Raw genomic sequence first — 228,285 nt, forward strand, 5'->3', positions numbered from 1 at the left:
GATAACGGTAAAAATGGTGGTTCCCACATCGGGCAATTTGGATCGTGTCTGCACCGGCGTTTTCAAAGTCATCCTCTGTCCCTTCTCGTGGTGAATGCATAACTATTCAAACAACAACTTCATTGTCGGGACAATCGAATTGTTGTCATAATAGCCATGACAAAAATGCATAGCTAAGGTGAGATATGTCGCGCCGTTCATTTCCGCTTAATGCCGTAGAGACGTTCATTGTGACCGCGCGTCACCTGAATCTGACCCACGCCGCCAGAGAGCTTTGTCTGACGCAGGGGGCGGTAAGCCGTAAAATCGCCTCGCTGGAAAGCTGGTTCGGCTTCCCGCTGTTCGAACGCCATGCGCGCGGCCTGCGTCTCTCTTCGCAGGGAAGCGCCCTGCTGCCGGAGCTGCAATCTGCGTTTGAACACCTGCTGAACGTCGCTGAACAGGCACGGTCGCACCAGACCGTGATTCGTCTGAAAGCGCCTACCTGCGCAATGCGCTGGCTGGTGCCGCGTCTGTTACAGGTGGAACGTGAACAGCCGGAACTCCAGATTGCGCTGACCACCACCACCGATCACAACGTCAATTTCAAAACCGAATCCTATGACGCGGCGATTGTGTTTGGGACGCACATGAGCGCCGGGGATCTGCTGTTCGAAGAGGCCTTAACGCCGGTGATGAGTCCGCTGCGGGCCGGTTCTGCGCTGGAAACGCTCACCTTCCTGCACCCCACGCGGGACAAGACGGACTGGACGCTATGGCTGGCGAAACAGCCGCACCCGACGCCAGCTATGCTCAAAAATCAACACTTCGAAACCATGGATCTGGCAATTACCGCCGCCATTCAGGGGCTGGGCATCGCCATCGCGGATGAAACGCTGGTGGAGGAGGACGTGCGCGCCGGACGGCTGATGCGGCCTTTTGACACAAGCATCAAGACGGGGGCGAGCTACCGGCTGGTATTACGCGACGCACCCGGCCCGGAAAACGGGCTGGATGCGTTTCGCGCCTGTCTGCTCAGTCGAGGCTGACGTGGTGTTTCATCACCCGTTTGAAGAGGCTCATGCGGGCACGCATGAAACGGTTTTCAAGCCGAAAACCTGCATGTTTATTCACACCGATACGTAAGAGTACGTCCCGCCCTTTCCGGCAGGCGGGCCAGCGCGTCGGCCCTGCCAGACTGTCACGTGCCCCCGCATCCCGGGCAAAACTCACCCAGTAGTCCGCCACCTGAGCGGCGAAGACCAGATCGCGTTCGTTGACATACTGCCGCGAAGGTTCCACCAGGCCAAGGGTATCGAACACGTAGGGCACTTCGTTACCGTGCCAGGCGCCGTTAATGTAGGTCGCGTGCTCCGCTTCGGCCACATAATCAAACCAGTATCGCCAGCACAAACCGCCCGCCCGCTGCTGCGCCTGCATCACCACGTATCCCATGGTGGTAAAGGCCATGTCGCGGCATACCTGCCTGCCGAGTTCCTCATCGCCCTTCACGCCCGGATAGAGCAGCTTGATCAGCCCCAGGCCGAAGCGCCGCTCGCGGCGAAGCTTCTGGATCTGCCCGGCAAGATCGACCCCGAATACCGACATCACGCTGGCTTCGTCGCTGTTCGACCCTATCATCACCGGTACAGGATGCTGACGGGCCGCGAAAAAGACGTCGAGCATGGCTTCAGGCAGAACGCAGTCACCCACGATGGGCGCAGGAGCGATATTCAGCGGCGAGGTCAGCGGCCAGAACGCCTCAGGCGGGATCGCGCGAAGCTGTTCCGCGGTGGCATTTTCCAGACCGAAATGGGCGGCAATGGCTTCGCCTTTATGCATGGCCTGTTCGCGCGGCGTGTCCGGCAGTGTGTACCCGCTTTGCACAATGGCTTTATGGAACAGCCCTCCCGCAAGCGGGGAAGCCATCAGCGACAGCACGCTGCGCGCCCCGGCCGACTCGCCAAAAACGGTAATGTTCTCAGGATCGCCGCCGAACGCGGCAATGTTATCGCGCACCCATTCCAGGGCCTGGATCTGATCGAGCAGCGCAAAATTATGCACCACGCGCTCTTCCTCCCCCTCCAGCGCCGGATGGGCAAAAAAGCCGAGGTGCCCGAGACGGTAATTAATTGTCACCACCACCGCGCCGCGCTTCGCCAGCGCCCTGCCGTTATACGGAGGCAGCCCGCCAGCGCCGAGGGTAAAGCCTCCGCCGTGCAGCCAGACCATCACCGGAAGCGGCGTGGCGCGTGCGATCGGCGACCAGACGTTAAGGTAGAGGCAGTCTTCAGAGAACTGGCCGGGATCGCCGCCGCCCAGCTCCTGACAGCTTTCGCTGCTCTGCCAGCTGGAGGCGGAGAACGCCGTCGCCGGGCGCACGCCATCCCAGCGCTCGGGGGGACGCGGGGAGCGCCAGCGCCACGGGCCTACGGGCGGTGCCGCATAGGGAATGCCGCACCACACGTGGGTATTGTCTTCAGTAAAACCAATCAGTGCGCCCTGGCGCGTTTCAACCACAGGGGCGGAGGGATTTTCCATACCAACCTTCTTTTTCCATCACACCCTTGCAGAGTAACGGTTTCAGAGCAAACCGCAACGCTGTTTGCTGCGCACCTCCGCCTCCTCGTACAGCGAAAACTCATCGTGTACCGCACAGCCGAGTGCGGCTTCGAAGGCCTGGCGGCTGGCATTGCCGTGGCTGCGCGCCTGCGTTTCATTGCCGAGATTCGACTGGAAGATCCCCGCCGCGCTGACGGGCAGAAAATCCTCGTAGGTGATCGGCTGGGCCACAACCCAGCCGCGTTCGATCAGCGGCTGCGGATCGTCGCCGGGACGAAACGCGTGCCGATGCGCCTCCCCTGTCGGGGTCAGACGGTAGCGGAAATAGGCCAGCCCCTGACGGCGCAGGAACATTTCACTGTCCGGGAAAGCGCTGAAGATCTCGCGCAGGTGAAGCTGGTGGGTCAGGTTATCTTTGCCGGTCCCGGCCTGATTTAACAGGCTGTCGTACAGCTCGCGTCCTTTCGGCGTAAGGGCCACGCCGCGCTGCTCAATCTCACCGAAACGCGCGGTATGGGTGCCCTTGTGTTCTCCCGCGAAAAGCACCGGCTCTTCCAGCGCCTTAAAGCTGGTCTGGCGCAGGAGGATCGGCACCTCGCGGCGCGGCGGGCCTTCAATCAGAATTTTCGGTTCAATACCGTACTTCGGCATCAGCTCCTGCACCCGGTCGATATCCAGCGTGCGCGGCGTGAGATGGTTGATATGGCACCCCGGGAAACAGACCACGTCGGCAATCAGGCGATGTTCGTTGCTCAGCGCCAGATAGGTTTCCTGATCCACCGTCGCATGACGATGCCAGCGGAAGGTTTCTAACGCCTCCTGCACAAATTCACGCGCCTGCGCCCCGGTAAAGTGTCCCTGCGCATCATGCAGGTCAATCAGTTCCAGACAGCGCGGCGTAAAGATGTTGCGTCGGGAGAGGATCTCCGCCGCCCTTTCGCGCAGCGCAACGTTTTCAATCAGCTCCAGGCGCAGCAGCGAAGTAAAAATGCGAAACGGATTACGGCACAGCGCCGCATCGTCAGTCGGACGAAACGCCGTCGAGTGGACGGGCACACCCGCCTGGGAGAGATCGTAATAGCTGACCGGGTACATGCCCATAATGGCGAAGATCCGGCGCAGGGTGGAAAGCTCCTGCGCGGTGCCGACGCGGATCGCACCGTGACGCTCTACGTTCAGGCGCGCCAGTTCGTCTGCGTTTGCCAGTTGTTCATGTAAAAGGGGGTTATTTTCCAGAACCGCCAGGTTAACGTCCGCCACCAGTTCCAGCAAGGTGCCGTACTGCGGAACTTCCTGCTGGTACATCGCCGACATAGCCTGCGAAAAGTGTTCCCGAATATCATCAGCCGTGATGGTGTTCGCCATGATGTCATGCCTCCAGTGAATACTACCTGGAGTGTAGAGAAGCCCATTCCTTTCGTTGGGAAGAATTTACGAATTGTGATCCAGGCAGACGAGTGGTCAAAGCGTGGGCGTTTTCGAAAAACGGTTGTAACTCAAATAGATCAGATGTTAAAAATATTTTGCTATCAGGTTATCAAATTCAAACATCTTAACTTGTCACCCGCGTCGCTCTGTTTTTAACATCGCCTATGGAAAAAAATGGTCTGTTCAGTCAGCGCATACGCTTGCGCCATTTACATACTTTTGTGGCCGTCGCTCAACAGGGAACGCTGGGGCGAGCGGCTGAAACCCTTAACCTCAGTCAGCCTGCACTCTCCAAAACGCTAAACGAACTGGAACAGCTTACCGGAACCCGCCTGTTCGATCGCGGTCGTCTGGGCGCTCAGCTTACGCTCGTGGGCGAACAGTTCCTGACGCATGCCGTCAAAGTTCTCGATGCACTCAACACCGCCGGTCAGGCGCTCAACCGTAAAGAGGAGCCGGCCAGCGACATCGTGCGCGTGGGCGCGCTGCCGACGGCGGCGTTGGGCATATTGCCTGCGGCGATCGGCCAGTTCCACCGCCAGCAAAAGCACGCCACGCTTCAGGTCGCGACCATGAATAATACAATGCTGCTGGCGGGCCTGAAGTCAGGCGAGCTGGATCTGGGCATTGGTCGGATGTCCGATCCGGAACTGATGAGCGGCCTGAATTACGAGCTTTTGTTCCTGGAATCCCTGAAGCTGGTGGTGCGTCCGAATCATCCCCTGTTGCAGGATACCGTGACCCTGAGCCGCGTGATGGAGTGGCCGGTTGTCGTTTCACCGAAAGGAACCGTGCCGCGTCAGAATGCGGAAGCTTTACTGCAAATGCAGGGCTGCACGCTGCCGTCAGGGTGTATTGAAACGCTTTCGGCGTCGCTTTCTCGCCAGCTTACCGTGGATTATGACTACGTGTGGTTTGTGCCGTCCGGCGCGGTGAAGGACGATCTGCGACGCGGCGTGCTTACGGCGCTGCCGGTAACATCGCCCGGGGCGGGAGAACCCATTGGGATCCTGACGCGCGTAGATGCCTCACTTTCGGAAGGCGCCCAGACGTTGTTAAGCGCCATTCGTAAATCAATGCCTCTCTGAAGATAAACGTACAACCCGCCGCGAGGGCGGGTCTGTCTTACTCAGAACGTTTCCCAGTTATCACCTGACACGGCCGTTGCCGGGGTTAAAGGCGCGGGCTTCGCGGCGGGTGCAGCGGTGGCCGCCCTTCCTGTGCGTGCTCCGTTGAGACGAAACGCGCCAACGGCTTCCGTCAGACGTGCGCCCTGCTCTTCCAGCGAGGCCGCCGCCGCAGAAGCTTCTTCCACCAGCGAGGCGTTCTGCTGCGTCACCTTATCCATCTCGGAGATCGCCTGGCTCACCTGAACAATGCCGCGGCTTTGCTCATCGGACGCTGCCGCAATCTCCAGCATGATATCAGTGACGCGTTTAACCGCCTCGACGATCTCATTCATGGTATTACCCGCGGCAACCACTTCCCCGGATCCCTGATCGATAAGCGACACCGATTCATTAATCAGGCTTTCAATCTCTTTTGCCGCGTTCGCGCTGCGGCTTGCCAGCGTGCGGACTTCGCTCGCCACGACCGCAAAGCCGCGTCCTTGTTCCCCCGCTCGTGCCGCCTCGACCGCCGCGTTAAGCGCCAGAATATTGGTCTGGAACGCGATGCTGTTAATTACGGCAGTAATTTCAGAGATCTTCTTCGAACTGGTGGAAATATTACCCATGGTTTTCACCACGCCAGAGACCATCTGCCCCCCGCGGCTGGCCTTACCGGAGGCATCTTCAGCGAGTTTACTCGCATGATGCGCGTTATCGGCGTTCTGCTTCACCGTGGCGGTGAGCTGTTCCATGCTGGCCGCCGTCTGTTCGATAGCCGCCGCCTGCTGCTCGGTACGGGAAGAGAGATCGGTGTTACCCGCGGAGATTTCGCTGGTGCCACGGTAGATCTCCTCCGCCCCCTGACGCACGGTGCCCACGGTTGTCACCAGCGCGTGCTGCATGGTTTGCAGGTCGCGCGTCAGGCGGCCAATTTCACTGCGCCCGGTCGGTTCGTCCGGCATGGTCAGATCGCCTTTTGCGATATTTTCGATACGCGTCGCGGCGCGCTGGAGCGGGTTAATCACCGTGCGGCGAAGAACCACAAAGGTGATCACCGCCAGCGCCAGGGCGAGACCAAACGCGCCGAACATAAACATCAGCCCCAGCCGGGTACGGGTATGCGCCTGCGCCGTTAGCGCATTGGCGCGTTCGGTACGGATTTTTATCGCCTTCAGCAGCACCGCGTTATAGGCATCGTCCAGCGGACGCGCGGTCTCATTTTCGTGGTTGATAATGGCTTCAAACATGCCGTTTTTGGCATATTTCAGCATCGGCTGCATACCGGCGATGTAGGCGTCATAGCGGGCTTTCAGATCGCCATCCAGCGCTTCATCAGCCGGGGTGCGAACGGTGCGCTTCATATAGGAAGCAAACCCATCCTGCGACTGTTTGAGGCGGGTTTCGGCCTCAGCGATGTTTTGCTTCATCGCCTCCATCTCGGCAATACGGCTCGCCGCCCCCGCGTGGATCATGTTGATACGGGCAGTGCGCAAATGGTTGGAACTGTTTGACAGACCGGTGCGCACCTGAATTTCTGCCGTGACATCCTGCTGATCGATATCGGCCTGGAGCAGGAAATAGCCTGCCAGACCCGAGCTCAATGCAAACAGGAGGATAATGCCACCGAGAATGGAGGAAAACAGCGGAACCAGCCGGATGTGATGCAAGAAGCTCAGCTTATGCTGCGCCTGCATCGATGTTGTGTTGTCCATGACCGTCGACTCTCTTATAGGTAAGATGCGTAAAAACACGCCTGTAAAAGAGTCATCGGCACGGCGGGGAATTTGATTACGCCTAAAAGCGTCAGACAGGTCACACTTTAGAGAAGATCAGGGAAGAAATGCCAGCGGTAAAAACCGCTGGCAGAATAATCAGTTGTCGCCGAAATGGATAACGGTACGAATGGATTTTCCTTCGTGCATCAGATCGAAGGCTTCGTTGATCTGATCCAGCGGCAGGCGGTGGGTGATGAACGGGTCGAGCTGAATTTTACCAACCATCGCATCTTCAACCATACCCGGCAGTTGGGTACGGCCTTTCACGCCGCCAAATGCCGACCCGCGCCATACGCGGCCTGTCACCAGCTGGAAGGGACGGGTTTTGATCTCCTGACCCGCGCCAGCCACGCCGATAATGATGCTCTCGCCCCAGCCCTTATGGCAGCACTCCAGCGCTGAACGCATCACGTTGACGTTGCCGATACATTCGAAGCTGAAGTCTACGCCGCCGTCGGTCAGTTCAACGATCACGTCCTGAACCGGTTTGTCGTAGTCTTTCGGGTTGATGAAATCGGTCGCGCCCATCTCACCTGCGAGCTTAAATTTCTCCGGGTTGGTATCCACAGCGATGATACGGCCAGCTTTCGCCTGTACCGCACCCTGGATGACCGCCAGACCGATCCCGCCCAGGCCGAACACCGCCACGGTGTCACCCTCTTTCACTTTTGCCGTGTTATGCACCGCGCCGATACCGGTGGTGACACCGCAGCCGAGCAGACAGACTTTATCCAGCGGGGCCTGCGGATTCACTTTCGCCAGCGAGATCTCGGCACACACCGTGTATTCGCTGAAGGTGCTGGTCCCCATGTAGTGATAAATAGGCTCGCCGTTATAGGAGAAACGGGTGGTGCCGTCCGGCATAAGTCCTTTGCCCTGCGTGGCGCGCACGGCCTGACAGAGGTTGGTTTTGCCGGATTTGCAGAACTTACACTCGCCGCACTCTGCGGTGTACAGCGGGATCACATGGTCGCCGGGCTTCAGGCTGGTGACGCCTTCACCCACTTCCACCACCACACCGCCCCCTTCGTGGCCAAGCACCGCCGGGAATACGCCTTCCGGATCGTCACCGGACAGGGTAAACGCATCGGTATGGCAAACGCCGGTGTGGGTAATTTTGATCAGCACTTCGCCTTTCTTCGGCGGAGCAACATCAATTTCAACGATTTTCAGCGGCTGGCCTGGGCCGAACGCGACAGCTGCGCGAGATTTCATGATGTCTTTCCCTTGTTGTGAGGTGTGTGGGTTTATTTTAGATAAGAGCGCAGCAAATGGCCGACTTCTGCCATCCGCACAGCCCGCTGAGCCGGGGTCGTCTCCCCCGTCACCAGCTCATCTTTGAGGTGAATTTCAACCATTTCCCCCATCAGGCCATTGGCAGCGCCGCGCACGGCGGCAATTTGCTGCAAAATGGCGAGACAGGGATCGCCCGACTCCAGGGCGCGTTCAAGGGCATCAACCTGGCCCCGAATGCGGCGGACGCGGGTCAGAATACGTTTTTTATCTTCGGGTGAATGCGGCATACGCCCTCCTGATACTATAGGGGGGTATTGTATATTGTATGGAAAGTTAATGTAAACATTATCAATTATTGAAAAAATCAATATCCAGAAAAACATCAATAAGAACTTGAAATATATGTGTTTTATATAACATTTTTTGCCTAATGGACTTGTTGATTAAGGGTTTATTACGTTACGCGCCACTTAAATCATTAATGAAAAAGGAGGTTGAAATGGCTATACCGGCATATCTCTGGCTAAAAGATGACGGCGGCGCCGACATAAAAGGCTCAGTTGACGTTCAGCATCGCGAGGGCAGTATTGAGGTGTTGGGATTCGGCCACGGCCTACACCTGCCAACTGATAACATGACGGGGAAGATCACAGGCACGCGCGTACATAGCGCTCTTGTATTTGAAAAAGAGTTCGACAGCTCCAGTCCGTACTTATACAAAGCAGTAGCTACGGGCCAGACACTAAAGAGTGCCGAGTTCAAGTGGTACAATATCAATGACGCTGGCCAGGAGGTCGAGTACTTCAACATGCTGCTGGAGAATGTCAAAGTTGTCTCGATATGCCCGATGATGCATGACGTTAAAAACCCGGCGACAGAGAAGCATAACCACCTTGAAAGTATTGCGCTTCGCTATGAAAAGATCACCTGGAAGCACTGTGACGGGAACATCATCTTTTCTGACGAGTGGAAAGACAGATGATCCGCTGCACGTTTCATCTCAACAATAGCCAACTGTCAACATTTAGCTGCCCGGGAGTCGGTTTTTTCCCCGCGTATTCTGGTAATGCTGGCGTAAACCGGAATAATCCTGACAAGACAGCGGTGTCCGGAAAAGGCCCGCTGCCGCCAGGTAAATACTATATTGTTATGAGACCAGGAAGCGGCGCTGCTCATTTTGCCAAGAGCCTGACGTATTCAGTTCTTTCCGGGTCTAATCACTTCCACTGGTTCGCTCTGTATCGTGAGGATTCAGATATAGACGATTATACGTTTATTAGTGAAGTTGAAAGGGGTAATTTCAGGCTCCATCCCGCCGGATACAAGGGGATTAGTAACGGCTGCATAACTTTCCTTAACACGAGTCATTTCAACATAATGAGGGCCGCGCTTCTGAGACAACCTACTTTTAAAATTGGCGGGACACAGGTCGACGCGCTCGGTACTGTACAGGTATATTAATGAGCAGACGAAAGTTTTTAATATTGTGGCATATTTATGCGTTTATATATCTGTGCATATTTATTGCTTTTTTTGCCGTCGTGCCGGAAGTAACGCTGTTCGATTATCTGTCAATTAAATATGGGTTTATTGATATCGAACGGTGGGATATCTATTACTCTATTTTTGCGATATCAACGACAGTAATAATAAACTTCCTGTTTATTTTATTAACTTTCCGTTTTATTTCTAAGACCAAAAAAGGATAACTGTAAAGAGTGGGACCGCGGTCCCACTTACATCATTTTTAATACAAAAGCCGCTGCTACCCTTAGACACCGGCACGAGTTGATGCACAAATCTTTCTTCAGCAGGCAGTAACCCTGGCTGATAATTTCCACAGCGGTGCTACGCCCGGTTATGCCTGCCTGTCAGCGAAGGAGATCTCTACCGCAACAGCAGGCTAAATACCTGCGTATTGAAATCCCGCCTTGTATTCTTACCAATAAAGCTCGAAATGTTAAAAATCCGCACTTATATGGCACGATGTGAACAGAAATAACATTCTCGTCACCTAACATACTCGCTACAAACAAAATGGTGGTGTTAATGATTGTACTAAAGAGCTTTTTATTCTTCGTTGGCGCGGCGGCCGCTTGCGCACTTATTATACTTTGTCTTTGGGTTGATATGCGGTTTGTCGGCCATGACATTCCGGAATTATCACTGACCGAAATTATGCAGGAAACGGTATTAGCGACTATCGTCTTTCTCCATTTTCGTCTGGCGAAAATAGACGAATCTATGCGTTACTGCAATATTCTGGTGGGCGGCTTTTTCCTGACGATGTTAATTCGGGAACTGGATGCGCTTTTTGATCTCATTTCTCATGGAAGTTGGGTATGGTTCGCGCTGATAACCGCGCTGCTGGCGTTAATTCGCCCCGTTATGCATTTTCGCGCTACCCTGGAACAGCTGGCAAAATATACGCAATCTCCCTGGTACGGCATACTGTTGAGCGGCCTGCTGGCTGTGCTGGTCTTCTCCCGCCTCTTTGGCATGCAGGTACTGTGGCACGCCATCCTTGAGCATGGCTATATTCGTGTCGTGAAAAACGCCGTTGAGGAAGGTTCGGAATCGTTCGGCTATATGCTGTGCCTGGCCGCATCCCTCGGCTATTACGTTACCTTTCCCGCTCACGCACGACAGAAATATTCTCTTCGCGCTGCGTAGAGAGAGACGGCGCGGGAAATATTTATCAACAACATCCTCAGGACGTCAGGATGGTCACATAACAAAGACATATCCTAAAAAAGGGCAATCAGGCGTCGATTTCAGCGAATTCTCTCTCACGCCTGCCATCAGCGTCTATCCTTAGACTATCAACAAAAGGAGGCTGGAATGTCTGATTTCGACACTGATAAAAATGCACAATACGCTGGCGATAAAGCCAAAAACAAACTTGATGAATTATCCGGCTCTGCACAGCAGCAGTTTGGCGAATTCGTTGATTCCCCTAAACACCAGGTAAAAGGTGCGGCAAAAAAATATGCTGCCCAGGCCAGTGATGCCGTCTCGGATGTCACTGAAGCCGTCAGAAATAACCCGTTAACGGGCTTAATCGCAGCCGGTGCGGTAGGTATCGTTCTGGGACTTCTGCTGGGACGTAAATAATTTCAGGCCCTTCGGGGCCTTTTCTTTCCCCCCATTTCCCTCCTCTCTCCCCCCTAATTTTGATAGTTCTTCTGGCAAAAGGCCGATCCGCACGAAAAACTTGTACAATTTAGATGTACAGATTTGACCGGATAGTATAAATTCGATGCCAGTGATGTTACAAAATTGTTTGTTAACGGTGGAAAATTATGCGTCGCAACCATGCTCCCTCTACAGCAGAAAGCGCTATCACCTTGTATTTCAACAAGGATAACGTTCCAACACAGCAGGAAACCCTGGGTGCCATTGTCAGTGAGATCATCAAAGAAAATGTACAACTGAGCAGAATGACAATTTGTACAAAGCTGCTGCGCAGAATTGAAGAATCAACGTCTGACGCAGAGAAAGCGCACTACAACGGCCTGATAGCCCTCTTCTTCGAGCGTTAACCTGAACACTGTTTTTTTACTTACTAAGTTAGTCATGCTGAGTGAGAATAGAACTCCTGAATGCGATGACTAACCCCATGCTACAGCCTGCTGCGTGTAGCAGAGTGAGATTTAAGCTATGCATAGAACTAAATTTGAACGACTTAAGGATGACCTTATCGGTGAGGCCGTATTATCCATACTGAAAGAGAACGGACCTATTACCTTTGCGTCTCTTGCCAATCGCCTGCGGGCGATGGCTAACGTTGAATCAAATGATGAACGTAAAAATGCATTGATTGCCGCAGAAGATGAAGTACGCCAACGTGTTACCGGCGTATCGCAAGATCGTGGAAGCGTCATGGGCGATTATGATATTGGTCGCATGCGCGCACTCTTCACGAAAAAAACGGTTCTGGCCCCAGACAAGAAACACTAATTTTAATCTAAACGGTGACCACCATGAGTAAAGCGATTATGCAGCAGACCTATAATTTTGAAGCACTGCACGATAAAGGACTGGCGGAACATTTTCTTAATGCCGGCAAGCATCTCACTGGTGAGGTTGAAGTGTTAGGCTCGGCTATACGCTGTATAATGCTGGCAGGGGATAATCTCTCAAATAAAGAGATTATTCTGCAACTGATTCATGCCCTTGAAATTACCGAGGAGCCTGAAGCCTGCGATGTCATTCGTAACACGCTTGAAATTGTGGTCGGCTTTACGCGCGATGATATCTGAGAAAACATTATTTCAACGGTGAGTCACTGCTTTTCGCTGGTGGTCGTTTAGTTTACGCTAACGTATCACCAGCACAGTGAGGCCATTAACTGAATAACCTTACCATCCGATCCAGTTCTTCCTCTTTAACCGCCCGGGAAAGATAATATCCCTGGAAGCGTTTAACCCCTAACGCGACAAGATTTTCAAATTTTTCTTTGCTATCGACGCCTTCCGCAACGCATTCCCTTCCCGTCATGTCGCTGTATATCTGTATCGCTTTAATAATGCTATAGTCATTGTCGTTAGCAACAAAGTGCTCAACAATATCGCGGTCAAGTTTCAGTCCATCAACGTTAATCTGTCGGATAGGTAACATAGCGTGATCTCTGGAAAAGCAATCATCCAGAAAAAGCCGACACCCTTCGGCGCGTAAACGCTGAAGAGTGACAGGAATATTTGGGTCCTTTGTTACGTCAATCGTTTCAGCTAATTCAAAGACAAGTTTCCCGGCCCACTGCGGCTTCAGTAACATCTCAACGGCTTTTTTCACCATTCCCGGCAGCGCGTTCCCGGTAGCCAGTGGAGGCGGAATATTAACCGAGAAATAATATATCCCGTTATATCTGTTGATACCTGATACGGCCGCGTGGATGACTAACGCCGTCAGCTTGAGCCAGATTTCGCCATTTTTAACCCCGTTCAGAAATTGGGCTGCCTTCAGAACCTGACCGTTTTTATGCCAGCGAAGCAGAATTTCAAAGCCTACTCCTTTTTTATCGCCATCGGTAATAATTTGGTAAGCCGCAAATATTTCCCGCTTATGTAACGCCTGCAAAATATCTATTTCCGCATCCGAAAACCCCTGCGGATTATTTTTTACCGCACAGACTTCATCCCTGAAAACACGTGCATCACTAAACCACACTCTGATAAGATATAATTTACCCAACCCCACTTTTCGATGGGTATAAATGGTTTTATCTGACAACCCTAACCTCGCAGACTGCTCTTTTATCGACATACCCCGATAAAAATTCAGCAATACGGTTAATACGCGCATTGTTAAACCATGCAGACTTTCTTTACTTTCTTTATCAGATCCATCACGCAATAAACGTGACGAATCGGCATGTACGTCATAAATGTTGTCTGCACAGTCCATTACGTCTGAAATATTCGCTATCCTGATCATCGATACCGATTTGGTATTATTAACGAGACTTCTCAACGTGGCATAAAGCCATCTCTCTGGTATTGCGCCATACAGCGTCACGCTACAAATAACCGGCAGTGCATTCAGCACCGATACCAACCGCTTCAGGCTTTCAAGAAAGGCAGCAACGTCGCGACCAAGAAAAACAGAAATCTCAGGTGGTTGATTTTGCATCATTTTTTGAACATCACCTGAGCAAACTTCATCCTCTTCAAAATGGAGCCGCGTGGCGTTTACGCCACGAGACTTCAGAAGCAGGCTATACCCCTCGAAGGTGAAACCGCAGGCTGAAATAACAAACCGTTGCTTGTAGCACGTATCTTGTATAAAAGGTAAATTTTGAGACATAACCTGCTCCTGAGAATGCAAATAGTATTCCCATCTGTAATTAAAGCCAATATTCCCTGTCGCATTTAATAATTTTATCGCACCCTGCTTGGTTAATAAACCGTTATCAATGTTATGCACAAGAACATTTTTGCGTTAATCAACCGACTCATCCATATACAGCATAAATATTACTTTCTTTTCATATAACGACAGTAAATACGCACTTCTCAAGGTATAATGAAAATTCCGAAAAAGAAGACCGGATACTTCATCTCATCGGTTCAGACAAAAAAGAGAAAACGCTATGGATAATCACATCTCATCCAGAGCTTTGCTACATCGAAGGGATGTCATTAAAAACAACCCTCGATTTGGTGAAGCTATAACAGAGCACTACAAAATTAATGATGCCATTTATAAAAAGCAACCTTTGTTCTACAAAACGATGCTTCAGGAATCACGCTTCAACATAATACTGTCAATGTGTTGTTTTGTTTTTGGCAATCAGGCTGAGTCAGTTTCAGAGATTAAGGCGCTATGCACCCGTTATAATATCGCCAGCCCTAACAGTGTTATCGCGATCATCACCATACTTAAAACTACCGGGCGAATTAAGACCTGGCGCTGTACTGAAGATCGCCGAAAAACAAAAATCGCGCCAACGGAAAAAGGACTTGATGAGCTTAAACGCTATATGTCCGGGGCGTTTACGCCTGTCAGCATTCTTTATCCGGCATTCAACATTAATGTTAATCTTCTGGACAATGACATCCAGCGGCACAACTTTTTCCGGCGCGCCGCAGAGTATCTGTTTCGCGGATTAACATTCAGGAAAGTGCTTCCGGAAGTGGGTTTATTTATTGATAAGGATGGTGGCCGAATGATTATGCTCTATCTCTATTTGCAGGCCATTAAAAACAAAACAGCACACGGTGCCATAATAACGTATTCAGCCAGCACACTGGCAAAAGAATTTTTCGTCTCGCGCATTCACGTCAACCGCATTATCAAATCGGCGCAGGAGGCAGGTTACCTTAAAGATCGCGGCGATGGCCGGATGTCAATTTACCCGGCCTTTATCGAGCTTGTCGAAAATTATGCCGGATTATATTTTGCGTACGTCACACATTACATCAACGTGGTACCAAAAGAACGACGCCATGCTGTCAACATGACGTCAACACTCTGATCTGACGGGCGTTCGGTTTGCTGAACGCCTTTTTTATCGCTCGCGCAGCGCCTCTTTTGCCTTATTCAACGGTTTCAGCAGATAATCAATGACGGATTTACTGCCGGTTTTGATATCGACCGTAGCTATCATGCCCGGGAACACCGGAAATTCCTTGCCCTGCCTGTTGGTCAGATGGTTACTGTCTGTACGGATATAAACGCGATAATAATAAACATCCCGTTTCACCTCGTCCTGAAGGGTATCCGGGGAAATCATCGTCACCTCCCCTTCCAGCCCGCCGTAGATCGAATAGTCATAAGCGGTGATTTTCACCAGCGCTTTTTGCCCGGGATGGATAAACGCGACATCGCGCGGCGAGATTTTCGCTTCTATCACCATCTGGTCATCAAGCGGTACCAGGCTCATCAGTTTGCCGTTCGGCGGGATCACACCGCCCACCGTCGTCACGTCAATGTCCTTCACGATGCCACGCACCGGCGCATTAAACGTTAAGCGGGTGAGTGAATCTTCGCGTCCTTTCATGACCGAACGCTGCGCTTCCATTTCTGCGTTCGCTTTCGCCAGTTCTTCGCGGGCGCGAACGTAGTACTGGTTTTTCATCTCGGTGATTTTGCTCTCCAGTTCATTTTTTTGACGTTCAAGGCGTAAGACTTCGACCTTACTGGCCGCCCCCTGCGTCACCAGCGGGCGCGTTAATGACAGTTCACGCTGCACAAGATCCGCTCCCTGGCGTAAACCCGCCAGCCCTTTTTCAAGGCTTTCGCGACGAGACTGATAAAGCGCCGTTTCCTGTTTGACCAGCTCAACGTCGTCATCCAGCTCTGCCGGGAATGTCAGCACCGTGTTGTTCACCTCTGCATTCAGACGCGCGGCCGTCGCCATCGCAGCGTTTAATCGAGATTCGCTCTCCAGTACGCTGGACTCGGTTTTCGTCCGGTCCAGTTGGGCAAGCTGTTGCCCACGCTCGACAATATCGCCTTCGCGCACCATCAGACTGTGGATAATCCCCCCTTCCAGGGACTGTATCACCTGCTCGTGGGAGGACGGGATCACCTTGCCGCTGCCCGTCGTGACCTCATCCAGCTGGAACAGGCTGGCCCAGGTAATAAACACCACCAGCAGGGCAAACAGCGACCATGCCACCAGCGACGATCGCGGCAGGCGGGGCTCCTTCAGCCGACTGTTAAAGCGGGAGAAATCATTCATGCCACGCCCTCCGTTTTCAGTTTGACCGTGCGCTGAGGCGCCTGCTGCGGGGCCATTCCGTGCTGGCGTAAAATGGCATCACGAGGGCCATCCATCACCACGTTGCCGTTTTCCAGGACGATGATGCGGTCAACCAGGTCCAGAATTGGCAGGCGATGCGTCGCCACCACCAACGTCCGGCGCTTACCGAGCCACGGGTGCAGATGCTGGATAAACTGCTTCTCGCTGACCTCATCCAGCCAGGCGGTGGGTTCATCCAGCAGCAGAATATTCGGCGAGGTGAGCAGCGCGCGGGCCAGCAGCAGCGCCTGACGCTGCCCACCGGAAAGCCCCGTTCCGCCCTCGTTGATGATGGTGTTCAGCCCCATTTTCTGCTTGCGCACAAACTCCAGCGCGCCGCTGTTGACCAGCGCCTGATGAATTTCCTCGTCTGTCGCCAGCGGATTGCCCATCAGAATATTGTCACGCACGGAGCCGAAGAATAGCCGCGCCTGCTGACTGAGCAGTTGCATGTCGCGGCGCACGTCGGCCGGGTCAAGATGATTGAGAGCAATATCGTCCAGCAAAATGCTGCCCTGCTGAGGCTCCTGCATTCCCGCCAGCAGATGCAGCAAGGTACTTTTCCCCGAACCATTCCGCCCGAGTACTGCCACACGTTCACCGGCGCGAATGCGCAGTTTGCTGATATTCAGCACGGTGAGCTTCTCTTCTTCGTCGTAATAAAACCCGACGTCGTCCAGCCGGTAATCACCGCGAAGGTGGGCTTTATGCACTTTTTTGCCGTGCCGGGGATCGTCAATCGGGCGCTGCATCAGGTCATCCAGTCCCTTGCGGGCCACCTTTGCCGACTGCCAGCGGGAGAGCACGCCAGAAATCTGCGAAAGAGGCGCAATGGTGCGGGACGCCAGAATCGAGGTGCCCACCAGCGCACCGGTGGTCATGTCGCCGCTGATGACCAGGTAACAGCCCACCAGCAGCACCACGGCGTAGACGATAGACTGCACCTCCTGGGTCCAGGTCAGCAGCAGCCCCGTCAGCCAGCGCTGCTTCATGCCGACGCTGGCGGCAACGTCATTGGTGTTATTCCACTGGTTCTGGAAGCGCTGCTCGGCGCGCATTAGCTTGATGTCCTCAATCCCCTGCACCGCCTCCACCAGCGTGGCATTGCGAATTGCCGATTCACGCATCCCTTCGCTGGAGAGTTTTCCCAGCGGGCGCTGCACCAGCAGGCCGGGAATGAGCAGCAGCGGCACGGCCAGCAGCACCACCAGCACCAGCGGGCCGCCAATCATCCACAGAATGAAAACAAACAGCAGGAAGAACGGCAGATCGGATATAGCGGCAATGGTGGTGGAAGTGATCAGCTCCCGCACTGACTCCAGCTCGCGGATCTGGGCGATAAACGACCCGGTCGATTTCGATCGCGCACCGTTTTTAATCCGCAGGGCGTGGGCAAACACGCGCTCGGAAATACGCAGGTCGGCGCGTTTTCCTACCACGTCCGAAATATGCACCCTCAGCATGCGCATGATGAATTCAAACACGATGGCGATCATCACGCCGCCAAACAGCACCCACAGCGTGGCCTCCGACTGGGACGGCACCACCCTGTCATACACCTGCATGGAAAAGACCATGCCGGAGAGCGCCAGCACGTTGGCGACCAGCGCCACCAGCATAATGTCGCTGTAGCGACGCCAGTCTTTCAGCGCCAGTTGCCAGAACCAGTTTTTCTCATAGGGTTTGCTGTAATCATCCACGCGCGCATCCGGCGTGGACTCAAGCGGGCGCAGTACCATCAGTCCCTTTAACCGTGAACCAAGCTCGTCGCGCGTCAGCGTTGTCTCCAGCCCCCCGTCGCCGCTAAACTGCACGCTGACGTTCCCGTCGTTGTCCATACGGTTGATGACCGCAATTTGCCCGCCGGTAAACTCCGCCAGCAGCGGTAAACGCCAGGGATCGAGCGATACGGCTTCCGCCGCCACCCAACGCATCCCCATCCCAAGCTGGCGCGCCATCTCCTCCAGCACTAGCTGGCGTGGCGACTGGCTTTCATGGTTAATCGTGACCCGAACATGCTGCGCCGAAAAATCCAGCCGATAATATTTCGCGATGATGAGCATGCCCTGCAACCAGGGTTCGTACTGTGGATGTGTCTTCATAATCTCCGGGTTAACGCAATTCGTTAAAGAAACGCCAAAAGGCCGCGAGGATCCCTCCCCGCGGCGGTGTTTTACGCAATTAACAATTGATGATTCGCCAGCAGCGTCGCCAGATCCGTCTGCACCCCGTTCAGCGTCACCAGCGTGGTGGGCGAGAACTGACCGCCAGTGCCGTCCAGGTCAACCTGGATCTCAGTGTTGCTGCCGTTTTGCACCACGCGGATGTAGTCGGCGATGTTGCCTGCGCTGCTGTCCAGCGTCGCCACGCCGTTGACGTAGCTCGCCGAGCCGGTGCCGGTATAGCCGCTGTCGGAAAGCAGGTCGCGCAGATCGATACGGTCCGTATCTGCCGTCCCTTCCCAGGTGCCGACGGTAAAGCCGTTCACCACATCGCTGCCGTTGCCGCCCGTCGCGTCAGACGCGTTGATCAGCTTATAGAGCAACGTGTCCTGGCCGCCGCTGCCGATGTTGAAGGTGTCGTTACCGCCGCGGCCTTCGAACTGGTTATCACCGCTGTTGCCGGTAATCACGTCGTCATAGTCAGAGCCGTTAATCCCTTCAATATTCAACAACCGCGTGGTACCGAATCCGGTGTCCTGCGCCGTTGAGAGGCGCAAATCAACGGTTATCCCAGAGGTGGCATTACGGTAATCCACCACGTCCATGCCGCCGGTATTGCTCCAGGTGTCGTAGTCTGAATGGGTATTCCAGCCGCCGGATCCGTTATAGGTATAGGCCCCATCCTCTGCGATAAAGGTGTCGTTATACCCGGTACCGGTAATGGTTCCGCTGTGGCCGCCGGTGGCCGCTTCGGCGGTGAGAACATAACCCTCTTTGCCGTTGCCCGCGTCCAGGCCGGTCCAGGTGACGTTATCCGACACGCCGTTGGTGATCTTCACGATCTCCGCCGAGTAGCTTTCGTTCGGATCCAGCCCGTAGAAACTCACCAGCGCAGAGGTATCGTTCGAGCCAATGCCGGACTGGGCGTTGATGATCTGCGAGGCCACCAGCACGCCCGCAGCGTTATACAGATTGACCGTGTTGCCGTAGTAGGCGTTGATGCCCTCGCTGTCGACAATGTGCAGGTGCATCGCGGTACCGTCAGCAATTTTGGCGCTGTTTTGCACCAGCACCACCTTGCCGTTCTGCTGCGAGACAAGCAGATCCTTCGCGCCGTCCCAGTTGTAGTCTACTGCCGCCACGCCAGTGGCGTAGGCAATGCCGGACGCCAGCTGGCTGGCGGTCCAGGCGGAACCGTAGCCGTTGTTAGTGAAGAGCGTCGCCGTCTGTGAACCGCCGTAGGTGCTGAGCTTGATGATGTCCATCTGCCCGTCCCCGTTCCAGTCCACCGCCACCGAGAGATACCCCGCAGCCGCGTTAGAAGCTTCCACCGCGCTCTTGGTGGTCGAGAGCTTCCCGGTACCGTCGTTGTAGTAGATCACCCCGCCGTTGTTGTTGTAGCTGCTGCCCAGGTACAGATCCATGTAGCCATCGCCGTTGAAATCCGCCCACGTCATGGACGCCGCCGTGGTGCTATTCGCGGTGTTTACCACAAACACGTTGGTCAGGTTCTGGCCGATAGAGAGCGTGCCGTTGCCGTTGTTGTTGATCACGGTTAACGAGTACGCGCCGCTGCGGTTGGTGTGCTGAACGATATCCACCGTACCGTCGTTGTTCAGGTCAATGCCGGAGATTTCACGCCCGGAGTCGAACTGGCCGTAGAAGCCGCCTTCCCCACCGGTGCCGTCCGGCGAGAGGACGCCGTTGTTATTCACCAGATAGGTCAGGGAGTCCATACCGGCATCGCCGTACGCCAGATCAAGATAGCCATCGCCGGTTTTGTCGTAGGCAATTACGCCGCCGTACCAGATGGTGGTCCCCATCGCCAGCTGGCTAGCGGTGTAGCTGCTGCCATCGTAGGTCCACATCACCTGCGTAGAACCCGCGTAGGTGTTCTCCGTCGCAAAGATATCCTGCGTGCCGTTACGGTCAACGTCGGCGGCGGTCTGGCTCACCACGTAATAGCCACGGGTGTTGCTCAGCGTATTGCCGGCATAGGTCGAGCTATCGCTGCTGGAGTAAGACTGACCGTTAGCAATGATATTCCACAGGCCGCTGCTGTTCGTGCCGACGGTCATGGTCGAGTTATTCAGGTTACCCGCAGTGGTCGCCCAGTCGGTATTCACCGAGGTGGTATCGATCACCAGGCTACCGGTTGCCGTACCGGTGGTGTTACCGTTGCCTGCGCTACTCTTCACCTGCGCGGTTACGTCGTAACTCGCCACACTCAGGGCATCGCTGTCCGGGATCTGTAGATACCAGGTATTGTGATCCGGGTCGACGACCACCGCACCGCCGGTCTGGGAGGTGTAGGTTTTCCCGTTCACCGTCACCACCAGATATTCACCGTTCACCAGGTCTGCGGAGACCGTACCGCTGACAATCGGCGTGGTATCCGAGGTGGTCTGGGCAGTAATCGCCGCCGTGGTGGTTGGGATGCTGGTATCGACGTTCAGCACAAAGCCATCCGATTCCGTGTAGTTACCGGCTTTGTCGGTGACGCGCAGAATGTAAGTGTGATTCCCGTCGAGCAGGCCGTTGTCCTGATAGGACCAGCTTGCGCTGCCATTCATCGTGACCTGACCCAGCAAGATCCCGTCCCGGTAAAGCTGCACGATTTCGCCGTCTTCCGGTGCCCGGTTAAGCGTACCGTTGATCAGCGGCGAGGTATCGTCCGTCGCGACTGATGCGCCGTACGTGCCCGTACGTTCACCTTCCCCGTCGGTATAGCTGACTACCGTTCCCACAGTGGCTGGCGGCGTGGTATCAACCGTTACCACCTGCGAAGAGGTTGAGCCGACGTTGCCCGCCTGGTCGATGATCCGCACCTGGTAGGTGTAATCCCCGTCCGCCAGATCGCGGGTATCCGTATAGCTCCAGCGCTGGTTAGTGACGGTGGTGTCAATCCAGGTATTACCGCCGTCCAGGCTGATCTGTACGCGCTCGTCGCTGGCCAGCGTGCTGCCCAACGAGCCGTTGATCGTCAGCGAGGTGTCCATGGTGATGAAATCACTCCCGGACTGCCCGGTATCTTCGCTGATGCTGTCAATGGTGATGCCGTACTGCGGCGCCTGGGTATCCACCGTCACGTCCTGCGTGGTGGTGGCCCCGACGTTGCCCGCCTGATCGACAACCCGCACCTGATAGCGGTAGTCGCCGTCGGCCAGGGTGCGGGTGTCGTTATAACTCCACCGGGTGCCGCTTACCGTGGCGTAACCCCAGGTGGTGCCGCCATCCATGCTCACCTGCACATACTCACCCGCCCCGAGTTCGGCCCCGAGCGTCCCGTTGAGCGTGTACGAGGTCGAACTGGTCAGGAAGTCGTTATTGTCGAAGCCGGTATCGACGGTGATGTTATCCACGGTCACCGTAATCGCCGCATCCGGCGCGACCGTATCGACCGTCACCTGCTGATGAGCGCTTGCACCCACGTTGCCTGCCGCATCCACTACGCGAACGTAGTAGTCATAGGCCTGGTTACCCAGCGTGCGGCCGTCCACGTAGTACCAACTATTGCCGGTGACGATCACGTTCTGCCAGGTGATCCCGCCGTCGATGCTGATCTGGGCATATTCGCCGTCGGCCAGCGTTGCGCCGAGCGAGCCGTGCAGCGTCAGGGAGGTATCATTGGTGATAAAGTCGCTGCTGCTCAGGCCGGTATCGTCGCTGATGCTGTCGATAGCGATCGTTTTGCTGGCGTCCGGCGCGACGGTATCAATGGTCACCACCTGGCTGGTGGTGGCACTGATATTCCCCGCGTCGTCAATCACCCGCAGCTGATAGTTGTAGTCTCCGTCGGCCAGCGTGCGGCCATCAACATACGTCCAGCTCAGGCCGCTGACGCTCACGTCAGTCCAGGTCGCGCCACCGTCCAGGCTGATCTGGGCGTGGTCACCGCTGCCCAGGGCCGCGCCGAGCGTCCCTTTCAGGCTGATCTGGTTGTCGCTGGTAATGAAGTCGCTGTCGGACAGGCCGGTATCCTGCGAGACGGAATCCACGGTAATGGCCGCCGCCGCAGGCTTCGTCAGATCGATTACCACGTCCTGGCTGTCCGTCGCCCCAACGTTGCCCGCAATGTCGATCACGCGCACCTGATACGGGTACGTACCGTCGGTCAGGGTGCGGCCATCGGTATAGCGCCAGGTGGTGCCGGTGACGGTCAGGTCAATCCAGGTGGTACCGCCGTCGAGGCTGATCTGCGCTTTCTCGTTATTGCCGAGCTGCGCGGTCAGGGAACCGTTCACCACCACCTGGCTGTGGTTGGTGATGAAGTCATTCGCACTGAGGCCGGTATCGTTTTGCAGGGAATCAATGCTGATCCCCATCGACGGCGCGGTGAGATCCACGGTGACGGTGTGGTTATCGCTGGCGCTGTTGCCGATGGCGTTGCTCACCTGCGCGTTAATCACGTACGAACCGCCGTCTGCCAGCGCGGTCACGTCTGCGCTGCCAACCGTATAGCTCCAGCGGCCGTCCGCCTGCACGATGGCCGTGTAGGTTTTGCCGTTAAGCGTGATGGTCACCGTCTGGCCCGTTGGCGCATCGGTGGTGCCGCTGATAACCAGCGGCGTGCCGTGCTCGGCGGCATTGACGATATCGTCCTGCGCAAAGGTGTTAATGGCGATGTTCGGCACGTCGCCGTTCAGCGTCACGTTATGCGTTGTGCTGCCCGGGTTACCCGCTTTATCGCTCACCGTCGCGGTAAGGGTGTAATTCCCGTCGGTCAGGCCGAGGAAATCACGCCCCGGCACGAAGACGGACCAGGAGCCGTTCGCCGCCACGGTCGCCTGATAGCTGTGGCCGTTGAAGGAGACGGTCACCGTCTGGCCCTGCTCCGCGGTGGTGGTCCCGCTGATGGTCTGTCCCGCCAGCTGTTCGGTGTTGTTGACGATATCATCATCGGCCACGGTGCTGATAGTGACGGCTGGCGCGACGGTATCGACCGTCAAGGTATGCGTCGTCTGGCCGCTGTTACCGGCTTTATCGTTGACCGAGGCGGTCAACGTCAGCGCACCCTGGCTCAGTGCAGCCAGATCGACCGCCGGAACATCCAGCGTCCAGGTCCCGTTGTTTGCCACAAGCGCAGTGTAGGTTTTGCCACCCAGCGTGACGGTCACCGTCTGGCCTGCTTCCGCACTGGAAGAGCCGTGTACGGTGAGCGGCTGCTGGGCTTCCGCCGCATTCAGCACATCGTCGCCCGACAACGTGTTCACGCTAATCACCGGCGCGGTGGTATCCACGCTGAGCGTATGTGTTGCCGAGGCGCTGTTACCGGCGCTGTCCTGCGCCGAAACAGTAACCTGATAACGTGCGCCATCCGCCAGGGCGCCCACGTCGGCGGCCGGTACGGTGGTCTGCCAGGCGCCGTCGCTCTGGATGGTAGCCGTATAGCTCTTGCCGTTCAGGGTGACGGTGACCTGCGTGCCGTTAGCAAACTGCGCGCTGGAGCCATTGATGACCAGCGATGCGCCCGCTTCTGCCGCATTGATCACGTCATCGCCGCTGAGGGTATTGACGGTCAGCGCGACCGATGCGGTATTAACTACCACGTCGTGGGTCTGCGTGCTGCTGTTGCCTGCGCTGTCGGTGATCGTCGCGCTGAGGGTCACGGTGCCGTCGGTCAGGGCAGAGATGTCGCTGGCAGGAACGCCCACGCTCCATTTGCCGCTGGCGTCAACGGTGGTGGTGTACTGGTTCGAACCTATGGTGACGATCAGCTTATCGCCAACGCTGGCGCCGGTTGCGGTGCCGCTGACGATTTGCGCCTGCCCGTGCTCCACGCTGTTGATGACGTCATCGCCCGCCACAACGTTAAAGCTGACGGTCGGCGGGGTGGTATCAAGCGTAATCGCTTTCCCCGCGCTGCCCGGGTTACCTGCGGCGTCACTCACGCTCACCTGCACGGTGTAGCCGTTATCCGCCAGCGCGGACAGGTCGGTGCCCGGTACGTTCACGCTCCAGAGGCCGCCCTGCTGCACCTGCGCGGTATAGCTCTTACCGCCCAGCGTCACGGTGACGGTCTGACCAACTTCCGCCGTGGTGGTGCCGGAAATGGCCACGCCCGCAGCCGCTTCGCTGCCGTTGATCACGTTATCGCCTGCGACCGTTTCAATCGTCACGGTTGGCGCCGTGGCATCCACACTGTACTCACGGCCCGCAGACGCGCTGTTGCCGTTCACATTGGTAACGCTCACCTCCACGCTGGCGTCGCCGTCTTTCAGACCCGCCAGATCCGAGGATGGCACGGTCGCCGTCCAGTTACCGTCGGCATCGACTTTGGCGGTGTAAGACTTGCCGCCAAAGCTGATGGTCACGGTCTGGTTCTCTTCTACGTTGGAGGTGCTGCCGGAAAGCACCAGATCCGCGCCTTTCTCCGCCGCGTTAATCACGTCGTCGGTGGCGATGGCATCGATGCTGATCGCCACGGCTGCCAGATCGACGGTCACGTCGTGGCTGATGGTGACCGGGTTGCCCGCCGCGCTCTGGCCCGCTACGGTGACGGTCACCGAGCCTGCGGCCAGAGCGCCCACGTCTGCCGCCGGGATCGCCGCGCTCCAGGAGCCGTCTGCCAGTACCGACGCGGCATAGGTCTTGCCATTCACGGTGACGGTGAGCGTTGTACCCGCCGCCAGCCCGTCGCTTGAGCCAGTGACGATTAGATTCTGACCATGCTCAATGCTGTTGATCACGTCGTCGCCCGCCACGGTATCCACGCGCAGCCCCGGCAGGCTGGCGTCGATAGTGATATCGCGCTCGCCCGTTCCCGTATTGCCATGGTCATTAGTGACGGTCGCTGACACCGTTAAATCGCCGTTGCCCAGCGCCGTCAGGACGGAATCCGGCACGTTGACGGACCAGCTGAGATCGCTCTGTACCGTCGCGGTATAGATGTTGCCGCCGATGTTCACCGTCACGGTGTTGCCGATGTCCGCGTTCGCCACCTTACCGGTAATGGACTGGCCTGCGGCCACTTCCGCCGCGTTGATGACGTTATCCCCCGCCACGGTATTGATGGTCACGGTTGGCAGCGCGGTATCGACAAGCAGGTTCGCAGAACTGCTCACGCTGTTGCCCACGCCGTTGGTGGCTGTCGCATTCAGGGTGTAGCTGGCTTCACCGAGGCCTGACAGATCCGCAGCCGAAACCGTCAGGCTCCAGGTGCCGTCTGAGCCAGTCGTCGCCTTGTAGTTTTTACCGTTCAGGATCACGGTCACCACGGTGCCTTCCGCCAGGTTGGCGCTGGTGCCGCTGACGGTCAGATCCTGCCCTTTTTCTACCGCGTTCAGGACGTTATCGCCGCTGATGGCGTTGAAGCTGACCGACGGCAGACCGGTATCGACGATCACGTTATGCGTGCCGCTGCCGGTGTTGCCCGCCGCGTCGGTGACTGACGCAGTGACGATCACGCTGCCGTCGCTGAGGCCTGAAATCACATTTGCCGGAACGCCCACGCTCCAGTTACCCGCCGCGTCCAGTACGGTGGTATAAGTCTGGCCGCCGATCGTGACGGTGACCTTATCGCCCGCCGCCGCGCCGGTGGCGGAGCCGCTGATGATCTGCGCCTGATTGTGCTCGGCCACGTTAATCACGTCGTCGCCTGCCACGGTGTGGATGGTCACTGCCGGAACGGTGACGTCCACCATCAGGGTGTGGTCCACCGACGCCGGGTTGCCCGCCTTATCGCTGACGGAGGCGGTGACCGTCACGCTGCCGTCGGTTAATCCTGCCAGATCCGCCGCCGGAACGTTCAGCGTCCAGCTGCCGTTCGCGCTGACGGTTGTGGTGTAATCTTTGCCGTTCAGCGACACGGTCACCGTCTGGCCCGCTTCGGCGGTGCTGGTGCCGGAGATTGCCAGGTCAGACTGCGCTTCTGAGGCGTTCAGGATATCGTCGGTGGCAATCGTGTTGATGGTCACGGACGGCGCGGTAGCATCCACGCTGTACTCGCGGCCCGCCGAGGCACTGTTGCCGTTCACGTTGGTGACGCTGACCTGCACGCTGGCGTCGCCATCCTTGAGGCCAGCCAGATCCGCTGACGGCACGGTGTAAGTCCAGTTGCCGCTGTCGTCCACGGTGGTGGTGTAGATCCTGCCGTTCAGACTGATGGTCACGGTCTGCCCGGCTTCCACGTTGGTGGTCGCACCCGACAGCACCAGATCCGCGCCCTTCTCCGCCGCGTTAATCACGTCGTCGGTGGCAAGCGCATTGATGCTGATGGCAACGGTAGCCAGATCCACGGTCACATCGTGGCTGATGGTGATCGGATTACCCGCCGCGCTGTCACCGGTTACACTGATTTTCACGGTGCCTTCCGGCCACGCGCTCACGTCGGTGGACGGTATCGCCGCGCGCCAGGTGCCGTCTGCCAGCACCGTTGCCGCGTAATCTTTACCGTTGACGGTAACCGTCAGCGCCGTGCCCGGCGCCAGCCCGTCGCTGGAGCCTGAAACAATCAGGTTCTGCGCGTGCTCAATGGTGTTGACCACATCGTCACCCGCCACGGTATCCACACGCAGCCCCGGCAGGTTAGCGTCGATAGCGATCTCGCGTTCGCCGGTGCCGGTGTTGCCGTGCCCGTTGGTGACGGTCGCCGTCACGCTCAGGCTGCCGTTGCCGAGTGCGGTCAGCACGTCAGACGGCACATTCACGGACCAGGACAGATTGTTCTGCACCGTTGCGGTGTAGCTGTGGCCGCCGATAGTCACGGTCACGGTGTTGCCCGCTTCGGCATTCGTCACGGTGCCGCTCAGGGTCTGACCTGCCGCCACTTCCGCCGCGTTGATGACGTTGTCGCCCGCCACGGTGTTGATGGTGACGCCAGGCAGCGCGGTGTCGACAAGCAGGTTCGCAGAACTGCTCACGCTGTTGCCCACGCCGTTGGTGGCTGTCGCATTCAGGGTGTAACTGGCCTGACCGAGACCGGCCAGATCCGCAGCCGGAACCGTCAGGCTCCAGGTGCCGTCCGCCGCAGTTGTCGCCGTGTAGTTTTTGCCGTTCAGGGTCACGGTGACCACGGTGCCTTCCGCCAGGTTGGCGCTGGTGCCGCTGACGCTCAGATCCTGGCCTTTTTCTACCGCGTTCAGGACGTTATCGCCGCTGATGGCGTTGAAGCTGACCGATGGCAGACCGGTGTCAACGGTCACATTATGCGTGCCGCTGCCGGTGTTGCCCGCCGCGTCGGTGACTGATGCAGTGATAGTCACCGTACCGTCGCTGAGGCCGGAAATGACGCTGGCCGGGACGCCCACGCTCCAGTTACCCGCCGCGTCCAGTACGGTGGTATAAGTCTGGCCGCCGATCGTGACGGTGACGGTATCGCCCGCCGCCGCGCCGGTGGCGGAGCCGCTGATAATCTGCGCCTGATTGTGTTCAGCCACGTTAATCACGTCGTCGCCTGCCACGGTGTGGATGGTCACAGTCGGAACGGTGACGTCCACCGTCAGGTTGTGGTCCACCGATGCCGGGTTGCCCGCCTTGTCGCTGACGGAGGCAGTGACCGTCACGCTGCCGTCGGTTAAACCTGCCAGGTCCGCTGCCGGAACGTTCAGCGTCCAGCTGCCGTTCGCGCTGACGGTTGTGGTGTAATCTTTGCCGTTCAGCGACACGGTCACCGTCTGGCCTGCTTCAGCGGTGCTGGTGCCGGAGATTGCCAGGTCAGACTGCGCTTCTGAGGCGTTCAGGATATCGTCTGTGGCAATCGTGTTGATGGTCACGGACGGCGAGGTAGCATCCACGCTGTACTCGCGGCCCGCCGAGGCGCTGTTGCCGTTCACGTTGGTGACGCTGACCTGCACGCTGGCATCACCGTCTTTCAGACCGGTCAGGTCCGCAGACGGCACCGTGGCGGCCCATTTCCCCTCAGCGTCCACCGTGGCGGTGTAGTTCTTGCCGCCGAAGGTGATGGTGACGGTTTGATTTTCCTCCACGTTCGCAGTGGTGCCGGAGAACACCAGATCCGCGCCCTTCTCCGCCGCGTTAATCACATCATCGGTGGCGATGGCGTCAATGCTGATGGCGACGTTTGCCAGATCCACCTTCACATCATGGTTGATAGTCACCGGATTGCCCGCGCTGCTCTGGCCTTCAACGTTCACGGTGACCGTGCCTGCGGCAAGGGCACTTACGTCCGCTGAAGGGATCGCCGCGCGCCAGGTGCCGTCTGCCAGCACGGTGGCCGGATAGGTTTTACCGTTTACGGTGACGGTCAGCGCTGTGCCCGCCGTCAGGCCGTCGCTTGAACCCGTGATAATCAGATTTTGCCCGTGTTCGATGCTGTTAATCACGTCATCGCCCGCTACGGTGTCCACGCGCAGGCCCGGCAGATTCGCGTCGATAGTGATATCGCGCTCGCCGCTGCCGCTGTTGCCCACGCCGTTCGTGACGCTGGCGGTCACGGTCAGATCGCCATTGCCCAGCGCGGTGAGCACAGTTCCCGGTACGTCGACGGACCAGGTGAGATTGTCCTGTACCGTTGCGGTGTAGCTGTGGCCGCCCACAGACACAGTCACGGTGTTGCCCGCTTCGGCATTCACCACGGTGCCGCTAATGGTCTGGCCGGTTGCCAGCTCTGCCGCGTTGATCACGTCGTCACCCGCCACGGTGTTGATGATGACGCCCGGCAGAACGGATTCAACGTTCACGGTGTGCGAGGTGCTGGTGCTGTTGCCGACGCTGTCTGTTGCGGAGGCCGACGCTGTCTGTTGCGGAGGCCGACACGGTGTAAAGCGCTTCACCCAGTTGCCCCACCTCGCTCGCCGGAACGGTTGTGGTCCATTGGCCATGGGTATCCACCGTGGCGCTGTACGCTTTGCCGTTGAGCATCACGGTGACCACCGCGCCCGCTGCCAGCCCGGAAGCCGTACCTGTGATGGCCAGATCCTGCGTTTTCTCGCTGCTGTTGATCACATCGTCACCGGACACGGTGTCGATGTTCAGCACCGGCGCGGTAAGGGTGACTTCAACCTCGTGCGTCGTGCTGTTGCTGTTTCCGGCTTTGTCGGTCAGCGCCGCGGTGATGGTGTGATCCCCGGCGGTCAGGGCACTCACGTCCGCCGCAGGCACGCCCACGCTCCACTTGCCGGAAGCATTCAGGGTCGCGCTGTAATCTTTGTTATTGATGGTAACGGTCACCACATCGCCCGCCGCCGCCCCGGTCACGGAACCGGTGACAATCAGGGCCTGCGCGTGCTCGGCGCTGTTTATCACGTCGTCGTCAGAAACGGTGTTGATGGTCAGTTGGGGCACCGTGGTATCCACCAGCACATCGCGATCCGCCGAGGCCGGGTTGCCCGCTTTATCGGATACGGCTGCCGTGATGGTGTAGTTGCCGTCGGTAATCCCGCTTATATCCGCAGAAGGAACGGTCACGTTCCAGCCACCGCCAGACTGCACGGTAGTGGTGTAGTCCTTGCCGTTCAGCGTGACGGTCACGGTCTGTCCGGCTTCAGCATTAGTGACGCCGTTGATGACCAGATCCTGCTGCGCTTCGGCGGCATTGATGATGTTGTCGTCGCTGACGATTTCAATGGAAACCGTCGGCGCGGTGGCGTCCACGCTGTATTCACGGCCCGCCGAGGCGCTGTTGCCGTTCACGTTGGTCACGCTCACCTGCACGCTGGCGTCGCCGTCTTTCAGTCCGCCCAAATCGGCAGACGGTACGGTCGCCGTCCAGTTGCCGCTGGCATCCACCGTCGCGGTGTACGACTTGCCGCCGAAGGTGATGGTAACGGTCTGGTTTTCTTCCACGTTGGTGGTCGAGCCAGAAAGCACCAGGTCCGCGCCTTTCTCAGCCGCGTTGATTACGTCGTCCGAGGCAATCGGGTTAATGCTGATGGCGACGGCCGCCAGCTCTACTTTCACGTCGTGGCTGATGGAAACCGGGTTACCCGCCGCGCTCTGGCCTTCCACGGTCACGGTGATCGTGCCTGCGCTCAGCGCGCCGACGTCCGCCGCCGGAATAGCCGCCGTCCAGGTGCCGTCCGCCAGCACGGTTGCCGCGTAGGTTTTGCCGTTGACGGTGACCGTCAGCGCCGATCCGCTCGCCAGCCCGTCGCTGGAGCCGGTGATAATCAGGTTTTGACCATGCTCGATGCTGTTGATCACATCGTCGCCTGCCACGGTATCCACGCGCAGGCCCGGCAGGCTGGCATCAATCGTGATGTCGCGTTCGCCGGTGCCGGTGTTGCCGTGGCCGTTGGTCACGCTCGCTGTTACGGTGAGATCGCCGTTACCGATAGCGGTTAAGACGTCAGACGCCACGTTAACCGACCAGCTCAGGTCATCCTGAACCGTCGCCGTATAGGTGTTGCCCCCGATACCGATCGTGACAGTGTCACTGCTCGCCGCGCCGCTCACTTTCCCGCTCAGGGTTTGTCCGGAAGCCACTTCCGCCGCGTTAATCACGTCGTCGGTGGCAACCGCATTAATGGTGACCTGCGGCAGCGCGCTGTCGACCAGCACGCTATGGCTGGTGTTCGCGCTATTACCCGCGGTATCGGTCACGCTGGCCGTCACGCTATAGCTCGCTTCGCCCAGTGCCGAGAGGTTTGCCGCCCGAACGGTGACGCTCCAGTTACCGCTGGCATCGGTGGTGGCGGCGTAACTGATACCGTTCAGGGTTACGGTGATGTGGGTCCCGTCCGGCTGGTTGCTGGTGCCGGAGATCAGCAGATCCTGGCCTTTTTCGGTCGCGTTGATCACGTCGTCAACCGCCAGGGTGTTGATGGCAATCACCGGCGCGGTCAGGGAGACGTCAATCGCGTGCGTGGCGCTGGTGCTGTTGCCCGCTTTATCGGTGAGCGTGGCGGAGATCGTCTGATCGCCGTTAGCCAGCGCGCCCACGTCCTGCGCCGGAACGCCCACGCTCCAGTTACCGGCACCGTCCAGCATTGCGGTGTAGTCTTTGCCGTTCAGGGTCAGGGTAATCACATCCCCCGCCTGCGCGCCCGTCACCTTGCCGGAGACAATCAGCGCCTGGCCGTGCTCGGCAATATTAACAATGTCGTCGCCCGCCACAATGTTGAAGGTAATCTGCGGCACGGTCGTGTCGACCAGCACGGACGCTCCCGTGCTGGCCGGGTTGCCCGCTTTATCGGACACGGTCGCCGTGACCGCCGCGCTGCCGTCGGCGATCCCCGCCAGATCCGCCGCCGGTACGTCCAGCGTCCAGCTGCCGTTCGCCTGCACCTGGGCGGTGTACTGATTGCCGTTGAAGGTCACGGTGACCGTCTGGCCTGCTTCGGCAGTAGACGTCCCGCTCAGGGTCAGATCCTGCGCCACCTCTGCCGCATTCAGCATGTTGTCACCGCTGATGGTGTTGATCGTGACCGCTGGCGCGGCGGTATCGATGCTGAATGCCTGAGAGGAAGAGGCCGCGTTGCCGCTCACGTTGGTCACGCTGACCTGCACGCTGGCGTCGCCGTCCTTCAGGCCGCCCAGATCGGCAGCCGGTACGGTGCAGGTCCAGTCGCCGCTGGCATCGACCGTCGTGGTCCAGGTTTTACCCGCAAAGATAATGGTAACGGTCTGGCCCGCTTCAACGTTCGAGGAGGAGCCGGACAGCACCAGATCCTGGCCTTTTTCTGCCGCATTCAGCACGTTGTCGTCCGTCACGCTGTTGATGCTTATCGCCACCGGGGCGAGATCGACATCCACAACGGTACCGATGTTCACCGGGTTGCCGGAGGTATCCTGCGCGCTGGCGCTGATGGTGAGCGACCCGTCCGCCCACCGGGAGACGTCGGCGGCCGGAACCGCAGCCTGCCAGGTGCCATCCGCCAGTACCGAGGCGGAATAACTCTTGCCGTTGATGGTCACGGTGACGGTGCTACCCGCCGCCAGGTCGGTACTGGTGCCGGAGATAACCAGATTCTGCGCGTGTTCAATAACGTTAATGACGTCGTCACCGGCGACGGTATCAATGCGCAGGCCGGGCAGCTGGGCGTCAATGGTGACATCGAGGGAAGACGATCCGGTATTGCCGTGCGCGTTCGTCACGCTGGCCGATACGGTCAGGTCGCCGTTGCCGAGCGCGGTTAACTGACTCTGGGTTAACGGCAGACTCCAGGTGAGATCGTCCTGTACGGTAGCCGTGTATGTCTGCCCGCCGAGGATAATCGTGACGGTATCGCCCGATGCCGCGTTAGAAACCTTTCCGGTCAGGGTTTGCCCTGCGGCCACTTCCGCCGCGTTGACGATATTGTCGCCCGCGAAGTTGTTGAAGGTAACAACCGGCAGCGAGCTGTCCACCAGCACATCGTGCATGACAGCGGCGCTGTTGCCCACATTATCGGTGACGCTCGCCGTTACGGTGTAATTCGCTTCACCCAGCGCGCTCACCGCAGAGGCGGGTACGGTAACACTCCAGTTGCCGCTGGCGTCGGTGGTGGCGGTGTAGTTGATACCGTTCAGAGCAACGGTGATGGTGGTTCCTTCCGGCTGATTGCTGGTACCGGAAAGCAGCAGATCTTCGCCCTTCTCTGCCGCATTGATCACGTCATCCGCTGCCAGCGTGTTAATACCGATAACGGGCGTCACCGTATTGACCACTACATCCACTGAACTGCTGCCGGTGTTGCCGGACCGATCGGTCACGGAAACGTTAATGGTCCAGGTGCCGTCCGTCAGCCCCTGAACGACGGACGCAGGCAGGCCGAGGCTCCAGTTGCCTGCCGCATCCACCACGGTGGTGTAGTCCACGTTATTGATGGTGATGATGACCAAATCACCCGCCGCCGCGCCGGTGACGGAGCCGCTCAGGATCTGCGCCTGAGCATGGGCCAGCTGGTTAACGGTGTTGGTGTCGGTGACGAAATCGTTGATGATCACCTGCGGCACAGTGGCATCCACCAGCCCAACGCGGTCCGCGCTGCTGCTGTTGCCCGCCACGTCGCTGACGGTGGCCGTCACGGTGACATTGCCATCGGTCAGCGCGCCGACATCGGCGGCAGGCACGTTCAGCAGCCAGCGACCGTCCGCCTGGACCGTGGTCTGGTAAGATTTACCGTTCAGCGTCACGGTGACCGTCTGACCCGTTTCAACGGTTGTGCTGCCGCTGAGCACCAGATCCTGCTGCGCTTCTGCCGCATTAATGATGTTGTCGTCGGTCAGGTTATCAAGCGTAATGGCTGGCGGCTGCGTATCGACGATCACCACGCGTGAGGCGTCCGCGCTGTTGCCGTTGCCGTTAGTCACGCTGACGTTCACCTGCGCACGCCCGTCGATCAGCGTTTCCATCGCACTCGCCGGAACGGTCAGGTGCCAGGAGCCGTCCTGCTGCACCTGTGCGGTAAAGGTTTGATCCGCGAATTTCACCACCACGGTCTGCCCTGCCTCCACGCCCTGCGTCTGACCAGAAAGCGTGACATCCGCGCCTTTTTCCGCCGCGTTCAGCATGTCGTCAGTGGTTACGGTATCGATGGTGACGGCCACCGCGTTCAGGTCAAGCTCGATCGGGTGTTCAGCCGCTACGGTGTTGCCCCAGGCATCTTCCGCGCTGACGCTGACGGTCATGCCCCCCGCCGTCCATGCCTGAAGGTCTGCCGCGGGCACGCCAATCTGCCATTTGCCGCTGGCGTTAACCGTGGTGACGTATTCGACATTATTGATGGTGACGGTAATCCGTGTACCTTCGGCCAGATGCGTGCTGGCGTCGGTGACGGCCAGATCCTGCTGCTGCTCGATGGCGTTAATCACGTCATCGCCAGAGATTGTGTTCACGCGCAGGCCCGGCAGTTCGGCGTTGATATTGATATCACGCTCGCCGGTGCCCGTATTGCCGTGCGCATTGGTGACAGAGGCGCTGAAGGTTAAATCCCCGTCGCCAAACGCCTGGAGGTCGGCTGAGGGGATCGTCACGCTCCATTTCAGGTCGCCGCCAACCGTCGCGGTGTAGCTCTTGCCGCCCACGGTGACAGAGACGGTATCGCCCGCCGCCGCGCCGGTGACGCGTCCGCTGAGGGTTTGGTCAACCGCCGCTTCAGCGTTATTGACCAGGTTATCACCGGCAAAGGTGTTGACGATCACCTGCGGCAGCGCGGTATCGACCAGCAGATTCGCCTCGGCGGAGCCGCTGTTACCCACGCTGTCGGTGCCGCTGACGCTGACGGTGTAGAGGGTATTCGCCAGATCCAGCACGTCGGAAACCGGCACCTGAACGGACCAGCTACCGTTCTCAACGGTGGTCTGATAGTTAACGTTGTTCAGCGTCACGGTGACGGCGCTGCCGTTCGGCAGATTACTGGTCCCGCTCAGGCTCAGGGGCTGCATGGCCTCCTGCGCATTCAGGACGTTATCCTGGCTGATGGGGTCAAGGGTAAATTCCGGCGGGTTGCCGCTGAGCGTAATGCCGTGCGTCGCGCTGCCGGTGTTGCCCGCCGCATCGGTCACGGAGACCGAAATGCTGTGGCTACCTTCCCCCAGCGCGCCAGTGACGGAGGCAGGCACGCCAACGCTCCAGCTGCCATCCGCCTGGACGACACCGGTAAAGGTCTTGCCGCCAACGGTCACGGTGACAACGTCGCCCGCCGCCGCGCCGTTCGCCTGGCCGGAAATAATCTGCGCCTGCCCCTGCTCGCTGGTGTTCAGAATGTCGTCGCCCGCGACGGTGTTGATGGTGACCACCGGCGCTGCGGTATCGACGGTGAAAACAGCCGTAGCGGATGAACCGTTCCCCGCTTTATCACTGACGTTTACCGTCAGGGTGTGCTCGCCGTTAGCCAGCGCCTGTACTTCACTGGCCGGAAGCGTAACGGACCAGGTGCCGTCGCTGCCCACAGTCGCCGTGTGATTTTTGCCGTTCAGCGTGACCGTCACAATCTGGCCCGCTTCTGCATCAGTTTTACCCGTCAGCGTCAGGGGCTGACCATGTTCAGCCGCATTGATGATGTTGTCCTGGGCGATCGTGTCGACAGAAATCGCTGGTGCAGCGGTATCGACGCCAATCGTCTGGCTGCCGGACACGATGTTGCCCGCCGTGTCTTTTCCGCTGACGTTGACCGTCCAGGTACCATCGCCCAGCGCCTGTGCGTCGGCAGCAGGGACCTTCACGCTCCATGCGCCGTTTGCCCCCACTTCTGCGGTATAGGTTTTACCGTTGAGCGTGACGGTAAGCGCCGTTCCCTGCGCCAGGTTTTTGCTGGTGCCGGACAGCGTAAAGCCAGCGGACTGCTCGCTGGCGTTGATCACGTTATCGCCCGCCGTGGTGGCGAGCGTCACGCTGGCATCCGCTGTAGAAACGGTTACGGTGATACTGCCCGCAGAGGTCGTTTTACTGCCGTCGATCTGCACGACGGACCAGGTATGTTCCCCGTCGGCCTGGGTCGGGAGTGTTACCGTCCAGGTGCCGTCCTTCGCGACCATGGTGCTGGCGATGGTGCTGCCGCTGCCGTCTTTAACCTGTATGGTCGCGCCCGGCTGCCCGGTACCGCTGAAGGTGGGGGTGTTATCATCCGTGACCGCTTTTGCACTCAGCACGCCCTGCTTGTCACCCGCGTTGTCCGTCAGCAAAAATGTCGGCGTGGCGCTTTCGACTTCTTTTGTATTATCAATAACCCTGGTTTTTGTTTCGCCATCGCCGCCATGAGCCAGCAGAGCGCCGATCGCACCGCCCCCTAACGCCGCACCGGCAATCCAGCCCCACGGCGCATCGCTTAAGACGCTTCCCTGCTCCAGGAAAGGTTCAATGCTGCTAATGGGTGCAGCCTGGGCGGTTAATTCGGTGGCAGCAACGCCTGATGCTTCCCCGGCATCGGCAAATGAAATATGCGTCAACGCCTGGTTATCGTTAAATACCAGTTCGGAATGATTATGGGTTTCCGCGTCTTCGACAAAATAATTATTGCAGCGGATCACGCTGCCATCTTTCATATAAATGAGGAGGTCATTCCCCTGGCGGACATAACGCACCACGTCCTGAGCTGAACCCTGAATTTCAATCACGCTCGGCGATGAAATAGAGACCGAGAGATTCCCTTCACCGGTTAATTTCGTCTTCTCTGCCGTTTTGCGAATGATGACATCAACAACTTTTGCGTTACTCATATTCTTCTCCTTGCAGGTACGCGTATTCCTGTGGATATGTCCACCAGAGGGATGTAGCTATCCTTGGGAAAAATCACCCATTATTGTCTGACTTATTTCGCGCAGAAAGGCGCGCCTTTTTTAACTTAAATCAGGTAATTTGGCGGCAGCGTTTTTCTCTATTCCGATAAGAGGCATGAGATTATCCACCGCCGAGGCGTAATTAATCGCCGCACTCCAGCCATCGTATTCAGCCATTATTTTCGCTGAGGTGGCAGACCAGACATCCTGTTCCACGCTGAGCAGATCGTTAATGCTGCGTTTGCTCAGGGTATATTCATTTTTGTAGACATCGCGGGCGCGCAACGCATTCTCCAGCTGACGTTTCCCGGCCTCCATCCGTCCTTGCGCCCCGGTCCAGTCGGCCTGTGCGACGGAGGCTTTTTGCAGGACATCAAAACGGGCCTGATCGACCTGGGACGATGCCATTGCCCTTGTGCCCTCGGCCTGACGGACGCGCGCCGAGACCGCGCCGCCCTGATAAAGTGGTGCATCAATATTGAGCTGGATCTGATCATCCCAGTACGCGCGATTATCAGACTCATACCGGGTGCGGCCCCCTTTCAGGCTTAAGGTCGGCCAGTGCTGAGACTTCGCGGTTTCTACGCCGTACTGGGCTGAACGCTCCATGTTCTGCGCGGCCATCACCGTTGGGATCAGTGAATAATCAATCCGATTGAGCGAACCCGGCTCCACGGCCAGACCTCCCGGAACCGGCGAATAGCGTTCAGCCTGTATGCCAGTTAAGACCGCCAGCCGCGCGCGGGCGCTGTTCAGAGACGCATTGTACTGCTCTACCGTCGCCTGCATCCCGGCAATACGGGTGCGGGTCTGAAGCTCATCAGAGGTGGAGCTTACGCCAGCATCGGCGCGAAGTTTTGCCAGCTGCTCAACGTTTTTAAGCGCCTGCACATTCTCTTTTGCCGCCTGCAACAGATCGCTGTAGCGTTTCACTTCCACATAGCTGAGGGCCGTTTTTTCCGCGACGGCAGACATCGTGCTCATCAGCTGGTAGCGATAGCTGTCACGCTGAGCTGAAGACTGGCTGATGCTGTTGTTGGTCTTGCCAAAATCGTACACCAGCTGCGTCAGGCTTAGCCCCCAGGCTGCGGAATTTCGCAACGAGCCGCTGGAATCGGTGGTCTGGCTATGACCTGTACTCCCGTTCAAGGCTATTTGTGGCATCCAGCCACTGCGCGCTTCGTCTATTTGTGCCTGGCCGATCCCCAGCTGCGCTGCCTGCTGGCTCACCGAGGGGTCGCGATCGAGAGCGAAAAGAATACTTTCTTTCATCGTCATTGCGGCGACGGGAGATATCCCCGCCAGGCCGTTATTTGCATTAGCCGCAGACACCGTCAACGAAATTAAGGTCAGGGAGGCAGATAATCTGAGTAACCGGTAATTGCATTTCATCTTCTTTATATCCCCCGACGCCAGGTGGCAGTTAAATAAATACCCAGGAAGAGGTACAAATAATTCTCCAGTGATCCCTCACTCCTTCTCGATTAATTTTGGTAATAGTTCCCCACACCCATTTCAATTGAGATGAGAGCCGTTCATTCTCTTTTTTCTTTTAAGAATTTACTTAAATATTTATCGATTCGCAGCATAACAAAATGTGATATGTGCAACCACACCCACAATGTTAATGTGGTGTTAAAAATAAGAAAAAAGATGGAGTTTCTGGACAGCGCGTTATAAAAGGCCTTTCGAATGAAACATATAAACCCTCTGTAATATAAAGAAAATTCTAAAATTAGTGGGTGTACATTTTTGCGTTAATTTCACCCCGAATCAGACACAAAGATTTTCAAAGAAATGTCAATTTAAGTAATCCAGTGAACAAAATCGAATTATTTTACTTTAAAAATAAAAAATCATGGATATATTAACTAATTTATAATTACAAATTAGTTTGTAATTCTGATTTTACCCAATAGTCCGGCAGCTTAAGCCAAATTTTTTAATTAAACATAGCGATAACAACATACTTAAAAGATTCATACATGTTTTTGATGCCTGATTAATGCAAAATCAATAATCACATTATTAAACTGTTTTTGGGTAACATCCCGTGTCTGTCCCGATTCCCTTTCCTGCAAAATGCTGTAAACTGCGACGTATTGCAACATTTTGCAGGATCTGTTTCTCATGCATAAAACCGCCAGACAAAAATATGTGCTTGATATTATTACTGAACAAGGCCAGGCGAGCATCACTGAGCTGGCAGACAAATTGCAGGTTTCGGCAGACACCATCCGCCGCGATCTGACCGATCTGGAAAAACAGGGGCTGGCGCAGAAAAACCATGGCGGCGCCATCGCGCTCAATCTCTCGACGATGACCCGTGCGAGCAGGAATACCTTGCTGCCTGAAATTAAGCAGCGGCTGGGTAAACAGGTTGCGCAGTGCGTTCCTGCCGGTTCAACGCTTTTTCTTGACGCCGGGAGCACGCTTCTGGCCGTGGCCTCTTTCCTTCAGGGGCCGCTGACCCTCATCACCCCTTCTCTTGATATCGCCCAACAGGTTAGCGACAGGGACGATATTGACCTGATCCTGCTCGGCGGCAGATGGGATCAGAAACAGCGCCTGTTTGCCGGAAGTGCCACCCTTTCCCTGCTATCTCGCTATCGGGCGGATATTGCCATTCTTGGCGCCTGCGCCATCCATGCCGAACTCGGATTAAGCGCCAGTCAGGAGGCGGATGCCGAGGTGAAGCGAGCCATGCTGGCCGCAAGCCAGACACACTGGATAGTCGCCGACCATCTGAAACTCAACCAGTGCGAACCGTATCTGGTGTCGGGGTTATCGCAGATCCATCAACTGTTTTTAGATCGTCCCTGGGCAGAGCTTGGGGACCATAGCGCCTTGCAGGTTACCGTTTGCGCGCATTAACGTGGAGAAGGTCATGAATAAAGTGAAGACAATCAATATCGCGCTGATCGGGTATGGTTTTGTAGGTAAGACGTTCCATGCCCCGCTGATCCAGTCCGTCGACGGCCTGAAGCTGGCGGTGGTCTCATCCCGGGATGAAGAGAAGGTCAAACGCGATCTGCCGGACGTCCTTGTTGTCGCCACGCCTGAAGAGGCCATTTTGCACCCGGATATCGACCTGGTGGTTATCGCCTCCCCTAACGCGACCCATGCCCCGCTGGCCACGATGGCCCTGAACGCTGGTAAGCACGTGGTGGTGGATAAACCGTTTACGCTGGATATGCAGGAAGCGCGGGATCTGATTGCGCTTGCGCAGGAAAAACAGCGGCTGCTCTCTGTCTTCCATAACCGCCGCTGGGACAGCGATTTTCTCGGCATTAAGCAAGTCATTGAGCAAGGCAGCATCGGCAAGGTGAAACATTTTGAGTCACATATCGATCGTTTCCGCCCGGACGTTCGCGTGCGCTGGAGAGAGCAAAACGTTCCCGGCAGCGGCCTGTGGTTCGACTTAGGCCCGCACATGATTGACCAGACGCTACAGCTTTTTGGTCTGCCGCAGTCGGTACAGGGCAACATCGCCACCCTGCGTGACGGCGCGGAGATTAACGACTGGGCGCACGTGGTGCTGAATTATCCTGAACATAAAGTGGTCCTCCATTGCAGCATGCTGGTGGCGGGCGGCGTTTCCCGCTTCACCGTTCACGGCGATAAAGCCAGCGTGGTGAAAGCGCGCATCGATCAGCAGGAAACCCAGCTTCTGGCGGGTGTCATACCGGGCAGCGCAAGCTGGGGGGAAGACAGCGACGCGATGGTCCTGTTTAATGCCCAGGGCGAAACCAGCCCTATCCCTGCACCAAAAGGTGACCAGCGTCAGTACTATATACATGTGCGCGATGCCCTGACCGGCAAGATCGACAACCCGGTCCCTCCCGTGGAGGCTCTGGCGGTGATGGCGGTGCTGGAAGCGGCGGTTAAATCTTCGGAAACGGGTTCAACCCAGACACTGGATTTAACGGCGCAGGAGCGCGCGCAACTGCAATAAGCAGCGAAAAAAATGCCCTGCGGGTTTGCAGGGCATTTTCGGTTACTGACGTTTTTTCGGCATCATTCGCAACAGCGTATTGTCTTTCCAGAAATAGTGATGCATCAGCGCGGCAAAGGCATGCAAACCAATCACGAAATAGCCCAGATTCGCCAGCGTCACGTGCCACGCTTTCAGGTTGTCCACCAGGTCAAAATTCCCCTCCGCCGCATGCGGCATCGTCAGGCCAAAGGCAAACCAGTCATTGCCACGGTTATACATCATCACCATGCCGATCAGCGGCAGCGCAATGAACAGCAGGTAGATCACCAGATGCCCCAGATGAGACAGCCCGGTGATCATCGCTTTTGGTTTCGGCTGAATGGGCGGCGCCGGGAATTTGAGGCGAATTAGCAGGCGCGCTACCATCAGCACCAGAATGCTAATCCCGCAGGAAACGTGGATCATATTAATCAGCGGGCGATCGGTTCGCGGGAACGACCCTCTGAACTCCATGGCGCAATAGGCCACAATGACTAAAAAAAAGACCAGCCAGTGAATGCTGATTTGCAAACCTGTATATTTTGTACGCATGTAATTTCCTGATGACTGTTACGGATTGCGCCAACATAACCAGCTTCGCCAAAAAATTCATTAAAATTTTGCATATCTCAAACGTAATGGCAAACGACCTGTTTATAAGGCCGGTATATTCGTTTACGAGGACGCAGAGGTTACCATGCTAACAAAAAACAAACTCACTTCTTGCAATTCAATATGTTACATAACACCTTTCCCTGCGCATCCCTGGTGTACGTTCCAGTAGTACGCTCCCACGCCCGCTTGCGTGACCTGTTGAGGTTTATTGAGCACGCAAATAAAATCGATAAAATAATTCAGTAAAAATTAAAAGCTGATTTTTTCTTAAATGGTCTTTCATTTTTTATAAATTTTTTTAAATCGCGAAGTCGCTATTATGGCAGCCGAACGGAAGAGGTCATTTAAAACACCTAACCGTTCATTTGTTATGAATCATTTTTTCTTTACATTTAACTACATTTTTCAAGGATCAAGGATGAAAAAGGCTATTCTTGCAACAGTAATCGCGTTGTGCACCACTTCCGCTTTCGCAGCTGAAACTGCTGTACTTAAAGTTAAAGGGACTTTAACTAACTCAGCTTGCACACCAGAAATCGGAAATGGCGGTGTGATTGACTATGGCAGAATTAATCTCGGTGGTTTATCTGCTACAGCCAACAATGTACTGGGTCAAAAAGAAGTTCCTGTAACTATTACCTGTACAGCGGCAACGAAAGTTGGCTTTAAAATTATGGATGACCGTACTGACAGCAATGCTCTGCTGCCGGTTGACATCAATGGTAATGCCGATATTTCTGACTCGTATTACACCTATGGTGTAGGCAAAACTGCTGGCGGCGTTAAAATTGGTAACTATGGCCTGTGGATGAAGGATGTTACCGCAAACGGTGCAACCGTTGATGCTATTCTCATGAATGACAACTGGGGTACTGATAAGTGGGAAAAATCTGTCATTCCACGTAGCGACGCATTCTCTACTTCAGCCTTTGCGACCACGGGTACAACTGAACCACTGGCGATCACCACGGCAGGTTTTAACTTTGTTTCTAACCTGGTGATTCGTGATACCGCGACTCTGGCCATCACCGACGACACTCAGCTCGACGGTCAGGCTACTATGACTCTGGTATACCTGTAATCGCTATATTTGATTCAAATCGGGCCGGTTAAGGCCCGATTTTTTTTACGCCTGTAAATACACCACCTGCGTCTGCAAATATTCATTCAGACCGTGCTTACCATCTGCCCCGCCAATACCGGATTTACGCCATCCCGCATGGAAGCCCTGCATCGCTTCAAAATTCTCACGGTTAATATATGTCTCGCCGAATTTAAGCCCTTTAATGGCTTTCATGGCGATATTCAGATCCTGCGTATAAACAGACGAGGTTAAACCGTAGTCGCTGTCGTTGGCCATATTCAGTGCCTCTTCCAGCGTGTCGAAAACCACCACGGGCAGCACCGGGCCGAAGGTCTCTTCGTGCATGATGGCCATATCCTGACGCACGTCCAGCAGCAGCGTTGGCGGATAAAAATACCCTTTGCCTTCTGCGGCTTTACCGCCAAGGACCACTTTAGCGCCCTCCTGCACCGCGCGCGCCACCTTCTGCTCCACCCGCTCCAGCGCGGCGGCGTTGATCAGCGGCCCCATGGCAATATCCGTGCGTTCAGCCGGATTACCAAACTGAACGGCTTTCATTGCCTCGCCCAGGCGATTCACAAAGCGGTCGTAGATCCCCTTCTGGACATAGACACGTTCCGCACAGTTACAGACCTGTCCGGTATTGATGACGCGTGAATCGACAATCGCCTTCACCGCCAGCTCGAGGTCGGCATCATCCAGCACGATTGCCGGAGCTTTACCGCCCAGCTCCAGCCCCACTTTGGTGATATTTTTCGCAGCCGCAGCCATGATCTTCTCACCCGCCCCGACGCTGCCGGTCATGCTCACCATCGCCACTTTCGGGTTCCCGGCCAGTTCCTGCCCGACGGTTTCGCCGCGGCCCAGCACCAGGTTGAAGACGCCTTTCGGCAGGCCAATCTCATCGACGATTTTGGCAAACGCAATGGCGTTATTGGGGGTAAATTCGCTCGGTTTGATAACGATGGTGTTACCGGTAATCAGTGCGGGGGCGAGCTTGCGGGCAATCAGGAAGAAGGGAAAGTTCCAGGGCAGAATGCCGGTAGTGACGCCGAGAGCGCGCTTAAACACCAGGATACTCTCGCCCGGACGGTCGCTCTGAATGATTTCTCCTTCATACCGGCGCGCCCACTCGGCCATATAGTCGATATAGTCAGCGGTAAAGTTCACTTCCACTTCCGCCAGCTGCTGGATCTTGCCGCCTTCGGCCACAATCAGCGCGCTGATTTCACTGACGCGCTCGCGGATGCCAGCGGAAATTTTGCGCAGCCAGCTGGCGCGCTCAATGGCAGGCAGCGCCTCCCAGCCAGCCTGCGCGCGCTCTGCCGCGTCAATCGCTTTGCGGGCATCTTCGGCGGTGCCGTCGGGAATACGGGAAATGACCTCTTCCGTGGCCGGATTGATCACGTCAATCCATGCATCACCCTGCCAGGCAACAAACTGTCCATCAATATACATAGGATGTTGTACGGGTACTGTCATAACCTGCTCCTGTAATTGCACTGTTTTTAACAAGTAAACTTATTGTTAAAAACTATAATTACCGGGGCAATTGCCTACTCTATGAGGCTGTTTTTGTGAGATATCTCATAAAAGAAACGGGTCAGCCCGCTTTAAAAATCACAAATCGGCAACATAAGATGCCCGTTTGCGTAAAAGATGGCGCAAACGGGCAGAGCATTACAGCAGAGAACGGCTCACCAGCGCGTCGGTGAGAATGACGTCGTTTCGCAAGATCTGCCACGCGGCGTCCACGTCGGCAGGAATATCAACATGGGCGATAAAGTCACGGCCCGCCGGACCGTAGCCGTTGATGTCGTCCCTGAGTCGCGGAAGTTCACCCAGCACCAGCGACAGGTAGCGCTCTACCGGCCATAACCCCTCGGCCGGGCCGCGAAAGACCAGACCGTCGTCGCTGTTTTGCAGCACGGGTGTCAGGCCGGGATGACTCACCCATGCGGGCGAGTCGTTCTCGTCGCGGCATACGCGGGCAAACGTAGCCATTGTGCGACGCTGCATCGTCGGGTCCTGGGCCACCAGCACCCGGCTGGCGTTCAGTCCGGATTGTTTCATCAACGCCCGGCTGAAGCGGGCATTCTCACCACAGTTGGTCGACTGATCCTCAACGTGAAGACGCTCAACCGGAATGTTCCAGAACTCACGGGCGATGTCGGCCAGAATCGCCGCTTCAGCACGCCCGGTGGTGGGTATCCTGTTGTAGCGGGGGTGTTTCGCAATCGCGGCGTAGAGGAAGGTCGTCGAGTGACCGATCCCGCCGCTGATGATCAGAGGAGTACCCTGTTCAGCCGCGATTTTACAGGCAGCATCAATCGCGGGGATCACCGCGTTACCCGCCAGAATCACCAGATCAACGGGCTGGTTGTCCTGATAGTCGTCCTGAGCAAGCCACGCCCCGATGGTATTCACGGCGTCGAGGGTTGTGCCAGGCAGACAGGGGAAAAGTGCCATTGTCATCGTTACCTCCTTACAGCATACAGAGCCTTCGATTATCCCCCTTTCTGCGCATCATGCTATGGCATGAAGGCTGAAAAAAGGGCTGCGCCCCGCTCAACGAGCACTCACATTTGATTAACATGAGAAAATCGTATTCACTTGAATTATGATTTGCGTCAGTCTTAGAATCATTAGCCCGCTCACAATTCAACTTTTTGAAAGGTAAATCACGTTATGCGCCTGCCTCAACGCGACCCTTATGCTCCTCGCGAGTGGCAGCCACACGAGAAACCCGCCCTGCTGGGTTCCCCTTCCACCCCGGAACACCCGACGTCGAAACGGATCGCCTATGGCGTGGTCGGCCTGCTGGTGTGTCTGACCGGGGCGCTGGGTAACGCGGTCGTCACCGCCAATCTGCAAAATCTGCAAGGCACCTTCGGCGCCTGGTCGACCGAAATCGCCTGGCTGCCCGCCGTCTATGTCATGACCAACGTCTCCATCAACCTGCTGCTGGTGAAGTTTCGCCAGCAGTACGGTTTGCGCGCCTTTACCGAAGGCTTCCTGGTGCTGTATGTGCTGGTCACCTTTTTTCACCTGTTTGTGAACGATCTCAGTTCAGCGCTGATGGTACGTGCGGCACACGGGATGGTCGCCGCCGCGCTCAGCTCGCTCGGCATTTATTACCAGATACAGGCCTGGCCCGCGAAGCACCGCCTGAAGGCGCTGACCATCGGCATAACCGGATCGTCGCTGGCGATCCCGCTGGCGCGGCTGTTTTCCACCGAACTGTTACAGCTTGATGAGTGGCGCGGCCTGTACTTCTTCGAACTGGGTCTGGCCCTGATATCTCTCGCCTGCGTGATGGTGCTCAAACTGCCGCCGGGCGATCGGCGCAAGGTCTTCGAGAAGAAAGACTTCATCACCTTCTTTTTGCTGGCGCCGGGCATGGCGCTGCTGTGCGCGGTTCTGTCGTTAGGACGTCTGGACTGGTGGTTTGAAGCGCCGTGGATCGGCTGGGCGTTGTCCCTCTCGCTGGTGCTGATTGTCTCCGCGATCGTGTTTGAACATAACCGCAGCAACCCGCTGCTTAATACCCGCTGGCTCTCCAGCGGCAGCATCGTACGCCTGGGGCTGATTATGCTGCTGATCCGTATCGTGCTGGCGGAGCAGAACACCGGCGTCATCGGCTGGCTGCAATATGTGGGCCTACAGAATGAACAGATGACCCATCTGGCGTGGTCTATTTTCGCCGGAATCGTCTGCGGTATCGTCACCAGTTGTCTCACGATCAAACCCACTAAACTGGCCTGGCCGATTATTACCTCGCTGGCGCTGATGATTGTCGCCTCGCTGCTGGACAGCCAGTCCAACAACCTCACGCGGCCAGCTCAGCTGATGGTCAGTCAGTTCCTGCTGGGCTTCGGCAGCGCGTTCTTCCTCGCCCCGGCGATGCTGGCCGCCATTGGTGGCGTGATCGCCGATCCGCGCAATCTGGTCAGCTTTTCCGTGATGTTTGGCATGAGTCAGAACCTTGGGGGGCTGCTCGGTTCCGCGATCCTCGGCACCTTCCAGACCTGGCGCGAGAAGTACCACTCCAGCCTGCTGGCTGACCAGCTCACCACCCTGAATCCCCTGGTGAACGAACGTATTCAGCTTTACACCCAGATGTACAAAAGCCTGATTGGTGACAGTTCCCTGCTGGGAATTCAGGCCATTACCCAGCTTCAGACGGTGACGACGCTTGAGGCAAATATTCTGGCTTACAACGATACTTATTTACTGACGGCGAGCATTGCCACTGCCACGCTGGTCTGGATTTTATGGCGCTTGCTGCGTCTGCGCATCACTGCCCGTATGGCCCTAAAGAACGCCACTGGCACTAAGTAATCTATTTTTTCAGGAGAAGTTATGAGTCAGCAGGATGCCGCCAAAGAGCAGGCCAACACGCGCAAAAATGTGCGCGTCGTGTCCATTTTCACCGCCGCGGCTATCGGAATAGTCGGGGTGCTGGTGATCCTTTACGCCTGGCAGTTGCCCCCGTTCACGCGTCACACCCAGTTCACCGATAACGCCTACGTGCGCGGCCAGACAACGTTTATCAGTCCCCAGGTGAACGGCTACATTACCGAGGTCCATGTTCAGGATTTCGTGCAGGTAAAAAAAGGCGACCTGCTGTTGCAGATAGATGACCGGATCTACCGCCAGCGCGTCCATCAGGCCGAGGCGCAGCTGGCAATGAAAATTGCAGCCCTGAATAACAACCTGCAACAGCGCAAAAGCGCGGAAGCGGTAATTGCCAGAAACGAGGCGGCGCTGAAAAACGCCCGCGCCCAAAGCCTGAAAACCCAGGCGGATTTGAAACGCGTGAAGGATCTGACCGCAGACGGCTCCCTTTCCATTCGCGAGCGCGATGCGGCGCTGGCGAGTGCCGCACAGGGAAGCGCCGATATCGACCAGGCGAAAGCGACGCTTGAGATGTCACGCCAGGATTTACAGACGGTCATCGTCAATCGCGGTTCGCTGGAAGCGGACGTTGAGAATGCAAAAGCCGCGCTGGAACTGGCGCAGATCGATCTGCAAAACACGCGCATTATTGCCCCGCGTGACGGCCAGCTCGGTCAGATTGCGGTGCGACTGGGGGCGTACGTCACCGCCGGAACGCACCTGACCACGCTGGTCCCGCCGCAGCACTGGGTGATCGCCAACATCAAAGAGACGCAGCTGGCGAATTTACGCGTCGGGCAGTCGGTGAAATTCACCGTGGATGCCTTAAACGATAAAGCCTATCAGGGGCGCGTGGAGAGCATTTCCCCGGCCACTGGCGTGGAGTTCAGCGCTATCACCCCGGATAACGCCACGGGCAACTTTGTCAAAATCGCCCAGCGTATCCCGGTACGCATTGAGGTACTCGGTGAGCCGGAGGCGTACCGGCTACTGCGCCCAGGCATGTCGGTGCAGGTGACCATCGACACGCGGGAGGCGAAACAATGACGCTTCGCCCGATAGCCGCCCTGCTGATGATGGCGACCCTGGCGGGGTGCCAGTCGGTGGACGTTGAGCCAGCCAAATCGTCACTGCTTATTCCGGCCCAGTGGCGCGCGGTGTCGGGACCGACCAGCCCGACAGAGCAGCTCTGGTGGCGGAATTTTCACGACAACAATCTGAACCGCTATGTGGATCAGGCGCTGAAGAATAACAGCGACGTGCTGCTTGCCCGCGAGCGGATTAATGAGTACCAGGCCCGGGTGTACGCCGCCGACGGCAGCCTGTTTCCGTCGCTGGATGCGGGCGTGACCGGCACGCGCGCGCGCTCGCAGTCCGCCACCACGGGGCTTCCGGTATACGGTACGCTGTACAAAGGCAGCCTGACCGCCAGCTACGACGTGGATATCTGGGGCGTAAACCGCAGCACCTCTCGTGCCGCTGAAGCGTCGCTGGAAGCACAAAAGGCCGCCGCCGCCGCGGCAGATCTTACCGTCGCATCGTCGGTCGCTTCCGGGTACGTCACCCTGCTGTCGCTTGACGAACAGCTTCGCGTTACCCGTTCCACGCTGAAATCGCGTGAAGAGGCGTTCAACCTCGCTAAACGCCAGTTTGAGACGGGATACAGTTCACGCCTTGAGCTGATGCAATCGGATTCTGAGCTTCGCGCCACCCGTGCCCAGGTTCCACTGCTTCAGCACCAGATTGCGCAGCAGGAGAATGCGCTTAGCCTGCTGCTGGGCAGCAACCCGGGTGAGGTTGCGCGCGGTGAAAGCTTCGACGCCCTGACGCCGCTGAAACTGCCCTCCCAGCTACCGTCGACGTTACTGAATCGGCGTCCGGATATCGTCCAGGCTGAACGTCAGCTGATTGCGGCGGACGCGACGCTGGCGGCCTCGCGCGCCAGCCTGCTGCCGTCGATCAACCTTACGGCCACGGGATCGGTGCAGGATCGCACGCTGTCGGGGTTGCTGGATAACCCTCTCCAGCTCTGGAGCGTGGGCGGCAGTATTCTTGCGCCGCTGCTGAACCGTCAGGCACTTAATGCGCAGGTAGATATCTCCCAGTCCCAGCGGAATCAGGCGCTGTACAGCTACGAAAAAACCGTGCGTAACGCATTTGCCGAGGTGAATGACAGCCTTGATGCCATCACCCGCTATCAGGAACAGCTAACCGAGCTGCTGGCACAGCAGGAGGTCGCGCAGGAGACGCTGCGGATTGCGCAAAACCGCTACCGCAACGGGTACTCTTCTTATCTGGATGTGCTTGATGCGCAGCGTACGCTGTTCTCGGTGCAGACCAGCGTGGTACAGGTGAAAAATAACCTGCTGCTGGCGCAAATTGATTTGTATAAAGCGCTGGGCGGCGGTTGGATCAGTGCCTGAAGACATGCCGGGTGGCGGCTACGCCTTACCCGGCCTACATTTCGCCCCCCGACGATCCCCCCGAGGAGACAATCTATGCAATCGCAGTGGTGTTCAGTAGATAATTACATGATTTCTTCGCTTATTCCTGAGGATGAGGTTCTCTCGAAGATCCTGGATAACAACAAACGCGCCGGTTTACCCGAGCACGATGTTGCCGCTAATCAGGGGCAACTGCTGGCGCTGTTTGTCCGCATGACACAAGCGCGTCGAATTCTGGAGATTGGCACGCTGGGTGCGTATAGCTCAATCTGGATGGCGCGCGCCCTGCCACCGGACGGAAAGCTGATTACGCTTGAAGCGGACCCGACACATGCCGCGGTTGCACGCCAGAACATTCACCTTGCAAAACTCAGCGATCGTATTGAACTGATTGAAGGCCCGGCGCTAAAGTCGCTCGAGAATTTCGGTGACGTCCCGCCCTTCGACCTGATCTTTATTGATGCCGATAAGCCTAACAATCCCGGTTACCTGGAGTGGGCGCTGCACTACGCCCGTCCCGGCACGGTCATTATCGGCGACAACGTGGTGCGCGACGGCGAGGTGATTAACGGGCAAAGTGAGGATGCGCGCGTACAGGGAGTACGGAAGTTTATCGAGATGACTGGAGATAACCCGCGTATAACCGCCACCGCGCTGCAAACGGTGGGCATTAAGGGATGGGATGGGTTTACGTTGGCAATGGTGAACGGGTAAATCAAAGCCGGGTGGCGGCTACGCCTTACCCGGCCTACATGTTCTCCATATTCTCTCGTAGGCCCGGTAAGCGCAGCGCCACCGGGCGACGGTTTTAGGCGGAAATCTGCTCCATTGCCTGCAAAATACGCTTGTCCGAAATCGGGTACGGCGTGCCAAGCTGCTGAGCAAAGAAGCTGACGCGCAGCTCCTCGATCATCCAGCGGATCTCCCGCACGTCGTCATCATCACGACGCGCCGGAGGCAGCTTGTTCAGCCACTGCTGCCACGCCTGCTGCACGTTTTCGACCTTCAGCATCTGCGCGCGATCGCGGTGTGGATCCACCGCCATTTTCTCCAGACGTTTCTCAATCGCCTGCAAATAACGCAGCGTATCCCCCAGACGCTTGAAGCCGTTGCCGGTGACAAAGCCGCGATACACCAGCCCCGCCATCTGCGCCTTCACGTCCGACAGCCCCAGCGCCATGGTCATATCCACCCGCCCCTTCAGGCGCTTGTTGATATTGAACACGGCGGTGAGGATCTGCTCGACCTGTTTGGCAATCTCTACCACGGTGTCGTTCAGCTCCGCGCGCACCTTTTCATGAAGCTGAGCAAAGCCCTCTTCTGACCAGACCGGGCCGCCCGCCTCGTGGATCAGCTTATCCACGCCGCAGGAGATGCAGTCGTCGATCAGATCCAGCACTTTACCGTACGGGTTAAAGTACAGCCCCAGCTTGGCTTTGTTCGGCAGCTTCTCGTGCAGATACTTAATCGGCGACGGGATATTGAGCAGAAGCAGTCGACGCAGCCCGCGCCACATCATCTGCTGTTGCTCCTGCGGATTATCAAACAGTTTAATCGCCACGCTGTCGCGCTCATCCACCAGCGCGGGCCAGGCTTTGACCTTATAGTTGCCGCGCTTCTGCTCGTAGCTTTCGGGAAGCTGACCAAAGCTCCAGATATGCAGCCCGCTCTGCTCAATGCCGTCGTCCGCCACCGCAGAAAGCGTCTCCTGGACTTTACCTTTCAGCGCCTCTTTCAGCGCCGTCAGAGAGCGGCCCTCAAGCAGCTTTTTGTTTTTATCGTCCACCACGCGGAATGTGATTTTCAGGTGATCGGGCACCTGATCCCAGTTCCAGTCTTCGCGGTCAATGGTGGTGCCGGTCATGCGTCGGAACTCCCGCTCAAGCGCATCCAGCAGCGACAGCTCCAGCGGCGTGACGCGGCCTAGGAACGCTTCGGCGTAGTTCGGCGCTGGCACAAAGTTACGCCGCACCGGTTTAGGCAGGGATTTGATTAATGCAATAACCAGCTCGCGGCGCAGGCCAGGGATCTGCCACTCAAACCCGCTCTCATCCACCTGGTTTAGCAGTGGCAGCGGAATGTGCACCGTCACACCATCGGCATCCGCGCCCGGCTCAAACTGATAGGTCAGACGCAGCTTGAGGTTGCCCTGATGCCAGAAGTTCGGGTAGTCGAGCTTACTGACCGACTCCGCACCCTCTTTAATCAACATGTTCTTTTCGAAGTTGAGCAGGTCCGGGGTCTCTTTACTGACTTTCTTCCACCAGCTGTCGAAATGGCGCGCGGAGATCACATCATGGCTGATGCGCTGGTCGTAAAAATCAAACAGCGTCTCGTCGTCCACCAGAATGTCGCGACGGCGGGACTTGTGCTCAAGCTCTTCCACTTCAGCGCGCAGCTTCAGGTTTTCACGGAAGAAGGCGTGGCGCGTCTGCCAGTCACCTTCCACCAGCGCGTGGCGGATAAACAGCTCGCGGCTGAGCGCCGGGTCTATCTGGCTGTAGTTAACCTTACGCGCAGCAACCACCGGCAGGCCGTAGACGGTGACTTTTTCCGTCGCCATCACCGCGCCCTGACCGCGCTCCCAGTGCGGCTCGCTGTACGAGCGTTTCAGCAGGTGCTGCGCCACCGGTTCAACCCATTCGGGGTCAATACGCGCGGCAATGCGTCCCCACAGGCGGCTGGTTTCCACCAGCTCGGCGACCATGGTCCACTTCGGCGGCTTTTTGAACAAGCCGGAACCCGGGAAGATGGAGAAACGCGCATTACGCGCGCCGGTATATTCCTGCTTATCCGCATCCTTCATCCCGATATGGGACAGCAGGCCGGTCAGCAAGGCGATATGAATTTCGCGATACTCCGCCGGTTCGCTGTTCACCGGAATGCCCAGCTCTTTCACCACCTGACGCAGCTGGGTGTAGATATCCTGCCACTCGCGCACGCGCAGGTAGTTGAGGAAATCCACCCGGCACTGACGGCGGAACTGGTTCGACGAGAGCGCTTTTTGCTGCTCGCCGAGGTAGTTCCACAGGTTCACAAAGGCAAGGAAATCGGACTCTTTATCGTGGAAGCGGCGGTGTTTTTCATCCGACGCCTGCTGTTTGTCCATCGGGCGCTCGCGCGGATCCTGAATGGAGAGCGCCGAGGTGATGATCATCGCCTCACGCACGCAGCCGTGCTTTTGCGCCTCCAGCACCATGCGCGCCAGACGCGGATCGACCGGCAATTGGCTTAGCTGGCGGCCCAATGGCGTAAGCTTATAGGCCGTCGCCTGCGCGTCGGTGGTGATGGCCCCCAGCTCTTCCAGCAGGCGCACCCCGTCCTGGATATTGCGTTTGTCCGGCGCTTCCACAAACGGGAAGGCGGCGATATCGCCCAGCCCCAGCGCGGTCATTTGCAGGATAACGGATGCCAGGTTGGTGCGCAGAATTTCCGGGTCGGTAAACTCCGGGCGCGACAGGAAATCGTCTTCCGAATAGAGACGAATGCAGATCCCTTCCGACACGCGGCCGCAGCGACCCTTACGCTGATTAGCCGACGCCTGGGAAACCGGCTCGATCGGCAGGCGCTGAACTTTGGTGCGGTAGCTGTAGCGGCTGATGCGCGCCGTACCCGGGTCAATCACATATTTAATGCCCGGTACGGTCAGCGAGGTTTCGGCCACGTTGGTCGCCAGCACAATGCGGCGCCCGCTGTGCGGCTGGAACACGCGGTTCTGCTCGCTGTTCGACAGGCGCGCGTACAGCGGCAGGATCTCGGTGTGGCGCAGATCGCGCTTGCTGAGCGCATCGGCGGTATCGCGGATCTCGCGCTCGCCGCTCATGAAGATCAGAATGTCGCCAGCACTCTCGTTGCCCAGTTCGTCGACGGCATCGAAGATGGCCTGAAGCTGGTCGCGCTCGGTATCGTCCGCCTCTTCCACAATCGGGCGATAGCGCACTTCAACCGGGTAGGTTCGGCCTGAAACTTCAATGATCGGCGCATTGTTGAAATGTTTTGAGAAGCGTTCCGGGTCGATGGTCGCGGAGGTGATGATGATTTTCAGATCCGGACGCCGCGGCAAAAGCTCTTTCAGGTAGCCGAGCAGGAAGTCGATGTTCAGGCTGCGCTCGTGCGCTTCATCGATGATAATGGTGTCGTACTGCATCAGCAGACGATCCTGCTGGATTTCCGCCAGCAGAATACCGTCGGTCATCAGCTTAACCATGGTGTTGTCGCTGACGTGATCGCTGAAACGCACCTTGTAACCGATGCAGCCGCCCGGCTCCGTTTGCAGCTCGTCGGCAATACGGTTCGCCACGGTACGCGCCGCCAGACGACGCGGCTGGGTGTGGCCGATCAGCCCTTTCACCCCGCGGCCCAGCTCCATGCAGATTTTCGGTAGCTGGGTGGTTTTACCTGAACCGGTTTCCCCTGCAACGATCACCACCTGGTGGTCGCGCACGGCTTCAAGAATGTCCTGCTTTTTCTGGCTGACGGGCAGGTTTTCCGGGTAGGTAATCGCCGGGCGTGCGGCTTCTCGCAGCACAACTTTCCCTGCCGCCTGTTCAATCTCTTTGGCCATCTCCTGGTAAATGGCCTGTTGTGCATCAGGATTTTTAACCTTCTTCACGCCGTGCAGACGGCGCGCAAACCGCTGTCTGTCGCGCAGCATCAGCGAATCAAGCTTTTGCATCAGCATCGGGAAGGTCAATTTTGGTTGTTCTGTCATAGCGTTAACGGGCAGTGCACTGCCGGATAAAATCTCTTTTTAATGATTGCTATAGAGTACCACATCAGCGCTTTTCGCGCCTTATTCAAAAAATTCGAACATAGGCTTCGATATATTGCGCTATCCCTGTGGCAGGATTGTGAATAAAGTGTCAACAAGCAACGGGGCAACCCCCTTCAATCAAATACAAAACAGGAATTTCCCATGAGCAAAGTATTAGTGTTGAAATCCAGTATTCTGGCAGGGTACTCACAGTCTGGTCAGCTGTCCGACTATTTCGTTGAACAGTGGCGTGAACAGCATACCGCGGATGAAATCACCGTGCGTGACCTGGCGGCAAACCCAATCCCTGTGCTGGACGGCGAGCTGGTTGGCGCGCTGCGTCCGAGCGATGCGCCGCTTTCCCCGCGTCAGCAGGAAGCCCTGGCGCTCTCCGACGAGCTGATTGCTGAATTGCAGGCGCACGACGTTATCGTCATCAACGCCCCAATGTACAACTTCAACATTCCTACCCAGCTGAAGAACTACTTCGACCTGGTCGCCCGCGCTGGCGTGACCTTCCGTTACACCGAGAACGGCCCGGAAGGTCTGGTAAAAGGTAAACGCGCTATCGTCCTGACCAGCCGCGGCGGTATTCACAAAGATACCCCAACCGACCTGGTTGCACCGTACATGACGCTGTTCCTGGGCTTCATCGGCATTACCGACGTGAACTTCGTGTTCGCTGAAGGTATCGCTTACGGCCCGGAAGTGGCCACCAAAGCACAGACCGACGCGAAAGCCGCTATCGACAGCCTGGTCGCAGCGTAAGATTTCCCCCTCTCACCGCCCGGTGGGAGGGTTTTTCTTTTCCCCGTATTTCGTTATCATCCGCACCCCCTTTCCAGCCCGGCGGCCTGATGTCTGTCATTATCGATACGTTTATCGCTCCACCCTGTCACGACGACATTGAGATCCTCTGGCAGGACGAACATCTGCTGCTGATCAACAAACCTTCCGGTCTGCTCAGCCTGTCGGGGAAAAATCCGCAAAACCTCGATTCCGTTCACTACCGTCTGGTTCAAACCTTTCCCGGCTGCACGCTGGTGCATCGTCTTGATTTTGGCACTTCGGGTCTGATGGTCATTGCGCGTAACAAAGCGATAAACGCCGCGCTTTGCCACCAGTTCAGCCAGCGCGCCGTGAACAAGGTTTACACCGCCCTGTTGTGCGGGCATGTGGAACAGGACGAAGGGAGCGTGGATGCGCCGATTGCCAAAGATCCGGCGCTGTTTCCGCTGATGACAATCTGTGCCCATACCGGTAAACCCGCGCGTTCCCGCTATCGGGTGATGGAACGGATAGACCAGGATACGACAGGGCCGTTGACGCGGGTAGCGCTTACCCCGGAAACCGGACGCACCCACCAGCTGCGCATTCACTGCCAGCAGTTAGGCCATCCTATTCTGGGGTGCGATCTGTATGGTGGTCTGAAATGGCCGGGCGCTGAAGATACGCCCCGGCTGATGCTGCATGCCAGCGAACTGCATTTTATTCATCCGGTGAGCGGCGAGACGATGAACATCCGTCACGCCGCGCCATTCTGAGCGGGGTTTACCACATTAAATCGTCAGGGATTTTGAAATCTGCATACGGATCGTCTTCATCCTGCTCTTCCTGACTCAGCGCGCTGTTAAGCACAATGCTGTCCGCATCGCGCTGGGCAATCTTATCCGCCACCACCGCGGGGATAATTGCGTACTCGCAGTCGCCCTGGGCGTTAATCACCAGACGGGCAATTGCCAGACGACCGTTGATCAGCTGCGTCTGGGTCTGCTTATCGACCTCGATTTTTTTGATCAGGTTGCCGTCGGTAAAGTTAAAGGTGATGTTGCCTTTTGCCACGGTGATGCGGTTCATCTCAATCAGCTGCTTCACCTGCGCTTTAAACTCTTTCGCCAGTACCGCCTGCTTCTGCTGTTCGCTTAGCTGCCTGTCGCGCTCAAGCTGCGCCTTCTTGTTCTCTTCTACCGCTTCACGGGCCTCACGCGCCTGTACGCGCGATTTCTTTGCCGTGCGCTGCACCTTCGCCACTTTCTTGCTGCTGACTAAGCCCGCTTTCAGCATCTGCTCTTGTAGGGTGAGTTTTGTCATGATCGTTTTAAACCGGTTGGAAATTTCGGGGGATTATACCTGAACGGGCCGCGCATGAAGAACCCTCATGTTGCAGTGAAATTAAGTCACTTCCCCTGCGCCAGTCGCTCAGGCATAAATTATGCATTGATAACGTTCCGGCAACATGAACTTAGGATGCATAACCAAATGAGTCAGGCTTTCACATTTACCCTTAAGCGCAGTTGCTTCGATGAAAATTATAACCCGTCAGAAAATACGCGTACCACCACCAACTTCGCTAACCTGGCGCGTGGCGAGAAGCGTCAGGAGAACCTGCGCAATACGCTGGTGATGATCAACAATCGCTTCAACGCGCTGGCGAGCTGGGATAACCCAAAAGCCGACCGTTATGCCGTCGAGCTGGAGATTATTTCAGTTGATATGAATATTGGCGGCGATTTTACTTTCCCGGCCATCGAAATTCTGCAAACGACGATCGTCGATAAAAAGACCCACGAGCGCATTGAAGGCATCGTCGGGAATAACTTTTCATCGTATGTCCGTGACTATGATTTCAGCGTTCTGCTGCTGGAGCATAATAAAGATCGGCCCCGCTTCACCCTCCCCGAAAATTTTGGTGAGCTGCACGGGAATATCTTTAAAAGCTTTATTCATTCTGCGGAATATCAGGCGAACTTTAAAAAAGCGCCGGTGATCTGCCTGAGCGTCTCCAGCAAAGACACCTACCGCCGTACCGGTAATCACCACCCGGTGCTGGGCTTTGAATACCAGCCGGACGGCGAGTCGCTAACTGAACAGTACTTCGCGAAGATGGGCCTGAAAGTTCGCTACTTCATGCCGGAAAACAGCGTCGCGCCGTTTGCCTTCTTCTTCACCGGCGATTTACTGCGCGATTACACCAATCTGGAATTGATCGGCACCATCAGCACCATGGAGACGTTCCAGAAGATCTATCGCCCGGAAATTTATAATGCCAATTCCGCCGCGGGACAGTGCTATCAGCCCGACCTGAATCAGCAGGATCACTCATTAACAAAAATCGTCTATGACCGTGAAGAGCGCAGTCGGCTGGCCATTGAACAGGGTAAATATACCGAAGAGCGGTTTATCAAACCTTATAAAGCCTTTCTTGAGCAGTGGTCCCATCACTTCACGCTTTAATTTAATACGGATAAAAGGTTTCTTCTTATGAAAACATTGCTCCCGACATCGACGGCTGGCAGCCTGCCGAAACCCACCTGGCTTGCGCAGCCGGAAACGCTGTGGTCGCCGTGGAAATTACAGGACGACGAACTGCTGGCGGGAAAACAGGATGCGCTGCGTTTGTCTCTGGATGAACAGATCCGCGCCGGGATTGATATCGTCAGCGACGGGGAACAAACCCGCCAGCATTTCGTCACCACCTTTATTGAACATCTCAGCGGCGTGGATTTTGAGAACCGTCAGACGGTACGCATCCGTAACCGTTACGATGCAAGCGTACCGACGGTAGTGGACGCGGTGGCGCGTCAGAAGCCGGTGTTCGTGGACGACGCGAAATACCTGCGCCAGCTGACGGATAAGCCGATCAAGTGGGCGCTGCCTGGCCCGATGACCATGATCGATACGCTATACGATGCCCACTATAAAAGCCGTGAAAAGCTGGCCTGGGAGTTCGCAAAAATTCTCAATCAGGAAGCCCGCGAGCTGGAGGCGGCTGGCGTTGACATTATTCAGTTCGATGAACCGGCCTTTAACGTCTTTTTTGACGAGGTGAATGACTGGGGGATCGCCGCGCTGGAGCGCGCCATTGAAGGGCTGAAATGCGAAACCGCGGTACATATCTGCTACGGGTACGGTATTAAAGCCAATACGGACTGGAAAAAGACGCTCGGCTCCGAATGGCGCCAGTATGAAGAGGCGTTTCCTAAGTTGCAGACTTCAAAGATCGATATTATCTCGCTGGAGTGCCACAACTCGCGCGTGCCAATGGATCTGCTTGAGCTGATCCGCGGTAAAAAAGTGATGGTCGGCGCAATTGACGTCGCCACCCAGACCATCGAAACGCCGGAAGAGGTCGCCGATACGCTGCGCAAGGCGTTGCAGTTTGTTGATGCAGACAAGCTGTATCCGTCAACCAACTGCGGCATGGCTCCCCTCTCCCGCCAGGTTGCCAACGGTAAGCTGAAGGCGCTAAGCGCCGGGGCGGAGATTATCCGTCGCGAGCTAGCCCGCTAATCCTCAGGTTTGCCAGTACAGCGGCGTACCGAACCGCTCAATATAGTAGTCAATCACCGCCCTGACGTTCAGGGGCGGATGACGCGCGTTCGGGTAAATCGCCGCAATCGTCAATGGCTCCGTATTGATTGAACACTCCCTCTCCGGCAGCAACGCCACCAGCTCACCGCTTTTGAGCCGTTCGCTCACCATCCAGTCCGGAAAAAGGACAATGCCCATGCCGCCCAGCGCCGCAATCAGGAGTGTTTCCGCGTTATTGGAAGTCATCAGCGGTACGACCGGATAGTGAACCCAGGCCTCGCCCGGCTGTCGGATCAGCCAGCGGTTAGGCCCGGACGAGCCGCGGTAAACCAGACAGTGGTGACGGCTGAGATCGTCCGGCCCCTCGGGCGCGCCATATTTTTGCAGATAGTCCGGCGAGGCCGCCAGATGATAGAACTGCTGCCCGAACACCCGGGCGTGAAACGAGGAGTCCGTCAGCGCGCCGATGCGAAAGATAACGTCCGCCGCGTCGCGGTGCGGATCGATAAAATCGTCGGTGAGGGTCAGCTCAACAGAGAGTCGAGGATAACGCGCCAGAAGTCCGGGCAGGCCCGGCGCGATATGCCTCTGTCCAAAAAAGACCGGGCCATTGATACGCAGCGTGCCCGACGGCTCGCGGGCGCGTTCATCCAGCTCGCGTCGCGCATCCTCCAGATTCCCGGCCATCGCCCGAGCATAGCGCACAAAAAGATGCCCGCTCTCTGTAGGGATTATCGCCCGCGTGTTGCGGTAGAAAAGCTGTTGCCCGAGGGCGTCCTCAAGCTGGTGGATCACGCGGGAAACCTGCGACGCGGAGATCCCTTCCCGCCGCGCAACCATGGAGAAATTCTGCGTTTCATAAACGTCGATGAAGATCAGCAGCGCGCGAATGCTGATATGTCCGGCATCCATCATTAATGCATTTCCTGCACAGGTGTTTCCTGCATTATGGCATTTTTCTCAATGATGTTCAGACGTAATCTTCTCCGCCTGGAAAAAGGAGAGAAGCATTATGCACATCATTTTAATTTTACTGGTGATTGCCGGCGGCATGGGGCTGTCCGTGGAAGCCGGGCTGCTGGGGCCGCTGGGCGCAGAGGTGGGTGATCTGTGGGCGGCGTTCAGCATATTCAGCGTGGGGACGGGGCTGACGTTTCTGCTGATGCTGTTTTTCAGCCCGCGTAACAGCCCCTCATTTTTTGCGCAACCGTCATGGCACCTGCTGGGCGGCGTGCTCGGCCCGGTTTACGTCATCATTCTTACCATTGCCACCCCGGCGATCGGCATCGCCATGACGATGATTGGCATTCTGGCCGGCCAGGTATTTAAAAGCCTGATTATTGACCACTATGGCCTGCTCGGTACGCCGCACCGCAGGATCGATACAAAACGCATTATTGCGCTGGGATTTATCATTGCCGCGCTGATCCTCGTGGCGCAGGGGTAACGTTATGACAGTAATTATGATTATTCTGGCCGTGATTGGCGGCGCGACGCTGAGCATTCAGGCCGCCATCAACGGGCAATTAGGCGGCAACGTGGGGGTATTCAAAAGCGCATTTCTGACCTTTTCCGTCGGCGCGCTGGTGACCGCCCTGCTCATCTTCTTCTTTGAGCCGAAACAGGCGGTCAGCCTGATGGATGTGCCCAAATGGCAGCTTCTGGGCGCTCTGTGCGGCGTACCCTATATCGTGATTATGGTGCTCGCGGTGCAGCGTATCGGCACCGCCGTTGCTACGGTCGCGGTGATCCTGGGCCAGCTGGCCATGAGCATGCTGATTGATAACTTTGGCTGGCTGAATAATGAAGCCATTCCGTTTTCAATGAGCCGTCTGGGGGCCGTGGTTTGCCTGAGTATTGCTCTGTTCTTTATCTACTCCAGCAGTAAACCCCGGCCCGAAGGCGATTAACCTCCGTCTTTGCGGGTAAAGAATAGCGTCACCGTGGCGACGGTGACGCCAAATTTTTTCATTTCGGTTTTATTGAACAAATGGGTGCTGTCCTGCAAATACATCCAGTCATCAAAGTGCAGCAGCCAGGTTTTACCGTCCGCCTTCACGTTCATGCTGTAGCGCCAGTTCAGGGCGTTGCCCGCCGCCTGGCCTGTGGCGATACCCTCGATGTCCCCCGCCGTACCTTCGTAGCGATCCTGACCAACGCGGCGGATATGCCACACGCGCTGCTGCTTCTCGCCATCGTCATAAACAAAATGCTCGTTCAGCGTCAGCGTATCGCCGATAACATCCCCGGCAATCTCAACGTGAAAACGGCGGATCTGCTTACCGCTGCGATCCTGCACCATCCCCCACGCCTCGGTTTTCCCCTGGAAGTAAGTAAAAATGTCCAGCCGTGGCTGCTGCTGACGATACTCTGTCACCTCTGTGCTGCACCCGGCCACCAGCATCGTCAGGGCAAGCGCCATTAACAGGAAACGTTTCATTTTGGTCCTCCGGTTAACTGCTGACGCAGTTCAGGATATTCGGTGCGGGGATCGAGCCAGATCGCCAGAAAGCGTGAGCTAAACGCTGCCGTCTGGCGTGGCCCGAGTGGCGTAAATTTTTTCTGCGCCGCCGAGGGGCGATACCAGAACTGCCCCTGACCGTTATTAACCACAAATGCGAGCTGCGTGCCGGACGTGACGTCGGGCCAGAGCGCTTTGAGCATCCGCAGCCAGGCTTCACTCTGCGGCTCCTGCTGCAAAATGCCCTGCGCCTGCCACTGGTCGCGTGTCGCCTCAACCAGGTCGTCACCATCGATGTCGCGCGCGTAGGTGATAATCAGCGCATTATCGCGGTCTAAGCCCGTATACCGACCATCAGGCGTCAACAACTGCGAGGTATAGACGGTAAACGGTCCCCAGGTGAGTGTGGCATCGCCCACCTTGCGCCAGCTCAGCCAGTCTGCCGCCTGCGCGGAACAGGTGAAGACGGACAACGCGAGCATGAGTAACAGATTTCTCATTGTTGTCTCCCCATCAACAGGTGGAAAAAGAGCATCAGCACCAGCCAGCCGGGGAACATCCAGCTGACGACGATAAAGGTCGGCTCCAGGAACGTAATGGCTCCCAGACGCTCGCCGATCAGGTAGGCCACCGGCCCGCCAAGGGTCGCCAGCACCGTCAGCAACCAGCCTGGTAAGGTGGTCGTGCGGGTCAGTTGCGTCCAGACGGTGGCAAACATCAACCACAGCGCCACCATCCACAGCGGCATCAGCGATGCGCCCGTGAACGCAATCAGCCCCGTCAGCGCCCAGAGCGCGTCAAGCAGCGCGCCCGAGGCAGCCAGCACAAGGGCGTATACCCGGTATGCTGGCGGTAACAACAGCCAGGCCAGCACCGCCAGCGCGATCCAGATGACCAGCCCCTGCTCGCGAAACAGCACCACCAGCGTCCAGTAGAGATCAAACCCGATGGCCAGCAGAAAAACCTGCCCGTAGCGCTTCATACGCGTTCCGCAGTCAGCTGCACCACGCTGATGGTGCGGGCGTTAAACCCGGCTTCACAGTAGCCGAGGTAGTACAGCCACATCCGGCGAAAACGTTCATCGAACCCAAGCTGTTCAATCTCCTGCCAGGCGTGAACGAAGCGCTGACGCCAGTGCGCCAGCGTGCGGGCGTAGTCCGGTCCCATATCGAAGAGATTACGCACCACAAAATCGGTATGGCGGGTCATCAGTTCGTTCATGGCGGTGATGCTGGGCAAAAAGCCGCCGGGGAAGATATAGCGCTGAATAAAATCGACGCTTTTGCTGTAGTCGCGATAGCGCTGATCCTGAATGGTGATGGCCTGAATCGCCATCCGTCCGCCCGGACGCAGACGCGCCTGGCAGGTGCGGAAAAACGTTGGCAGGTAGCGTTGACCGACGGCTTCAATCATCTCGACCGACACCAGCTTGTCGTAGACTCCGGTCAGATCGCGGTAGTCGCAGAGCAGCACCTCCACGCGATCCTGCAACCCCGCCCGGGCGATCCGCGCGGTGGCCCAGTGGTACTGCTCCTGCGACAGCGTGGTGGTGGTCACCCGGCAGCCGTAATGACGGGCGGCATATTCCGCCATCGCCCCCCAGCCGGTGCCAATCTCCAGCAGATGGTCGTTTGCCGTGAGCGCCAGCTGGTCACACAGCCTTGCCATTTTTGCCTGCTGAGCCGCGGTCAGATCCTGCTCCTCCCCGCTAAACAGCGCGCTGGAGTACAACAGGTGTTCATCGAGGAAATGGGCGTAAAAGGTGTTGCCCAGATCGTAATGGGCGGCAATATTTTCCCGCGCCTGAGCGCGTGAGTTGCGCCGCATCCAGTGCCGTAGCCGCTCCACCGGTTTTCCGAGCAGGCGAAACCCTTTTTCCAGCTTGCCGAGGATCTGGCTATTGCGCGCAATCAGCTCCAGCAGCGGCGTCAGGTGGGTTGTCTCCCATTCCCCATCCATCCACGCTTCTGCCGCGGCGAGGCTGCCCCCGGTTAAAATGCGCCAGTAGACGCCCGGTGCAAGTACCTGCACCTCAGCGTGAAGCGCGGCGGAGGCGTCGCCGAAATGGAACGTCTGCGCGCCTTCACGCAGCGTCAGCGAGCCACCGCGCAGGCCATTCAGCAGGCGGAAGAGCAACCATCGCGCGACGCGGACGTTGCGCGGGATATCGGGTTCAAGCGCAAAGACGGGATCGGTCATGATCGTTCACTCCTGCTGAGGGGATGGTTATGCAGCGGCACGCGCTTCAGCCACAGCCTGAGCGCCTGCCAGTAAATGGCGAAAACGGTTTTGAGGGTCATCAACGGGATCCGTGCCAGCCGTGAACGCAGCGTTGCGCGCGTCAGCGGTTCCCGGCGCAGCGTCAGGGTGGCATCAAACACCTTCGTCTCCTGATGGTTTTCAATATGCATGCGCAGCGTGCTGTCCGGGCTGTTGAAGCGCCAGTGGTAGACCATGTCCATCGGGTTAAAAGGCGAAACGTGAAACGCTTTCGCCGTTGGCTGGGCGTTCTGGCCCGCCACCGCGTAATAATGCCGTTCATTCCACGGCGTGTTACGCACTTCGGCGAGCACCCAACGCAGGGTGCCTTCCCCGTCATAGCAGTAGTAAAAATTCACCGGATTAAAATGAAAGCCGAAATAACGCAGTTGGGTCAGAAGCATGACCCGCCCCGCCGGGCGTTCGCCGGTCAGGTTTTCCAGCCGCGTCAGTGCATTCTCCTTAAGCGGCGTGCCAAGCGGGTAGTCCGCATCATAAAATGCCGCGGGCGCAACACGGTTCCGGCGCACGCCGACGGAGGGCAGCGCGTCCAGCTCATCCAGATCGAGCCAGGCCATAAACACGCTGTAGGTAAAGTGGTGCGCTTTCGGCGCAAGCCGACGATGGCGCAATGTACCGTGGTAAAGGCAGCTGTTCATCTCAGTTGCCCTCTCCGGCCGCGATAGCATTCACCACGTCCAGCGCACTGCGCACGCCATCTTCGTGGAAGCCGTTGTACCAGTACGCGCCGCAGAACCAGCTGCGCTGGTGGCCGTTTATTTCGCCGCGCCGGGCCTGGGCATGCCAGCTTTTCGGGTTAAAAAGCGGATGCTCATAGACGAAGCGTCGCAGCACAAAGCGTTCATCCACCGGCGTTTCCGGGTTGAGGGTGACGCAAAACAGCGGGCACCCTGGCGGCAGTCCCTGCAAAATATTCATGTTGTAGGTGACGCAGGCGCTGGCCTGATCCTGCTCGCTGAGGCGATAGTTCCAGCTGGCCCACGCGCGCTCGCGCACGGGCAGCCAGCGCGGGTCGCTATGAAGCACCACCTCGTTACGCTGCCAGCCGATATCCCCCAGCACCTCGCGTTCCGCCTGCGTTGGGCTGGCGAGCATCGCCAGCGCCTGAGCGGAGTGGCAGGCGAAGATCACCTGATCAAAGGTGTCTGTTACGCCCTCACGCGCAATATCAACCCCACGATCGTGGCGAATAACCTGCTGCACCGGCGCATTGAGGTGCAGCGTCAGGCGATCGCCGAGGGTGTCCAGCATCGCGCGGATATACTCCCGTGAGCCGCCCGGCACCACGTACCACTGCGGACGATGGGTGATGTCCAGCAGACCGTGGTTTTCAAAAAAGCGTAAAAAAAGCGGCAGCGGGAAGCGTTTCATCTCCTGTAGCGAGGACGACCAGATCGCCGCCCCCATCGGCAGGATGTAGTGACGCGCAAAGAACGGCGTAAAACGATGCTGGTGCAAAAACGTTTCCAGCGTGGCGGATCCATCGACTTCGCCCTGGAGCGTCTGTTTCGCCAGCCGGTTAAAGCGCACGATCTCCTTCAGCAGCGTCCAGAAAGCCGGGTTCAGCAGATTACGACGCTGGGCGAAGAGTGACGTAAGCGTGTGACCGTTGTACTCCAGCCCGCTCTGCGGGTTGTGCACCGAAAAGCTCATCTGCGTTTTTTGCCCGCTGATGCCCAGTTCGCTGAGCAGCCCCATAAATCGCGGATAGGTGCGGTCGTTGTAGACGATAAATCCGGTGTCGATGGCAAAGGTGCCCTGCGGCGTGTCGACATCCACCGTTGCGGTATGGCCGCCCGGCGCGGCCTGCGCCTCAAACAGCGTGACCTGATGATGTCCGGCGAGACGCCAGGCACAGGTTAACCCGGCGATGCCGCTGCCGATAATTGCGATCTTCATGGTCGCACCATCCTGCGCAGGAGTGCGCGCTGGAGTACGTCGGGCAGGCCGGAAAGCAGGCGCAGCGCCAGGCTAAACCCGGCGGGAAACGCGATGTGATCCTTCCCTTTTGCCAGACCGCGACGAATGGCGTGAACGGCATGCTCTACGCTGACCCGGCCCGGCATCGGGAAATCGTTTTTGCGGGTCAGCGGCGTGTCAACGAAACCGGGTGAAACGACCGTGACGGCAATCCCTTTCGGTTTCCAGTCGAGACGCAGCGTGTCGGCAAACCAGGTTAACGCCGCTTTGGAGGCGCCATAGGCTTCGGCTCGCGGGAAGTGAAGCCAGTGCGCCATCGAACTGACCAGCACCACGCGATTGCCGGACACCAGCTGCGGCTGCAACGCCGCAAGGCAGTTTACCGGGCCGATGAAATTGGTGGTCATCACCCGCGCCACCAGCGCCGCGTCCACCGCGCCGCGATCGAGATACTCGCAGGTCCCGGCGCAGAGGATCACCGTATCGGCAGCACAGTCCGCCAGCGCCTGGCGACAGGCGTCCCTGTCTGTCATATCGAACAGGCGCACCGTGATGTGGGGGCTGTGCTGATGCAGGGCTGCAAGACGTTGCGCATCGCGCCCGCAGGCAATCACCCGGTAGCCATCGTCGGCAAAAGATTTCGCCAGCCCCGCCCCTATGCCCGAGCTTGCGCCGGTAATCAGAACCGTTTTCATGATTGCACTCTCCGCTTAACGCCGCGCACGGCCCAGCCGAGAACCGGAAGATGTTCGTAAATCATCTCTCCGGCGTCGTAGTAGTCGCGCTGGCGAACAATGCGATCGTCGCGCATGTCTACCACGGAGCAGCCCGGCAGTTGTCGCATTGCCCCCCGGGCAATACGCGGATGCGACCAGTGCATCATCCAGGTGACAACAAAGCGATCGCCCTGCTGCAACGGTGCATCAACGGTAAAGCGACAGTGCTGGACGTTAGCCAGCAGGTGGGTGAAATAGCGCTGTATCGCGAACATCCCGTTGTGTTCGCCAAAGGGATCGATAAGCGTGGCATCGGCGCGATAAATCTCCGCCAGCGCCGAGGGTGGCTGGGTATCCAGCGTGGCGTAGTAATCAACGAACCGACTGATAACGGACGGCAACGTGCTCATGGGTCACATCCTGGCTGTAAACAACGTAGCGGAATCGCATAATTTAAACTTACACAATTAACGTTATTTGTCCAAGTTTGTGCAAGGGTATTTTTTATTTCTGTTTTTATTCAACAGGTTAAAAGAGTCACTCATCGTCCCTTTTTCAGTCAAAAAGGGTTTAGCCCCCCTGTGCCGCTATTTTTTAGGGATAACCTTAAGGCAAAGGTGCCATTTATCTTCCAGACTTATCCTTTTAATTCATAAGGATGTCACGCGATGAAAAATTTACTGATGGCGCTCTTTTCCAGCCCGGAATCCTTGCTACAGGTTATGAGTCACCAGGAGATTATCGAAGCCGTAGAGGATGGCGATCGCATTATCATCGACCAGGATGGAAGTGCCTCGGTTAACTACAAAAGTAACGAGGTGCGGCGGGACTTTCTGCGCCATGTCAACGCGCTGAAGAGGGCCTGAAATGGGAACGGCAATATTCATGGTATTGATGGTCTGTGGCTACTGGTACACCAGCCGCGACCTCTCAACACGGTTCAAAATTAAGCGTTCCTTCGGCTGGGACGTCTATTTCCTTGTGGCGCTGTATGGCTGTATTTTCGTCCTTCAGGGGGTGATCGCCACGGGCCTGCTGTGGCTGCTGCTGTTCGCTCTCTCTGCCGCCGATAACACGTTCCACTTCACGTCTGCAAAATATGCCGACTGGCAAATTGATTTTATGAACTGGAGCTTTTTGGGTATTCAGGCCCCGGTGGTGGTGATGCTGGCCTTTGCGATCCTGTTTTGTCTCTACCGCTCGAACTGGGCCGGAAGCGCGCGGCTGGACGGTGAAGGCAGGAAAAAATTGTACAAGCGGCTGGCGCAATCGAGCGGTATTGAACAACTGCTCTATCAGTGCATGGAAGAAGGAGAACTGGCGCACGTCACGCTGAAATCGCGACGGATTTATATTGGCATGATCCATACCGCCACGCTGGAGTATGAAAAAACGGCCAATATCGTGCTTATTCCGATGCTGAGCGGCTACCGTGACGGGAAGAGCATGCAGCTCTGTATCGAACATAACTACAGCAAATGGTACGCCGAACATGACATCACGCTTGATTCAGAGCCTAAAAGCGCCATGGATTTTCGCAAAGTGATCATGCTGGATCAGATCGAGAGTATTTCGCTGTTCGATCCGGCAAGCGCCAGCGCGCTGGCGATGCGGGAATAAAGCGGGCACGGTGTCCCCTGAAGCAGATGCTTCAGGGGCTTACAGACAGTGAGGTTTAACGCACCAGATGCAGGAAGTGCAGATGTTTCTCGTACTGGTCCAGAATATCGTTAATTAACTGCTCCTGGTTCCAGCCCATCACATCGTAATTCTGTCCACCTTCTTTAAGATAGACTTCAGCCCGGTAGTATCTGTGCTGTTCTGCCTGGTTTTCGTCATTCTCTATGGCCGCCAGCGCAAAGGTCGGCGAGTTGTAGCCGCGCAGCCTGACTTCATAAATGAAGTTCAGCTCATTGCCTAAATCCACTTCCAGGCGGATACGATCGTCTGACGCATCACTGATATGGCTCTGGGTTCCCTGCTTGTTAAGCTCCTCCTGCACCAGCACCATCGCCTGCCGAATGACCTCATCCATAAAGCGTTTCACCAGGGACCGCTTCGGCAAATAGGCGATGTTGCGCAATCTGCGCTGCCATGGAATCGGATTACGGGCCGCCGTCGGCGCGATGTTAGCCATGCTCAGGCTCTCGCGTTTGGTCAAATCACGCCGCAGCGCCTTCAGCAGGCCATAGATAGAGATCAACAGGATCACGGAGAACGGTAGCGCACTGGCGATGGTTACGGTTTGCAGTGCGCTCAGCCCGCCTGCGAGCAGCAGCGCGATAGCCACCACGCCCATCAGCGCGGCCCAGAAGATGCGCTGCCAGACGGGGGTATTGGCTTCGCCACCGGACGCAAGCGTATCCACCACCATCGCGCCGGAGTCGGCGGAGGTCACAAAGAAGACAATGACCATCGCCATAGCGATAAATGACAGTACCGATGAGAACGGGAAATGCTCAAGGAAATTGAACAGTGCCAGCGCCACGTCCTGCTGGACGGTGTTCGCCAGATCGGCGGCCCCCTCATTCATAATGAGGTAGATGGCGCTGTTACCAAAGACCGTCATCCACATCAGGGTGAAGCCAGCCGGGACGAACAGCACGCCGGTCACAAACTCACGGATGGTTCTGCCGCGCGAGACGCGGGCGATAAACATCCCGACGAACGGCGACCAGGACAGCCACCAGCCCCAGTACAGCAGCGTCCAGCCCCCCAGCCAGTTGCTGGATTTCGGTTCATACGCGTACAGGTTGAAGGTCTTGCTCACCAGCTCAGAGAGATAGCCACCGGTATTTTCCACAAACGATTTCAGCAGCAGCACGGTTGGCCCCAGGCACAGCACCAGCGCCAGCAGCAGTACCGCCAGACCCAGATTCAGCTCAGATAAAATACGAATGCCTTTATCCAGGCCGGAGACGACGGACACCGTCGCCAGCCCGGTAATCACCACGATCAGGATCACCTGCACGGTTTCACTAATAGGCACGCCGAAAAGGTGATTCAGCCCGGCATTGACCTGCAACACGCCGTAGCCCAGTGAGGTCGCCACGCCAAAAACGGTCCCGATCACCGCAAAAATATCCACCGCATGGCCTATTGGTCCGTGAATACGGTCACCGATAATGGGATAAAGCGCCGAGCGAAGCGTCAAAGGCAGGCCGTGACGATAACTGAAGAACGCCAGGATCAGCGCAACAATGGCGTAGATGGCCCACGCGTGCAGCCCCCAATGGAAGAAGGTCAGCCGCATGGCCTCTTTGGCCGCCGCGACCGTTTCAGGCGTGCCCACCGGCGGGGAAAGGTAGTGCATGACCGGTTCCGCCACGCCAAAGAACATCAGGCCGATCCCCATCCCCGCGGAAAACAGCATGGCGAACCAGGAGTGGTAGCTGAAATCTGGCTGGGAATGGTCAGGCCCGAGTTTAATATCACCGTAACGGGATAAGCCGAGGAACGTCACGCTCAGTAAGATCAATGCGACGGCAAGAATGTAAAACCAGCTGGCGTTAGTGAATATTTGCTGTTGCAGTAACTTAAAATTTTTATCGGCAACGTCCGGGAAAATCGCCGCGAAGGCGACAAGAAGGAAAATTAACAAAGCAGATGTGTAAAATACCGCTTTGTTAATCTGGCTTTTGGACTGCTTTGGGATAGTTTCGTTTTCACTCATATAGTGTGTTCCATAACTGATTAACCTCTCTGAATAAGAGGCGTGAGCTGCCATAGGGTAACAAAATCTCCCTGTAATGACAGTTTTGTCATGTTTAAATTCACACTACTACGCAGAAGATATATTTTTCCGCCCGTCAGTTATTCCTCAAGCCATACAATATTAAGGGGGTGAAAAAGGATTATTTATCCCGGCCAGCCGACTTTGGCCGTAAATTCTCATCGAAGACCAGCCGTTTGCGTCCTGGCTCTTCTTCCCGCAGCGGCTCCACCTGATGCAGCGTCTGCTTACAGCGATCCACCAGCACCTGATACTCCCGCGTGCCCTGCTTTTTCCACTCGATTTCCTGCGCACTCAGTTCACGAATCGCTTTCGCCGGACTGCCCAGAATTAAGTGATTCGCAGGCATCTCCGCTTTGGCCTTCACAAACGCCGCCGCTCCGACAATGCTGTTTTCGCCGATCGTCGCCCCATCCATTACCACCGCATTCATCCCCACCAGCGCATTACGGCGAATAATGCAGCCGTGGAGGATCGCGCTGTGGCCGATATGCCCGTCCTCTTCCACCACCGTGTCCTGCTCCGGAAAACCGTGCATCACGCAGTTATCCTGAATGTTCGCGCCGTCTTTCACCACGATCCGGCCAAAATCACCGCGCAGGCTGGCGTTGGGGCCGACGTAAACCCCTTTACCGAGGATCACGTCGCCAATCAGCACCGCGGTCGGGTGAACATAGCTCTCTTCAGGCACGACCGGGGTCAGACCATCAATTTGATAAACAGGCATACCTTCTCCTCATGTGATATTCAGACCACCAAAGCGCTGGTGGTAAAGCGTGCCGGGAGCGGGCAGTTCGCCCACGGAGGTTTCTCCCTTCTCGCTGACAAACGCAAGGGCACCCGCCGCCACGCGCTGGTAGATATTTATGCACAACTGTCGCGCGTTCTGCCCCGCCCAGTGCGCCGGGAGTAACTCCTCCGGCAACAGCGGATCTTTCAGCACCACGCGACGATAAAAGTGAATGAGTAACAGCTGGATCTGGAAGCAGCGTTCCGGGGTCAAATCCTCGGGCGACGCCTCTTTCAGCAGCGGCAGCAGCGGACGGAACGAGTTGATAAACGTTTCGTACATCGCGTTTTGTTCCGTGAGCTGCCAGCACTCTTCCACGCGGGATCGCAACGCCACGCGTGACAAGGCCAGCGGCGAATGGGCCTCAAAAAAGATGACGTTTTCCGCCACGCCCGCGTCATGCAGCAGAGACTGCACGTCCGCCAGGTTTTGCGACGGCGAAGCCATCAGGCTCGGGGCCAGCGTGCCGAAGCCTTGCCAGATGAGCTGTTTTTTCACATCCGCGAGCGTGGTTTTATCCAGCCCTTCGGAGAGCAGCAGTAGCCATTTACCATCCCACGCAGGCAGTTCCGCCCGGTAGATTTTATTTTCCGCGCGGCGGGTCAAACGCAGCCCCTTATCGCTGAGGCGGTAAAAGCTGCGGCGGCCAATGCGGGACACGTCCAGCCAGCCCTCTTTGTTGAGGCGAAACAGCGCGGTGCGCACAAAGCGTTCGCCGAATCCCATTCCTTCCAGCAGGGCCGCCAGGCTGCCAAGCCAGATCTCGCCGCCGCGATGGGAAAGCGCGTCGCCATACAGCGAGGAGATAAGTGATGTTCCGCTGACGGGGACAGAGCTGACTGCGTGCTGGATGAAGGCGTCAAGTTTGTTCATGTGATTCATTCTGTTGTTATTTTTTTCCTGGATGAATCATAGCACAGGAATTTGGGTTTCCCCCTCACCCTGACCCTCTCCCCAAAGGGGAGAGGGAAAAAGACCGCACCGAGCTGTCCCTTCTCCCCTCTGGGGAGAAGGTTAGGATGAGGGGTTAGGTGTTTTAACCGTTAGCCGCAACCTTACGTAAATCAAATACCCGGCAGGCTTTGCCCTCGGAGCGTGGAATACTGCCGCAGTTAACGATCATCACGTCGGTTGAGATCCCCACCATCGATTTGATCCGATGACGCAACTGGTGGCAGACCTGACAGCGCTGCTCATGCGTCAGCGTTAAGCTGCTCTGTTTCAGCTCGACCTTCACCGAAAGTGAATCAAGATGCCCACGGCGGTTCACCTCCAGCTGATAGTGCGGCGAAAGGTGTTCGAACTTGACGATCTCCTCCTCCAGCTGTGACGGGAAGACGTTAACGCCGCGAATGATGAGCATGTCGTCGCTGCGCCCGCTGATGCGATCCATCCGGCGCATGGTACGTGCGGTGCCCGGCAGCAGGCGCGTCAGGTCGCGGGTGCGGTAGCGGATCACCGGTAGCGCCTCTTTGGTCAGCGTGGTGAACAGCAGTTCGCCCTGCTCGCCGTCGGCCAGCGGCGTGCCGTCATTCGGGTTGACGATCTCCGGGTAGAAGTGATCTTCCCAGATGGTCGGGCCGTCCGCGGTTTCAAGACACTCCATCGCCACGCCCGGCCCCATCACCTCCGAGAGGCCATAAATATCCAGCGCGGTAATGCCCAGCCGTTTTTCAATTTCGCGGCGCATCGCCTGCGTCCACGGCTCGGCGCCAAACACGCCGACGCGAAGGGAACAGGCGCTGGCATCGCCGCCCATCTGCCGCTCCAGCTCTTCAATCAGGTTCAGGCAGTAAGACGGCGTCACCATGATCATATCCGGCTGGAAATCGCGGATCAGCTGCGCCTGCTTCTCCGTCTGGCCGCCGGACATGGGGATCACCGTCGCCCCCAGACGCTCAGCACCGTAGTGCGCCCCCAGCCCGCCGGTGAACAACCCGTAACCGTAGGCGACGTGAATTTTATCCTTCGCGCTGCCCCCGGCGGCGCGCAGGGAACGGGCGACGATATTGGCCCAGTTGTCGATATCATTCTGGGTATACCCCACCACGGTCGGCTTTCCGGTGGTGCCCGACGAGGCGTGGATACGCACCACCTGCTCCATCGGCACCGCAAAGGTATCGAACGGGTAGTTGTCCCGCAGATCCTGTTTGGTGGTGCACGGGAATTTTTGCAGGTCCGCCAGCTCGTTAAAATCGTCAGGGTGAACGCCCGCAGCATCAAACTTGCGTTTGTACATCGGAACGTTGTGGTAGGCGTGGTTCAGCGTCCATTTCAGGCGCGCGGTCTGCAACGCCTGCAACTCATCCATGGACGCGGTTTCGATCGGATCAAGCTTTGTTGTATTTATCATCGCAGGGTACTCACATTATTGTTCGCTCAAACACGCTCAAGGATCATGGCAATGCCCTGACCCACACCGATGCACATCGTACACAGCGCGTAGCGCCCGCCGCGTCGGTGCAATTCATTGCTTGCGGCCAGCGCCAGTCTGGCTCCGCTCATTCCCAGCGGGTGGCCTAACGCGATTGCCCCGCCGTTCGGGTTGACATGCTCCGCGTCATCCGGCACGCCCAGCTGACGCAGCACGCCCAGCGCCTGTGCGGAAAAGGCTTCGTTAAGCTCAATGACGTCCATATCGGTAATACTGAGTCCGGCACGCTCCAGCACCTTGCGGGTGGCGGGCACCGGGCCTAATCCCATCAGGCGCGGTTCGACGCCCGCGGTCGCCATGGCCACTATGCGGGTGCGCGGGGTTAACCCCTGGGCAAGCGCCATCGGCTCGCTGGCGATAATCAGCGCTGCCGCCCCGTCGTTCACGCCGGAGGCATTCCCCGCCGTCACCACACCGTTCTTGCGGAACGGGGTTTTCAGCGCGGCAAGCTGTTCCAGGGTGGTTTCGGCGCGCGGATGCTCATCCACGCTCACTTCCGTTACCGCCCCTTTTTTCCCGGCTACCTGCACCGGGATGATCTCCTGCGCCAGTACGCCATTCTGCTGCGCCCGCGCGGTACGCTGCTGGCTGCGCAGGGCAAATGCGTCCTGATCGGCACGGCTGATATTTAACAATTCCGCTACATTCTCTGCCGTTTCCGGCATGCTGTCAGTTCCGTATTGCTGATGCATGAGCGGATTCACAAATCGCCAGCCGATAGTGGTGTCGAAGATCTCCGCCTGACGCTGAAACGCAGCGGTGGCTTTGCCCATCACGAACGGCGCACGGGACATGGATTCGACGCCACCGGCAATCAGCAGATCGCCATCCCCGGCCTTAATGGCGCGCGCCGCAAAGCCAAGGGCATCCAGACCCGAGCCACACAGGCGGTTAATGGTGGTGCCGGAAACCGTCTGCGGCAGCCCGGCCAGCAACGCCGACATGCGCGCCACGTTGCGGTTATCCTCCCCGGCCTGATTCGCGCAGCCGAAGATCACGTCATCTATGCGCTCCAGATCGAGCTGCGGATAACGCGCCAGCAGCGCGCGCAGCGGCACGGCCCCCAGGTCATCGGCACGTACGCTGGACAACCCGCCGCCGTAACGACCGATCGGCGTACGCACACCCTCACAAATAAATGCGTCACGCATCAGGCTTCTCCTGTCACACTGCCGCCGGTGCGGTGCGATTTCCCGCGAAACAGCGCGACGGCTTTCTGGTGTTGGTTCTGAATTTCAATGTCGTAGACGCCGGTCAGTTTGCCCTGATGCTTAACCCGCGCGGTGGCGGTGAGCTTATCTCCGGCAAAGCCCGGACGCAGAAAGTCGATGGCGCAGCCGGAGGCCACCGCCGCCAGCCCCTGACTGTTGCAGGCGTAGGCAAAGGCGGTATCGGCCAGCGAGAACAGCTGTCCACCGTGGCAGGTTTTATGGCCGTTGAGCATCTGCGGGGTGATGGTCATGGTCACTACCGCGTAGCCCTCGCCCATGTCGATAATGTCCATCCCCATCGCCTGCGCGCAGGCGTCCCGTTCGTACATCGCGCGGGCGTTATGCCAGGCGTTATGACTCATAACTACTCTCCAGAAGCGCACGCTGGCGCAGCAGTGAACAGGGGCGATAGCGTTCCTCGCCGTAGTGACGTTGCAGGTTCTCCAGCAGGGTTAACAGACGCTGCCAGCCCAGACGCTCGCCCCAGGCGATGGGGCCACAGGGATAGTTCACCCCTAAGCGCATGGCGGTATCGATGTCTTGCTCGCTGGCGACCCCTTTTTGCAGGGTATCCAGCGCTTCGTTGGCAATCATCGCCACCGTGCGCCAGATCAGCAGGCCGGGGTAATCGGCAATCTGAAGCACCCGTTTTTGCTGGTGCTGCAACCAGTAAATGGCTTTCTGCGTGGCGGAGTGCGGGTTGCCGGGCGCGGCGGCAATCACGGCCACATCCCGCTCGATGCGGTCGACCACCACCACCGGGCAGCCGTGGCGCAGCGCCAGTGACTGTGCGGTTTCACCCTGCGTTTCAATCAGCAACAGATCATCAATTTCCGTGACACCGTCACTTCTCCGCTGTGCGCGCATCGGGCTGAAGCTGTCGCTGACCGGGGCGAGCCAGCTGACGGCGGGTTTCTCCTCCTGCCAGCGGTATACGCCCTGCCCGCATTTCTTGCCCAGACGCCCCGCCAGCACCAGCTCCTGCTGCACCAGCGACGGCAGAAAACGACGCTCCTGCCAGAAGGCATTAAATACGGAGCAGGTCACGGCAAAGTTGACGTCCTGACCAATCATGTCCGTCAGCTCAAGCGGCCCCATCGGGAAACCGCCGCCTTCACGGAGGGCGGCGTCGATCGCCTCGGGCGTGGCCACCTGCTCCTCCAGCGCGCGCCAGGCTTCCGAATAGAACGGACGCGCCACGCGGTTGACAATAAACCCCGGCGTGGACTGGCAGCGCACCGGCTGCTTTCCCCAGCGCAGTGCCAGCTCGCACAGCGCATCGGCCACTTCGGAAGAAGTCGCCAGCCCGCTGACCACCTCCACCAGCTTCATCACCGGAGCGGGGTTAAAGAAGTGCAGCCCGGCGACGCGTTCAGGGTGGCTTATCTCCGCCGCAATCGCGGTGACGGAAATAGACGAGGTGTTACTGGCAAGCAGCGTCTGCGGCGGGCAGACCTCTGCCAGCTGTTTAAACAGCGCCTTTTTCACCTCAAGCCGCTCGGAGGCCGCCTCGATCACCAGATCGGCTTTCGCCAGGGCATTGATATTCGTCACTGGCGTCAGGCGGGCCAGGATCTGTTCCCCGGCGTCGGCAGAGAGTTTCCCGCGCGCAACGCGAGAGGACAGCCGCTGGCGAATGCCGTCGATGGCGCGGGAAATCGCCGCTGCGTCAATGTCATACACCAGAACCGGATGACCGTGGCTGGCCGCCACTTCGGCAATCCCGGCGCCCATGGTGCCGCTGCCAATGACGGCCACCGTATCGATATTCACCATCTTATTTCCCCGTAAAGTTCGGCGCGCGTTTTGCCAGGAACGCGCTGACGCCTTCCCGGTAGTCGTCGCTGCGTCCGGCCAGACGTTGATAGTCGCGCTCCAGATCAAGCTGGGCGTCGAGGGTGTTCGTTTCGGCGGCATTGATCGCCTGCTTAATCAAGCCCAGGCCAAAGGTCGGCTGCGAGGCAAAATGCAGCGCCAACTGCTGTGCGGTGGCGGAAAGTTCTTCGTCGTCCACCACCTGCCAGATCATCCCCCAGGCCTGCGCCTGTTCAGCGCTGAGCTTATCGCCCAGCAATGCCAGCCCCATGGCGCGGGCGCGTCCGGTCACGCGCGGCAGCAGCCAGGTTCCGCCGCAGTCCGGCACCAGCCCGAGCTTGCTGAAGGCCATCACAAAACTGGCTGAACGGGCCGCGATCACCATGTCGCAGCCGAGCGCAAGCGTGGCCCCCGCCCCCGCCGCCACGCCGTTTACGGCGCAAATCACCGGCTTCGGCAGCCGGGCTAAGCGGCGCACCAGCGGGTTGTAAAACGTTTCTACGGACATGCCCAGATCCGGCGCGGGACCGTTCGGATCCACGTTACGGTCGTTGAGATCCTGCCCGGCACAGAAACCGCGTCCGGCCCCGGTGATCAGCAGACAGCGGATGGTGTCATCGCGCTCGGCCTGCTTCAGGCAGTCGGAAAGCAGCTGGTGCATGACGTCGTTAAAGCTGTTCAGGCGCTCCGGGCGGTTCAGTGTAATGGTCATTACGCCCTGCTCAACATGGCTCAGAATAGATTCCACAATTAGCGTCCTTTAAAGTCTGGGGTGCGTTTTTGTAAAAAGGCGTTGATCCCTTCCCGGCGATCGTCGGTGGCTGCCAGCAGCGTAAACAGCTGACGCTCCTGCGCCAGCCCGGCCTGAAGCGGCACTTCCTGCGACTGGCGTAGCGCCTGCTTCGCCGCCTGTAGCGCCAGCGGCGAGTGGCGCGCCATCAGCGTCGCCTGTTTAAGGGCGTATTCCAGGGTCAGTGAGGCCGGGAAGACGTCGCTGACCAGCCCGGCGCTGTGCGCCTCAACCGCCGTGATGCTTTCGCCCGTCAGCACCATTTTGCTGGCCAGCGATTTGCCCACGCTGCGGATCAGCCGCTGGGTGCCACCTGCGCCCGGCATGATCCCGAGGGTGATTTCCGGCAGGCCAAAACGGGCGTTATCCCCGGCTATCACCACATCGCAGAGCAGCGCCAGCTCGCAGCCTGCTCCCAGCGCGAAGCCGTTCACCGCGGCGATCAGCGGTTTAGTGAAGGCGTTAATCCGCGCCCACAGCTGCGGGCGGATATCGTTCAGGGTGGCGGGCAGGTCTTTCTCCGCCATTTCATTGAGATCGGCCCCGGCGGCAAAGCAGCGTTCGTTGCCGTAAATTACGCAGACGGCGATCTCTGCATCCGCGGCGGCGGTCTCTAGCTGCTCCGCGATTTGCGTGAGCAGCGCATTGTTGAGCGCGTTGCGCGCCGCCGGACGGTTAAGCGTCAGCTGCAACACGCGGCCATGACGGGTGACAATCAGTTCGCTCATGCCATCCCCTTCGCATCAAAATCGACGATAACGTCGGCGGTTAACGGCAGCGCCTGACAGCTCAGCACATAGCCTGCCGCCAGTTCGTCTGGCTCCAGGCTGTAGTTGGTCGCCATATCGACTTTTCCGCGCAGGACTTTGCATTTGCAGGTGGCGCATACGCCGCCCTTGCAGGCGTAAGGCAGATCCGCCCCCTGCCGCAGGGCAGCATCAAGAATGCTCTCGTCATCCGCCGTCAGGGTGATTTCCCGGTCGCGTCCGTCCTGGCGGACGGTGACCTTCTGCCCGTCGGCCTGCACGCTGACGGTCCGTTTAACGGCGGTGCCCGGCGTATTAAAGCGTTCAAGATGGATCGCTTTTTCCGGCATACCCAGCGCTTTCAGCGCCGCCTCGGCCTCGTCCATCATCGCCGACGGGCCACAGATGAAGGCTTCATCGTACTGGCGGAAATTCACCAGCCTTTTTGCCAGCGCCTGGAGCTTTTCCCCGTCAATGCGGCCATGGAGCAGATCGCTGTCGAGCGTCTCCTGGCTGAAGATGGCGATCAGCTGCAAACGCTGCGGGTATTTGTCTTTCAGATCTGCCAGCGCCCGGCGGAACATCATGCTCTGGCTGCTGCGGTTGCCGTAAATCAGGGTGAAGTGGCTGTGGGTTTCAGTGGCCAGCGTAGCGGACAAAATCGCCAGCATCGGGGTGATCCCGGACCCGGCGGCAATCGCCAGATAGTGGCCTTCGCGTTCGGCCTGCGGCTGGTAGCCAAACTGCCCCTGGGGTACCATCACCTCCAGCGCCATGCCCGGTTTGATCTCATCCCGGGCATAGCGGGAAAAACGCCCGCCTTCGATGGCTTTGACCGCCACGCTGATCTCCCCAGGGGCGGTGCTCCGGCAGATGGAGTAGCAGCGACGCAGTTCATCCCCGCCAGGGCTGGCTTTCAGGGTCAGATGCTGACCGGGACGGAAGCGGTACGCCTCCTGCAACGCCTGCGGCACCGCAAAGGTAATGGTCACCGCGTCGCGGGTTTCGGGTTCCACTTTTGCCACTGTTAATGAATGAAACGTTGTCATGGCAGCCTCAAATACATTTGAAATAGTCGAATGGCTCACGGCAGGTATTGCAGCGGTAGAGCGCTTTGCAGGCCGTGGATCCAAATTCACTGATAAGCGAGGTATCGGTGCTCGCACAGCGCGGACAACTCACCTCCGCGGGAACGTGGGCGTGGCAGCTATGGCCGACAGGCGGGCTGATGCCATATTCGCGCAGGCGCCTGCGGGCATCCTCGGTCATCCAGTCGGTGGTCCAGGCGGGTTCCAGTTGCAACACAATATGTACCGGGGCAAAGCCGTTCCCGGTCAGGGTTTCGCGGATCGCCCCCAGCAGATGCTCCGTTGCCGGGCAGCCCGAGTAGGTTGGCGTGAAGCCGATGACCCAGCCTTCCCCCTGCGCCTTCACGCTGCGCACCATGCCTAAGTCGGTGATGGTCAGCACGGGCACTTCCGGGTCGGGGATCTGGCTTAACAGCGCCCAGATCTGCGGGATTTGTGCAGGCGCGATGTCGACGAGGCGTTGCATAGCGTCCTCCTTTACCACTGCTGACCGGGGTAAACGCGCTGGAGATACTGCATCTCTGCCAGCATCGGCCCCAGATGTTCGGTATGCAGCCCCTTCTTGCCGCCCGTGCGATACGCCACCTCTTCAGGCACGCGGAGGGTGGCTTCCGACAGCCCGGCGAACACTTCGCGCTCCCACGGTTCCCGCAGGTCGCGCGGATCAACCGCCACCCCCTCTTCTGTCAGCGCCAGCTCGACGTCGTCGGCGTCGAACAGCTCTGCCGTAAAGCGCCACAGGTTATCCACCGCCTGCTGCATTTTTTGGGCAGAAGTTTCTGTCCCGTCCCCCAGACGCACCAGCCAGCCGCGGCTAAAACGCAGGTGGTAGCGCGCCTCTTTAATCGCTTTGGCGGCAATGGCGGCAAGCTGACTGTCACGGCTGTGGATCAGCCGTTCGTACAGCGCCACGTTCCACGCATCCATCAGGTACTGACGGGCGATGGTGTCGGCGAAGCTGCCGTTTGGCTGTTCCACCAGCAGCAGATTGCGGAACTGACGCTCATCGCGGCCATAGGCCAGAGCGTCTTCATCGCCCTTCCCCTCCCGTTCAGCGGCGTAGGTCAGGAAATTGCGCGCCTGCCCGAGCAGATCAAGGCCGATATTGGCGAGCGCCAGGTCAATTTCCAGCTCCGGCGCGTGGCCGCACCAGGCGCCCAGACGCTGTGAGAGCACCAGACCGTTGTCGCCCAGACGCAGGGCATAAGCAGATACGTTGTTCATCCCCAACCTCACATATGCTCGATGCCATCAGGGATGGTGTAAAAGGTCGGATGGCGGTAAACCTTGCTTTCCGCCGGATCGAAAAACTCACCGCTCTCTTCCGGCTGGGAAGCGACAATTTCACTCGCCTTCACCACCCAGATGGAACAGCCTTCGCTGCGGCGGGTATAGGCGTCGCGCGCGTTTTCCAGCGCCATGCGGTCGTCGGCAGCGTGAAGGCTGCCCACATGGCGGTGCGACAGCCCCTGCTTAGAACGGACAAAAACTTCATATAGCGGCCAGTAAACATTGCTCATGGTTGATTCCTCTTATGCGGCCTGGCGGGCGCGTTGTTTTTCCGCGTGGGCCAGAGCGGCTTCACGCACCCAGGCGCCGTCGTCCCAGGCTTTACGTTTTGCGGCCAGACGTTCGTGGTTGCAGATGCCGCGCCCGTTGATCACCTCGTCAAATTCCTGCCAGTCGATTTCGCCGAAGCGGTAGTGACCGCTCTCTTCATCGAAACGCAGGTCGGGGTCCGGCACGGTCATGCCGAGCATCTCCACCTGAGGCACCGTGTTATCCACGAAGCGCTGGCGAAGCTCATCGTTGCCAAAGCGTTTGATTTTCCAGGCCAGGCTGCGGGCGCTGTTCGGGGAGTTGTCGTCGTTGGGTCCGAACATCATCAGCGCGGGCCACCAGAAACGGTTGATGGCGTCCTGCAACATCTGCCGCTGGGCTTCACTGCCCTGCGCCAGCGCCATGCAGGCCTCAAAACCCTGACGCTGGTGGAAGCTCTCTTCTTTACAGATTTTCACCATCGCCCGGGCATACGGACCGTAAGAGGTACGACACAGCGCCACCTGGTTCACAATGGCCGCCCCGTCCACCAGCCAGCCAATGACGCCGATATCGGCCCAGCTCAGGGTCGGATAGTTGAAGATGGAGGAGTATTTCATTTTGCCGTCGAGCATCTTTTGATAGATGTCCTCCCGGGCGCAGCCCAGCGTTTCCGCCGCGCTGTAGAGGTACAGGCCGTGTCCGGCTTCATCCTGCACCTTCGCCAGCAGAATGGCTTTCCGGCGCAGCGTCGGCGCGCGGGTGATCCAGTTCCCTTCCGGCAGCATGCCAACAATTTCAGAGTGAGCGTGCTGTCCAATCTGGCGGATCAGCGTCTTGCGGTAGGCTTCCGGCATCCAGTCCTGCGGCTCGATGGCCGTCTCCTGTGCGATGCGTTGCTCAAAGCGTTGTTCTTGCGTCACATAACCACCTTTATGATTCGTTATATCACCACAAGTTGCAAAATGGTGAATCATTTGGTTTCTTAAAAGTTACACAAAGGTTAAATATAACCCCAAGGAGCGTTTGTTTATTTTGTGACAACGCTCGCAAGCCTTTTCATAAAAAGCCCATAAAACAAGCATCTACAGCGCAAGCGCTAAGCAATGCAGATCACAACGTTAACAATTCATTAAAACGCAGCTTGATTTTTATGATTCGCGATCAAACTATTTATAGTGAAATCACGAAACATCTGGAGAGAAGAAATGCAGCAGTTAGCCAGCTTCTTGTCCGGCACCTGGCAATCAGGCCGGGGCCGCGCGCGCACCATCACCCACGCCATTAGCGGGGAAACGCTATTCGAGGTCACCAGCGAAGGGCTGGATATGGCGGCCGCGCGCCGTTACGCCATTGAACACGGCGGGGAAGCGCTTCGCGCAATGAGCTTTATCGAGCGCGCCGCCATGTTGAAAGCGGTCGCGAAACACCTGCTCAGCCAGAAGGATCGGTTCTATGCCCTGTCAGCCCAGACCGGCGCAACGAAGGCCGACAGCTGGGTGGATATTGAAGGCGGTATCGGCACCCTCTTCACCTACGCAAGCCTCGGCAGCCGTGAGCTACCGGACGACACGCTGTGGCCGGAGGATGAGCTGATCCCGCTGTCGAAGGAAGGCGGCTTTGCGGCGCGCCACGTCTTAACGTCGAAATCCGGCGTGGCGGTGCATATCAACGCGTTCAACTTCCCGTGCTGGGGGATGCTGGAAAAGCTCGCCCCCACCTGGCTTGCCGGGATGCCCGCCATCATCAAGCCCGCCACCGCCACCGCGCAGGTGACTCAGGCGATGGTGAAAGCGATCGTCGAAAGCGGACTGGTGCCGGACGGCGCCATCAGCCTGATCTGCGGTGGCGCAGGCGATCTGCTGAACCAGCTCGACAGCCAGGACGTGGTGACGTTTACCGGCTCGGCCAGCACCGGGCAGAGCCTGCGTGTACACCCGAATATCGTCGCGAATTCCATTCCGTTTACCATGGAAGCGGATTCCCTTAACTGCTGCGTGCTGGGTGAGGACGTGACGCCGGAGCAGCCGGAGTTTGCGCTGTTTATCCGCGAGGTGGTGCGCGAGATGACCGCCAAAGCCGGGCAAAAATGTACTGCCATCCGCCGCATCATCGTGCCGGAAGCACAGGATGAAGCCGTCAGCCAGGCGCTGATTGCGCGGCTGGAGAAAGTGATCGTCGGCGATCCGGCCCAGGAAGGGGTTAAGATGGGCGCACTGGTCAACAGTGAGCAACGTGCCGACGTGCAGGAAAAAGTCGATCATCTGCTTGCCGCAGGCTGCCAGATACGTCTGGGTGGCAAAGCCGATTTGCAGGCGGCTGGCGCATTCTTCCCGCCCACCCTGCTGTTCTGCCCGCAGCCGGACGAGACCCCAGCCGTCCATTCCACCGAGGCTTTTGGCCCGGTTGCAACCCTGATGCCGTACCGTAACACCGAACACGCCATGCAGTTGGCGCGGGCGGGCGGCGGGAGCCTGGCGGGAACGCTGGTTACGGCAGATACCCACGTGGCGCGGCAGTTTATTGCCGGTGCAGCCCGTGCCCACGGGCGTATTCAGATCCTCAACGAAGAATCGGCCAAAGAGTCCACCGGACACGGCTCACCGCTGCCGCAGCTGGTGCACGGTGGTCCCGGACGCGCGGGCGGCGGCGAGGAGCTGGGTGGCCTGCGCGCGGTGAAGCACTATCTTCAGCGCACGGCCATTCAGGGCAGCCCGTCCATGCTCGCCGCCATCGGCAAACAGTGGGTCCGTGGTGCCGGGGTGCAGGAGGATCGCGTTCATCCGTTCCGCAAATACTTCGAGGAGTTACAGCCGGGCGACAGTCTGCTGACTCCGCGCCGTACCCTCACGGAAGCGGATATCGTGAATTTTGCCTGCCTGAGCGGGGATCATTTCTACGCCCATATGGACAAAATTGGCGCGGCGGAGTCGATTTTTGGCGAGCGCGTGGTGCACGGTTATTTCCTGATTTCCGCCGCGGCCGGGCTGTTTGTCGACGCAGGCGTTGGGCCGGTGATTGCCAACTACGGCATGGAAAACCTGCGCTTTATTGAGCCGGTCAAACCGGGCGACACCATTCAGGTGCGCCTGACCTGTAAACGCAAAACGCTGAAGAAACAGCGCACTGCCGAGGAAAAACCGACCGGCGTAGTGGAATGGGCGGTGGAGATTTTCAACCAGCACCAGCAGGCCGTGGCGCTCTACTCCATCCTGACGCTGGTGGCGCGCCAGCAGGGTGATTTCAGCTAACGTCACCCCTCACCCTGACCCTCTCCCCAACGGGGAGAGGGGATTGATCTGCACGACCCTGTGATTTATCCCCGCTCTTTTTTTAACCTGGCAAGACCAACAAACAACCTGGCAGATGCAGGCAAACGCTTTTCGTGCGCGCCTGTCAGGATAAGGCTGACACAACACAATAAACACAACAAGATGAGGTCTGTGATGGGAAGCAATTCTTCTTTTTCTGCCCGTAGAACGGCACTGGCCATCGCCGTTGCGCTCTGTTGCGCCTGGCAATCCCCTGTTTACGCTCACGGCAGCGAGGCGCATATGGTTCCGATGGACAAAACGCTTCAGGCGTTTGGCGCGGACGTGCAGTGGGATGATTACGCCCAGATGTTCACCATCGCCAAAGACGGTGCCTTTGTGAAGGTCAAACCCGGAGCAAACACCGCCATCGTTAACGGCAAACCGCTGACGCTCCAGGTGCCCGTGGTGATGAAGGACAACAAGGCGTATATCCCGGAGACCTTTATCAACGATGTCTTTCAGTCCGGTCTTGATCAGACATTCCAGGTAGAAAAACGCCCTCACCCGTTAAACGCGCTAACGGCTGATGAAATCAAACAGGCCGTGGCCATTGTGAAGGCCTCTGCGGATTTTAAACCCAATACCCGCTTTACCCAGATTGCGCTGGCGGAGCCAGAAAAAGCCAAAGTCTGGGATTTTGTGCTGAACGGCACGGCGGTGGATGCGCCCCGCCAGGCAAATATCGTCATGCTTGACGGCAAACACATCATCGAAAGCCGCGTGGATCTGAAGGACAAAAAGATCCTCCGCTGGGAGCCGATCAAAGACGCGCACGGCATGGTGCTGCTGGATGACTTCAATACCGTGCAGCAGATCATCAATGAAAGCCCGGAGTTTGCCGCAGTCCTGAAAAAGCGCGGCATTACCGACCCGAAGAACGTGATCACCACCCCGCTTACCGTCGGCTTTTTTGACGGCAAGGATGGGCTGAAACAGGAAGACCGCCTGCTGAAGGTGATCAGCTATCTCGACGTGGGTGACGGTAACTACTGGGCACACCCGATCGAAAACCTGGTTGCGGTGGTGGATCTTGAGCAGAAGAAAATCCAGAAGATTGAGGAAGGTCCGGTCGTGCCGGTGCCGCTCACGCCGCGCCCGTATGATGGCCGCGACCGCGTTGAAACGGTGAAAAAACCGCTGGAGATTATCGAGCCGGAAGGCAAGAACTACACCATCACCGGGGACATGGTGCACTGGCAGAACTGGGATTTTCATCTGAGCCTGGACTCCCGCGTCGGCCCGATGATCTCCACCGTGACCTATAACGACAATGGCAAAAAACGGCAGGTGATGTATCAGGGATCGCTCGGCGGCATGATTGTGCCGTACGGCGACCCGGATATCGGCTGGTACTTTAAAGCCTACCTGGACTCCGGCGACTACGGCATGGGTACCCTGACCTCACCGCTGGTGCGCGGCAAAGACGTGCCGTCTAACGCCGTGATGCTCAACGAAACCATCCCGGATTACACCGGCGCGCCAATGGAGATCCCCCGGGCGATCGCCATTTTCGAGCGTTACGCCGGGCCGGAATATAAGCACCAGGAGTTAGGTAAACCCAACGTCAGCACCGAACGCCGCGAGCTGGTGGTGCGCTGGGTCAGCACCGTGGGTAACTACGATTACATCTTCGACTGGGTATTCCACGAAAATGGCACCATCGGCATTGATGCGGGGGCCACGGGCATAGAAGCGGTGAAAGGTGTGCAGACGAAAACCATGCATGATGCCACCGCGAAGGATGACACGAAATACGGCACGCTGATCGACCATAATATTGTCGGGACCACGCACCAGCACATCTATAACTTCCGCCTGGATATGGACGTGGACGGCGTCAATAACAAGCTGGTGGCGATGGATCCGGACGTCAAACCGAACACCGCTGGCGGCCCGCGCACCAGCACCATGCAGGTTAATCAGTACGACATTGATACCGAACAGCAGGCGGCGCAGAAGTTCGACCCTGGCACCATCCGCCTGCTGAGCAACACCCGCAAAGAGAACCGCATGGGCAACCCGGTCTCGTATCAGATCATCCCTTACGCGGGGGGGACACACCCGGTGGCGTCCGGCGCGAAATTTGCCCCGGACGAGTGGATTTATCACCGCCTGAGCTTTATGGATAAACAGCTTTGGGTGACGCGTTACCATCCCGACGAGATGTACCCGGAGGGAAAATACCCGAACCGTTCTACGCACGATACGGGCCTCGGCCAGTACAGCAAAGATAACGAGTCGCTGAATGACCAGGATAACGTCGTCTGGATGACCACCGGCACCACCCACGTCGCCCGCGCCGAAGAGTGGCCGATAATGCCGACGGAATGGGTGCACACGTTACTCAAACCGTGGAATTTCTTTGACGAGACGCCCACGCTCGGCAAGAAAAAAGAGCAGAAATAACCCACCGACCGGGCGTAATGCCCGGTTTTTATCGCCTCTCTGTTTGATGATTAATTCAACCTGCTTATAGTTAAAGGTATATTGCCTTATATCACTCCCCCGGAAGGGAAAAGAGCTTCAATGGAAAAACGACATAACGCCACACCCGAACCGGCGACATGGCCTACCCGTAAGTCAATGGTTGTTCACGGACTGGCCGTGAACCTGCCGTGGCTCGCCTTCGTGAACACGAGCTTTGCCATTATGGTCCTGCTGCGCAATTCGCTGTTCGGCCAGATTGATACCCTGTTTCACATTACCCCGCATCTCCAGTTGATTGTTGATGCCACCATGCTCGGTGTGATCATTCTGAACGGTGCGCTGGTGCTAATGGCCTGGCGCCATATGCGCGGGGTCAGTGCGGTACTGTTCCTCTGCGGTGTGCTCTGGTCGTTGTGTTGTTACTGGTTTATCTATGTCATACAGCTTCCCCATCCCTGGCCCATCTTCGTCACCCTGCTGATGGCTGGCATGACCGCGCTCTATTTTCACCCGGTGGCACTGCTCTGCTTCACGGTTCCGCTGTGGATCACCATGCCTGTTGCCAGCATGCTGTTGAATCAGGAAATTAATTATCGCTTTGTCGGGACGTGGGTAGTCTTCACGTTCATTCTCGTTTGCGGACGCTATATCCTGTTGAGCTGGTTTGAAGAGGCGTGGCGTCGCAACCAGCAGAATCAGCGTTTGATTTCGCGGCTGGATGCGCTGGCCCATCAGGATCCGCTAACGAAAACGGCTAACCGTCGGGCGATGGAACTGGTGCTGGAAAATGCAGTGGAGCAAGGCAAACGCTTCGCGGTGCTGATGCTGGATGTCGATTATTTCAAATTGTATAACGACACCTATGGTCACCAGGCGGGAGATGCGTGTCTCGCGCGGGTGGCGGAGGTGCTGAACACCTCGGTGCGCACGCCAGAGGATGTGGTCTCCCGCTACGGTGGCGAGGAGTTTGTGGTGATCCTCTTTGACTGCGAAGCAAGCGTTGCTGAGAAAGTCGCTGCGCGGATCCAGGCAGGCCTGCGCACCGCAGCCATTCCGCACAGCGCGTCGAAGGTGAGTGAATGTGTAACGGTGAGTACAGGCATCGCAGGCTATACCGCAGGACTGGCTGGCCCGGAAATCATTGCCCGCGCCGATGCGGCACTCTATCGGGCGAAGGAGGCCGGGCGGGATCGGTGGTCGCTGTAAGTTACGCCGGGTGGCGCTGCGCTTACCCGGCCTACAAAACCAACCTTTACCTCGATCCCGCAGGCCGGGTAAGGCGTTTTTTAATACCGCACGCACACCGACTTCGTTTCACACCAGCCATCCAGCCAGTCGGGGCCGAAATCGCGCCCGGTGCCGGACTGCTTCATGCCGCCGAACGGCAGGTTGGCGTCGATCAGCGTGTGGCTGTTCACCCACACGGTTCCGGCCTGTAGCCTGTCGGTGTACGCCAGCGCTTTGCTGATGTTCTGCGTCCAGACGCTGGCCGTTAAGCCATACTCCGTATCGTTCGCTAGTTGAAGCGCCTCTTCCCCGTCGGCCACACGGACCAGGTTCACCACCGGCCCGAACACCTCTTCCCGCGTCAGGCGCAGATGATTATCCGGGTTGACCACCAGCGTTGGCGAAACGTAATAGCCTTTGCCGTCTGGCCCCCGATTCCCGGCGATCAGCTGCGCATTGTGCGCCTTCGCCTCATCGAGGAACGCCTGTACCTTATCGCAGTGGGCGCGTGACACCAGCGGATTGATAAACGCCTCCGGCGACATGCCCGGCCCGACGCTGAGCGATTTCACGGCCTGTTCAAACCCGCTGACCAGCGTGTCGAACAGCGGCGCCTCAATATAAATGCGTGAACTGGCCGCGCAGACCTGCCCCTGATTCAGGAAGCTGCCGGTCATCAGCCCTTCAATCACCCATGCCGGATCGGCATCTTTCAGCACGATGGCCGGATTTTTGCCGCCAAGCTCCAGCGTCACGCCCGTTAGGGTATCCGCCGCCGCGCGGGCAATCTGCTTGCCCGTCGCCGTCGAACCGGTAAAGCTCACTTTGGCAATGCGCGGATGAGAGGTCAGCGCCGCGCCACAGACGGCGCCACTGCCGGTCACGACATTGAACACGCCATCCGGGATCCCCGCCTCGCTCGCCAGTTCAGCCACCCGTAACAGGGTGAGCGGCGTGGTTTCGGAAGGTTTGATCACGATGGAACAGCCTGCCGCCAGCGCGGGCATCACCTTCCACATGCCAATCATCAGCGGGAAGTTCCACGGCACAATCCCCGCCACGACCCCAACCGGCTCTTTACGCGTCCACGCCTGATAGCGCGCGCCCTGCGGCAGTGGAATCGAGAGATCGAGGGTTTTGCCAGCAATTTTGGTGGTCAGCCCCGCCGTGTAGCGCATCCAGTTCAGGGTGCAGCCCACCTCGAAGGCGCGGGAAATGTTAATCGATTTCCCCTGCTCCAGGGTTTCGAGCTGTGCCAGCTCTTCGCCATGCTGTTCCACCAGATCCGCAAACCGCAGCAGGATGCGTTCCCGCTCTGCCGGCAGCCGCCCGGCCCAGCTTCGGGCGACAAAGGCGCGCCAGCCAGACATCACCGCACGATCGACATCGTCGACGCTGGCATCGGCGGTGGAGGCAATGACCTCGCCGGTTGCCGGGTTGTAAACGTTCAGACGTTTTTCGCTATCGGATGCCGCCTGACGCCCTTCAATCCACAGGCCGTGCTGACGATCTAAAAACTGCTGCACGCCAGGCAGGACGGCGACGTGTGATTCGGACATAGGGTACTCCTTCGTTATGCTTCGCAGGGTGTGTATGCAGTCTAAGAGGGGTTTCGCATTCCTGCTTTTGTCTGTGTGACATTCGCTTTGTCAGCTGTGACAGGCTCCGCAAATCGTGATAATTCCCGCTTATATCGCTGTAATCCTTGAGTGTTCTTTCCTATAGTCAGCCTCGTAGCCCTGACAAAATGCAACATAAATGCAACAATGCGTAAACGGTGACGGTGCAGCGAGAAAATCAATGGCGTGTGCAAGCGAACAGGACAATTTTCAGCAGTGGCTGGCGCAAATTAACCAGGTTTGTGGGCGCTTTGCGGCACGTCCGTTAGAGGGGGCGTTTTTCGGTGAGCTGGAAACCAGCTATACCCAAAGTCTGAAGCTGAGCACGGTGACCGCCGCAGGCGTTAACCTGTTTCGCACCTCTCAGGAGATCAAAAACGGCAATGACGCCTGGTTCTACACCGTGTTTCAGCTGGAAGGCAGCGCCGGAATCGAACAGGACGACCGTCGTGCAATGCTGAAAGCCGGAGATATCACGCTGATTGACGCCTCCCGCCCGTGCTCCATTTACTGGCAGGAGCGTTCCCGCCAGATTTCGCTGCTGCTCCCGCGACAACTCATTGAGCAACATGCGCGTTTTCAGGAAGTGCGCTGCGCGCTGCCCCTCTCCCGCACTCTGCCGACCGTGCAGCTAAGCTACCGGTTGTTACAGGAGAGCATGGGCAATGCCGATCTGAGCGCCAGTGAAAGCGAAGCGGCGCTGGAGGCGATGGTGTGTCTGTTGCGTCCGGCCTTCCAGCAGCATGACGAGGTGCTGCCGCGCAAGGAGCGTCAGTTCCGCCACGTGCTGTCCCTGATTGACGATCATATTCAGTCGGAGGCGTTAAGACCGGAGTGGATAGCCTCAGAGAGCGGGATGTCCGTGCGCAGCTTATACCGCATGTTTGCCGGGAAAGGGCTGGTGGTGGCGCAGTATATTAAGAACCGTCGCCTCGATTTATGCGCTCAGGCGCTGCGTTCCATTGGCGATGACGAAAAGCTGGCGGGAATAGGCTACAGCTGGGGCTTTACCGACCATAGCCATTTTTCCACCGCCTTTAAGCAGCGTTTCGGGGTTTCGCCGGGCGAATACCGTAAGCGTTACCGGTAGTTACTTTTTCAGCCACTTGCCGTTAATCCCCTTCACGTACTCACCCGGCTGTGCGCGGGCCACCAGCTTTTGTCCCGCCATTTTCGCCACCTCGTCGACGGGCAAATTATTACTGTCAGCCAGTTGCTGATAACTTTCCGTGCGTGCGGCGTTGATACGGTTAACCAGCGCCAGGGTTTCAGCGTCGTGCTGAACGGGCGCAAGATAGCCGCTCAGGGTTTCCCCTACGCGCCCCTGGGCACGCGCATCATTGAGCGTAAGCGTGGCGGCGTGAACGTTCATCCCCAGCGCCAGTAACATCAGAGCTAATCGTTTCATGGCATCCTCAGAACAGATCGCTGCGGGTTTTCAGCAGGGCTTCAACGTCTTTATCCACCTTGATGTGGATTTCATGCTCGATTTTCACGTTCATGTTGATGGTGATCGGCTCTTTGGGCGCCGCCACTTCAATGCGCGGCGTGCAGCCTGACAGCAGCGCGACGACGGCCACGGTGAGTACACCAGCCCTCTTTTTCATTGTTGTTCCTCACTTTCCTTGCCTGTCGAACTGCGGAGAAGGGGTATCGCCGCATGTTGCTCAAACCATGTTTGCAGATTGTCCCCGAAGCGCAGGCTGCGCCAGAGGGTAAAAATGTTCTCTTCATGGGTGTAATTCAGGTTCACGAAGCTGCTTTTACCCTCGACGCGGCTGGTGCCTTTGATGGTCGCCTGCATGGTTAACACACCCAGATTATCCACATTGAGTTTTGTCCACGACTGCGAAATTTCCATATAGCGGAGCCAGTTGATCGCCGCCCCGGCAACTACGTTGTCTTTCACAATGGCATCTGCCGTGTCCTGGTCGATACGCAGCGTCATCGGCCCCGGGTTAGTCAGCCAGCCATCTTTAATGATCCATTTTTCATTGTCCAGCCAGAACGGCAGCGCGCCGCTCACCGGGCCGGACATGGCAAACTGCTTCGGATTTACCGCGCTTATCAGTTCGCTGGAGGAAATATTATCCACGCGCAGTAAAGCCGGATCGTGCTGCGGCATTCGCAACTGCTGCATGGTGATTTTCCCGCCGAGCGCTTCCACCTTCACGTTGGTGAGCAGGAGCGGGTTCGCTTCCGTCCAGGGGTAATCGCCCTGGAGATCCGCGGTGATATTTCGGGCCGTGACCAGGTTTTTCACCTCGTCGATTCGTAACGTTACCGGCCCGCGCGTGCCCAGCGACCAGGTGCCCTGACTTAAGCGGAACGGCAGAACGAAGTCAACGCCATTAATCTCGTTATCCGGCATCCACGCGCTGCCCGCGTTGAGCACCCCGTGCCCCCCGGCCTCAAAGCCCTGATCGGGCGCCGCCGAGAAAGCGACCTGCGCGTACATTTCGCCGCCGCGCAGGGTCATTTTCCAGTCTGGAGGGATCAGCGGCTGGAACACCGTCAGAGACTGTTTTGGCCACCAGGCCTGACCGCGAAGACGTTCGCCGTCCCAGCGCCCGTTGACCTGGACCGGCCCGATGTCGTCTGCATGAAGTTTCCCTTTAAACTGGAACACCGTCGGGTCTGTCCCGTCCACGCTGAAGGTCAAAACGGACGGCGGCAGCACGCTTCCACCCGAGAAGCTTGTTTGCCCGGCATTGAGCGCGAGCGCGCCGCTAAAGGTGGGGTTTTCCGGGTCCCGCGACCAGCGCACCGGGTGATCCAGCACCAGACGTGGTTTGCTGACCAGCATCGTGCCGTACTGCAATTTGTCGAACCCCGTGGAGAGATCGGTCAGTTCGATAACGTTGTCGCGCCACTCTCCGGTTCCCCGGACATCCCAGCGCGCGTTCATCGGCGTGAAGTTCCCTTTGCCCCAGTAACGCCACTGCCACAAACCGTTATCCGGTAAAAAGTCGTTAGCCTGGCCGTCCAGATGCAGCTCAAAATCGCCCATCTCGTTCTCGTGCGCCCGCAGAATGGCTTGCAGGCGGCCATCCACGCCCTTCTGCGTGAGCTTCACGCCCGCCAGCGGCCAGCGGATCTCATCGATATCCAGCGAATCAATGATGCGTCCGCGCGAGCGCAATAATGCGCCGGGTTCAAAGGTAAGCTGCGGTTCGTAAAGGCTACCGGTCAGTTGAGCCGGGAGTCTGGCATAGAGGATCAGATCGTTTTGCTTGGCTTCACCGCTCAGGTGCAGCGGCATAGCGCTGTTTTCCATACTGAGCGAGCCGGGACCGATATTCAGCACCGCGTTGCCCTTACCCGCATCCCCCTGGGTCAGCACGTTGAGCCGCCCCGTGAAGGTGGCTTTCTCCAGCCCCTGCTGCCAGTTATCCACTTTCAGGCCGACGCGACCGCTCATTGGCATACCGGAGGCTGACCAGTTCCAGCGTCCGTCGCTGATGGTCAACTGCTGAGCGGTGATCTGCCACGGTAAATCGAGCAGCGGCTCGGGGTTGTCCCGCGCCATGACCACCAGCTGGCCCTGATTGTCCTCCCAGTCCAGATCGGCATCGACCAGCGAGGATAACTGTGGCACGTTAAAGGTTGCGACTGTGTGCCCCTTCACCGGTACGCCGTCCGGCACCAGCGGCAGGGTAAATTCACCGACCAGCTTCACGGGCTGCGGCTGGTCCGGCAGGTGCACATCGAACTGGCTGATGGAGAGCGTCTGGCCGCGCAACTGCCCTTTGACGCTCACCTGTTCCCCTTTATAGGTGATGTCCTGGCGGGCGGGCGTGAGCGAGGCATGCAGCTCACCCTCCCACTGCTGCCAGGGAGAAAGGGTAAAGCGGTGGATGGTCAGCCAGGTATTGGGCAGGATGGCCTGCCACTGTGCCAGCGTTTTCGGCGCCACCGTAGAGGGCGCTGATTGCGGCAGTTTGCTCAGGCAGACAGAGTTAAGTTCAAGTGCGCCAATATCCAGATCCCAGCGGCTGGGGTGTGACAGGGTCACGTTTTCCATGCGGGCAATCTCGCACTCTTCGACCAGATAGCGGAGATCGGGGATGATCAGGGCGTGGCGCGTGAGCCGTGGGCTTTTTTCAAACGCGATACGCGTTCCTACGGGAAGCCAGATCCCGGCGAGCGTGGGTACCCACTGGGCGAGCGTCATCAGCAGCGTCAGCGGCACAAGAAATAGCAGCAGTAAGAGCGCGATTGCGGCTTTGTATTTACCCTTCATGGGCAGTTAATATCCTGATTTTGCGAAAAAAATAAGCCGTTCCTGCCGCTCATTGTCGCATGTTTAGCCAGTCAGTTGAAGGTAATGCCATTTTTAAGAGTAGATGCTCTACAATAATTCATAGAACTTATTGATTTCAATGAATTTTGAAAAATTGTAAGATAATTTTAAACATGCTAACGTGGTTCCAAAAACACTGGAGAAAGTCTTATGAAACTCGCGGTATATAGCACAAAGCAGTACGACAAAAAGTATCTGCAACATGTTAACGAGACGTACGGTTTCGATCTTGAATTTTTCGACTTTCTGCTGACTGAAAAGACGGCGAAGACTGCCCACGGCTGCGAAGGTGTCTGTATTTTCGTTAACGACGACGGCAGCCGACCGGTGCTGGAAGAGTTGAAAAAGCAGGGCGTGAAATACATTGCCCTGCGCTGCGCGGGTTTTAACAACGTCGATCTTGATGCCGCCAAAGAGTTGGGTCTGAAGGTCGTTCGCGTCCCGGCCTATTCTCCGGAAGCCGTGGCAGAACATGCCATCGGGATGATGATGTCGCTCAACCGTCGTATTCACCGTGCCTATCAGCGTACCCGTGATGCCAACTTCTCTCTGGAGGGGCTGACGGGGTTTACCATGTACGGTAAAACCGCAGGCGTCATTGGCACCGGCAAAATCGGCGTGGCCGCCCTTCGCATTCTTAAAGGATTTGGCATGCGCCTGCTGGCGTTTGATCCGTATCCCAGCGCCGCTGCGCTGGAGCTGGGCGTGGAGTATGTCGATCTGAAGACGCTCTTTTCTCAGTCGGACGTTATCTCCCTGCACTGTCCGCTGACCCCGGAAAACTATCACCTGCTTAACCAGTCGGCGTTCGACCAGATGAAAGACGGCGTGATGATCATCAATACCAGCCGCGGCGGGCTGATCGACTCTCAGGCCGCTATCGAAGCGTTAAAAACGCAAAAAATCGGCGCATTAGGTATGGATGTCTATGAGAACGAACGCGATCTGTTCTTCGAAGATAAATCTAACGACGTGATCCAGGACGATGTGTTCCGTCGCCTGTCGGCCTGCCACAACGTGTTGTTCACCGGCCACCAGGCGTTTCTGACCGCCGAAGCGCTGATCAGTATTTCAGAAACCACGCTGGGGAATTTGCGTCAACTCGAAAAGGGCGAAGCGTGCCCTAACGCCATAGTGTAAACCTGGTAAGCCGGGTGAGGGCTTACGCCCTGCCCGGCCCGGGCGTTAACTGAACGCCCCTCTGCCTTTTCCGCCGCTGGTGTCCCCCCCATCCTTAAGAAGCATGACATTTTCGCGGCCATCATTAGTAAATTAACGGATCAAAAATGACGGTTACTGCCCCACGATAAACATCAGGCCGCGTATTCAACATCGTATCAACATCTTTTTGTTCAATAAGGAAATCAATACTGCCCGCCTTCTCCTGACCAAATACATTAGTCAGAAATAAATTCTTTGTGAGATCCTTGCCAATGGCGAGACGGCGTCTTACCACTCCAGTTCCTGTTTTATCATCAACAATATTATCCGGTAACGTCAGTAAAGCCTGCACGGGTACCCATTGAGAAGGTAATTTATCACTCTTCAGGGCGCAGTCTGAACCGAGGTTTTGTTCACACTGAAGATATACCGTGAATGAACCTGAACTGGACAGGTTAAATTTGCTTTGGCCCGTCAGGTTGGGTGTAATACGATTTACCATCCACCGCTCCCAGCGCGCATCACCCTGCCCGGCAGTGCAAACTTTACCGGGCTCACACGGTATAAGGGAAACGTTTTGATTTTCAGCTGTTGTACTCAGCTTTAGTTCATGGTTTACCGAAAGTGTGAAATTTAACACGAGCGTAGTATCTGATGGCTCGTAATTATCACCAAAATCAATTTCGCCACCTGGGCCAACATTGAGCACCAGTTCACCCTTAAAAATCCCTGAACTCATCAATAATGGATTAGGCGTAGCCAACTCATATCCCATACTGATATTATTAATGAGATGGGGCTCTCCTGTTAAATCCTTTTTCGCAGTTTTATAACACTCAACATCCCTGTTCGGTACTTTCCACATAAACCCATAAGCTCCTGTGTGCACTATACCAATACCTGAATATTGGCATGGAGACGGGGCATAAACAAACGAACTTCCATTCCAGGTTTGTTGATGCTCTGAAAGAGTCCATGATCGTAAGGTATTGTATCTGGCGGAAAATGCACTCATTCTGAACTTAAGCGTACGAACTTCCCCTGTTTCATCATGTCTGACGACAACATCTCGCCATGCCCCTGGCAAGCCGAAGTATATTCCCATTCGTGGTTCTGAATTTGCGGTCAGCCCTGACGTAGCCAGAGACGCCGTAATTCCTCCCATATTGATACTGAATGTCTTATTATCTGCACATTGCGCAGGATAACTTACACAGTAGCCGGACTGCGGTGTAGTATTAACAAATTTGTCATTCGATGGGTCTGACATTGATGGCGAAAACGAAGCCGTAATGTTTATGGTGGCAGCCTGCAATGGTAACGCAAATAAATAAAACGCAAAGAGTAGTTTTTTCATAATAAACACTTTTGGGATGGAATGATAAACTCGCTTCGGAAGAAAGCGCTTACGGACAGGGTTTCTGGTTCATTAATTCATCACGCTGCACTTCAGGTCCTCAACAAAACGAATAGCATTATTCCCGGCATTATCTGCCGCTGGAATACTGCATTTGAGCGGCGGTTTTCCTCCTTCCTCTCTTAATAGTAAGGTTTTATTCTTTGAACCCGTTTCTAACGTCAACACCCCTTCTGCGTTTATTACCGCCCCGCTGATATCACTTTCCACAAAACGGTTTTTTAACAGTTCCCCCTGATCATCCTGCAAAGTGCCAACAAGCGTATAGGTTTTCACTGCTTTCACTTGTACGTACTGCACGCTTCCCTTATTAAGCTGAATACTCTGTTGTTCAGGAAAGACCCGAACACTATCGCCCCCCGTCGCGCTAAACTGGATGACCTCTTTTCTCCACTGTTCTGCTGGCACCACATTCCTGCCTGGCAACAGACGCGTTTCTGACATCTTCCCGGAGGCCAGGATACCGATGTCATTGTGGTCCGAGTCAACATCAACGATGAGTGCTGCCCCGGTGCTGCGACTGGCACTCCCGCTGGAGGATGCCAGTTTTCCCCCTCCAAGCATAAGCACCTGGCTGAGGTTGCCCCCTGCTGTGTTTGAGCTGTTTTGCGTATGATGCTGCACCCAGCCGTCAGCGCTGACGAACGGGGTATCTACCGACCCGTTTGCATTAAAAACCGTGTTCTTCGCGCTATAGGACACACCGCCACCCACGGTGCGAAGCGTACTGCTCTCATCAGGCTGGTACTGGTAGCTGAGGCTGGAGTAGCCGTGATTCTGGTTCATACCCGTTTCAGCTGACACCGCGTGTCGTGAGGATGGCGCAAGCGACAGGCTCAGCCCCACCGACATGCCGTGGTCCCGACGCCCGTTGCTAAACCCGGGGCGATCCCAGGCACTGACCCGAAAATTCATGTTACGCCCTGCAAGCGTTCCCAACGTGGTGGTAGCAACATCAGCCCCAAAGCCCTGCCGCCAGGCCGTTTCTGTATATTGTCCGTTTACCGTCAACGAGGTTGTCCAGGGTAAACGCAGCGATAATGACGCCCCCCAGGTATCCCCTTGCTGGCGATAACGTGTCTGGTGACCATAAACGTCGGTGGTCGTCGAACGCCAGTACAGGCTGGCAGCCCCTCCTCCCGGGATAGTACGGTAATAGCGGATATCGGTATTCTGATTGGACTGGACGTCATTATTCCCCGTCGTGTACTGGGCAAACAGCGAATCACTGGGCGTGAGCGTAACGTTACTTCTGACCCGCACCTGATGCTCATTCTCAGTGGCCGCCCCGCTCACCCCCATGACCACCCGCGGGTGGACAAGATAGTCAATGCCGCCACCGGCCGCCGCAGGGTGAGGGTTATCGTTGCCATAGCGGGTGCTTGTACCGATGGTTTGCTGCTGCCCGCCCCACAGGTTCATGCGCCAGCGCTTGTCAGGGTTGTTCCAGCCCTGAGGTTTATAAATCTGGGCCTGCTGGGTGTCGACGGTCTTGCCATTTTCAATAATTTTTATCGTGATGTCGTAGATACCGCCCGGCAGTCGTCGCGTGTCCAGCGCCTGCACACCCGTTTCGAGCTGTTGCGTATGGATGAGCCGCCCGTCGCGCCAGACTTCCGCGACGGACTGATTCTGTCCTGTCACATAGACCGGCCAGGCGCTGACGCTGTCGCCGTTAATCAATAAAGCGTCGGATGTTCCCCACATGGCCCCCACAACCGTGTCATACCCAAACCCGGACATCTCAACGTTGCCCGTATCGCTGTCGGGAGTGAAAAAGCCGAGACGAACGAAATGTCCCGGCAGCTCTTTCTGCGAATACAGTTCGTAGAGTGTGCTGCTGCTGTAATGGTATTGCCCGTCAGTACCAGAAGACTGGAATGACACTCGCTGGCTCCAGCCCAGCAACGACGTGGTAAGCGATGAGTTAATACCCCAGCTACGCGTGTTATCACTGTTGGTGGCAGTGATATCGTTGTACATAATCATTCCGCCGGGCATTTTTTCCGGCAGTGAGATAAAGCTGTTCTCGGTTCGTGCTGTTTCATAATGAGAGGTGTACAGTTTTAGAATCGAGCTATCGAGCAGATACTCTGCTGCCATCAGGCCTGACGGACACTGATTAGTACATTCACCCACTGATATGCCTTTATCGAGCACCTCTTTCCACCGGTTCCTGACATCCGAATCGACGCTTTCTGACTCCTCAATGGTACGTATAAGACGAACATCACCGCTTTCCGTTAACGAAATTGCAGCCTCGAATAAAAGGGTGTCATTCAGATATACCTGAGCCATCACTTCGGACTCATAAAAGTAACGTCTGAAATCCTCAGGGAGAGCTCGCATGTTCGCGGCCAGCGTCATATTTGCTTCTGCGGAAAAAAGAGGGCACACGGTTAATAGCAACACGATTTTTTTCATAAAAAAGCCGCTGCTGGAAAACAGCGGCCTCCTCTGTTAGGTAATAAAACGCGTCAGAAATTAAGGAGTCACAGCGACAACAGGCTCGAAAATCATCGCAACTGAGCCGGTAAACATCCCGTTCACGGTCAGAGCGGCATCATCGGCCTGGGTGATTTTCAGTGAAGTACGCCCCCCTGCTTTCGCCGCACTTTCGCTTACCACTTCCGTTGCGGTTTTGCTGAGTGGCGTATTGTTAAAGCTCACAGCCAGCGGAATAACATCGGTACCATTAGAGAGCTGGGGTTTGCCGTCAGAATTGAGGTTACCGGTCAGGGTCGCCTGAATTGCGCCAGCCGTGTTTTTGTACTGGAACGGCTTCTCAAAAATTTGCAGCTTGCTGCTGGCGATGTCATACCCCATGTCCTGGGTCTGATCGATCCAGCCTGCATCAACTGGGATCACCTGGAAGGTATCTGAAGGTACGGTGGCCGACAGGTTAATGGTGTAACTCTGGCTCTCAGTAGCATTCGCTGCGCCGGTCATTGCGGCACAAGAGATGAATGCAGCAGCCAGCGTAGTTTTAATTACATTAAATTGACGATTCATAAAAACTCCTTAAGGTTATTTCGTCTAGAACGCGCACTAAAATGTGCTAATTAATTCAACAGGTGTCAGAATGACTTGGCCTGTTTATTGTTTCCCTCGATGAGAGTGAAATTGGTTTTAAACCCATTTTTCCCAGCCACAGAATAACTCCGGCCTGGCAAAATAAATTCGCGACTCACTTCTCCGCAATCCGTATTGGCGGACTTGCACTGACGTATATCTTCAAGGACAACCGTTGCATTGCCTTTGTTTACGACACTCACACCACCTGAGTCACTCTGCTTAATAAGGGTGTTGAAAGCGGGTTTCTCTGGCTGCACAATCACCACCGACCCATATCCCGTAAGGATATTTACGCCTGCCTGAAGTGTTTCTTCCCGATATTGCCCTGCGGCCTTGCTATCTAATCCGAAACCATCTTCTGCCTGTGGCATTACGGGTGTGAACCTGACTCTAAAATAACGTTCTTTATCCCGGACACCTGGCCACATAACGCGCGCAGATTGAAATCCATTGGGAGGAATAATCATCCTTAATGGCGTGACAACGAGCCGATTTTTTTCAAGCACGTTACCTGACATTTCTTTCACAGGCGTTTCATTGTTTGGCGTATTTTTCTGCCCGGGATGGATTTCGAGCAATTCAACTCTGACAAACGCAGTGGAGTCCCCACTGTTATATATACGTTTAGTCAAACTATGACTGTCAGGAGTCAGAACATCATACATACTGCCAATGCCTATCATTGGCGCAGCATTAACGGAGGTGGAGATCATCCCGAAAGATAAAACCACTCCTGCCGCATTTAAGAATTTTTTAAATTTCATGCCTGTATGCTCACCGTTCAGTATCTGCTTTGGCGTTGTTTTTGACGGCGGAAACTTTACCACCAAAGCACTTCGGCGGAACTATTATATTAAAATTATCGGTTTTATAGGATAAAATACTGTTATATAAAATTATAAAGGAACATGATCTGCATTACGGGACACTGCATAGGAAATTTCTTAGAATCAGTCTCAGGAAGAGTAATATTCAAAGCAGGCCAAAGGGCTTTTGTATCGAGGGAAATGAGCGATTATGCTTTTTATCATTGAGGATCGTGTTTACTTTCGTATCGACGATGGCGCACTGTGGGAGAAAAATGACGAAGGAGCCAAGGTCATTCTCAGCCCGATCGTTGCCAGACTGCTGCACCTGTTTTTGCAGGAAAAAGGCAGAGTCGTGACAAGGGAAGAAATCATGAATTATGTTTGGGAGAAGCATGGATTAGAACCTTCCAATAACAGTCTCAATCAATATGTCTCCCAGCTGCGTAAGTTGATGGCTCATTTTCAGCTTCCCGATGAAACCCTCAGAACAGTACCCAGAGAGGGTTTTATACTCAGTCATGAGTTAACGATTAGAACAGAAAATGATTCATTATCTTTCACTCCGGCATCATTGAGTGAAGAATCACATCACCTCAAGCAAAAAATTAAGCCGCCAATGGGCAATTGGGCGATCTTTTTTTTACTGCTGATTCTCATCGCCACGCCTGTGGTGGTAATCTTTTCCACTGATATGATGCATAAACAAAGTATGTCCATTACACCGACTAAAATAGGACACGTTGGGAATTGCCCGGTGTATGCCGTGCTGATGGGGCGAAATGCGCAATTAAACGAGGCGCTTTCCTCTGCTAAAGATTATATCGGACAAAACAACATCTCCTGCAACGATGACAGCATCCTTTACTTTTTCTCCACCGGAGGGGTACTGAAGAATCAAAGTGGAAGAGCATTCTTATCACATTGCTATATGAAGGATAATGAAATTATTTCCTGTATGGATTACGCCTATCATTCCTGGATGTAAACAATGAACAACGTAAATTCCCTGTTTAAAAACAGAAAACTCATTATTTTTATGCTTCTTTTGCTTATCTTCATGGTGGGTATTATCACCAGTCTTCAGTATCGCCATCGGCTTCTTATCGACTGTGATTCAGATTTTGTTTTTCGCGCTCCGCAAAATCAGTATGAGATGAAAGGAACAATGAAGTTGAAAATGGATCGTGACAGACAGGGTCACATCAGAATTGACGGAGTAGTGACGTCGCCTGACGGTAAGACCTGGATAAGTCGTGATGCTATTTTCACGTACCATAAACTGAATGCGACCTCCTTCAGAATGGACAATCTCAGGATTATCAAAGGTGAACGGGACACGGCATCGGACAAACATTTTGCTGAGAACTTTTACTCGCTGGCAGTTAAAACGCGCCGGGTTCTGACAATACATCGTATCGAGAATGGTTACCTGGTAGGTAATTATCGCGCCCCTATCTTTATGTGTATTACCCTTTAAGACCAAGGTTGGTCTGAGATTAGCGGCCCACGCAGCGTTGCCACGGTACGTTGAAGGCCGCATACGCGACCTTTTTAAACTAGATGAGTTTGATTTTTACCTCATATCCCTCGAGGCCAGTCATGGCTTCACGAGCGATAAACTCAATTTCAGACACTTCCTGCCCTGTTTTTTTACGTAACTCGGAAATTTTTTTGGTGATAAGCGCTGAAATTTCTTCTTCTGCCTTTTGCGTCAGTGCGTCAACGTTCATGTTTACCTCTTGCAACCGTTTACTGTTTCCATTCTCCAGCAGGCGACAGCTAACGATTAACTGCCTTTAACCATAACTGTATGTAAAGAGTAGACTATCTGTGTAACGTATGCAGCAATCGCATTTAAATATGCATTTAGATTGCATTATTTGAACAGGGTGTTATTGTCCCAAAGCCTTAGAGCACAAAACACATAAACATAAGAAAAGATTTGACTCAAACTCGCCCCGCATCAGGGGCATTTTTTTGCTGTCTATACGTAAAAAACCCGCCAGAAGCGGGTTTCTGTGTTTTTCGAGAAGATTATTTGAACACTTCTGCTACGGCCTGGAAGTTAGGGCCATGCTCACGCGCAGCGATGATGACGTAGTATTTCCCGCCCTTCTCGTCGGCCAGTTTCGAGAGTTTTTGATGAAGATCTGAAGGTGACGAAATTTGTCCACCTGAAGCCCCTACAGATACATTTCCAAGGTATTCAAGTTTGAAGTGGTGCGCTTCATCTTTGGAAATCATATCTGCCGCAGATGCGCCGAAGCTTGCTACTGTTAAAGCCAATACACTCCCTAATAGTGCTTTTTTCATATCATTCCTCCTGTTGATGAATTTCTATATTTAACATTAGCAGCAAATATGTAAATGATCCGTATCAATATTGTAGAAGAATTGAGCATCACGACCAGCCATTACTGTCCTGAACAGCGGGTACAGCAGGTTCATCTACTATACTGACCTGTGCAGTGAGCATTTATCTGCCGGTTGCGCCTGAAGCAACCGAAACTTACCTGTACCATGACCATCAGGAGAACAATATGCACACGAGTAAAACCCTGAAAGGGCTGCTAGCCGTATCAGCAGTTGCAGCAATGTTCAGCACCGTTGGCGTACAAGCCCAGACGACAAGCGCCGCACAAACTCAAACTGCGGGCCAGGCTAAACCGGACGCCAGACTCAGCTCCGGCGACGAGAAAGCATTGAAGGACATGGCGCAGGCCAATATCAACGAAGTTGCCGCCGCCAGGCTCGCCCTGGACAAGGCCCAAACCAGTGAAGTGAAAACATTCGCCCAGAAAATGGTCGACGATCACGGCGCCGCGCTGACCAAAGTCCAGGCCGTTGCCCAGAAAAAGGGCGTAGAACTGCCGACCGAGCCTGACGCCGCGCATAAAGCCCTGAACTCAAGGCTGGAAAACCAGAAGGGTGACGCGTTTGACAAGATGTATATGGAATACGCCGGTGTGAAGGACCACGAGAAGGTGCTGTCGAAGCTTAAGAGCGACGCCAGTAAAATCGACGATCCGGATGTGAAGGCGCTGGCCAACGAGCACACGCCGGTGGTTGAGCAGCACCTGAAGTCCGCCGAGCAGATGTCAACGCACTCCGGCGCATCAGCCGATAAATAACACGTCGGTAAAACGACTACTGCAAAATAACGTGGGGCCAGCAGGCCCCACGCTTATTTTCCCTTCCTGATGATTATTCTGGCAGCGCGTAAACCACCACCTGGTCTCCCACCTGATCCTTCAGGATGGTATTCCCACCAGCCACGAAGGCCACATACTGGCGACCTTTATATTCATAGACGGACGGGTTCGCTACCGCCGGAGCTTCTACCTGATCGGACCACAACTCGTCACCGCTCTCGACCGAGTAGGCACGCACTTTGGCATCCATTGAAGCGCCGATGAAGATCACGCCGCCCGCTGTCACAGCCGGACCTCCAATGGTAGGTGAACCCCAGCTTTCCGGCATAAAGAAGCCATACTGCTGGGAAGCACCAACCGGACGACGCCATTTCACATCCCCCGTGTGCATGTCCAGCGCCACGATTTCACCAAACGGCGGCTGCCAGCACGGCATGCCCAGCCAGTTGCTCGCCACCAGCAGACGCATACCGTACGGGGCGCCTTCCTGCGGGGCAAAGCCGCTCTCGTTGCCGGAATCTTTGTCCGCGTTATCGTAATCCTCACGGCTGTAGAGCTTCACGTACTGGACGATATGCGAGGTGTTGACGATGGCGATCTGTTTTTGCGGATCGAACGCCACCCCGCCCCACTGCACGCCGCCGGCGCTGTCGGGATAGGTGAGTGTGCCTTCGCCTTTGGTGGTAGGCGGGGTATACATTCCCTCATAGGTCAGGTTATCCCACAGGCGGGAGCACTGGCCGCCACCGACGATATCCGCCAGCTTCCAGATTGCCGGTTTTTTCGACTGGTCGAGCAGCGGCGCGGGTTTGGTCGGGAACGGCTGCGTAGGCGAGAGCACTTCGCCCTGGACCGAACCATCACCCTGCGGAACCGGACGTTCTTCGATTGGCCATACGTCCTCCCCCGTCAGGCGGTTAACCACAAACAGGAAACCCTGCTTGGTGGCCTGAATCAGCGCCGGGATCTGCTTGCCGTCTACGGTGATGTCCATCAGCGTCGGGGCAGAGTTGATGTCGTAATCCCAGACGTCGTGGTGTACCCACTGACGGGACCAGACCACTTTACCTGTGTTGATGTCCAGCGCGGTGGTCGAGGTGCCGAGCGGAATAGCGTCGGCACGGTTGCCGCCCCAATAGTTAGGTGACGGCGATGAAACCGGGAGATAGACCAGACCATTGGCCTCATCGGCGGACATGTGCGTCCAGACGTTGGCGGTACCGGTGCGCTTGCGGATCTCTGCCGGGATCGCTTCAAAGGTCCATTCAAGCTTACCGGTCCGGGCGTTGACGGAAAATACGGTGCCCGGAGGCGCTTCGGCATAGGCCCAGTCTTTCCCGGCCCAGCCCACCAGCAGATGGTTGCCGACAACGGTTGGCGGTTGCAGGACAGAGAGCGGATACTTCGCGTTCACCGTGTTCCACTGGTTCAGATCCAGCACGCCGTTGTCCGCAAAATCACTGCACGGCTTGCCTGAATCGGCGTCCAGCGCAAAGAGTTTACCGTCAACGGTGCCCATATAGACGATCTTCTGACATGCCTGACCGTTCACCGGATTTTTGGCCTGCCAGTAGGAAACGCCGCGGTTTTTCAGCACCGGCTGGGTCAGCGCCTTGCGCGACGATTTGGTGTCATAGTGCCACTTCTCTTTACCCGTCCCCGGATCCAGCGCAATCAGGCGATCGAAAGGGGTGCCGATGTAGAGCGTGTCGTTGGCGAATATGGGCGTTGCGGACCAGACGGTGGCTGGCGTGTCGCCTTTCCCATCCGAGACATCACCGGTGTGGAACTCCCAGACTTTCGTTAATTTCCCGACGTTATCCGCCGTAATCTGGGTCAACGGGCTGTATTTCTGGGCGTTAAGCTGGCCGTGGAAGCTGTCCCAGGTGGCGGTGCCGGGCACCAGCGGCGTCGCTGGCTGGCTCGTCGAAGCGGCTTTCTGTTCGCCACCGTTGCCGGTTGAGGCATCGTCTGTTGTTTTTGTGGTTCCAGGTGCCTGTTGATCGGCCGCATCGATATTAAGCGATTCCTGGGTTCCCTGAGAGGCTTCAGCGGCCTTATCCTGCGCCTGTAGCGCGAGCGGAGCGGCCAGCAGCGCCAGCGCCGTCATACTGACTTTTATGAAGGGATAATGCTTATCGTTGTGCACGGGCGGCTCCTCAGCTTCTGACGGGATGGTTGTAACGGGCGGAATGGCTGCTTAGCATAATCAGACCGATCAGGCCGACCACCATGGCTGCCGTTATGATGTACTGGTGCAGCAGCGCGGCGGCAAAACCAATACCCACCAGCACCACAAGGGTGACAATAATCAGGAAAACGCGCGCCCCGCGACGCGACGCCGCACGTAACAGTAAGGTCAGGATCGCCAGCACTACGCTGGCAATGACCACCCCCAGTGCACCAATTGTGCCAGTGACGCCGGTAAGCGGCGTCCACCAGGCGTATAGCGCCAGCGCAAAGGCTATTATCGCGGTCAGCAACAGCAAAATGCTGCCGACCCGCGAGGATTGAGAATGCAACATACCAGGAATCCCCCTCTAAAAAATGCAAAATTGACCATCATTATGGCGTTTTCGTGGATATATGCCCCTGCTGCCCGCCGCTTTTAAGGCAACGCGACGTGAGGCGCGGCGGCATATTTCACTAAACGTAACTGAGTATAGAAGAGGATTTTTTTTAGGGGCATTTAATAGCGGACATACAGTGCTCTGGGTCCTTTCGCCACCAGAAAGAGAGCGTTGTGTTACAAAACGGTTCGAAAGCTACGAGCGAGTTACGCGATTGTCTATATTGTGTTTTTTAATTTCGGGCAGAAATCGGCTTTTTTACGCCCAATGAAATAATCAAATAAATCCCCTCTTCAATATTTCGACGCCTTATGGTAATTAATAAAACAGGGTGTTTACTCCTTAATTAACAGACGTGCAGGCAGGGAAAGTCAGGCATTATTTGTTCGTTAATTTAACAAGTCCCTTTCTTAATTAACCGCCTGTTAAAGCATCGTCAAAAAATAACGATAGTTATTGCAGGCATACACATAAGGTTTACGGTATGCGAAATCAAACCCCTCCCACCCGCGACGTCATGACGCATCGACGACTACGAACAGAATAAAAACTAAACACGTCGTCGGCCCTTTAATAACGCGGTAAAACATGATGAATAAAGCCACAACGCTCTCAGGTACTATTACAACACGCTCTAACTGGCACTGGCAGGATAACATCTGGACGCTGGGCCTCTACGGTACAGCCGTCGGGGCGGGAACGCTGTTCCTGCCCGTGGAAATCGGCACCCGTGGCCCGGTTATTTTCCTGGTCATGCTCCTGCTGGGGCTGCCGTTATCCCTGATCCCCCATTTACTCCTCTGTCGTGTCTATATGCGTGAGGAGAAGACTGAAAACGGCACGTTGCCGATCTTCGGTTCCTTCTTCAGCGGACGAGGTGAAAAGCTGATCACCCTGTTCTACTGTGTGACCTTCTTCCCGGTAACCCTGGTTTACGGGGTGGCGCTGATTAATGCGCTGGATAATTTACTGGTGGAGCATCTGCATATCACCGCGATCAGCCGTGGGCCATTGTCGTTTATCGTGGTTGCTGCACTGTATGTGGTACTGAGCAAGGGCCGGGACAGAGTCGTAGCCATCATGAGTGCGCTGGCGCTGCCGTTCGCGGCATCCGTGCTGCTGATCGCCGTATCACTGATCCCGGGCTGGCATCTGTCTAACCTGACGGGTACAGCCGCCGAAATAACAGCCGCACCGCTTCCGGTAACGCTGAAAAACATCTGGCTGACGCTGCCGCTTATTACCTTCTCGTTCTGCTGTGCGCCAATGGTCTCTCCGCTGAGCTCTTACTACCGGGAAAGGAAAGCCGAGGGGGAAAAAAAGGCTCTCTTCGTGATCCGCATCGCCTATTTCGCCATCTTCGCCAGCATCCTCTTTTTTGTGCTGAGCTGCGTGCTGGGTATCCCGCATGAAAGCTTTGCGCGGGCGAAGGCAGAGAACCTGAACGTGCTGTCCGTGATGAAGGGCAACGGTGATTTCAGCCTGATTTACCACATTGCTCCGCTCATCGCCATCATCGGTATGACGAAATCTTTCCTGGGCGTAGGTCTGTCGGTCGCACAAACGTTTGGTCAACTGGCTGCCAGCGTATCCGGTAAAAAGGCCAGAGCCAGCAAGCGGCTGGCCTCTCTGGCGCTGTTCCTGCTGACCTATGGCATTGTTTATGCCAATCCGGATGTGCTCAGCCTGATTGAAATGTTCTGCGGGCCACTGATTGCGGTGATCCTGTTCCTTATCCCCGCCTACCTCATTTACACCCGCCCCGCGCTGGCGGAGCTTCGTGGCGTGACGGTATTTCTGGTTGTTCTGGGTGGGCTGGCAACGCTGTGCGCATTGCTCTGGACAATGCTTTAGTCTGAACGCGGTTTGACTGTACTCATATACAGTAGTATTTTACGCTTTGGCTGAATTCCAGCGTAATATCCATAAGGTAAACAATCATGTTTGTGGAACTGGTTTATGACAAGCGAAACGTACAGGGGCTGGAGGGAGCCAGGGAAATCATCCTGGCCGAGCTGACAAAACGCGTACACCGGATTTTTCCCGATGCCAGCGTGACGGTCAAACCCATGCAAGCGAACGGACTGAACAGCGATGCCAGCAAAAGTGACCGGGAAAAGCTGAACCGCATGCTCGAGGAGATGTTCGAAGAGTCGGACATGTGGTTGACGCAAGAGTAACCGGGCGGAAAGCCCGGTTCTGTTTTCAGCCCTCAATGCCCCCCGGTGCGCTCAAACCGCGATTCTCCAGCATCGGTTCAATCCTCGGATCGTGCCCGCGCCACTGGCGATAAAGTTCAGCTAAATCAGTGCTGTTGCCGCGGGACAAAATCGCCTCGCGGAATTTCTGTCCGTTTTCGCGCGTCAAACCGCCCTGCTCGACAAACCACTGATAGCCGTCGTCGGCCAGCATCTGCGTCCACAGGTAGGCGTAATACCCTGCCGCGTAGCCGCCGCCGAAGATATGGGCGAAATAGCTGCTGCGGTAGCGCGGCGGTACGGCTGGTAGATCCAGCCCCTCTTTTTTCAGGGCGGCGGCTTCAAAGGCTTCCACATCTTCAACAGGCTTCTGAATGCCGTGCCAGTTCATATCCAGCAGCGCGGCGCTCAATAGCTCCGTCATGTCATACCCCTTATTAAACTGGGTCGCATTGAGCATTTTTTCCCGCAGCGCATCCGGCATCGGTTCGCCGGTTTGATAGTGACGAGCAAAGTGCGCAAATACCTGCGGATGGCTGGCCCAGTGTTCATTGATCTGCGACGGGAATTCAACGAAATCACGCGGCGTGTTGGTGCCGGAAAGCGTGGCGTAACGCTGGCTGGCAAACAGGCCATGCAGCGTATGACCAAACTCGTGGAACAGGGTAATCACATCATCCCAGGAGATCAGCGCGGTCTGGCCGTTGGCCGGTTTTTGATAGTTGCAGACGTTGTAAATCACCGGACGCGCGGCAAATTCGTAAGACTGCTCAACAAAATTCCCCATCCACGCGCCGCCCGCTTTAGAGTCGCGAGCGAAAAAGTCGCCGTAAAACAGCGCCATGCCTTCGCCGGTGTGATCGAAAATCTCCCACACTCGAACGTCCGGGTGGTAAACCGGAATATCAAACCGCTCGACAAAGCGGATACCGAACAGCTGCGTGGCTGACCAGAATACGCCATCCTCCAGCACGGTATTGAGCGCGAAATAGGGTTTGATTTGCGCTTCGTCCAGTGCATATTTCGCTGAGCGCACGCGTTCGGCATAAAACGCCCAGTCCCAGGCCTCCACTGAAAAACCGCCCTGCTCGTCGTCAATGACCTTCTGAATATCCGCCTGCTCCAGCGCGGCCCTGCTGCGCGCCGCAGGCACTATTCCGCGCATAAATTCGAGCGCGGCATCCGGCGTTTTCGCCATTTGATCGGCAATGCTCCAGCTGGCAAAATTTTCAAACCCGAGCAGCTGCGCCTGCCTTGCCCGCAACGCGGTAAGCCGACGGATCAGATCGCGCGTATCGTTTTCGTCCCCTTTCTGAGTGCGTTCCCAGCCTGCGTTAAACAGCTTCTTACGCGTCTCGCGCTGCGACAGCGCCGCCAGTGCGGGCTGTTGGGTGGTATTTAAAAGTGGGATCAGCCAGCTATCCGTCAGCCCTTTTTCTGCGGCAGCGTGAGCCGCGGCAGCGATCTCCTCTGCACTCAGCCCATCCAGCGCATGCACGTTGTCCACTACCAGTCCGCCCGCCTTGTTCGCCGCCAGCAGGCGCTGGTTGAACTGGCTGGTCAGGGTGGCGGCTTCGGTATTCAGGGCTTTCAGCTCCGCTTTTTCATCGGCGTTCAGTCGCGCGCCCGCAAGAACAAAGTGCTGATATGTCTCCTCCGTCAGTCGTCGGGATTCGGCATCCAGGCCCTCGCGCTCCTGCCAGACGGCTTCCACACGGGCGAAAAGGGTATCGTTTAGCCAGATATCGTTCGCCAGCCCGGCCAGTTCGGTGGAGAACTGCTCGTCCAGCGCCTGAAGATAATCGTTGGTGTGTGCGGACGTCATGGCGAAGAACACGCTGTTCACGCGCGACAGCATGGCCCCGCTCTTTTCCAGCGCCAGCACGGTGTTGTCGAAATCCGGCTCGGCGCGCTGCGTGATAATCGCGTCAATGTCTGCACGCTTGAGGCGCATCGCCTCATCAAATGCCGGACGATAATGGCTGTCGTTGATCGCATCAAAACGTGGCGCCTGATAAGGCAACAGGCTAATTTCAAAAAAAGGATTGTTGACCGACATCGTTTACTCCTGAGCACGGTATTTCTCCCCAGAGTAGGCCAGCCTGCGCTGGCCTGCAATGGCGTCATACAAATGTTGCCTTAACGACGTGCCAAAGAGCGTGCTATGTTAGTACAACACAAAAAGCGTTGAGGAACAGTGAGATGATTATTTTAGTTACCGGGGCAACGGCGGGTTTTGGTGAAAGCATCACGCGTCGCTTCGTCGCCAACGGACACAAAGTGATTGCAACGGGGCGTCGTCAGGAGCGTTTGCAGGAGCTAAAAGACGAACTGGGTGACAGCATCCTGACCGCACAGCTGGACGTCCGCAACCGCGCCGCCATTGAAGAGATGATTGCCAGCCTGCCTGCCGAATGGCGTGAAATCGACGTTCTGGTCAATAACGCTGGCCTGGCGCTGGGCATGGAGCCTGCTCACAAAGCCAGCGTGGAAGACTGGGAAAACATGATCGACACCAACAACAAAGGGCTGGTGTACATGACCCGCGCCGTGCTGCCGGGCATGGTTGAACGTAACCGTGGTCATATCATCAATATCGGTTCCACCGCAGGTAGCTGGCCTTACGCGGGCGGCAACGTGTACGGCGCAACCAAAGCCTTTGTGCGTCAGTTCAGCCTGAACCTGCGCACCGACCTGCACGGCACCGCGATCCGCGTGACCGATGTTGAGCCGGGTCTGGTAGGCGGAACGGAGTTCTCAAATGTGCGTTTCAAAGGCGATGACGCGAAAGCGGATAAAACCTATGAAAATGCGAACGCGCTGACGCCGGAAGATATCACCGAAACCGTCTGGTGGGTTGCGACCCTGCCGAAGCATGTCAACATCAACACGGTTGAGATGATGCCCGTCAGCCAGACCTATGCCGGACTCAGCGTGCATCGCGGTTAATTTACCCCACCCGGCCTGCGGGCCGGGTATGTGATGGCAGGGAAAAGAATGGTAGTATGTTCAGGTTAACTCTCTGAGAAACCACAACCCATGGCCGCTGAATCGCAACTTAATCCTACCCAGCCCGTTAATCAGCAAATTTATCGCATTTTACGCCGTGATATTGTTCGCTGCCTGATCCCACCGGGAACGCCACTCTCAGAAAAAGAGGTTTCGGTACGTTTTGACGTTTCCCGTCAGCCGGTACGTGAGGCGTTTATCAAGCTTGCAGAAAACGGCCTTATTCAGATCCGCCCGCAGCGCGGCAGCTATGTAAATAAAATTTCCCTTTCGCAGGTACGGAATGGCTGTTTTGTTCGCCAGGCCATCGAGTGCGCCGTGGTGCGTCGTGCCGCGTCGCTCATTAACGACAATCAGTGTTACCTGCTGGAGCAAAACCTGCATCAGCAACGCATCGCCATCGACCGCAAACAGTTAAACGACTTTTTCCAGCTGGACGACGAGTTTCACCAGAAACTGGCGCAGATCGCCGAGTGCCAGCTCGCGTGGGATACCGTCGAAAACATCAAAGCGACCATCGACCGCGTGCGCTACATGAGTCTTGATCATGTTTCTCCGCCAGAGATGTTGCTGCGACAGCATCATGATATTTTCAGTGCTCTGGAAAAACGCGACGTGGAAGCCGTAGATAGAGCGATGACGCTTCACCTCCAGGAAATTAGCGAGTCAGTTCAGTTAATTCGTCAGGAAAACCGCGAGTGGTTTAGCGAAGAATAAAACCTCGCCGCCCCCTTTCGGTTGCGGCGAAGTGATTAGCGGACCACTAATACAGGAATAGTGGCGTAGCGCAGGATAGTTTCAGCATTTGAACCCAGCAGATGCGTTGTGATACTCGGATTTTTTGATCCGATAACAATGACATCATATTTCCCCTCTTTACTGAGCTTGATGATTTCATCGCGTACGTTGCCGAAGCGAACTTCACAGTCAATATCGTCCGGGGACATATCAAAGAGCCGTTTCAGCGCCTTCATCTTCTTATCAGATTCGGCGGTCATATACTCTTCGAACTTCTTAATATCCGCATTGAACCCCCGCAGTAACGAACGGCTGCTGTTGGGGAGAATGTTGACCAGGGTGATTGTCGTGCCTTCCGCCTTCGCGAGGTTGACCGCGTGGCGTACCGCTTTATCGCTCAAATCCATTTCAAACACGTCAACAGGCATCAAAATTTTCTTATACATAAGCCTGACTCCTTTTCCGATGAAGGGTTATTTTCTGCTTCCAGAATGGCATTGCGGAGATAAACAAAACCTAAACACTTACGTTCGTAAACTATCAAATAAGGAAAATAACTGTCCGCTTTGTAAAGCGATGTCCTGAACCGTCAGCGCCATCATGAAATAAGAAAAAAGTGTGAGCTTGATCAAAAACAAATAATTCAGTTTAAGAGAGGCGTATTAATAGTGCCCCGTGAACGGCAGCCGTTGAATTAGCGCCGTAACGGATAAGTGCAAGAGGAGAAAATACCATGATGACATACGACCGTAACCGAAATGCAATCACCACTGGCAGCCGCGTTATGATTAGCGGCACAGGTCAGTTCGGCGTGATTAAAGCGATCCACAGCGACGGCCTGAATGCCGAGCAGGTGCGTCGTGGTAAAACGGTTGAAGTGGAAGGATGCGAAGGTAAGTTCGAACCGATTGAGCTGATTCGCCTGGGAATGCACTAAGCTGTTCCCCGACATGCCGCCGCGAACGGCGGCATGTCATCGCGTCAGAGCCGGGCTGCGTACTCAGCAACCGTGGCCTTCGCGCCTTTTTGCAGCAACGTGTGATAGGCCTGCATCACGGCATCAACAAACACCGCGTCCTTCGGCAACTCATTACCGAAAATAGCCTCAATGCCCAACAGCGCGCTAACCCGGCTTTCGCCTTCAGCGCTACCGTTTACCGCCGCCTGAATCACCGCCAGCTGCGGATCGCTCACCTCAATGGCGTTACCCTGCTCATCCACACCGCCGACATAGCGCATCCAGCCTGCCACACCCAGGGCCAGCAGCGGGAAAGGTTTCTGGTGGACAAGGTGCCAGCGCACGGAATCGAGCATACGCTGCGGCAATTTCTGGCTGCCGTCCATGGCAATTTGCCAGGTCCGGTGACGCAGTGCCGGATTGCTGTAGCGCGCGATAAGCTGGTCAGCATAGCGACCTAAATCCACACCCTTCACTTTCAGCGTCGGCGCCTGCTCTTTCAGCATCAGCGCATGTGCGGCTGCGCGGTAATGTTCATCTTCCATGCAGTCGTTAATGTGCTGATAACCGGCCAGGTAGCCGAGATACGCCAGGAAGGAGTGGCTGCCGTTAAGCATACGCAGCTTCATCTCTTCAAAGGGAATGACATCAGAAACCAGTTCCGCACCCGCCTTTTCCCATGCTGGACGGCCAGCAACAAAGTTGTCCTCAATCACCCACTGGCGGAACGGCTCGCAGGCCACGCCTGCCGGATCGCGTACGCCGGTCAGCTGTTCAATTTTATCCAGCGTTTCAGCCGTAACGGCGGGCACAATACGATCCACCATGGTTGACGGGAAGGTGACGTTCGCTTCAATCCAGTCCGCCAGTTCGCCGTCAACAGCGCGCGCGTAGGCACAGGTCACGTTGCGCATCACGTGGCCGTTCTCCGGCATGTTATCGCATGACATCACGCTGAATGCCGGTAGCCCCGCCGCCTTACGCCGCGCCAGCGCTTCAACCACCACGCCCGGCGCGGATTTTGGCTGATGCGGGTTTTGCAGGTCTGCAACGATTAACGGATGATCGAGCATCAGTTGTCCGCTTGCCGGAGAGTGGCAATACCCTTTTTCGGTGATGGTCAGGGAAACAATGGCAACCTGCGGTTCGCACAACGCCGCCAGCACGGTTTCCAGCCCGTCGACCTGCGCGTGCAGGGCGTTTTTGACGACGCCGACCACGCGCGCCGTCCAGGCATCGGCAGACATCTCTGCCACGGTATAAAGGTTATCCTGTGCCTTGAGATCGGCAATCTGCTGTTCGCCGCCAATCAGGTTAACTTCGCAGTAACCCCAGTCGCTGCCCTGTTCTGCGGCGAGTATATCGGTGTACACCGCCTGGTGCGCACGGTGAAACGCGCCAAAGCCTAAATGAACAATGCGTGCCTTGAGGCTGTCGCGATCGTACTGCGGACGCGTCGCCTTCGCCTGTAATAACCGGTTTTCCATGATTGAGACTCGTTAAGTAATGAACGCTGTGATCCGCTGCCGCTCCTTATCAGAGCGGCAGCGCCTGCTGACTACACCAACTAGAATGGCAGTCGGAGTCAAAAAACGCTGCCATTAACCATACTGATACGTCGTTTTCAGATCTTGATTTACATTAACTTTTCGCCATGTGGTGTGACATCAGTGAAAAGTTGTGTGACAGGTAGCGCAAGATGTAAACCATCAGCGGCGTGAAGAGAGCGCGCCATAGGCCACCGCTTCCTTATGGGTTGCTTCGGCTGCATCTTCGGCTTCACTCAAATCGCGGTCGCGCACTTCCGGCATCATCAGAGCGGAAATCAGCCCAATCAGCGAGTACGCCACCAGCATCGCGACAATCGGCCACCAGGACCCGGTCATGTTGCAGAAGATCCCCGCCAGTACCGGACCAAAGCCCACAGCAACCAGACCGCCCGCCTCTTTCGAGATCGCCATGCGGGTAAAGCGATTCCGCGAACCAAACATTTCCGCCATGGTGATGTTTTCCAGCGCGAACAGCCCGAGCACCGCAAAGTTATGAATCACGATGATAGAGAGCATAATCACGCCCGGCGCGTAACTCTTGTCGACGATAATCGACAGCATCGGGTAAGCCAGAATGATGGCTGAAATGTTAAGGATGATATACGGCAGACGGCGCCCCACTTTATCGGACAGCCAGCCCAGCAGCGGGATTGAGAGGAAGCCCAGAATCGAACTGATCATCAGCGCATCGGTTGGGATCGCCTTATCAAAGAGCAGCGTCTGCACCAGATACCCGGCAAGGAAAGTCTGGATCAGCCCGGAGTTACCCGCCTGACCAAAGCGCAGCCCGGTAGCCAGCCAGAAGGATTTGCTCTTAAACATCGCGCCTAACGAGGTATCCTGCGCGGCAACCGGTGTCACGGTTTCGGCGTCGTTAACCTTCTCAAACACCGGGCTCTCTTTAAGGTTCATACGCAGCCAGATGGCGAAGATCATCACTACAACGCTGGCGAGGAACGGCACGCGCCAGCCCCAGGCAATAAGTTCTTCACGATCGAGAGCAAAGAACATCACAGCCCAGATCGCCGTGGCGCTCAGCGTCCCGCAGTTGGTTCCCATCGCCACCAGCGAAGAGATGATGCCGCGTTTGCCCTTCGGCGCATACTCCGCCAGCATGGTGCCTGCGCCCGAGATTTCCGCGCCCGCGCCCAGCCCCTGAATAATACGCAACGTTACCAGTAGCACCGGTGCGAAAATCCCGATCTGCGCGTAGGTCGGCAATACGCCGATTAAGGTGGTGCAGATCCCCATCATGGTGATGGTGATAAACAGCACTTTTTTACGACCAATGCTGTCTCCCATTCTGCCGAAGATAAACGCCCCGACGATACGCGCGATGTAACCTGCGCCGTAGGTGCCCATCGCCAGGATCAGCGCCATGGCCGCGGACTGTTCAGGGAAGAAAATTTCATGGAACACCAGCGCGGCACCCAGGGAGTAAAGCTGGAAATCCATAAACTCCAGGGCGGTGCCCAGCCAGCCAGATACGGCGGCTTTCACCAGATCTGACGTACTTCTTTGAGGTTGTGCTTGAGTCATAATGGCTATCTCTGAAAGGTAAGATGCGTACCACTTAGAGCCTGTCTTCGCAGGCTCTTAACCGCGTGAATTATTATTGGTCGAACGTGAGCAAGACTTTGCAGCACTGCCGCTGGTCTTTTTCAAACAGTTCGATGGCGTCTGTAACGTGGTGATAGTCAAATGTATGGGTGACCAGTTTTTCAGGGTCGATCAGCCCTTTTTCCAGCCAGTCAATGACCACCGGGAATTTGTTGGCATTCAGGCGCGAAGAGAAGATCGCCAGCTCTTTGCCGGTGATCCCCTGCTGCACGATCTGGCTCGGGTCGCTGGAGAAGCCCATCAGCACGATGCGCGCCGCCGGAGACGCCAGCGTAATCGCTTCCTGCAAAATGGACGGATGACAGGCAGCATCGATGATTAACGTCGGCTTGATCCCTTTTTCATCCAGCGCGGCCTGTAAAGACTGCTCGCCGTTGTTGAAGACCCAGTCCGCGCCGCTGCGTTGCGCCATCGCCAGCCGCTCATCAATGCGATCGATAACGATGACCTGCTTCACCTTGTAAACGCCCTTCAGCGCCTGCACGGTGACCAGCCCCATTGGGCCTGCGCCGTAGATCAGCGCCACATCCTGTTCGGTCGGTTTCGCCTGTCCCGTCACGTTAGCGGCAATGGTGAATGGCTCTACCATCACCGCGTGTTGGTCAGGAATGGCGTCCGGGATGTGCCAGGCATTTTTCGCCGGGACGACGGCGTATTCGCTGAAACCACCGTCGCGATGGACGCCCAGCACCACCAGCGAGGTGCAAACGTTCGGTTTACCGACGGAACAGGGGTAGCACTGCCCGCAGCTGATCACCGGATCAACCGAAACGCGCTGGCCCAGACGGGTGCTCTCCACGCCCTCACCCACAGCGTCAATCTCGCCAAAGAACTCATGACCAATCACGCGCGGGTATTTCGCAAACGGGTTATGTCCGCGATAGATATGGCTGTCGGAACCACAGATCCCGGCCAGCTTAATTTTGACGCGGACTTCCCCTGCGCCCGGCAACGGAAGAGGACGCTCCTCGATTACCAGCGCATTCGGCTGTTGGATCACTACGCTTTTCATCATTCGCTCCTCGTTTACCAGTTCCAGAGGGTGCCGTCTTCCAGACGGGCTACCGGCAGACAGGCCGGTTCGTACGGGTATTTCGCCGCCAGCTTCTCATCAAATTCAATGCCCAGCCCTGGCTTGTCGCCCGGGTGCATATAGCCGTTATCGAAGCGCCAGCTGTGCGGGAACACTTCCAGCATCTGCTCTGAATAACCCATATACTCCTGAACGCCGAAGTTCGGTACCCACAGGTCAAAATGCAGCGCCGCGGCGTGGCAAATCGGCGACAGATCCGACGGGCCATGTGAACCGGTACGCACCTGGTAGAGTGAGGCAAAGTCCGCAATGCGACGCATCCCGGTGATGCCGCCCGCATGGGTTAGGGTGGCGCGGATATAGTCAATGAGCTGCTCTTCAATCAGCTGCTTGCAGTCCCAGATGCTATTAAATACTTCACCCACCGCAATTGGCGTGACGGTGTGCTGGCGGATCAGGCGGAAACATTCCTGGTTTTCCGCAGGCGTTGGGTCTTCCATCCAGAACATACGGAATTCTTCGATGCTCTTGCCGAACCGCGCCGCTTCGATGGGCGTCAGACGGTGGTGCATGTCGTGCAGGAGATGTTCATTAAAGCCGAATTTACTGCGCACCGCGTCGAACAGTTTGGGTGTGAAATCGAGATATTTCTCGGTGGACCACAGCTGTTCTTCCGGCCAGGCGCCTTTAGTCGCAGGCTCGTACGCCAGCCCTTTCCCTTTAGCCATGCCGTAGGTGGTTTTCATTCCCGGCACGCCGCACTGCACGCGAATCGCCTTGAAGCCCATCTCTTTATGACGGGCATAATCTTCCAGCACGTCGTCAATGGTGTGTCCGGTAGTGTGACAATAAACCATCACCCCTTCCCGGGATGCCCCGCCCAGAAGCTGGTAGAGCGGCATGTTCGCGGCTTTCGCTTTTATGTCCCACAGCGCCATATCCACGGCAGAAATCGCTGACATCGTGACCGGACCACGACGCCAGTACGCGCCTTTATAGAAGAACTGCCAGATATCTTCGATGCGGTGCGCATCGCGGCCAATCAGCTGCGGGCACAGGTGATCTTTCAGGTAAGAGGCAACGGAAAGTTCACGTCCGTTCAGCGTGGCATCACCCAGCCCGACAATGCCCTCATCGGTCGTGATTTTAAGGGTGACAAAGTTACGCCCCGGGCAGGTGACAAATACTTCAGCCCCGACAATCTTCATAATCCATTTCCTTACATCGTTCGTTGTGATGCAGGAAATTTACGCAACTACACTACTACCATACAAGTATAATGATCGTAAAATCAGCGAACGATCACACATTGGGGACACAAATACGCAACCACAGCGTTGAACAATCTCTCGTTTCGTGAGGATTGATTTAGACATCCTGCGCGATAATGTTCACATCGTTCCCATACCTGCCGCGCGGGTATGACACCCTTTCGGATTGGTGTAGAATCCAACGGGGTAATCCGATTGTCTGCACCCGTTTAAAGGAAACGCTATGACTACATTAAGCAAACGCCTTTGTCTGACAGCCGTACTGGCACTGTCATCGTTCGCCTTTGCCGCAACGGCATCAGCCGAAACCAGCAAACTCATCATTGAGTCTGGTGACAGCGCGCAAAGCCGTCAGAACGCCGCCATGGACAAAGAACAATGGAATGACACCCGCAGCCTGCGTCAGAAAGTGAATAAGCGCGTGGAGAAAGAGTGGGATAAAGAAGACGTCGCGTTTGATGCCCGCGACAAATGCCAGCAAAGTGCCAACGTCAACGCTTACTGGGAGCCTAACACCCTGCGCTGTCTGGATCGTCGTACTGGCCGCACGGTAGCACCGTAATGTCGACGCTGTGTGACGTTAAGCTCCGTCCGCTGGAGCGCGAAGATTTACGCTTTGTTCACCAGCTCGACAACAATGCCAGCGTGATGCGTTACTGGTTTGAAGAGCCTTACGAGGCCTTTGTCGAGCTGTCCGATCTCTACGATAAGCATATCCACGATCAGAGTGAACGCCGCTTTGTGGTGGAGCGCGAAGGTGAAAAAGCCGGGCTGGTTGAACTGGTTGAGATCAACCACGTTCACCGTCGGGCGGAATTTCAGATTATTATTTCACCGGAACATCAGGGGAAAGGTCTGGCGTCGCGGGCGGCAAAGCTGGCGATGGATTACGGGTTTAACGTCCTGAATCTCTACAAGCTTTATCTCATCGTCGACAAAGAGAACGAAAAAGCGATTGACATCTACCGTAAGCTGGGCTTTATGGTGGAAGGTGAACTGATCCATGAGTTCTTTATTAACGGCGAATACCGTAACACCATCCGCATGTGCATATTCCAGCATCAGCATCTGGCCGGGCATAAGTCCTCTTCCGCCAGTCTGCTTAAACCCACCGCGCAGTAACCTGCGCGGTTTTACGCTCAATAATATTCAATGCTGTTTTTGATGGTGTACTTGCGCTCCACGGCAGGTTTGACGCTGTCATCGGTGATCACCAGCTCACAGCTCACCGGGTTGTTGTGGCGATCGTAATCACAACTCTGCTTTACATTGCCCATCGGCTTATCGTTCAACAGGCTTACCGCCGTATAATCCATGCGCTTGTGCAGATCTTTCGACGGCATCGACTTGACCGATAAACGCTGGTCGCCGGAGACCGTGGTTTTACCCAACGGGTAGCCGTCGGCGTCATACTGATACTTCACTTCCATCTCTTTGCTGTGCGCGGCAACCACAAACCCGTTATCGTCGGTGTCCCACGTCAAACCAGCGGACGGCAGTTCCGCCAGCTGACATTTTCCCTGCAACTTCACCTTCTGCTGCTGGGTTTCCGCATCGACGTAGTAGTTAGCATCCAGCACCAGCGCAACGCCCGTATTCGCTTCGAGATCGTGCAGTTCAAGCGTATCGAAACACCCTTCCGTCGACATCGTTCCGGTCACGCGTTTAGAGACTTCCCCCTTATCGTTGAACAGCGTCTGGGTAAAGTCTTTCACCGGGCCGCGCAGTGGATCAAAGTCAAACTCGTTCGAAAAGCTCGCCATCTCCGGCGTAAATGACAGCGGCGCGGTGTCGTTGTCGCATCCCACCAGTACCGTTGCCAGTAGCGTTATCGCTGCGTATTTGTTCACATCATTTACCGTTCAGAGAGAGATACCATCATATTAGCAAATACAGCAACTTACATAACAGCACTTCATTTGACTCTTTGCGCTGTATAAATCCGTCGTTTGCATTGACGAGACTTGCCAAAGTGGCTACTTTGGGCGCGGAATATTCCACACTATTATAAAATCAGATTTTTAAATTTTTTGGGTTAACATCATGATTTACGACTGTTTTTTGTACTATGACGAAGATATGTTGCTCGACATCAGATTACATACTCTCGCTGATGTCGTTGACCGTTTTGTCATCGTAGAAGCAACTCACTCTTTTACGGGCATACCGCGAGAATTGCATTTCGATATTACGAAATTTGCCAAATTCAAAGACAAAATTATTTACGTGCCTTTTGACGCGCAGCCTATTTTAAGCCGCGCGGATAACCAGGTTGATGCCTGGGCAAATGAAGCAGCGCTTCGCAACTCCATTATGAACGGGTTAAAAGACGCGGCAGACGACGATCTGATCCTGGTGTCGGACGTGGACGAAATCTTCTCTCCTGATACGGTCAGGGCCATTAACCCGCGCGCGCTCTGCACCACCATTCATCAGAACGTGTTCAACTATCAGTTTAATCTTCAGGTTCATAACACGGACGGTACGCCGAGAAAATGTACCTTGCCCCGCGCGACTTCCTTTTACAACCTTAAGCATTTCTTCCACGGCGAACCTGAATCTTTCAGGAACTGGAAGCGTGCGCGCAAAGATAAAAACTGGTCATGGTTTAAATGGAACTGGCTAAAAATCAATAATAAGATTGTGAAAGATGGCGGCTGGCATTTCTCATGGGTAATGACCCCAGAAAGAATTTCCGAAAAAATGTCTACCATTTCCCATACCGAATACGATCTGCCGGAATTTAATAACCCGGAACATATTATGAAGGTTATTACCAACGCGGAAGATATCTGGGGACGAGACCGAAAACTGGTTAAGCAAGAGGTATCAAAACGCACCCTGCCTTCTTATCTGGTCGACAATCAGCACCATTATTCGCAATTTATTTTATGACGCAGGCAGGGTTCCAGGACAATTCAGAAACAGAGACCCAAAAACAAAAGCTTACCCTAACCCTGCTATGCTTACAGTCTACACAGTGAAAAGGAGCTACAGATGAAACGGTTACCCTGGATTACCGCCCTGCTGTTAATGAGTGCTTCACCCGCTATTCTTGCGGCCCCGGACTCCTGCGAGCGCGTGAAAAGTGACATTCAGCAGAAGATTATCAACAACGGCGTGCCGGAGTCTGGCTTTACCCTGAACATCGTCCCGAACGATCAGGCCGATCAGCCGGATGCGCAGGTCGTTGGGCATTGTGCCAATGATACTTTCAAAATTTTGTACACCCGCACCAGTAGCGGCAACTACCCGGTAAGCGGGGCAGGTACGCAAGAGAATGCGCCCGCTGAGCCTCAATGATTTTTCCACTCAATACCCCTGAATTGACTAGGATTAATATTTAATACCTCCAAATAAGTAACACTCCCCCCATCATTAGCCCGGTTGTAGTCACGGGTGAAAATAATTATTAACAATGATGGGGTGAGTCATGTCCGAAGTTGAACATCACGGCGGGATAAGCCGTCGAGCTCTGGTTAAATCTACTGCCATAGGATCCCTGGCGCTTGCCGCCGGTGGGATCACATTACCTTTTGGTCTGAAAAGCGCCGCCGCCGCAGTGCAGACCGCTATTCAGCCCGCAGAAGATAAAGTCGTCTGGGGTGCCTGCTCGGTGAACTGCGGTAGCCGCTGCGCGCTGCGTCTGCACGTTCGCGATGACGAAGTCTATTGGGTTGAAACGGATAACACCGGCGAGGACATTTACGGCAACCATCAGGTTCGCGCCTGCCTGCGAGGCCGTTCAATTCGCCGTCGCATTAATCATCCAGACCGTCTGAACTATCCGATGAAACGCGTGGGCAAACGCGGAGAAGGCAAGTTTGAGCGTATTACCTGGGAAGAAGCGCTGGACACCATCGCCGCGAGCCTGAAAAGCGTGGTCGAAAAATACGGCAACGAAGCGGTCTACATTAACTACTCCTCCGGGATTGTAGGCGGCAACATCACCCGCTCCTCCCCTTACGCCTCGCTGGTCGCGCGCCTGATGAACTGCTACGGCGGCTTCCTCAGCCACTACGGCACCTACAGCACCGCGCAGATTGCCTGCGCAATGCCCTACACCTACGGCAGCAACGATGGCAACAGCACATCGGATATCGAAAATACCAAACTGGTCGTGATGTTCGGCAATAATCCAGCGGAAACGCGCATGAGCGGCGGCGGGATCACTTACTACCTCGAGCAGGCGCGCGAACGGTCAAACGCGCGGATGATCGTTATCGATCCGCGCTACACCGACACTGCCGCAGGGCGTGAAGACGAGTGGATCCCCATTCGTCCAGGCACCGATGCCGCACTGGTGGCGGGTATTGCATGGGTGCTGATTAATGAAAACCTCGTCGATCAACCTTTCCTCGATAAATACTGCGTGGGTTATGACGAAAAAAACCCTGCCGGAAGGCGCTCCTGCTAATGGTCATTACAAAGCCTATATTCTCGGCCAGGGTGATGACAAAACCGCGAAAACCCCTGAGTGGGCGTCACGCATTACGGGCATCCCCGCCGATCGCATCATTAAGCTGGCCCGTGAAATCGGTTCGGCGAAACCAGCCTACATTTGCCAGGGCTGGGGCCCGCAGCGTCAGGCTAACGGCGAGCAAACGTCCCGCGCCATCGCCATGCTGCCGATCCTGACGGGTAACGTTGGCATTAACGGTGGTAACAGCGGCGCGCGCGAATCAACCTACACCATCACCATCGAACGTATGCCGCTGCCGGAAAATCCGGTGAAAACGCAAATTTCCTGCTTCAGCTGGACGGATGCCATTGCCCGTGGACCGGAGATGACCGCCCTGCGCGACGGCGTACGCGGCAAGGATAAGCTCGATGTGCCGATCAAGTTCATCTGGAACTACGCGGGCAATACCATCATCAACCAGCACTCCGATATTAACAAAACCCACGACATATTGCAGGACGAGAGTAAGTGCGAAACGATCGTCGTCATCGACAACTTCATGACCTCGTCCGCGAAGTATGCCGATATTGTTCTGCCGGACCTGATGACCGTTGAGCAGGAAGATATCATCCCCAACGATTACGCCGGCAACATGGGGTACCTGATTTTCCTCCAGCCGGTGACCGCACCGAAGTTCGAGCGTAAGCCTATTTACTGGATCATGAGCGAGGTGGCGAAACGCCTCGGCCCGGATATCCATCAGAAATTCACCGAAGGCCGTACGCAGGAGCAGTGGTTGCGCTACCTGTACGCCAAAATGGTCGCCAAAGATCCGCTGCTGCCGTCCTACGACGCGCTGAAAAAAATGGGTATTTATAAGCGCAAAGATCCTAATGGACATTTTGTGGCCTACAAAAAATTCCGTGACGATCCGGATGCCAATCCGCTGAAAACCCCGTCCGGGAAGATCGAGATCTACTCCAGCAAGCTGGCGGATATTGCAGCAACCTGGGAACTGCAAAAAGACGAAACCATCACCCCCCTGCCGGTCTATACCTCAACCTTCGAAGGCTGGGACGCGCCCGAGCGCAGCAAATTCCCGCTGCAACTGTTCGGTTTCCACTTCAAAGCGCGGATCCACTCCAGCTACGGCAACGTGGACGTGCTCCAGGCCGCCTGTCGCCAGGAGGTGTGGCTTAACCCTGTGGATGCAGAGAAACGCGGTATCAAAAACGGGGATATGGTGCGCGTCTTCAACGACCGCGGCGAAGTGCGCATTGCCGCGAAAGTGACGCCACGCATCATGCCGGGGGTGAGCGCGATGGGCCAGGGCGCCTGGCATGACGCCAACATGAACGGCGATCGTGTCGATCACGGCTCCTGCATTAATACCCTGACCACGCACCGCCCGTCACCGCTGGCGAAAGGCAACCCGCAGCACACGAACCTGGTGCAGATCGAGAAGGCATAAGGATTAACCGATGACAACCCAGTATGGATTTTTTATTGATTCCAGCCGCTGCACCGGGTGCAAAACCTGCGAGCTGGCCTGCAAGGATTACAAAGACTTAACCCCGGACGTCAGCTTCCGTCGTATTTATGAATACGCGGGCGGCGACTGGCAGGAGGACAACGGCGTCTGGCATCAGAATGTCTTCGCCTATTACCTGTCGATTGCCTGCAACCACTGCGAAGATCCGGCCTGTACCAAGGTCTGTCCGAGCGGGGCAATGCACAAGCGCGATGACGGTTTTGTGGTGGTGAACGAGGATGTCTGCATCGGCTGTCGCTACTGCCACATGGCCTGTCCGTACGGCGCGCCGCAGTACAACGCCGCCAAAGGCCACATGACCAAGTGCGACGGCTGCCACAGCCGCGTGGCGGACGGCAAAAAGCCCATCTGCGTCGAGTCCTGCCCGCTGCGCGCGCTGGACTTTGGCCCGATTGAGGAGCTGCGCAAAAAACACGGCCAGCTTGCTGCCGTCGCGCCGCTGCCGTCTGCGTACTTCACGAAGCCGAGTATTGTGATCAAACCTAACGCCAACAGCCGTCCGACGGGTGACACCACCGGCTACCTGGCAAACCCGAAGGAGGTGTGAGATGGGAAGTGGATGGCATGAATGGCCGCTGGTGATCTTCACCGTTTTCGGGCAGTGCGTGGCTGGCGCGTTAATCGTAATGGGCTTCGTCTGGCTTAAGGAAAACGATGACAAGGCCAGAATGCGCATTGTGCGCAGCCTGTTTTTGCTTTGGGTGGTAATGGGTATTGGCTTTATGGCCTCGGTACTGCATCTTGGCTCTCCGCTGCGTGCCTTCAACTCGCTTAACCGCGTGGGAGCGTCAGCGCTGAGTAATGAGATCGCGGCGGGTTCGATCTTCTTTGCCGCAGGCGGTTTCTGGTGGCTGGTGTCGGTTATCGGTAAAATGCCCCCTGCTTTAGGCAAAATCTGGCTGGTTGTCAGCCAGATCCTGGGCATTGTTTTTGTCTGGGCCATGACCCGGGTTTATCAGATTGAGACCGTCCCGACCTGGTACACGGGTTACACCACGCTGAGCTTCTTCCTGACGATGGTTCTTGCTGGTCCTCTGTTGGCCGCGCTACTGCTTCACGTTGCAAACGTGACATACAAAGCTAGCCTTGCCGCGTCTGCCAGCGTACTGGCGCTCATTGTCTGCGTGGCGGTCGTCGTGTTGCAAAGCACTACGCTGGGGACGATACAGAGTTCCATCCAGCAGGCCAACGCGCTGCTACCGGATTATGGTTCACTTCAGGTATGGCGCATCGCGCTGCTGGCGGCGGGTTTAGGCTGCTGGATCTGCCCGCTTATTCGTCGTCAGGCGCCGAAAACGCTCGGCCTGTTTGCAGGTGTCGTGCTGGTGGTGCTGGCTGAGCTTATTGGCCGTGGGCTATTTTATGGTCTGCATATGACCGCAGGGTTAGCAATTGCAGGTTAACACCGGTGTGCGGGGCTACCCGCGCACAAGTAAGGAAAGTTGTAATGAATGACGTATCACATCGCGAATCGTTCGCGTTCAGCGCCCGGGTACTGGGCGCGCTGTTTTATTTCGCGCCAGACAGCGAGCAGACCGCCCCGCTGGTGAGTGCCCTGACCGCAGGTGACTGGGTTCAGGACTGGCCGCTGGCGGAGGAAAGCCTGCTGCCCGTCGCCGATATGTTTAAGACGCCGTCGGACGAAGCGTTGAAAGATGCCTGGCAGCGTCTGTTTATTGGCCCGTATGCCCTGCCCGCCCCCCCATGGGGCTCCGTCTGGCTTGATCGCGAGTCCGTGCTGTTTGGCGAGTCGACCCTCGCGTTGCGTCAGTGGATGCGTGAAAACCATATCGCCTTTGAGATGCAGCAGAATGAGCCAGAAGATCATTTTGGTACGTTGCTGATGCTGGCGGCATGGCTTGCCGAGAACGGTCGCGAAACAGAACGCGACCAGCTTCTTGCCTGGCATCTGCTGCCATGGAGTACGCGTTTCCTGACCGTATTCGTTGAAAACGCGGCCCATCCGTTCTACAAGGCGCTGGGTAAACTTGCCCGGTTGACGCTGGCAGACTGGCAGTCCACTTTGCTGATTCCGATTGCCGAAAAAACGCTGTACCGATAACAGCGACTGGCTTGTACATTCGTTGTGCAAGCCAGGTTCGCACATTTTTGCTGCAACACAACGTCACAACTGCTATACTGTATATAATTACAGTATACGGGAGTGCACAATGGCTGTTGAAACAAAATTTGTTGTCGTAAGAAAAGGTGAAGAGAAAATGACATTTGCCAGTAAGAAAGAGGCTGACGCTCACGACAAACTGCTTGATATGGCAGAAGCGTTCACCGACTGGCTGTTGCAAAGCGGAATGCAGATGGATGAAACGCAGGCGGAAAACCTTGGTCTGTATCTCGCCGAGCAGAAAGAGTCCGTGCAGCATATCCTGCGTACCAGCAAGCTTCCTGAGCAGAACGCAGCAACGGATAAAACAGTGTCAGAGGCGGATGGCAGCAAAAAAATCCGGGCTGTTAAAGCCGCCTGATCGTCAGACCATCACCTGTCCTGCCGCCGCGGGCCGGAAACGGCTCGCGGCTTTATTATTGCCGTCTTACAGAATCTGACAGGCATCAACCGTAGTCCTGAAATACCTTCTGTTAACGCGATTTGTCCGCCTCAACGTTTACGCTGATATTCAGCCTTTTTGCTTCCATGGTTAACATTGTTTTGGCCAGGGCCATATCACCACCGTGCACTTTATCTATCAGATCCTGTACAAGGGACATCATGAGGAAATTTTGATTTGCAGGACAGAATTCCGTCATAGTGATCCCATTATCCTTCAGGCGTTGATGCGCTGCCGTCTCTGTCTCTGCAATTATTTCAGCCACCTTCTCGTGCATCATCTCGATCTGCTCGAAAACAACGCGGTTAATCATTTCAATCTGTTCTGGCGTAAAATTCGGTTCCATTATTTTCCCTCGTCAGGCGTTTGTTAAAAACACGTGAATCACACGTCGAGCGCTTCTGACTGGTGCGGTAAATTATCACACAGCGCTTGCAACTCGTTGATCAGCCTTGCCACGTGGAAGCCATCACAGACAGAATGATGAACCTGAACGGCGAAAGGCAACAAGACTTTCCCATCCTGGTTATAGTATTTTCCAAACGTGAACATGGGCGCAAAAAAATTCCGCATGTTAGCGACGTTGACGTTAAAACTGCTAAAACTGACCCACGGAATATCCGATATAAAGAATATATTCTCCCTGGACTCTTCCTTTGGCCAGTAAGCAAGGATATTGCCGTAACGGGCGACATCTTCTGCATAAACGTGCTGAAAACGGTCAATATTCCCATCGTAATGACTCCACAACGATGAAAATGTCTCCGTTTCTTTATGGAAAAGGGTATAGCTTGGATGAACCTCATTCCATATTACAAGCTCATCATCCTTCATAGCCATACGGAATTCCGGATGCCGGTTTACGACGTGAGAAATAAGGGAAATAATCGCAGGATAAAATTTCCAGCCAACCTCTTTGATGTGTTTCAGCAGTACGGTAATGTCCAGCTGAACCGTCTGGTTAAATGTGGATTGAGCGAAGCCCTGAAATACTTCAAAGTGTTCCTTTCTTGCCCAACGTGATAAGTCAACTACCGTATATTCTGGCGTTATTTTTGTCATTTCATAGCCTTAGTTGAGCTGCGCTATATAAAATAGTAGCGTATCACAAACGCAGGGGCTGTATAGGCCGTAGCGCAAAGGGCACCCTAAATTTTCAGCGTATCAATCACCGCTCTCAGCGCCGGGGACACGTTGCGGTGTGGATAATAAAGGTAAAGCCCGTCCATCCGCAGGCTGTAGCGCTGCAAGACGCGTATCAGCGCGCCACGCTCCAGATCGTCAGCCACCAGCTCAACCGGGACATAGGCCAGCCCGAGTCCCAGCCGGGCCGCGTCGGCCTCCATATAGCTGTCGGAAAAGGCCCATTGCCCTTCAGGGCGGTGAGTAACTCGCTTCCCGTCCTGAACAAGCTCCCATTGATAGTGGTTACCGTCGGCAAACTGGTAGGCAATGCAGGGATGCGCATCCAGATCGGCGGGCGTCTGCGGGAAACCATAGCGCCGAAAATGCGCCGGAGCGGCAACCACAGCCATCTCCATATCGGGCGTGATGCGCACGGCAATCATGCCTTGTCCCACCTCCGGCCCAAGCCGGACGCCCGCGTCGAATCGCTCGGCAATGATATCCACGAACCGGCTCTCATTCATCAATTCCAGACGGATATCCGGGTAACGCTGTTTGAAGATAGCGAGCTTTGGCAGCAGGCATTTTTCGATGGCGTGCTGGCTGGCATTAATGCGCACCGTGCCGGATGGCGTCTGGCGGTAATGCGCCAGTCTGGTCAGCCCGGTATCGAGCGCATCAAAGGCTGAACCAGCGGTCTGGTAAAGTTGCTCCCCGGCGTGGGTCAGCGACAGTTTGCGCGTGGTACGCACCAGAAGCCGAACGCCCAGCCGCTCTTCCAGCTCGCGAACCGATCGACTGATCCCGGATTGTGCCAGCCCTAGCCGTTGCGCGGCTGCCGTGAAGCTCCCCTCCCGCACCACCTGGATAAACAGATACAGCTCATTGTAGTTTTCCCGCTTCGCCATCATGCCTCATCCATTTATCACAATATGCTATTAATCCTAGCAATTTTCAGCCTCTAATCAGCACTATTTCTGCTAACTATAATGACCGCATTACAACAACACACGGTACCTCTTATGAAAACATTCCCCCAAAAACTGTCCGTTGCGCTACTGCTATGCGCATCATTAAGTGGAGTGACAACAATGAGTTATGCAGAAACACGTAATCCTGACGCCCCCGTTTCGATGGTGACAACCTGGGATAAAACCTTCGCCGAGAGCGATAAAGTCGACCACCGCAAGGTGACATTCGAGAACCGATACGGGATCACCCTCGTGGGCGATCTGTACATTCCCAGGAACAGCGGCGACCAGAAGCTGGCGGCGATTGCCGTCAGTGGACCGTTCGGTGCGGTTAAAGAACAATCCAGCGGTCTCTACGCCCAGACTCTGGCTGAGCAGGGGTTTGTGACCCTGGCCTTCGACCCCTCCTACACGGGTGAAAGTGGCGGTCAGCCGCGTAACGTTGCCTCCCCTGACATCAACACCGAAGACTTTAGCGCCGCAGTGGATTTCCTCGGATTACAGAAAGAAGTCGACCGTAACCGTATCGGCATTCTCGGCATCTGCGGCTGGGGCGGTATGGCGCTGAACGCGGCATCCATGGATACCCGCGTGAAGGCGGTCGCCACCAGCGTAATGTACGATATGAGCCGCGCAATGGGTCACGGCGTGGGCGACGGGAAAGATCGTTATTCAGCGGCGGATCGTCGGGCCGTGTTGCAGTATCTGAATGCGCAACGCTGGAAAGATGCTGAACGCGGTGCCTTCGCCCATGGCGGCCACGATATTCATGTCGATGAAACCGGTAAGGTGACGGCGACCGGGCGTATTCTGCCGGAAACATTGCCCGCCGATCCGCATCCGGTACTGAAAGAGTTCTATGACTACTACCGTATGCCGCGCGGCTTCCATGCCCGTTCCGTAAACTCCACCGGCGCATGGACCGCGACCATGCCGTTGTCCTTTATGAATATGCCGCTGCTGAGCTATGCCGGGGAGATCACCATCCCAACGCTGATTGTGACCGGTGAAAATGCGCACTCACGTTATTTTGCGGAAGATGCGTTTAACGCTGTCGGCAGCAAACAGAAGGAACTGGTGATTGTTCCCGGTGCGAATCACGTTGATCTCTACGATAACGTTGCAGGAAAAATCCCGTTCGCGCAGTTTGAGCATTTCTTCAAAACCAGTCTGAATTAATTCTCTTAGCCCCCGGCAATCCAGGGGGCTTATCTTCTCTTCGCCGTGAATTACACCTATGTCTACACTCAATCAACCTTCATCCCGTGATGCTGAGCCTGCACACTGGGGCGGTATTTTTGCCATGACCCTGTGCGTTTTTGTCCTCATTGCCTCGGAATTTATGCCCGTCAGTCTGCTTACGCCCCTCGCCAGAGATTTAGGGGTAACGGAGGGGATGGCAGGCCAGGGGATCGCTATCTCTGGTGCGCTGGCTGTCCTGACCAGCCTTTTTCTTTCCCGGCTTGCCGGGAATATGAATCGCAAACATCTTCTTTCAGGCATGACCGTCCTGATGGCGCTGTCAGGGATCATTATCGCCTTCGCCCCAAACGCTCTGATGTATATGGCAGGCCGGGCGCTGATCGGCATCGCCATCGGCGGTTTCTGGTCGATGTCTGCTGCCACCGCGATACGGCTAGTGCCTCAGCATCAGGTCCCTCGTGCGCTGGCGATTTTCAACGGCGGCAACGCGCTGGCGACGGTGGTCGCCGCCCCGCTGGGCAGTTATCTCGGCTCGACCATTGGCTGGCGCGGCGCGTTTCTTTGCCTGGTTCCCGTGGCGATTGTGGCATTCATCTGGCAATATTTTAGCCTGCCTGATATGGCCGGAAACCAGGGCCAGTCGCCACGTAAAAGTGTATTTCGCCTGTTCCACCAGCCTGCGGTTTCTGTGGGTCTGATGGCATGCGGCCTGTTCTTCATGGGACAGTTTGCCTTATTTACCTATGTGCGCCCCTTCCTCGAAACCGTCACCCACGTCAGTCCTTCCGGCTTATCGCTGATCCTGCTCACCATCGGTATCGCAGGTTTCATCGGCACGCTGATCGTCGCGCGGGTCCTGAATGCCGCGTTTTACCTCACCTTAATGGCCATACCGCTACTAATGGCGGTGATTGCGGGGGTATTAATCCTGACCGGGAACAGCCTGTGGATCGTGGCCCTGCTGTCAGGCTTCTGGGGAATGCTGGCAACTGCGGCCCCCACGGGATGGTGGACGTGGCTCGCCCGTACGTTACCGGAAGATGCCGAGGCTGGCGGTGGGCTGATGGTCGCGGTGATCCAACTCGCCATTGCGCTTGGCTCCACGGCGGGTGGCGTGGTGTTTGATACCTTTGGCTGGCAGAGTACCTTCGCTTTAAGCGGCATATTACTCCTGAGCGCAATGGCGCTGACTTTTACGGCGTCGCGTATTCCGAAATAAGGCATTATATTAACAAGGTTATTTTATTTAATTACAAAACCTCGCATACCTCCTGTTGAAATAATAATTAAGCAATATCCTGGTCAGCCAGCGACATCGCTTTGTTAGCGTGAGAATTCAGGCAAAGCTCAAACCGGAGGTATTCTTTGCTGATTAAATTAAAGAAAGAACGCACGCATCAGGAGGATCGCCGTCTTGCACTCTGGCTGGCCACCTCCGCGGGACTGCTGAATGCCATTGCGCTGGGTGCGTTCGGCTTTTTTCCCTCTCATATGACGGGCAATACTTCGCAGTTATCCAGCGAAGTTTCTTCTACCGATCTCAGCGATATTCTGTTTTTTGGCGCTATTATTCTCTCGTTTGTCACCGGCGCCATTGTTGCGCGGATTATTGTTATCTGGGGGATTATCCACAACGTCCGACTGGTATTCAGCCAGGTTCTGTTGGTTGAAGGGCTATTACTGGTCGGGGTATCCCTGTACGAAATGTATTTCCACTCCTCCGCCACGAATCAGGAGATCATTATTTTCCTGTGCGGGTTAATGGGAATTCATAATTCCACCTCCACTCAGCTGTCCGGCGGTCGGGTGAGATCCACGCACATTACCGGCACGCTAACCGACGCAGGCATTTCGCTGGCCTCGGTTATGGTCGCCATGCTGCGCCGGGACTATTCCAAAGACACGGCCGCGCAAAAAAGCCAGCTCACAACCCATCTAACCACCCTTTTCTCCTTTATTACCGGCGGGATCGCGGGGCTGATCCTGTTCAGAGCGTTTGGATTCCACGCGATGCTGGCGCTGGGCCTGTTACTGGTCTTCGTCGCCGCCTTCTCTATCGTCCGCATCTCGTGGCGTGTGCGAAAGGTGCGCGCTGCGCTCAGTCGACAGGTGTAATCATCCCGCCTTACGTGACGTTGTCACATAAAGCGGACTTCTTTAAGACTATTCTGCCTGCCCGCTGACAGCCCTTATGCCATAAGGCTTCATACAGGTTGTCACTAATTTCATAGGGTTACTGATTTCCCCCCGCCGCTGGAACCCTTCCGTTTCGCTTGCTATAGGTGAAGTACCCCTGCCGAAACATGGCATAACAACAGGCAACCGATGGTTGCTATAACGCATGCGCACAGGGAGACACACCGCAATGCACCCATTAGTTAAACGCTCGCTGCTTTTTGTCGGCGCAATTCTCGTGGTTCTCGCTCTCCTCACCTGGGGAATCGGACTGGAGACGATTAAGGCGCGCCAGGTTGACCTGCTCTACCTTGGGCAACAGCACCTCATTCTGGTCTTTTCATCAATGTTCTTTGCCCTGTTGGTGGGCATTCCAAGCGGCATTCTGCTAAGCCGTCCGGCCGCGCGTGGTATCGCCGAATATGTTATGCAAATCTTTAACGTAGGCAACACCCTGCCGCCGCTGGCCGTTCTGGCACTGGCGATGGTGGTGATTGGCATCGGTGATAAACCGGCCATTATCGCTCTCTTTCTGGCCTCTCTGCTGCCGATTGTGCGTAACACCTATGCCGGGCTGTGCTCTGTTCCCGCATCGTTGCTGGAAGCGGCCAACGGCATCGGCATGACCAAATGGCAGCGCCTGCGTCAGGTCGAACTCCCTAACGCCTGGCCGGTAATGCTCTCCGGTATCCGCATTGCCACTGCGATTAACGTCGGTACTGCACCACTGGCATTCCTGATTGGCGCCAGCAGCTACGGTGAGCTGATTTTCCCGGGTATTTATCTCAATGATTTCCCGACGCTGATCCTGGGCGCGGCGGCCACCGCCCTGTTCGCTCTGATTCTGGATACGCTGCTGGCGGCACTGGGTCGACTGCTCAGCCCGCATCTCGCGCGATAATTATAACAAGGAGCTTCTATGAGACTGTTTTCCGGCCTGACGGCGCTGTGCGCCGCTGCGCTCTTCTCCAGCCAGGCGCTCGCCGCGCCGCTGATCCTGGCGACCAAGAGCTTTACCGAGCAGCACATTCTTTCGGCCATGACCGTGCAATATCTGCAAAAGAAAGGGTTTCAGGTTCAGCCGCAGACCAATATTGCGACGGTGATTTCCCGTAACGCGATGATCAACAAGCAGATTGATATGACCTGGGAGTACACCGGTACGTCGCTGATCATCTTCAACCACATCAATAAACGCATGTCGCCGCAGGAGTCATACGAGACGGTTAAGCGCCTTGACGCGAAGCACGGCCTGGTGTGGCTTAAACCTGCCGATATGAACAATACCTATGCCTTTGCCATGCAGCGTAAGCGCGCCGAGGCTGAACATATCAACACCATGTCAGAGATGGTGTCAAAGATTGAGCAGATCCGTAAAACCGATCCGGATAACAACTGGCTGCTGGGCCTTGACCTGGAATTTGCCGGGCGTAGCGACGGGATGAAACCGTTGCAGGCGGCCTACAACATGGAGCTGGACCGTCCGCAGATCCGCCAGATGGATCCGGGGCTGGTCTATAACGCGGTGCGCGACGGGTTTGTCGATGCAGGGCTGATCTACACCACCGACGGACGCGTGAAGGGCTTCGATCTGAAAGTGCTGGAAGACGATAAAGGCTTTTTCCCGAGTTACGCCGTGACGCCAGTTGTACGTAAAGACACGCTGGAGGCCAACCCGGGGCTGGCAGAGGCGCTGAACACCCTCTCAGCCCAGCTGAATAACGACGTTATCACCGAACTGAATAAGAAGGTGGATATCGACCATCAGTCACCGCAGCAGGTCGCCCGTGATTTCCTGCGTAGCAAACAGTTGCTGTAGGAGGCGCTATGGAGACGATTCACTATATTCTCGACAACTGGGACTATCTCTTAACCCTGACGCTGCAACATCTGTGGCTGGTGGCACTCGCCGTGGGCCTGGCGATTATTATTGGTGTGCCGCTGGGCATTTTAATTGTTCGCCATAAATGGCTGGCAACGCCGGTGCTGGGGATTGCCACCATTGTGCTCACCATCCCGTCTATTGCGCTTTTCGGCCTGATGATCCCGCTCTTTTCGCTGATCGGTCAGGGCATTGGCGCCCTGCCCGCGATTACGGCGGTATTCCTCTATTCGCTGCTGCCCATTGTGCGCAACACCCACACGGCACTCGACAGCCTGCCGCCGGGCCTCCGTGAAGCAGGACGCGGCATCGGCATGACCTTCTGGCAGCGTCTGCGCTGGGTGGAAATCCCGATGGCGCTGCCGGTGATTTTTGGCGGCATCCGCACCGCCGTGGTGATGAACATCGGCGTCATGGCAATTGCCGCCGTGATTGGCGCGGGCGGTCTGGGCCTGCTGCTGCTTAACGGTATTGGCGGGAGTGATATTCGTATGTTGATTGCGGGCGCGCTGATGATTTGTCTTTTAGCGATTGTGCTCGACTGGTTGCTGCACCGTTTGCAGGTGGTACTGACTCCGAAGGGGATTCGATAATGATAAAACTGGAAAACCTCACCAAACAATTTTCACAGAAACACGGCCAGACGTTTAAGGCCGTCGACAACGTCAATCTGAACGTACCTGAAGGGGAAATGTGCGTGTTGCTCGGCCCGTCCGGCTGCGGGAAAACCACTACCCTGAAGATGATCAACCGTCTCATTACGCCAAGCAGCGGGACAATCCTGATTAACGGCGAAGACACCAGCGGAATGGACACCGTGACCCTTCGTCGCAACATTGGCTACGTGATCCAGCAGATTGGCCTGTTCCCGAACATGACCATCGAAGAGAACATTACCGTCGTGCCGCGCATGCTGGGCTGGGATAAAGCGCGCTGTAAATCCCGTGCCGAGGAGCTGATGGATATGGTGGCAATGGATCCGCATAAATTCCTTCACCGCTATCCGCGCGAAATGTCCGGCGGTCAGCAGCAGCGTATCGGCGTCATCCGCGCGCTGGCAGCGGATCCACCGGTCCTGCTGATGGATGAACCCTTCGGTGCAGTCGACCCGATTAACCGTGAGGTGATCCAGAACCAGTTCCTGGAGATGCAGCGCAAGCTGAAAAAGACCGTGATGCTGGTAAGCCACGATATTGACGAAGCGCTGAAGCTGGGCGACCGTATTGCCGTTTTCCGCCAGGGTCGTATCGTGCAGTGCGCCAGCCCGGACGAACTGCTGGCGAAACCCGCGAATGAGTTTGTCGGCTCGTTTGTTGGTCAGGACCGGACGTTGAAACGCCTGCTGCTGGTCTCGGCGGGCGACGTCACCGACCAGCAGCCGACCATTACGGTACGCGAATCAACGCCGCTGCCGGAGGCCTTCGCCACCATGGATGACAACGATATTCGCGCCATTACCGTGGTTGATGAGCACGGCAAACCGCTCGGCTTTGTGAAGCGCCGCGAAGCGCGTAACGCCAGCGGCAGCTGCGGGGATATTCTGCATCCGTTCCGCATGACCGGTAAGGCCGAGGACAACCTGCGCGTAGTACTTTCTCGTCTGTATGAGAGCAACACCAGCTGGATGCCGATTGTGGACGAGGACGGGCGCTATAACGGCGAGATTTCCCAGGATTATATCGCGGAGTATTTGAGTTCAGGGCGTACGCGCCGGGCGTTGAATATTCATAGCGAGAGCTAAGCACCAGAACCGAATCGAGGGCTATTAAAACATAGTAGCCCTTCGTGCCGCGTCATCATTCCAGCAGGAAAAATAGTTAAGATCTTAAATTCCTCCTTCAGAGATCTGTAAGGTAATATCCTCTGAAACAAAACTTTTCCCCACTAACCACTCGAACCGAAGCGCCTGATTTTTGCTTAGATTATAACCCCCAATACCACACGTTTCGCCTGTTCACTTGTAACATACTGAATACGCCTACCAGCGAAGCTCTGACGTTAGCATGAAGGTTATAGACCTCACGCTATCCGCCACATCATAATTAATTTGCATACTGGCAGGAATATCGTAATCCTTTACCTCATAAAGGTCTGTCCAGCCATAATCCTTATTCATAACAGTGTAAGGCGGCGCACTTCGTAGAGGCTTACCAAGATTTTCATTAACCCATGTGCGTGACATAGATGCCTGCAAAGGTGCTGGTAGTTCATTAGGAAATGTCCAACTGGACGCAGGTTCGTGCTGAATTCTGAGTGTGACAGATTTCAGTATCCGGCCCTCCCGCCAGAAAGAAAGAAAAATTCCTTCATGAGCCATTTCGAGATTAATGGTTGGCGTTCCAGAAGCTCCCTTAGGAGGAGACTTATACGGAATTAAATCCTTATCAAGCATAAATTGATAAGATTTACCCAGACTATTTATCAGCGCTTCAACGTTTACCGTCATTTGTATAACCCCGTTTCAGTGTTTATTTTATGCATTTTTACCCTTGCTGCTTCGATCTGGATTTCGGTCGCTCCATGTTCTTTCAATGCCGGTTTTATGGCATCTAGATTGCGGTCAGCTGCTGCCCTGAGGTTCCTCGAGTCAAGCTCAATTTGTATAGGCGTATTACGTCCACCATATGTCTCGCTTATTTTTTGATGCATATTTTTCGGGATTACGATGGCAGCAACTTTATCAGTCAGCGCAAGTATTTCGTCATCGTCTAGCAACGGATAATTGGCTCTCAGACAGGCATCAACGGCAGCTCTTGACGGCATATGATCCGCCTCATATTTCCCCTGCCGCGAACGGCGTTTAAAGTCACTGTATAGCTCGACTTCCAGAAACTCCACCGGCGGTTTGCTCAGGTAGATATACATCGGCGGCTGATCAGGGAACGGCAGGATCAGAATGTAATCCGCGAAACTCTTTTCCGCCGGTGCCGGGCTGGTGGTCGCCGTTATTCTGGTGTTATCCGGCAGAGGGTCAACAACCACCGGGTTCGGCAGTACCGGCCGCGCCTGGTTGCCGGTATTCCACGGCGTTTTCGTGTCTGTCCGGTCAGGCGTCCAGACGATGGTGATACGTGGTTCTTCCTCCGTGGTGAAGGTGTACGCCTGCTGTCTGCTGTCATACTCCATTTTTCTGACGCGCACACTGTCCCGGCCAGGTGGTGTGTGCCATCCATGCGGCACCGGGTTCCCCCTGCTGTCGTTCTCCCACGTATAGCGAACACGGCTCGGGGCTTCGTTCATCTGCTCCAGGCGCATACGGTCAATGAAGTCCTGTTCGCCGTCATTCAGCCTGCCGGGCATCATCCCCACCAGCAGACCTGCCACGGGTGCACCGGGTCCGGCAACAGCGCCACGCACAGCCCAGGTGCCGTAAGTCAGTACCCTGCCGCTTATCAGCTCCAGCAGGCTTGCGCCTGCCGTGGCCGTCTGCGCCCGTGCAGCAGCAGACGCGACGGCAACGGCGGCCTGGTAATCCAGTTCCTCATGGTTGCCGTTCCACCAGCGCCAGAGAGCGCTGCGCCTCTTCGGTCCGGGAATATCTTCCGGCTTTTTCTTTTTAGCAGTCTGTGCGTGCTGCGGAGCATCTGAGTCGGTTGCGGAGTCGCTGGCGGGCATGGTCTGAAAAAATGCCATATCGGCAAAATTCGTGTGGGGTTCGCGCTGGTCACCGGCATCATTGCAGCCATCGCCGCGCAGACAGGATTTTGCGAATACCCGGTTGCGCTCCCTTTCCTCCTCCCTGCGCTTTTCTTCGGCCTGCTTTTTCGCTGCCAGCTTTGCGGCGTGTTCTTCCCTAGCAACATCAACCGGGTCACGTCCACGTCCCAGCCACTGACCGGCCGGGGCAATCACCCTGTTCGAACCCGGTGGACACCCACAATGCACTTCTGACCCATGAACGGCTACGGGTACACCGTGAAAACTTACGCGTGGCTCACCTGATACGATCACTCCCCGTTTTCCGCATCTGGGGCAGGGGGTGGTTTTATCACCTACCCTGAGAATTCTGCGGCCAAATTCAGTGCTGTCCGTGATGGAAGCAATACATCTGGCGCCGGTGGTTGTCCTGTCATTTTCGAGTGCCTGCCCCCGTCCATAATTATCGGTACGGTATCCCATTTGCGCATATTCTCTATCCCTGGAAAATGGATCTCATTTTACCACCGCCGCCATCAGAGTAAAAACGTTTGATTTCAATAGATTAAACATTGAAACACCCTTGAGATTATCCTGCATTTATTAAGCTAACCGCAGCCCTGTTTATTCCCTTCCAAATCCGCACGCATACCTTTTGCTAACCTCACGTTTTCCCATCACAATATTGTTTTGTTCTCACGTAATCACGACCTCATGCAACGTCTTCACGCATACCCCGACATCCGCGCGATGTTTCGCCGTCTCCTGATTGCTACCGTCACCGGCGTGCTGGCGGCGCTGGCCGTTGCGGTGTTCCGCCACAGCATGTATCTGCTGGAGTGGCTGTTCCTCAGCAACGAAAGCGGAAGCCTGGTGAACGCCGCAGCCGCGTTATCGCCCTGGCGCCGGGCACTGACGCCTGCGCTGGGTGGTCTGGCCGCGGGAATGCTGCTGTGGGGATGGCAGCGCATGACGGCCCAACGTCCCCACGCACCCACCGATTATATGGAAGCGCTGGAGACGGGTGACGGGCAGTTTGATTACGGCGCCAGCCTGGTGAAATCCCTTGCGTCGCTGCTGGTGGTCGCCAGCGGCAGCGCTATTGGTCGTGAAGGCGCCATGATCCTGCTCGCCGCCCTCGCCGCATCCTTTTTTGCACAACGTTGTACGCCGAAATCGGAATGGAAACTGTGGATCGCCTGCGGTGCCGCCGCCGGGATGGCCAGCGCCTATCATGCGCCGCTCGCGGGCAGCCTGTTTATTGCAGAGATCCTGTTTGGCACGCTGATGCTGGCCTCCCTCGGCCCGGTGGTGATTGCTGCTGTGGTGGCCCTGCTTACCACGCGACTGTTAAGTCCCGGCGCAAACACGCTTTATGCGGTGCACCTGAGTGAGACATTAACAGCCGCAGATTACGCGCTGATAGTTGGCGTGGGTCTGCTGGCTGGCGTTTGCGGCCCGCTGTTGATGTGGCTCATGGCGGCCAGCCACAGGCTGTTTCTGCGCCTTAAACTTTCACCGCCGTGGCAGCTGGCGCTGGGAGGGCTGATTGTCGGACTGCTGTCGCTGCTGACGCCGAAGGTATGGGGGAATGGCTACAGCGTGGTTCAGGCGTTTTTGCAGTCGCCGCCGCTGCTGTCGGTGATTGCCGGGGTCTTTATCTGCAAGCTGCTGGCGGTGCTGGCAAGCAGCGGATCCGGCGCACCGGGAGGCGTGTTCACGCCGACCTTGTTCGTCGGTATGGCGACGGGAATGCTGTTTGCACAGATAGTTGCGCTGTGGTTTCCCGGGTCTGAGACGGCGATCCTGCTTGGGCTGGCGGGAATGGCGACGCTGCTCGCCGCCACAACGCATGCGCCAATCATGTCGGCCTTGATGGTATGTGAAATGACCGGGCAGTATTTTTTACTTCCCGGTTTGCTGGTTGCCTGTGTTGTGGCGTCGGTATTATCGAGAACGCTACGCCACGACTCGATCTACGGCCAGCATACCGCCGAAAGCCGAGAGATCGATGTAGTGCGCTAATTCGCGCTGCTCGGCGCGAGGCAGATAAGGCAGCTCGCCCACCAGCGGGCCAGGCAGTTTTTTGCTCAGCACGTCGATGATTTCAGCGTAGTGCGCAAGGCCCGGGTTAATACGGTTCGCCACCCAACCAATCAGCGGCAGGCCGTCATTGGCGATAGCCTGTGCCGTCAGCAAGGCATGGTTGATGCATCCTTCCTGAATGCCCACAACCATAATCACCGGCAATTGCTCCTGCACCACCCACTCGGAAAGGGGACGTAAATCGTTCATCAGGCTGCGCCAGCCGCCGGTCCCTTCAAAGACAACGTGGTCAACCTTTTCACTCAGATTTGCCAGGCCATCAGAAAGCAGGCTGTAGTTGATAAGCCCACTATGGGCAACGCTGCTTTCCTCTTCGCTTAACGCGATAGGATTGACAGCATCATAAGGCAGGTCCAGAGACGAGACGCTTTGCAGAACCAGGGCGTCCTTATTGCGCAGCCCTTCCGGCGTCTCTTTACTGCCTTTTGCAACCGGCTTGTATCCTGCAACGCGTTTACCGCTTGCCGCCAGGGCCTGAAGTAGCGCGCGGGATACGACTGTCTTCCCGACAGACGTATCCGTACCAGTAATAAAGAAACGCTTAAGCATGACTCATTCCACCTCTTGGGTATGCTTCAAAAAAAATATAAACCAGGTAAATAATTCAGTGGGGAAAGTCTACGGGAAGCATGCGCTACCCGGCTTGAGATAGCGCAATTTTTCGTACATCTCTGGAAAAGAGTTAGCCCTGAAGCAAGCGAATCAGCAACGAGCCGTTGTACATCGCATCTTTTACCAGCGCGGCACCGGCCATCGTGCCCTGGTTGGAAAATTGCGTACTCTCGACCACGATATTTTTGCTATAAGCGGGCAGCGCCTGCTGGTTGATGCAGGCGGAAATCGCCGGAAAGAGGATATCCGCCGCCTGGCTGAGCGGGGAGCCAATCAATATTTTTTGCGGGTTAAACAGGTTCACCATAATGGCCAGAATGCGCCCGACATTATTGCCCACGCCGGTAATGATGTCCTTCGCCAGCAGATCGCCCTGCCTTGCCGCCGTGCACAGGGCGTCGACGCTCAGCGGTTGCCCGTGCAGCGTGGAGCTCATCGACTGGCTGAGCCGCACCTGCGCCAGTTCCAGCACGCTTTCGACGCTGGCAATTGTCTCCAGACAGCCATGGTTACCGCAGTAGCAGCGTTTTCCGTACGGATCGACCTGCGTATGGCCGATCTCCACCAGGCTACTGCTGCCAGCATGCAACAGACGCCCGTCGGTGATCACACCAGCGCCAACGTTGTGGTCAATCACCACCTGAATCACGTCCCGCGCGCCACGGGAGGCGCCAAACAGCGCCTCCGCCATTGTCCAGGCGCTGATATCATGCTGAATATAGACCGGCACACCGGTGTGGTTTTCCAGCACTTCGCCCAGCGGCATCTCTTTGACGTTTTCATAAAACGGCATGCGGTGCACAATGCCATTTTCAGTATCAATAATTCCCGGCAGGGTGATCGCAATCGCGGTTAAACGTTCAAGGCGCTGCTGATGACGAATAAAGAACTGGTCGATATGGGTCAGAATGGCATCGAGAAGGGGTTGCTCTGCATCGAGCGGGAGGTCCAGCCGGTCTTCCACCACCAGCTTGCTGCTGAGGTCGCGTAGCGCCAGGAAGATCTCCCCACGGCTGATGCGCAGTGACAAATAATGCCAGGCTTCCGTTTCCACCACCAGCCCGACCGCCGGACGGCCACGGCTGCCCGGCTCCTGAATTTCTGTCTCCTGGACCAGATGGGCTTCCAGCATTTCGCGGACAATCTTGGTAATACTGGCGGGTGCCAGTTGTGCCAGGCGCGAAAGATCGATACGCGAAACCGGACCAAGCTGATCAATCAGGCGATAAACGGCGCCCGCGTTGGTCTGCTTGATCTGATCGATATGCCCTGGCTGACTATCAGCAACCACCTCGTACTCCCTTATTTTCGAGCTTCGAAATAAACTGAGGGCTATGGTGAAGCACTTCAATGGCTGACGTCAAATTTTTACTTAGCCATGTGATTTACTGCACATTTTTGCCCGCTTTTCCCTATAAATAACGCCCGTGAGAAGCGGTAATTAACTGTTCTTTGAAACGCTGTGCCGCATGGCTCTGCTCATGATGTTTAGACCACACCAGCCACATCTCCGAGACCGCATCCTGCTCGGCAATCGTCACCCAGCGCATTTCCGGCAGTTGCACCCGTTTAAACGAGGCCGGAAGAATCGACACGCCAAGCCCTGCGGCAACGAGACCAATGATCGTCATGGCTTCCCCCACCTCCTGCGCGATAGTCGGGACAAGGCCATATCGCCGCATCAGACCCAGAATATCGTCGTACAGCCCGGTACCTACCTGTGGATCAAAAAAGACAAACGGCTCTTTCGCCAGTTCAGCCAGCGTGACGCTGTGCTGCGCGGCGAGCGGATGATCCCGGGGGATCATCGCCATCAGCGGTTCGCGCAGGATCACCTGCCACGCCAGGGTATCGGGCAACTGGGTGTTACGCATCAGCCCCAGGTCGAGCGAGCCTTCATTAAGCGGCGCTATTTGCTCCCGGGTATTTATTTCGCGCGTCTGAATATGCACATCCGGAAAGTGACGGCGAAACGAGGATAGCGTTTCTGAAACGGCGCTGATAAAGGGGGCCGATGACGTAAAGCCGATGCGCAACTCCCCCGCCTCACCGAGATAAAGCCGTTCCGCTCTGGCGGCGGCGTCCTGCACCATGCTCAGGATCTGTCGACTATCAGCGAGAAACTGTTTTCCCGCCGCCGTCAGGCTCACGCTGCGGTTGGTTCGCGCCAGCAGACGCGCCCCTACCTGCTGCTCCAGGATCTGGATCTGCTGGCTTAGCGGTGGCTGGGAGATATTCAGCCTGGCCGCCGCACGACCAAAATGCAGTTCTTCGGCAACGGCGACAAAATAGCGCAGATGGCGCAGCTCGATATTCATATTTATAAAGTATCATTTGAGATTATTAATATATTAGACAGAATATTTACATTTGTCCTACCCTAATCTTGTGGTCATACCCGTCACCAGAAACCACGGGGATGTATAAGCAAGGATTATGTGTGAGCCGTACAACAACTATTGATATCGCACCGGCCAGCGACATCGATGATTTACCCGCAGCACCGCAGCCGGTTCAGTTTATAAAACGTGGTACTCCCCAGTTTATGCGCGTCACGCTGGCGCTCTTCTCAGCGGGTCTCGCCACTTTCGCCCTGCTCTACTGCGTTCAGCCGATCCTGCCCGTTTTGTCGCATGAATTTGGCGTGTCGCCAGCCAGCAGCAGTATTTCGCTCTCCATTTCAACCGGGATGCTGGCGATTGGTCTGCTGTTCACCGGGCCACTTTCGGATGCCATCGGGCGTAAGCAGGTCATGGTAACGGCGCTCATGCTGGCATCCGTGTGCACCTTGCTTTCTACCATGATGACCAGCTGGCACGGCATTCTGGTCATGCGCGCGCTGATTGGATTATCCCTCAGCGGCGTGGCGGCGGTCGGGATGACCTATCTCAGCGAGGAGATCCACCCGAGTTTCGTGGCCTTCTCCATGGGGCTGTACATCAGCGGGAACTCTATCGGCGGGATGAGCGGACGCCTGCTCAGCGGTGTGTTTACTGATTTCTTTAACTGGCGCATTGCGCTGGCCGTTATCGGCTGCTTCGCCCTTGCTTCGGCGCTGATGTTCTGGAAAATTCTGCCGGAATCGCGTCATTTCCGCCCAACCTCCCTGCGTCCGAAGACGTTGTTTATCAACTTTCGCCTGCACTGGCGCGATCAGGGGCTACCCCGTTTGTTCCTGACCGGCTTCCTGCTGATGGGGTCGTTCGTGACGCTGTTTAACTACATTGGCTATCGATTGATGCTTTCCCCGTGGCATCTTAGTCAGGCATTGGTGGGTTTGCTCTCTGTGGCGTATCTCACCGGGACATGGAGTTCGCCAAAAGCGGGCGCCATGACCGCGCGCTTCGGCCGTGGTCCGGTGATGCTGGTTTCCACCGCCGTGATGCTGTTCGGACTGCTGATGACGCTTTTCTCTTCTCTGTGGCTGATTTTTGCCGGAATGCTACTCTTCTCTGCTGGCTTCTTTGCCGCGCATTCCGTTGCCAGCAGCTGGATTGGCCCGCGCGCGCGCCGCGCTAAAGGTCAGGCTTCGTCCCTGTATCTGTTCAGTTACTATCTCGGTTCCAGCATTGCCGGTACGCTCGGCGGGGTGTTCTGGCATCACTACGGCTGGAACGGCGTGGGCGGATTTATCGCGCTGATGCTGTGCGCGGCGTTGCTGGTGGGCGCGAGCCTGCATAACCGTCTGAAATAGATTAACTTTATCCCCCGCATGAACGTAATTGTGCGGGGCTTGTTTTTGACGTTAATTATGCTTAATTTAAAATTAAGCATAATCAATGTGTTATTACCATTTCGTGTATTTATCACCCTTCCCTCTCTCTGTAAGCTCATCGACTCCATTCTATGAAAAGAGGGATTTAAAATGGCTATTCCAGGCAACATGTGGTTGTACGATGACGGTGGTGCACTGATCAAAGGCGGTTGCGACGTACAGCAGAGGGAGTACAGCATTGAATTTAAAGGTTTTCACCATAATCTTTCCACGCCGACCGATAATCTGACAGGTAAACCTACAGGTAAGCGCATCCACTCCCCGATGATGATTGTTAAGGAATTCGATTACTCATCACCCTATCTCTATAAAGCAGTCGCCACTGGTCAAGCTCTGCAAAAAGCCGAACTCAAGTTCTACAAGATTAATGATGCAGGTCTGGAAGCGGAGTACTTCAATATTCTTCTCGAGGACGTGCGGATTGTTTCGGTATCACCTGCAATGGCCGCGCCGGGCGACAATAATAACAACCACCTCGAAACGGTTGAATTGCGCTACGAGAAAATCACATGGAAACATAACGATGGAAATATCATTTTCTCTGACGCATGGAATGAGCGGGCGACAGCGTAACTGGGGTATAGGTATGGATACAACGGAAGAGATTAACGGAACTTATTTCTACAGAGGCCATTCAAACGTCACTCCGGGCGAGTTACTTGAGATTATTTTTCTGGAGGAATTCTGTATGGAGTTGGGGATAGATGCCGTTTCTGGTGCGGCTATTTTGGGTGGGCAACCGTGGCTAGGTACTCGGGCAAAACCTAAAGGCGCTACTCTGGGGACAAGCGTTGTTTCAAAGTACGCTCGAATAATTTTACGGGACGCACGTCTTCCTTTCGGGATAAAGATCCCCACACCCGTTGGAGTCAGGATGCAGTCAACTAACAAACTTGCGGCAGTCATTGGCCGCTACATTCCCTGGTTGGGGTGGGCCTCCCTTGCACTTACCCTTCATCGAGTTTCAACGCGTACGCAAGAAAAATACAATTTAATTGCACGACCAAAAGATCGCATAGCGTGGACATCTTTCTAATGAGTATTGTAGACGACGTATTATTTATGTTTCGGGATGAAATTCCAGGCTATCTGGATGACCATTGGAAAGAGGTTCCGCTTGAACTCGATTCTGATTTATTCGGTTCACCCGGCGATGACCTTCACGATGCGTTAAACCGGTACGAGAAAGAGTTTAACGTGGATTTATCTGGTGTTAACTGGTCTCGTTATTTCCCCTGGCAGAACACACCATTACTACAGCGCTGGTTTAAGCTTAAACGGGAAGAGGTGGAAGCAACCCGCATCCCGTTAACCGTAAGAATGTTTGCTGAGTCCGCAAAAGCTGGAAAATGGCTCTACGACTGAATTGATAGGGGCTTCACGCCCCTGACATCAAAAGTGCACGGTTCCTCTTTAAATCGCGTTACACTCCCCAGACACTTTCAACCGAACGAGAACAATAACTATGCAGAAAAACGTTTCTTATCAACAACTCACCCGCACCTTCCAGCGCCTCTCCCGCTTCTCTCACCTCTCCTCCATCGCCAGCTGGGACATGTTTACCATGATGCCGCCCGGCGGCAGCGCCGCGCGCGGTGAAGCGCTGGCGGAGATGAGCGTTCTGCAACATCAGATCCTGACCGATAAAAAAGTGGGTGAATGGCTGGCGGCGGCGGCAGACGAAGATCTGAACGACGTTGAGCAGGCCAACCTGCGTGAAATGACGCGCCACTACCAGCAGGCCACTTTACTGCCGGAATCGCTGGTGGAGGCCAAATCGCTGGCGGGCAGCAAGTGTGAACACGCCTGGCGCACTCAGCGTCCGGCCAACGACTGGCTGGGTTTTTCAGCCAACCTGAAAGAGGTGGTGAAACTCAGTCGTGAAGAAGCCCGCCTGCGCGCCGAGGCCAAAGGCTGTACGCCTTACGACGCGCTGCTGGATATTTTCGAACCCGACATGACCAGCGCCCGCCTGGATGGGCTATTTGGCGATCTGAAGTCCTGGCTGCCGGAGTTACTGGCAAAGGTTGTGGAAAAACAGGCGCAACGATCGTTCGTTCCGCCACAGGGTCCCTTCCCGACCGCCACCCAGCGCGAGCTGGGCCTGGAAGCGATGAAAATGCTTGGCTTCGATTTTAACGGCGGTCGTCTGGACGTAAGCGCCCACCCGTTCTGCGGCGGCGTGCCGGAAGATGTGCGTATTACCACGCGTTACGACGAAGATGAACTCCTCAGCGCGCTTTTCGGCGTGATCCACGAAACCGGACATGCCCGCTACGAGCAAAACCTTCCGCGAGCGTGGGCCGGTCAGCCCGTTGCGCTGGCGCGCTCTACGGCGATCCATGAATCCCAGAGTCTGTTCTTTGAAATGCAGCTGGGCCGCAGCGACGCTTTCCTTAAGCATCTGCTTCCGGCGGTGCATGCCCGTTTCGGCAGTCAGGCGGCATTCAGTGAAGAGAATTTTATTGGCTGGAACCAGCGGGTTAAGCCGGGATACATCCGCGTTGATGCGGATGAAGTGAGCTACCCGGCACACGTGGTGCTGCGCTATGAGATCGAACGCGCGCTGATCAATGGCGAAATTGAAGTGGATGACATTCCCGCGTTATGGGATGAGAAAATGCAGGCATGGCTTGGGTTATCCACCAAAGATAACTATCGCAACGGCTGTATGCAGGATATCCACTGGACCGACGGCGGTTTTGGCTACTTCCCGTCTTACACGCTGGGAGCAATGTATGCGGCACAGCTGTTCCATGCCGCTAAAACTGCGCTGCCCGGGTTGCAGGCATCCATTGCCGCGGGTGACTTCTCGGCGCTGTTCGACTGGCTGCGTCAGAATATCTGGCAGCACGGCAGCCGTTTCAGCACATCGCAGTTAATCACTCAGGCCACGGGTGAAGATCTGAACATCCGTTACTTCCGCGAACACCTGACGTCCCGCTACCTGTAACCGAACGCGCCGGGGTGCTGCCCCGGCGTTGTACATATGGTTACACGCCGATACCAATCACTCACGGAAACCCCGAATTTACAGGGATATAGTCATCTCAACGGCCCCGCAGTGGGGTTAAATGAGAAACCAAATTCGAGGGTATGAAAATGAAAAAAGTATTAGCTCTGGTTGTTGCCGCTGCTATGGGTCTGTCTTCTGCTGCATTCGCGGCTGAAACTACCGCCACCGCAGCGCCTGCGGCATCCACCGCGGCTCCGGCCAAAACGGTTCACCATAAAAAACATCACAAAGCGGCTAAACCAGCGGCAGAACAGAAAGCGCAGGCCGCGAAAAAGCACCACAAAAAAGCGGCTAAACCTGCGGTAGAGCAGAAAGCCCAGGCAGCTAAAAAGCATCACAAAAAAGCGGCAAAACACGAAGCGGCTAAACCTGCTGCACAGCCAGCAGCGTAAGAGTACAAGCTTAACCGTGCCCTTCGGGGCACGTTGGTAAACCGGCGCTGAACGGGTTTGCGGTCAGCGCCGTTTTTTTATCCGGAGGGCGTATGCTGCGGCGCTATCGGTTTGAGTTCATTCTTATCCTGCTAATTTTATGCGCGCTCATCGCCAGCCACTTTTATCTTTCCTGAATGTAGCACGCTGATTTTACTCCCACTTTCTCGCCGTCGCGTCTATAGTATTTTCATAGGGTTCACTTTTAATAATCATAATTACCCCCACCAGAGTGTGATATGCGTAAATCTGTTGTGTTATTACTTGGAACGTTTAGCCTTTTTGCTGGCTTTTCACATGCGGATGATGGCGATGATGACGCCATTAGCGCTAAAGAGGTAAAGACGCTGTTTTTTGGTCATGACGATCGTACGCGTGTCACCGATCCTACCGACTCGCCCTGGGATGCCATCGGGCAACTGGAAACCGCCAGCGGCAACTTATGTACCGCAACCCTCATTACGCCACGCCTTGCGCTGACGGCGGGTCATTGCCTGTTAATGCCGCCTGAAGGTAAACCGGATAAAGCGATCGCCCTGCGCTTTGTGTCGCAAAAAGGGATATGGCGCTACGAAATTCACGGTATTGAGGGACGGGTAGATCCGTCGCTCGGTAAACGCTTAAAACCGGATGGCGACGGCTGGATTGTGCCGCCCGGGGCGGCATCCTGGGATTTCGGGCTGATCGTTTTACGTTATCCGCCGTCCGGGATCACCCCGCTGCCGCTCTTTGATGGCGATAAAGCCGCGCTCACCGCCGCCCTGAAAGCCGCCGATCGGAAGGTGACGCAGTCAGGCTACCCTGTTGATCACCTTGATTCGTTGTACACCCATACGGACTGCGTGGTGACGGGCTGGGCGCAAAACAGCGTGCTGTCGCATCAGTGCGATACGCTACCGGGTGATAGCGGATCGCCCCTGATGTTAAAAACCGATAACGGCTGGCAGCTGATTGGCGTTCAAAGCTCTGCTCCGGCAGCGAAAGACCGCTGGCGCGCCGATAACCGGGCGTTATCGGTGACCGGTTTTCGCGACAGGCTGGAAGCCCTGGCGCAACAGTAGGTCACTCAGGCCAGTTTAATCATGATCATGCCAGCGTGCAGTAATGCCAGCCCTATCCAGCCTTTATTGTTTAAACGCTGCCCGAACATAATCCAGCCTGCCGCGAGGGTGGCGGCAATACCGAAGCCCCCCCACAGCGCATAGGCCACGGACAGATCGATGCCTTTCACCGCCTGTGACAGGGCGCTAAACGCCCCCAGAACCGCGGCAATCGATAACAGGCCGTAGACTTTGCGACGAAAACCGTCGGAGAACTTCAGAAAGACGTTGGCAATAATTTCCAGAACGATGGCGAAAGCCAGCCAGGCCGCGTGGATCCATTCAAACTGCTGCATGGGTCTGCTCCTTCTGCTGTTTTGCCGGTTTGCGTGTACCCGATTTAATCAGCACGATACCTGCGACCAGGGTTGTCAGCCCGGCAATTTTCATTGTCGTCAGGGTTTCATCAAATAACATGACGCTGAACAGCGTAATCAATAAAATGCCAATACCTTCCCACAATGCGTATGCCACGCCCAGCGCGATTTTTTTAACCGCGAAAGAGAGGAAAATATAGGAAAGCGTAATCATGACCAGCATTAAAATAAATCCGGTGCTGCCATCACTCACGCTTGCCCATTTCATCGACAAGGTGCCGGTAATTTCAGCGACGATAGCCAGAGCTAATAAAATCCAGTAAAACATGTTTTTCTCCTGCTTGAGAATATAATCCATCGCGGCTCGCTGCGAACAGCAAACCCAAAAAATTGGGAATTAAATCAGTTAGCTAAGCGCATAGCGCCAGCTCAGGCAGAAGACGTGACTATAGCGCGGAACGCCAGTGTTGCTCACCAGAAAGCAGGCAGAGGGAGGTAGAAAACAGAGCAGAGTTGTTTGAAAAATACGTCCTGAACAAATTGTCCATAAAATTACAATTATCCGCGGTGTTGCTTCTCGTCTTTGCGGATGAAAATTGTCCTCGGTAGTTGAACACGCCTGATTTGTATCATAAGCCAGGAATTTACTCAAAGCCTTTTCATTTCTTTACCCAGTCTGTTTGATTTTGGTTAGTTTTTTTAATCCGCTTTCCCCTTTATTATAAATAAAAACTTCTCAGGAACGTCCATGGCTAAACCCATTATCACCCTCAACGGGCTTAAGATTGTCATCATGCTGGGAATGCTGGTGATCATTTTGACCGGCGTTCGTTTTGCGGCCGATATCATCGTGCCCTTTATCCTGGCGCTTTTTATCGCGGTGATCCTCAATCCACTGGTGCAGCGAATGGTGCGGCTGCGCATCCCGCGCGTGCTGGCGATTAGCCTGCTTATCAGTATTATTATCGTCGCGATGGTGCTGTTAGTCGCCTATCTGGGCACTTCCCTGAACGAACTGGCGCGGACGCTGCCGACATACCGTTCTTCCCTGGCGACTCCGCTGCTGCAAATTGAACCCTGGCTGCAACGCGCGGGTATTGAGGTCTCGGTTGAGGAACTGCTTAAATACGTCGATCCGAATGCTGCCATGACGATTGTCACCAGCCTGCTGGCGCAACTCTCTAACGCCATGACCTCGATTTTCCTGCTGTTCCTGACGGTCGTGTTTATGCTGCTGGAAGTTCCTCAACTGCCTGCAAAGCTCCAGCACATCATGGTGCGTCCGGTAGAGGGAATGGGCGCCATACAGCGCGCGCTCGACAGCGTTTCACGCTATCTGGTGCTGAAAACGGCCATCAGTCTGGTGACGGGGTTAGTGGTCTGGGGGATGCTCGCCGCGCTGGATGTGCGTTTTGCCTTCGTCTGGGGTCTGCTGGCCTTTGCGCTCAACTATATTCCTAACATCGGCTCCGTGCTGGCGGCGATCCCCCCTATCCTTCAGGTGCTGGTTTTCAGCGGTTTGTATGATGCCCTGATTCTGCTGGCAGGCTATCTGGTGATTAACCTTGTTTTCGGGAACATTCTTGAACCACGGATAATGGGACGCGGGCTGGGGCTTTCTACACTTGTTGTGTTCCTGTCCCTGATTTTCTGGGGCTGGCTGCTGGGGCCTGTCGGCATGCTGCTCTCCGTTCCGCTGACAATTATTGTCAAAATTGGCCTGGAGCAGACCGCCGGTGGACAAAGTATCGCTGTACTGCTGAGCGACATGAGCCATAAGGCCGATTAATTGTCCATCGACAGCATGGGCTTGCCCGTTCTTCCCGCTTCGCGATAGTTACCCAATGCCCGCTGCCATGCCGACAGCGGGTAGAGGGTAACTTCGCTGCACTGGCTGGCGCGCAGTTTAGGCCAGATGCGCCGAAACTCCGCCTGCCACGCCTCAGCGCTGAGCGCGTCCAGGTAGTTACGAATGTGAAACCACGCCACCCGCGGCAAGGCCCGCTGCTGCCGGAACGTCTGCCCGGAGAGCAGCCCGTAGCAGACAAACGTGCCGCTTTCAGGCATCACGTTCAGGATCGTCTCCGCCAGGCTGCCGCCCGTGGCGTCGTACACCACCTCTGCCCGCGCGGCGGCGGCGTTGACGGCGGCCGTATCATGTTGCGCAATCGGGACGATCCCCAGTTCAGCCAGACGTTGAGCGTGGACGGGCGAACGATGGATCCCGTAAACCGCCTCTGCCCCCGCCTGGCGTGCCCATTGCCCGAGCAGAACGGCGCAGTCAGAACCGGCAGCGGTGAGCAGCACCGTTTTCCCGACCGGAGGATAGCGGTCCAGCATCATCTGTGCGGCAAGCGGGTTGATATACGCCCGCGCGGCAAGAAGCGAGTCGACGTCGTCCGGGACGGGAACCGCATACGCCACCGGGCAATCGACATAACGCTGCCAGGTACCCTGCCCCCGTAACGGCAGTACCCGCCTGCCCAGCAGCGCCGGGTAAGCGGCGGGCGCTTCGGTCACTATTCCGACGCCCTCATAACCGGCTACCGCAGGCAGCGGCGTGCGATGGCGATACGCCCCGGTGATGGGGATGAGATCGGAGGCGTTAACCGGAGAAAAGAGCATGCGCACACGTATCTCTTCCGGCTGTCGCGGCGACAATGGCGTGGTTTCCGCTTGCAGCACCGATTCAGGCTCACCAAACCGGCGATACCAGAGGGCCAGATTACGCATTGCGATCGCGCCATCCCATTTCCGGTGCGACATGTTTCAGGATGGACTCAATGACATGGGCGTTGTATTCCACGCCCAGCTGATTCGGCACGGTAAGTAACAGCGTATCCGCTTCCGCGATCGCTTCATCTTTTTTCAACTGGTCAATCAGCTTGTCTGGCTCTGCGGCGTAGCTGCGTCCGAAAATGGCCCGCGTTTTCTCATCCAGATAGCCCACGCTGTCGCTCTCATTGCGGCTTGAACCGAAATACATCCGGTCGCGATCGTCCATCAGGGCAAAAATACTGCGGCTGACCGAAACGCGTGGCTGACGCGTATGCCCGGCCTCAGCCCAGGCCTGTCGGTAGGCACGGATCTGTTTTGCCTGCTGAATATGGAACGGCTCGCCGGTTTCATCATCTTTCAGCGTTGAGCTTTGCAGGTTCATCCCCAGTTTTGCCGCCCATACTGCCGTTGCATTAGAGCCAGCCCCCCACCAGATACGATCGCGTAAGCCTTCTGAATGCGGCTCCAGACGCAGCAATCCCGGCGGGTTTGGGAACATCGGCTGTGGGTTAGGCTTCGCAAACCCCTCACCGCGTAATACATCAAGCAGTACCTCAGTGTGGCGGCGCGCCATATCAGATTCATTTTCCCCTTCCTGCGGCACGTAACCAAAATAACGCCAGCCATCAATCACCTGCTCCGGGGAACCCCGGCTGATACCAAGCTGTAATCGCCCGCCGGAGATGAGATCTGCCGCGCCAGCATCTTCCGCCATATACAGCGGATTTTCATACCGCATGTCGATCACGCCCGTCCCGATTTCGATGCGTTTGGTTTTTGCGCCTATCGCCGCCAGCAAGGGGAATGGCGAACTGAGCTGGCGGGCAAAGTGGTGCACACGGAAATAAGCGCCGTCCGCGCCCAGCTCTTCGGCGGCGACCGCCAGATCGATGGACTGTAGCAGCGTGTCAGCCGCGGTTTGCGTGCCGGACTGGGGTGACGGCGTCCAGTGACCAAACGACAAAAATCCGATCTTTTTCATAGTGGAGTATCCTGATAAAGCATTGCGTTATCCCTACTCTACGCATTAACGGATGAGAATAAATGGTGATTATTTCACGGAATGCTTCAAATAAACTGACAGAGATACGCAGATGACACGCATCCTTCCCGCAGAGGAGGCATTCTCCTGGCATCTCATAATGGGATATAGTGTGAGTTATCTTTTTTTAACAGGTAACATCAGCAATGGCTCTGATCCCCAAAAACTACGCACGGCTGGAAAGCGGCTACCGTGAAAAAGCGCTAAAAATCTACCCCTGGGTTTGTGGACGCTGCTCGCGTGAGTTTGTTTATTCAAATCTTCGTGAACTCACGGTTCACCATATCGACCACGATCACACCAATAACCCGGAAGATGGCAGTAACTGGGAACTGTTGTGCCTGTTTTGTCACGACCACGAACACTCAAAGTACACCGAAGCGGATCAGTATGGCACCACCGTTGTCGCGGGTGAGGATGCGCAAAAAGACGTGGGTGTCGCCACGTTTAACCCCTTTGCCGATCTCAAGGCGATGATGAACAAGAAGAAGTAATATCGACGGCTTCACTGCCCATACCTGTCGTATGGGCACTTATATTCCTTCAACATTTCATTAAATACCCTTTCCGCCAGCTTTGCCTCGCCGCCATTCTGGACATAACCCTCTCCCTCCTGCCCCCTCCTCGTTCCCCCTTGATCTTTGCTATCAACATACAATACTGTATATAAATACAGCATCAATTAACGGTGATCATAATGCAGTTTTTCACACCAACTGGCGATACCAGAGCGAGCTGACCATGTTTGCACTGTGTGATGTGAACGCTTTCTATGCGTCCTGTGAAACGGTTTTTCGCCCGGATCTGAAGGGACGGCCAGTAGTGGTGTTGTCCAATAACGACGGGTGCGTCATCTCTCGCTCCGCTGAAGCCAAACCCTTTGTGAAAATGGGTGAACCGTACTTCAAACAGAAAGATCGCTTCAGGCATCATGGCGTGGTTTGTTTCAGCAGTAATTATGAACTTTACGCGGATATGTCCAACCGGGTCATGAACACGCTTGAAGCGATGTCGCCTCGTAGCGAAATATACTCAATTGATGAGATCTTTTGCGATCTTACCGGGGTGCGTAATTGTCGCGATCTTGCCGATTTTGGGCATGAAATGAGAGCGACCGTTCTGCAACACACCCATCTGACCGTCGGGGTGGGTATCGCCCCCACAAAGACGCTGGCGAAACTGGCAAATCACGCAGCGAAACGCTGGCAACTCCAGACGAGAGGCGTTGTTGATTTGTCCAATGTGGATCGTCAGAGAAAGCTGATGGCGGCGCTTCCCGTCGAAGAAGTGTGGGGTGTAGGACGTCGCATAGCGAAGAAGCTTGAAATAATGGGGATTAAGACCGTCCTGCAACTGGCAGACACCGATATCCGGTTCATCAGAAAACATTTTAATGTCGTGCTGGAGAGAACGGTGCGTGAATTACGGGGGGAGCCGTGTCTTGAACTGGAAGAGTTTGCCCCGGTAAAGCAAGAAATCGTCTGTTCGCGCTCGTTTGGCGAACGCATCACGGAATATGAAGATGTACGCCAGGCCATCTGTAGCTATGCCGCCCGGGCAGCAGAAAAACTTCGCAATGAGCATCAGCATTGCCGATTTATCTCCGTATTTGTTAAAACCTCACCCTTCGCCCTTAACGAACCGTATTATGGCAATAGCGCGTCGGTAAAACTGCTCACCCCAACCCAGGATAGCCGGGACATTATCGGCGCAGCTGTTCGTTGTCTGGATGCGGTCTGGAAGAAGGGTCATCGGTACCAGAAAGCCGGAGTGATGCTGGGAGATTTTTATAGCCAGGGCGTCGCGCAACTTAATCTGTTCGACGATAACGCCCCCAGGAAAAACAGCCAAAAGTTAATGGATGTATTAGACCATCTGAATGCTGAAAATGGCCGTGGCACGCTCTACTTCGCGGGACAGGGTATACAGCAGCCGTGGCAGATGAAACGGGAAATGCTTTCACCCCGCTATACCACCCGATTCGCTGATCTTCTTACTGTTAAGTGATATTAACAATTGCTGCTAAGTTGTAAATTTCCCCTTGCCGGACAGGACAAATCGGTTATCGTGCCAGGCAACTTTTCAGCAATAAAAGACAGTGGGATGCGCTATGGCGATTTTTGATGGTCACAATGACCTGTTGCTTAATTTATGGCTTCACCATCGCCAGGATCCGGTAACGGCCTTCTTCTCCGGCATTGAAAACGGCCATCTTGATTACCCGCGCATGCAGCAAGGCGGATTTTCCGGTGGTCTGTTCGCGCTGTTCGTGCCACCGCAGGCGTATATCGCCCGCATGGCGCCACAATACGCCAGCGAGCCGTGGCAGCCTGTCGACATTCTCTGGCAGCAGCTGACGATCCTTAAGCAGCTTGTCGCCCACTCCGATGGCCGGGCGCGATTGTGCCTGAGCGCGGCGGATATCGAACGCTGTCGTCAGGATAAAGTGCTGGCGATGGTGGCGCATATTGAGGGCGCGGGGGGTTTTGACGGCGAGGGAGAGGATCTCCAGGCTTTTTATGCCGCTGGAGTGCGCAGCATTGGACCTTTCTGGAACATTGCTAACCGTTTCGGCACCGGCGTTAACGGGGCGTTTCCCGGCAGCCCGGACAGTGGCCCAGGACTCACCGCCGAGGGTATCGCCCTCATTAAACACGCTAACGCCCTGAACATGCTGATTGACGTTTCGCATATGAATGAAAAGGCGTTCTGGGATACCGCTCGTCATTCCTCTTCACCGCTGGTCGCTACCCATTCCAACGCCCATACGCTGTGCCCGCAACCGCGCAATCTGACCGATCACCAGCTGCTGGCTATCCGCGACAGCGGCGGTGTGGCAGGCGTCAATTTCGGCAACGCGTTTCTGCGCGCCGACGGTAAACGCGATAGCGACACCCCGCTGAGCACGATCGTTCGCCATATCGACTATCTTATTAACATCATGGGTGACGATCATGTCGCGCTGGGCTCCGATTTTGACGGTATTACGTTGCCTGATGATTTACGCGATGTGAGTGGTTTGCCACGGCTAATCAGCGCGTTACGTGACAGCGGCTATGATCAATTTGTGCTGAATAAGCTGCTGTGGGGCAACTGGCAAAAGGTATTACAAAATGTTTGGCAACAATAGGTTACGTTGTAAACAATACGTTAATTCCTTACATCTTTCGGGTTGAGCTTTGCCCTCCTGTGACGCATTATTTGATGACCATCACAAAACTGGCACAAACAATGGCGTTGGTGCTGCATTTTTAAAGAGGAAAAAACGATGTGGAAGAAACCTGCTTTTATTGATTTACGTCTTGGCCTGGAAGTGACCCTGTACATTTCCAACCGCTAATCACTCTGCCCGCCATCCGTGCGGGCATTTTTGTTCGACTACCTGGCCTATCTTCATGTTTATAAAAGTCCTCGGTTCCGCCGCTGGCGGCGGTTTCCCCCAGTGGAACTGTAACTGCGCCAACTGTCAGGGTTTGCGCAACGGCACCCTTCAGGCGACCCCTCGCACCCAGTCGTCGATCATCGTCAGCGATAACGGCAAAGAGTGGGTGCTGTGTAACGCCTCGCCCGATATCAGCCAGCAGATTGCCCATACGCCAGAACTCAATAAGAAAGAGGTTCTGCGCGGCACGCATATTGGCGGCATTATTCTCACCGATAGCCAGATTGACCACACCACCGGGCTGCTTAGCCTGCGCGAGGGGTGTCCGCATCAGGTATGGTGTACGCCGGAGGTGCATGAAGATCTTTCTACCGGATTCCCGATTTTTACCATGCTCCGGCACTGGAACGGCGGCCTGATTCATCACCCGATCGTGCCGCTCACCGCCTTTAGCGTGGAAGCCTGCCCTGATTTGCAGTTTACCGCTGTCCCCATCGCCAGTAACGCGCCGCCCTATTCGCCATGGCGCGACCGCCCGCTGCCGGGGCATAACGTGGCGCTGTTTATCGAAAACCGCCGCAACGGTCAGACGCTGTTCTACGCGCCGGGTCTCGGTGAACCCGATGACGCTATCCTGCCGTGGCTTAAAAAAGCGGACTGTCTGCTGATTGACGGCACCGTCTGGCAGGACGATGAACTCCAGGCCGCTGGCGTCGGGCGCAATACCGGCCGCGACATGGGCCATCTGGCGCTCGGCGATGAACACGGCATGATGGCGCTGCTGGCCTCGCTGCCAGCAAAGCGCAAGATTCTGATCCACATTAATAACACCAACCCGATCCTTAACGAGCAGTCGCCGCAGCGTCACGCCCTCGCACAGCAGGGAATAGAAGTGAGCTGGGACGGGATGAACATCACGCTTCAGGACTAACTATGCACATTCGCGAAACGCTCTCGCCGCAAGAGTTTGAGCACGCCCTTCGGGCGAAAGGCGCCTACTATCATATTCACCATCCGTACCATATCGCGATGCATAACGGCGAGGCCAGCCGCGAGCAGATCCAGGGCTGGGTGGCGAACCGGTTTTACTACCAGACGACGATCCCGCTGAAAGACGCGGCAATTATGGCGAACTGCCCGGATCCGCACACGCGTCGTAAATGGGTGCAGCGGATCCTCGATCACGACGGCAGCAACGGTCATGACGGCGGTATCGAAGCCTGGCTACAGCTGGGCGAAGCCGTGGGGCTGAGCCGCGACGACTTAATCAGCGAACGCCACGTGCTGCCCGGCGTCCGTTTCGCCGTCGACGCTTACGTTAACTTCGCCCGCCGCGCCAACTGGCAGGAGGCGGCATGCAGCTCGCTCACCGAACTGTTTGCCCCGCAAATCCATCAGTCGCGTCTCGACAGCTGGCCGCAACACTATCCGTGGATCAAAGAGGAAGGCTATTTTTATTTCCGCAGCCGCCTCAGCCAGGCCAGCCGCGACGTTGAACACGGTCTGGAGCTGGCGAAGCGTTACTGCGATAGCGCAGAAAAGCAGAATCGGATGCTGGAGATCCTTCAGTTCAAACTCGATATCCTGTGGTCGATGCTCGACGCGATGACCATGGCCTACGCGCTACAGCGTCCGCCTTATCACACGGTCACCGACAAAGCGGCCTGGCACACAACCCGACTGGTATAAGCATGCAAAAAAACTCCATCGTCGCCTTTCGTCGCGGCTATCGCCTGCAATGGGAAGCCGCTCAGGACAGCCATGTCATTCTCTATCCGGAAGGCATGGCTAAACTCAATGAGACCGCGGCCGCGATCCTCGAACTGGTCGATGGCCAACGCGATGCGGCGGCCATCATTGCCCTGCTCAACGAACGGTTCCCGGAAGCTGGCGGCGTGGATGACGACGTCGTTGAATTCCTGCAAATCGCTTATCAACAGAAGTGGATTATTTTCCGTGAGCCAGAATAAACCCGCCGTCAATCCACCGCTGTGGCTGCTGGCGGAGCTGACTTATCGCTGCCCGCTACAGTGCCCTTACTGCTCTAACCCGCTGGACTTTGCCCGGCAGGATCAGGAGCTGACCACCGAACAGTGGATTGAGGTTTTCCGCCAGGCGCGGGCGATGGGCAGCGTGCAGATAGGTTTTTCCGGCGGCGAACCGTTGACGCGTAAAGATCTGCCGGAGCTGATCCGCGCCGCCCGCGATCTCGGTTTTTATACCAACCTGATCACCTCGGGAATTGGCCTGACGGAAAGCAAGCTCGACGCGTTCAGCGAGGCCGGTCTGGACCATATCCAGATTAGCTTCCAGGCCAGCGATGAAGTGCTTAACGCTGCGCTGGCGGGGAATAAAAAAGCCTTCCAGCAGAAGCTGGCGATGGCCAAAGCGGTCAAAGCGCGCGATTACCCGATGGTGCTGAATTTCGTCCTGCACCGGCATAATATCGATCAGATCGATAAAATCATCGAGCTGTGCATCGAACTGGACGCCGACGACGTCGAACTTGCCACCTGCCAGTTCTACGGCTGGGCGTTCCTTAACCGTCAGGGGCTTCTGCCGACGCGGGAACAGATTGCCCGCGCAGAAGGCGTGGTCGCCGAATATCGGCAGAAAATGGCCGCCAGCGGCAATCTGACCAACCTGCTGTTCGTCACCCCCGATTATTACGAAGAGCGGCCAAAAGGCTGTATGGGCGGCTGGGGGTCGATTTTCCTCAGCGTGACCCCGGAAGGCACTGCGCTGCCCTGCCACAGCGCGCGCCAGCTGCCGGTGGATTTCCCGTCGGTGCTCGAGCAGAGTCTGGAATCGATCTGGTATGACTCTTTCGGCTTCAACCGCTATCGCGGGTTTGACTGGATGCCGGAGCCGTGCCGCTCCTGCGATGAAAAGGAGAAGGACTTCGGCGGCTGCCGCTGCCAGGCCTTTATGCTCACCGGGAATGCGGATAACGCCGATCCGGTGTGCAGCAAATCGCCGCATCATCATAAAATTCAGGAGGCGCGACGCGAAGCAGCCTGTAGCGATATGAAAATCGGCCAGCTTCAGTTCCGCAACCGTACCCGCTCTCAGCTTATCTATAAAACCCGGGAACTGTAGCGACAATGACCACCCGCATCGTGGAACTGGCAGGCGGTTTACGCGCAACGCTGGTGCATCAGCCACAGGCGACACGCGCGGCGGCGCTGGCGCGCGTGAGCGCCGGAAGCCATCACGAGCCACCGCGTTTCGCCGGTCTTGCGCATTTACTTGAGCACCTGCTGTTCCGCGGTAGCCAGCGCTATCAGGGCGATGATCGACTCATGGCCTGGGTCCAGCGCCAGGGCGGGAGCGTCAATGCCACCACGCTGGCTCGCCACAGCGCCTTTTTCTTTGACGTTGCCGCCGATAACCTGTCCGACGGCGTCGCGCGGCTGCGGGATATGTTGCAGGCGCCGCTGCTTTCACGCCATGACATACAGCGCGAAGTGGCGGTCATTGATGCGGAAAACCGGCTCATTCAGCAACATGATGCCACCAGGCGCGAAGCGGCGGCGCGCCACGCGATGGAAGAACCTGCGGTTTTTCGCCGTTTTCAGGTGGGCAGCAAGGATTCTCTGGGGCAGGACACGCTATCGCTGCAAACCGCGTTGCGCGACTTTCATCGCCGCTATTATGTGGCCGGACACCTGCAATTGTGGCTGCAAGGGCCGCAAACGCTGGATGCGCTGGCCGAGCTTGCCCGTACGTTTGCGTCAGGTTTTGCGTCAGATGGCATGCCTGAAACCGCTCCCCCGTTGCGTCTTAGCGCTGAAGCAGAGTATCAGCTGGCGGTGACGGAGCGACCCGCACTGTGGCGCTGTCCGTTAATTCGAAAAAGTGACAACGTCACCTTGCTTCAGGAGTTTTTACTGGACGACGCCCCCGGAAGCCTGATTGCCGAACTGCGGACGCGCGGGCTGGCAGAAGAGGTAGCCCTGAACTGGCTTTATCAGGATGACGAGTACGGCTGGCTGGCGCTAACGGTTGACGGCGAACGGCCCGAGGACATAGACCCGCATATTACCCACTGGCTACAGGCGCTACAGCAAACGACGGATGAGCAGCAGCGGCATTACCATCGGCTGGCACAGCGGCGTTTCAGCGCCCTGCCGACGCTCGAGCAGCTGCGCCAGCGGGCGTTTGGTTTTGCGCCCGGCGCGGCGCCCGCGGGTTTTTCCGCCTTCTGTGCCGATTTACTGGCGGCGCCAGTCTCGTATCTGGCCTGCAAAAAAATGGAAACCGCTGAAATTATCGCCAGCCAGGGTTTTTCCCTGCCGCTTAGCCCCTGGCGTCGCCAGCCGGTTGCAGATGATAGCCCTATCGCGTTTTCCTTCTACCCACAGACTGCCAGGTATGCTGCGCCAGCCCCGACGTCAGAAGCCGCTCCGCTGCTGCATTTATCGGCGCAAACACAACCGCCAACGCTGATCCTGCGCAGGCCTTTTTATTCGCGCGTGGAACGGGCACAGGGGGTGGCGATGGGCAAACAGTTACGCCCGCTTCTTGCTGAACTGCGCCATATCGACGGCAGCGGCGAGTGGCAAGCGGTTGACGGCAGCTGGCAGCTGACCCTGCGGCTTCCTGACGCCATGGTGACGGCGGAACGCATCATCGGGGCGATTATCGAGCGCCTCGCCCACCTCGCTCCGGCGATTACGCCCGCGCCAGAAGGCATTGCCATCCGTGAGTTGCTTCAGCAATTGCCTGAACGTCTGGCATCCGATCCGCCACGGGACGGCTGGCTGGCGGCGTTAGCTGGCGGCAGCGCCGGACACGCGCACCGGTTAGCCCGGCAGCTTAGCCTGCTCGGGGCGCCGGTTAACGCTACGCCGACGCCGCTAAACGGTTGTCCCGGCGGGATCGAACACATTCCGCACGCCAGCGCGGATTCGGCGCTGCTGGTGTTTATTCCCCTGCCGCCGGGTGCGTCGCTCGCCGCGCTGCGGCTGCTGGCGCTATGCTGCGAACCACAATTTTTCCAGCGCCTGCGCGTGGAACAGCAGATTGGCTACGTGGTTAGCTGTCGTTATCAGCGTATTGCCGATCGCGATGGCCTGCTGCTGGCGTTGCAGTCGCCTGACCGTTCTCCCCTGAATCTGTTGGGTTGCTGTAAACGATTTTTGCGTGAGCTGACGCTGTGCGATGAAGCGACGTTCAGCGTGTTGAGACAGCAGCTGGCGACGCAGATCCCCTCACCGATGGATGCCAGCGCCACGGCAGTGGCCGCCCTGCGCCAGCGCTACGGTTTACCGGTGTTAACGCCGCAGGCTATTGATGCCCTGCAACCTGACGAGATAATCGCGCTATGGCGCGAGATGACGCGCCGTCGCCGACGCTGGCGGGTGCTTTTCACGGGCTGACCGGAATCGCCGCTTTTTCCTGTGCGTAATTTAAGCCATAAAAAAGCCCCGTTCTAAGACGGGGCCTGGCAGCTTATTTCGCTGTTACTTATCCAGCGCGTAGGCAATCACGTAGTCACCGCGATCCGGCGACTGGCGAGCACCGCCAGCAGAGATCAGAATGTACTGTTTGCCGGTTTTCGGTGATACATAGCTGATCGGTCCGCCCTGGCTACCCACAGGGAGACGCGCTTTCCACACCTCTTCCCCCGTAGAGGAATCAAAGGCGCGCAGATAATAATCCTGGGTTCCCGCAATGAAAACCAGACCGCCCTGCGTGGCCAGCGTACCGCCCAGCGTCGGCATACCGACAGGCATTGGCATACGCATTTTTACCCCAAACGGGCCGGTATCCTGAACAGTCCCGACCGGCACCTGCCAGACGATTTTCTGCGTTTTCAGGTCAATGGCGGAGAGGGAGCCAAACGGTGGTTTCTGGCACGGAATGCCCAGCGGTGACATGAAACGGTTTTTGTTGACCGAATACGGCGTTCCTTTCATCGGAACGGCGCCCATCCCGGCGTTCACGGCTTCACCGCCCGTGTTTGCCACCGCGCTTTGCGGATCCTGTTTAATCAACTGGACCCACAGACCCAGACGCATGTCATTGACGAAGATATACTGGTTGTTTGGATCGGTGGACAGACTGCCCCAGTTCATTCCCCCCAGCGAGCCAGGGAAGCTCAGGGAAATGTCGGTTCCCGGCATCGTGTACAGACCGTCATAACGCATCGATTTGAAGCTGATACGACAGGCCAGCTGGTCAAACGGCGTTGCCCCCCACATATCCGATTCTTTCAGGGTTTCCGCGCCAATCTGCGGCATCCCCACAGAGCGCGGCTGCGTTGCCGGGTACTGTTCACGTGGAATATCCGCTGGTTTTACCGGAACTTCTTTCACTTCAGTGAGCGGTTTACCCGTCAGGCGATCAAGAACGTAAATTTGCCCCGCTTTGGTGCCCACCACTACCGCGGGCTTGTTGCCCTCTTTCGTCGGGAAATCAACCAGGCTCGGCTGCATCGGAATATCGAAATCCCAGAGGTCGTTATGCACGGTCTGGTATACCCACTTCTCTTTCCCGGTGGTCGCATCCAGCGCGAGGATTGAGGTGGCGTATTTGTGATCTTCCGGAATACGGTCCGCGCCCCACAGGTCGACAGAGGAACTTCCCATCGGGATAAATACGGTATTCATTGAGGCATCCCAGGACATAGGGGCCCAGGAGTTTGCGGAGCTACGTTTGTAGTGTTCGCCCGGTTTCAGAACATAGTTCGGATCCGGATTACGCGGGTCGAACGCCCAGCGCAGCTGGCCGGTGATCACGTCATAACCACGAATTACGCCTCCCGGCATATCGGTGCTGACGTTATCCGCAACGCGGCCACCAACGACAACCGTGGTACCCGCCAGCGTCGGGGCCGACGTCAACACGTAGGTTGGATCTGACGCATCGCCCATCCCTTCATGCAGGTCAACGCTGCCGTGAGTGCCGAAGTCCGGGCAGAATTTGCCGTTATCGGCGTCTAACGCGATCAGCTTACCGTCAATGGTATTCATCAGGATACGACGCTGGCATGCCGCGCCCGGTGCGACCTGCGCAGGCAGAACCGGCGTGGAACCTGCTACCGTTGGCTGTGCCAGCGGTTTGGTGGCATCAAAGTACGCCAGGCCACGGCAGCGCATCCAGATTGCAGACTTAGCGTTGATTTCCGCTTTCCAGATCGCTTTCCCGCTGTCGGCATCCACGGCAATCACGTTGTTATGCGGCGTACACAGGAAGACACGATCGCCAACCTGTAGCGGCGTTTGCTGATCTTCTGCGCCGTTGCCGTCCGGACTTTCCGGTACGTCACCGGTATGGAAGGTCCAGACCGGTTTCAGGTTTTTCACATTGTCACGGGTTATCTGGTCCAGCGCCACAAAACGACTGCCGCCAGCCGTATTACCGTAGTGATCCCAGTTCTGCTGTTTCGCCTCGTCTTTTACCGGCACCAGGGGGCGTTTTTCACCGCTAAACGGCACGGTCGGATGGGGTTGAAACATCTGAACAAAGGTGACACCCATGGCGACAATAAGCACCGCGCAGACCCCCATCGCCCCTTTTGTGGAGGACGGTTTTCCTTCACGCTTGCGCAGTGCAGGCCAGGTGGCGGCTGCCAGCACCATCAGCCCGGCAGGTACCATTAAACGGGAAACCAGCGGCCAGAAGTCTAGCCCGGCATCGAAAAATGCCCAAATCAGGGTGCCAAGAAACACCAGGGCAAACAGCCCCACGGCAGAGGACTTGCGGCGGAAGAACTGGATCGCAGAGAGCAGCGTGATAACCCCGGCAATGAGAAAGTACCAACTCCCCCCCAGAGAAACCAGTTTGAAACCGCCGATGGCAAAAAACAGCCCCGTCACAAGAAGTATCACGCCCACCAGCAGGCACCACAGGCCTACCCAGCCGGATGGGCGGGGATTATTGTCTGACATAAAAATGAATCTCCTGATTACTTTATAAAATCAGGGTTTTATTGACCGCCACGATGCTAAAACCCTGCATAACGCTAATTGTTCGTGTGCGAATCATAAATTAAAATTATAATGTAGACAAAATGTATTCTGCCGGAAGACACCTTACAGAGCGCAAACACGATCAGCTTGCGGATTTCACGATATACGTCACCACCCCAAAGATATCGAGCGTATCGTCGCTGCCGACAATAATCGGTGAATAGGCGCTGTTCATGGGGTTGAGTTGAATATTGGGACGTAGCTGGAGGCGCTTCACGGTAAATTCGCCCTCTACCGCCGCAATCACGATATCGCCATGCTCAGGCTTGCGGGAACTGTCCACCACCAGCAAATCACCGTTATTGATCCCCCCTTCTATCATCGAGTCACCGGCGGCTTTGACAAAGTAAGTGGAGCTGGGATGGGCGACTAATAGCTCGTTTAAATCGATACGCCGCTCTACATAATCCGCTGCCGGGCTGGGGAAGCCGCACTGTACTAAGTCGCTGAAAAGTGGAATAGCAACGATTTCACGCAACTCTGCGGGTTTGAAAAAGATCATGATAAACACCTCCATACTGTTTTTATATACAGTAGTTTTAACGGAGGTATCGATCAAGCCATGTCAGCGTAAGCGGCTGGCTACGGCTTAACCGCTTCGCTTATAAGCCCCTATTGCAATGAAGATTATTTGCTTTGTAAATTTTTACGCATGGGCAAGCTTAACGCGTCATAAAACATCACTACACCATCACTTATCACTGACTTATAAATGCACAAAAGATAAATACACATCACTGCATAATCACTACCTGTTGACTTTACATTTAGACTAACGCATATTTTACAGCACAAATTAACAAGACAATTTTTGGAGGACGTTTCCCATGCCAGCCCGTGATTATCCCGATAAACGTGTTGCTCGCGGTGTAGCAAAGGAGGCCGAACTCAGGATGTTAAGCGCGCGCATCGATCCTGCGCTGATGGAGTACATCCGCATTACTGCGTATGAAACACGGAAAAGTAAGCAGGAAATCGTGGCGGAAGCGTTAGCGCTTCACCGGCAAAGAAGTCAGATGGGATCGTAAACAGCAAAAGCCCGAAAAATCCTCCGGGCTTTTGCTGCTGTCAGGGTTAATCCGCCAGCGAATTTAACGTCTCCAGCGCCTCAGGCGGCAATACCAGATCGGCAGCCGCCAGGTTTTCACGCAGATGCGCCACCGAAGATGTTCCCGGGATCAAGAGGATATTTGGCGAGCGTTGCAGCAGCCATGCCAGCGCTACCTGCATCGGCGTCGCGCCCAGGGAATCCGCCACCGCCTGTAGCCCGGAAGATTGCAGAGGTGTGAAACCACCCAGCGGGAAGAACGGCACCCAGGCAATCCCCTGCTGCGCCAGCGAATCAACCAGCGCATCGTCACCGCGATTCACAACGTTGTACATGTTCTGTACGCACACCACGGAAACCATCTTCTGCGCTTCAGCGACCTGCGAAGCGGTGACGTTGCTCAGCCCAATATGGCGAACCAGCCCCTGCTGTTGCAGCTCTGCGAGGGTGCTCAGCGGCGCGGCAATCGAGCCTTCCGCCGGTCCGTGGGCGCTAAACATGATCCGCAGGTTAACCACGTCCAGCACATCCCGTTTCAGGTTACGCAGGTTGTCATGCACCGCCTGCGTCAACTCCTGCGCGGAAAACGCCGGTAGCCAGGAGGCGTCCTCGCCGCGTCGGGCACCGATCTTGGTCACAATCGTGAGATCGTCCCGGTACGGATGAAGCGCCTCGCAGATAAGCTGGTTGGTCACATGAGGGCCGTAAAAATCACTGGTATCAATGTGATTCACGCCCGACGCCACCGCTTCGCGCAGCACCGCCAGCGCCGCATTTTTGTCTTTTAGCGGACCAAAAACGCCAGGCCCGGCAAGCTGCATCGCGCCATAGCCAAATCGTTTAACCGTACGCGTGCCGAGCGTGAACGTTCCGCTTTTATCTATGCTGCTCATGCTGACCTTCCTCATAAAAAATGATCCGGATTTACAACAGGTTCCGCGACGAAACCATTAGTTAAGCAATAGTAAAATTAAAGTTTAAATTCGCTACGACGATAGTATTGATGTAACCCTGCCTCTTCTCTTACGGATGACCGCCATGCTGAAAAATCTGCACGTGATTACCGGGATTATCTTTGCCCTCACCATATTCTGTCTGCTGCAAGTTGTCACGGGAGGGTTGTTCTACTCTGCCGTTAACAACGATCGGCAAAACTTTCAAAACTCCGGGGTGCTCAATGCCCAACAGGAGAGCCTGAGCGACAGCGTTAACACGCTGGTAAAAACGCGCGTTACCGTCACCCGCGTGGCGATCCGCTACCTGAAAAACCAGCGCGATCCGGCGTCCCTCGCAGCGATCAACACCCTGCTGGGGACCGCTAACGCCTCGCTGACCAAAGCCGAAGACTATTATAAAAACTGGCAGGCGATCCCGCAGGTAAAGGGCCAGAATAGCGCGCTCACCGAAGAGATGCAGAAAGCGTGGAAGAAAATGCACGAGGTGATGCGCTTGTCCATTGAGTATCTGCGCGCCGATAACTATCAGGCCTATGGCGACCTTGACGCCCAGCAGGCACAGGATGAGATGGAGGCAGTCTATACCCGCTGGCGCGCCGAAAACAACGTTCTGCTGAAAGCCGCCGCCGAAGAGAACCAGAGCAGCTTTACCCAGATGCAGTGGACGCTGGCGGCAATCTTCCTGACCGTGATCGCCGTGCTGGTGGTGATCTGGCAGGGTTTACAGCACCTGCTCCTGAAACCGCTCAACGCCATCATGAACCATATTCGCACCATCGCGAGCGGCGATCTGACGCAAAACGTCGCGATGTCCGGGCGCAACGAGATGGGCCAGCTGGCCGCAGGTCTGCACGAGATGCAGCAGTCGCTGGTGAGCACCGTCAGCGCCGTGCGCGGCAGCACAGATTCCATCTACACGGGCGCGGGGGAAATTGCCGCCGGGAGTAACGACCTCTCCGCCCGCACCGAGCAGCAGGCAGCCTCGCTGGAAGAGACCGCCGCCAGCATGGAAGAGCTGACGGCCACGGTGAAACAGAACTCGGATAACGCCCGACAGGCGACGCTGCTGGCGAAAAATGCGTCTGAAACCGCCGCGCGCGGCGGCCAGGTCGTGGATAACGTGGTGCGTACCATGAATGACATTGCCGACAGTTCGCAGCAAATCGCGCATATCACCGGCGTTATCGATAGCATTGCCTTCCAGACCAACATTCTGGCGCTCAACGCGGCGGTTGAAGCCGCCCGTGCCGGAGAACAAGGTCGCGGCTTTGCGGTCGTGGCAGGTGAAGTACGGACGCTGGCCAGCCGCAGCGCGCAGGCGGCGAAAGAGATCAAAGGGCTGATTGAAAACTCCGTCAGCCGGGTGAATACCGGCTCGGAACAGGTGAGCGAGGCGGGTGCGACCATGAAAGAGATCGTCGCGGCCGTGACGCGCGTAACCGATATTATGGGGGAGATCGCGTCGGCGTCTGACGAGCAGAGCCGCGGTATTGAACAGGTCAGCCTGGCGGTCTCGCAGATGGACAGCGTGACGCAGCAAAACGCCGCGCTGGTGCAGGAGTCGGCAACGGCGGCGGCGGCGCTGGAAGATCAGTCTGAACAGCTGCGCCAGGCCGTGGCGGCATTCCGGCTGAATACTCAGGGATCGCCGGTGGCTCGCCCTGAAAACGTGAAAACGCCCGTGCTGCTGCGCCCGTCAGTGGCAGGCGCGAACGCATCCGACGCAAACTGGGAAACCTTCTGAGTGACAGGCGGGCGAGCATATCGCCCGCCTTCCTGATTAGCGGCTGCGCTTGGCGTGGCGCTCCCAGTTATCTCGCTTCGCGTCATCTGACTTACGCAACGAGACATAGCATGCTCCGCTGCCGCCGTGATACGGCTGCGCTTCGCAAAAGGCCTGTACTTCGTCGAACTCGGTCAGCCAGCGCGCAAGATAGCTGCGCACCACGTTAGGGTGTGATTGCTGTTCGCGCCCTTTACCATGGACGATGATCAGGTTGCGTAGCCCGTCACGTCCGGCCTGGCGAATAAAGGAATACACCAGCTGGCGGCATTGCTCCGCAGGCTGGCGTAACAGCGTTAAGCTGGCCTGACGGGAATATTTGCCGGAACGCAGCTTATCGAACACTCCCTGCTGTACCCCTTCGCGCTGGAACATCAGCGGCTCGTCAAGGGGCAACAGTTCCAGAAACCCCAGCGTCAGAAAGTTATCGAGCTGCTCAGTATCGATTTCCTGACGCGCCCGCGTGTTACGGCTCTGCTGCCAGTGAATATCCGTGCAGCGCTTGAGCGGCTGGACATCCTCCATGGCGTCAAGAAAAAGTGATTTGTCGTCAGGGTTCATGGAAATCCTCCGGCTACATCTGAGTGATGTACTATACCTGCGCCCGCTGCGGGTCTCAATCACCCGGGCAAGGGTTCAAATAATAGTCCAGAAAACAGATTAATCACGGACGCTATATATTTCATCCGACCTTAACTTAAATTTCAGTTACCATTAATTAAAAAATTTACGTTAAAAAATCGTGAAATCAATCACTCAACGCCCTTCTCTTTTAAGAAAAAGCTGTTATAACTTAATAAACCTGCCCAATGGATAATGCATGTAGGGTCCGCCAAAGGATGCACAACTGTGTGTACTGTGGAGTCTGTCTGATGTCGGACAGACTCTATTTTTTTATTGTTATTATTTTTATTAAATTAATTTTCTGGCTTCCCTTCTGAACTGCGTAATTAATGATTCGGCAAGCGGTGTCTGACGAGAATCGCGTCGCTGAATTAAATAATATGCGGCTTTAGGCAGGGATTCGACAACCGGCAACATTATCAGACGGTGCGCCAGAAGCGGATCGCACCCCAGCTCCTGCGGTAAAATACTGATGAAATCGCTTTGTGCGACAAGGCTAATACAAGAGGAAAAAGTCTCACAGACAACCCCAATGCGCGGTATTAGAGAGCGGTGGTTAAAGGTATCCTGTAACTGCTTATAATAACTTCCCCGAGGGGTAGGCATTGTCCAGTTATATTGCAGAAGCTCATGAATTGAAGTCGCCCCTGTCGCCGGATGTCCTGCCCGGCAAAATACGGCAAAAGGTTTTTCAAACAGCTTTTCAAAAGTAAATTCGTGATCGTACGGCCCCTGATAATAGGTGTTGATGGTAAAGTCCAGCTCACCCTGCCGTAATTCATTAATCATCGACACCAGTTGGCCCTCCATAATCCGGACGTTGACCTGAGGATGCTGGGCATGAAAGCGCGTAATCACGGCTGGCATCAGGCTGCGCGAAATGCTGGCCCCCATTCCAATATTGATCTGCCCGGCAAGTTCGCCCTGCCGCTGGCGGATGTCATCCTGCGCCGCCCGTAGCTCCTCCAGAATCAAATTAGCGCGGTGGTAAAACCCTTCCCCACACTCGGTCAGCGCGACGCCTTTACTCCGGCGCACAAACAGCTGGGCCGCCATGCCCTCTTCCAGCTCTTTGATGGATTTGGTCAGCGCGGGCTGCGAAAGATTCAGCGTCCGGCTGGCGCCGCGAATACTGCCCTGACGGGCCACTTCGACAAACGCCCTGATTTGATGAAATTTAATCTGAAATGACATAACGCGACCGATAACCGTTGTTTATCAGAGTAAAGAAACTGTCATCTACTTTAATGGAAACGGATGTGCGAGGGTAATTCCTGAACGGTTAAAACTGTGAAAAATCGCTCAGTGATAAGTAAAAACTATCACAGCGTGAAGCAGTTCACATATTTTAATGATGACAGGAAAGGATATGAGTTCACTGGCGCAGTACATCCAGACATTGGTCCCACAACTGAGCGCATGGCGTCGCGATTTTCACCATTTTGCGGAATCCGGCTGGGTGGAGTTTCGCACCGCGGCAAAAGTGGCGGAGATCCTGGATCACCTGGGTTATGAACTGGCTATGGGCCGCGACGTGGTCGACGCCGAAAGCCGGATGGGGTTGCCTGATCACGCCGCGCTGGAGAGCGCGTTTTCCCGCGCGCGCGAACAAGGCGCGCCGGAGAAATGGCTCGCGCCGTTCGAAGGCGGGTTCACCGGCATTGTCGCGACCCTGAATACCGGTCGCCCCGGCCCGACGCTGGCCTTTCGCGTGGACATGGACGCGCTTGATCTGAGCGAAGCGCATGACGACAGCCACCGTCCATACCGCGACGGTTTTGCCTCCTGCAACCCGGGCATGATGCACGCCTGTGGTCACGACGGGCATACCACCATTGGTCTGGGGCTGGCGCAGGTGCTTAAGCAGCACGAAGCGCAGCTCAACGGCACCATCAAACTGATCTTCCAGCCTGCCGAAGAGGGTACGCGCGGTGCGCGCGCCATGGTTGCCGCAGGGGCGCTGGACGGCGTGGACTACTTTACCGCCATTCATATTGGCACCGGCGTGCCGAAAGGGACGGTGATCTGCGGCAGCGATAACTTTATGGCGACAACCAAATTTGACGTGCGCTTTACCGGGGTCGCCGCACATGCTGGCGGTAAACCGGAAGCGGGCCGTAACGCCCTGCTCGCGGCTGCCCAGGCCGCTATCGCGCTGCATGGCATCGCGCCACACAGCGAAGGCGCGTCCCGGGTTAACGTCGGGGTCATGCAGGCGGGCAGCGGACGCAACGTGGTGCCGGCTGATGCGTTGCTTAAGGTTGAAACCCGCGGGGAAAGCGAGGCGATTAATCATTATGTCTTCGATCGCGCACAGGCGGTGATTACCGGCGCGGCAGCCCTCTACGGCGTAACAGCCGGGATTAAGCTGATGGGGGCGGCGACCTCCAGTGCCCCTTCCCCGGCCTGGGTCGATTATCTGCGCGAACAGGCAAGCCAGGTGCCCGGCGTGACTCATGCCATTGATAAAGTCAAAGCGCCTGCGGGCTCCGAAGATGCCACGCTGATGATGGCCCGCGTACAGCAGAACGGCGGTATGGCCTCTTATATGGTCTTCGGCACGGAACTGAGCGCCGGACATCACAACGAAAAATTCGATTTTGATGAGCAGGTGATGAACGTTGCCATCGAAACGCTGGCGCGAACTGCGCTTAATTTCCCGTGGACGCGAGGTGTGTAATGCAGGAGAACTACGCTTTTATCGCTGATGCCATCGACACGCGATGTCAGACGTTTACCGATATTGCCGACGACATCTGGGACCATCCCGAAACGCGCTTTGAAGAGTTCTGGTCCGCCGAACGGCTCGCCAGCGCGCTGGAAGCCGAGGGCTTTACCCTGACGCGGGAAGCCGGAGGCATTCCCAACGCCTTTATTGCCAGCTACGGCAGCGGCAAGCCCGTTATCGCTCTTCTGGGCGAATATGATGCCCTGGCGGGATTAAGCCAGCAGGCACACTGCGCGACGGCGCAATCCGCCACCCCGGGGGCGAACGGACACGGCTGCGGGCATAACCTGTTAGGCACGGCGGCCTTTGCCGGTGCGGTGGCGGTGAAAAGCTGGCTGGAACAGCACGGCGGAAGCGGAACGGTACGATTCTACGGTTGCCCCGGCGAAGAAGGCGGCTCCGGTAAAACCTTTATGGTCCGTGAAGGGTTATTTGACGACGTGGACGCAGCCGTGACCTGGCACCCGGAAGCCTTCGCTGGCATGTTTAACGTGAGCACGCTGGCCAATATTCAGGCCGCCTGGCGGTTTAAGGGGATCGCAGCCCATGCGGCAAACTCGCCGCATCTGGGACGCAGCGCGCTGGATGCCGTGACGCTGATGACCACCGGCACAAACTTCCTCAACGAACACATCATTGAAAAAGCGCGCGTACATTACGCCATCACCGATACCGGCGGGATTTCGCCCAACGTGGTGCAGGCCCAGGCCGAGGTACTGTATCTGATCCGCGCCCCGGAGATGGCCGACGCGCAACAAATCTACGCGCGCATCGAGAAAATCGCCCAGGGTGCGGCGATGATGACCGAAACCACCGTCGAGTGTCGCTTTGATAAAGCCTGCTCCAGCTATCTGCCGAACCGTACGCTCGAAGCGGCGATGTACCGCGCATTGCAGCATTACGGCACGCCGGTCTGGACGGAAGAAGAACGCGCGTTCGCCCGTGAGATCCGCGCCACGCTCACGCCAGACGACCTGCAAAACAGCCTGAAAAACATTGCTGCAACGGGGGGCGAAGAAGGGAAAGCCTTTGCCCGACGCCATCAGGAGACGCTGCTGGTGGATGAAGTTGCCCCTTATGCCATCACCGATAACGTGCTGGCAGGCTCCACCGACGTGGGGGATGTCAGCTGGAAGATGCCCGTCGCCCAGTGCTTTAGCCCCTGCTTTACCGTCGGCACGCCGTTGCATACCTGGCAATTAGTGGCGCAGGGGCGTACCTCCATTGCCCATAAAGGCATGCTGCTGGCCGGAAAAGTGATGGGCGCGACCGCGCTGCATCTGCTTCAGGATGCCGACCTGCTGCGAAAATGCCGGGAAGAGTTCGAACAACACATAACAGAAAAACCGTACGCGTGTCCGATCCCGCAGGGCGTGACACCGTCACTTTTAAAATAAAAAAACACAACACAACAACACAACAACAGTCCCGAGGAACGCCCATGAGTATGTCTTCCATACCTTCGCATTCCCCATCCGGTAAGCTCTATGGCTGGGTTGAAAGGATCGGCAATAAAGTGCCGCACCCTTTCCTGCTTTTTATCTATTTAATTGTCATCCTGATGGTCGCGACGGCTGTGCTGTCCGCCTTTGAGGTGAGCGTGCGCAGCCCGGCCGACGGCAGCATGGTGGCAGTGAAAAACCTGCTCAGCGTTGAAGGGTTGCACTGGTTTTTGCCGAACGTGATTAAAAACTTCAGCGGTTTTGCGCCGCTGGGCGCCATTCTCGCCCTGGTGTTAGGGGCGGGACTGGCCGAGCGCGTGGGCCTGCTGCCCGCGCTGATGGTGAAGATGGCTTCGCACGTCAGCGCGCGTTATGCCAGCTATATGGTGCTGTTCATAGCCTTCTTCAGCCATATCTCGTCCGACGCGGCGCTGGTGATCATGCCGCCGATGGGGGCGCTGATTTTCCTCGCCGTCGGTCGTCATCCTGTTGCGGGCCTGCTGTCGGCGATTGCGGGCGTTGGCTGCGGGTTTACCGCTAACCTGCTCATTGTGACCACCGATGTGCTGCTCTCCGGCATCAGCACGGAGGCAGCCAGGACCATCGATGCGGCGATGCACGTCAGCGTGATCGACAACTGGTACTTTATGGCCAGTTCGGTGATTGTTCTGACGATTGTCGGGGGGCTGATTACCGATAAGATCATTGAGCCGCGTCTGGGTAAATGGGAAGGCCGGAGCGATGAAAAACTTGAGACGCTGAGCAAAGAGCAGCAGTTCGGCCTGCGCGTCGCCGGGATTGTCTCGCTGGCGTTCATTGCGGTGGTGGCGCTGATGGTGGTGCCGGAGAATGGCGTGCTGCGCGATCCGATCAAACACACCGTCCTGCCCTCGCCGTTTATTCAGGGCATTGTGCCGCTGATAATTCTTTTCTTCTTCGTCGTTTCGCTCGCGTACGGCATCGCTACCGGGAAAATCCGTCGTCAGGGGGATCTGCCACACCTGATGATCGAGCCGATGAAAGAGATGGCGGGTTTCATCGTAATGGTGTTCCCGCTGGCACAATTTGTGGCCATGTTTAACTGGAGCAACATGGGCAAGTTTATGGCCGTGAGCCTGACAGACGCGCTGGAGGCGGCGGGGTTGAGCGGCGTTCCGGCGTTTGTCGGGCTGGCGCTGCTGTCGTCCCTGCTGTGCATGTTTATTGCCAGCGGGTCGGCCATCTGGTCGATTCTGGCGCCCATCTTTGTCCCCATGTTTATGATGCTCGGCTTCCATCCGGCATTCGCCCAGGTCCTGTTCCGTGTCGCCGACTCCTCGGTGATCCCGCTGGCGCCCGTGTCACCCTTCGTTCCGCTGTTTCTAGGTTTCCTGCAACGCTACAGACCGGAGGCTAAACTGGGTACCTACTATTCGCTGGTCCTGCCCTATCCGCTTATCTTTTTAGGGGTATGGCTGGTGATGCTGGTGGCGTGGTATCTTGTCGGCCTGCCGATTGGACCGGGTGTTTACCCGAGGCTGAACTAAGGAGTATTGATGCTGAGATTACTCGAAGACAAGATTGCGACACCCCTGGGGCCGCTGTGGGTTATCACGGATGAAGCGTTTAATCTGCGGGCTGTTGAGTGGGAAGAGCACAGCGACCGGATGGTTGAGCTGCTCAACATCCATTATCGTGCCGAGGGTTACGAGCGCATCACCGCCCGTAATCCTGGCGGGCTGAGCGATAAACTGACGGCCTACTTCGAGGGCGATCTCGGCATTATTAATACCCTGCCAACCGCCACGGCGGGCACCCCTTTTCAGCGCGAGGTGTGGCAGGCGCTGCGTAATATTCCCTGCGGGCAGGTGATGCACTACGGTCAGCTGGCAGAGCAGCTTGGCCGTGCCGGTGCGGCGCGCGCGGTCGGTGCGGCAAATGGCTCTAACCCCGTCAGCATTGTGGTGCCTTGCCATCGCGTGATTGGGCGCAACGGCACCCTGACCGGCTATGCCGGGGGCGTACAGCGCAAAGAGTGGCTGCTGCGTCACGAAGGGTATTTTCTGCTGTAATTCCCAGGCTTTTTGTGCTTAATTTTCTTCCTGTTAGACCAATAATCCTTAATCAATCTGTGGAATTTCAAGGAGATGGCAGCACGTTGCCGTCTCTTGTCTTTATTGGGGGTTTGCCAGGCTTACGTCCTTACCAAAAAGATGTTAAAATTGACCAATATCAATTAAGGCTTGAGCAAACCTATGATCCCGGAAAAGCGAATTATACGACGCATTCAGTCTGGCGGTTGTGCTATCCATTGCCAGGATTGCAGCATCAGCCAGCTCTGTATCCCGTTTACCCTGAATGAGCATGAACTCGATCAGCTTGACAATATCATCGAGCGCAAAAAGCCTATTCAGAAAGGGCAGACGCTGTTTAAGGCGGGAGACGAACTGAAATCGCTCTATGCTATCCGTTCTGGCACCATCAAAAGCTACACTATTACCGAACAGGGCGACGAGCAGATCACCGGCTTCCATCTGGCAGGCGATTTAGTCGGCTTTGACGCCATCGGCAGTGGCCATCACCCGAGCTTTGCTCAGGCGCTGGAAACCTCTATGGTCTGCGAAATCCCGTTTGAGACGCTGGACGATCTGTCCGGTAAGATGCCGAACCTGCGTCAGCAGATGATGCGTCTGATGAGCGGTGAGATCAAAGGCGATCAGGATATGATCCTGCTGCTTTCCAAAAAGAATGCCGAAGAGCGTCTGGCCGCGTTTATCTATAACCTCTCTCGCCGTTTCGCGGAACGGGGCTTCTCCCCACGCGAATTCCGCCTGACCATGACGCGCGGTGATATTGGTAACTATCTGGGCCTGACCGTGGAAACCATCAGCCGTCTGCTGGGTCGCTTCCAGAAGAGTGGCATGCTGGCGGTTAAAGGTAAGTACATCACCATCGAAAACGGTGAAGCGCTGGCCATTCTGGCGGGTCACTCGCGCAACGTGGCATAACTCTCCCGGATATCCCATGCCAGGTCGATAAATTTTCATGATTATTGATCTGGCAAAACTTCCCCCCTGTTTCATTCAAGATATATAGGTTACTCTTTTACTTACAGACTGTGGTGACAGTAGTAAGGAGACCTGTATGGCAAAGTATCAAAACATGCTGGTGGCTATCGATCCTAATCAGGACGATCAGCCGGCATTACGACGTGCTGTGTATTTACATCAACGGATTGGTGGCAAAATTAAAGCTTTTTTGCCGATTTATGACTTCTCATACGAGATGACCACCCTTCTGTCGCCTGACGAGCGCACCGCTATGCGTCAGGGAGTGATCAGCCAGCGTACCGCGTGGATCCGCGAGCAGGCGAAATATTACCTGGAAGCGGGCGTACCGATTGATATCAAAGTGGTCTGGCACAACCGACCTTTCGAAGCCATTATTCAGGAAGTGGTGGCCGGTGGGCATGACCTGCTGCTGAAAATGGCGCACCAGCATGACAAACTGGAATCTGTGATTTTCACCCCAACCGACTGGCACCTGCTGCGCAAATGCCCTTGCCCGGTGTGGATGGTGAAAGATCAGCCGTGGCCTGAAGGCGGGAAAGCCGTCGTGGCGGTGAATCTGGCCAGCGAAGAGGATTATCACAATTCGCTGAACGAGAAGCTGGTGAAGGAAACCATCCAGCTTGCCGACCAGGTTAACCACACCGAAGTCCATCTGGTGGGAGCGTATCCGGTTACGCCAATCAATATCGCCATCGAATTACCTGAATTTGACCCGAGCGTCTATAACGACGCGATTCGCGGCCAGCATCTGCTGGCGATGAAAGCGCTGCGCCAGAAATTCAGTATCGATGAGAACATGACGCACGTAGAAAAGGGGTTACCTGAAGAGGTTATTCCGGATCTGGCGGAGCATTTGCAGGCCGGGATTGTGGTGCTGGGCACCATTGGCCGGACCGGTATTTCTGCCGCATTCCTGGGGAATACCGCCGAGCAGGTGATCGACCATCTGCGCTGCGACCTTCTGGTCATCAAACCGGATCAGTATCAGACGCCGGTTGAACTGGACGATGAGGAAGACGATTGACCCCCAATATGAAAGCCCGCCGGTAACGGCGGGCTTTTTTTATTGCGCTTCGCTCAACCGTTGCGCAGATGCCTCGTCGTCGGCATTCATCCAGGGCGCGTGCAGAACCATGCTCGGCAGCGCCAGCTTGATCTCCTGCTGGTTCAATCCCTCCAGAATACGGATATTGATCTCCTGCTGAATATCCATGTACTTGTTGTAATCTGCCGTATTAACGATATGGACCACCTCGAAGGTCAGACGATCGCGATCGAAGCCCAGGAAATGGGCGCGGTCAAACTTCGTTTCCCCGACGTCCGTAATGATCTGTTTGACCATCTCCCCCACAGAACGCAGTTTGTCCGGCGCCGTGTCGCTGGCGACCCCGAAGGTAAAGACGATCCGGCGCGTTTGCATCCGCTTATAGTTATGCAGCGTCTGTTGCAGCAGGATGGCGTTCCCGCAGACAATTTGCTCCCCGCTCAGACTGCGGATACGGGTGGTTTTCAGGCCAATGTGCTCTACCGTCCCGGCGACATCGTTAAACACCACAAAATCGCCAATTTCGAACGGCTTATCAAACCCGATAGAGAGCGATGCAAACACGTCGCTCAGGATCGTTTGCACCGCGAGGGCGATGGCAATACCCCCTACCCCAAGGCTCGCAACCAGAGCAGTGATGTTGACGCCCGCGTTAGCAAGAATAGACAGCAGCATCACTGACCAGACAATGGCACGGAGGATAAGCCCCGTGATCACCAGCGTCACCGGGTTTTTATGGCTACCCGGCGCCAGCATGACGTGACGAAGCCACGACACAACCCCCTGATCCATCCACAGCGCCACCTGGATCGCGAAGACCAGAAACCAGGCGTGGCTCACGGTACCAAAGAGATGATCCGGTAAGTCGACGAAGCGCAGGCTGAACAGCAGCGCCACCACAAACAGCAGAAAGCGGCTGGTGCGGTTAAGCATATCCGTCAGGATAAAACGCATCCGGTTGGTGGTAGGGTGCTTGTCGCCCCAGGTAGTGATCCCTTTCTTAACGAAGGCGATCAGGCGCGTCAGCAGCCAGTACACCAGCAGAGTTACAAAGACCACCGTGGCGACGCCGATCCAGAAAGACGGCGTCATCATCAGCTCAATGATGTCGAAGCGGGACAAAAATCGCATTACACCTCCTCGTATTACACAAAGGGTAAAGTATAGACAGAGGAGAAAAGCTGGCCGCAGAAATAAGAAAACCGCCCCTGGGGGCGGTTTGTCAGGTTGAAGCGAAATTACAGCGCTTTCAGGATCGCATCCACGCTGGCCTTGGCGTCGCCAAACAGCATGTGGGTGTTCTCTTTGAAGAACAGCGGGTTCTGTACGCCAGCATAACCGGTGTTCATCGAGCGTTTGAAGACAATGACGTTCTGCGCCTTCCACACTTCCAGAACAGGCATTCCCGCAATTGGGCTACGCGGATCGTCCTGCGCCGCCGGGTTAACGGTGTCGTTGGCGCCAATCACCAGCACGGTGTCGGTGTCGGCGAAATCATCGTTGATCTCGTCCATTTCCAGCACGATGTCGTAAGGCACCTTCGCTTCCGCCAGCAGCACGTTCATGTGGCCTGGCAGACGCCCCGCCACCGGGTGAATACCAAAGCGAACCTTGATACCGCGCGCGCGCAGTTTCTCGGTGATTTCCGCCACCGGATACTGCGCCTGCGCCACCGCCATGCCGTAGCCTGGGGTGATGATGACAGAATGCGCGTTTTTCAGCATCTCTGCGGTGTCTTCTGCACTGATTTCACGGTGCTCGCCCACTTCTTCGTCAGAGCCGGTTGATGAACCGTCCGAACCGAAGCCACCCGCGATGACGCTGATAAACGAACGGTTCATCGCCTTACACATGATGTAAGACAGGATGGCACCGGAAGAACCAACCAGCGCACCGGTGACAATCAGCAGGTCGTTGCTGAGCATAAAGCCTGCCGCCGCCGCCGCCCAACCGGAGTAGGAGTTCAGCATGGAGACAACCACCGGCATATCTGCCCCGCCGATAGACGCCACCAGATGCCAGCCGAACGCCAGCGCGATGAGGGTCATCACCAGTAACGCCAGCACCTGCAAGCCTACGCTTTCGGTACGCACGAAGACCACCAGCAGCACAAAGGATACGACCAGCGCCGCCAGGTTCAGCTTATGGCGGTTAGGCAGCATCAGCGGTTTAGAAGAGATCTTCCCGCGCAGCTTACCGAACGCCACAATCGACCCGGTGAAGGTCACTGCACCGATGAAGATGCCGAGGAACACTTCGGTCAGATGGATGTTAACCAGAATCGGCTCCAGGCCCGGTTCGTGGTACAGGTAGCTGTTGAAGCCCACCAGCACCGCCGCCAGACCCACGAAGCTGTGCAGAATGGCAACCAGCTCCGGCATCTCGGTCATTTCAACGCGTTTCGCCAGACGAATACCAATCGCGCCGCCGATGATCATCGCCACCAGGATCCACGCCACGTTGCCGGTGTCCGGCCCGAAGATAGTGGCAATCAGCGCAATCGCCATCCCGGCGATACCAAAGTTATTTCCCTGCTGAGACGTTTCGTGTTTGGAAAGCCCCGCCAGACTGAAAATAAACAGGATTGCAGCAACAATGTATGCGGCTGTAACTAATCCTCCAGACATATGCTACCCCTTAGCCTTTACGAAACATTTTCAGCATGCGCTGAGTCACGGTGAAACCACCGAAAATATTGATACTGGCGATCAGCACCGCAATAAAGCTCAGGAAGCTGATCCAGCCGCCGTGACCAATTTGCAGCAATGCCCCAACCACGATAATCCCGGAGATGGCATTGGTGACCGACATCAATGGCGTATGCAGCGCATGGGAGACGTTCCACACGACGTAGTAACCCACCACGCAGGAGAGCGCGAAGACGGTGAAATGGCCGAGGAACTCTTTTGGCGCAACATCTGCCAGCCAGCCGAACAGGATAATAACCAGCGCCATAATGGCGTACTTGCGCCACGGTGACGCAGGTTTCGCTGGCTCTACGGGTTCTGGCGCCGCTTTCGGGGCGGCCTGAGGCTGAGCGGAAACCTGAATTGGCGGTGCGGGCCAGGTGATTTCACCTTCACGCACCACGGTAACGCCGCGCACCACCACATCATCAAAATCAACGGTGATGTTGCCGTCTTTCTCTTTGCAGAGCAGCTTCAGCAGGTTAACGAGGTTCGTGCCGTACAGCTGAGAGGACTGGGTTGGCAGACGTCCTGGCAGGTCGGTATAACCGATCACCTTCACGCCGTTCGCGGTCGTCGTGACCTGGTTTGGCACGGTATACTCACAGTTACCGCCGTTTTGCGCCGCCAGATCGACGATAACGCTGCCCGGCTGCATGGAATCCACCATCTCACGGGTGATCAGCTTCGGCGCCGGTTTACCCGGAATAAGCGCGGTGGTGACAATAATGTCCACCTCTTTTGCCTGCGCAGCAAAAAGCGCCATTTCCGCCTTGATAAAGGCTTCAGACATGACCTTCGCGTAACCATCACCGCTGCCCGCTTCTTCCTTGAAGTCCAGCTCAAGGAACTCGGCGCCCATACTCTGCACCTGCTCCTTCACTTCTGGACGGGTGTCAAACGCACGAACAATAGCGCCAAGGCTGTTTGCGGCCCCGATAGCGGCAAGACCTGCCACACCGGCACCAATCACCATCACTTTCGCGGGCGGTACTTTGCCTGCCGCCGTAATTTGACCGGTAAAGAAGCGCCCAAACTCATGCGCAGCTTCGACAATAGCGCGATAGCCAGCAATGTTCGCCATCGAGCTGAGCGCATCCAGAGACTGCGCGCGCGAAATACGCGGTACGGAGTCCATCGCCATCACGGTGACACCGCGTGCCGCCAGCTTCTCCATCAGCTCCGGGTTTTGGGCGGGCCAGACAAAGCTCACAAGCGTCGTGCCCGCGTTCAGCAGTTCAATTTCACTCTCTTCCGGTGCGTTGACCTTCAGAATGATGGGTGATTGCCAGACCTCAGCACCGTCCACAACGTCCGCGCCAGCCTGAATAAAGGCTTCGTCATCGAAACTCGCCAGTTTGCCCGCGCCGCTTTCAATCGCGACGGTAAAACCCAGTTTAAGCAGTTGCTCCACCGTTTTTGGTGTTGCCGCTACGCGGGTTTCATTGGCTAACCGTTCTTTTGGTACCCCAATACGCATAGTTTTCCCTTCCATCGGTTTTTGATGATGGTTTGTCGATAATTGCCCGCGGTTTGTATCAATTTTCGCCATCGCGATAACGACGGAGAATGATTAACCCCGGAAAATAAAACAGTAACAAACTTTCTATAACCTACTGAAAATAGCGCCCGTGATCTACCGCCAGAAAACACTATTTCTTACTTTATCTGTGAAAAATAAGCGATCGGGCTCACTGACAGAGATATTTACCTTCAATTCGCCTTCAGGACCGATAAATCGCGCAAGCGAAGCGGTAAAAACATGATATAGCGCCATAAAAGAACAACTCATTAACATTAAATTAACTTGTAAAAGTCATATGCTTAATCAGTTTTGCTTGTCAAACGCCTGTTTTTTCCACATATCACAAAATGTTATCGAATCAGGTCCATTGGTGAGCACAGGCTGTGAAAAATGCCGCAGACAGCAACGGGTGTTAAATGCCATAATCGGGACCGTCTCAAATTAACAACAACACCAGTACATGGTTTGCGCAAGGCGAAGGATTATTTTTATGAAGCTTAAGAACACACTCCTGGCGTCCGCACTTCTTTCCGCGACCGCCCTGTCTGCGAATGCCGCGACAGAGTTAACGCCGGAGCAAGCGGCAGCGTTAAAACCTTTTGACCATACGGTCATTGTGGGCCGATATAACTCCATTGGCGATGCCGTCGCCGCCGCATCAAAAGCCGCCGATAAAAACGGCGCTGCCTCGTTTTACGTTGTTGACCAGTCCGATCAAGGCAACAGCGGCAACCAGCGCGTGACGATTGCGCTGTACAAAGAGAACGCCCCAAAAGCGGATGAACAGAAAAACCGCGTGATTAACGGCATTGTTGAACTGCCGAAAGATCAGGCTGTTCAGCTGGAACCGTATGACACCGTGACCGTTCAGGGCTTCTACCGCAGTCAGCCTGAAGTCAACGATGCCATCACCAAAGCCGCAAGAGAGAAAGGCGCTTACGCGTTCTATATCGTGCGTCAGGTTGATGCCAACCAGGGTGGAAACCAGCGCATTACCGCCTTCATCTATAAACAAGATGCGAAAAAACGCGTAGTGCAAAGCCCGGATGCCATTCCTGCGGATTCAGACGCGGGCCGTGCCGCATTAGCAAAAGGCGGTGAGGAAGCGAAGAAAGTTGAAATCCCGGGCGTAGCCACGTCTGCGGCACCAAGCGCTGAAGTGGGCCGTTTCTTTGAAACCCAATCCACGAAAGGCGGTCGTTATACCGTTACGTTACCAGACGGCACGAAAATTGAAGAGCTGAACAAAGCCACTGCCGCGCAGATGGTGCCGTTCGACAGCATCAAGTTTACGGGCAACTATGGCAACATGACGGAAATCTCTTATCAGGTGGCGAAGCGTGCTGCGAAGAAAGGCGCGAAGTATTACCACATTACCCGCCAGTGGCAGGAACGTGGTAACAACCTGACCATCAGCGCCGATCTGTACAAATAACAAAACGGTTTCATAAAGGCGGCGCAGTGCCGCCTTTTTTGTTACTTTTTTTCTGATTTCTGCCACACGTCATTGCATGCATCCTTCACACTCCGTAAAATCCCGCGCCTTAGCGTGATCCACCATTTTTATGCGCCTTAGCGAAATAATTATTCTGGATTTGGACTTTTCATAACAGGAAGCCAATGGAAAAGAAACTTGGCCTGAGTGCTTTAACTGCACTTGTATTGAGCTCAATGCTGGGCGCGGGCGTATTCAGTTTGCCGCAGAACATGGCGGCCGTCGCCAGCCCGGCCGCATTACTGATTGGCTGGGGCATTACCGGTGTCGGGATTTTGCTGCTGGCGTTCGCCATGCTGCTGCTGACCCGTATCCGACCGGATCTGGACGGCGGAATATTCACTTACGCCCGGGAAGGTTTCGGCGAGCTGATCGGCTTCTGCTCCGCCTGGGGTTACTGGCTGTGCGCGGTGATCGCCAACGTCTCCTATCTGGTTATCGTCTTCTCGGCGCTCAGCTTCTTTACCGACACGCCCGAACTGCGCCTGTTTGGCGACGGCAATACCTGGCAGTCCATCGTCGGCGCCTCGGTCCTGCTGTGGATAGTTCACTGGCTGATTTTGCGTGGCGTCCAGACCGCAGCCAGCATTAACCTGGTGGCGACGCTGGCCAAGCTGGTGCCGCTTGGCCTGTTCGTCGTGCTGGCCTTCCTCGCCTTCCGTCTCGATGTCTTTACGCTCGATTTCAGCGGCATTGCGCTGGGCGTCCCCGTCTGGGAACAGGTGAAAAATACCATGCTGATCACCCTGTGGGTGTTCATCGGCGTTGAAGGTGCCGTCGTGGTCTCTGCCCGCGCGCGTAACAAGCGCGATGTGGGACGCGCCACGCTGTTGGCCGTACTGGCGGCGCTGGGCGTTTATCTGCTGGTGACGCTGTTGTCGCTCGGCGTGGTGGCCCGCCCTGAACTGGCGGAAATGCGTAACCCATCCATGGCCGGGCTGATGGTGAAAATGTTGGGCCCCTGGGGGGACGTGATTATCGCGGCGGGTCTGATTGTTTCCGTTTGCGGCGCCTATCTGAGCTGGACCATTATGGCAGCGGAAGTCCCGTTCCTGGCCGCCACGCACAAAGCGTTCCCGCGCCTGTTTGCCCGTCAGAACAAAAACAGTGCGCCATCGGCCTCTCTGTGGCTGACCAACATCAGCGTGCAGGTCTGTCTGGTGCTGATCTGGCTCACAGGATCGGACTATAACACGCTGCTGACCATCGCCTCCGAGATGATTCTGGTACCCTATTTCTTAGTGGGCGCATATCTGTTAAAAATTGCGACCCGCCCGGCACACTATGCGGTAGGCGTCGGCGCCTGTATTTACGGTCTATGGTTGTTGTATGCTTCCGGACCGATGCATCTGCTGCTGTCCGTGGTGCTCTACGCGCCGGGCCTGCTGGTGTTTATCTACGCTCGCCGTACACATCAGCTTGATAATGCCCTTAAGCGCCGCGAAATGGCATTGATAGGTTTGCTGTTAGTCGCTGCCGTACCGGCAACGTGGATGTTAATGGGATAGCGCCGCCTGTCCCATTGTTGAACTGAAAAGGAGATTACGATGGGACACACGCAGCAACGCCCAATATTGATCACTGGCGCAGGCCGTCGCATTGGCCTCGCCCTCGCCCATCACTTTCTCAATCTTCGCCATCCGGTTATCGTCAGTTACCGCACGGAATATCCCTCCATTGAAGGGCTACGAAATGCCGGAGCAGTCTGCATTCAGGCGGATTTCTCCACAGATGAAGGTATTCTCGCCTTCGCGGACAAAGTGAAGTCGACCACCCACGGACTGCGGGCGGTTATTCACAACGCCAGTACCTGGCTTCCTGAAAAAGCCGGACATTCGCTCAGTGAAACGCTCGCCTGTATGATGCAGATCCACGTTAATGCGCCTTATCTGCTCAACCATGCCCTCCAGGATCTGCTGCGCGGGCACGGCCATGCCGCAGGCGACATTATCCATTTCACCGATTACGTGGTTGAGCGAGGAAGCGATAAACACATCGCCTACGCGGCCAGCAAAGCGGCGCTGGATAATATGACCCGCTCGTTCGCGCGCAAGCTGGCCCCCGAGGTGAAGGTCAACGCGATTGCTCCGGCAATGATTTTATTTAATGAGGGCGATGATGCCGAGTATCGTCAGCAGGCGCTCAACAAGTCGTTAATGAAAATTGCGCCCGGCGAGAAAGAGGTGATCGACCTGATCGATTATCTGCTGACCAGCTGTTACGTTACGGGCCGAACGTTTGCCGTGGACGGTGGCCGCCCGCTGCGCTAGTGGACGCGGCTCCAGAAAAAGATGAGCACCCAGGCGCTGAGGCACCAGCAGACTACCGCCCCGCCCAGCGCCAGGGGCAGACGCAAAAAACCGGTGAAGTACCACAGCGACAGCAGATAAATAAAATACGGGATGATTGACCACATCCCGAACACAATCGTGGCGCGCAGCGCCTCAATACCCCGCTCAGAGGCCACAATATAGTGCGCAATTAGCGCAAAGGTGGGAAAAAGCGGGATCAGCCCGGCAATATAGTAGTTCTTCGTTTTAGCCAGCACCCCAATCAGCAGTACCACCAGCGCACCCAGCGCGGCTTTGATCACCAGCCCCATACTTTTCCCTTAACATTCAAATAACATTCCCGAGCAGGATAACGGAACTCCGGCTAATTTTGAAAGATTAATGGAAGGTTAAGGTTGCGCGGTGTATGTTGACGTTTTTCGCGATGACAGACGTTGTATGAATAAGATTGTTTATGTTGAAGATGAACCCGAGGTAGGGCAATTAATTGCCGCTTATCTGGGTAAACATGATATGGAAGTGGTTGTCGAGCCTCGTGGCGATCGCGCTGAAGACGTCGTCACCCGCGAAAATCCGGATCTGGTGTTGCTGGACATCATGCTGCCCGGGAAAGATGGCATGACGCTCTGCCGGGATTTACGCGCGAAATGGGACGGCCCGATCGTACTGCTGACCTCCCTGGACAGTGATATGAATCATATTCTGTCGCTTGAGATGGGCGCGAATGATTACATCCTCAAAACCACGCCGCCTGCGGTTCTGCTTGCCCGTTTACGCCTTCATCTGCGTCAGCGTGCCAGCGCTGACCGTGAAGCGCCTGTGCCCTCTTTAACGCCGCATAAAGCGATGCGTTTTGGCACGCTTTCTATCGACCCGGTCAACCGACAGGTTATGCTTTCCGGGGAGCTGATTGCGCTCTCAACCGCAGATTTTGACCTGCTGTGGGAACTGGCAACCCATGCAGGACAAATTATGGACCGGGATGCATTGCTGAAGAATCTGCGCGGCGTAAGTTACGACGGAATGGATCGTAGCGTTGATGTGGCGATTTCACGTCTGCGTAAAAAATTGCTGGATAGCGCCACAGAACCCTACCGGATTAAAACCGTGCGCAATAAAGGCTATCTGTTTGCACCGCACGCCTGGGAAACCTGAAAAAGGAAATACACAGGATTATTCAAAAATAACTCACGATGCATCGATAGTGTTATCAGTGCTGTCGAAATCGATCGATTATATGCATCGTCAGTTATGAAATCCCCCTGGTTCTCATCCCTCTCCCCCATTCTATTTCAGCGTGCATTTTAGCCTAAACGAAAGTATATCTAATGTATTTCATTGCCAGTGTACAATATATATTCAGGCGCTCGCGCGCCTTCATCGATCAAAAATCCGTCACTTAAATGCACATTGTGCTAAATCTGAACTTTACAGTCGACTTAATAATTTCCTTATCCGTATGAAAACAAAGGGGATAGTAGCGAGCATGTAAATAATATCGATCATTTTCAACAGCTTACGTGTTTGCAGAAATCTAATTCTCATGCTAAACCTTATACTCTCTCAATTATTTAATGAAAGAGGTATAGCGATGTCATGGAGAGTCATTAGCTCGGTAATTTGTCCTAACACGGGGATCGTTTATTCAAGCATCTTGGGACTCAAGTTCTTGAAACTCATCATTTGGTATGAAAGCGATGTCTATTTGTACCCCGGTGACAGGATATATCCGACAAAGAATGGCGTCTTCATTAATGGTGTTTTCAAGCCTATATCGATATACAACATATCACCTTACAACGAGATGTTGTGGAGTGAAATCAAAAACAAAATGGCCTGCCCATACAATCGAAATCAGGAAGACGAGATATGCACATACGCTGTGCATTGCAATGCGCGAAAATGCCCGCATGGGTTTGCCACGAATCCACTGATTGTCAGCACAGATAAATCCAGACATTAACGAAAATCGGGAATATGAAGAGGGTGATAATTAATAATTCTGCTGCACTGCCTTAGTCCGGATAAATCGCCGTGACTATAGCCCTAATGCCAACGCCGGGAGCATTAGGGCTGTAGTCACGTTCGGCAATTCAGGCTTCCTGAACATAATTAATGTTAACATTCATTTTTTAAAAAGCCATCTGGAAGGCCAAAATAAAAATTGCTAATTAACCCTGCCCGTGCATTAATGGTCTCGTTAGTCTGCTCATCTGACAGATTAACACGTTGCATGACAATTCTCATAACCAGGCGCTATCGCTGATATCCCCTCCTTTTGAGTCCATACCTTCACATTATATTTTTATTAGCTTTTCTGTCACATCGAAAATGTTCAAATGGAGTTTTTATGTCATCAAAAATTTTAGGTCTGGTTAAGTGGTATAAGGAAGATAAAGGTTTTGGTTTTATCTCCCCTGTAGATGGAAGCAAAGATGTTTTCGTGCATTTCTCTGCCCTTCAGGGGGAAAATTTCAAAACACTTTTTGAAGGACAGAAAGTGGAATTTATCATCGTAAGCGGCGATAAAGGCCCTGCTGCTGCGAATGTAACGCTTTGCGATAAATGATATTAACAAGGACCCGCGATAACGATGATGGTTTTCCCTGACCAGACAGGGCCTTGTTTATGAGGTCAGACGACCTCAAAAGCATCATCTCTTCCACTTATTGTATGCGTATTTCTTCAGAGACGCTGAGAGGATTTAAACAAAGCGCTACAGTAAGGACAGACAAGTTGCGCCCCCTTTTGTATGCGAGTGAAACTGTGCTCTGACTCTTTAGCGCAGTTTGGACATGAACATTTGACTAAATAATTGCGACGGAATTGCGAGTTTTTACGTCCCGACATAGGCTGCTCCTGAATGAAAAGGATTGCCACCATACACGTTAAGGCAGGATATTGCTTGCTTTTATTTTCCAAAGCGCGCAAAAAATGGAAGGTAGTCTCACTTCTGGAACATTCTTACCTTGCCCAATCACAAAGAGATGCAGAGTGATATATGAAAAAGGTGATCGTTTTTTTTAATGCCAATCCCAGCAAAGTCATTATCGTGCTTAAGGGCATAACGTCCGTACGCCAGACTTATCCGAATGGCGAAGAAATTAATCTTCAGATCATGACTGCAAGCTTTCCGTCGTTGACCGGCGATCATGATTCTCTGTATGTTGCTTCAGACAGAGAACTTACCTCTCAGGACATATCTGATGTTGCCAAACAATATTTATAATATTTTCTGACACGCGTTCGGTTTATAACACAGCATTTATTTCACTCAGAATGATAAAAATACGCTCCATCATTATTATTGCCTGCTTAATGCAGGCTTTTTTACAAGATTACCCTAAAGGTTAGCCCGCTTACGCGGGCTTTTAAGGCAGCTTGCCTACAGAGGGTAACGCAAAGTCGCGTACAGTTCAGCGCCAGAGGGCAGATCTTCACCGCGCACAGCTAAGACCCTTGCCCCGGTAGCCATTGCCCGTTTAGCGATCTCGTCGATGATAACGTAACTGTTTTCTCTGTCGTCCAGTGATAGTAAGCCATCCTCGTCAATGGTTCCCTTTAATGCGCTTTCGATATTAACCAAAAGCAGCTCGATAGCCCCAAAAGTAGCGGCGCGGGCGGCATCCGATATCTCCTGAGTCACCCGCCGTTGACCTGCGCGGATTTCGAAACGCGTTTTAAGGGAATCTAACTGCACCTGATAATAGTAGTCCAGTAAGGGACGTACCTGGGATACCAGGTCAGTTAAACCGATATGTTCAGCGTTAGTGAATAAGGTTTCGTCGGTAAGGTTCGACAGAGAATTGGTTGCACGATATATAGAGGCTAAAGGTTCGGCAGCGACTAAAAAAAGCGGGTGATCGTGGCTGGCAAACAGAGGACGCAAGGCTTGATCTATCTTTCGGGTGTATTGCGCGAGTCGTACCTTATGATGCACAGCGCCATGATGATGGTCGTTTAATGCCGCTTCGGTCATTGCGTCGCGTCTGCATGTCGGCATGTTCGGCACGTCTACTTCTTCAGGGGGAACATCCGGGAAAAACTCAATTAGCCGAGCTTCGTTCACTGATAACGCCAGGATATACGCAGAGTGCGGGAACGTAAGCGCACGTAACAGCGGCTTAAGGTAAAAGCGTTCGCTTACTTCAAGCTGGTCAGATAAATTGTTCGCTAAACGGTAAGTCGTAATGCTTTCCGGTGTCGCCAGAATGGCGAGGCTTCTGGCGTGGCAATCCCAAAACTCAACATCTTCCAGCACCGAACAGAGTTCTTCTTCGAGCATGGCTAAACGGCGTTTATCAACGCCTTTTTCTTCAACCTGCTGCAAAGCCTCTTTGATAAAGTTGCCTAACTGAATTTTGCTCGCATCTAAATTATGCCGGATCGGGGAGGTGCCCAGGTAGATAGAGACGCAGGCATCGGAGCGAATATCATATAAATGGGAAAACTCTTCACGGCCAGGAATATCAACATATAACATATACTACCTCAAGAAATTACGTTTTAAGTAAAATTACGCCACCCGTATTAAGCTTTATGTCATCTCGACTGAATATATTCTTTATGGGTAGGAATTTATTGTTTCGTGCAGTGAGTTAACTCTAGCCTTCCCCCCTTAGCAGAACTAAGGGGGGAGTAAATCATCGAACGACAAGTACAGAGCATTCAGCGTGCCTTACTACTGAAGCGGTCGTCGATCCGAGCAGAAATTTAGTAAGTTTGTCGCGCCGCGAACTAATAATAATCAGGTCGGCTGAGAGCTTATCCGCCATTTCAAGGATTTTGTCTTTTGGGGAACCTGCCGTGACATGAATGAAGGTTTTCACACCAGGAATCTCGAAGTTTCTGACTGTTTTTTCGAGGGTTTTTCTTGCATCATCTACGAGTTCATCGATCGATGGGATGTGGATGGAGTGACGCCCACCCAGCGCGGGGTAATACGGGAACGGCTGTACAACTGATAAAAAATGTATTTCAGCAGTATCAAACCGTGATTCATTTTGCGTATGGGTAATAATAGTGTGAGCTAACTCACCTTCTGTCACATCAATAGGTACGAGTAATCTTCTGGTCATAAATCCTCCATTATTTATAATTATTCAATTTATTTTGATGGTAGTACCAGAGATAATCCAATCAGTTATCTCTATGAGGTATGAAAGATATTGCCCATTAAATATATCCCTTTTTTGTTTGATTCAACTTAAACGTTTTTTAAACAAAAAAAAGATAAATAATAAAGCATGCAACAAATTAATTTATTTAATGTGACAGATGTTCTTATAATGATCTATATCAAATAATTTATATGAGGCTTGTTATATGAGCAAAGGGTTAGAAAGTACAACTGTGACAAAACACATCCTTTAATTTAGTAATTCCGAATATTTATCGAGGCCGTATATTTACATTCTTCTGGTTTGAAAATAGCAATAAGCCACACGAAAAATGGCAGCATTCGAACCAGAAGCACAACATGCCGCAACGTCCGCTCCTTGTACAAAGTGGGCTAACGCGTACCTAACCCTGAGCAGACCGGTAGCAGTTATAGCAGCAGTATTGATGCTCACCACAAAGCTGGAGTTGTCGGCAGGCGCTAATCCTGCTTTCATAGCGAATCAAATGGGACATGTGAATGCCCCTGTAGTGCCCCTGAAGGTAAAAAGTAAAGTAGTTAACTATTTGATTCTGCGGTGATGCTTAATGAAAAAGCTGTTTGTGCAGTTTTATCTCCTACTGTTTGTCTGCTTTCTTGTGATGACCATGCTGGTCGGGCTGGTCTATAAATTCACCGCAGAGCGCGCGGGCAGGCAATCCCTCGACGATCTGATGAAAAGCTCGCTCTACCTGATGCGTAGCGAGCTGCGAGAAATTCCTCCCCATGACTGGGCACGCACATTGAAAGAGCTGGATCTGAATCTGTCATTTGATCTGCGGATCGAACCCATGAAGGATTTTGATTTAGCGCCGCCTGCGATGCAGCGTCTGCGTGACGGAGATATCGTCGCACTGGACGAGAAATATACCTTCATTCAGCGTATTCCCCGCAGCCACTATGTCCTGGCCGTCGGGCCGGTGCCCTATCTCTATTACCTGCACCAGATGCGCCTGCTGGATCTCGCTCTGCTCGGCTTCATTGCCATCTCGCTCGCTTTCCCCGTGTTCATCTGGATGCGACCGCACTGGCAGGACATGCTGAAACTGGAATCCGCCGCACAGCGTTTTGGGGAGGGTCATTTGACTGAACGCATACATTTCGACAGCGGCTCCAGTTTTGACCGTCTCGGTATTGCTTTCAACCAGATGGCCGATAACATTAATGCCCTGATTGCCAGCAAGAAACAGCTGATCGACGGCATTGCCCATGAACTGCGCACTCCGCTGGTACGCCTGCGTTATCGCCTGGAGATGAGCGAGAACCTCACCAGTGCGGAATCGCAGGCGCTCAATCGGGATATTGGCCAGCTTGAAGCGCTGATTGAAGAGCTGCTGACCTATGCCCGCCTCGATCGGCCTCAGACGGAGTTGCACCTCAGTACGCCGGATCTCCCCGTCTGGCTACAGACGCATATTGACGATGTACAGAGCGTTAACCCGCAGCGAAAACTGCTGACAGCCATTACCCCCGGGGCGTACGGCGGGCTGGACATGCGTCTGATGGAGCGCGTGCTGGATAATCTGATGAACAACGCCATGCGCTACAGCGAATCTACGCTGCGCATAGGTTTAGATTTGCAGGGAAGCCAGGCGATTTTGTGTGTGGAAGACGATGGCCCCGGCATTGAGCCAGCTGAGCGTGAAAAAGTTTTCGAGCCGTTTGTGCGCCTCGACCCCAGCCGCGACCGTGCTACCGGCGGCTGTGGTTTGGGGCTGGCTATTGTCCGTTCCATTGCCCAGGCGATGGGTGGTTCGGTTCGCTGTGAAGCGAGCGAGCTGGGCGGAGCCCGTTTCGTCTTTAGCTGGCCGATCTATCACAACCTCCCCCTTCCCGTACCTGCCTGACATACACCGCACGCTGGCCTGACCCGGCGTGTTGTGCTATATCTTTAGTATGTTGTAACTAATTAAGGTTTACCATGGCGACTTACGATCTCATCGAAAGGCTGAACACCACATTTCGGGAAATAGAGCAGGCGTTACTGACCCTGACGGGGCAACTACAGGACTGCCGCCTGCTGGCCGCACGCGTCTTTTCCCTGCCCGACGTGGCGAAAGGCGCGGAACACGACCCGCTGAACACCATTGAGGTGACACAGCACATCGGTAAGGCGGCGCTGGGCCTGACGTTGCAGCACTATCGCCGCCTTTTCATCCAGCAGCAGTCCGAAAACCGCAGCAGTAAGGCCGCCGTTCGCCTGCCCGGCGTCATCTGTCTGCAAACGGATACCGCAACGCGTGAAGCAATTGAGGCAAAGATTACGCATATCAATACGCTGAAAGCCGCCTTCGAAAAGATTGTGACCGTTGAGTCCGGGCTGGCACCCGCGGCCCGCTTTGAATGGGTGCATCGCCAGCTTCCGGGGCTGATCACCCTGAATGCTTACCGCTCGCTGACGGTACTGCGTCACCCCGCCACGCTGCGCTTCGGCTGGGCCAACAAGCACATCATCAAAAATTTCACGCGCGATGAGATCCTGGCGCAGCTTGAGAAAAGCCTGAAATCACCAAGGACGGTCGCCCCGTGGTCACGGGAACAGTGGATTGAACGGCTGGAGCAGGAGTACCACAGTATTGCCTCTCTGCCAGCTGATACGCGTCTTAAAATAAAGCGACCGGTGAAGGTGCAGCCTATCGCCCGCGTCTGGTATGCCGGACAGCAGAAGCAGGTGCAATACGCCTGCCCGACGCCGCTGATTGCGCTCTACGATGCCGATCAGGGAGAGGTGGTGCCGGATATCGGGGAACTGCTTAACTACGATGCGGAAAACGTTCAGCATCGCTATAAACCCCAGGCGCAGCCGCTACAGTTGATTATTCCGCGACTGCACCTGTATGTGGCGCCGTGATTATCTGAGGCTGCCCACCATCGCTTCCGGGCGGACCCAGGCATCAAACTCGGCGTCCGTCAGGTAGCCCAGCGCCAGCGCAGAGGCTTTCAGGGTCAGCCCCTCTTTGTGCGCTTTTTTAGCGATTTCGGCCGCTTTGTCATAGCCGATATGGGTGTTCAGCGCCGTTACCAGCATCAGGGATTCATTCAGCAACTGGCTGATTCGCTCGCGATTTGGCTCAATGCCCACCGCACAGTGCTCGTTAAAGCTCTCCATGCCATCAGCCAGCAGACGAATCGATTGCAGCACATTGTGGATCACCATCGGGCGATAAACGTTTAGCTCGAAGTTACCCGACGCGCCGCCCATATTGACCGCCACATCATTACCCATGACCTGACAGCACAGCATGGTCATGGCTTCGCACTGCGTCGGGTTCACTTTACCTGGCATAATGGAGCTACCTGGCTCGTTTTCCGGAATGCTGATTTCGCCGATGCCACAGCGCGGGCCGGAGGCCAGCCAGCGGACGTCGTTGGCAATTTTCATCAGCGAGGCCGCCAGCCCTTTCAGCGCGCCATGGGTGTGAACCAGCGCATCACAGGTCGCCAGCGCTTCGAATTTATTCGGGGCGGTAACAAACGGCTGCCCGGTGATCTTCGCCAGCTCTTCGGCCACGCGGACCGCGTACTCGGGATGGGTGTTCAACCCGGTGCCAACCGCCGTTCCGCCGAGCGCCAGCTCCGCCAGATGCGGCAGGCTGTTGTCGATATGCTTAAGATTGTGCTCAAGCATCGCCACCCAGCCGGAGATCTCCTGGCCGAGCGTCAGCGGCGTGGCGTCCTGAAGGTGTGTACGACCAATTTTAACAATGTCGCGGAAAGACTGCGCTTTCTCGTTAAGCGTAGATTTGAGCACGTTGAGCTGCGGGATAAGCTGCTCGCGGATAGCGATGACGGCCGCCACGTGCATGGCCGTCGGGAACACATCGTTGGAACTCTGGCTTTTGTTCACGTCATCGTTAGGGTGGATCTTCCGCTCCATGCCGCGCACGCCGCCAAGCAGTTCGCTTGCGCGGTTCGCCAGCACCTCGTTCATGTTCATGTTGCTCTGGGTGCCGGAACCGGTCTGCCAGATGGCAAGGGGGAATTCGTCGGGATGTTTGCCCGCCAGCACTTCGTCGGCGGCATTGATGATGGCGGTGGCTTTATCGGCGTCCAGCAGGCCCAGATCCTGATTCACCTTGGCGGCAGCGCGTTTGGTCAACGCCAGTGCCTGGATGAGCGAGACGGGCATTTTCTCTGTCGAAATGCGGAAATGCTCCAGCGAACGCTGGGTTTGCGCGCCCCATAGCTTGTCGGCCGGGACGTCGATAGCGCCCATGGAGTCTTTCTCGCGGCGATGCATTGTCATTACTTACTCCTTGATAACAAAGATGGGATTGCTCACATGCTTAAGAGATAAGTATTGATGACTTCTGAGAAACGTTATGGCGCTTTGTGCGCTCTTTTTGATGTCGGGTGGCGGCTGCGCCTTACCCGACCTACGAGAATGCAGGCCGGGTAAGCGACAGCGTCACCCGGCACTTTACAGAATTACTTCACACACGCCGAACACTGAGACGACTGGATCTGTTTGAAGAAGTCGTTACCTTTATCATCCACGAGGATGAACGCCGGGAAGTCTTCCACTTCAATTTTCCAGATCGCTTCCATACCCAGTTCCGGGTACTCCACGCACTCGAGGCTCTTGATACTGCCCTGTGCCAGCACCGCCGCCGGGCCGCCGATGCTGCCGAGGTAGAAGCCGCCGTGCTTGTGGCACGCGTCCGTCACCTGCTGGCTGCGGTTGCCTTTCGCCAGCATGATCATGCTGCCGCCGTTGGCCTGCAACTGGTCGACGTAGGAGTCCATACGGCCCGCCGTGGTTGGGCCTAACGAGCCGGAAGCATATCCATCAGGCGTTTTTGCCGGGCCTGCGTAGTAGATCGGGTGATCTTTAATGTACTGCGGCAGCCCTTCGCCGTTGTCCAGGCGCTCTTTCAGCTTCGCATGGGCGATGTCGCGACCCACGATAATCGTCCCGTTCAGGGAAAGGCGCGTTGAAACCGGATATTGCGAAAGCTGCGCCAGGATCTCCTTCATTGGGCGGTTCAGGTCAACGCGTACCGCTTCTCCCTCACCTGCTTTACGCAGTTCTTCCGGGATATATTTACCCGGGTTGTTCTCCAGTTTTTCGATCCAGATGCCGTCGCGGTTGATCTTCGCTTTGATGTTTCGGTCCGCGGAGCACGACACGCCCATCCCCACCGGACAGGAAGCACCGTGGCGCGGCAGGCGGATCACGCGAATGTCATGCGCGAAGTATTTGCCGCCAAACTGCGCGCCCAGTCCCAGATTCTGCGCTTCGGCCAGCAGTTCCTGCTCAAGCTGCACGTCGCGGAACGCCTGACCGTGTTCGTTACCTTCCGTTGGCAGGCCATCGTAATACTTGGTTGAGGCCAGCTTGACGGTTTTCAGGGTGCTTTCAGCGGACGTCCCGCCAATCACAAAGGCGATATGGTACGGCGGGCAGGCCGCGGTGCCGAGGGTGCGCATCTTCTCGACCAGATAATTCTTCAGCTTGCCCGGAGTGAGCAGCGCTTTGGTTTCCTGGTAAAGATACGTTTTGTTGGCTGAACCGCCGCCTTTGGCGATGCAGAGGAATTTGTACTCGTCACCGTCGACGCTGTAGAGGTCAATCTGCGCAGGCAGGTTGGTGCCGGTGTTGACCTCTTTGTACATATCCAGCGCCGCGTTTTGGGAATAGCGCAGGTTGTCTTCGGTGTAGGTGTTGTAGACGCCGCGCGCCAGCGCCGCTTCGTCACCGCCGCCGGTCCAGACGCGCTGGCCTTTTTTGCCGGTGATAATCGCCGTGCCGGTGTCCTGGCAGGTTGGCAGAATACCTTTCGCCGCGATATCAGAGTTACGCAGGAATTGCAGCGCGACGTATTTGTCGTTCTCGCTGGCTTCCGGGTCGTTCAGGATATCGGCAACCTGCTGCTGATGCGCCGGACGGAGCATAAAGGACGCATCGTGGAAGGCTTGCTGCGCCAGCAGCGTCAGCGCCTGCGGGTCAACTTTGAGGATCTCCTGCCCTTCAAACTCAGAGACAGAAACGTAATCGCGGGTTAACAGGTAATACTCGGTCTGATCCTTACTGAGGGGGAAAGGATCCTGATAATGGAAGGGTTTATTCGACATTGTTCTCTCACTTACTGCTTCGGTCTGTTTATTCAGGGCAGATGTTCCGCTGCCCGGCTTAAAAGCGAGTCAGCTTATCCTACACAATTTTTTAACAAAAACTGAGACTAGTACGACTTTTTACATCCGCAGGTTACTTCCAATCGGTTTATTGCTTTAATACGCGGAGTTAATTCCACATTTGAATCAGGGCTTGATAATGCAAAAACTCATCAACTCAGTGCAAAACTACGCCTGGGGAAGTCAAACTGCGTTAACGGATCTCTACGGTATCGCCAACCCGGACAACCTGCCGATGGCAGAGCTGTGGATGGGCGCGCACCCGAAGAGCAGCTCAAAAATTGAAGATGCCAGCGGCCAGGTGCGCAGCCTGCGTGACGTCATCGACGCCGATAAAGCCGCGCTCCTCGGCGATAAAGTGGCGAATCGTTTTGGTGAGCTGCCGTTCCTGTTCAAGGTATTGTGCGCCGACCAGCCGCTCTCCATTCAGGTGCATCCGAACAAACAGGCATCTGAAATCGGTTTTGCCAAAGAAAATGCCGCCGGTATTCCGTTAGACGCCGCAGAGCGTAACTACAAAGATCCTAACCACAAGCCGGAACTGGTTTTCGCCCTTACCCCTTTCCTGGCGATGAACGCCTTCCGCGAATTTTCCGACATCATCTCCCTGCTGCAACCGGTCGCCGGGGCGCACAATGCTATCGCCCACTTCCTGGAGAACCCGACCGCAGAAGCGCTGAGCGAGCTGTTTGCCAGCCTGCTGAATATGCAGGGCGAAGAAAAATCCCACGCGCTGGCGGTGCTGAAAGCCGCGCTGAGCAGCCAGAAAGGTGAACCATGGGATACCATTCGCGTGATTGCCGAGTTTTACCCGGACGACAGCGGCCTTTTCTCTCCGCTGCTGCTGAACGTGGTGAAGCTCAACCCGGGCGAAGCGATGTTCCTGTTTGCTGAAACGCCACACGCCTACCTGAACGGCGTGGCGCTGGAGGTAATGGCTAACTCCGATAACGTGTTGCGCGCGGGCCTGACGCCAAAATACATCGACATCCCTGAACTGGTTGCCAACGTGAAGTTCGTGGCGAAACCTGCTGCGGAGCTGCTTACTCAGCCAGTGAAAAACGGCGCAGAGCTGGATTTCCCGATTCCGGTTGACGATTTTGCCTTCTCCCTGCACGACCTCAGCGCCGACGAAACCGCCATTGCTCAGGAGAGCGCGGCGATCCTGTTCTGTGTGGAAGGTGAAGCGACGTTGCATAAAGGTAGTGAGCGTCTGGTGCTCAAACCGGGTGAATCCGCCTTTGTCGCGGCAAATGAGTCCCCTGTCAGCGTGAGCGGCACCGGCCGCCTGGCGCGTGTTTTTAATAAGCTTTAGGGACTTACTGAATTTTTTAACAACTCTTGCTAAGCTAGTAACAGGCGTAGTAACACCAGGCGGTTTTCACCGCCTGGTTTCATTTTAGGGATAATCGCAATGAAAAAATCGGTCGTAGCGGTAGGAGTGATTGTTGCTTTAGGCGTGATCTGGACGGGTGCTTCCTGGTATACCGGGAAACAGCTGGAAAGCCGTCTGGCAGAGATGATGGCGCAGGCAAACAGCGAGATTAAGCGCAGCGCGCCTGAAGCAGGCCTGGAGCTGAGCTACCAGAATTACCAGCGCGGCGTGTTTACCAGCCATATGCAGGTGGTGGTGAAGCCGGTTGCGGGTAATCAGAACGCCTGGCTGAAACCGGGCCAGAGCGTGGTGCTGGATGAGGTGGTCAGCCACGGTCCGTTCCCGCTGGCGCAGTTGAAGAAGTTTAACCTGATCCCCTCCATGGCTTCCGCCAGAACCGTACTGGTCAATAATGAGGTGACTAAGCCGCTGTTCGATATGGCGAAAAACACGTCGCCATTTGAGATCAATACCCGCATCAGCTATGCCGGTGATACGCATTCGGACATCGACCTGAAAGCGCTGAATTACGAACAAGGCACCGATAAAGTCGCCTTCAGCGGCGGCAATTTCCAGCTTGATGCCGATCGTGACGGCAAGACTGTCTCTCTGACCGGTGATGCCGCAAGCGGCCTGGTGAATTCAGTCAATGAATATAATCAGAAAGTCCAGCTTACCTTCAACAACCTCAAAGCCAGCGGCAACAGCCGTATGACCGATTTTGATGAGCGTATCGGCGACCAGAAGCTGAGCCTCGATAAGATCGCCATTGCGATTGAAGGCAAAGAGATGGCGGTGCTGGAAGGCATGGATCTGGACGGCAAGTCCGACGTGTCCAAAGACGGTAAAAGCATCAACACCCAGCTGGATTACAGCCTGAAAAGCCTGAAGGTACAAAATCAGGATCTCGGTACCGGTAAGCTGTCTCTGAAAATCGGCAACATTGACGGCCAGGCGTGGCACGAATTTAGTCAGAAATACAGCAAAGAGAGCCAGGCTCTGCTGACCGATGCCGCCCTGCAACAGAACCCGCAGGCGTACCAGCAGCAGGCAATGGCGGTGCTGTTTAATAACCTGCCGATCCTGCTGAAGGGCGAGCCGGTGATTACCGTTGCACCATTGAGCTGGAAAAACGACAAAGGCGAAACTAACTTCAACCTGTCGCTGTTCCTTAAGGATCCGTCAGCCGCGACCGGCGAGCCGCAGACCCTGGCCCAGGAAGTTGATCGCAGCGTGAAGTCGCTCGACAGCAAGCTGACTATCCCGATGGATATGGCGACCGAGTTCATGACGCAGATTGCGAAGCTGGAAGGTTATGGTGAAGATGATGCAGGCAAACTGGCAAACCAGCAGGTGAAAGGCCTGGCGGCGATGGGCCAGATGTTCCGCATCACGAAGGTGGAAGACAACACCATTTCCACCAGCCTGCAATATGCGAATGGTCAGGTGACGCTCAACGGCGACAAAATGGCGCTGGAAGATTTTGTCGGCATGTTTGGTATGCCGACGCTGGGCATGCCGGAACCGGCTGAACCGGCAGCGCCACCGGCAGTACCGCAGCAGTAAACGACAAAACCCCTCGCATGAGGGGTTTTTTATTGCCGGGTGGTGGCTGCGCCTTACCCGGCCTGCGATTCTGATCCTGCGTCACTTCGCCGTCACTAACCGCGCCGCCACAATCTGATGCCCGGCCTGCACGTCCGCCTTCTCGATCCGCTGCATGATCCTGTCTGCCAGGGTATACCCCATTTCCCGAGCCGGTGTCGTCGCCCAGACGATGGGAAGATCGTCCAGCGCATTTTCACCGACGTCCGCAAACGCCCCCAGCGCTACCTGATGGCCGAAGAACGTTTCTACCCCGCCCTCACCGCTCTGGCGTCCGGCGCGGATCAAACCGAACCACGCCCCCATTGCAATGACATCGTTATAGCAAATCACCGCGCTGATCGTCGGGCTGTTGCGGAGCAACTTGCCGATGGCTTCCGCGGCTTTTTTCTGGCTGGATTCACACTCCACCACCCATTCGCTGTGAAACGGCAGGCCGTATTTGATGAGCGTGGAGCAGTAACCGCCCACCCGCTCGGCACGGGTCAGGGACGAGCTTTTCCCACCGAGCCAGGCGATGCGCTGATGGCCGCGATGAATAAGATGTTCGGTCAGCATTTGTGCGGCCTGCATGTTATCTGGCCGAAGAGTATCGGCTTCGTCGAGATAGCTGGCGCGCGACGCAAACACCAGCGGTACGCCTTTCTGCGCGGCACGTTCGCACAGTTCACTGCCCACGCCAGACGCGCCAGCCACGATCACCCCATCGACCCCTTGCGTCAGCAGCATATCCAGCCGGGACAGCAGTTGCTCCGGTTCACGCCCGCCGTGGAGCAGGAAAACCATTCGCCCCTGCGCTTCAAGCGCCTCGGTAAGCCCGGCGGTCAGTTCCGCATAAAACGGCGACGTGAGGTCGCGAACGATCAGCCCTATCACCCCGCTTTGCCCGCCGCGCAGTGCCGACGCCTGGCGATTACGCACAAAGCCCAGTTGCTCAACGGCCTCGTTGACGCGCTGACCCGTTGCAGGAGAGATGCGCCCCTTCCCGCTCAATACCAGCGAAACGGTGCTGACGGAAACGCCTGCCGCCAGCGCGACATCGTTGATGGTGATCTTTTTCGCTACAGCCATAGGGTGGCGTGACTCCTTGATAATGAGATCGCTAAAACGTTTTATCAATACATTATCTTTATACTACCAGTAAAAGCCTGAGAATGTGATTTAGCGCGCACTAAAGTTTGATAAAACGTTTTATCTTCTCGCCCCATCGAGGCCGTTAAATCTCTTTCCACCATTTAAGGAGTCGTTTTATGACGACGAAAGCAGCACAAAAAATATCGCTGTGGGAGTTTTTCCAGCAACTGGGTAAAACCTTTATGCTGCCCGTGGCGCTTCTCTCTTTTTGCGGGATCATGCTGGGGATCGGCAGTTCGTTAAGCAGCCACGATGTCATTACCCTAATCCCTTTCCTGGGAAATCCGGTACTTCAGGCGATCTTCATCTGGAGACTATTAAGTCTTTTAACGAAGTGGCTTGATGTTGGATTGATGTGCGGTAACTTCTGCTATGTTGCCGCGATACGATTTGTCATGTGCAATGTACTAACGTCGTTTCGCGGTAACTTTATGCCCCACCTATGCCCCATCACACCACCCTGTCATCCTGCATCACGCTGTTGATGAAGAACGTCACCCGCCCCATCACCTCAACCTCTTCCGCAGCCTCCCCCTCTATCGCTTCACCATTATCACAAATCAGCGCCCTGCCCATGACTCTGGCAAACTGAGTCCGTCCGCCGCTGAGGATTAGCAGAACCTGATTCTGTACCAGTCTGGTGCACGGCTCGATAACCGCAAAGCCAGACGAGGTTTCGAGGATGCGGCTGCCCATGCCGATCCCGCAGATAATTTCCGGAGATAAACGCGGTGCTACGAAATCAGCCGCCGGTGAAGGAAATCCCATCAGTGCACCCTCCCCATGTTACGCAGGATCCAGTACCTGTTGTCGCTACCGTCTGTCGTCTTGTCAGCAAAGTCTTTTTGGTATCGCTCTATCCAGGCGTTCGCTTCTTCGCGTGTGTAGTGCCAGTTGAACTCCCGCAATTTCTCTATGAATGCGTCTGTGCTCAGGTAACGATACCCCTTGGGGTTTAACTCTATGACCGCAACAAACGCGGCATGAATGTCTGCTGTGCGTGGCATAATCACCTCACAAAATAACTGTATGCATATACAGTATCGTTAAATATGAGGGTCGATCAAGTTTCACAGTGGTGCTAAACTTCAGACCTTTCCGAATTGACTGATTTTTATAATGTTAAAGCTCTTTGCTAAGTACACATCAATAGGTGTTATCAACACGCTCATTCACTGGGTGGTGTTCGCCGTTTGCATTTACGCATTCCATACAGGTCAGGCACTTGGCAACTTCGCTGGGTTTGTCGTGGCGGTGTCATTCAGCTTCTTCGCAAACGCCAGATTCACGTTTAAGTCCTCGACTACCACTCTGCGCTACATGCTCTACGTAGGATTCATGGGCTCACTTAGCGCGATTGTTGGATGGTGCGCTGATAAGTCTGGCATGGCTCCTATCATCACGTTAATCGTGTTCTCCGCAATCAGTCTGGTGTGCGGATTTATCTATTCAAAGTTCATTGTCTTTAGGGATGCGAAATGAAAATTTCTCTGGTCGTTCCAGTCTTCAACGAAGAAGACGCGATACCGATTTTTTATAAAACAGTTCGGGAATTTGAAGGTATTCAGCAGCATGAAGTCGAGATAGTCTTCATCAATGACGGCAGTAAAGACGCGACAGAATCAATTATCAACGCGCTTGCTGTTGCCGATCCGCTGGTTGTTCCACTGTCATTCACAAGAAACTTCGGTAAAGAGCCCGCGCTGTTCGCCGGGCTTGACCACGCAACCGGTGAAGCAATCATCCCCATTGACGTAGATTTGCAGGACCCTATAGAAGTCATTCCGCACCTGATAGAGAAATGGCAGGCTGGAGCAGATATGGTGCTGGCCAAACGATCTGATCGTTCTACAGATGGCAGACTGAAGCGCAAGACCGCTGAATGGTTCTATAAGCTGCACAACAAAATCAGCAACCCAAAGATAGAAGAAAACGTTGGTGACTTCCGCCTGATGTCCCGCGAGGTTGTGGAAAACATTAAACTCATGCCAGAACGAAACCTGTTTATGAAGGGTGTTTTGAGTTGGGTTGGTGGGCGCACTGATGTAGTCGAGTATGCCCGAGCCGAGCGCGTAGCTGGCAGCACGAAATTCAACGGCTGGAAGCTTTGGAACCTGGCACTTGAAGGGATCACAAGCTTTTCCACATTCCCTCTCCGTATGTGGACTTATATAGGGTTGTTTGTTGCGGGGCTTTCATTCCTGTACGGTGCGTGGATGATTGTTGACACGCTGGCATTTGGAAATCCAGTTCGTGGGTATCCATCCTTGCTGGTATCTATTTTGTTCCTTGGCGGCGTGCAGCTTATAGGGATCGGTGTGCTTGGTGAGTACATTGGCAGAATATATGTTGAGGTCAAAAACAGACCTAGATACATTCTTAAGGGTAACAAATGAATTCATATTTAAGTGATAAAAGTCTTAAAGCAATAGTCATTATTTCATTGGCGTATGTTACGCCAATAGTTTTAACTGGCGGTCTTTACATTGATGATATTGGAAGATCATTGACAGGTCTTGCATGGATGCATGATGGTAGAGTTTTGACCTCTGCGTTGATGATTTTGTTGTCTGGGGGATATCCAGTAACGGATATTTACCCAATTGGCAATTTTGCTTCATCACTTCTTATTGCTTTATCTGGATTTACAATTGCTAAAAGCTTCGGTATTAATACAAGATCTTTAGTTCCAATTTCATTGCTAATACTTTTCTCTCCCTTCATGCTTGAGAATTTATCTTATAGATTTGATTCCTTGAGCATGGGAATTTCAATATTGGCTATATGCATACCATTTCTTTGGTACAATAAATGTTTATTATTTATTGTGACATCAGTGATATGTGTCTACGTATCACTGCAAACGTATCAAGCATCATCTACATGCTACCTAGTGATAGCGTGTTTTTTCTGTGCAGATGAATTCAGGAAGTCATTCAAAAATGGTATGTTGCTTGGTATAGCATCATGTTTCTCTTTTTTAACTTCCACCTTGTTATCATCTATAACATGGAAAGCTCTTTCCTTAGATATGAATGGCAGGGGTGGAATAATTAATTCACAAGTTGAACTAACAGATAACATCTATAAATACATTGATTTATTATCTGATGCCACTAGCTATCAGCTTGTATTTTCATTAGCTTTACTATTGCTACCATGCGTATTATTTTTAATGTACGTTGTCAGGTCAGGACGTAAATTTCATATGAAAGCGCTTCCTATCATAATGGTGGCTTTAGCGCTGATAATTTCAATTGGACCCGGTCTTTTTTTAAGTGGCACATGGTGGACACCTAGAATAATGATAGGAGCCCCTGTATTTTTAACATGCCTTTGTTGCTTGGCGTTAGCTGTAAATGGAGATAACTGGCTAACAACAGTTGGATCATGGTTATATTTGTTTGCTGGTCTGATTCTTTGTGTATCATATGCAAATGCCACCAAGGCAAATAATGAATATATTGATTCAATTATTTCAATGGCCCGTCCTTATATATATTCCACCGATGAATCAAATTTAGTTATTAACGGTGAAGTTAAAAGGCCAGCCAGAGTCAAAATTTATGATGATAAATTCCCTATAATTAAACACTTAATCCCAACCTATATGTCAAATTCATGGACATGGGGTGTGGCTCAGTTTAAGAGGACAGACTCCATTGGTGAAAGAGCCTGGGGCTTGAGGGGTGAAAGAAGAGTCAATGCTATAAAGAACATATGTAGCATGAGAGTTGCTCTAGCGAATAAAGATTTTACTCTTTATTCTGACTCAAATATATCAATATTAGACTTCAATAAAGTTAAGTGCGCGAACTAAGGGCTACCGGTTCGCGCACTCATCTCTAACTTAATGCTAGGCTAAATCCACCATTTTGTTTGCCTAGCATTCCTCTAACCGATTTGTTAACACCTCCACTAAATTCATCGTACTGCATGCTAACGCGAACTGCTATATTAGCTTCGAGTGAATCCCATCCTGCAAAGTTAAGGAACACGTTACCATTAATATCGGCTGATACAGTCGGCGTAGCTGCTGTTCCTTTCGTATAGGTGCTTTGGACGGCCCCCTCCATTGTAAGTGCTGCTGGAGTGCTGCCTGCCGATAGTGTTCCTTGGATTCTTCCATGCCATGCGTTTGTGACGCCTGACCATGGTGAGTTTGCCACGATATCAATCGTCCAGAGGCTGACATTTCGGTATGTGCTAATTGTGCCAATTTTAAAGTTTCTTGAATCTTCTGCGGCTTTTATAAGCATAAAAGAACCACTGGCGCTTTTACTGACGTCAGGAGTTGCTCCCATGCTGGCGAAATCTGAAAAAACGCAATCTCTAAATTTAACTTTGCTGTAATCGGTTGTATCAGTAACACCTGCTGGTGCAGACACATTATCGAACGTGACACCGCCGTAGTTTGTAACAGCAGACATTAACTGACTGACATTTAGGACAACGTTACCACCATTGCGTTTCACTACTACCAGATCTTTGCATGCAAACCCATTGACAGTATCTCCTGCCTTCCAGTTGTCAGCATCTCGAAAATTGAAGAAAACTGCATTATTACCAGTTCCGCCACCGCCAAGTTCAATTCTCCCCTTTACTGTGATGTTAGAGAATACGTAACCACGAGAATTTGTATCACCTACAGTTTCGTCGATGAGTTTTCTGGTACCAATTACAGCCCCCCAAGTCCCACCAACTACATCATAATTAATCTCGATGTTGCGCATTATCCCGTTTATCAATGGCTCTGTTGTGGTGCTATCCCATCCCCACTCTAGCCAAATGGGGGGTGTTCTTGCTGGAAGGATTGAATCATAACGCCCTGTACTTCTGTATTTATAATTGACAACCAAATTAGATATCTGATTGTCCATATTTCCATTATAGAAATACATCTTGATCGGCGTGCCCTGCTGGGTGTCCACAGCATCAACTGTAATATCGCCGCCACCGCAATTATTCGTCAAAAAGAAGTCACGGCGACAACCATTATTGACCGTGTGTATATCTACGGTTCCAACTGTGCCCAACATATGAGGATATCGTGTATCATTATTCACACTGCGAGCATAAAGGTTTTTTACATTAACGCACTCATACCCTTCATAACATTTAGATGTCTTACCAATAAATGTGAAGTTATCGCATCCATTCAGGCGCAGTGGGGTCAGTCCGCGCTTATCATCACCCACATACTCAAGGGTGGAAGATGCATCCACTTCAAACACCAGATTGGTGATATTCTTCAGGTCGAACACGCGCGTCAGGTCAAATGCACCGGAGTAAAGCAGGGTGTCCCTGATAACCAGTCCGCGGATTTCAAGCCAGTCCATATTGCTCAGGGTTACGATCGTACCTAAGCCACCGCTACCTGGGCCAAAGTTCACAACCTGGTCAAAAATAATTTCAACGTTTTTTAGGTTATTAGATGTGATGTAAGACTGCAAAGATTGCAGCGTACCGAATCGGGAGAAGTAAAGGACACGTTTATTTACAACCGAATCAAGAGCATCTTTTACTGTAGATGAGCCGTAGCCGACCAGACTTGCCTTTTCACCGCTGGCAAGATCAGTTCTTAGTGATGCATCGCCTACGCTAAGCCATGCACCAGGTCCGATTCCTCCTGATGTTTCCGGCGTAGAGCCAGGTGCTACGCTCTTTGGTAACTCGCCATCCCAACGATAATATTCGCCGGTAGCCTCATAGCGTAGCACCTGATTAGGAAGCGTAAGATTATTCCCATCTTCGAAGCTATCAAGAGTGATATACCCGAGGCTTGAAATAGCCGTTGATGCTGTGTAATTGATGCCAGCAATTGTCCGGTGCTGATTACCAAACCTGTCAGTGTATGTATGAGCAGGTGATGTAACGAACTCATCAATTTTCCCGGCGTTAAACTTCAGATCGCGCGGTGATTCGCTTGGAACAGGTAAATTGGTAGGTTGCGTAGCCATATTGATTCCATAAAAAACCCGGCGCGGTGGCCGGGTCTGGTTGGTCGGGGACGGTTCTTATTGGTAGATGGCGTCGCTGTACTCCGCGACGGTCAGAGATACCGTGTTGTCTGTGTTCGGTTTGATGCTGTTGACCGTCCATAGTTGACTGTCCAGTTCCTCCACTGTCGCAATGAGGTAGCGCGACGGGAGCTGCACAGTGTCTCCGTTCCATATATTGAGCTGAATGTCGGGTATTGCCGCGGTGAAGCCGTACTTCGTGTCGCTGCGGGCGGTGGCCGGATAGCGCAGAGTCGGGTTACCCAGGCTGTCGGTAACCAGCACATACATCGAACCGGTAAACGTGATCGGCTCGCTGGTATCAAAGTTATTACCGGCGCGCCCGGTGATGTAACCCTGTTGCTGGTTGCTGTCGTAGATGTCGGGCATCTGAATGACGCTACCGACCTGGATAATGCCGTCCTCAAACACTTTGGCGTTCATCTTCACCCGAGAGTAAATCAGGCGCTTGGTTTCTCGCAGAGCTCGTTCTCGGGCCTGATACTCATTACGGAAGCCGACGATCTCCAGCTTGTTTGGGTTTTCCGCTTCCTGCTCAACGATGGCACCGTTCAGCACGCGGTAGTTGATGTACGTCTTGTTGTTCGTGGTCGGGTGAACGTAGGACACCTGCACGCCGTCATAACCGCCTGGAAGAGTAGCTTCGTACGTCATTTTGTACTCGTCCGTCTTCATGTTGGCCCGGTTGAATACGGCCGCCGGGTAATCAACCTTCTGGTCTCGAGTAAACGTCAGCACGCCGTCATCCCAGTACGCCACCACCGACGCCGCATTGCAGATCGCCTGCACGCGGTCGCCGAGTGAGTCGTTCTCGTCGTCAAACGTGTAGTCGAAGTAGCCCAGTCGCTCATCAGGCAGGCTTTCGGCGATCGAGTACAGCCCGTACAGGTCAATGCTGCTTACCGGCTGCTCACCCATGATGAGCCAGGTGTGAGCCACTGCATCAGCGAACGAGCGCGACGGCCTCAGGGTGTAATCCACCGTCTGCGTGTCCAGGTCGTACGTAATGGTGTGGCGCGTCACCAGTGCGTTATATTTGCGCTCGCGGCTGCCCAGGGCATTCTCGGTCGCCCTCACTTTCACCCGCACCAGCGTGTCAGTCGGGTGAACCACATTCGTCCTGATGTTGATGCTGTGGATCTCTTCGACCTTGAGCAGTGACGCGTCACCGGAGTTATCCGTGCGCTGGAAGCTGACGGCGTACTTCCCGAAGCCGCCTGTCGGTGTGATTTTGTCAGTGCGGTAGAATACCTCACTCGTTGACTGGTGCGGCGTCGTCTGCCGGTACGTGAACGTCTGCTGCGTTCCCGGGACCTGGTTGTAGTCGTCGTCGATTTTCCAGATGACAACCTTCCAGTTTGTCTCCTTCTTCCCGCCGAGGCTGGACTGGGTATGCAGCCACAGCTGCGTTGACTCGACCGGGGAAAAGAACGGCCCAACCACCAGCGCCTCGTTATCGTTCAGGATGAACTTCGTAGTGTTGATCGTGGCGTTAGCCGGAATGTCCTGCGGCCCCTCCAACTGGTTCATCGTGAACGTGTACCAGCGCACCGGATTCACCACCGCGCCATCGTTTGTTTCAACGGCGGAGATCAGCGTACCGGAGAATGTCGCATCGGTAGTTACGTTGCCGGAGGCGGTGCTGTACGTCACGTTGATGGTGAAGGTAACCGCGTGCGGCAGAACCAGCCCCATGAAATAGTCGAACTCGGCTTGTTTCACGATTTTCATCGCTATCTGGCCGCCGGAATACGTTCCGCTGACCACCGTGTTTGCCGTTGCTGTTTCGATCGGGAAGTCGCTGGCTTCGTTCTGCCCTGGAACCTCCTGGCCGTCAACGTCATCGAACCCGTATCCCTCGACGATCTGCGGGATTACTTCTCCCGGCTGGAAGAACTGGAATTCGGCACCAGCCAGAGAGCCCAGGCTCGATTCTGAGTAGCGCACAGACTCGTAATCGTATTTGCCGATCCCGATGCACATCCATTCAGTGACGTACTTCAGGCCGCCGTCTGTGGAAGTCTGGTGTACGTATTCGAATACCGACTCCTGAATCAGATCCGGGAACGAACGAATCTGCCCGTAAATGTCCGGCTTTGCCTTGTAAACGCGAGCGGTATTTGTCTGACCGGTCAGGCTATTGTTGGGCGAGTCGACGGTATTACCGCCGCTGTTCGCGATTGCCGGCTTCGGCGCCAGGAACGAAAACACCTGGCCCACCACTTTAAAGATCGGGCTCAGGATGTCGCCGACAATGCCCTTTGGCTGGTCGAATATCTGGATATGGTCCAGCTCACTCAGTTCAAACGCCAGCTCATCATCGTCGCCCAGCTTTACGCCGTTGCGGACGATCAGCAGATCGCGGTGAAAGGTAGCGTCATTGGCCGCCAGCCAGTCATAAAAAAGGGTGCCGTTTGGCACCCTGCAACGCAGCTTAGGCGTTCCTGGAAAATTCGATATCTCAACCAGCGCCATATTCGAAAAACTCCACTTTGGTGAATGCCCGCTGAATGACCAGCAACGAGTCCATGCGCACGCTTCCGTTCTCTCCACGCGAGTGCAGCGCCTGCCGGTTCAGTACCAGGCCAACGTGCGCCGGTTGCGCGCCGCGGTACCCGACAAATATCCCCCCGTCGACCGGTTTATCGACCTTGCGCCAGAAAACGACGTCTCCCTGATAGCAGGTGAAGAAATCCTCCCCGGCTTCGTAACCCGGCGTCTGGTGCAGCTCAATGTCGAGCACATGTCGGTAATACAGCACAACCAGCCCCCAGCAATCAGTCTTTTCGAATGAGCAGGCGCGGTTAGACCACGGCACGCCGATTATCCTGCTGATAAAATCAGAGGTACTGAAGGCCAGTGTATTCCGTTGGGTCATAGAGCCTTCCAATGTTGTTGTTCAGCGGATTTGTGACAGACAGGGTTACCGAGGCGGAGTCTGCGTCGATGTCCACCGTCTTAACGTATAACTGCCAGGACTTTATCGGTACCGACACATCGCCGCTGTCAAAGATCTGCCGCGTGGCCGTAATAGCTGTTAGCCGCGCCGCCCCTTTCCACTGCTTCATGAGAGCTTTGATGTCAGACGACAGACGCCCTAACTTCACCGTAGCGTCGATCACCGGCGTACCGCTCTGCTGGCTCTCTTCGATTTCAAAGCGCGCTGGCGTGTACGTCTGGCCGCCGAGCGTCTTCGGGAAGAACTGCTTGTCGACAAGGCGAACGTAACCAAAGGATGGATGGTAGAACGTAATGGTGTCGTACAGTCCGCGCGTCGGGCGTTGCTGCTTATACTCCCTGAAGCTCGGCATTACGGCACCCTCGGTAGTGATTCCGGATCGCGCCCGTCCGGATAACCCGTGACAACGATATCCAGCCACGAATCCCACGGCGGCGGCAGCTCAACAATGATGTCGTCGAACTCGTCGTCAGCGTTGTACAGATGGTTAGAGATAACGGTTCCCGTCCAGGTCACCACTCCGCCGTCGATACTGGTTTGCACCGGCATCTGCGTGAAGTGAAGCTCTTGCAACTGGAGACCACTGCCGCCCAGATTGATATTCATCCTGAACCAGTTCAGGCCCCGGTTGAGATAGTTTGGGCTGCGTAGCCACTGCTGGAATGCTCGTTCCTCAGCCAAGGTGAAAATCCACGTCAGGGACCAGGTCACTTTCAGGTCGTCAGTAAGGTTCTGGAAGATAGCCGGGCCGACCGCTGGCTGATCGGTCTGGAACCCGGTATCGAGAGTCATGTTTTTGCTGGCCTTCTGCGCCAGCGGCAGCCAGTCGGGATAGTCGATAATTGGCATCTAAGCTCCAGGCATTAAAAAACCCGCCGAAGCGGGTTTGATTATTCAACGGATCTTGGACCAGGCGGTGCTTCGTAAACATTGATTTTAATGTCAACGATATCCCCATGATTAATAAATTCCAGATCCTCTCCAGCAGGAGCAATGCCTTTAATTGTAGAGCCATCCTTTAGAGTAAAGACAAACTCTACTGCCCTGTTTGGATAAAGCTTATGAGGCTTGCCTATCTCTGTTGGTATTGATTGCACATCGTTTGGCTCAATAACCACATATATCTCCTTATAACTGACCTCGAGGTGTTCTTTTCGCAGTTGTATTGCCAGTGATAGCCTGCGATATAGGACCTCCATTATTCAAGTCAGCAATAATGGCATCCACGGTTATTGTACCATCCCCGTTGTTCGTAGCTTGAGCGTCAAATGTGGCACTCGTCATATTCTGAACGTTGATTATGACGCTAACTCCGCCCCCTGCGGTCATATCTTTGTTGCTGATCACCCTGCCGTTGTCGCCCGGTATCATGTACTGCTTACCGGTACTGGCCTGGTAAATCTCCGGCTTCCCTCGCTCACCGACCTGATAAAGACCTCCTGCATTCACCGGGCCGCCATTGTAACGCATACCGGTTAAAGCAAGGCCCTGTGCCAGGCCTACCGTTGAAGCAATTCCTGTCATGGCAGGAACTGAGTTGGCCCCAAATGAAGCGAGGCTAGCCATGGCGGCGGCAGGAGCCCAAGCTGTAGCCAATATTGCAGCCTGAGATGCTCCAGCAGCAGTAGCCGCTGCGCCCAATGTCTGACCGATAATGAAGTTTTTGAGGGCATCTACTCCAACCTGGACTAGCGCATTTACCACGCTGTTCAGCATCGTATTCCCCAGAGAACGCATAGCATCCTGCGCTGACATCGTTCCGGTGATCAGCCCGGTTAACGCATTGGATGCATTACCTGAAAACGCATCTACTGCACTTGTCAGCATGCTGTACCCCAGGCTCTGCTGGCTAAGAAGCTCCCATTGTGCAGCGGTTCTTTGCTGCTCATACTGCGTATCGGCAGCATTTTTAAGGGCTAATGCATTCTGGTGAGCCAATAACCCCTGCTGCTCGAACTGTTGGATAAGGGCCAGTTGCTGTGCGTGCTGATTAGCTAATTGCTGCACTGGATCAACCTGTGCAACTGCCTCTTGCTGTGGCGTCACCGCCTGCTGCGCGCGGATTTTTGCGAGGTTTGCCTGGTGGGTTGCCTCCAGTCTCTCAGATGTCTGATTGAACTGCTCCTGACTGATTTTCTTAGCAGCCAGCGCGGTATTCAGATCCTGAACATCCTGCTTATAGCTTGCATTTTCGCGCGCTTCTGGCAGGAGTTTCTCGGCTGCGGCTTGTGCTTTGAGTGCGTTGGCAGTGTCCCATTTTGTTGCGGCGTACTGCCCCGCCAGCGCGATCTGTTCTTTAGTGGCTCCTTTTCCGAGAGACTGCTGCGCATTCAGGATCGCCTGCTCGCGACTCAGATTATTGGTTGATTCGGCAGCAAGCTCTGACTGCTGCTTGAGGTTCGCCAGTTTCTGAGCAATAGAATCAGCCTGAGAGGCGCCTTTCTTCTGCTCGGTCTGAAGTGTCTTTTGCGCCTGCGTATTTTTGTACGTAGCGGCAGCGTCATCCTGCATCTGCTTAGCGTGCGGATCATCCTTCGCAAACCCGGCATCTTCGGCAGCGTATTGCGCCTGCAACCGTGCGCGGGCCTCACCCTGGAGCTTAGACAGTGCCAGATTGCGTTCTGACTGCTTTATAAGGTTCTTCTGCCCTGAGGTAAGATTGTCGACCTCTTTTTTCATTCCGGAGAGATTGATCTGGGCCTCGCCAGCTACTCGAACGAGTTCCGTCAGCGGGCCAAGGAACGTCCTTATTGCATCAGCTCCTGACTTTGTCGAACTCTCTGTGCTCTGAAGTTCAAGAACGAGCCTTTGTAGTGCTTCAGGCGTTGGATTGTTCGCCACATCAGAGAGTTGCTTGCTTAGCTCGAATGCGCGCTGCTCAGACACGCCAAATTTATCCGCAAGCGTGGTTACTGTGTTCTGGATCGCGTTGGCGTTAACGGTGAACTTTGCCCCGGCGTCCCTTGCTTGCTCCATGGCTGCCGAGTAGTTGTCAGCTGTTGCCCCGACTGTAGAAAGGTTTTTGTTGAATTCATCGATGGAGGCAATACCACCAACGAAAGAAGTCTTCAACTTGTCGGTGAATCCAACGATAGAACTGGAAGCATCATTGATGGATTTAGGGATCTTCGCTATGGCAGCGTTGTACTCAATCATTGCCTGATTTCTCAGGATGGTTGCTGCCTCGGCGTTTGTTCTTGCCAGGTTCGCGTACTTATCAGACAGAGCGGCCACGCCATTTTGGGAAATGGTGATCACCTTATCCATCGCTTCGGCTGCATCTTTCAGCGCGTCCATGGCGTTCTTTCCACCATTAAGCGATGTAATCAGCACGCCAGCGATGACAGAGCTCAGCGCGATCACTGCGCCAACTACCGCGCCGCCCGGACCAAACGCGCCAGCGAGTTGCGAGCCCTGCTGGGCGAATGCTACCAATGCAGACTGCCCGCCCTGGACTTGTACGATAAAGTCCTGCACCTGGTAACCGGCCTGCTGCATGCTGGACTTCCAGCCTTTGTTGCTGCCCATCGAAGTATCAGCAGCACCTTTCATGTCGAAGAGCCGCCCGGTCAACTCGCCGATCTTCTGCTTCTCTTCGTCTGTCGCTTTCGACCCGGCGCGGAGCTGTGCAGCAAGAACAGCCGCACTGCGCGCGCCGTTCTCCTGCGCTTCATCCAGAACAGCCAACTGGTTACCAAGCGCCTCGATGATGGATTCTGCACGGCTGAATTCACTGCTCGCACCACCGGTGCCGCTTCTGGCCTCTTCCATTGCACGGGCAATACCACTCACGTTGGTGTTCAGCTTGCGCAGCTGGTTGTCCATGGAGTTGGCATATCCAGCCAGTTCTGTAAACGCGGCCCCGGTTTGTGAGGCGCTCTCGTCGAGGTTATCCATGCCCTTTCCGGACTGCTGGGCCGCAGCATCCAGTTTATCCAGAGCATCAATGGCCTGTTTGCCGCCTTGTAACAGCGGCTCAACGTCGGCGCTGATTTCATAAACGATGCTACCGGCGTTCTTCTCACCTGCCATGTCATTCTCCGGTTATTGCTTTGCTTTTGCCCTGCGCGCGGCCTGTTTAGCCAGGTATTCGTCAGCGATGCTGTCGTATTCATCGCGAGTGAAGCCTTTCTGGTCCGGGTATTTCGCCGCCAGCAGCATCTGAAATTCGGTCATTGTTAACTGAGAGGCTTCGGCGCGATTCATGCCGAAGTGGCTACGTGCAGCGCTGATGTAGTCGAAGGCCTTAAATTCTGTAGTTCGTTCACCAGTTTCGTGGCGCTGCAACTGGCGGACTTTGGCTTTACCGACGACCCCGTGCTGCATGAGGTGCTGCGCCAGCACGATGATGTCGTTCTTCGGCATCTGGCCCGGGCGGTAGACGACACAATGCCGCCACCCTTTCCATTCACCGATCATTGGCGTCAGGTCGTCCTCACAGCACGCCTGTAGCACAAGCATGCACGTCGATAACAGCTTCTCGGCTGCGCGGCTGAAAGAAGGAGACATCCATTCAGGAAAGCGCCCCAGCGTGCCAGCGCACACCTCAATGAGATGAGCGACATCATTGCCGTGGATGGTGGCGTATGCCTGCACAATCTCTTCCGGAGTGCCGATCCTGGTCATGGCCTCGAATGAAGGTCGCAACAGGTAATCTTTCCCGCCTTCGCAGCTGTCGCTGATAGACAGTTCGCCAATATCGGTTAAAGCAGTCATAGGCCTTCCAGTAAACGGTCATTATCAAGGGCAGCACGCCGCCCTTTGGAATGTCCGTTAGGTAACGGTAACCGTATGCACGGCCACAAAGTTGCCGTCTTCGGTGTTGATGATTATCTGCGCGCTGCCGGTGGCGACGCGCGTCACGGTAACGGTGTTTCCGGAGGCGGTAGCCGTTGCTTTGGTCGCATCGGTAGTCGCTACAGTGAAATCTTTGTTTGTAGCGCCGGTTGGTGCGATGTTCACCGTGAAGGTGCTGGTGCCGCCTGCTGTGCCGGTGCTGGTAGCCGGAGTTACCGTTACGCCAGTCACCGCTACAGCAGTCAGCTCGTTCACTTCGATGGTAGTTGCATCACCGACTTTGAACTCGGTTGAGAACGTGACGATGTCGTTGGTGCCGCCGTCAGAGCTCAGCGCCGTGATGTTCATATAGCCGACGAATTCGACCGGGCCGTAGTCCATGCGTACCCAGATACCGGGCTGGCGCTTGGCCTTCAGCTCATCAGCGAAATACTTGATGAACTTGCCGACACCGTACTGATCCAGCTTGTCCTTCTTGCGCACTTCACCTTCAAAACTCAGGGTGAAATCACTGTTGGTGATGATGGTCTCGACATAGCCGCCGCCGTCATCCGCATCAGAGGTAACCGAGTTCGGGTTGAAGTCGAAGCCCTTCGACGTACCAGCGGCCAGCGCCATCCACTCACCTTCGAGTGGTTTGACGTCCGGGCAGCCATCGGCGACTTCCAGCACGACCGCACCGCCGAACAGGCGCTCGTTCGAGTTCTGGCAATTAGCCATGTGAAACTCCTCTTTGACGTATAAAAGAAAACCCGCCGGAGCGGGTTATTTGGTTGGGAATGGCTAGTCGCCAAACGTGCAGGCAAATTGCAATCGGAAGACTATTCGCCCTTCTTCTGTGAGAACCGGCGCGGGAATTGCGCCCATGTTCTGTATGTAGCCGACGCACTCGTCAGCCATGGGGTTGGCCTTGACGTAATCGACGATGCGCTGCACGGCATTGAGTGCGTCTTTGCGCTTATCTTTTGCGCCTACGACGTCGACCAGGACGTGATACTCAGAGCCGAGGTCAGTCCGAATATTCGACCCGCCGTTAGGCCTGAACACCATGATCGCCTTCGACAGATCTCCCGGGTCGTCGTACATCAGCTGCTGCACCGTGAAGCCAGTCGTTAGCCCGGCGTCGCCGAACATGTTACGCACCCGCTCATGCATCATGGGTGTCATAGCGAAAGCTCCTTGCGCATCACCGCATCAACGTTATCGCGCTCGTCATTTGCGCCTTTTGTCAGGAATTGCGGCTCACCATGCGGATCCCAGTAGTTACCCGTTCCTGTCCCGCCACCGAATTCTTTCGGTTTCTGCGGGCCGAACTCAGACCGGTTACTGGTCACGCCGAAGTGCGCGCGCGGCTGGCCTTTCAGCTTGCCTGACGCTTCGTGCACGTACGCGGCATAGTTGGCTGAGTAGCCGATGCGCCCGGTGATGAGCACTCCGCCCGCGTCGATTTCACGGAACTGGCTGTTAATCAGAGTGGAGGTATCGATCGGGGTGTAATAGGCGGCCCTGGCACCGATGAGAATCATCGCCGACTGCAACGCGCGAATAACTTTGCGCCCCTTTACGTCGTTGATGACATCGTTCAGGTGTTTCTTAGCCTGGCTGATGCCCTTCACTTTGATACCCATAGCTACACCCCCGTCAGGATGGCGTAATCATCCGCCAGGCGCTCGAATGTGTCGGCATAGCGAATAACCTGCCGAACCTCGTCGGCACCGGCGACAACCGGGTCGGCCTCGGTCGATACGCCAATCAGCAAGTAATCACCCGCAGCCGCCAGCGCGAACTCCGTCCACACAGTATTCTTCACAACGATTTCAGCGCCAAGGCTGGCTAACTTCTTGCTGAGTCCGCCCTCGTAATCACAGAGGATTTGCTCTGGCTCGGCATAGCCCAGCGGGTCGCCGTATTCGTCATTTCCTTCCAGTTTGCGCCAGATGGTCGCCGTGGCGGTGTAAGACCAGTTAGCAACGCTGCTCATAGAGCGAATACCTCCACCTTCTCAACGATTTTGAAATCATCAAGAGGCCGCATCGCGCCTGATTGACTGGCGAGGCGCTTAGCATCAGCCTGCTCCAGAAAGTCAGCTTTGGCTTTCTCGTAAGTTTCAGCATGGCGGCCAATAAACTTAACGCCGGAGTCGTTTATCCAGATGAATAGCGACCAGCTGTCTTCGCACTTAAAGGCATGCACATCGTATCGTTCAGCCATCTTTCCACCTCAGCACCTTCGCGCCAGTCGCCCGGATGCGTGGGCAGTTAATGAACCACTCTCCGTCCGACTTAACGTAGCCGGTTGTCTCCCGCCCGGTGTCGGTAATCACCCAGACGCGGGTGAGCGAGCGCGGTAGCCCGTGCTTAACTGATTTGTACGTCATCAGCAGCCTCCGACCACCATGAACAGGCCGACGCTGTTACCGGCACTGATCGGCAGCTCGCCGGTGCAGCCGCTGGTATCGAGACGGGCCAACGAGTCGCGCAGCCAGGTAATGCTGTCGTCACCATATTCAAACGAGCGGGACGCGCCAGACGGCGCCCCCTGCGATTTGATGCGGCGCGCGCCGGACGAAGTAGCCATAAGCGCGGCGGCGTACATCAGGATCAGCTTCGCGGTGCACTCGTCATACCCGGCACCATCGAGGCACGGGATGATTTTGTTCACCACGCAGAGAATCGGCTCCAGCAGCGCGCCCGGTATGGAGTAACCCAATTCACCGAGGAACGCCTGCACGTCTGCCGCTGTGATTGGGTCAGCCATGGTTATTTCGCCTTCTTGATTGCTTCCGCCAGTGCTGCTTCGGCATCGTCGGCGCGTTTTGTTTCTGCTGCCAGTGCGTCAGCATGAGCCTTGTCTTTAGCTTCACCATCGGCGATTAGCTTTTGGTTCTGCTCCAGTGCGTCGGCGAGTTGCTTTTGAAGGGCCGTCAGATCTGTCGCAGGAGCTGAAGGAGTAGCCACTTCGAAGGTAAGCTTCTCGCCTTTCTTCTTGTCGGTATCCTTCGCCTTGCCTGTGCTGATCCAGCGCTCAGCTGTTGCATCATCCACATCCACCACCGAACCAACCTCCAGTTTGCGGAGGTTGGCACCGGCGTGCAGGTTGCTTGCCACGATTTCTACCAGTGCCATGATTTATCCTTAGCTTGATGCGTGAATTACGGAGTATTTGTTGTTGATGTCCTGCTTGACCATCAACCCCATTGCACCCCAGGTGCGCCAGATGTAGTCGCTGTTGTACTCAGGACGCGGAGATGCAACGGTACCGATAGCCTGGCCGACGATTGGAGCAATGACGCCAGCAGACAGCGGAACGATGACGATTTCGTTACCTGACAGCTGGCTGTCTTCTTTAATCGCCGCAACGCCGGTCAGCTTCAGGATTTCATCCATGATCGTTCCGGACTGGAAGTTGTCGGAGAAGTAGCGTTCCAGGTTGGAGATGATTTCGCCGGATACATACCAGGTCTGCTCTGCATACTGGTTGTTTACGCGACGCATCTGATCACGAAGCGCGATTGCCCCGGCGCGGATAGCCTGAGACGTTGCTGTGCCAGAGGTGAAATCGATGTTAAGGCCGGAAGCACCAAGGTCGATCTGTGCTACACGCTCATCGTCACGCAGCCCTTTCCAGGTCAGGCCGTCGAATACTGCAAAGTTACCAGCCTTATCGCGGAAGCCGTTGAAAATGTAGTCAACGTAACGACGCTGTACATCTTCTACAGAACCACGCTGAGCATCCGACTGCGACTGCAATGCCTGCGGGCTGTTGAAGATTGGATCACGCCATTCGAACTTAAAGCCCGAGTCGTGAATAGGTACCATGGTGCCATCGAAGGAATAGCTGCGTGCATCCAGCGCCGCACCAACCTGACCGGACATGGAAGTATGAGCCCAGCCGCGGCCGCCGGTACGAGCGTAATCGTAACGAGACTGCTCAATTCGCACGGAGCGAGAGAGCGGCATCAGATCGTTCAGCAGGGTGAATTCGGTATTTGGCTCGAACTGCTGAAGCACAGTTGTGTCGAAAGCGCGATACAGGCGGCGGATATCGTCAACTGCGTTCACCGCGTCGAGATAAGGGGCGTTTTCTGCATCACCACGGAACTGAGTGCGCGCCAGAAAATCAGCTGCTGCCTGAGCACTGGCGTTTCGCTCAAGTTCGAGAGCGCGCCATTGCGCCTGGTTTACCGCGAGGTTACCGGTCTTCTCGCCGATAGACTTGGAGAATACAAACATTCAGTGCTCCTTATTTGAACACAACGCGAATCAGATCGCCCGCCACCGCAGTGACTGCTTTATCTTCTTCGACATAAGCGAATACGGCGGCATCATCTACAACCGCAGTGATCTGACCGTTGGCTACTGCAACCGGCTGGCCTTTGGTGTAAGTGCCCGCTGCTGCTCGCACATTTAGGAACATGCCAGGCAGCGGATGAATACCAACAACCAATTCATTGGCTGGGATTGCGTCATCAACACTCAGGCAGCGCAGGTAGTCTTTGCTTGCCACATACTTGATGGCGGATTCTGCCCCGACCACAGAGGCCGTGAACTTGTCAGCAGTACTGAAGAAGCCAACAGTACCAGGCAGAGTCGATGCAGCCGCCCCGCCTTCGCGGTTAAGCAGCGGATTAGGGAACACGCCGCCGGCGTGGATAATATGCTTTCCGTCTTTAGCCATTTTTTACTCCGGCATTTCGCTGACTGATTGGGTGTTGGTTGCCTGGCGGAATGCACCGTTCAGGCCGAAAGAGGTTTGGCACTTGGCCTACATGGCATCGAGCGCCTTGCCGTCCAGATCTGCGACTTCTTCATCGCTCATGTTCATCGCCAGTTTCACTGCCGCGCGCTTTTCGCCTTTCTCTTTGTCGGTTTTCGCGTTCAGGCTGTTGAAAACGACGTCCACGCGATCGGCGAGTTTCTGCGCCCAGGCTGGCATCTCTTCGTTATTGGTGGCCTGCTCTTTTTTCTTGGGCTTGCCGGTTTCCGGGTCGATTTCTTCATCGCCTTTTTTCTTAGCGGTGGCTTCTTCGGCCTTCATCTGGTTGTATGCGTCCATCAGCTCGGCGTCGGACTTGCCTTCGGTCGGCTTACCAGCGGCTTGCAGCGCATTGATAATCAGTTCTTTCATCGGATCGTTCTCTCCGTTGGTTTTAATCTCGTACTCAGTGGGTTTGCGCACGACTTCTACAGGTTCGCCGACGAACACGGCCTTGCCGTCGTCATCGATGAGGTACTTCTGCTTCAGGTATTTGGTGTCATTGCGGTAGATGAAGCTGTCCGGCCACACCGTTTCAGGCCAAAGCCACTTATCTTCAGCGTCACCCTCGCGCAGCTTGTCGCTGATTGCGCGGGATATGTCGTCGAAAGAGAAGTTAGAGGCATTGGTGAAGAAGAATTTGGTCTTGTTGATCAGGCCATCGCGGGTGCAGTCGATTCCGTCAGCCAGACGGGCAACCTCAATCTGTTGCTCATCACCTTCTGAGTTAACGAAGATGCCCACGCCCTCCTCCGGCGTACCGGCGCCGGGCTCATCAAGCAGCACCGCCACATGGTCAAACATCATGTTGGTGGCGATCTCGTTGTACTTTTTGCCCTTCGACTCGCCGTTGGCGGCGATACCGGAATACAGCAGGCCGGTGGAGATATGGATCGGGTCGGAGTTTGTACCCGCCAGCATCTCATCCAGGCGGTTGATCAGGCGCTTGCCCTTCTCGCTGGATTCGGCGTACTGCCGGTTAACGTACATGTCGCCCATCACCTTCCCGTCTTTGTGGCTGACGTTCTGTAGCCAGGCCCCGACGTGGTACTCATTCACCGCCCGGACATCACGCGCCGACACATGCTTGCCGTCCACTTTCGGGTGGCCCAGCGGCATCGGGTTACGCTCGAGCGTGTTGTAGGCCTTTTCGATTTCTGCTGCCGGGTACAACTTCCGGTTCATCACAATATCGTCCACGACAGGCGTGATGCCGCGAACCACGATATGTGGCTTGCCGTCGATGGTTTCAGTGGTGATGTTTGAAGCGGAGTTGACGACGGTCAGCACGTTAACGCGGTTGCGTTTCATGCTGGGTCCTCGTTGGTGGATTTCAGGCAATAAAAACCCAGCGCTATGGCTGGGTAGCTAATGGTTAGGTTGCACTGAAACTTACTTGTGGTTAATTAACCCGATTGAATGCGGTAATGATTACTGCATCAGGCATTACCATTCTTTGTTTGGCTATTTCTTTTGCTGTATTCATAAAGAAAACATCCGGCTCCAAACCTTCAGGATCGGCTACAACTGTCGATCCTGTAAGATAGGCCTGTCCATTTTTCAAGATTTGATAAGCTACAAAATATTTATTAAGCATGACTACCTCTATCGGCCTGAATGAACTGTAATTATGCCCCTTCTTTCCAGCTCATCCTCTCTTTTTTTAGCCTCTCCGTCAGCCCCTCGTTGAAAATGCTGCCGTCGTCGTTGAGCAGCACCGGTATCTGACTGCAATAGCAGTTGTACCGGTTGCCGTTTTCAGCGTAGAAATCCCGCACCTCTTCGGTGGTGTAGACCTTGCCGTGACGGCTGGCGTGCCAGGTGCGCGTAGTTGGCTTGAGCGCCGACAGCCACAGAAGGCCGGTATTAAGCCCAAGCCTATCAGCAGCCCAGTCCGTTTCATTCCACTGAGCCTGGCGCAGCGCGCCGACCTGCTCAGTCTGAGCGATGGTCTTTGCCTTCGACATCGACACATCGAGGCGCTTGCTGATGACGCTGGACGTCTCGCGAGGATTCACGCCGCGCGCTACCGCATCGGTGATGATGTTGGTCAAATCGCCACGGGCGGTGTCGCTAATGACTTTCCAGTCACTGAACGTTGTCAGCCTGGCCGCCGCTATCTGGTTCAGATAACCGGGGCTGCTTAAAAGCTGCTGTAGCGTCGTCTGACTGGCGTACACCTGAGACTGCACCGACAGGTTGGTGAAGGCGTTTAGCGTGCCGCGGTCATATTCCGCTATGACGTAGTCCATCGCCCACAGGTTCTGACTGCCGCCTTCAAGAAGCTCATCATCCAGAATCGACTGCACCACCTGGAGCAGGTCGGCCAGTTCAGCAGCTGTCATGTCATAGATGAACTTACCGGCATTGACCTGATACAGCGAAGGCTCTGCACCTTCGTTGTTGCACATCATCCATGACCGCTGCGCGTTCGCCTCTCGCTGCTGTCCTGTCAGCCTTTGGTCAAAGAGTGCCTTCAGCCTGCGCTTAATGTTCAGATACCGATCTTCGATAACGTTGAACATCCGACTGACCTGCCGCGATGATTGCGTCGGGTCAGCTTTATTGCGCGGTACGATTGGCGTCCCGATTCTGGTTTGCGCTGTCATCATCATCTGTCAGCGGATCCTTATCGGTTTGCTTTACATCAGGGTTAGGTGGCGACACGACCTTGCGAGGCTCCAGCTCACCGACTGCGCGGATTTCGTTTTCATCCACCGCCGGAGTGCCGTATGCCTGCTGTGTGTCTTTCGCCACGACGGCCATTGCCTGCATGTTGGCAATCTTCTCTTTTTCGCTCGGCGCGAGCAGATCAGACCATGCCAGCGTGACCTCTCCGGATGATGGCGGGTCAATTACTCCTACGGTCCAAAAGCGCTCAAGCACGCTCTCGATCACCGTCGACTGGAATCCCCAGCGGCGGCCGTTACAGCGCTTCGCCCAGTCTGTTTTGTCCTCATCGGAAGCAAGTCGCCCCGTCTGCTGACCAAACAGTATGGTGAACGGGCACTGGATCGAAGATGCAAACTCGTTGGCGGCCACTGTCCAAGTCGGGGATGGGTCTGCCGCCGCAACGGAGAGAACAGACGGCGTGCCGGCCTGCATAACCAGGGCCGCATCCGTGCCACGGTTCATCTTGGCGACTTTGTCGTTAAGCGCCTCGCCCAGGTCTTTGTAGCCAGATTCTATGGCTTGCTTTGACAGGTTCGCAATGTTGGTTTCTTTGTCGAACGCAATCCCGAGCTGGCGACTTGCATTCTTCAGGAAACCTTCGGCACTACCACCAGATACCTTTTCGAGGTCGAGAAGTTTGTTGTAACCAGCGCGCAGGAAAGGCACGCCAGAGAGCATGTTCTCGTCTTCTGAGCCTTCGCAGAGAATGATGATTCTCTCTGGGTGCACGGTAACGCCGCGCACCGGGCCATACGTGCCATCATCACCAACTGGCTGCTCGTTGAAGTTGTACGAGACTGGCTGGCCGTACGTTTCTGAAAGCGTGTCGGTATCGAAGTTGCCTGGCTTGATCTGCGATTCCCACGCGGGGATTAGCTTAACGATAGGTCCGCTACCGATATTTCGCAGGGATTTAACCTTCGCCCGATCTACCGGCTCATGCCATTCCCTGCCGTCGCGGAACTGAATGAGCAATGCCGAGTACCGGCCAACAAGATTGCGGCGATCCGCATCCTTAATTTTCGGCCAGTGCTTCTTCAGCAGCTTAGTGGCTGACTTTTCCCAGTCCGTTGTCTCGGTTGACTCCTTTCCGCCGTCGCCGTCGATGATCGTCGGGTTATCAACCCAGCACGAATCGAGAAGCTTATGGACTGCGGCAAACGCTACCGCGTTGCGCTCGTAGGCCCGGTAGTAGCGGTCGAACTCGAGACTGTTTGGATAGCCAAACTCATCCCACAACTTCGTGCGTTTGGTATTTCCCGGCTGGCCTGCGTACAGCATGCGCTGCCGCCCGATAGCATCAGCAAGGGCATTAACGAGGAATGAAACCTCGCTTTGTTGTTCACTCACTGATGAGCTCCTTAGAAGAATACTGCGCCGACCTGCTTGTGATTGTTCTTCGCTACTGCAAAGTAACGGAAGCCGTCAGCACCGTGTGATGTGAAGTCATGAAGCGGTTTATCTTTCCAGCACCCGCGCTTATCGTCCCACTCCTTGCGGTAGCCTTCGAGGTGAGATATGCCCTCTGCACATTTCTCTTCATCGAAAACACAGGATGGGAGAATTTCACGCACCGACTCAATGCCGGTATCAACACCGACTTTTGGCACCACCTGGAATGTCATGCTGTAAACCTGACCATCGATCTCATACCCCTCACGGGCAAGCTCTCTGCGGGATTTGGCATCAGCACCGAATTCACGGTTATCAATGTCGTGCGGACCCCAGTGTTCGCCGTATTCATAGCCGCGGTCTTTCAGCACTTTCATGTAGTGCCTCAGGCCTTCGCCGGAGTTTTCGTAGTAGTCTATGATGTGGAACTCTTCGCCAACCTCGCGAACGAACCAGATGGCCGTGGAGTCGCCAACACCGATATCCCAGAACGTGTGCACCGGGAGGTGCGAGTTGTCGGGGATTTGGCCGATCCGCTTATTGGTATAGAGCCAGCGGAACTGCTTGGCGTAGTACGCGCCCTCGACCGACTGCTGGAACGCCTCGGCCGGAATGGTCGGGTATTCGCGCTTCATGTCGTCGCCGAGAGTTTTCTCTTTGGCGTAGTACCAGGCTTTCTGGCGGTCGTTAACGACTACGCCGTGCTTCGCCTCCATCTCAGCGAAGTATTCCAGCAGGCGCACCGGCAGAGACTCGACCGGGTCGATTGCGTACTGCGGATTCTTCCACCAGGAGAAGAAGAAAAACTTCCAGTCCAGCGCGGATAAGGGCTTGCCCTGCAGCAGCGCTTTCTCTGCCGTCTGGCAGTAATCGAAGAAGTAACCCGCCCGGCCCTCGGCTGTGCTCTCGATAGTAGCGAAGCATCCAGTCGATACCGCCTCAAACGCACCAGTGACGATCTCACGGGCTTTGTCAGGATACTTGGCGCATATCTTCCCGAACTCGGAAACGTGCAGGTAACGCAGCGTACCGCCACGAAATGAAGTGCTGACGTATAGTGAGCCTCCCTTCTTGAAGACGAGCTCGCCGGAAGAGTCATTGCTGGCCGGGTTGGCCGCCTTTATCTCTGCAGGCAGCTTATCGTATGCGTACTTCACCTTTTCGCGGAACAGGCGCTTTGCGTCATTCAGCGTGTGGGCAATCAGCGCGCACTTAGCCGACTCAAACAGGGCCGCGTCGAGCTGGATGATGCACACCTCTGTGGTGAATCCGAGCTGGCGTGCTTTCAGGATTATGTTGCGGGTGTGGATCCCCTCGAAGTATTCCCGCTGCTCAGGCGTCATCCTGAAGCGCGTGGGCTTACCCTCTTTGTCGGTGATCCAGTAAAGATTGTTCAGCCGCCAGTCTTTATCCGACAGCAGCTTGATGTGCTCAGGTTTCATTACGCCCCCTGAGACAGAGAATCCATCAGGTCAGACAATTGCTTAACAGAGTTGTCGCCTTCCGGCCCGTCGATATCGTAGGCCTGACGCTCAAGCCCAATCAGATTCTTCAGCGCGTCGCTCAGTGCTTTTACCGACTTAACGCGCTCAGGCATGCTGATGACCTTGTGGTAAATCTCATTGAGCTTGTCCTGACCCTTGTCGTCAGGGTCGAACATCAGCTCTCCGAGCTTCTCCAGTGCGGCCACGTCTGCGCACTCCGCGCCCAACTCATCAAACAGGGCGTTGGTTATCTGCCGGGCGCGCTTAATGTCGCCGCGATGCTCCATGCGGACACTGGCGATTACCTCGGCCGTCGCCTCGATGAGTACGCGTTCGTTAAAAGTGACTTCACTGCGTACCTGTTTGCGTACCTCAGCTTTGCGTACCAGATCGTCAGCGCGTTCTTTCACCTTCGCATTCAGGTCGCGCGACCAGTCGTCACGTTTGGCGCGCTTACGGATAGCGCCTTCACTGATACCGTGTTGTGATGCTATTTCTCTGAGGGACATCACTCCGGCCCGGTACGCCGTCTCGATGGCCTCCCAGTCCGGTTTGCTCATTCGTTACTCCGTTGTTTGTTCGACCTGGCTCTTGGCCTTCAGGTAATCAAAGGTCATATCGAGCAATAGAGTGCGCAGCGCGTCATCCTCTGAAATTCGAGGGCTAAGCTCACTCACCCGACGTTGCAATTCTTCAAGCACTTCGCGTGAACGCGCAACATGCCATCTCATATCAAGAGTTACGGTAATGGGTCCTATTTTCGCTGTCATGATGCACTTTCCTCGGTTTCGCCCTCTGCCGGAACTGGCGTGAACTCCACACGCTTCACATCGGCAGGAGCGAAGTAAAGCCACTGGCCTGTTTCGGTTGCCAGCGGCACAAAGCCGTTTACCAACTCAGGCTGACGTCGTGACATCTTGCCCGTGAAGGTTTCGCCTGTTTGGGTGGTTAGCGTGATTTGGTAGATGTCGGACATGATTACCTCTTTGCCTTGTCGCAGCTGTTGCCCTGCTTCTCAGAAGTGCTTAGCCACTTACGGCTTACCCGTCAGCAAGATGATGATCACCGCCTTATTGGGGTTGAGCATTCTTTCCTTGTCGGGAGGATTCGATTTTTCGGATTGCCGCCTTATCCAGATTGCACTGCCCCAGCGCCGTATAGAGCTGAGCGTTTAACTCGAGACTTGCCTGCCATGTGAATGGCACGGCCATTCCTGGGATCGGTGTGTCTGCAGTAAGGTCAGCGCTTATCAGTACCACGGGCGCCGGCACGTAAACCGTCCGCGTATTCCCGCAAGCTGTCAGCAGCGGCAGCAGGAACAAGCTGCTTAGCACACTGATCCCCTTCAAGCGCCTGCCTGATGTAGATAACATGCTGCTCACCTGCCTGGGAAAGTTCGGTCTTTGCATTCTGGGTTACCCGGGAAATGTCATTGATGAGGTTCATTGCGGTGACTACGCTATTGCTAACGGTCTCGGCGGTTTCCGCCCTGGCCGTTGCTTTATCACGCTGCTCTTTGAAGGTGATAGCGTTGTCGTGGTAGTGGCTAGCCAGCCATCCGAGGCTAACTATCAGGCAGATCACTACGGCGCTGATAATGGCGGTTAACCGGTTCATGGTTGTACTTCGGCTACAACGCCGCCAGCGGCTTTGAATTTTGCGATCAGGTTGTCTGCCTTATGCTCAAACTGGCCATAGCCTGCCCCGGGCAATGACGCCCAGATATTGCTGCAACGATCGATAGCTTGCCGAATCTGCCCGTTATCGATTAGCGGAAGCGCGCCACGTTCTTTGATTTGCTGCAGTGCCACCTGGTCCTGTGAGGCTGGAGAGAAGTCTTTCAGTCCAAGCTGTTTCCGGTACGCATCCCACCATTTTGAAAGCAACTGGTAACGCCCAGCCGCGGTAGATTTGATGCCCAACTTGGGGAGGTTGACCAGTTTTCGTGGGTGGTCGCTGTAGTCAGAGAAAAGCGATCCGCCGACAATGACATCATAACCCCTGTTTTTGGTGTTCTGCCTTGGCTTGTCAGTACCCTCTGACCAGGCGAGCATATCCAGAAATGCCCTGCGCTGCTTATTGAGTTCCAGCATCATCAACCCCTGCTTTTCTGGCGGCGAACTTCTTAATCAGGTTGCCGATCGAGTCTGTACCGATGTAGCCAATGAAGACACTGGCGATATACGCGAGATTGCTGCTCAGGCCAATGAAGTCGAGAAGGTCACGGACGAACCAGGCGATCATCGCGCACATGACCGCATCGATCAGCGTCTTCGCCATAGCGCCACCGTTATAGCGACCCCGCAAATACGCCATGATGAAAGCCAGTATTGCGCCGATACCCTGCTCCTTAGCTGCCAGCAGAGCGGCGATGAAATCTTGTTTGTAGGGCATTCGCATAAGCCTCACCTCCGTTAATGACGGATGGCGCTGTGTGTGTTTGAAAGGGTCAGGCCCGTCGGGCTGGATTTAACAACGAAGCGTGTCGATGATGATTCCCGCGGGACCTGATAATAAAAAAGCCATGCAAATGCATGGCCTTGTGATTTGAATCCGTTATTTACAAAATGTATTCGAGACAGTATCTTTCGACTTCCGGACAAAAAAACATATACCGGGACAAAATCTAAATGTAACTGCCTTGCCTGCATGAAACCATGCTGTCTTTTTTTTGCCCAAAGAAAAAGCCCACCGAAGTGGGCCTTACAGCTATCATCATTTTTTATTAGGTGTGGTGCCGGGTGCCTCCCGGTAAGTCGCCGCCAGTCCACAGACGACTCGCAATGCGCAAAAAAACATATCAGACTGGCAATGCCCCTCCGCATAGGGGGATTCACCACACCAAAAATTTAACATCTGATGAAACTCGTTTCAATGCTCTATGACGATGTGACAGGGGTACTGATGCAATGCATCTCGCGAATACCCCTGTCGTGTCGCCGGAAAGCAAAAAGCCCAAGGCGTTAACCTCGGGCTTGAATTCTTTGTGTGTCGACAATCGAAGCTATGGCGACGATATCAGATTTACATGAAATATATGCGTTTCAATCCAGTTTTGCAAGACTTCTATCGAAATTTGTCGCCTTTTGTTGTGAACGTGATCGCGTAACCTGCAATAACGCCCCGCTATCCAGGCGCAGGAAGATGCGCCGCATATCAACCCAGCGGTCCGTAAACGTCTCTGACCAGTTCTTTGGCGTTACGCCAACCAGCGACGCCAGCGACTGATATTCGTACGTCTCACGTCCTGCCAACTCCGCTTTGACGTCCTGCGCCGCCAGCCAGATAAGTTTCTTCAGGCGCTCCAGCGTCTTGCCGGCCACCTTCTTCGTGCCGAGCTGCTCCCGGAACTCGTCCCACGCCCACTGAGTGATCGCCACCTGGTACTCGAATTTGATGTTCTCGCTGTAGTTCCACAGCAGCCAAGCTTTCTGGTGGTCTTCAAGCGACAGGACGGCGCGGCGCCACGATGCGGTCACGAACTCAACCGGCCCCACCAGAGCGATTGACGATCCCTTAGCGCGGGACTGGCTGCCGCTCATCGCCGGGCCGTCTGGGTTCACTTTTCGGCCGGTGACCGGATCGGTGATTTTCTTACGCCCCCGGCTGCGCGCCGTCGCAGTGAATTGTGCGTTCTCTGCGAAAGCTACCAGCTGCCCTTTCGTCGCCCCGCTCAGATCTGCGGTCGCCACAATGAGCTGCTGACGTACGTATTCCAGTTGCTGAATGTTCATGCGGCTTCCTTCTGTGGCTGGTTGGTTTTGGTCTGGCTGTGCTTTGCTACTGGCGGCATGCTGGCGCGCTTAACACTTTCTGCCTGGTACCGGAGGAAGTCGGTATGGTTCATGCGGCCTCCTGTCGGCGGGCACGGCGTTTTTCCAGAGCGCGGGCTTTGCGTGTGAAAATGGATTTGATGCGCTGCAGGTATGGGATGTCGAACCGGCGGACGGAATTGTCGTTGTTTATCACTTCAACTTTTTCGGCACCGATGCGCTCAATAAGGCCCTGTTCAAATGCCTTTTGCGCGCCGTCCCGATCCCGGTTGCAATAGACACACTGGGCAGCGGTATTGTGAAGATTGAAAGCCAGGTGCGCCGCTGCTCCGCGGGTGCGGTAGTGGCCGCAGTCCATGGTTCCGCCAAACTTCTGCTCCGGCAGCCTGCCGCAGCTGATGCACGGCTTACCAGCATCCCTCAGACGGACGTACCGATTGAAAGCTGTCTGCGCTTCAGATCTCCACTGCGGTTTCGTTTTTAGCGCCACCTTTCTCGCTTTCAGGTCCCGGCGATCCGCCCGCTCTTTCTCTTTGCGCTCCTTGATGCGCTTAGCTGCGGCTTTCACCTTCTCCTTCTCGCGTTCTTCCATTGCGAGGATTGCTCCGTGTTCCGGGCTGCACCAGCGGATCCGGACGTCGTGGAATTTCGGCACGAAGTATTCACCGCATACTTTGCACTTACGGCGGGATGGTTTACGCATGGTTACCCTCCACGCTCTCTGCAAAGCATGTCTGCAGGAACGCATCCATTCTTCTCTCATTCCGATCAGCCCGGACCAGGCCAGCTGTTTTTCTGAGAAGTTTTGAACGTTTACCTTTCGCAGGGATGCTCATGACCTCGTCATAACATTCGCACCAGACTGAATGACGTATGCGAGCTGAAGCGAATTCAGATTCACGACTCATGATGATTTCCTCCTCGCCGCGAGACGCAGCCATTTCTGATCCACCAGGCGGGCGGTGTAGTCTTTCATGGTAGGGATGTCGGACGGCTTAACCTCTGGCTTGCGCTGGCGGCGCGCCGGGACGCGGAAGATTTCGTTTGTGATGACGCGAGAAAGTGGAGTAGACATCATGCCTCCTGCTTATCGCGCAGTTGCTGGTATTCACAGCTCTGCGGAATGGTCAGGTGGCAGCCGATATTCATCGCCCAG

Annotated in this window: 216 protein-coding genes and 4 pseudogenes (2 of these 220 cut by a window edge); 96 read left to right on the top strand and 124 right to left on the bottom strand. The window is 55.5% G+C overall.

Translation table 11 applies throughout. From position 1 onward, the window contains the following. Window positions 1-72 carry the beginning of a pyridoxal phosphate-dependent aminotransferase gene (locus BH712_RS02840; RefSeq protein WP_006810594.1) on the bottom strand. 1,098 nt of this gene lie to the left of the window's left edge, so the window shows 72 of its 1,170 coding nt (coding positions 1-72); its start codon is at window positions 70-72; its stop codon lies beyond the left edge, outside the window. A gap of 113 nt (window positions 73-185) precedes the next feature. Here BH712_RS02840 and BH712_RS02845 point away from each other — a divergent pair, with 113 nt between their 5' ends. Beyond that, entirely contained in the window at window positions 186-1,028 is an 843-nt protein-coding gene (locus tag BH712_RS02845; RefSeq protein WP_006810593.1) for a LysR family transcriptional regulator, read from the top strand. Here the strand turns inward: BH712_RS02845 and BH712_RS02850 are convergent. Both BH712_RS02850 and hglS read right to left on the bottom strand, forming a co-directional pair. Then, the gene (locus tag BH712_RS02850) at window positions 1,015-2,520 is read right to left on the bottom strand and encodes a carboxylesterase/lipase family protein (protein WP_006810592.1); all 1,506 of its coding nucleotides are present in this window, start codon (window positions 2,518-2,520) and stop codon (window positions 1,015-1,017) included. The two genes, BH712_RS02845 and BH712_RS02850, sit on opposite strands and share 14 nt — an antisense overlap. Window positions 2,521-2,562: 42 nt before the next feature. After that, window positions 2,563-3,906 (bottom strand): 2-oxoadipate dioxygenase/decarboxylase HglS, encoded by a 1,344-nt coding sequence (gene hglS / locus BH712_RS02855; protein WP_006810591.1) that lies wholly within the window; start codon window positions 3,904-3,906, stop codon window positions 2,563-2,565. A 227-nt stretch (window positions 3,907-4,133) separates the two neighbouring features. On the opposite strand from hglS, the gene BH712_RS02860 reads away from it, so the two are divergent. Then, window positions 4,134-5,057 (top strand): LysR substrate-binding domain-containing protein, encoded by a 924-nt coding sequence (locus tag BH712_RS02860; RefSeq protein ID WP_006810589.1) that lies wholly within the window; start codon window positions 4,134-4,136, stop codon window positions 5,055-5,057. 41 nt (window positions 5,058-5,098) lie between these two features. Here BH712_RS02860 and BH712_RS02865 read toward each other — a convergent pair whose 3' ends face one another. From BH712_RS02865 to BH712_RS02875, 3 genes are all read right to left on the bottom strand, one after another. After that, entirely contained in the window at window positions 5,099-6,790 is a 1,692-nt protein-coding gene (locus BH712_RS02865) for a methyl-accepting chemotaxis protein (RefSeq protein ID WP_006810588.1), read from the bottom strand. Window positions 6,791-6,949: 159 nt separating this feature from the next. Then, window positions 6,950-8,068 (bottom strand): S-(hydroxymethyl)glutathione dehydrogenase/class III alcohol dehydrogenase, encoded by a 1,119-nt coding sequence (locus BH712_RS02870; protein WP_006810587.1) that lies wholly within the window; start codon window positions 8,066-8,068, stop codon window positions 6,950-6,952. Between the two features lie 32 nt (window positions 8,069-8,100). Next, on the bottom strand, window positions 8,101-8,376 hold the full coding sequence (locus BH712_RS02875) for a metal/formaldehyde-sensitive transcriptional repressor (protein WP_032673826.1): 276 nt from the start codon (window positions 8,374-8,376) through the stop codon (window positions 8,101-8,103). 212 nt (window positions 8,377-8,588) lie between these two features. Between BH712_RS02875 and BH712_RS02880 the strand changes: the two genes are divergently transcribed. The 7 genes from BH712_RS02880 (at window position 8,589) to BH712_RS02915 (ending at window position 12,351) form a co-directional block, all read left to right on the top strand. Continuing rightward, window positions 8,589-9,071 carry an Hcp family type VI secretion system effector gene (locus tag BH712_RS02880; protein ID WP_032673825.1) on the top strand — a complete coding sequence of 161 codons (483 nt, stop codon included), beginning with the start codon at window positions 8,589-8,591 and terminating at the stop codon, window positions 9,069-9,071. Continuing rightward, window positions 9,068-9,550, top strand: coding sequence for a DUF2778 domain-containing protein (locus tag BH712_RS02885; protein WP_006810584.1), 483 nt, complete (start codon window positions 9,068-9,070; stop codon window positions 9,548-9,550). The genes BH712_RS02880 and BH712_RS02885 overlap by 4 nt, the downstream gene beginning before the upstream one ends. 588 nt (window positions 9,551-10,138) lie before the next feature. After that, window positions 10,139-10,762, top strand: a complete 624-nt coding sequence (locus BH712_RS02895) for a hypothetical protein (RefSeq protein ID WP_032673824.1) — start codon at window positions 10,139-10,141, stop codon at window positions 10,760-10,762. A 168-nt stretch (window positions 10,763-10,930) separates the two neighbouring features. Further along, a complete protein-coding gene (locus BH712_RS02900; protein ID WP_003857263.1) occupies window positions 10,931-11,203 on the top strand; it encodes an ElaB/YgaM/YqjD family protein in 273 nt (90 codons plus the stop codon). Window positions 11,204-11,391: 188 nt separating this feature from the next. Further along, window positions 11,392-11,631, top strand: a complete 240-nt coding sequence (gene ycgZ, locus BH712_RS02905; protein WP_006810581.1) for a regulatory protein YcgZ — start codon at window positions 11,392-11,394, stop codon at window positions 11,629-11,631. A 118-nt stretch (window positions 11,632-11,749) separates the two neighbouring features. Continuing rightward, window positions 11,750-12,049, top strand: a complete 300-nt coding sequence (locus tag BH712_RS02910; RefSeq protein ID WP_006810580.1) for a hypothetical protein — start codon at window positions 11,750-11,752, stop codon at window positions 12,047-12,049. A 23-nt stretch (window positions 12,050-12,072) separates the two neighbouring features. Then, a complete protein-coding gene (locus BH712_RS02915; RefSeq protein WP_006810579.1) occupies window positions 12,073-12,351 on the top strand; it encodes a biofilm development regulator YmgB/AriR family protein in 279 nt (92 codons plus the stop codon). A gap of 85 nt (window positions 12,352-12,436) precedes the next feature. On the opposite strand, the gene BH712_RS02920 is transcribed toward BH712_RS02915, so the two are convergent. After that, complete coding sequence (locus BH712_RS02920) at window positions 12,437-13,894, bottom strand: EAL domain-containing protein (protein WP_032673822.1); 1,458 nt, start codon at window positions 13,892-13,894, stop codon at window positions 12,437-12,439. Window positions 13,895-14,180: 286 nt separating this feature from the next. Between BH712_RS02920 and BH712_RS02925 the strand changes: the two genes are divergently transcribed. Then, window positions 14,181-15,065 (top strand): hypothetical protein, encoded by an 885-nt coding sequence (locus tag BH712_RS02925; RefSeq protein ID WP_006810577.1) that lies wholly within the window; start codon window positions 14,181-14,183, stop codon window positions 15,063-15,065. A gap of 33 nt (window positions 15,066-15,098) precedes the next feature. On the opposite strand, the gene BH712_RS02930 is transcribed toward BH712_RS02925, so the two are convergent. The 5 genes and pseudogenes from BH712_RS02930 to BH712_RS02945 form a co-directional block, all read right to left on the bottom strand. Further along, window positions 15,099-16,274, bottom strand: coding sequence for an HlyD family type I secretion periplasmic adaptor subunit (locus BH712_RS02930; protein WP_006810576.1), 1,176 nt, complete (start codon window positions 16,272-16,274; stop codon window positions 15,099-15,101). After that, window positions 16,271-18,436 (bottom strand): type I secretion system permease/ATPase, encoded by a 2,166-nt coding sequence (locus BH712_RS02935; RefSeq protein ID WP_006810575.1) that lies wholly within the window; start codon window positions 18,434-18,436, stop codon window positions 16,271-16,273. Before BH712_RS02935 ends, BH712_RS02930 begins: the two co-directional genes overlap by 4 nt. A 71-nt stretch (window positions 18,437-18,507) precedes the next feature. Next, window positions 18,508-20,364 (bottom strand): FG-GAP repeat domain-containing protein, encoded by a 1,857-nt coding sequence (locus BH712_RS25410; protein ID WP_459536417.1) that lies wholly within the window; start codon window positions 20,362-20,364, stop codon window positions 18,508-18,510. A gap of 56 nt (window positions 20,365-20,420) precedes the next feature. Further along, window positions 20,421-36,535: pseudogene (locus BH712_RS02940) on the bottom strand (Ig-like domain-containing protein); the annotation flags it as partial. 120 nt (window positions 36,536-36,655) lie between these two features. Continuing rightward, a complete protein-coding gene (locus tag BH712_RS02945) occupies window positions 36,656-37,987 on the bottom strand; it encodes a TolC family outer membrane protein (protein WP_006810572.1) in 1,332 nt (443 codons plus the stop codon). 738 nt (window positions 37,988-38,725) lie between these two features. Between BH712_RS02945 and BH712_RS02950 the strand changes: the two genes are divergently transcribed. Together BH712_RS02950 and BH712_RS02955 are read left to right on the top strand one after the other, a co-directional pair. Further along, window positions 38,726-39,469, top strand: a complete 744-nt coding sequence (locus BH712_RS02950; protein WP_006810570.1) for a DeoR/GlpR family DNA-binding transcription regulator — start codon at window positions 38,726-38,728, stop codon at window positions 39,467-39,469. 13 nt (window positions 39,470-39,482) lie between these two features. Beyond that, window positions 39,483-40,550, top strand: a complete 1,068-nt coding sequence (locus BH712_RS02955) for an oxidoreductase (protein WP_032673821.1) — start codon at window positions 39,483-39,485, stop codon at window positions 40,548-40,550. Between the two features lie 42 nt (window positions 40,551-40,592). On the opposite strand, the gene cybB is transcribed toward BH712_RS02955, so the two are convergent. Then, window positions 40,593-41,123, bottom strand: coding sequence for a cytochrome b561 (cybB, locus tag BH712_RS02960; protein WP_006810568.1), 531 nt, complete (start codon window positions 41,121-41,123; stop codon window positions 40,593-40,595). Window positions 41,124-41,604: 481 nt separating this feature from the next. On the opposite strand from cybB, the gene BH712_RS02965 reads away from it, so the two are divergent. Then, the gene (locus tag BH712_RS02965; protein ID WP_032673820.1) at window positions 41,605-42,267 is read left to right on the top strand and encodes a DUF1120 domain-containing protein; all 663 of its coding nucleotides are present in this window, start codon (window positions 41,605-41,607) and stop codon (window positions 42,265-42,267) included. Between the two features lie 45 nt (window positions 42,268-42,312). Here the strand turns inward: BH712_RS02965 and aldA are convergent, their stop codons facing one another. Together aldA and BH712_RS02975 are read right to left on the bottom strand one after the other, a co-directional pair. After that, the gene (gene aldA / locus BH712_RS02970) at window positions 42,313-43,752 is read right to left on the bottom strand and encodes an aldehyde dehydrogenase (RefSeq protein ID WP_006810566.1); all 1,440 of its coding nucleotides are present in this window, start codon (window positions 43,750-43,752) and stop codon (window positions 42,313-42,315) included. Between the two features lie 198 nt (window positions 43,753-43,950). Then, window positions 43,951-44,745 carry a YdcF family protein gene (locus tag BH712_RS02975; protein ID WP_006810565.1) on the bottom strand — a complete coding sequence of 265 codons (795 nt, stop codon included), beginning with the start codon at window positions 44,743-44,745 and terminating at the stop codon, window positions 43,951-43,953. A gap of 213 nt (window positions 44,746-44,958) precedes the next feature. On the opposite strand from BH712_RS02975, the gene BH712_RS02980 reads away from it, so the two are divergent. The 4 genes from BH712_RS02980 to BH712_RS02995 all read left to right on the top strand — a co-directional run bounded on the left by BH712_RS02980 (window position 44,959) and on the right by BH712_RS02995 (window position 49,826). Then, complete coding sequence (locus tag BH712_RS02980; protein WP_006810564.1) at window positions 44,959-46,611, top strand: MFS transporter; 1,653 nt, start codon at window positions 44,959-44,961, stop codon at window positions 46,609-46,611. A 21-nt stretch (window positions 46,612-46,632) separates the two neighbouring features. After that, window positions 46,633-47,715 carry an HlyD family secretion protein gene (locus BH712_RS02985; protein WP_006810563.1) on the top strand — a complete coding sequence of 361 codons (1,083 nt, stop codon included), beginning with the start codon at window positions 46,633-46,635 and terminating at the stop codon, window positions 47,713-47,715. Next, entirely contained in the window at window positions 47,712-49,091 is a 1,380-nt protein-coding gene (locus tag BH712_RS02990) for an efflux transporter outer membrane subunit (RefSeq protein ID WP_006810562.1), read from the top strand. The genes BH712_RS02985 and BH712_RS02990 overlap by 4 nt, the downstream gene beginning before the upstream one ends. A gap of 75 nt (window positions 49,092-49,166) precedes the next feature. Further along, window positions 49,167-49,826, top strand: coding sequence for an O-methyltransferase (locus BH712_RS02995; RefSeq protein ID WP_006810561.1), 660 nt, complete (start codon window positions 49,167-49,169; stop codon window positions 49,824-49,826). Window positions 49,827-49,920: 94 nt separating this feature from the next. Here the strand turns inward: BH712_RS02995 and hrpA are convergent, their stop codons facing one another. Further along, entirely contained in the window at window positions 49,921-53,823 is a 3,903-nt protein-coding gene (gene hrpA, locus BH712_RS03000; RefSeq protein ID WP_006810560.1) for an ATP-dependent RNA helicase HrpA, read from the bottom strand. 204 nt (window positions 53,824-54,027) lie between these two features. Between hrpA and azoR the strand changes: the two genes are divergently transcribed. Together azoR and BH712_RS03010 are read left to right on the top strand one after the other, a co-directional pair. Further along, the gene (gene azoR, locus BH712_RS03005) at window positions 54,028-54,633 is read left to right on the top strand and encodes an FMN-dependent NADH-azoreductase (protein WP_006810559.1); all 606 of its coding nucleotides are present in this window, start codon (window positions 54,028-54,030) and stop codon (window positions 54,631-54,633) included. A gap of 89 nt (window positions 54,634-54,722) precedes the next feature. Next, on the top strand, window positions 54,723-55,409 hold the full coding sequence (locus BH712_RS03010) for an RluA family pseudouridine synthase (protein WP_006810558.1): 687 nt from the start codon (window positions 54,723-54,725) through the stop codon (window positions 55,407-55,409). 7 nt (window positions 55,410-55,416) lie between these two features. Here BH712_RS03010 and BH712_RS03015 read toward each other — a convergent pair whose 3' ends face one another. Beyond that, window positions 55,417-55,956, bottom strand: coding sequence for a DUF2058 domain-containing protein (locus tag BH712_RS03015; RefSeq protein WP_006810557.1), 540 nt, complete (start codon window positions 55,954-55,956; stop codon window positions 55,417-55,419). 168 nt (window positions 55,957-56,124) lie between these two features. On the opposite strand from BH712_RS03015, the gene BH712_RS03020 reads away from it, so the two are divergent. Then, window positions 56,125-57,099, top strand: coding sequence for a DUF1852 domain-containing protein (locus BH712_RS03020; RefSeq protein ID WP_032674097.1), 975 nt, complete (start codon window positions 56,125-56,127; stop codon window positions 57,097-57,099). Between the two features lie 27 nt (window positions 57,100-57,126). Beyond that, window positions 57,127-58,155, top strand: coding sequence for a methionine synthase (locus tag BH712_RS03025; RefSeq protein WP_006810555.1), 1,029 nt, complete (start codon window positions 57,127-57,129; stop codon window positions 58,153-58,155). 3 nt (window positions 58,156-58,158) lie between these two features. Here BH712_RS03025 and BH712_RS03030 read toward each other — a convergent pair whose 3' ends face one another. Beyond that, window positions 58,159-59,091 (bottom strand): LysR family transcriptional regulator, encoded by a 933-nt coding sequence (locus BH712_RS03030; protein ID WP_006810554.1) that lies wholly within the window; start codon window positions 59,089-59,091, stop codon window positions 58,159-58,161. A gap of 97 nt (window positions 59,092-59,188) precedes the next feature. On the opposite strand from BH712_RS03030, the gene BH712_RS03035 reads away from it, so the two are divergent. Beyond that, the gene (locus BH712_RS03035; RefSeq protein WP_003857304.1) at window positions 59,189-59,623 is read left to right on the top strand and encodes a DMT family transporter; all 435 of its coding nucleotides are present in this window, start codon (window positions 59,189-59,191) and stop codon (window positions 59,621-59,623) included. Between the two features lie 4 nt (window positions 59,624-59,627). Then, window positions 59,628-60,086, top strand: coding sequence for a DMT family transporter (locus BH712_RS03040; protein ID WP_006810553.1), 459 nt, complete (start codon window positions 59,628-59,630; stop codon window positions 60,084-60,086). Here BH712_RS03040 and BH712_RS03045 read toward each other — a convergent pair. Genes BH712_RS03045 through BH712_RS03080 form a run of 8 tightly spaced genes read right to left on the bottom strand, consistent with a single transcriptional unit; the run spans window position 60,083 to window position 65,963 of the window. Further along, on the bottom strand, window positions 60,083-60,616 hold the full coding sequence (locus BH712_RS03045; protein WP_006810552.1) for a DUF3833 domain-containing protein: 534 nt from the start codon (window positions 60,614-60,616) through the stop codon (window positions 60,083-60,085). The genes BH712_RS03040 and BH712_RS03045 overlap by 4 nt on opposite strands. Then, window positions 60,613-61,137, bottom strand: a complete 525-nt coding sequence (locus tag BH712_RS03050) for a hypothetical protein (protein WP_006810551.1) — start codon at window positions 61,135-61,137, stop codon at window positions 60,613-60,615. The genes BH712_RS03045 and BH712_RS03050 overlap by 4 nt, the downstream gene beginning before the upstream one ends. Next, a complete protein-coding gene (locus tag BH712_RS03055) occupies window positions 61,134-61,619 on the bottom strand; it encodes a DUF2878 domain-containing protein (RefSeq protein ID WP_006810550.1) in 486 nt (161 codons plus the stop codon). Before BH712_RS03055 ends, BH712_RS03050 begins: the two co-directional genes overlap by 4 nt. Further along, window positions 61,616-62,836, bottom strand: coding sequence for an SAM-dependent methyltransferase (locus BH712_RS03060; RefSeq protein ID WP_006810549.1), 1,221 nt, complete (start codon window positions 62,834-62,836; stop codon window positions 61,616-61,618). The genes BH712_RS03055 and BH712_RS03060 overlap by 4 nt, the downstream gene beginning before the upstream one ends. Continuing rightward, a complete protein-coding gene (locus BH712_RS03065; protein WP_006810548.1) occupies window positions 62,833-63,555 on the bottom strand; it encodes a DUF1365 domain-containing protein in 723 nt (240 codons plus the stop codon). Before BH712_RS03065 ends, BH712_RS03060 begins: the two co-directional genes overlap by 4 nt. 1 nt (window position 63,556) lies before the next feature. Next, complete coding sequence (locus BH712_RS03070) at window positions 63,557-64,816, bottom strand: NAD(P)/FAD-dependent oxidoreductase (RefSeq protein WP_006810547.1); 1,260 nt, start codon at window positions 64,814-64,816, stop codon at window positions 63,557-63,559. Further along, a complete protein-coding gene (locus BH712_RS03075; RefSeq protein WP_006810546.1) occupies window positions 64,813-65,532 on the bottom strand; it encodes an SDR family NAD(P)-dependent oxidoreductase in 720 nt (239 codons plus the stop codon). The genes BH712_RS03070 and BH712_RS03075 overlap by 4 nt, the downstream gene beginning before the upstream one ends. Next, window positions 65,529-65,963 (bottom strand): nuclear transport factor 2 family protein, encoded by a 435-nt coding sequence (locus BH712_RS03080; protein ID WP_006810545.1) that lies wholly within the window; start codon window positions 65,961-65,963, stop codon window positions 65,529-65,531. The genes BH712_RS03075 and BH712_RS03080 overlap by 4 nt, the downstream gene beginning before the upstream one ends. 258 nt (window positions 65,964-66,221) lie before the next feature. Between BH712_RS03080 and BH712_RS03085 the strand changes: the two genes are divergently transcribed. Further along, a complete protein-coding gene (locus tag BH712_RS03085) occupies window positions 66,222-66,419 on the top strand; it encodes a hypothetical protein (protein WP_006810544.1) in 198 nt (65 codons plus the stop codon). Window position 66,420: 1 nt separating this feature from the next. Next, window positions 66,421-67,173, top strand: a complete 753-nt coding sequence (locus BH712_RS03090; protein WP_006810543.1) for a hypothetical protein — start codon at window positions 66,421-66,423, stop codon at window positions 67,171-67,173. Between the two features lie 55 nt (window positions 67,174-67,228). On the opposite strand, the gene BH712_RS03095 is transcribed toward BH712_RS03090, so the two are convergent. The 14 genes from BH712_RS03095 to paaA all read right to left on the bottom strand — a co-directional run bounded on the left by BH712_RS03095 (window position 67,229) and on the right by paaA (window position 80,622). Beyond that, window positions 67,229-69,226: a BCCT family transporter gene (locus BH712_RS03095; protein WP_006810542.1), complete on the bottom strand. Its 1,998-nt coding sequence runs from the start codon at window positions 69,224-69,226 to the stop codon at window positions 67,229-67,231. 181 nt (window positions 69,227-69,407) lie between these two features. Beyond that, window positions 69,408-70,013: a phenylacetic acid degradation protein PaaY gene (paaY, locus tag BH712_RS03100; protein ID WP_006810541.1), complete on the bottom strand. Its 606-nt coding sequence runs from the start codon at window positions 70,011-70,013 to the stop codon at window positions 69,408-69,410. A gap of 9 nt (window positions 70,014-70,022) precedes the next feature. Next, complete coding sequence (gene paaX / locus BH712_RS03105; protein ID WP_006810540.1) at window positions 70,023-70,958, bottom strand: phenylacetic acid degradation operon negative regulatory protein PaaX; 936 nt, start codon at window positions 70,956-70,958, stop codon at window positions 70,023-70,025. Between the two features lie 154 nt (window positions 70,959-71,112). Next, window positions 71,113-72,429, bottom strand: a complete 1,317-nt coding sequence (gene paaK / locus BH712_RS03110) for a phenylacetate--CoA ligase PaaK (protein WP_006808817.1) — start codon at window positions 72,427-72,429, stop codon at window positions 71,113-71,115. 26 nt (window positions 72,430-72,455) lie between these two features. Continuing rightward, window positions 72,456-73,661: a 3-oxoadipyl-CoA thiolase gene (gene pcaF / locus BH712_RS03115; protein ID WP_006808818.1), complete on the bottom strand. Its 1,206-nt coding sequence runs from the start codon at window positions 73,659-73,661 to the stop codon at window positions 72,456-72,458. After that, on the bottom strand, window positions 73,661-74,083 hold the full coding sequence (gene paaI / locus BH712_RS03120) for a hydroxyphenylacetyl-CoA thioesterase PaaI (protein WP_006808819.1): 423 nt from the start codon (window positions 74,081-74,083) through the stop codon (window positions 73,661-73,663). The genes pcaF and paaI overlap by 1 nt, the downstream gene beginning before the upstream one ends. Next, a complete protein-coding gene (gene paaH, locus BH712_RS03125; protein ID WP_006808820.1) occupies window positions 74,073-75,497 on the bottom strand; it encodes a 3-hydroxyacyl-CoA dehydrogenase PaaH in 1,425 nt (474 codons plus the stop codon). Before paaH ends, paaI begins: the two co-directional genes overlap by 11 nt. Window position 75,498: 1 nt before the next feature. After that, entirely contained in the window at window positions 75,499-76,287 is a 789-nt protein-coding gene (paaG, locus tag BH712_RS03130; protein ID WP_102765928.1) for a 2-(1,2-epoxy-1,2-dihydrophenyl)acetyl-CoA isomerase PaaG, read from the bottom strand. After that, window positions 76,287-77,054 carry a 2,3-dehydroadipyl-CoA hydratase PaaF gene (paaF, locus tag BH712_RS03135; RefSeq protein WP_006808822.1) on the bottom strand — a complete coding sequence of 256 codons (768 nt, stop codon included), beginning with the start codon at window positions 77,052-77,054 and terminating at the stop codon, window positions 76,287-76,289. Before paaF ends, paaG begins: the two co-directional genes overlap by 1 nt. Continuing rightward, window positions 77,051-78,121: a 1,2-phenylacetyl-CoA epoxidase subunit PaaE gene (gene paaE, locus BH712_RS03140; RefSeq protein WP_006808823.1), complete on the bottom strand. Its 1,071-nt coding sequence runs from the start codon at window positions 78,119-78,121 to the stop codon at window positions 77,051-77,053. The genes paaF and paaE overlap by 4 nt, the downstream gene beginning before the upstream one ends. Window positions 78,122-78,128: 7 nt before the next feature. Continuing rightward, window positions 78,129-78,626 (bottom strand): 1,2-phenylacetyl-CoA epoxidase subunit PaaD, encoded by a 498-nt coding sequence (gene paaD, locus BH712_RS03145; protein ID WP_032673482.1) that lies wholly within the window; start codon window positions 78,624-78,626, stop codon window positions 78,129-78,131. Window positions 78,627-78,637: 11 nt separating this feature from the next. After that, entirely contained in the window at window positions 78,638-79,384 is a 747-nt protein-coding gene (paaC, locus tag BH712_RS03150) for a 1,2-phenylacetyl-CoA epoxidase subunit PaaC (protein ID WP_006808825.1), read from the bottom strand. 8 nt (window positions 79,385-79,392) lie between these two features. Next, window positions 79,393-79,680: a 1,2-phenylacetyl-CoA epoxidase subunit PaaB gene (gene paaB / locus BH712_RS03155; protein ID WP_003857353.1), complete on the bottom strand. Its 288-nt coding sequence runs from the start codon at window positions 79,678-79,680 to the stop codon at window positions 79,393-79,395. Between the two features lie 12 nt (window positions 79,681-79,692). Next, window positions 79,693-80,622, bottom strand: coding sequence for a 1,2-phenylacetyl-CoA epoxidase subunit PaaA (gene paaA / locus BH712_RS03160; protein WP_032673483.1), 930 nt, complete (start codon window positions 80,620-80,622; stop codon window positions 79,693-79,695). 285 nt (window positions 80,623-80,907) lie between these two features. Between paaA and paaZ the strand changes: the two genes are divergently transcribed. From paaZ to BH712_RS03175, 3 genes are all read left to right on the top strand, one after another. After that, a complete protein-coding gene (paaZ, locus tag BH712_RS03165; RefSeq protein ID WP_006808827.1) occupies window positions 80,908-82,950 on the top strand; it encodes a phenylacetic acid degradation bifunctional protein PaaZ in 2,043 nt (680 codons plus the stop codon). Between the two features lie 195 nt (window positions 82,951-83,145). Continuing rightward, on the top strand, window positions 83,146-85,419 hold the full coding sequence (gene tynA / locus BH712_RS03170) for a primary-amine oxidase (RefSeq protein WP_006808828.1): 2,274 nt from the start codon (window positions 83,146-83,148) through the stop codon (window positions 85,417-85,419). A 120-nt stretch (window positions 85,420-85,539) separates the two neighbouring features. Beyond that, window positions 85,540-86,646 carry a GGDEF domain-containing protein gene (locus BH712_RS03175; protein ID WP_006808829.1) on the top strand — a complete coding sequence of 369 codons (1,107 nt, stop codon included), beginning with the start codon at window positions 85,540-85,542 and terminating at the stop codon, window positions 86,644-86,646. Window positions 86,647-86,726: 80 nt separating this feature from the next. Here BH712_RS03175 and BH712_RS03180 read toward each other — a convergent pair whose 3' ends face one another. Beyond that, window positions 86,727-88,226, bottom strand: coding sequence for an aldehyde dehydrogenase family protein (locus BH712_RS03180; protein ID WP_006808830.1), 1,500 nt, complete (start codon window positions 88,224-88,226; stop codon window positions 86,727-86,729). Window positions 88,227-88,467: 241 nt separating this feature from the next. On the opposite strand from BH712_RS03180, the gene feaR reads away from it, so the two are divergent. Beyond that, entirely contained in the window at window positions 88,468-89,376 is a 909-nt protein-coding gene (gene feaR, locus BH712_RS03185; protein ID WP_032673484.1) for a transcriptional regulator FeaR, read from the top strand. Here feaR and BH712_RS03190 read toward each other — a convergent pair whose 3' ends face one another. From BH712_RS03190 to BH712_RS03200, 3 genes are read right to left on the bottom strand one after another with little or no spacing between them, the layout of a single operon-like run. Then, complete coding sequence (locus BH712_RS03190) at window positions 89,377-89,694, bottom strand: YdbL family probable chaperone protein (RefSeq protein ID WP_006808832.1); 318 nt, start codon at window positions 89,692-89,694, stop codon at window positions 89,377-89,379. Window positions 89,695-89,701: 7 nt separating this feature from the next. Further along, entirely contained in the window at window positions 89,702-89,893 is a 192-nt protein-coding gene (locus tag BH712_RS03195) for a YnbE family lipoprotein (RefSeq protein WP_006808833.1), read from the bottom strand. Beyond that, window positions 89,890-92,529 carry a YdbH family protein gene (locus BH712_RS03200; protein ID WP_006808834.1) on the bottom strand — a complete coding sequence of 880 codons (2,640 nt, stop codon included), beginning with the start codon at window positions 92,527-92,529 and terminating at the stop codon, window positions 89,890-89,892. Before BH712_RS03200 ends, BH712_RS03195 begins: the two co-directional genes overlap by 4 nt. 210 nt (window positions 92,530-92,739) lie before the next feature. On the opposite strand from BH712_RS03200, the gene BH712_RS03205 reads away from it, so the two are divergent. Next, window positions 92,740-93,729 (top strand): 2-hydroxyacid dehydrogenase, encoded by a 990-nt coding sequence (locus tag BH712_RS03205; RefSeq protein WP_006808835.1) that lies wholly within the window; start codon window positions 92,740-92,742, stop codon window positions 93,727-93,729. Window positions 93,730-93,853: 124 nt separating this feature from the next. On the opposite strand, the gene BH712_RS25065 is transcribed toward BH712_RS03205, so the two are convergent. From BH712_RS25065 to BH712_RS03225, 4 genes are all read right to left on the bottom strand, one after another. Beyond that, window positions 93,854-95,107, bottom strand: coding sequence for a hypothetical protein (locus tag BH712_RS25065; protein ID WP_006808836.1), 1,254 nt, complete (start codon window positions 95,105-95,107; stop codon window positions 93,854-93,856). 72 nt (window positions 95,108-95,179) lie between these two features. Beyond that, window positions 95,180-97,465 carry a TcfC E-set like domain-containing protein gene (locus BH712_RS03215; protein ID WP_232961914.1) on the bottom strand — a complete coding sequence of 762 codons (2,286 nt, stop codon included), beginning with the start codon at window positions 97,463-97,465 and terminating at the stop codon, window positions 95,180-95,182. A 186-nt stretch (window positions 97,466-97,651) separates the two neighbouring features. Continuing rightward, the gene (locus BH712_RS03220; protein ID WP_006808838.1) at window positions 97,652-98,179 is read right to left on the bottom strand and encodes a CS1 type fimbrial major subunit; all 528 of its coding nucleotides are present in this window, start codon (window positions 98,177-98,179) and stop codon (window positions 97,652-97,654) included. Between the two features lie 65 nt (window positions 98,180-98,244). Further along, window positions 98,245-99,006, bottom strand: a complete 762-nt coding sequence (locus tag BH712_RS03225) for a hypothetical protein (protein WP_006808839.1) — start codon at window positions 99,004-99,006, stop codon at window positions 98,245-98,247. 253 nt (window positions 99,007-99,259) lie between these two features. On the opposite strand from BH712_RS03225, the gene BH712_RS03230 reads away from it, so the two are divergent. Together BH712_RS03230 and BH712_RS03235 are read left to right on the top strand one after the other, a co-directional pair. Next, window positions 99,260-100,036, top strand: coding sequence for a winged helix-turn-helix domain-containing protein (locus tag BH712_RS03230; RefSeq protein WP_006808840.1), 777 nt, complete (start codon window positions 99,260-99,262; stop codon window positions 100,034-100,036). A gap of 3 nt (window positions 100,037-100,039) precedes the next feature. Next, complete coding sequence (locus BH712_RS03235) at window positions 100,040-100,528, top strand: hypothetical protein (RefSeq protein ID WP_006808841.1); 489 nt, start codon at window positions 100,040-100,042, stop codon at window positions 100,526-100,528. Window positions 100,529-100,607: 79 nt separating this feature from the next. Here BH712_RS03235 and BH712_RS03240 read toward each other — a convergent pair whose 3' ends face one another. Together BH712_RS03240 and BH712_RS03245 are read right to left on the bottom strand one after the other, a co-directional pair. Beyond that, complete coding sequence (locus BH712_RS03240; protein ID WP_006808842.1) at window positions 100,608-100,781, bottom strand: GnsA/GnsB family addiction module toxin; 174 nt, start codon at window positions 100,779-100,781, stop codon at window positions 100,608-100,610. Between the two features lie 304 nt (window positions 100,782-101,085). After that, window positions 101,086-101,364 carry a YdgH/BhsA/McbA family protein gene (locus tag BH712_RS03245; RefSeq protein WP_003857380.1) on the bottom strand — a complete coding sequence of 93 codons (279 nt, stop codon included), beginning with the start codon at window positions 101,362-101,364 and terminating at the stop codon, window positions 101,086-101,088. A 227-nt stretch (window positions 101,365-101,591) separates the two neighbouring features. Between BH712_RS03245 and BH712_RS03250 the strand changes: the two genes are divergently transcribed. Beyond that, window positions 101,592-102,182 carry a DUF4142 domain-containing protein gene (locus BH712_RS03250; RefSeq protein WP_032673719.1) on the top strand — a complete coding sequence of 197 codons (591 nt, stop codon included), beginning with the start codon at window positions 101,592-101,594 and terminating at the stop codon, window positions 102,180-102,182. Window positions 102,183-102,255: 73 nt separating this feature from the next. Here BH712_RS03250 and BH712_RS03255 read toward each other — a convergent pair whose 3' ends face one another. Beyond that, window positions 102,256-104,352, bottom strand: coding sequence for a pyrroloquinoline quinone-dependent dehydrogenase (locus BH712_RS03255; protein WP_006808844.1), 2,097 nt, complete (start codon window positions 104,350-104,352; stop codon window positions 102,256-102,258). A 10-nt stretch (window positions 104,353-104,362) separates the two neighbouring features. After that, entirely contained in the window at window positions 104,363-104,728 is a 366-nt protein-coding gene (locus BH712_RS03260) for a hypothetical protein (protein ID WP_006808845.1), read from the bottom strand. 636 nt (window positions 104,729-105,364) lie between these two features. Here BH712_RS03260 and BH712_RS03265 point away from each other — a divergent pair. Together BH712_RS03265 and BH712_RS03270 are read left to right on the top strand one after the other, a co-directional pair. Continuing rightward, window positions 105,365-106,627, top strand: a complete 1,263-nt coding sequence (locus BH712_RS03265; RefSeq protein WP_080010479.1) for an amino acid permease — start codon at window positions 105,365-105,367, stop codon at window positions 106,625-106,627. Window positions 106,628-106,713: 86 nt separating this feature from the next. Continuing rightward, window positions 106,714-106,953, top strand: coding sequence for a DinI family protein (locus BH712_RS03270; RefSeq protein ID WP_006808847.1), 240 nt, complete (start codon window positions 106,714-106,716; stop codon window positions 106,951-106,953). A 25-nt stretch (window positions 106,954-106,978) separates the two neighbouring features. On the opposite strand, the gene dcp is transcribed toward BH712_RS03270, so the two are convergent. Beyond that, window positions 106,979-109,030, bottom strand: coding sequence for a peptidyl-dipeptidase Dcp (gene dcp, locus BH712_RS03275; RefSeq protein WP_006808848.1), 2,052 nt, complete (start codon window positions 109,028-109,030; stop codon window positions 106,979-106,981). Window positions 109,031-109,173: 143 nt separating this feature from the next. Between dcp and ydfG the strand changes: the two genes are divergently transcribed. Then, the gene (gene ydfG, locus BH712_RS03280; RefSeq protein WP_006808849.1) at window positions 109,174-109,920 is read left to right on the top strand and encodes a bifunctional NADP-dependent 3-hydroxy acid dehydrogenase/3-hydroxypropionate dehydrogenase YdfG; all 747 of its coding nucleotides are present in this window, start codon (window positions 109,174-109,176) and stop codon (window positions 109,918-109,920) included. Window positions 109,921-110,010: 90 nt separating this feature from the next. Next, window positions 110,011-110,697, top strand: coding sequence for a GntR family transcriptional regulator (locus BH712_RS03285; protein WP_006808850.1), 687 nt, complete (start codon window positions 110,011-110,013; stop codon window positions 110,695-110,697). Window positions 110,698-110,732: 35 nt separating this feature from the next. Here BH712_RS03285 and BH712_RS03290 read toward each other — a convergent pair whose 3' ends face one another. Next, window positions 110,733-111,164 carry a universal stress protein gene (locus BH712_RS03290; RefSeq protein WP_006808851.1) on the bottom strand — a complete coding sequence of 144 codons (432 nt, stop codon included), beginning with the start codon at window positions 111,162-111,164 and terminating at the stop codon, window positions 110,733-110,735. A gap of 287 nt (window positions 111,165-111,451) precedes the next feature. Here BH712_RS03290 and ydfZ point away from each other — a divergent pair, with 287 nt between their 5' ends. Then, window positions 111,452-111,655 (top strand): putative selenium delivery protein YdfZ, encoded by a 204-nt coding sequence (gene ydfZ / locus BH712_RS03295; RefSeq protein WP_003857405.1) that lies wholly within the window; start codon window positions 111,452-111,454, stop codon window positions 111,653-111,655. Between the two features lie 44 nt (window positions 111,656-111,699). Here the strand turns inward: ydfZ and BH712_RS03300 are convergent, their stop codons facing one another. The 4 genes from BH712_RS03300 to rspA form a co-directional block, all read right to left on the bottom strand. Then, complete coding sequence (locus BH712_RS03300) at window positions 111,700-113,163, bottom strand: mannitol dehydrogenase family protein (protein WP_006808852.1); 1,464 nt, start codon at window positions 113,161-113,163, stop codon at window positions 111,700-111,702. Window positions 113,164-113,385: 222 nt separating this feature from the next. After that, window positions 113,386-114,765 carry an MFS transporter gene (locus tag BH712_RS03305; protein ID WP_006808853.1) on the bottom strand — a complete coding sequence of 460 codons (1,380 nt, stop codon included), beginning with the start codon at window positions 114,763-114,765 and terminating at the stop codon, window positions 113,386-113,388. A 73-nt stretch (window positions 114,766-114,838) separates the two neighbouring features. Next, on the bottom strand, window positions 114,839-115,858 hold the full coding sequence (locus tag BH712_RS03310; RefSeq protein WP_032673485.1) for a Zn-dependent oxidoreductase: 1,020 nt from the start codon (window positions 115,856-115,858) through the stop codon (window positions 114,839-114,841). Window positions 115,859-115,872: 14 nt separating this feature from the next. After that, window positions 115,873-117,087: a starvation-sensing protein RspA gene (rspA, locus tag BH712_RS03315; RefSeq protein WP_006808855.1), complete on the bottom strand. Its 1,215-nt coding sequence runs from the start codon at window positions 117,085-117,087 to the stop codon at window positions 115,873-115,875. 286 nt (window positions 117,088-117,373) lie between these two features. Here rspA and BH712_RS03320 point away from each other — a divergent pair, with 286 nt between their 5' ends. Together BH712_RS03320 and speG are read left to right on the top strand one after the other, a co-directional pair. After that, window positions 117,374-117,712, top strand: coding sequence for a DUF1283 family protein (locus tag BH712_RS03320; protein ID WP_006808856.1), 339 nt, complete (start codon window positions 117,374-117,376; stop codon window positions 117,710-117,712). Next, window positions 117,712-118,272 (top strand): spermidine N1-acetyltransferase, encoded by a 561-nt coding sequence (speG, locus tag BH712_RS03325; protein ID WP_006808857.1) that lies wholly within the window; start codon window positions 117,712-117,714, stop codon window positions 118,270-118,272. The genes BH712_RS03320 and speG overlap by 1 nt, the downstream gene beginning before the upstream one ends. Before the next feature lie 17 nt (window positions 118,273-118,289). On the opposite strand, the gene BH712_RS03330 is transcribed toward speG, so the two are convergent. Next, window positions 118,290-119,000 carry a YnfC family lipoprotein gene (locus tag BH712_RS03330; protein ID WP_006808858.1) on the bottom strand — a complete coding sequence of 237 codons (711 nt, stop codon included), beginning with the start codon at window positions 118,998-119,000 and terminating at the stop codon, window positions 118,290-118,292. Between the two features lie 193 nt (window positions 119,001-119,193). On the opposite strand from BH712_RS03330, the gene BH712_RS03335 reads away from it, so the two are divergent. The 7 genes and pseudogenes from BH712_RS03335 (at window position 119,194) to BH712_RS03365 (ending at window position 125,587) form a co-directional block, all read left to right on the top strand. Continuing rightward, complete coding sequence (locus BH712_RS03335) at window positions 119,194-120,045, top strand: glycosyltransferase family 17 protein (RefSeq protein WP_006808859.1); 852 nt, start codon at window positions 119,194-119,196, stop codon at window positions 120,043-120,045. Between the two features lie 102 nt (window positions 120,046-120,147). After that, complete coding sequence (locus tag BH712_RS03340) at window positions 120,148-120,453, top strand: DUF1161 domain-containing protein (RefSeq protein ID WP_006808860.1); 306 nt, start codon at window positions 120,148-120,150, stop codon at window positions 120,451-120,453. Between the two features lie 130 nt (window positions 120,454-120,583). Beyond that, window positions 120,584-123,023: pseudogene (gene ynfE, locus BH712_RS03345) on the top strand (selenate/tellurate reductase subunit YnfE). Window positions 123,024-123,033: 10 nt separating this feature from the next. After that, window positions 123,034-123,651, top strand: coding sequence for a DMSO/selenate family reductase complex B subunit (locus tag BH712_RS03350; RefSeq protein ID WP_071850025.1), 618 nt, complete (start codon window positions 123,034-123,036; stop codon window positions 123,649-123,651). A 1-nt stretch (window position 123,652) separates the two neighbouring features. Continuing rightward, window positions 123,653-124,507, top strand: coding sequence for a dimethyl sulfoxide reductase anchor subunit family protein (locus BH712_RS03355; RefSeq protein ID WP_039273692.1), 855 nt, complete (start codon window positions 123,653-123,655; stop codon window positions 124,505-124,507). Window positions 124,508-124,551: 44 nt separating this feature from the next. Beyond that, entirely contained in the window at window positions 124,552-125,166 is a 615-nt protein-coding gene (dmsD, locus tag BH712_RS03360) for a Tat proofreading chaperone DmsD (RefSeq protein WP_006808865.1), read from the top strand. 109 nt (window positions 125,167-125,275) lie between these two features. Then, the gene (locus BH712_RS03365; RefSeq protein WP_006808866.1) at window positions 125,276-125,587 is read left to right on the top strand and encodes a YebG family protein; all 312 of its coding nucleotides are present in this window, start codon (window positions 125,276-125,278) and stop codon (window positions 125,585-125,587) included. A gap of 112 nt (window positions 125,588-125,699) precedes the next feature. On the opposite strand, the gene BH712_RS03370 is transcribed toward BH712_RS03365, so the two are convergent. From BH712_RS03370 to BH712_RS03380, 3 genes are all read right to left on the bottom strand, one after another. Next, entirely contained in the window at window positions 125,700-126,014 is a 315-nt protein-coding gene (locus BH712_RS03370) for a hypothetical protein (protein ID WP_006808867.1), read from the bottom strand. A gap of 38 nt (window positions 126,015-126,052) precedes the next feature. Then, window positions 126,053-126,730 (bottom strand): type A chloramphenicol O-acetyltransferase, encoded by a 678-nt coding sequence (catA, locus tag BH712_RS03375; RefSeq protein WP_006808868.1) that lies wholly within the window; start codon window positions 126,728-126,730, stop codon window positions 126,053-126,055. Window positions 126,731-126,816: 86 nt separating this feature from the next. Beyond that, the gene (locus BH712_RS03380) at window positions 126,817-127,701 is read right to left on the bottom strand and encodes a LysR family transcriptional regulator (RefSeq protein WP_032673721.1); all 885 of its coding nucleotides are present in this window, start codon (window positions 127,699-127,701) and stop codon (window positions 126,817-126,819) included. 114 nt (window positions 127,702-127,815) lie between these two features. Between BH712_RS03380 and BH712_RS03385 the strand changes: the two genes are divergently transcribed. The 7 genes from BH712_RS03385 to osmV all read left to right on the top strand — a co-directional run bounded on the left by BH712_RS03385 (window position 127,816) and on the right by osmV (window position 134,765). Then, entirely contained in the window at window positions 127,816-128,943 is a 1,128-nt protein-coding gene (locus tag BH712_RS03385; protein WP_050806411.1) for an alpha/beta hydrolase, read from the top strand. Between the two features lie 58 nt (window positions 128,944-129,001). Then, on the top strand, window positions 129,002-130,186 hold the full coding sequence (locus BH712_RS03390; RefSeq protein WP_006808871.1) for an MFS transporter: 1,185 nt from the start codon (window positions 129,002-129,004) through the stop codon (window positions 130,184-130,186). A 146-nt stretch (window positions 130,187-130,332) separates the two neighbouring features. Beyond that, window positions 130,333-131,082 (top strand): YoaK family protein, encoded by a 750-nt coding sequence (locus tag BH712_RS03395; RefSeq protein WP_006808872.1) that lies wholly within the window; start codon window positions 130,333-130,335, stop codon window positions 131,080-131,082. Window positions 131,083-131,332: 250 nt separating this feature from the next. Beyond that, entirely contained in the window at window positions 131,333-132,043 is a 711-nt protein-coding gene (gene osmY / locus BH712_RS03400) for an osmoprotectant ABC transporter permease OsmY (protein WP_006808873.1), read from the top strand. Window positions 132,044-132,061: 18 nt separating this feature from the next. Continuing rightward, window positions 132,062-132,961, top strand: a complete 900-nt coding sequence (gene osmX / locus BH712_RS03405) for an osmoprotectant ABC transporter substrate-binding protein OsmX (RefSeq protein WP_006808874.1) — start codon at window positions 132,062-132,064, stop codon at window positions 132,959-132,961. An 8-nt stretch (window positions 132,962-132,969) separates the two neighbouring features. Beyond that, window positions 132,970-133,617 carry an osmoprotectant ABC transporter permease OsmW gene (osmW, locus tag BH712_RS03410; RefSeq protein WP_006808875.1) on the top strand — a complete coding sequence of 216 codons (648 nt, stop codon included), beginning with the start codon at window positions 132,970-132,972 and terminating at the stop codon, window positions 133,615-133,617. After that, the gene (gene osmV / locus BH712_RS03415; RefSeq protein ID WP_003857446.1) at window positions 133,617-134,765 is read left to right on the top strand and encodes an osmoprotectant ABC transporter ATP-binding protein OsmV; all 1,149 of its coding nucleotides are present in this window, start codon (window positions 133,617-133,619) and stop codon (window positions 134,763-134,765) included. Before osmW ends, osmV begins: the two co-directional genes overlap by 1 nt. Before the next feature lie 237 nt (window positions 134,766-135,002). Here the strand turns inward: osmV and BH712_RS03420 are convergent, their stop codons facing one another. Beyond that, window positions 135,003-135,470 carry a DUF6392 family protein gene (locus BH712_RS03420; protein ID WP_006808876.1) on the bottom strand — a complete coding sequence of 156 codons (468 nt, stop codon included), beginning with the start codon at window positions 135,468-135,470 and terminating at the stop codon, window positions 135,003-135,005. Then, a complete protein-coding gene (locus tag BH712_RS03425) occupies window positions 135,467-137,143 on the bottom strand; it encodes an S-type pyocin domain-containing protein (protein WP_032673487.1) in 1,677 nt (558 codons plus the stop codon). Before BH712_RS03425 ends, BH712_RS03420 begins: the two co-directional genes overlap by 4 nt. A 231-nt stretch (window positions 137,144-137,374) precedes the next feature. Here BH712_RS03425 and clcB point away from each other — a divergent pair, with 231 nt between their 5' ends. Beyond that, complete coding sequence (clcB, locus tag BH712_RS03430) at window positions 137,375-138,685, top strand: voltage-gated ClC-type chloride channel ClcB (RefSeq protein ID WP_006808878.1); 1,311 nt, start codon at window positions 137,375-137,377, stop codon at window positions 138,683-138,685. Here clcB and bioD read toward each other — a convergent pair. From bioD to BH712_RS03445, 3 genes are all read right to left on the bottom strand, one after another. Further along, entirely contained in the window at window positions 138,620-139,315 is a 696-nt protein-coding gene (gene bioD / locus BH712_RS03435) for a dethiobiotin synthase (protein ID WP_006808879.1), read from the bottom strand. The two genes, clcB and bioD, sit on opposite strands and share 66 nt — an antisense overlap. A 133-nt stretch (window positions 139,316-139,448) precedes the next feature. Then, the gene (gene mlc / locus BH712_RS03440) at window positions 139,449-140,669 is read right to left on the bottom strand and encodes a sugar metabolism global transcriptional regulator Mlc (protein ID WP_032673489.1); all 1,221 of its coding nucleotides are present in this window, start codon (window positions 140,667-140,669) and stop codon (window positions 139,449-139,451) included. Between the two features lie 121 nt (window positions 140,670-140,790). Beyond that, window positions 140,791-141,696, bottom strand: coding sequence for a LysR family transcriptional regulator (locus BH712_RS03445; protein ID WP_006808881.1), 906 nt, complete (start codon window positions 141,694-141,696; stop codon window positions 140,791-140,793). Between the two features lie 122 nt (window positions 141,697-141,818). On the opposite strand from BH712_RS03445, the gene BH712_RS03450 reads away from it, so the two are divergent. The 8 genes from BH712_RS03450 (at window position 141,819) to BH712_RS03480 (ending at window position 147,661) form a co-directional block, all read left to right on the top strand. Next, a complete protein-coding gene (locus BH712_RS03450; RefSeq protein ID WP_032673490.1) occupies window positions 141,819-143,072 on the top strand; it encodes an MFS transporter in 1,254 nt (417 codons plus the stop codon). A gap of 171 nt (window positions 143,073-143,243) precedes the next feature. Next, window positions 143,244-143,726: an Hcp family type VI secretion system effector gene (locus tag BH712_RS03455; protein ID WP_006808883.1), complete on the top strand. Its 483-nt coding sequence runs from the start codon at window positions 143,244-143,246 to the stop codon at window positions 143,724-143,726. A 13-nt stretch (window positions 143,727-143,739) separates the two neighbouring features. After that, the gene (locus BH712_RS03460) at window positions 143,740-144,189 is read left to right on the top strand and encodes an STM2901 family protein (RefSeq protein WP_006808884.1); all 450 of its coding nucleotides are present in this window, start codon (window positions 143,740-143,742) and stop codon (window positions 144,187-144,189) included. After that, complete coding sequence (locus BH712_RS03465) at window positions 144,174-144,518, top strand: DUF1493 family protein (RefSeq protein WP_102765923.1); 345 nt, start codon at window positions 144,174-144,176, stop codon at window positions 144,516-144,518. Before BH712_RS03460 ends, BH712_RS03465 begins: the two co-directional genes overlap by 16 nt. A gap of 100 nt (window positions 144,519-144,618) precedes the next feature. Then, window positions 144,619-146,106: a carboxypeptidase M32 gene (locus BH712_RS03470; RefSeq protein ID WP_006808886.1), complete on the top strand. Its 1,488-nt coding sequence runs from the start codon at window positions 144,619-144,621 to the stop codon at window positions 146,104-146,106. 149 nt (window positions 146,107-146,255) lie between these two features. Continuing rightward, window positions 146,256-146,561: an acid resistance repetitive basic protein Asr gene (asr, locus tag BH712_RS03475; RefSeq protein ID WP_003857459.1), complete on the top strand. Its 306-nt coding sequence runs from the start codon at window positions 146,256-146,258 to the stop codon at window positions 146,559-146,561. A 92-nt stretch (window positions 146,562-146,653) separates the two neighbouring features. Beyond that, window positions 146,654-146,737 carry a small membrane protein YdgU gene (ydgU, locus tag BH712_RS25350; protein WP_057979992.1) on the top strand — a complete coding sequence of 28 codons (84 nt, stop codon included), beginning with the start codon at window positions 146,654-146,656 and terminating at the stop codon, window positions 146,735-146,737. A gap of 102 nt (window positions 146,738-146,839) precedes the next feature. Continuing rightward, window positions 146,840-147,661: a trypsin-like serine peptidase gene (locus BH712_RS03480; RefSeq protein ID WP_006808888.1), complete on the top strand. Its 822-nt coding sequence runs from the start codon at window positions 146,840-146,842 to the stop codon at window positions 147,659-147,661. Between the two features lie 5 nt (window positions 147,662-147,666). On the opposite strand, the gene mdtI is transcribed toward BH712_RS03480, so the two are convergent. From mdtI to BH712_RS25355, 3 genes are all read right to left on the bottom strand, one after another. Then, a complete protein-coding gene (gene mdtI, locus BH712_RS03485) occupies window positions 147,667-147,996 on the bottom strand; it encodes a multidrug/spermidine efflux SMR transporter subunit MdtI (protein WP_006808889.1) in 330 nt (109 codons plus the stop codon). Next, complete coding sequence (gene mdtJ, locus BH712_RS03490) at window positions 147,983-148,345, bottom strand: multidrug/spermidine efflux SMR transporter subunit MdtJ (protein ID WP_015570633.1); 363 nt, start codon at window positions 148,343-148,345, stop codon at window positions 147,983-147,985. Before mdtJ ends, mdtI begins: the two co-directional genes overlap by 14 nt. A gap of 118 nt (window positions 148,346-148,463) precedes the next feature. Next, complete coding sequence (locus tag BH712_RS25355; protein ID WP_006808891.1) at window positions 148,464-148,634, bottom strand: protein YdgV; 171 nt, start codon at window positions 148,632-148,634, stop codon at window positions 148,464-148,466. A gap of 131 nt (window positions 148,635-148,765) precedes the next feature. Here BH712_RS25355 and BH712_RS03495 point away from each other — a divergent pair, with 131 nt between their 5' ends. Continuing rightward, entirely contained in the window at window positions 148,766-149,806 is a 1,041-nt protein-coding gene (locus BH712_RS03495) for an AI-2E family transporter (protein ID WP_006808892.1), read from the top strand. Here the strand turns inward: BH712_RS03495 and BH712_RS03500 are convergent. Continuing rightward, window positions 149,803-150,750 (bottom strand): zinc-dependent alcohol dehydrogenase family protein, encoded by a 948-nt coding sequence (locus BH712_RS03500; RefSeq protein WP_006808893.1) that lies wholly within the window; start codon window positions 150,748-150,750, stop codon window positions 149,803-149,805. The genes BH712_RS03495 and BH712_RS03500 overlap by 4 nt on opposite strands. Continuing rightward, window positions 150,743-151,777, bottom strand: a complete 1,035-nt coding sequence (locus BH712_RS03505) for an LLM class flavin-dependent oxidoreductase (protein ID WP_006808894.1) — start codon at window positions 151,775-151,777, stop codon at window positions 150,743-150,745. Before BH712_RS03505 ends, BH712_RS03500 begins: the two co-directional genes overlap by 8 nt. A gap of 206 nt (window positions 151,778-151,983) precedes the next feature. Here BH712_RS03505 and yajD point away from each other — a divergent pair, with 206 nt between their 5' ends. From yajD to pqqF, 9 genes are all read left to right on the top strand, one after another. After that, window positions 151,984-152,331: an HNH nuclease YajD gene (gene yajD, locus BH712_RS03510; protein ID WP_006808895.1), complete on the top strand. Its 348-nt coding sequence runs from the start codon at window positions 151,984-151,986 to the stop codon at window positions 152,329-152,331. 247 nt (window positions 152,332-152,578) lie between these two features. Then, window positions 152,579-153,844: a Y-family DNA polymerase gene (locus BH712_RS03515; protein ID WP_006808897.1), complete on the top strand. Its 1,266-nt coding sequence runs from the start codon at window positions 152,579-152,581 to the stop codon at window positions 153,842-153,844. A gap of 103 nt (window positions 153,845-153,947) precedes the next feature. Continuing rightward, window positions 153,948-154,967 carry a dipeptidase gene (locus BH712_RS03520; RefSeq protein WP_006808898.1) on the top strand — a complete coding sequence of 340 codons (1,020 nt, stop codon included), beginning with the start codon at window positions 153,948-153,950 and terminating at the stop codon, window positions 154,965-154,967. Window positions 154,968-155,105: 138 nt separating this feature from the next. Then, on the top strand, window positions 155,106-155,177 hold the full coding sequence (gene pqqA / locus BH712_RS03525; protein ID WP_002905689.1) for a pyrroloquinoline quinone precursor peptide PqqA: 72 nt from the start codon (window positions 155,106-155,108) through the stop codon (window positions 155,175-155,177). Window positions 155,178-155,232: 55 nt separating this feature from the next. Continuing rightward, the gene (gene pqqB / locus BH712_RS03530) at window positions 155,233-156,150 is read left to right on the top strand and encodes a pyrroloquinoline quinone biosynthesis protein PqqB (RefSeq protein WP_006808900.1); all 918 of its coding nucleotides are present in this window, start codon (window positions 155,233-155,235) and stop codon (window positions 156,148-156,150) included. 2 nt (window positions 156,151-156,152) lie between these two features. After that, the gene (gene pqqC / locus BH712_RS03535) at window positions 156,153-156,908 is read left to right on the top strand and encodes a pyrroloquinoline-quinone synthase PqqC (protein ID WP_006808901.1); all 756 of its coding nucleotides are present in this window, start codon (window positions 156,153-156,155) and stop codon (window positions 156,906-156,908) included. A 2-nt stretch (window positions 156,909-156,910) separates the two neighbouring features. Beyond that, a complete protein-coding gene (gene pqqD, locus BH712_RS03540) occupies window positions 156,911-157,189 on the top strand; it encodes a pyrroloquinoline quinone biosynthesis peptide chaperone PqqD (protein ID WP_006808902.1) in 279 nt (92 codons plus the stop codon). After that, window positions 157,176-158,318 carry a pyrroloquinoline quinone biosynthesis protein PqqE gene (gene pqqE, locus BH712_RS03545; protein WP_006808903.1) on the top strand — a complete coding sequence of 381 codons (1,143 nt, stop codon included), beginning with the start codon at window positions 157,176-157,178 and terminating at the stop codon, window positions 158,316-158,318. Before pqqD ends, pqqE begins: the two co-directional genes overlap by 14 nt. A 5-nt stretch (window positions 158,319-158,323) precedes the next feature. Next, window positions 158,324-160,600, top strand: coding sequence for a pyrroloquinoline quinone biosynthesis protein PqqF (gene pqqF / locus BH712_RS03550; RefSeq protein ID WP_006808904.1), 2,277 nt, complete (start codon window positions 158,324-158,326; stop codon window positions 160,598-160,600). Window positions 160,601-160,684: 84 nt separating this feature from the next. On the opposite strand, the gene BH712_RS03555 is transcribed toward pqqF, so the two are convergent. Both BH712_RS03555 and BH712_RS03560 read right to left on the bottom strand, forming a co-directional pair. After that, window positions 160,685-163,114: a glucose/quinate/shikimate family membrane-bound PQQ-dependent dehydrogenase gene (locus BH712_RS03555; RefSeq protein ID WP_006808905.1), complete on the bottom strand. Its 2,430-nt coding sequence runs from the start codon at window positions 163,112-163,114 to the stop codon at window positions 160,685-160,687. A 163-nt stretch (window positions 163,115-163,277) separates the two neighbouring features. Further along, complete coding sequence (locus BH712_RS03560) at window positions 163,278-163,697, bottom strand: translesion error-prone DNA polymerase V autoproteolytic subunit (RefSeq protein WP_032673491.1); 420 nt, start codon at window positions 163,695-163,697, stop codon at window positions 163,278-163,280. 325 nt (window positions 163,698-164,022) lie between these two features. On the opposite strand from BH712_RS03560, the gene BH712_RS03565 reads away from it, so the two are divergent. Beyond that, entirely contained in the window at window positions 164,023-164,223 is a 201-nt protein-coding gene (locus BH712_RS03565; protein ID WP_006808907.1) for a hypothetical protein, read from the top strand. A 46-nt stretch (window positions 164,224-164,269) separates the two neighbouring features. Here BH712_RS03565 and BH712_RS03570 read toward each other — a convergent pair whose 3' ends face one another. Continuing rightward, the gene (locus BH712_RS03570) at window positions 164,270-165,136 is read right to left on the bottom strand and encodes an aldo/keto reductase family oxidoreductase (protein ID WP_032673492.1); all 867 of its coding nucleotides are present in this window, start codon (window positions 165,134-165,136) and stop codon (window positions 164,270-164,272) included. Window positions 165,137-165,281: 145 nt separating this feature from the next. On the opposite strand from BH712_RS03570, the gene tcp reads away from it, so the two are divergent. Beyond that, window positions 165,282-166,943 (top strand): methyl-accepting chemotaxis citrate transducer, encoded by a 1,662-nt coding sequence (gene tcp, locus BH712_RS03575; protein ID WP_032673493.1) that lies wholly within the window; start codon window positions 165,282-165,284, stop codon window positions 166,941-166,943. Window positions 166,944-166,979: 36 nt separating this feature from the next. Here the strand turns inward: tcp and smrA are convergent, their stop codons facing one another. Continuing rightward, window positions 166,980-167,543 (bottom strand): DNA endonuclease SmrA, encoded by a 564-nt coding sequence (gene smrA / locus BH712_RS03580; RefSeq protein WP_006808910.1) that lies wholly within the window; start codon window positions 167,541-167,543, stop codon window positions 166,980-166,982. Between the two features lie 351 nt (window positions 167,544-167,894). Continuing rightward, on the bottom strand, window positions 167,895-168,800 hold the full coding sequence (locus BH712_RS03585; protein WP_006808911.1) for a LysR family transcriptional regulator: 906 nt from the start codon (window positions 168,798-168,800) through the stop codon (window positions 167,895-167,897). Between the two features lie 175 nt (window positions 168,801-168,975). Here BH712_RS03585 and BH712_RS03590 point away from each other — a divergent pair, with 175 nt between their 5' ends. From BH712_RS03590 to uspE, 6 genes are all read left to right on the top strand, one after another. After that, window positions 168,976-170,286: a M20 family metallo-hydrolase gene (locus BH712_RS03590; protein ID WP_032673494.1), complete on the top strand. Its 1,311-nt coding sequence runs from the start codon at window positions 168,976-168,978 to the stop codon at window positions 170,284-170,286. Beyond that, window positions 170,286-171,731, top strand: coding sequence for a M20 family metallopeptidase (locus BH712_RS03595; protein WP_006808913.1), 1,446 nt, complete (start codon window positions 170,286-170,288; stop codon window positions 171,729-171,731). Before BH712_RS03590 ends, BH712_RS03595 begins: the two co-directional genes overlap by 1 nt. 44 nt (window positions 171,732-171,775) lie before the next feature. Continuing rightward, window positions 171,776-173,302 (top strand): p-aminobenzoyl-glutamate transporter, encoded by a 1,527-nt coding sequence (gene abgT, locus BH712_RS03600; RefSeq protein WP_006808914.1) that lies wholly within the window; start codon window positions 171,776-171,778, stop codon window positions 173,300-173,302. A gap of 9 nt (window positions 173,303-173,311) precedes the next feature. Continuing rightward, window positions 173,312-173,827, top strand: coding sequence for a methylated-DNA--[protein]-cysteine S-methyltransferase (gene ogt, locus BH712_RS03605; protein WP_006808915.1), 516 nt, complete (start codon window positions 173,312-173,314; stop codon window positions 173,825-173,827). A 183-nt stretch (window positions 173,828-174,010) separates the two neighbouring features. Then, complete coding sequence (gene fnr / locus BH712_RS03610) at window positions 174,011-174,763, top strand: fumarate/nitrate reduction transcriptional regulator Fnr (RefSeq protein WP_000611906.1); 753 nt, start codon at window positions 174,011-174,013, stop codon at window positions 174,761-174,763. A 136-nt stretch (window positions 174,764-174,899) separates the two neighbouring features. Next, window positions 174,900-175,850, top strand: coding sequence for a universal stress protein UspE (uspE, locus tag BH712_RS03615; RefSeq protein ID WP_006808916.1), 951 nt, complete (start codon window positions 174,900-174,902; stop codon window positions 175,848-175,850). Window positions 175,851-175,889: 39 nt separating this feature from the next. On the opposite strand, the gene BH712_RS03620 is transcribed toward uspE, so the two are convergent. The 3 genes from BH712_RS03620 to pntA all read right to left on the bottom strand — a co-directional run bounded on the left by BH712_RS03620 (window position 175,890) and on the right by pntA (window position 180,038). After that, complete coding sequence (locus BH712_RS03620; RefSeq protein ID WP_001211781.1) at window positions 175,890-177,002, bottom strand: mechanosensitive ion channel family protein; 1,113 nt, start codon at window positions 177,000-177,002, stop codon at window positions 175,890-175,892. 107 nt (window positions 177,003-177,109) lie between these two features. Further along, window positions 177,110-178,498 carry a Re/Si-specific NAD(P)(+) transhydrogenase subunit beta gene (gene pntB, locus BH712_RS03625; RefSeq protein ID WP_000014023.1) on the bottom strand — a complete coding sequence of 463 codons (1,389 nt, stop codon included), beginning with the start codon at window positions 178,496-178,498 and terminating at the stop codon, window positions 177,110-177,112. A gap of 10 nt (window positions 178,499-178,508) precedes the next feature. Further along, complete coding sequence (pntA, locus tag BH712_RS03630) at window positions 178,509-180,038, bottom strand: Re/Si-specific NAD(P)(+) transhydrogenase subunit alpha (RefSeq protein WP_032673495.1); 1,530 nt, start codon at window positions 180,036-180,038, stop codon at window positions 178,509-178,511. A 535-nt stretch (window positions 180,039-180,573) separates the two neighbouring features. On the opposite strand from pntA, the gene ydgH reads away from it, so the two are divergent. From ydgH to folM, 3 genes are all read left to right on the top strand, one after another. Beyond that, entirely contained in the window at window positions 180,574-181,518 is a 945-nt protein-coding gene (gene ydgH, locus BH712_RS03635) for a DUF1471 family protein YdgH (RefSeq protein ID WP_000769339.1), read from the top strand. A 185-nt stretch (window positions 181,519-181,703) separates the two neighbouring features. Further along, window positions 181,704-183,086: an amino acid permease gene (locus tag BH712_RS03640; RefSeq protein WP_003857548.1), complete on the top strand. Its 1,383-nt coding sequence runs from the start codon at window positions 181,704-181,706 to the stop codon at window positions 183,084-183,086. Between the two features lie 39 nt (window positions 183,087-183,125). Beyond that, window positions 183,126-183,848, top strand: a complete 723-nt coding sequence (folM, locus tag BH712_RS03645; RefSeq protein ID WP_003857550.1) for a dihydromonapterin reductase — start codon at window positions 183,126-183,128, stop codon at window positions 183,846-183,848. Here the strand turns inward: folM and BH712_RS03650 are convergent. Continuing rightward, window positions 183,845-184,180, bottom strand: a complete 336-nt coding sequence (locus BH712_RS03650) for a GlpM family protein (protein ID WP_006808919.1) — start codon at window positions 184,178-184,180, stop codon at window positions 183,845-183,847. The two genes, folM and BH712_RS03650, sit on opposite strands and share 4 nt — an antisense overlap. Before the next feature lie 127 nt (window positions 184,181-184,307). On the opposite strand from BH712_RS03650, the gene rstA reads away from it, so the two are divergent. The 3 genes from rstA to BH712_RS03665 all read left to right on the top strand — a co-directional run bounded on the left by rstA (window position 184,308) and on the right by BH712_RS03665 (window position 186,438). Beyond that, complete coding sequence (rstA, locus tag BH712_RS03655) at window positions 184,308-185,024, top strand: two-component system response regulator RstA (protein ID WP_032673496.1); 717 nt, start codon at window positions 184,308-184,310, stop codon at window positions 185,022-185,024. Window positions 185,025-185,460: 436 nt separating this feature from the next. Then, window positions 185,461-185,832, top strand: coding sequence for an anti-adapter protein IraM (gene iraM, locus BH712_RS03660; protein WP_032673722.1), 372 nt, complete (start codon window positions 185,461-185,463; stop codon window positions 185,830-185,832). A 387-nt stretch (window positions 185,833-186,219) separates the two neighbouring features. Beyond that, on the top strand, window positions 186,220-186,438 hold the full coding sequence (locus BH712_RS03665) for a cold shock domain-containing protein (RefSeq protein WP_006808922.1): 219 nt from the start codon (window positions 186,220-186,222) through the stop codon (window positions 186,436-186,438). A gap of 116 nt (window positions 186,439-186,554) precedes the next feature. On the opposite strand, the gene BH712_RS25070 is transcribed toward BH712_RS03665, so the two are convergent. Continuing rightward, complete coding sequence (locus BH712_RS25070; RefSeq protein ID WP_306421539.1) at window positions 186,555-186,752, bottom strand: YnfU family zinc-binding protein; 198 nt, start codon at window positions 186,750-186,752, stop codon at window positions 186,555-186,557. 118 nt (window positions 186,753-186,870) lie between these two features. Here BH712_RS25070 and BH712_RS03670 point away from each other — a divergent pair, with 118 nt between their 5' ends. Continuing rightward, on the top strand, window positions 186,871-187,098 hold the full coding sequence (locus BH712_RS03670) for a hypothetical protein (protein ID WP_006808923.1): 228 nt from the start codon (window positions 186,871-186,873) through the stop codon (window positions 187,096-187,098). A 156-nt stretch (window positions 187,099-187,254) separates the two neighbouring features. Here the strand turns inward: BH712_RS03670 and BH712_RS03675 are convergent, their stop codons facing one another. Both BH712_RS03675 and uspF read right to left on the bottom strand, forming a co-directional pair. Beyond that, window positions 187,255-188,352 (bottom strand): baeRF11 domain-containing protein, encoded by a 1,098-nt coding sequence (locus tag BH712_RS03675; RefSeq protein ID WP_006808924.1) that lies wholly within the window; start codon window positions 188,350-188,352, stop codon window positions 187,255-187,257. A 160-nt stretch (window positions 188,353-188,512) separates the two neighbouring features. Beyond that, complete coding sequence (gene uspF, locus BH712_RS03680) at window positions 188,513-188,947, bottom strand: universal stress protein UspF (RefSeq protein ID WP_006808925.1); 435 nt, start codon at window positions 188,945-188,947, stop codon at window positions 188,513-188,515. 628 nt (window positions 188,948-189,575) lie between these two features. Here uspF and rstB point away from each other — a divergent pair. Next, the gene (gene rstB, locus BH712_RS03685) at window positions 189,576-190,874 is read left to right on the top strand and encodes a two-component system sensor histidine kinase RstB (protein ID WP_006808926.1); all 1,299 of its coding nucleotides are present in this window, start codon (window positions 189,576-189,578) and stop codon (window positions 190,872-190,874) included. A gap of 74 nt (window positions 190,875-190,948) precedes the next feature. Then, the gene (tus, locus tag BH712_RS03690) at window positions 190,949-191,878 is read left to right on the top strand and encodes a DNA replication terminus site-binding protein (RefSeq protein WP_006808927.1); all 930 of its coding nucleotides are present in this window, start codon (window positions 190,949-190,951) and stop codon (window positions 191,876-191,878) included. Here tus and fumC read toward each other — a convergent pair whose 3' ends face one another. Together fumC and fumA are read right to left on the bottom strand one after the other, a co-directional pair. Continuing rightward, window positions 191,879-193,273 (bottom strand): class II fumarate hydratase, encoded by a 1,395-nt coding sequence (gene fumC, locus BH712_RS03695; RefSeq protein ID WP_006808928.1) that lies wholly within the window; start codon window positions 193,271-193,273, stop codon window positions 191,879-191,881. It lies immediately after the preceding gene. Between the two features lie 182 nt (window positions 193,274-193,455). Beyond that, entirely contained in the window at window positions 193,456-195,102 is a 1,647-nt protein-coding gene (fumA, locus tag BH712_RS03700; protein ID WP_006808929.1) for a class I fumarate hydratase FumA, read from the bottom strand. A 199-nt stretch (window positions 195,103-195,301) separates the two neighbouring features. Between fumA and manA the strand changes: the two genes are divergently transcribed. Then, on the top strand, window positions 195,302-196,477 hold the full coding sequence (manA, locus tag BH712_RS03705; protein ID WP_006808930.1) for a mannose-6-phosphate isomerase: 1,176 nt from the start codon (window positions 195,302-195,304) through the stop codon (window positions 196,475-196,477). Window positions 196,478-196,576: 99 nt separating this feature from the next. Beyond that, window positions 196,577-198,103 carry a YdgA family protein gene (locus BH712_RS03710; protein ID WP_006808931.1) on the top strand — a complete coding sequence of 509 codons (1,527 nt, stop codon included), beginning with the start codon at window positions 196,577-196,579 and terminating at the stop codon, window positions 198,101-198,103. A gap of 81 nt (window positions 198,104-198,184) precedes the next feature. On the opposite strand, the gene BH712_RS03715 is transcribed toward BH712_RS03710, so the two are convergent. Then, a complete protein-coding gene (locus tag BH712_RS03715; protein WP_006808932.1) occupies window positions 198,185-199,213 on the bottom strand; it encodes a Mal regulon transcriptional regulator MalI in 1,029 nt (342 codons plus the stop codon). Between the two features lie 179 nt (window positions 199,214-199,392). Between BH712_RS03715 and BH712_RS03720 the strand changes: the two are divergent. Beyond that, a pseudogene (locus BH712_RS03720) lies at window positions 199,393-199,587 on the top strand (PTS sugar transporter subunit IIBC); the annotation flags it as partial. Window positions 199,588-199,726: 139 nt separating this feature from the next. Here the strand turns inward: BH712_RS03720 and BH712_RS03725 are convergent. Together BH712_RS03725 and BH712_RS25075 are read right to left on the bottom strand one after the other, a co-directional pair. Continuing rightward, window positions 199,727-200,044 (bottom strand): hypothetical protein, encoded by a 318-nt coding sequence (locus BH712_RS03725; protein ID WP_006808934.1) that lies wholly within the window; start codon window positions 200,042-200,044, stop codon window positions 199,727-199,729. Further along, window positions 200,044-200,283, bottom strand: coding sequence for a hypothetical protein (locus BH712_RS25075; RefSeq protein WP_006808935.1), 240 nt, complete (start codon window positions 200,281-200,283; stop codon window positions 200,044-200,046). Before BH712_RS25075 ends, BH712_RS03725 begins: the two co-directional genes overlap by 1 nt. A gap of 112 nt (window positions 200,284-200,395) precedes the next feature. Between BH712_RS25075 and BH712_RS03735 the strand changes: the two genes are divergently transcribed. The 3 genes from BH712_RS03735 to BH712_RS03745 are packed head-to-tail and all read left to right on the top strand — an operon-like array spanning window position 200,396 to window position 203,096. Beyond that, window positions 200,396-200,758: a GtrA family protein gene (locus BH712_RS03735; RefSeq protein WP_006808936.1), complete on the top strand. Its 363-nt coding sequence runs from the start codon at window positions 200,396-200,398 to the stop codon at window positions 200,756-200,758. After that, window positions 200,755-201,672 (top strand): glycosyltransferase family 2 protein, encoded by a 918-nt coding sequence (locus BH712_RS03740; protein WP_006808937.1) that lies wholly within the window; start codon window positions 200,755-200,757, stop codon window positions 201,670-201,672. The genes BH712_RS03735 and BH712_RS03740 overlap by 4 nt, the downstream gene beginning before the upstream one ends. After that, entirely contained in the window at window positions 201,669-203,096 is a 1,428-nt protein-coding gene (locus BH712_RS03745) for a glucosyltransferase domain-containing protein (RefSeq protein WP_006808938.1), read from the top strand. Before BH712_RS03740 ends, BH712_RS03745 begins: the two co-directional genes overlap by 4 nt. 25 nt (window positions 203,097-203,121) lie before the next feature. Here the strand turns inward: BH712_RS03745 and BH712_RS03750 are convergent, their stop codons facing one another. From BH712_RS03750 to BH712_RS03915, 35 genes and pseudogenes are all read right to left on the bottom strand, one after another. Then, window positions 203,122-205,236, bottom strand: coding sequence for a tail fiber/spike domain-containing protein (locus tag BH712_RS03750; protein WP_006808939.1), 2,115 nt, complete (start codon window positions 205,234-205,236; stop codon window positions 203,122-203,124). Window positions 205,237-205,293: 57 nt separating this feature from the next. Beyond that, complete coding sequence (locus BH712_RS03755; RefSeq protein WP_006808940.1) at window positions 205,294-207,771, bottom strand: host specificity factor TipJ family phage tail protein; 2,478 nt, start codon at window positions 207,769-207,771, stop codon at window positions 205,294-205,296. Next, a complete protein-coding gene (locus BH712_RS03760; protein ID WP_045284219.1) occupies window positions 207,758-208,174 on the bottom strand; it encodes an NlpC/P60 family protein in 417 nt (138 codons plus the stop codon). The genes BH712_RS03755 and BH712_RS03760 overlap by 14 nt, the downstream gene beginning before the upstream one ends. After that, complete coding sequence (locus BH712_RS03765) at window positions 208,137-208,607, bottom strand: hypothetical protein (RefSeq protein ID WP_006808942.1); 471 nt, start codon at window positions 208,605-208,607, stop codon at window positions 208,137-208,139. The genes BH712_RS03760 and BH712_RS03765 overlap by 38 nt, the downstream gene beginning before the upstream one ends. Next, window positions 208,607-209,104 (bottom strand): hypothetical protein, encoded by a 498-nt coding sequence (locus BH712_RS03770; RefSeq protein WP_006808943.1) that lies wholly within the window; start codon window positions 209,102-209,104, stop codon window positions 208,607-208,609. The genes BH712_RS03765 and BH712_RS03770 overlap by 1 nt, the downstream gene beginning before the upstream one ends. Window positions 209,105-209,145: 41 nt before the next feature. Continuing rightward, a complete protein-coding gene (locus BH712_RS03775; RefSeq protein WP_032673497.1) occupies window positions 209,146-209,373 on the bottom strand; it encodes a hypothetical protein in 228 nt (75 codons plus the stop codon). A gap of 10 nt (window positions 209,374-209,383) precedes the next feature. Further along, window positions 209,384-212,287 carry a tail protein (tape measure) gene (locus tag BH712_RS03780; RefSeq protein ID WP_006808944.1) on the bottom strand — a complete coding sequence of 968 codons (2,904 nt, stop codon included), beginning with the start codon at window positions 212,285-212,287 and terminating at the stop codon, window positions 209,384-209,386. Between the two features lie 12 nt (window positions 212,288-212,299). After that, complete coding sequence (locus BH712_RS03785; RefSeq protein WP_006808945.1) at window positions 212,300-212,971, bottom strand: DUF6246 family protein; 672 nt, start codon at window positions 212,969-212,971, stop codon at window positions 212,300-212,302. Between the two features lie 57 nt (window positions 212,972-213,028). Beyond that, window positions 213,029-213,772 carry a phage tail tube protein gene (locus tag BH712_RS03790; RefSeq protein WP_006808946.1) on the bottom strand — a complete coding sequence of 248 codons (744 nt, stop codon included), beginning with the start codon at window positions 213,770-213,772 and terminating at the stop codon, window positions 213,029-213,031. A gap of 63 nt (window positions 213,773-213,835) precedes the next feature. Next, window positions 213,836-214,219 (bottom strand): phage tail termination protein, encoded by a 384-nt coding sequence (locus BH712_RS03795; RefSeq protein WP_006808947.1) that lies wholly within the window; start codon window positions 214,217-214,219, stop codon window positions 213,836-213,838. Beyond that, window positions 214,216-214,680, bottom strand: coding sequence for a hypothetical protein (locus tag BH712_RS03800; RefSeq protein WP_006808948.1), 465 nt, complete (start codon window positions 214,678-214,680; stop codon window positions 214,216-214,218). Before BH712_RS03800 ends, BH712_RS03795 begins: the two co-directional genes overlap by 4 nt. A 2-nt stretch (window positions 214,681-214,682) precedes the next feature. Next, complete coding sequence (locus BH712_RS03805; RefSeq protein ID WP_006808949.1) at window positions 214,683-215,033, bottom strand: hypothetical protein; 351 nt, start codon at window positions 215,031-215,033, stop codon at window positions 214,683-214,685. Then, a complete protein-coding gene (locus BH712_RS03810; protein ID WP_006808950.1) occupies window positions 215,030-215,263 on the bottom strand; it encodes a hypothetical protein in 234 nt (77 codons plus the stop codon). Before BH712_RS03810 ends, BH712_RS03805 begins: the two co-directional genes overlap by 4 nt. Further along, entirely contained in the window at window positions 215,256-215,429 is a 174-nt protein-coding gene (locus BH712_RS03815) for a hypothetical protein (RefSeq protein WP_006808951.1), read from the bottom strand. Before BH712_RS03815 ends, BH712_RS03810 begins: the two co-directional genes overlap by 8 nt. Continuing rightward, complete coding sequence (locus tag BH712_RS03820) at window positions 215,429-215,809, bottom strand: DUF7370 family protein (protein WP_006808952.1); 381 nt, start codon at window positions 215,807-215,809, stop codon at window positions 215,429-215,431. Before BH712_RS03820 ends, BH712_RS03815 begins: the two co-directional genes overlap by 1 nt. A 2-nt stretch (window positions 215,810-215,811) precedes the next feature. After that, window positions 215,812-216,177 (bottom strand): hypothetical protein, encoded by a 366-nt coding sequence (locus BH712_RS03825; RefSeq protein ID WP_006808953.1) that lies wholly within the window; start codon window positions 216,175-216,177, stop codon window positions 215,812-215,814. Between the two features lie 9 nt (window positions 216,178-216,186). Then, window positions 216,187-217,284 (bottom strand): major capsid protein, encoded by a 1,098-nt coding sequence (locus tag BH712_RS03830; protein WP_006808954.1) that lies wholly within the window; start codon window positions 217,282-217,284, stop codon window positions 216,187-216,189. A 10-nt stretch (window positions 217,285-217,294) separates the two neighbouring features. Beyond that, a complete protein-coding gene (locus tag BH712_RS03835; protein ID WP_006808955.1) occupies window positions 217,295-217,729 on the bottom strand; it encodes a hypothetical protein in 435 nt (144 codons plus the stop codon). 3 nt (window positions 217,730-217,732) lie between these two features. After that, window positions 217,733-219,118 (bottom strand): annotated as a pseudogene (locus BH712_RS03840) (DUF2213 domain-containing protein). Window positions 219,119-219,209: 91 nt separating this feature from the next. Further along, window positions 219,210-219,404 (bottom strand): hypothetical protein, encoded by a 195-nt coding sequence (locus tag BH712_RS03845; RefSeq protein ID WP_006808957.1) that lies wholly within the window; start codon window positions 219,402-219,404, stop codon window positions 219,210-219,212. A gap of 31 nt (window positions 219,405-219,435) precedes the next feature. Continuing rightward, window positions 219,436-220,416: a phage minor head protein gene (locus BH712_RS03850; protein WP_169313202.1), complete on the bottom strand. Its 981-nt coding sequence runs from the start codon at window positions 220,414-220,416 to the stop codon at window positions 219,436-219,438. Next, complete coding sequence (locus tag BH712_RS03855; RefSeq protein WP_006808959.1) at window positions 220,370-221,830, bottom strand: DUF1073 domain-containing protein; 1,461 nt, start codon at window positions 221,828-221,830, stop codon at window positions 220,370-220,372. The genes BH712_RS03850 and BH712_RS03855 overlap by 47 nt, the downstream gene beginning before the upstream one ends. 11 nt (window positions 221,831-221,841) lie before the next feature. Continuing rightward, window positions 221,842-223,314 (bottom strand): terminase large subunit, encoded by a 1,473-nt coding sequence (locus BH712_RS03860; protein WP_006808960.1) that lies wholly within the window; start codon window positions 223,312-223,314, stop codon window positions 221,842-221,844. Continuing rightward, the gene (locus BH712_RS03865; protein WP_006808961.1) at window positions 223,314-223,916 is read right to left on the bottom strand and encodes a hypothetical protein; all 603 of its coding nucleotides are present in this window, start codon (window positions 223,914-223,916) and stop codon (window positions 223,314-223,316) included. The genes BH712_RS03860 and BH712_RS03865 overlap by 1 nt, the downstream gene beginning before the upstream one ends. Before the next feature lie 3 nt (window positions 223,917-223,919). Continuing rightward, window positions 223,920-224,126 (bottom strand): hypothetical protein, encoded by a 207-nt coding sequence (locus tag BH712_RS03870; RefSeq protein WP_006808962.1) that lies wholly within the window; start codon window positions 224,124-224,126, stop codon window positions 223,920-223,922. Beyond that, a complete protein-coding gene (locus tag BH712_RS03875; protein ID WP_006808963.1) occupies window positions 224,123-224,332 on the bottom strand; it encodes a hypothetical protein in 210 nt (69 codons plus the stop codon). The genes BH712_RS03870 and BH712_RS03875 overlap by 4 nt, the downstream gene beginning before the upstream one ends. A gap of 94 nt (window positions 224,333-224,426) precedes the next feature. After that, window positions 224,427-224,690 (bottom strand): Rz1-like lysis system protein LysC, encoded by a 264-nt coding sequence (gene lysC / locus BH712_RS25360; protein WP_420890489.1) that lies wholly within the window; start codon window positions 224,688-224,690, stop codon window positions 224,427-224,429. Next, window positions 224,596-224,973, bottom strand: coding sequence for a DUF2570 domain-containing protein (locus BH712_RS03880; RefSeq protein WP_006808965.1), 378 nt, complete (start codon window positions 224,971-224,973; stop codon window positions 224,596-224,598). Before BH712_RS03880 ends, lysC begins: the two co-directional genes overlap by 95 nt. Continuing rightward, entirely contained in the window at window positions 224,970-225,449 is a 480-nt protein-coding gene (locus BH712_RS03885; protein WP_032673499.1) for a glycoside hydrolase family 24 protein, read from the bottom strand. The genes BH712_RS03880 and BH712_RS03885 overlap by 4 nt, the downstream gene beginning before the upstream one ends. Further along, window positions 225,433-225,756: a phage holin, lambda family gene (locus tag BH712_RS03890; RefSeq protein ID WP_032456970.1), complete on the bottom strand. Its 324-nt coding sequence runs from the start codon at window positions 225,754-225,756 to the stop codon at window positions 225,433-225,435. Before BH712_RS03890 ends, BH712_RS03885 begins: the two co-directional genes overlap by 17 nt. Before the next feature lie 644 nt (window positions 225,757-226,400). Next, window positions 226,401-227,090, bottom strand: a complete 690-nt coding sequence (locus tag BH712_RS03895; protein WP_006808968.1) for a bacteriophage antitermination protein Q — start codon at window positions 227,088-227,090, stop codon at window positions 226,401-226,403. After that, the gene (locus BH712_RS25085) at window positions 227,087-227,203 is read right to left on the bottom strand and encodes a hypothetical protein (RefSeq protein ID WP_094166857.1); all 117 of its coding nucleotides are present in this window, start codon (window positions 227,201-227,203) and stop codon (window positions 227,087-227,089) included. Before BH712_RS25085 ends, BH712_RS03895 begins: the two co-directional genes overlap by 4 nt. Further along, window positions 227,200-227,832: a recombination protein NinG gene (locus BH712_RS03900; RefSeq protein ID WP_006808969.1), complete on the bottom strand. Its 633-nt coding sequence runs from the start codon at window positions 227,830-227,832 to the stop codon at window positions 227,200-227,202. Before BH712_RS03900 ends, BH712_RS25085 begins: the two co-directional genes overlap by 4 nt. 201 nt (window positions 227,833-228,033) lie before the next feature. Continuing rightward, window positions 228,034-228,204, bottom strand: a complete 171-nt coding sequence (locus tag BH712_RS03910; protein WP_006808971.1) for a NinE family protein — start codon at window positions 228,202-228,204, stop codon at window positions 228,034-228,036. Then, window positions 228,204-228,285, bottom strand: the 3' portion of a protein-coding gene (locus tag BH712_RS03915) for a YbcN family protein (RefSeq protein ID WP_006808972.1). It continues 374 nt past the right edge of the window; only the last 82 of its 456 coding nucleotides appear in the window; the start codon falls outside the window, past its right edge; the stop codon is at window positions 228,204-228,206. The genes BH712_RS03910 and BH712_RS03915 overlap by 1 nt, the downstream gene beginning before the upstream one ends.

This window comes from Enterobacter hormaechei ATCC 49162, assembly GCF_001875655.1.
GTDB classification, from domain to species: Bacteria; Pseudomonadota; Gammaproteobacteria; order Enterobacterales; family Enterobacteriaceae; genus Enterobacter; species Enterobacter hormaechei.

Bases quoted from the DNA above. Each gene is read 5' to 3' on its own strand.
- BH712_RS02845 (WP_006810593.1), top strand. From the start codon at position 186: ATGTCGCGCCGTTCATTTCCGCTTAATGCCGTAGAGACGTTCATTGTG.
- BH712_RS02850 (WP_006810592.1), bottom strand. From the start codon at position 2,520: ATGGAAAATCCCTCCGCCCCTGTGGTTGAAACGCGCCAGGGCGCACTG.
- hglS (WP_006810591.1), bottom strand. From the start codon at position 3,906: ATGGCGAACACCATCACGGCTGATGATATTCGGGAACACTTTTCGCAG.
- BH712_RS02860 (WP_006810589.1), top strand. From the start codon at position 4,134: ATGGAAAAAAATGGTCTGTTCAGTCAGCGCATACGCTTGCGCCATTTA.
- BH712_RS02865 (WP_006810588.1), bottom strand. From the start codon at position 6,790: ATGGACAACACAACATCGATGCAGGCGCAGCATAAGCTGAGCTTCTTG.
- BH712_RS02870 (WP_006810587.1), bottom strand. From the start codon at position 8,068: ATGAAATCTCGCGCAGCTGTCGCGTTCGGCCCAGGCCAGCCGCTGAAA.
- BH712_RS02875 (WP_032673826.1), bottom strand. From the start codon at position 8,376: ATGCCGCATTCACCCGAAGATAAAAAACGTATTCTGACCCGCGTCCGC.
- BH712_RS02880 (WP_032673825.1), top strand. From the start codon at position 8,589: ATGGCTATACCGGCATATCTCTGGCTAAAAGATGACGGCGGCGCCGAC.
- BH712_RS02885 (WP_006810584.1), top strand. From the start codon at position 9,068: ATGATCCGCTGCACGTTTCATCTCAACAATAGCCAACTGTCAACATTT.
- BH712_RS02895 (WP_032673824.1), top strand. From the start codon at position 10,139: ATGATTGTACTAAAGAGCTTTTTATTCTTCGTTGGCGCGGCGGCCGCT.
- BH712_RS02900 (WP_003857263.1), top strand. From the start codon at position 10,931: ATGTCTGATTTCGACACTGATAAAAATGCACAATACGCTGGCGATAAA.
- ycgZ (WP_006810581.1), top strand. From the start codon at position 11,392: ATGCGTCGCAACCATGCTCCCTCTACAGCAGAAAGCGCTATCACCTTG.
- BH712_RS02910 (WP_006810580.1), top strand. From the start codon at position 11,750: ATGCATAGAACTAAATTTGAACGACTTAAGGATGACCTTATCGGTGAG.
- BH712_RS02915 (WP_006810579.1), top strand. From the start codon at position 12,073: ATGAGTAAAGCGATTATGCAGCAGACCTATAATTTTGAAGCACTGCAC.
- BH712_RS02920 (WP_032673822.1), bottom strand. From the start codon at position 13,894: ATGTCTCAAAATTTACCTTTTATACAAGATACGTGCTACAAGCAACGG.
- BH712_RS02925 (WP_006810577.1), top strand. From the start codon at position 14,181: ATGGATAATCACATCTCATCCAGAGCTTTGCTACATCGAAGGGATGTC.
- BH712_RS02930 (WP_006810576.1), bottom strand. From the start codon at position 16,274: ATGAATGATTTCTCCCGCTTTAACAGTCGGCTGAAGGAGCCCCGCCTG.
- BH712_RS02935 (WP_006810575.1), bottom strand. From the start codon at position 18,436: ATGAAGACACATCCACAGTACGAACCCTGGTTGCAGGGCATGCTCATC.
- BH712_RS25410 (WP_459536417.1), bottom strand. From the start codon at position 20,364: ATGTGGACCTACGATGGCAGCAGCTACACCGCTAGCCAGCTGGCGATG.
- BH712_RS02945 (WP_006810572.1), bottom strand. From the start codon at position 37,987: ATGAAATGCAATTACCGGTTACTCAGATTATCTGCCTCCCTGACCTTA.
- BH712_RS02950 (WP_006810570.1), top strand. From the start codon at position 38,726: ATGCATAAAACCGCCAGACAAAAATATGTGCTTGATATTATTACTGAA.
- BH712_RS02955 (WP_032673821.1), top strand. From the start codon at position 39,483: ATGAATAAAGTGAAGACAATCAATATCGCGCTGATCGGGTATGGTTTT.
- cybB (WP_006810568.1), bottom strand. From the start codon at position 41,123: ATGCGTACAAAATATACAGGTTTGCAAATCAGCATTCACTGGCTGGTC.
- BH712_RS02965 (WP_032673820.1), top strand. From the start codon at position 41,605: ATGAAAAAGGCTATTCTTGCAACAGTAATCGCGTTGTGCACCACTTCC.
- aldA (WP_006810566.1), bottom strand. From the start codon at position 43,752: ATGACAGTACCCGTACAACATCCTATGTATATTGATGGACAGTTTGTT.
- BH712_RS02975 (WP_006810565.1), bottom strand. From the start codon at position 44,745: ATGACAATGGCACTTTTCCCCTGTCTGCCTGGCACAACCCTCGACGCC.
- BH712_RS02980 (WP_006810564.1), top strand. From the start codon at position 44,959: ATGCGCCTGCCTCAACGCGACCCTTATGCTCCTCGCGAGTGGCAGCCA.
- BH712_RS02985 (WP_006810563.1), top strand. From the start codon at position 46,633: ATGAGTCAGCAGGATGCCGCCAAAGAGCAGGCCAACACGCGCAAAAAT.
- BH712_RS02990 (WP_006810562.1), top strand. From the start codon at position 47,712: ATGACGCTTCGCCCGATAGCCGCCCTGCTGATGATGGCGACCCTGGCG.
- BH712_RS02995 (WP_006810561.1), top strand. From the start codon at position 49,167: ATGCAATCGCAGTGGTGTTCAGTAGATAATTACATGATTTCTTCGCTT.
- hrpA (WP_006810560.1), bottom strand. From the start codon at position 53,823: ATGACAGAACAACCAAAATTGACCTTCCCGATGCTGATGCAAAAGCTT.
- azoR (WP_006810559.1), top strand. From the start codon at position 54,028: ATGAGCAAAGTATTAGTGTTGAAATCCAGTATTCTGGCAGGGTACTCA.
- BH712_RS03010 (WP_006810558.1), top strand. From the start codon at position 54,723: ATGTCTGTCATTATCGATACGTTTATCGCTCCACCCTGTCACGACGAC.
- BH712_RS03015 (WP_006810557.1), bottom strand. From the start codon at position 55,956: ATGACAAAACTCACCCTACAAGAGCAGATGCTGAAAGCGGGCTTAGTC.
- BH712_RS03020 (WP_032674097.1), top strand. From the start codon at position 56,125: ATGAGTCAGGCTTTCACATTTACCCTTAAGCGCAGTTGCTTCGATGAA.
- BH712_RS03025 (WP_006810555.1), top strand. From the start codon at position 57,127: ATGAAAACATTGCTCCCGACATCGACGGCTGGCAGCCTGCCGAAACCC.
- BH712_RS03030 (WP_006810554.1), bottom strand. From the start codon at position 59,091: ATGATGGATGCCGGACATATCAGCATTCGCGCGCTGCTGATCTTCATC.
- BH712_RS03035 (WP_003857304.1), top strand. From the start codon at position 59,189: ATGCACATCATTTTAATTTTACTGGTGATTGCCGGCGGCATGGGGCTG.
- BH712_RS03040 (WP_006810553.1), top strand. From the start codon at position 59,628: ATGACAGTAATTATGATTATTCTGGCCGTGATTGGCGGCGCGACGCTG.
- BH712_RS03045 (WP_006810552.1), bottom strand. From the start codon at position 60,616: ATGAAACGTTTCCTGTTAATGGCGCTTGCCCTGACGATGCTGGTGGCC.
- BH712_RS03050 (WP_006810551.1), bottom strand. From the start codon at position 61,137: ATGAGAAATCTGTTACTCATGCTCGCGTTGTCCGTCTTCACCTGTTCC.
- BH712_RS03055 (WP_006810550.1), bottom strand. From the start codon at position 61,619: ATGAAGCGCTACGGGCAGGTTTTTCTGCTGGCCATCGGGTTTGATCTC.
- BH712_RS03060 (WP_006810549.1), bottom strand. From the start codon at position 62,836: ATGACCGATCCCGTCTTTGCGCTTGAACCCGATATCCCGCGCAACGTC.
- BH712_RS03065 (WP_006810548.1), bottom strand. From the start codon at position 63,555: ATGAACAGCTGCCTTTACCACGGTACATTGCGCCATCGTCGGCTTGCG.
- BH712_RS03070 (WP_006810547.1), bottom strand. From the start codon at position 64,816: ATGAAGATCGCAATTATCGGCAGCGGCATCGCCGGGTTAACCTGTGCC.
- BH712_RS03075 (WP_006810546.1), bottom strand. From the start codon at position 65,532: ATGAAAACGGTTCTGATTACCGGCGCAAGCTCGGGCATAGGGGCGGGG.
- BH712_RS03080 (WP_006810545.1), bottom strand. From the start codon at position 65,963: ATGAGCACGTTGCCGTCCGTTATCAGTCGGTTCGTTGATTACTACGCC.
- BH712_RS03085 (WP_006810544.1), top strand. From the start codon at position 66,222: ATGAAAAATTTACTGATGGCGCTCTTTTCCAGCCCGGAATCCTTGCTA.
- BH712_RS03090 (WP_006810543.1), top strand. From the start codon at position 66,421: ATGGGAACGGCAATATTCATGGTATTGATGGTCTGTGGCTACTGGTAC.
- BH712_RS03095 (WP_006810542.1), bottom strand. From the start codon at position 69,226: ATGAGTGAAAACGAAACTATCCCAAAGCAGTCCAAAAGCCAGATTAAC.
- paaY (WP_006810541.1), bottom strand. From the start codon at position 70,013: ATGCCTGTTTATCAAATTGATGGTCTGACCCCGGTCGTGCCTGAAGAG.
- paaX (WP_006810540.1), bottom strand. From the start codon at position 70,958: ATGAATCACATGAACAAACTTGACGCCTTCATCCAGCACGCAGTCAGC.
- paaK (WP_006808817.1), bottom strand. From the start codon at position 72,429: ATGATAAATACAACAAAGCTTGATCCGATCGAAACCGCGTCCATGGAT.
- pcaF (WP_006808818.1), bottom strand. From the start codon at position 73,661: ATGCGTGACGCATTTATTTGTGAGGGTGTGCGTACGCCGATCGGTCGT.
- paaI (WP_006808819.1), bottom strand. From the start codon at position 74,083: ATGAGTCATAACGCCTGGCATAACGCCCGCGCGATGTACGAACGGGAC.
- paaH (WP_006808820.1), bottom strand. From the start codon at position 75,497: ATGGTGAATATCGATACGGTGGCCGTCATTGGCAGCGGCACCATGGGC.
- paaF (WP_006808822.1), bottom strand. From the start codon at position 77,054: ATGAGCGAACTGATTGTCACCCGTCATGGCCGCGTGTTGCAGCTGACG.
- paaE (WP_006808823.1), bottom strand. From the start codon at position 78,121: ATGACAACGTTTCATTCATTAACAGTGGCAAAAGTGGAACCCGAAACC.
- paaD (WP_032673482.1), bottom strand. From the start codon at position 78,626: ATGCAACGCCTCGTCGACATCGCGCCTGCACAAATCCCGCAGATCTGG.
- paaC (WP_006808825.1), bottom strand. From the start codon at position 79,384: ATGAACAACGTATCTGCTTATGCCCTGCGTCTGGGCGACAACGGTCTG.
- paaB (WP_003857353.1), bottom strand. From the start codon at position 79,680: ATGAGCAATGTTTACTGGCCGCTATATGAAGTTTTTGTCCGTTCTAAG.
- paaZ (WP_006808827.1), top strand. From the start codon at position 80,908: ATGCAGCAGTTAGCCAGCTTCTTGTCCGGCACCTGGCAATCAGGCCGG.
- tynA (WP_006808828.1), top strand. From the start codon at position 83,146: ATGGGAAGCAATTCTTCTTTTTCTGCCCGTAGAACGGCACTGGCCATC.
- BH712_RS03175 (WP_006808829.1), top strand. From the start codon at position 85,540: ATGGAAAAACGACATAACGCCACACCCGAACCGGCGACATGGCCTACC.
- BH712_RS03180 (WP_006808830.1), bottom strand. From the start codon at position 88,226: ATGTCCGAATCACACGTCGCCGTCCTGCCTGGCGTGCAGCAGTTTTTA.
- feaR (WP_032673484.1), top strand. From the start codon at position 88,468: ATGGCGTGTGCAAGCGAACAGGACAATTTTCAGCAGTGGCTGGCGCAA.
- BH712_RS03190 (WP_006808832.1), bottom strand. From the start codon at position 89,694: ATGAAACGATTAGCTCTGATGTTACTGGCGCTGGGGATGAACGTTCAC.
- BH712_RS03195 (WP_006808833.1), bottom strand. From the start codon at position 89,893: ATGAAAAAGAGGGCTGGTGTACTCACCGTGGCCGTCGTCGCGCTGCTG.
- BH712_RS03200 (WP_006808834.1), bottom strand. From the start codon at position 92,529: ATGAAGGGTAAATACAAAGCCGCAATCGCGCTCTTACTGCTGCTATTT.
- BH712_RS03205 (WP_006808835.1), top strand. From the start codon at position 92,740: ATGAAACTCGCGGTATATAGCACAAAGCAGTACGACAAAAAGTATCTG.
- BH712_RS25065 (WP_006808836.1), bottom strand. From the start codon at position 95,107: ATGAAAAAACTACTCTTTGCGTTTTATTTATTTGCGTTACCATTGCAG.
- BH712_RS03215 (WP_232961914.1), bottom strand. From the start codon at position 97,465: ATGGCTCAGGTATATCTGAATGACACCCTTTTATTCGAGGCTGCAATT.
- BH712_RS03220 (WP_006808838.1), bottom strand. From the start codon at position 98,179: ATGAATCGTCAATTTAATGTAATTAAAACTACGCTGGCTGCTGCATTC.
- BH712_RS03225 (WP_006808839.1), bottom strand. From the start codon at position 99,006: ATGAAATTTAAAAAATTCTTAAATGCGGCAGGAGTGGTTTTATCTTTC.
- BH712_RS03230 (WP_006808840.1), top strand. From the start codon at position 99,260: ATGCTTTTTATCATTGAGGATCGTGTTTACTTTCGTATCGACGATGGC.
- BH712_RS03235 (WP_006808841.1), top strand. From the start codon at position 100,040: ATGAACAACGTAAATTCCCTGTTTAAAAACAGAAAACTCATTATTTTT.
- BH712_RS03240 (WP_006808842.1), bottom strand. From the start codon at position 100,781: ATGAACGTTGACGCACTGACGCAAAAGGCAGAAGAAGAAATTTCAGCG.
- BH712_RS03245 (WP_003857380.1), bottom strand. From the start codon at position 101,364: ATGAAAAAAGCACTATTAGGGAGTGTATTGGCTTTAACAGTAGCAAGC.
- BH712_RS03250 (WP_032673719.1), top strand. From the start codon at position 101,592: ATGCACACGAGTAAAACCCTGAAAGGGCTGCTAGCCGTATCAGCAGTT.
- BH712_RS03260 (WP_006808845.1), bottom strand. From the start codon at position 104,728: ATGTTGCATTCTCAATCCTCGCGGGTCGGCAGCATTTTGCTGTTGCTG.
- BH712_RS03265 (WP_080010479.1), top strand. From the start codon at position 105,365: ATGAATAAAGCCACAACGCTCTCAGGTACTATTACAACACGCTCTAAC.
- BH712_RS03270 (WP_006808847.1), top strand. From the start codon at position 106,714: ATGTTTGTGGAACTGGTTTATGACAAGCGAAACGTACAGGGGCTGGAG.
- dcp (WP_006808848.1), bottom strand. From the start codon at position 109,030: ATGTCGGTCAACAATCCTTTTTTTGAAATTAGCCTGTTGCCTTATCAG.
- ydfG (WP_006808849.1), top strand. From the start codon at position 109,174: ATGATTATTTTAGTTACCGGGGCAACGGCGGGTTTTGGTGAAAGCATC.
- BH712_RS03285 (WP_006808850.1), top strand. From the start codon at position 110,011: ATGGCCGCTGAATCGCAACTTAATCCTACCCAGCCCGTTAATCAGCAA.
- BH712_RS03290 (WP_006808851.1), bottom strand. From the start codon at position 111,164: ATGTATAAGAAAATTTTGATGCCTGTTGACGTGTTTGAAATGGATTTG.
- ydfZ (WP_003857405.1), top strand. From the start codon at position 111,452: ATGATGACATACGACCGTAACCGAAATGCAATCACCACTGGCAGCCGC.
- BH712_RS03300 (WP_006808852.1), bottom strand. From the start codon at position 113,163: ATGGAAAACCGGTTATTACAGGCGAAGGCGACGCGTCCGCAGTACGAT.
- BH712_RS03305 (WP_006808853.1), bottom strand. From the start codon at position 114,765: ATGACTCAAGCACAACCTCAAAGAAGTACGTCAGATCTGGTGAAAGCC.
- BH712_RS03310 (WP_032673485.1), bottom strand. From the start codon at position 115,858: ATGAAAAGCGTAGTGATCCAACAGCCGAATGCGCTGGTAATCGAGGAG.
- rspA (WP_006808855.1), bottom strand. From the start codon at position 117,087: ATGAAGATTGTCGGGGCTGAAGTATTTGTCACCTGCCCGGGGCGTAAC.
- BH712_RS03320 (WP_006808856.1), top strand. From the start codon at position 117,374: ATGACTACATTAAGCAAACGCCTTTGTCTGACAGCCGTACTGGCACTG.
- speG (WP_006808857.1), top strand. From the start codon at position 117,712: ATGTCGACGCTGTGTGACGTTAAGCTCCGTCCGCTGGAGCGCGAAGAT.
- BH712_RS03335 (WP_006808859.1), top strand. From the start codon at position 119,194: ATGATTTACGACTGTTTTTTGTACTATGACGAAGATATGTTGCTCGAC.
- BH712_RS03340 (WP_006808860.1), top strand. From the start codon at position 120,148: ATGAAACGGTTACCCTGGATTACCGCCCTGCTGTTAATGAGTGCTTCA.
- BH712_RS03350 (WP_071850025.1), top strand. From the start codon at position 123,034: ATGACAACCCAGTATGGATTTTTTATTGATTCCAGCCGCTGCACCGGG.
- BH712_RS03355 (WP_039273692.1), top strand. From the start codon at position 123,653: ATGGGAAGTGGATGGCATGAATGGCCGCTGGTGATCTTCACCGTTTTC.
- dmsD (WP_006808865.1), top strand. From the start codon at position 124,552: ATGAATGACGTATCACATCGCGAATCGTTCGCGTTCAGCGCCCGGGTA.
- BH712_RS03365 (WP_006808866.1), top strand. From the start codon at position 125,276: ATGGCTGTTGAAACAAAATTTGTTGTCGTAAGAAAAGGTGAAGAGAAA.
- BH712_RS03370 (WP_006808867.1), bottom strand. From the start codon at position 126,014: ATGGAACCGAATTTTACGCCAGAACAGATTGAAATGATTAACCGCGTT.
- catA (WP_006808868.1), bottom strand. From the start codon at position 126,730: ATGACAAAAATAACGCCAGAATATACGGTAGTTGACTTATCACGTTGG.
- BH712_RS03380 (WP_032673721.1), bottom strand. From the start codon at position 127,701: ATGGCGAAGCGGGAAAACTACAATGAGCTGTATCTGTTTATCCAGGTG.
- BH712_RS03385 (WP_050806411.1), top strand. From the start codon at position 127,816: ATGAAAACATTCCCCCAAAAACTGTCCGTTGCGCTACTGCTATGCGCA.
- BH712_RS03390 (WP_006808871.1), top strand. From the start codon at position 129,002: ATGTCTACACTCAATCAACCTTCATCCCGTGATGCTGAGCCTGCACAC.
- osmY (WP_006808873.1), top strand. From the start codon at position 131,333: ATGCACCCATTAGTTAAACGCTCGCTGCTTTTTGTCGGCGCAATTCTC.
- osmX (WP_006808874.1), top strand. From the start codon at position 132,062: ATGAGACTGTTTTCCGGCCTGACGGCGCTGTGCGCCGCTGCGCTCTTC.
- osmW (WP_006808875.1), top strand. From the start codon at position 132,970: ATGGAGACGATTCACTATATTCTCGACAACTGGGACTATCTCTTAACC.
- osmV (WP_003857446.1), top strand. From the start codon at position 133,617: ATGATAAAACTGGAAAACCTCACCAAACAATTTTCACAGAAACACGGC.
- BH712_RS03420 (WP_006808876.1), bottom strand. From the start codon at position 135,470: ATGACGGTAAACGTTGAAGCGCTGATAAATAGTCTGGGTAAATCTTAT.
- BH712_RS03425 (WP_032673487.1), bottom strand. From the start codon at position 137,143: ATGGGATACCGTACCGATAATTATGGACGGGGGCAGGCACTCGAAAAT.
- clcB (WP_006808878.1), top strand. From the start codon at position 137,375: ATGCAACGTCTTCACGCATACCCCGACATCCGCGCGATGTTTCGCCGT.
- bioD (WP_006808879.1), bottom strand. From the start codon at position 139,315: ATGCTTAAGCGTTTCTTTATTACTGGTACGGATACGTCTGTCGGGAAG.
- BH712_RS03445 (WP_006808881.1), bottom strand. From the start codon at position 141,696: ATGAATATCGAGCTGCGCCATCTGCGCTATTTTGTCGCCGTTGCCGAA.
- BH712_RS03455 (WP_006808883.1), top strand. From the start codon at position 143,244: ATGGCTATTCCAGGCAACATGTGGTTGTACGATGACGGTGGTGCACTG.
- BH712_RS03460 (WP_006808884.1), top strand. From the start codon at position 143,740: ATGGATACAACGGAAGAGATTAACGGAACTTATTTCTACAGAGGCCAT.
- BH712_RS03470 (WP_006808886.1), top strand. From the start codon at position 144,619: ATGCAGAAAAACGTTTCTTATCAACAACTCACCCGCACCTTCCAGCGC.
- asr (WP_003857459.1), top strand. From the start codon at position 146,256: ATGAAAAAAGTATTAGCTCTGGTTGTTGCCGCTGCTATGGGTCTGTCT.
- ydgU (WP_057979992.1), top strand. From the start codon at position 146,654: ATGCTGCGGCGCTATCGGTTTGAGTTCATTCTTATCCTGCTAATTTTA.
- BH712_RS03480 (WP_006808888.1), top strand. From the start codon at position 146,840: ATGCGTAAATCTGTTGTGTTATTACTTGGAACGTTTAGCCTTTTTGCT.
- mdtI (WP_006808889.1), bottom strand. From the start codon at position 147,996: ATGCAGCAGTTTGAATGGATCCACGCGGCCTGGCTGGCTTTCGCCATC.
- mdtJ (WP_015570633.1), bottom strand. From the start codon at position 148,345: ATGTTTTACTGGATTTTATTAGCTCTGGCTATCGTCGCTGAAATTACC.
- BH712_RS03495 (WP_006808892.1), top strand. From the start codon at position 148,766: ATGGCTAAACCCATTATCACCCTCAACGGGCTTAAGATTGTCATCATG.
- BH712_RS03500 (WP_006808893.1), bottom strand. From the start codon at position 150,750: ATGCGTAATCTGGCCCTCTGGTATCGCCGGTTTGGTGAGCCTGAATCG.
- BH712_RS03505 (WP_006808894.1), bottom strand. From the start codon at position 151,777: ATGAAAAAGATCGGATTTTTGTCGTTTGGTCACTGGACGCCGTCACCC.
- yajD (WP_006808895.1), top strand. From the start codon at position 151,984: ATGGCTCTGATCCCCAAAAACTACGCACGGCTGGAAAGCGGCTACCGT.
- BH712_RS03515 (WP_006808897.1), top strand. From the start codon at position 152,579: ATGTTTGCACTGTGTGATGTGAACGCTTTCTATGCGTCCTGTGAAACG.
- BH712_RS03520 (WP_006808898.1), top strand. From the start codon at position 153,948: ATGGCGATTTTTGATGGTCACAATGACCTGTTGCTTAATTTATGGCTT.
- pqqB (WP_006808900.1), top strand. From the start codon at position 155,233: ATGTTTATAAAAGTCCTCGGTTCCGCCGCTGGCGGCGGTTTCCCCCAG.
- pqqC (WP_006808901.1), top strand. From the start codon at position 156,153: ATGCACATTCGCGAAACGCTCTCGCCGCAAGAGTTTGAGCACGCCCTT.
- pqqD (WP_006808902.1), top strand. From the start codon at position 156,911: ATGCAAAAAAACTCCATCGTCGCCTTTCGTCGCGGCTATCGCCTGCAA.
- pqqF (WP_006808904.1), top strand. From the start codon at position 158,324: ATGACCACCCGCATCGTGGAACTGGCAGGCGGTTTACGCGCAACGCTG.
- BH712_RS03555 (WP_006808905.1), bottom strand. From the start codon at position 163,114: ATGTCAGACAATAATCCCCGCCCATCCGGCTGGGTAGGCCTGTGGTGC.
- BH712_RS03560 (WP_032673491.1), bottom strand. From the start codon at position 163,697: ATGATCTTTTTCAAACCCGCAGAGTTGCGTGAAATCGTTGCTATTCCA.
- BH712_RS03565 (WP_006808907.1), top strand. From the start codon at position 164,023: ATGCCAGCCCGTGATTATCCCGATAAACGTGTTGCTCGCGGTGTAGCA.
- BH712_RS03570 (WP_032673492.1), bottom strand. From the start codon at position 165,136: ATGAGCAGCATAGATAAAAGCGGAACGTTCACGCTCGGCACGCGTACG.
- tcp (WP_032673493.1), top strand. From the start codon at position 165,282: ATGCTGAAAAATCTGCACGTGATTACCGGGATTATCTTTGCCCTCACC.
- smrA (WP_006808910.1), bottom strand. From the start codon at position 167,543: ATGAACCCTGACGACAAATCACTTTTTCTTGACGCCATGGAGGATGTC.
- BH712_RS03585 (WP_006808911.1), bottom strand. From the start codon at position 168,800: ATGTCATTTCAGATTAAATTTCATCAAATCAGGGCGTTTGTCGAAGTG.
- BH712_RS03590 (WP_032673494.1), top strand. From the start codon at position 168,976: ATGAGTTCACTGGCGCAGTACATCCAGACATTGGTCCCACAACTGAGC.
- BH712_RS03595 (WP_006808913.1), top strand. From the start codon at position 170,286: ATGCAGGAGAACTACGCTTTTATCGCTGATGCCATCGACACGCGATGT.
- abgT (WP_006808914.1), top strand. From the start codon at position 171,776: ATGAGTATGTCTTCCATACCTTCGCATTCCCCATCCGGTAAGCTCTAT.
- ogt (WP_006808915.1), top strand. From the start codon at position 173,312: ATGCTGAGATTACTCGAAGACAAGATTGCGACACCCCTGGGGCCGCTG.
- fnr (WP_000611906.1), top strand. From the start codon at position 174,011: ATGATCCCGGAAAAGCGAATTATACGACGCATTCAGTCTGGCGGTTGT.
- uspE (WP_006808916.1), top strand. From the start codon at position 174,900: ATGGCAAAGTATCAAAACATGCTGGTGGCTATCGATCCTAATCAGGAC.
- BH712_RS03620 (WP_001211781.1), bottom strand. From the start codon at position 177,002: ATGCGATTTTTGTCCCGCTTCGACATCATTGAGCTGATGATGACGCCG.
- pntB (WP_000014023.1), bottom strand. From the start codon at position 178,498: ATGTCTGGAGGATTAGTTACAGCCGCATACATTGTTGCTGCAATCCTG.
- pntA (WP_032673495.1), bottom strand. From the start codon at position 180,038: ATGCGTATTGGGGTACCAAAAGAACGGTTAGCCAATGAAACCCGCGTA.
- ydgH (WP_000769339.1), top strand. From the start codon at position 180,574: ATGAAGCTTAAGAACACACTCCTGGCGTCCGCACTTCTTTCCGCGACC.
- BH712_RS03640 (WP_003857548.1), top strand. From the start codon at position 181,704: ATGGAAAAGAAACTTGGCCTGAGTGCTTTAACTGCACTTGTATTGAGC.
- folM (WP_003857550.1), top strand. From the start codon at position 183,126: ATGGGACACACGCAGCAACGCCCAATATTGATCACTGGCGCAGGCCGT.
- BH712_RS03650 (WP_006808919.1), bottom strand. From the start codon at position 184,180: ATGGGGCTGGTGATCAAAGCCGCGCTGGGTGCGCTGGTGGTACTGCTG.
- rstA (WP_032673496.1), top strand. From the start codon at position 184,308: ATGAATAAGATTGTTTATGTTGAAGATGAACCCGAGGTAGGGCAATTA.
- iraM (WP_032673722.1), top strand. From the start codon at position 185,461: ATGTCATGGAGAGTCATTAGCTCGGTAATTTGTCCTAACACGGGGATC.
- BH712_RS03665 (WP_006808922.1), top strand. From the start codon at position 186,220: ATGTCATCAAAAATTTTAGGTCTGGTTAAGTGGTATAAGGAAGATAAA.
- BH712_RS25070 (WP_306421539.1), bottom strand. From the start codon at position 186,752: ATGGTGGCAATCCTTTTCATTCAGGAGCAGCCTATGTCGGGACGTAAA.
- BH712_RS03670 (WP_006808923.1), top strand. From the start codon at position 186,871: ATGAAAAAGGTGATCGTTTTTTTTAATGCCAATCCCAGCAAAGTCATT.
- BH712_RS03675 (WP_006808924.1), bottom strand. From the start codon at position 188,352: ATGTTATATGTTGATATTCCTGGCCGTGAAGAGTTTTCCCATTTATAT.
- uspF (WP_006808925.1), bottom strand. From the start codon at position 188,947: ATGACCAGAAGATTACTCGTACCTATTGATGTGACAGAAGGTGAGTTA.
- rstB (WP_006808926.1), top strand. From the start codon at position 189,576: ATGAAAAAGCTGTTTGTGCAGTTTTATCTCCTACTGTTTGTCTGCTTT.
- tus (WP_006808927.1), top strand. From the start codon at position 190,949: ATGGCGACTTACGATCTCATCGAAAGGCTGAACACCACATTTCGGGAA.
- fumC (WP_006808928.1), bottom strand. From the start codon at position 193,273: ATGACAATGCATCGCCGCGAGAAAGACTCCATGGGCGCTATCGACGTC.
- fumA (WP_006808929.1), bottom strand. From the start codon at position 195,102: ATGTCGAATAAACCCTTCCATTATCAGGATCCTTTCCCCCTCAGTAAG.
- manA (WP_006808930.1), top strand. From the start codon at position 195,302: ATGCAAAAACTCATCAACTCAGTGCAAAACTACGCCTGGGGAAGTCAA.
- BH712_RS03710 (WP_006808931.1), top strand. From the start codon at position 196,577: ATGAAAAAATCGGTCGTAGCGGTAGGAGTGATTGTTGCTTTAGGCGTG.
- BH712_RS03715 (WP_006808932.1), bottom strand. From the start codon at position 199,213: ATGGCTGTAGCGAAAAAGATCACCATCAACGATGTCGCGCTGGCGGCA.
- BH712_RS03725 (WP_006808934.1), bottom strand. From the start codon at position 200,044: ATGGGATTTCCTTCACCGGCGGCTGATTTCGTAGCACCGCGTTTATCT.
- BH712_RS25075 (WP_006808935.1), bottom strand. From the start codon at position 200,283: ATGCCACGCACAGCAGACATTCATGCCGCGTTTGTTGCGGTCATAGAG.
- BH712_RS03735 (WP_006808936.1), top strand. From the start codon at position 200,396: ATGTTAAAGCTCTTTGCTAAGTACACATCAATAGGTGTTATCAACACG.
- BH712_RS03740 (WP_006808937.1), top strand. From the start codon at position 200,755: ATGAAAATTTCTCTGGTCGTTCCAGTCTTCAACGAAGAAGACGCGATA.
- BH712_RS03745 (WP_006808938.1), top strand. From the start codon at position 201,669: ATGAATTCATATTTAAGTGATAAAAGTCTTAAAGCAATAGTCATTATT.
- BH712_RS03750 (WP_006808939.1), bottom strand. From the start codon at position 205,236: ATGGCTACGCAACCTACCAATTTACCTGTTCCAAGCGAATCACCGCGC.
- BH712_RS03755 (WP_006808940.1), bottom strand. From the start codon at position 207,771: ATGGCGCTGGTTGAGATATCGAATTTTCCAGGAACGCCTAAGCTGCGT.
- BH712_RS03760 (WP_045284219.1), bottom strand. From the start codon at position 208,174: ATGACCCAACGGAATACACTGGCCTTCAGTACCTCTGATTTTATCAGC.
- BH712_RS03765 (WP_006808942.1), bottom strand. From the start codon at position 208,607: ATGCCGAGCTTCAGGGAGTATAAGCAGCAACGCCCGACGCGCGGACTG.
- BH712_RS03770 (WP_006808943.1), bottom strand. From the start codon at position 209,104: ATGCCAATTATCGACTATCCCGACTGGCTGCCGCTGGCGCAGAAGGCC.
- BH712_RS03780 (WP_006808944.1), bottom strand. From the start codon at position 212,287: ATGGCAGGTGAGAAGAACGCCGGTAGCATCGTTTATGAAATCAGCGCC.
- BH712_RS03785 (WP_006808945.1), bottom strand. From the start codon at position 212,971: ATGACTGCTTTAACCGATATTGGCGAACTGTCTATCAGCGACAGCTGC.
- BH712_RS03790 (WP_006808946.1), bottom strand. From the start codon at position 213,772: ATGGCTAATTGCCAGAACTCGAACGAGCGCCTGTTCGGCGGTGCGGTC.
- BH712_RS03795 (WP_006808947.1), bottom strand. From the start codon at position 214,219: ATGACACCCATGATGCATGAGCGGGTGCGTAACATGTTCGGCGACGCC.
- BH712_RS03800 (WP_006808948.1), bottom strand. From the start codon at position 214,680: ATGGGTATCAAAGTGAAGGGCATCAGCCAGGCTAAGAAACACCTGAAC.
- BH712_RS03805 (WP_006808949.1), bottom strand. From the start codon at position 215,033: ATGAGCAGCGTTGCTAACTGGTCTTACACCGCCACGGCGACCATCTGG.
- BH712_RS03810 (WP_006808950.1), bottom strand. From the start codon at position 215,263: ATGGCTGAACGATACGATGTGCATGCCTTTAAGTGCGAAGACAGCTGG.
- BH712_RS03815 (WP_006808951.1), bottom strand. From the start codon at position 215,429: ATGACGTACAAATCAGTTAAGCACGGGCTACCGCGCTCGCTCACCCGC.
- BH712_RS03820 (WP_006808952.1), bottom strand. From the start codon at position 215,809: ATGGCTGACCCAATCACAGCGGCAGACGTGCAGGCGTTCCTCGGTGAA.
- BH712_RS03825 (WP_006808953.1), bottom strand. From the start codon at position 216,177: ATGGCACTGGTAGAAATCGTGGCAAGCAACCTGCACGCCGGTGCCAAC.
- BH712_RS03830 (WP_006808954.1), bottom strand. From the start codon at position 217,284: ATGTTTGTATTCTCCAAGTCTATCGGCGAGAAGACCGGTAACCTCGCG.
- BH712_RS03835 (WP_006808955.1), bottom strand. From the start codon at position 217,729: ATGGCTAAAGACGGAAAGCATATTATCCACGCCGGCGGCGTGTTCCCT.
- BH712_RS03845 (WP_006808957.1), bottom strand. From the start codon at position 219,404: ATGCTTAATAAATATTTTGTAGCTTATCAAATCTTGAAAAATGGACAG.
- BH712_RS03850 (WP_169313202.1), bottom strand. From the start codon at position 220,416: ATGACAGCGCAAACCAGAATCGGGACGCCAATCGTACCGCGCAATAAA.
- BH712_RS03860 (WP_006808960.1), bottom strand. From the start codon at position 223,314: ATGAAACCTGAGCACATCAAGCTGCTGTCGGATAAAGACTGGCGGCTG.
- BH712_RS03865 (WP_006808961.1), bottom strand. From the start codon at position 223,916: ATGAGCAAACCGGACTGGGAGGCCATCGAGACGGCGTACCGGGCCGGA.
- BH712_RS03870 (WP_006808962.1), bottom strand. From the start codon at position 224,126: ATGACAGCGAAAATAGGACCCATTACCGTAACTCTTGATATGAGATGG.
- BH712_RS03875 (WP_006808963.1), bottom strand. From the start codon at position 224,332: ATGTCCGACATCTACCAAATCACGCTAACCACCCAAACAGGCGAAACC.
- BH712_RS03880 (WP_006808965.1), bottom strand. From the start codon at position 224,973: ATGAACCGGTTAACCGCCATTATCAGCGCCGTAGTGATCTGCCTGATA.
- BH712_RS03885 (WP_032673499.1), bottom strand. From the start codon at position 225,449: ATGCTGGAACTCAATAAGCAGCGCAGGGCATTTCTGGATATGCTCGCC.
- BH712_RS03890 (WP_032456970.1), bottom strand. From the start codon at position 225,756: ATGCGAATGCCCTACAAACAAGATTTCATCGCCGCTCTGCTGGCAGCT.
- BH712_RS03895 (WP_006808968.1), bottom strand. From the start codon at position 227,090: ATGAACATTCAGCAACTGGAATACGTACGTCAGCAGCTCATTGTGGCG.
- BH712_RS25085 (WP_094166857.1), bottom strand. From the start codon at position 227,203: ATGAACCATACCGACTTCCTCCGGTACCAGGCAGAAAGTGTTAAGCGC.
- BH712_RS03900 (WP_006808969.1), bottom strand. From the start codon at position 227,832: ATGCGTAAACCATCCCGCCGTAAGTGCAAAGTATGCGGTGAATACTTC.
- BH712_RS03910 (WP_006808971.1), bottom strand. From the start codon at position 228,204: ATGTCTACTCCACTTTCTCGCGTCATCACAAACGAAATCTTCCGCGTC.